Annotated in this window: 195 protein-coding genes, 2 tRNA genes, 2 pseudogenes, 2 riboswitches and 1 other annotated feature; of the genes and pseudogenes, 148 read left to right on the top strand and 51 right to left on the bottom strand. The window is 50.9% G+C overall.

The features are described from left to right. Positions 1-579: 579 nt before the first annotated feature. The 12 genes from rpmH to PSAB_RS24305 all read left to right on the top strand — a co-directional run bounded on the left by rpmH (position 580) and on the right by PSAB_RS24305 (position 12222). The gene (gene rpmH / locus PSAB_RS24365) at positions 580-714 is read left to right on the top strand and encodes a 50S ribosomal protein L34 (RefSeq protein ID WP_025337168.1); all 135 of its coding nucleotides are present in this window, start codon (positions 580-582) and stop codon (positions 712-714) included. 373 nt (positions 715-1087) lie between these two features. Next, a complete protein-coding gene (gene rnpA / locus PSAB_RS24360) occupies positions 1088-1438 on the top strand; it encodes a ribonuclease P protein component (protein WP_025337167.1) in 351 nt (116 codons plus the stop codon). An 86-nt stretch (positions 1439-1524) separates the two neighbouring features. Next, positions 1525-2370, top strand: a complete 846-nt coding sequence (locus tag PSAB_RS24355; RefSeq protein ID WP_025337166.1) for a YidC/Oxa1 family membrane protein insertase — start codon at positions 1525-1527, stop codon at positions 2368-2370. Next, complete coding sequence (jag, locus tag PSAB_RS24350) at positions 2367-3104, top strand: RNA-binding cell elongation regulator Jag/EloR (protein WP_025337165.1); 738 nt, start codon at positions 2367-2369, stop codon at positions 3102-3104. The genes PSAB_RS24355 and jag overlap by 4 nt, the downstream gene beginning before the upstream one ends. Before the next feature lie 97 nt (positions 3105-3201). Continuing rightward, complete coding sequence (mnmE, locus tag PSAB_RS24345; protein ID WP_025337164.1) at positions 3202-4578, top strand: tRNA uridine-5-carboxymethylaminomethyl(34) synthesis GTPase MnmE; 1377 nt, start codon at positions 3202-3204, stop codon at positions 4576-4578. Positions 4579-4625: 47 nt separating this feature from the next. Then, positions 4626-6512, top strand: a complete 1887-nt coding sequence (gene mnmG / locus PSAB_RS24340) for a tRNA uridine-5-carboxymethylaminomethyl(34) synthesis enzyme MnmG (RefSeq protein ID WP_025337163.1) — start codon at positions 4626-4628, stop codon at positions 6510-6512. A 6-nt stretch (positions 6513-6518) separates the two neighbouring features. Continuing rightward, the gene (rsmG, locus tag PSAB_RS24335; RefSeq protein WP_025337162.1) at positions 6519-7238 is read left to right on the top strand and encodes a 16S rRNA (guanine(527)-N(7))-methyltransferase RsmG; all 720 of its coding nucleotides are present in this window, start codon (positions 6519-6521) and stop codon (positions 7236-7238) included. A 635-nt stretch (positions 7239-7873) separates the two neighbouring features. Beyond that, positions 7874-8689 (top strand): nucleoid occlusion protein, encoded by an 816-nt coding sequence (gene noc / locus PSAB_RS24325; protein WP_025337160.1) that lies wholly within the window; start codon positions 7874-7876, stop codon positions 8687-8689. Between the two features lie 149 nt (positions 8690-8838). After that, the gene (locus tag PSAB_RS24320; protein WP_025337159.1) at positions 8839-9600 is read left to right on the top strand and encodes a ParA family protein; all 762 of its coding nucleotides are present in this window, start codon (positions 8839-8841) and stop codon (positions 9598-9600) included. After that, entirely contained in the window at positions 9593-10435 is an 843-nt protein-coding gene (locus PSAB_RS24315) for a ParB/RepB/Spo0J family partition protein (protein WP_025337158.1), read from the top strand. Before PSAB_RS24320 ends, PSAB_RS24315 begins: the two co-directional genes overlap by 8 nt. Positions 10436-10536: 101 nt before the next feature. Then, positions 10537-11691 (top strand): aminotransferase class V-fold PLP-dependent enzyme, encoded by a 1155-nt coding sequence (locus PSAB_RS24310; protein WP_025337157.1) that lies wholly within the window; start codon positions 10537-10539, stop codon positions 11689-11691. Between the two features lie 30 nt (positions 11692-11721). After that, the gene (locus PSAB_RS24305; protein WP_025337156.1) at positions 11722-12222 is read left to right on the top strand and encodes a DUF4446 family protein; all 501 of its coding nucleotides are present in this window, start codon (positions 11722-11724) and stop codon (positions 12220-12222) included. On the opposite strand, the gene yyaC is transcribed toward PSAB_RS24305, so the two are convergent. Beyond that, entirely contained in the window at positions 12197-12802 is a 606-nt protein-coding gene (gene yyaC / locus PSAB_RS24300) for a spore protease YyaC (RefSeq protein WP_025337155.1), read from the bottom strand. The genes PSAB_RS24305 and yyaC overlap by 26 nt on opposite strands. A gap of 115 nt (positions 12803-12917) precedes the next feature. Here yyaC and PSAB_RS24295 point away from each other — a divergent pair, with 115 nt between their 5' ends. The 10 genes from PSAB_RS24295 to PSAB_RS24250 all read left to right on the top strand — a co-directional run bounded on the left by PSAB_RS24295 (position 12918) and on the right by PSAB_RS24250 (position 18400). Further along, complete coding sequence (locus PSAB_RS24295) at positions 12918-13175, top strand: putative Se/S carrier protein (protein ID WP_025337154.1); 258 nt, start codon at positions 12918-12920, stop codon at positions 13173-13175. A 13-nt stretch (positions 13176-13188) separates the two neighbouring features. Next, positions 13189-14295, top strand: coding sequence for a mechanosensitive ion channel family protein (locus PSAB_RS24290; protein WP_025337153.1), 1107 nt, complete (start codon positions 13189-13191; stop codon positions 14293-14295). Beyond that, positions 14285-14497 carry a DUF951 domain-containing protein gene (locus PSAB_RS24280; protein WP_025337152.1) on the top strand — a complete coding sequence of 71 codons (213 nt, stop codon included), beginning with the start codon at positions 14285-14287 and terminating at the stop codon, positions 14495-14497. Before PSAB_RS24290 ends, PSAB_RS24280 begins: the two co-directional genes overlap by 11 nt. A 43-nt stretch (positions 14498-14540) precedes the next feature. Next, positions 14541-14631 (top strand) — tRNA-Ser (locus tag PSAB_RS24275). A gap of 189 nt (positions 14632-14820) precedes the next feature. After that, complete coding sequence (locus tag PSAB_RS24270; RefSeq protein WP_025337151.1) at positions 14821-15540, top strand: response regulator transcription factor; 720 nt, start codon at positions 14821-14823, stop codon at positions 15538-15540. Then, positions 15537-16472, top strand: a complete 936-nt coding sequence (locus PSAB_RS24265; RefSeq protein ID WP_025337150.1) for a sensor histidine kinase — start codon at positions 15537-15539, stop codon at positions 16470-16472. The genes PSAB_RS24270 and PSAB_RS24265 overlap by 4 nt, the downstream gene beginning before the upstream one ends. A 134-nt stretch (positions 16473-16606) precedes the next feature. Next, positions 16607-17527, top strand: a complete 921-nt coding sequence (locus PSAB_RS24260; RefSeq protein WP_025337149.1) for an ABC transporter ATP-binding protein — start codon at positions 16607-16609, stop codon at positions 17525-17527. After that, positions 17520-17999, top strand: a complete 480-nt coding sequence (locus PSAB_RS24255; RefSeq protein ID WP_051529821.1) for an ABC transporter permease — start codon at positions 17520-17522, stop codon at positions 17997-17999. The genes PSAB_RS24260 and PSAB_RS24255 overlap by 8 nt, the downstream gene beginning before the upstream one ends. Further along, positions 17996-18199, top strand: a complete 204-nt coding sequence (locus tag PSAB_RS26310; RefSeq protein WP_051529820.1) for a hypothetical protein — start codon at positions 17996-17998, stop codon at positions 18197-18199. The genes PSAB_RS24255 and PSAB_RS26310 overlap by 4 nt, the downstream gene beginning before the upstream one ends. 110 nt (positions 18200-18309) lie before the next feature. Continuing rightward, a tRNA-Ser gene (locus PSAB_RS24250) sits at positions 18310-18400 on the top strand. 396 nt (positions 18401-18796) lie between these two features. Here the strand turns inward: PSAB_RS24250 and PSAB_RS24245 are convergent. Further along, positions 18797-18994 (bottom strand): YjzC family protein, encoded by a 198-nt coding sequence (locus PSAB_RS24245; RefSeq protein WP_025337148.1) that lies wholly within the window; start codon positions 18992-18994, stop codon positions 18797-18799. 219 nt (positions 18995-19213) lie between these two features. Between PSAB_RS24245 and rpsF the strand changes: the two genes are divergently transcribed. The 23 genes from rpsF to PSAB_RS24130 all read left to right on the top strand — a co-directional run bounded on the left by rpsF (position 19214) and on the right by PSAB_RS24130 (position 44742). Beyond that, positions 19214-19498 (top strand): 30S ribosomal protein S6, encoded by a 285-nt coding sequence (rpsF, locus tag PSAB_RS24240; protein WP_025337147.1) that lies wholly within the window; start codon positions 19214-19216, stop codon positions 19496-19498. Positions 19499-19547: 49 nt separating this feature from the next. Next, on the top strand, positions 19548-20042 hold the full coding sequence (gene ssb / locus PSAB_RS24235; protein WP_025337146.1) for a single-stranded DNA-binding protein: 495 nt from the start codon (positions 19548-19550) through the stop codon (positions 20040-20042). Positions 20043-20063: 21 nt separating this feature from the next. Next, positions 20064-20336 carry a 30S ribosomal protein S18 gene (rpsR, locus tag PSAB_RS24230; protein WP_025337145.1) on the top strand — a complete coding sequence of 91 codons (273 nt, stop codon included), beginning with the start codon at positions 20064-20066 and terminating at the stop codon, positions 20334-20336. 565 nt (positions 20337-20901) lie between these two features. Then, the gene (locus PSAB_RS24225; protein WP_025337144.1) at positions 20902-22848 is read left to right on the top strand and encodes an endonuclease MutS2; all 1947 of its coding nucleotides are present in this window, start codon (positions 20902-20904) and stop codon (positions 22846-22848) included. Positions 22849-23023: 175 nt separating this feature from the next. Continuing rightward, complete coding sequence (gene opp4A / locus PSAB_RS24220) at positions 23024-24760, top strand: oligopeptide ABC transporter substrate-binding protein (protein WP_025337143.1); 1737 nt, start codon at positions 23024-23026, stop codon at positions 24758-24760. 13 nt (positions 24761-24773) lie between these two features. After that, entirely contained in the window at positions 24774-25760 is a 987-nt protein-coding gene (locus PSAB_RS24215; RefSeq protein ID WP_420835618.1) for an ABC transporter permease, read from the top strand. Continuing rightward, positions 25757-26626: an ABC transporter permease gene (locus PSAB_RS24210; protein WP_025337141.1), complete on the top strand. Its 870-nt coding sequence runs from the start codon at positions 25757-25759 to the stop codon at positions 26624-26626. The genes PSAB_RS24215 and PSAB_RS24210 overlap by 4 nt, the downstream gene beginning before the upstream one ends. A 75-nt stretch (positions 26627-26701) precedes the next feature. After that, positions 26702-27643, top strand: coding sequence for a D-alanyl-D-alanine carboxypeptidase family protein (locus PSAB_RS24205; protein WP_025337140.1), 942 nt, complete (start codon positions 26702-26704; stop codon positions 27641-27643). A gap of 265 nt (positions 27644-27908) precedes the next feature. Beyond that, the gene (locus PSAB_RS24200; RefSeq protein ID WP_038597773.1) at positions 27909-28940 is read left to right on the top strand and encodes an LCP family protein; all 1032 of its coding nucleotides are present in this window, start codon (positions 27909-27911) and stop codon (positions 28938-28940) included. Between the two features lie 208 nt (positions 28941-29148). Then, on the top strand, positions 29149-29574 hold the full coding sequence (locus PSAB_RS24195; RefSeq protein WP_025337138.1) for a CBS domain-containing protein: 426 nt from the start codon (positions 29149-29151) through the stop codon (positions 29572-29574). 177 nt (positions 29575-29751) lie between these two features. Further along, positions 29752-30054, top strand: coding sequence for a MazG-like family protein (locus tag PSAB_RS24190; RefSeq protein ID WP_025337137.1), 303 nt, complete (start codon positions 29752-29754; stop codon positions 30052-30054). A gap of 6 nt (positions 30055-30060) precedes the next feature. Further along, complete coding sequence (locus PSAB_RS24185; RefSeq protein WP_025337136.1) at positions 30061-30978, top strand: DUF2232 domain-containing protein; 918 nt, start codon at positions 30061-30063, stop codon at positions 30976-30978. Between the two features lie 11 nt (positions 30979-30989). Then, positions 30990-32996 carry a DHH family phosphoesterase gene (locus PSAB_RS24180; RefSeq protein WP_025337135.1) on the top strand — a complete coding sequence of 669 codons (2007 nt, stop codon included), beginning with the start codon at positions 30990-30992 and terminating at the stop codon, positions 32994-32996. Next, a complete protein-coding gene (gene rplI / locus PSAB_RS24175; protein WP_025337134.1) occupies positions 32993-33439 on the top strand; it encodes a 50S ribosomal protein L9 in 447 nt (148 codons plus the stop codon). The genes PSAB_RS24180 and rplI overlap by 4 nt, the downstream gene beginning before the upstream one ends. Position 33440: 1 nt before the next feature. Continuing rightward, positions 33441-34802 carry a replicative DNA helicase gene (gene dnaB / locus PSAB_RS24170; RefSeq protein WP_025337133.1) on the top strand — a complete coding sequence of 454 codons (1362 nt, stop codon included), beginning with the start codon at positions 33441-33443 and terminating at the stop codon, positions 34800-34802. 214 nt (positions 34803-35016) lie between these two features. Continuing rightward, positions 35017-36303, top strand: coding sequence for an adenylosuccinate synthase (locus PSAB_RS24165; RefSeq protein ID WP_025337132.1), 1287 nt, complete (start codon positions 35017-35019; stop codon positions 36301-36303). Between the two features lie 288 nt (positions 36304-36591). Further along, the gene (locus tag PSAB_RS24160; RefSeq protein WP_025337131.1) at positions 36592-37251 is read left to right on the top strand and encodes a hypothetical protein; all 660 of its coding nucleotides are present in this window, start codon (positions 36592-36594) and stop codon (positions 37249-37251) included. A gap of 332 nt (positions 37252-37583) precedes the next feature. After that, the gene (locus PSAB_RS24155; RefSeq protein ID WP_025337130.1) at positions 37584-39116 is read left to right on the top strand and encodes a peptidoglycan DD-metalloendopeptidase family protein; all 1533 of its coding nucleotides are present in this window, start codon (positions 37584-37586) and stop codon (positions 39114-39116) included. 179 nt (positions 39117-39295) lie between these two features. Beyond that, positions 39296-40027, top strand: a complete 732-nt coding sequence (yycF, locus tag PSAB_RS24150; RefSeq protein WP_025337129.1) for a response regulator YycF — start codon at positions 39296-39298, stop codon at positions 40025-40027. Further along, positions 40027-41856, top strand: coding sequence for a cell wall metabolism sensor histidine kinase WalK (gene walK, locus PSAB_RS24145; RefSeq protein WP_025337128.1), 1830 nt, complete (start codon positions 40027-40029; stop codon positions 41854-41856). Before yycF ends, walK begins: the two co-directional genes overlap by 1 nt. After that, positions 41853-43145: a YycH family regulatory protein gene (locus PSAB_RS24140; RefSeq protein ID WP_025337127.1), complete on the top strand. Its 1293-nt coding sequence runs from the start codon at positions 41853-41855 to the stop codon at positions 43143-43145. Before walK ends, PSAB_RS24140 begins: the two co-directional genes overlap by 4 nt. A 23-nt stretch (positions 43146-43168) precedes the next feature. Next, on the top strand, positions 43169-43903 hold the full coding sequence (yycI, locus tag PSAB_RS24135) for a two-component system regulatory protein YycI (RefSeq protein WP_025337126.1): 735 nt from the start codon (positions 43169-43171) through the stop codon (positions 43901-43903). A 32-nt stretch (positions 43904-43935) separates the two neighbouring features. Beyond that, positions 43936-44742 (top strand): MBL fold metallo-hydrolase, encoded by an 807-nt coding sequence (locus PSAB_RS24130; RefSeq protein WP_025337125.1) that lies wholly within the window; start codon positions 43936-43938, stop codon positions 44740-44742. Here the strand turns inward: PSAB_RS24130 and PSAB_RS24125 are convergent. Continuing rightward, positions 44711-44917: a hypothetical protein gene (locus PSAB_RS24125; RefSeq protein WP_025337124.1), complete on the bottom strand. Its 207-nt coding sequence runs from the start codon at positions 44915-44917 to the stop codon at positions 44711-44713. The two genes, PSAB_RS24130 and PSAB_RS24125, sit on opposite strands and share 32 nt — an antisense overlap. 328 nt (positions 44918-45245) lie before the next feature. Between PSAB_RS24125 and PSAB_RS24120 the strand changes: the two genes are divergently transcribed. The 11 genes from PSAB_RS24120 to PSAB_RS24070 all read left to right on the top strand — a co-directional run bounded on the left by PSAB_RS24120 (position 45246) and on the right by PSAB_RS24070 (position 55248). Next, complete coding sequence (locus tag PSAB_RS24120) at positions 45246-46487, top strand: S1C family serine protease (RefSeq protein ID WP_025337123.1); 1242 nt, start codon at positions 45246-45248, stop codon at positions 46485-46487. 288 nt (positions 46488-46775) lie between these two features. After that, positions 46776-46976 carry a cold-shock protein gene (locus tag PSAB_RS24115; RefSeq protein WP_025337122.1) on the top strand — a complete coding sequence of 67 codons (201 nt, stop codon included), beginning with the start codon at positions 46776-46778 and terminating at the stop codon, positions 46974-46976. Between the two features lie 95 nt (positions 46977-47071). Then, positions 47072-47302: a cold-shock protein gene (locus tag PSAB_RS24110; RefSeq protein ID WP_025337121.1), complete on the top strand. Its 231-nt coding sequence runs from the start codon at positions 47072-47074 to the stop codon at positions 47300-47302. A 213-nt stretch (positions 47303-47515) separates the two neighbouring features. Then, positions 47516-48919 carry a cytochrome ubiquinol oxidase subunit I gene (locus PSAB_RS24105; protein ID WP_025337120.1) on the top strand — a complete coding sequence of 468 codons (1404 nt, stop codon included), beginning with the start codon at positions 47516-47518 and terminating at the stop codon, positions 48917-48919. Then, positions 48906-49925: a cytochrome d ubiquinol oxidase subunit II gene (gene cydB / locus PSAB_RS24100; RefSeq protein ID WP_025337119.1), complete on the top strand. Its 1020-nt coding sequence runs from the start codon at positions 48906-48908 to the stop codon at positions 49923-49925. Before PSAB_RS24105 ends, cydB begins: the two co-directional genes overlap by 14 nt. Further along, positions 49925-51829 carry a thiol reductant ABC exporter subunit CydD gene (gene cydD, locus PSAB_RS24095; RefSeq protein WP_025337118.1) on the top strand — a complete coding sequence of 635 codons (1905 nt, stop codon included), beginning with the start codon at positions 49925-49927 and terminating at the stop codon, positions 51827-51829. Before cydB ends, cydD begins: the two co-directional genes overlap by 1 nt. Next, positions 51826-52866, top strand: coding sequence for an amino acid ABC transporter ATP-binding/permease protein (locus PSAB_RS26630; RefSeq protein WP_084266609.1), 1041 nt, complete (start codon positions 51826-51828; stop codon positions 52864-52866). The genes cydD and PSAB_RS26630 overlap by 4 nt, the downstream gene beginning before the upstream one ends. After that, positions 52785-53627 carry an amino acid ABC transporter ATP-binding/permease protein gene (locus PSAB_RS26625; protein WP_084266608.1) on the top strand — a complete coding sequence of 281 codons (843 nt, stop codon included), beginning with the start codon at positions 52785-52787 and terminating at the stop codon, positions 53625-53627. Before PSAB_RS26630 ends, PSAB_RS26625 begins: the two co-directional genes overlap by 82 nt. A 172-nt stretch (positions 53628-53799) precedes the next feature. Then, positions 53800-53967 (top strand): CxxH/CxxC protein, encoded by a 168-nt coding sequence (locus PSAB_RS25255; protein ID WP_084266607.1) that lies wholly within the window; start codon positions 53800-53802, stop codon positions 53965-53967. A 93-nt stretch (positions 53968-54060) separates the two neighbouring features. Continuing rightward, positions 54061-54429: a VOC family protein gene (locus PSAB_RS24075; protein ID WP_038596285.1), complete on the top strand. Its 369-nt coding sequence runs from the start codon at positions 54061-54063 to the stop codon at positions 54427-54429. 222 nt (positions 54430-54651) lie between these two features. Then, positions 54652-55248, top strand: a complete 597-nt coding sequence (locus tag PSAB_RS24070) for a Crp/Fnr family transcriptional regulator (RefSeq protein WP_025337116.1) — start codon at positions 54652-54654, stop codon at positions 55246-55248. On the opposite strand, the gene PSAB_RS24065 is transcribed toward PSAB_RS24070, so the two are convergent. Continuing rightward, complete coding sequence (locus PSAB_RS24065; protein ID WP_025337115.1) at positions 55205-55912, bottom strand: DUF4386 domain-containing protein; 708 nt, start codon at positions 55910-55912, stop codon at positions 55205-55207. The genes PSAB_RS24070 and PSAB_RS24065 overlap by 44 nt on opposite strands. A gap of 153 nt (positions 55913-56065) precedes the next feature. Here PSAB_RS24065 and rlmH point away from each other — a divergent pair. Both rlmH and PSAB_RS26620 read left to right on the top strand, forming a co-directional pair. Continuing rightward, positions 56066-56546: pseudogene (rlmH, locus tag PSAB_RS24060) on the top strand (23S rRNA (pseudouridine(1915)-N(3))-methyltransferase RlmH). A 367-nt stretch (positions 56547-56913) separates the two neighbouring features. Next, a pseudogene (locus tag PSAB_RS26620) lies at positions 56914-57062 on the top strand (transposase); the annotation flags it as partial. A gap of 280 nt (positions 57063-57342) precedes the next feature. Here PSAB_RS26620 and PSAB_RS24055 read toward each other — a convergent pair. Next, on the bottom strand, positions 57343-58362 hold the full coding sequence (locus PSAB_RS24055; RefSeq protein ID WP_158442617.1) for an alpha/beta fold hydrolase: 1020 nt from the start codon (positions 58360-58362) through the stop codon (positions 57343-57345). A gap of 474 nt (positions 58363-58836) precedes the next feature. Here PSAB_RS24055 and PSAB_RS24050 point away from each other — a divergent pair, with 474 nt between their 5' ends. Continuing rightward, complete coding sequence (locus tag PSAB_RS24050) at positions 58837-59739, top strand: LysR family transcriptional regulator (RefSeq protein ID WP_025337113.1); 903 nt, start codon at positions 58837-58839, stop codon at positions 59737-59739. Positions 59740-60064: 325 nt separating this feature from the next. Here the strand turns inward: PSAB_RS24050 and PSAB_RS24045 are convergent, their stop codons facing one another. From PSAB_RS24045 to PSAB_RS24035, 3 genes are all read right to left on the bottom strand, one after another. Further along, positions 60065-60871, bottom strand: coding sequence for an aldo/keto reductase (locus PSAB_RS24045; RefSeq protein WP_264370886.1), 807 nt, complete (start codon positions 60869-60871; stop codon positions 60065-60067). Between the two features lie 424 nt (positions 60872-61295). Continuing rightward, a complete protein-coding gene (locus PSAB_RS24040) occupies positions 61296-62111 on the bottom strand; it encodes a helix-turn-helix domain-containing protein (protein WP_420835634.1) in 816 nt (271 codons plus the stop codon). 622 nt (positions 62112-62733) lie between these two features. Further along, positions 62734-63147 carry a MerR family transcriptional regulator gene (locus PSAB_RS24035; protein ID WP_025337111.1) on the bottom strand — a complete coding sequence of 138 codons (414 nt, stop codon included), beginning with the start codon at positions 63145-63147 and terminating at the stop codon, positions 62734-62736. A 94-nt stretch (positions 63148-63241) separates the two neighbouring features. Between PSAB_RS24035 and PSAB_RS24030 the strand changes: the two genes are divergently transcribed. Together PSAB_RS24030 and PSAB_RS24025 are read left to right on the top strand one after the other, a co-directional pair. Continuing rightward, positions 63242-64087: an SDR family oxidoreductase gene (locus PSAB_RS24030; RefSeq protein ID WP_025337110.1), complete on the top strand. Its 846-nt coding sequence runs from the start codon at positions 63242-63244 to the stop codon at positions 64085-64087. 121 nt (positions 64088-64208) lie between these two features. Then, entirely contained in the window at positions 64209-64595 is a 387-nt protein-coding gene (locus PSAB_RS24025) for a hypothetical protein (RefSeq protein ID WP_025337109.1), read from the top strand. An 844-nt stretch (positions 64596-65439) separates the two neighbouring features. Here PSAB_RS24025 and PSAB_RS24020 read toward each other — a convergent pair. From PSAB_RS24020 to PSAB_RS26615, 3 genes are all read right to left on the bottom strand, one after another. Next, a complete protein-coding gene (locus tag PSAB_RS24020; RefSeq protein WP_144240579.1) occupies positions 65440-66264 on the bottom strand; it encodes an MAE_28990/MAE_18760 family HEPN-like nuclease in 825 nt (274 codons plus the stop codon). Then, positions 66261-67379: a DUF262 domain-containing protein gene (locus tag PSAB_RS24015; protein ID WP_025337107.1), complete on the bottom strand. Its 1119-nt coding sequence runs from the start codon at positions 67377-67379 to the stop codon at positions 66261-66263. Before PSAB_RS24015 ends, PSAB_RS24020 begins: the two co-directional genes overlap by 4 nt. 323 nt (positions 67380-67702) lie before the next feature. Next, positions 67703-67993 carry a MerR family transcriptional regulator gene (locus PSAB_RS26615; protein ID WP_084266605.1) on the bottom strand — a complete coding sequence of 97 codons (291 nt, stop codon included), beginning with the start codon at positions 67991-67993 and terminating at the stop codon, positions 67703-67705. Positions 67994-68125: 132 nt separating this feature from the next. Here PSAB_RS26615 and PSAB_RS24835 point away from each other — a divergent pair, with 132 nt between their 5' ends. Together PSAB_RS24835 and PSAB_RS24005 are read left to right on the top strand one after the other, a co-directional pair. Then, positions 68126-68362 carry a Rossmann-fold NAD(P)-binding domain-containing protein gene (locus tag PSAB_RS24835; RefSeq protein ID WP_025337106.1) on the top strand — a complete coding sequence of 79 codons (237 nt, stop codon included), beginning with the start codon at positions 68126-68128 and terminating at the stop codon, positions 68360-68362. An 803-nt stretch (positions 68363-69165) separates the two neighbouring features. Further along, positions 69166-69246, top strand: a riboswitch (glycine riboswitch). Positions 69247-69380: 134 nt separating this feature from the next. Then, positions 69381-70754 (top strand): amino acid permease, encoded by a 1374-nt coding sequence (locus PSAB_RS24005; RefSeq protein ID WP_025337105.1) that lies wholly within the window; start codon positions 69381-69383, stop codon positions 70752-70754. A 108-nt stretch (positions 70755-70862) separates the two neighbouring features. Here the strand turns inward: PSAB_RS24005 and PSAB_RS24000 are convergent, their stop codons facing one another. Both PSAB_RS24000 and PSAB_RS23995 read right to left on the bottom strand, forming a co-directional pair. Then, positions 70863-71624, bottom strand: coding sequence for an SDR family oxidoreductase (locus PSAB_RS24000; protein ID WP_025337104.1), 762 nt, complete (start codon positions 71622-71624; stop codon positions 70863-70865). Positions 71625-71650: 26 nt separating this feature from the next. Further along, positions 71651-72025, bottom strand: coding sequence for a MerR family transcriptional regulator (locus PSAB_RS23995; RefSeq protein WP_025337103.1), 375 nt, complete (start codon positions 72023-72025; stop codon positions 71651-71653). A gap of 570 nt (positions 72026-72595) precedes the next feature. Here PSAB_RS23995 and helD point away from each other — a divergent pair. Beyond that, positions 72596-75013, top strand: a complete 2418-nt coding sequence (helD, locus tag PSAB_RS23990; protein WP_038596280.1) for an RNA polymerase recycling motor HelD — start codon at positions 72596-72598, stop codon at positions 75011-75013. A 43-nt stretch (positions 75014-75056) separates the two neighbouring features. On the opposite strand, the gene PSAB_RS23985 is transcribed toward helD, so the two are convergent. The 3 genes from PSAB_RS23985 to PSAB_RS23975 all read right to left on the bottom strand — a co-directional run bounded on the left by PSAB_RS23985 (position 75057) and on the right by PSAB_RS23975 (position 77983). Continuing rightward, positions 75057-75671 carry a TetR/AcrR family transcriptional regulator gene (locus tag PSAB_RS23985; protein ID WP_025337101.1) on the bottom strand — a complete coding sequence of 205 codons (615 nt, stop codon included), beginning with the start codon at positions 75669-75671 and terminating at the stop codon, positions 75057-75059. 116 nt (positions 75672-75787) lie between these two features. After that, a complete protein-coding gene (locus PSAB_RS23980) occupies positions 75788-76612 on the bottom strand; it encodes an SDR family oxidoreductase (RefSeq protein WP_226991745.1) in 825 nt (274 codons plus the stop codon). Between the two features lie 255 nt (positions 76613-76867). Then, positions 76868-77983, bottom strand: a complete 1116-nt coding sequence (locus PSAB_RS23975; RefSeq protein WP_025337099.1) for an ATP-binding protein — start codon at positions 77981-77983, stop codon at positions 76868-76870. 187 nt (positions 77984-78170) lie between these two features. Between PSAB_RS23975 and PSAB_RS24830 the strand changes: the two genes are divergently transcribed. From PSAB_RS24830 to PSAB_RS23960, 3 genes are all read left to right on the top strand, one after another. Beyond that, complete coding sequence (locus tag PSAB_RS24830; RefSeq protein ID WP_025337098.1) at positions 78171-78962, top strand: DUF2785 domain-containing protein; 792 nt, start codon at positions 78171-78173, stop codon at positions 78960-78962. Positions 78963-79141: 179 nt separating this feature from the next. Then, positions 79142-79717: a DUF6609 family protein gene (locus tag PSAB_RS23965; RefSeq protein WP_025337097.1), complete on the top strand. Its 576-nt coding sequence runs from the start codon at positions 79142-79144 to the stop codon at positions 79715-79717. A gap of 316 nt (positions 79718-80033) precedes the next feature. Further along, the gene (locus PSAB_RS23960) at positions 80034-80510 is read left to right on the top strand and encodes a GNAT family N-acetyltransferase (RefSeq protein ID WP_025337096.1); all 477 of its coding nucleotides are present in this window, start codon (positions 80034-80036) and stop codon (positions 80508-80510) included. 237 nt (positions 80511-80747) lie between these two features. Here PSAB_RS23960 and PSAB_RS26300 read toward each other — a convergent pair whose 3' ends face one another. After that, positions 80748-81287, bottom strand: coding sequence for a GyrI-like domain-containing protein (locus PSAB_RS26300; protein ID WP_226991744.1), 540 nt, complete (start codon positions 81285-81287; stop codon positions 80748-80750). Further along, positions 81253-81531 carry a helix-turn-helix domain-containing protein gene (locus PSAB_RS26420; RefSeq protein ID WP_264370913.1) on the bottom strand — a complete coding sequence of 93 codons (279 nt, stop codon included), beginning with the start codon at positions 81529-81531 and terminating at the stop codon, positions 81253-81255. The genes PSAB_RS26300 and PSAB_RS26420 overlap by 35 nt, the downstream gene beginning before the upstream one ends. Positions 81532-81864: 333 nt before the next feature. Here PSAB_RS26420 and PSAB_RS23950 point away from each other — a divergent pair, with 333 nt between their 5' ends. Beyond that, complete coding sequence (locus PSAB_RS23950) at positions 81865-82740, top strand: MerR family transcriptional regulator (RefSeq protein WP_025337095.1); 876 nt, start codon at positions 81865-81867, stop codon at positions 82738-82740. A 149-nt stretch (positions 82741-82889) separates the two neighbouring features. On the opposite strand, the gene PSAB_RS23945 is transcribed toward PSAB_RS23950, so the two are convergent. Genes PSAB_RS23945 through PSAB_RS23935 form a run of 3 tightly spaced genes read right to left on the bottom strand, consistent with a single transcriptional unit; the run spans position 82890 to position 85103 of the window. After that, complete coding sequence (locus tag PSAB_RS23945; protein ID WP_025337094.1) at positions 82890-83714, bottom strand: RnfABCDGE type electron transport complex subunit D; 825 nt, start codon at positions 83712-83714, stop codon at positions 82890-82892. Next, the gene (locus PSAB_RS23940) at positions 83711-84613 is read right to left on the bottom strand and encodes an FAD:protein FMN transferase (protein WP_025337093.1); all 903 of its coding nucleotides are present in this window, start codon (positions 84611-84613) and stop codon (positions 83711-83713) included. Before PSAB_RS23940 ends, PSAB_RS23945 begins: the two co-directional genes overlap by 4 nt. A gap of 1 nt (position 84614) precedes the next feature. After that, positions 84615-85103 (bottom strand): FMN-binding protein, encoded by a 489-nt coding sequence (locus PSAB_RS23935; protein WP_025337092.1) that lies wholly within the window; start codon positions 85101-85103, stop codon positions 84615-84617. Positions 85104-85418: 315 nt separating this feature from the next. Here PSAB_RS23935 and PSAB_RS23930 point away from each other — a divergent pair, with 315 nt between their 5' ends. Continuing rightward, positions 85419-86972, top strand: coding sequence for a malate:quinone oxidoreductase (locus PSAB_RS23930; RefSeq protein ID WP_025337091.1), 1554 nt, complete (start codon positions 85419-85421; stop codon positions 86970-86972). A 67-nt stretch (positions 86973-87039) separates the two neighbouring features. On the opposite strand, the gene PSAB_RS23925 is transcribed toward PSAB_RS23930, so the two are convergent. Both PSAB_RS23925 and PSAB_RS23920 read right to left on the bottom strand, forming a co-directional pair. Further along, positions 87040-87804 (bottom strand): SDR family oxidoreductase, encoded by a 765-nt coding sequence (locus PSAB_RS23925; RefSeq protein ID WP_025337090.1) that lies wholly within the window; start codon positions 87802-87804, stop codon positions 87040-87042. 146 nt (positions 87805-87950) lie between these two features. Further along, positions 87951-88778, bottom strand: coding sequence for a MerR family transcriptional regulator (locus PSAB_RS23920; protein WP_025337089.1), 828 nt, complete (start codon positions 88776-88778; stop codon positions 87951-87953). A gap of 204 nt (positions 88779-88982) precedes the next feature. Next, positions 88983-89237 (top strand) — a binding site (T-box leader). A gap of 73 nt (positions 89238-89310) precedes the next feature. Here PSAB_RS23920 and PSAB_RS23915 point away from each other — a divergent pair. The 3 genes from PSAB_RS23915 to PSAB_RS23905 all read left to right on the top strand — a co-directional run bounded on the left by PSAB_RS23915 (position 89311) and on the right by PSAB_RS23905 (position 93292). After that, complete coding sequence (locus PSAB_RS23915) at positions 89311-90990, top strand: glutamine--tRNA ligase/YqeY domain fusion protein (RefSeq protein WP_025337088.1); 1680 nt, start codon at positions 89311-89313, stop codon at positions 90988-90990. A 161-nt stretch (positions 90991-91151) separates the two neighbouring features. Beyond that, entirely contained in the window at positions 91152-92012 is an 861-nt protein-coding gene (locus PSAB_RS23910) for a hypothetical protein (protein ID WP_025337087.1), read from the top strand. A 506-nt stretch (positions 92013-92518) separates the two neighbouring features. Then, positions 92519-93292, top strand: coding sequence for a sporulation protein (locus tag PSAB_RS23905; protein WP_025337086.1), 774 nt, complete (start codon positions 92519-92521; stop codon positions 93290-93292). A gap of 89 nt (positions 93293-93381) precedes the next feature. On the opposite strand, the gene PSAB_RS23900 is transcribed toward PSAB_RS23905, so the two are convergent. Beyond that, positions 93382-94266, bottom strand: coding sequence for a LysR family transcriptional regulator (locus PSAB_RS23900; RefSeq protein ID WP_025337085.1), 885 nt, complete (start codon positions 94264-94266; stop codon positions 93382-93384). A gap of 149 nt (positions 94267-94415) precedes the next feature. Here PSAB_RS23900 and PSAB_RS23895 point away from each other — a divergent pair, with 149 nt between their 5' ends. Next, positions 94416-95333: an NADP-dependent oxidoreductase gene (locus tag PSAB_RS23895; RefSeq protein ID WP_338045058.1), complete on the top strand. Its 918-nt coding sequence runs from the start codon at positions 94416-94418 to the stop codon at positions 95331-95333. 61 nt (positions 95334-95394) lie between these two features. Here PSAB_RS23895 and PSAB_RS23890 read toward each other — a convergent pair whose 3' ends face one another. Next, positions 95395-98667 carry a DEAD/DEAH box helicase gene (locus PSAB_RS23890; RefSeq protein WP_025337083.1) on the bottom strand — a complete coding sequence of 1091 codons (3273 nt, stop codon included), beginning with the start codon at positions 98665-98667 and terminating at the stop codon, positions 95395-95397. 191 nt (positions 98668-98858) lie between these two features. On the opposite strand from PSAB_RS23890, the gene PSAB_RS23885 reads away from it, so the two are divergent. Continuing rightward, on the top strand, positions 98859-99143 hold the full coding sequence (locus tag PSAB_RS23885) for an alpha/beta-type small acid-soluble spore protein (RefSeq protein ID WP_025337082.1): 285 nt from the start codon (positions 98859-98861) through the stop codon (positions 99141-99143). Between the two features lie 16 nt (positions 99144-99159). On the opposite strand, the gene infC is transcribed toward PSAB_RS23885, so the two are convergent. Further along, entirely contained in the window at positions 99160-99675 is a 516-nt protein-coding gene (gene infC / locus PSAB_RS23880) for a translation initiation factor IF-3 (RefSeq protein WP_025337081.1), read from the bottom strand. 137 nt (positions 99676-99812) lie between these two features. Between infC and PSAB_RS23875 the strand changes: the two genes are divergently transcribed. From PSAB_RS23875 to PSAB_RS23865, 3 genes are all read left to right on the top strand, one after another. Continuing rightward, positions 99813-101051: an ATP-binding protein gene (locus PSAB_RS23875; protein ID WP_025337080.1), complete on the top strand. Its 1239-nt coding sequence runs from the start codon at positions 99813-99815 to the stop codon at positions 101049-101051. Between the two features lie 64 nt (positions 101052-101115). Further along, entirely contained in the window at positions 101116-101457 is a 342-nt protein-coding gene (locus PSAB_RS23870) for a zinc ribbon domain-containing protein YjdM (protein WP_025337079.1), read from the top strand. A 30-nt stretch (positions 101458-101487) separates the two neighbouring features. Beyond that, a complete protein-coding gene (locus PSAB_RS23865) occupies positions 101488-101928 on the top strand; it encodes a DUF6526 family protein (protein WP_025337078.1) in 441 nt (146 codons plus the stop codon). 82 nt (positions 101929-102010) lie between these two features. Here PSAB_RS23865 and PSAB_RS23860 read toward each other — a convergent pair whose 3' ends face one another. Next, on the bottom strand, positions 102011-102742 hold the full coding sequence (locus PSAB_RS23860) for a type 1 glutamine amidotransferase domain-containing protein (protein ID WP_025337077.1): 732 nt from the start codon (positions 102740-102742) through the stop codon (positions 102011-102013). A 113-nt stretch (positions 102743-102855) separates the two neighbouring features. Here PSAB_RS23860 and PSAB_RS23855 point away from each other — a divergent pair, with 113 nt between their 5' ends. The 10 genes from PSAB_RS23855 (at position 102856) to PSAB_RS23810 (ending at position 111662) form a co-directional block, all read left to right on the top strand. After that, complete coding sequence (locus PSAB_RS23855; protein ID WP_025337076.1) at positions 102856-103437, top strand: glycerol-3-phosphate responsive antiterminator; 582 nt, start codon at positions 102856-102858, stop codon at positions 103435-103437. A gap of 146 nt (positions 103438-103583) precedes the next feature. Continuing rightward, positions 103584-104969: an alkaline phosphatase family protein gene (locus PSAB_RS23850; RefSeq protein WP_025337075.1), complete on the top strand. Its 1386-nt coding sequence runs from the start codon at positions 103584-103586 to the stop codon at positions 104967-104969. Beyond that, entirely contained in the window at positions 104926-105732 is an 807-nt protein-coding gene (locus PSAB_RS24825; protein WP_025337074.1) for an HAD-IIA family hydrolase, read from the top strand. The genes PSAB_RS23850 and PSAB_RS24825 overlap by 44 nt, the downstream gene beginning before the upstream one ends. A gap of 14 nt (positions 105733-105746) precedes the next feature. Next, positions 105747-106910: an ABC transporter substrate-binding protein gene (locus PSAB_RS23840; RefSeq protein ID WP_025337073.1), complete on the top strand. Its 1164-nt coding sequence runs from the start codon at positions 105747-105749 to the stop codon at positions 106908-106910. Between the two features lie 21 nt (positions 106911-106931). After that, the gene (locus PSAB_RS23835; RefSeq protein WP_025337072.1) at positions 106932-107807 is read left to right on the top strand and encodes an ABC transporter permease; all 876 of its coding nucleotides are present in this window, start codon (positions 106932-106934) and stop codon (positions 107805-107807) included. Further along, entirely contained in the window at positions 107808-108644 is an 837-nt protein-coding gene (locus PSAB_RS23830; protein WP_025337071.1) for an ABC transporter permease, read from the top strand. It begins immediately after the preceding gene. Beyond that, complete coding sequence (locus PSAB_RS23825) at positions 108641-109738, top strand: ABC transporter ATP-binding protein (RefSeq protein ID WP_038596272.1); 1098 nt, start codon at positions 108641-108643, stop codon at positions 109736-109738. Before PSAB_RS23830 ends, PSAB_RS23825 begins: the two co-directional genes overlap by 4 nt. A gap of 268 nt (positions 109739-110006) precedes the next feature. Further along, positions 110007-110714, top strand: coding sequence for a DUF421 domain-containing protein (locus tag PSAB_RS23820; protein ID WP_025337069.1), 708 nt, complete (start codon positions 110007-110009; stop codon positions 110712-110714). A gap of 89 nt (positions 110715-110803) precedes the next feature. Continuing rightward, complete coding sequence (locus PSAB_RS23815) at positions 110804-111193, top strand: VOC family protein (protein ID WP_025337068.1); 390 nt, start codon at positions 110804-110806, stop codon at positions 111191-111193. A 52-nt stretch (positions 111194-111245) separates the two neighbouring features. Then, complete coding sequence (locus tag PSAB_RS23810; protein WP_025337067.1) at positions 111246-111662, top strand: VOC family protein; 417 nt, start codon at positions 111246-111248, stop codon at positions 111660-111662. Between the two features lie 49 nt (positions 111663-111711). Here PSAB_RS23810 and PSAB_RS23805 read toward each other — a convergent pair whose 3' ends face one another. After that, positions 111712-112614: an AraC family transcriptional regulator gene (locus tag PSAB_RS23805; protein ID WP_025337066.1), complete on the bottom strand. Its 903-nt coding sequence runs from the start codon at positions 112612-112614 to the stop codon at positions 111712-111714. A gap of 219 nt (positions 112615-112833) precedes the next feature. On the opposite strand from PSAB_RS23805, the gene PSAB_RS23800 reads away from it, so the two are divergent. Continuing rightward, positions 112834-113631, top strand: a complete 798-nt coding sequence (locus tag PSAB_RS23800; protein WP_025337065.1) for an SDR family NAD(P)-dependent oxidoreductase — start codon at positions 112834-112836, stop codon at positions 113629-113631. Between the two features lie 139 nt (positions 113632-113770). Here the strand turns inward: PSAB_RS23800 and PSAB_RS23795 are convergent, their stop codons facing one another. Both PSAB_RS23795 and PSAB_RS23790 read right to left on the bottom strand, forming a co-directional pair. Further along, entirely contained in the window at positions 113771-114295 is a 525-nt protein-coding gene (locus tag PSAB_RS23795) for an NAD(P)H-dependent oxidoreductase (RefSeq protein WP_025337064.1), read from the bottom strand. Between the two features lie 56 nt (positions 114296-114351). Then, the gene (locus PSAB_RS23790; protein ID WP_025337063.1) at positions 114352-114786 is read right to left on the bottom strand and encodes a MarR family winged helix-turn-helix transcriptional regulator; all 435 of its coding nucleotides are present in this window, start codon (positions 114784-114786) and stop codon (positions 114352-114354) included. A gap of 156 nt (positions 114787-114942) precedes the next feature. Between PSAB_RS23790 and PSAB_RS23785 the strand changes: the two genes are divergently transcribed. From PSAB_RS23785 to PSAB_RS23770, 4 genes are all read left to right on the top strand, one after another. Further along, positions 114943-115677, top strand: a complete 735-nt coding sequence (locus tag PSAB_RS23785) for an aspartate/glutamate racemase family protein (RefSeq protein WP_025337062.1) — start codon at positions 114943-114945, stop codon at positions 115675-115677. 125 nt (positions 115678-115802) lie between these two features. Next, positions 115803-117017 carry a chromate transporter gene (locus tag PSAB_RS23780; RefSeq protein ID WP_025337061.1) on the top strand — a complete coding sequence of 405 codons (1215 nt, stop codon included), beginning with the start codon at positions 115803-115805 and terminating at the stop codon, positions 117015-117017. 74 nt (positions 117018-117091) lie between these two features. Next, positions 117092-117730 carry a histidine phosphatase family protein gene (locus PSAB_RS23775; RefSeq protein ID WP_038596269.1) on the top strand — a complete coding sequence of 213 codons (639 nt, stop codon included), beginning with the start codon at positions 117092-117094 and terminating at the stop codon, positions 117728-117730. Positions 117731-117840: 110 nt separating this feature from the next. Then, positions 117841-118743, top strand: coding sequence for an aldo/keto reductase (locus tag PSAB_RS23770; protein ID WP_051529818.1), 903 nt, complete (start codon positions 117841-117843; stop codon positions 118741-118743). Positions 118744-119474: 731 nt separating this feature from the next. Here PSAB_RS23770 and PSAB_RS23765 read toward each other — a convergent pair. After that, positions 119475-120569: a GerAB/ArcD/ProY family transporter gene (locus PSAB_RS23765; RefSeq protein ID WP_025337057.1), complete on the bottom strand. Its 1095-nt coding sequence runs from the start codon at positions 120567-120569 to the stop codon at positions 119475-119477. A 136-nt stretch (positions 120570-120705) separates the two neighbouring features. Here PSAB_RS23765 and PSAB_RS23760 point away from each other — a divergent pair, with 136 nt between their 5' ends. Genes PSAB_RS23760 through PSAB_RS23745 form a run of 4 tightly spaced genes read left to right on the top strand, consistent with a single transcriptional unit; the run spans position 120706 to position 124832 of the window. Then, a complete protein-coding gene (locus tag PSAB_RS23760; RefSeq protein ID WP_025337056.1) occupies positions 120706-121827 on the top strand; it encodes a GerAB/ArcD/ProY family transporter in 1122 nt (373 codons plus the stop codon). A gap of 7 nt (positions 121828-121834) precedes the next feature. Beyond that, positions 121835-123370 carry a spore germination protein gene (locus PSAB_RS23755; RefSeq protein ID WP_025337055.1) on the top strand — a complete coding sequence of 512 codons (1536 nt, stop codon included), beginning with the start codon at positions 121835-121837 and terminating at the stop codon, positions 123368-123370. Positions 123371-123396: 26 nt separating this feature from the next. Then, positions 123397-124605 carry a Ger(x)C family spore germination protein gene (locus PSAB_RS23750; RefSeq protein WP_025337054.1) on the top strand — a complete coding sequence of 403 codons (1209 nt, stop codon included), beginning with the start codon at positions 123397-123399 and terminating at the stop codon, positions 124603-124605. A 2-nt stretch (positions 124606-124607) separates the two neighbouring features. Beyond that, positions 124608-124832 (top strand): hypothetical protein, encoded by a 225-nt coding sequence (locus tag PSAB_RS23745; RefSeq protein ID WP_025337053.1) that lies wholly within the window; start codon positions 124608-124610, stop codon positions 124830-124832. Positions 124833-124953: 121 nt separating this feature from the next. Here the strand turns inward: PSAB_RS23745 and PSAB_RS23740 are convergent, their stop codons facing one another. Then, complete coding sequence (locus tag PSAB_RS23740) at positions 124954-126378, bottom strand: amino acid permease (protein ID WP_025337052.1); 1425 nt, start codon at positions 126376-126378, stop codon at positions 124954-124956. A gap of 361 nt (positions 126379-126739) precedes the next feature. On the opposite strand from PSAB_RS23740, the gene PSAB_RS23735 reads away from it, so the two are divergent. The 5 genes from PSAB_RS23735 to PSAB_RS26610 all read left to right on the top strand — a co-directional run bounded on the left by PSAB_RS23735 (position 126740) and on the right by PSAB_RS26610 (position 129841). Further along, positions 126740-127918, top strand: coding sequence for a trans-sulfuration enzyme family protein (locus PSAB_RS23735; RefSeq protein ID WP_025337051.1), 1179 nt, complete (start codon positions 126740-126742; stop codon positions 127916-127918). Between the two features lie 16 nt (positions 127919-127934). Continuing rightward, complete coding sequence (locus PSAB_RS23730; RefSeq protein WP_025337050.1) at positions 127935-128840, top strand: DMT family transporter; 906 nt, start codon at positions 127935-127937, stop codon at positions 128838-128840. A gap of 83 nt (positions 128841-128923) precedes the next feature. Continuing rightward, on the top strand, positions 128924-129565 hold the full coding sequence (locus tag PSAB_RS23725) for a GntR family transcriptional regulator (RefSeq protein ID WP_025337049.1): 642 nt from the start codon (positions 128924-128926) through the stop codon (positions 129563-129565). A gap of 8 nt (positions 129566-129573) precedes the next feature. Further along, on the top strand, positions 129574-129696 hold the full coding sequence (locus tag PSAB_RS26415; RefSeq protein ID WP_264370885.1) for a dihydrofolate reductase family protein: 123 nt from the start codon (positions 129574-129576) through the stop codon (positions 129694-129696). Continuing rightward, on the top strand, positions 129689-129841 hold the full coding sequence (locus PSAB_RS26610) for a dihydrofolate reductase family protein (RefSeq protein ID WP_084266601.1): 153 nt from the start codon (positions 129689-129691) through the stop codon (positions 129839-129841). The genes PSAB_RS26415 and PSAB_RS26610 overlap by 8 nt, the downstream gene beginning before the upstream one ends. Here PSAB_RS26610 and PSAB_RS23720 read toward each other — a convergent pair. Together PSAB_RS23720 and PSAB_RS23715 are read right to left on the bottom strand one after the other, a co-directional pair. Then, positions 129798-130799 (bottom strand): NAD(P)H-quinone oxidoreductase, encoded by a 1002-nt coding sequence (locus PSAB_RS23720; protein WP_025337048.1) that lies wholly within the window; start codon positions 130797-130799, stop codon positions 129798-129800. The genes PSAB_RS26610 and PSAB_RS23720 overlap by 44 nt on opposite strands. Then, on the bottom strand, positions 130753-131967 hold the full coding sequence (locus PSAB_RS23715) for an MFS transporter (protein WP_025337047.1): 1215 nt from the start codon (positions 131965-131967) through the stop codon (positions 130753-130755). The genes PSAB_RS23720 and PSAB_RS23715 overlap by 47 nt, the downstream gene beginning before the upstream one ends. A gap of 119 nt (positions 131968-132086) precedes the next feature. Between PSAB_RS23715 and PSAB_RS23710 the strand changes: the two genes are divergently transcribed. The 8 genes from PSAB_RS23710 to PSAB_RS23675 all read left to right on the top strand — a co-directional run bounded on the left by PSAB_RS23710 (position 132087) and on the right by PSAB_RS23675 (position 140614). Then, on the top strand, positions 132087-132911 hold the full coding sequence (locus PSAB_RS23710; RefSeq protein WP_025337046.1) for a helix-turn-helix domain-containing protein: 825 nt from the start codon (positions 132087-132089) through the stop codon (positions 132909-132911). Positions 132912-133166: 255 nt separating this feature from the next. Continuing rightward, the gene (locus PSAB_RS23705) at positions 133167-134201 is read left to right on the top strand and encodes an ABC transporter substrate-binding protein (protein WP_025337045.1); all 1035 of its coding nucleotides are present in this window, start codon (positions 133167-133169) and stop codon (positions 134199-134201) included. Positions 134202-134223: 22 nt separating this feature from the next. Continuing rightward, on the top strand, positions 134224-135330 hold the full coding sequence (locus PSAB_RS23700) for an ABC transporter ATP-binding protein (RefSeq protein WP_025337044.1): 1107 nt from the start codon (positions 134224-134226) through the stop codon (positions 135328-135330). Beyond that, positions 135327-136982: an ABC transporter permease gene (locus tag PSAB_RS23695; RefSeq protein ID WP_025337043.1), complete on the top strand. Its 1656-nt coding sequence runs from the start codon at positions 135327-135329 to the stop codon at positions 136980-136982. The genes PSAB_RS23700 and PSAB_RS23695 overlap by 4 nt, the downstream gene beginning before the upstream one ends. A gap of 114 nt (positions 136983-137096) precedes the next feature. Beyond that, positions 137097-138791 (top strand): sensor histidine kinase, encoded by a 1695-nt coding sequence (locus tag PSAB_RS23690; protein WP_025337042.1) that lies wholly within the window; start codon positions 137097-137099, stop codon positions 138789-138791. After that, a complete protein-coding gene (locus PSAB_RS23685) occupies positions 138784-139581 on the top strand; it encodes a response regulator transcription factor (protein ID WP_025337041.1) in 798 nt (265 codons plus the stop codon). The genes PSAB_RS23690 and PSAB_RS23685 overlap by 8 nt, the downstream gene beginning before the upstream one ends. A 148-nt stretch (positions 139582-139729) precedes the next feature. After that, a complete protein-coding gene (locus PSAB_RS23680) occupies positions 139730-140086 on the top strand; it encodes an ArsR/SmtB family transcription factor (RefSeq protein ID WP_025337040.1) in 357 nt (118 codons plus the stop codon). A gap of 18 nt (positions 140087-140104) precedes the next feature. Further along, positions 140105-140614, top strand: a complete 510-nt coding sequence (locus tag PSAB_RS23675; RefSeq protein ID WP_025337039.1) for an SRPBCC domain-containing protein — start codon at positions 140105-140107, stop codon at positions 140612-140614. Between the two features lie 93 nt (positions 140615-140707). On the opposite strand, the gene PSAB_RS23670 is transcribed toward PSAB_RS23675, so the two are convergent. Both PSAB_RS23670 and PSAB_RS23665 read right to left on the bottom strand, forming a co-directional pair. Then, positions 140708-141685 (bottom strand): NAD-dependent epimerase/dehydratase family protein, encoded by a 978-nt coding sequence (locus PSAB_RS23670; RefSeq protein WP_025337038.1) that lies wholly within the window; start codon positions 141683-141685, stop codon positions 140708-140710. A gap of 147 nt (positions 141686-141832) precedes the next feature. After that, positions 141833-142354 carry a TetR/AcrR family transcriptional regulator gene (locus tag PSAB_RS23665; protein WP_025337037.1) on the bottom strand — a complete coding sequence of 174 codons (522 nt, stop codon included), beginning with the start codon at positions 142352-142354 and terminating at the stop codon, positions 141833-141835. Between the two features lie 111 nt (positions 142355-142465). Here PSAB_RS23665 and PSAB_RS23660 point away from each other — a divergent pair, with 111 nt between their 5' ends. Continuing rightward, positions 142466-143479 (top strand): DUF1835 domain-containing protein, encoded by a 1014-nt coding sequence (locus tag PSAB_RS23660; RefSeq protein WP_226991742.1) that lies wholly within the window; start codon positions 142466-142468, stop codon positions 143477-143479. 42 nt (positions 143480-143521) lie between these two features. On the opposite strand, the gene nudC is transcribed toward PSAB_RS23660, so the two are convergent. Continuing rightward, positions 143522-144364, bottom strand: coding sequence for an NAD(+) diphosphatase (gene nudC, locus PSAB_RS23655; protein WP_025337035.1), 843 nt, complete (start codon positions 144362-144364; stop codon positions 143522-143524). A gap of 171 nt (positions 144365-144535) precedes the next feature. On the opposite strand from nudC, the gene PSAB_RS24820 reads away from it, so the two are divergent. Then, complete coding sequence (locus tag PSAB_RS24820; RefSeq protein ID WP_025337034.1) at positions 144536-144892, top strand: FadR/GntR family transcriptional regulator; 357 nt, start codon at positions 144536-144538, stop codon at positions 144890-144892. A gap of 20 nt (positions 144893-144912) precedes the next feature. Then, entirely contained in the window at positions 144913-145293 is a 381-nt protein-coding gene (locus PSAB_RS23645; protein ID WP_025337033.1) for a winged helix-turn-helix transcriptional regulator, read from the top strand. Positions 145294-145325: 32 nt separating this feature from the next. Here PSAB_RS23645 and PSAB_RS23640 read toward each other — a convergent pair whose 3' ends face one another. Further along, positions 145326-146396 (bottom strand): SDR family oxidoreductase, encoded by a 1071-nt coding sequence (locus tag PSAB_RS23640; RefSeq protein WP_025337032.1) that lies wholly within the window; start codon positions 146394-146396, stop codon positions 145326-145328. A gap of 285 nt (positions 146397-146681) precedes the next feature. Further along, the gene (locus tag PSAB_RS23630; RefSeq protein ID WP_025337030.1) at positions 146682-147113 is read right to left on the bottom strand and encodes a MarR family winged helix-turn-helix transcriptional regulator; all 432 of its coding nucleotides are present in this window, start codon (positions 147111-147113) and stop codon (positions 146682-146684) included. A gap of 145 nt (positions 147114-147258) precedes the next feature. Here PSAB_RS23630 and PSAB_RS23625 point away from each other — a divergent pair, with 145 nt between their 5' ends. From PSAB_RS23625 to PSAB_RS23595, 7 genes are all read left to right on the top strand, one after another. Next, positions 147259-147843 carry an NAD(P)H-dependent oxidoreductase gene (locus tag PSAB_RS23625; RefSeq protein ID WP_025337029.1) on the top strand — a complete coding sequence of 195 codons (585 nt, stop codon included), beginning with the start codon at positions 147259-147261 and terminating at the stop codon, positions 147841-147843. 116 nt (positions 147844-147959) lie between these two features. Further along, on the top strand, positions 147960-148826 hold the full coding sequence (locus tag PSAB_RS23620; RefSeq protein ID WP_025337028.1) for an SDR family oxidoreductase: 867 nt from the start codon (positions 147960-147962) through the stop codon (positions 148824-148826). A gap of 124 nt (positions 148827-148950) precedes the next feature. Then, positions 148951-149193 carry a hypothetical protein gene (locus PSAB_RS23615; protein ID WP_025337027.1) on the top strand — a complete coding sequence of 81 codons (243 nt, stop codon included), beginning with the start codon at positions 148951-148953 and terminating at the stop codon, positions 149191-149193. 89 nt (positions 149194-149282) lie between these two features. Beyond that, complete coding sequence (locus PSAB_RS23610; protein WP_025337026.1) at positions 149283-149882, top strand: RNA polymerase sigma factor; 600 nt, start codon at positions 149283-149285, stop codon at positions 149880-149882. Continuing rightward, a complete protein-coding gene (locus tag PSAB_RS23605) occupies positions 149818-150603 on the top strand; it encodes a hypothetical protein (RefSeq protein ID WP_025337025.1) in 786 nt (261 codons plus the stop codon). The genes PSAB_RS23610 and PSAB_RS23605 overlap by 65 nt, the downstream gene beginning before the upstream one ends. 52 nt (positions 150604-150655) lie before the next feature. Next, positions 150656-151558: an ABC transporter ATP-binding protein gene (locus tag PSAB_RS23600; RefSeq protein ID WP_025337024.1), complete on the top strand. Its 903-nt coding sequence runs from the start codon at positions 150656-150658 to the stop codon at positions 151556-151558. A 3-nt stretch (positions 151559-151561) separates the two neighbouring features. Next, positions 151562-152800: an ABC transporter permease subunit gene (locus tag PSAB_RS23595; RefSeq protein ID WP_025337023.1), complete on the top strand. Its 1239-nt coding sequence runs from the start codon at positions 151562-151564 to the stop codon at positions 152798-152800. A gap of 169 nt (positions 152801-152969) precedes the next feature. On the opposite strand, the gene PSAB_RS23590 is transcribed toward PSAB_RS23595, so the two are convergent. After that, on the bottom strand, positions 152970-155003 hold the full coding sequence (locus PSAB_RS23590) for a glycoside hydrolase family 97 protein (protein WP_025337022.1): 2034 nt from the start codon (positions 155001-155003) through the stop codon (positions 152970-152972). Between the two features lie 115 nt (positions 155004-155118). Between PSAB_RS23590 and PSAB_RS23585 the strand changes: the two genes are divergently transcribed. The 12 genes from PSAB_RS23585 (at position 155119) to PSAB_RS23530 (ending at position 165904) form a co-directional block, all read left to right on the top strand. Further along, positions 155119-155382: a B-box zinc finger protein gene (locus PSAB_RS23585; RefSeq protein WP_025337021.1), complete on the top strand. Its 264-nt coding sequence runs from the start codon at positions 155119-155121 to the stop codon at positions 155380-155382. 17 nt (positions 155383-155399) lie between these two features. Beyond that, positions 155400-156203: a prolipoprotein diacylglyceryl transferase gene (locus PSAB_RS23580; RefSeq protein ID WP_025337020.1), complete on the top strand. Its 804-nt coding sequence runs from the start codon at positions 155400-155402 to the stop codon at positions 156201-156203. Positions 156204-156283: 80 nt separating this feature from the next. Continuing rightward, on the top strand, positions 156284-157711 hold the full coding sequence (locus PSAB_RS23575) for a radical SAM protein (protein WP_025337019.1): 1428 nt from the start codon (positions 156284-156286) through the stop codon (positions 157709-157711). A 1289-nt stretch (positions 157712-159000) separates the two neighbouring features. Then, a complete protein-coding gene (locus tag PSAB_RS23570) occupies positions 159001-159429 on the top strand; it encodes a winged helix-turn-helix transcriptional regulator (RefSeq protein ID WP_025337018.1) in 429 nt (142 codons plus the stop codon). 143 nt (positions 159430-159572) lie between these two features. Beyond that, positions 159573-160091 (top strand): DJ-1/PfpI family protein, encoded by a 519-nt coding sequence (locus tag PSAB_RS23565; RefSeq protein ID WP_025337017.1) that lies wholly within the window; start codon positions 159573-159575, stop codon positions 160089-160091. A gap of 275 nt (positions 160092-160366) precedes the next feature. Beyond that, a complete protein-coding gene (locus PSAB_RS23560; protein ID WP_025337016.1) occupies positions 160367-160636 on the top strand; it encodes a hypothetical protein in 270 nt (89 codons plus the stop codon). A gap of 249 nt (positions 160637-160885) precedes the next feature. Beyond that, positions 160886-161743, top strand: a complete 858-nt coding sequence (locus PSAB_RS23555) for an EcsC family protein (RefSeq protein WP_025337015.1) — start codon at positions 160886-160888, stop codon at positions 161741-161743. 76 nt (positions 161744-161819) lie between these two features. Continuing rightward, positions 161820-163235 (top strand): hypothetical protein, encoded by a 1416-nt coding sequence (locus PSAB_RS23550; protein ID WP_025337014.1) that lies wholly within the window; start codon positions 161820-161822, stop codon positions 163233-163235. Positions 163236-163612: 377 nt separating this feature from the next. Beyond that, positions 163613-163903 carry a DUF6509 family protein gene (locus tag PSAB_RS23545; protein ID WP_025337013.1) on the top strand — a complete coding sequence of 97 codons (291 nt, stop codon included), beginning with the start codon at positions 163613-163615 and terminating at the stop codon, positions 163901-163903. A gap of 159 nt (positions 163904-164062) precedes the next feature. Next, complete coding sequence (locus PSAB_RS23540) at positions 164063-164989, top strand: AEC family transporter (protein WP_025337012.1); 927 nt, start codon at positions 164063-164065, stop codon at positions 164987-164989. Positions 164990-165147: 158 nt separating this feature from the next. Next, entirely contained in the window at positions 165148-165582 is a 435-nt protein-coding gene (locus PSAB_RS23535; protein WP_025337011.1) for an SRPBCC family protein, read from the top strand. A gap of 1 nt (position 165583) precedes the next feature. After that, the gene (locus PSAB_RS23530) at positions 165584-165904 is read left to right on the top strand and encodes an ArsR/SmtB family transcription factor (protein ID WP_025337010.1); all 321 of its coding nucleotides are present in this window, start codon (positions 165584-165586) and stop codon (positions 165902-165904) included. 73 nt (positions 165905-165977) lie between these two features. On the opposite strand, the gene PSAB_RS23525 is transcribed toward PSAB_RS23530, so the two are convergent. Further along, entirely contained in the window at positions 165978-166943 is a 966-nt protein-coding gene (locus tag PSAB_RS23525) for a Gfo/Idh/MocA family protein (RefSeq protein ID WP_025337009.1), read from the bottom strand. A gap of 286 nt (positions 166944-167229) precedes the next feature. Next, positions 167230-167333, top strand: a riboswitch (purine riboswitch). A gap of 180 nt (positions 167334-167513) precedes the next feature. On the opposite strand from PSAB_RS23525, the gene PSAB_RS23520 reads away from it, so the two are divergent. Next, positions 167514-168173 (top strand): xanthine phosphoribosyltransferase, encoded by a 660-nt coding sequence (locus tag PSAB_RS23520; RefSeq protein WP_025337008.1) that lies wholly within the window; start codon positions 167514-167516, stop codon positions 168171-168173. 242 nt (positions 168174-168415) lie between these two features. Continuing rightward, positions 168416-169552, top strand: a complete 1137-nt coding sequence (locus tag PSAB_RS23515) for a copper amine oxidase N-terminal domain-containing protein (protein ID WP_025337007.1) — start codon at positions 168416-168418, stop codon at positions 169550-169552. Between the two features lie 119 nt (positions 169553-169671). Here PSAB_RS23515 and PSAB_RS23510 read toward each other — a convergent pair whose 3' ends face one another. From PSAB_RS23510 to PSAB_RS23495, 4 genes are all read right to left on the bottom strand, one after another. Then, entirely contained in the window at positions 169672-169863 is a 192-nt protein-coding gene (locus tag PSAB_RS23510; protein ID WP_025337006.1) for a hypothetical protein, read from the bottom strand. A gap of 84 nt (positions 169864-169947) precedes the next feature. Beyond that, the gene (locus tag PSAB_RS23505; RefSeq protein ID WP_025337005.1) at positions 169948-170583 is read right to left on the bottom strand and encodes an NAD(P)-dependent oxidoreductase; all 636 of its coding nucleotides are present in this window, start codon (positions 170581-170583) and stop codon (positions 169948-169950) included. 49 nt (positions 170584-170632) lie between these two features. Then, positions 170633-171031, bottom strand: coding sequence for a DMT family transporter (locus PSAB_RS23500; protein WP_025337004.1), 399 nt, complete (start codon positions 171029-171031; stop codon positions 170633-170635). A 4-nt stretch (positions 171032-171035) separates the two neighbouring features. Beyond that, positions 171036-171590: a TetR/AcrR family transcriptional regulator gene (locus PSAB_RS23495; RefSeq protein ID WP_025337003.1), complete on the bottom strand. Its 555-nt coding sequence runs from the start codon at positions 171588-171590 to the stop codon at positions 171036-171038. A gap of 258 nt (positions 171591-171848) precedes the next feature. Between PSAB_RS23495 and PSAB_RS23490 the strand changes: the two genes are divergently transcribed. The 8 genes from PSAB_RS23490 to PSAB_RS23455 all read left to right on the top strand — a co-directional run bounded on the left by PSAB_RS23490 (position 171849) and on the right by PSAB_RS23455 (position 177496). Further along, positions 171849-172064 (top strand): hypothetical protein, encoded by a 216-nt coding sequence (locus tag PSAB_RS23490; RefSeq protein WP_025337002.1) that lies wholly within the window; start codon positions 171849-171851, stop codon positions 172062-172064. 33 nt (positions 172065-172097) lie between these two features. Next, positions 172098-172808 carry a hypothetical protein gene (locus PSAB_RS23485; RefSeq protein ID WP_025337001.1) on the top strand — a complete coding sequence of 237 codons (711 nt, stop codon included), beginning with the start codon at positions 172098-172100 and terminating at the stop codon, positions 172806-172808. Then, positions 172805-174016, top strand: a complete 1212-nt coding sequence (locus tag PSAB_RS23480; RefSeq protein ID WP_025337000.1) for a glutathionylspermidine synthase family protein — start codon at positions 172805-172807, stop codon at positions 174014-174016. Before PSAB_RS23485 ends, PSAB_RS23480 begins: the two co-directional genes overlap by 4 nt. Continuing rightward, on the top strand, positions 174003-174683 hold the full coding sequence (locus PSAB_RS23475; RefSeq protein WP_025336999.1) for a hypothetical protein: 681 nt from the start codon (positions 174003-174005) through the stop codon (positions 174681-174683). Before PSAB_RS23480 ends, PSAB_RS23475 begins: the two co-directional genes overlap by 14 nt. Then, complete coding sequence (locus PSAB_RS23470; protein ID WP_025336998.1) at positions 174680-175072, top strand: DUF350 domain-containing protein; 393 nt, start codon at positions 174680-174682, stop codon at positions 175070-175072. Before PSAB_RS23475 ends, PSAB_RS23470 begins: the two co-directional genes overlap by 4 nt. Before the next feature lie 82 nt (positions 175073-175154). Further along, positions 175155-176186: a potassium channel family protein gene (locus PSAB_RS23465; protein ID WP_420835617.1), complete on the top strand. Its 1032-nt coding sequence runs from the start codon at positions 175155-175157 to the stop codon at positions 176184-176186. A gap of 43 nt (positions 176187-176229) precedes the next feature. Continuing rightward, entirely contained in the window at positions 176230-177129 is a 900-nt protein-coding gene (locus tag PSAB_RS23460; protein ID WP_025336996.1) for a GNAT family N-acetyltransferase, read from the top strand. A gap of 118 nt (positions 177130-177247) precedes the next feature. Continuing rightward, complete coding sequence (locus PSAB_RS23455) at positions 177248-177496, top strand: type B 50S ribosomal protein L31 (RefSeq protein ID WP_025336995.1); 249 nt, start codon at positions 177248-177250, stop codon at positions 177494-177496. Positions 177497-177584: 88 nt separating this feature from the next. Here the strand turns inward: PSAB_RS23455 and PSAB_RS23450 are convergent, their stop codons facing one another. Both PSAB_RS23450 and PSAB_RS23445 read right to left on the bottom strand, forming a co-directional pair. Then, the gene (locus tag PSAB_RS23450) at positions 177585-178466 is read right to left on the bottom strand and encodes a tetratricopeptide repeat protein (RefSeq protein ID WP_025336994.1); all 882 of its coding nucleotides are present in this window, start codon (positions 178464-178466) and stop codon (positions 177585-177587) included. A 16-nt stretch (positions 178467-178482) separates the two neighbouring features. Next, the gene (locus PSAB_RS23445; RefSeq protein ID WP_025336993.1) at positions 178483-179439 is read right to left on the bottom strand and encodes an ATP-binding protein; all 957 of its coding nucleotides are present in this window, start codon (positions 179437-179439) and stop codon (positions 178483-178485) included. 213 nt (positions 179440-179652) lie between these two features. Here PSAB_RS23445 and PSAB_RS23440 point away from each other — a divergent pair, with 213 nt between their 5' ends. Further along, entirely contained in the window at positions 179653-179931 is a 279-nt protein-coding gene (locus PSAB_RS23440; RefSeq protein WP_025336992.1) for a hypothetical protein, read from the top strand. A gap of 298 nt (positions 179932-180229) precedes the next feature. On the opposite strand, the gene PSAB_RS23435 is transcribed toward PSAB_RS23440, so the two are convergent. Further along, the gene (locus tag PSAB_RS23435) at positions 180230-181642 is read right to left on the bottom strand and encodes an MATE family efflux transporter (protein WP_025336991.1); all 1413 of its coding nucleotides are present in this window, start codon (positions 181640-181642) and stop codon (positions 180230-180232) included. A 258-nt stretch (positions 181643-181900) separates the two neighbouring features. Between PSAB_RS23435 and hxlA the strand changes: the two genes are divergently transcribed. From hxlA to PSAB_RS23420, 3 genes are all read left to right on the top strand, one after another. Further along, positions 181901-182533, top strand: a complete 633-nt coding sequence (gene hxlA / locus PSAB_RS23430) for a 3-hexulose-6-phosphate synthase (protein WP_025336990.1) — start codon at positions 181901-181903, stop codon at positions 182531-182533. Positions 182534-182540: 7 nt separating this feature from the next. Then, positions 182541-183098, top strand: coding sequence for a 6-phospho-3-hexuloisomerase (gene hxlB / locus PSAB_RS23425; RefSeq protein WP_025336989.1), 558 nt, complete (start codon positions 182541-182543; stop codon positions 183096-183098). Positions 183099-183232: 134 nt separating this feature from the next. Then, a complete protein-coding gene (locus PSAB_RS23420; protein ID WP_025336988.1) occupies positions 183233-183634 on the top strand; it encodes a winged helix-turn-helix transcriptional regulator in 402 nt (133 codons plus the stop codon). A 111-nt stretch (positions 183635-183745) separates the two neighbouring features. On the opposite strand, the gene pepT is transcribed toward PSAB_RS23420, so the two are convergent. Together pepT and PSAB_RS23410 are read right to left on the bottom strand one after the other, a co-directional pair. Next, a complete protein-coding gene (pepT, locus tag PSAB_RS23415) occupies positions 183746-184978 on the bottom strand; it encodes a peptidase T (RefSeq protein WP_025336987.1) in 1233 nt (410 codons plus the stop codon). A 91-nt stretch (positions 184979-185069) separates the two neighbouring features. Continuing rightward, entirely contained in the window at positions 185070-186080 is a 1011-nt protein-coding gene (locus PSAB_RS23410; RefSeq protein WP_025336986.1) for an LLM class flavin-dependent oxidoreductase, read from the bottom strand. A 208-nt stretch (positions 186081-186288) separates the two neighbouring features. Between PSAB_RS23410 and PSAB_RS23405 the strand changes: the two genes are divergently transcribed. The 3 genes from PSAB_RS23405 (at position 186289) to PSAB_RS23395 (ending at position 188152) form a co-directional block, all read left to right on the top strand. Continuing rightward, on the top strand, positions 186289-186483 hold the full coding sequence (locus PSAB_RS23405; RefSeq protein ID WP_025336985.1) for a hypothetical protein: 195 nt from the start codon (positions 186289-186291) through the stop codon (positions 186481-186483). Positions 186484-186575: 92 nt separating this feature from the next. Further along, a complete protein-coding gene (tnpA, locus tag PSAB_RS23400; RefSeq protein ID WP_025336984.1) occupies positions 186576-186986 on the top strand; it encodes an IS200/IS605 family transposase in 411 nt (136 codons plus the stop codon). Further along, positions 186983-188152: an RNA-guided endonuclease InsQ/TnpB family protein gene (locus PSAB_RS23395; protein ID WP_025336983.1), complete on the top strand. Its 1170-nt coding sequence runs from the start codon at positions 186983-186985 to the stop codon at positions 188150-188152. Before tnpA ends, PSAB_RS23395 begins: the two co-directional genes overlap by 4 nt. A gap of 331 nt (positions 188153-188483) precedes the next feature. On the opposite strand, the gene PSAB_RS23390 is transcribed toward PSAB_RS23395, so the two are convergent. Further along, the gene (locus PSAB_RS23390) at positions 188484-189461 is read right to left on the bottom strand and encodes a LacI family DNA-binding transcriptional regulator (RefSeq protein WP_025336982.1); all 978 of its coding nucleotides are present in this window, start codon (positions 189459-189461) and stop codon (positions 188484-188486) included. Positions 189462-189542: the final 81 nt, after the last annotated feature.

Below are 189542 nucleotides of genomic sequence, written 5' to 3'. Positions count from 1 at the left end.
CCCAATAAGCAGGAAGAGAAGACAAAAAAAGATGGATAAACTTGAATTGTTCACAACTTTATCCACAACTTGTTGATAATATGTAGGACATTCAAATCTATTCACAATCAAAAGTAATACCATCATAGCAAAACTCCCCTTGATTTTCAATGAACCCGAGGATTTTATCCACAAATTCAACCACTTGTGTATAATTGATAGCCACAATACTACATATTGTTGATAATTTGTTTACCGTTCGACATTTTCCGGCACTTGTTTATTTTTTTATACACAGATTGTCCATCAAGCGCAGAATTTACCGCTGGTCTTTGAGCACAAGTGGATAACTTTGAAGGGCTGTGGATTATTTGTTCGGGCAAGCAAGCTGTGGATAAACTGCCGTTCAGAGAGGGGGAGCAAGGGAGCGGGATTGCAGTTGACTTTTAAAGGAGATTTATGCTTTAATATATAAAGGTGTTTTCTGCGAGGAAATTTCTCAGATAGATGAAAATGATGATCTTGTGGATACTGTTCCAGCAAGAACGGCCAAGCCGTTTTTTGACAGTCATTTAAGTTCCTGCAAGGGAGGTGCAATACATGAGACCGACGTTCAAACCGAATGTAAGCAAGCGCAAGAAGGTGCACGGGTTTCGCGCAAGAATGAGCACGAAAAACGGCCGTAAAGTGCTGGCTGCTCGCCGCCTGAAAGGCAGAAAAGTTCTGAGTGCGTAAGTCAGGCCAATAAGACCACTGCGGTGGTCTTTTTTTTCAAATAAGCCTCCTTTCGCTCTTCTATGATCCTATATTTCGACGAGAAACGGATGCCCTTCTACAATATTTGACGGCGCAGCCGTTTCTTCTTGTATATTGGAAGGAATAAGCACCGCTTATTTCCTGGTCTTCGGTCACGAGAAACGGGTAACGTCCTTTTTTTGAGGATAGATTAGCCGTTTCTTCTTGCATAATAAGGGGATGACCGTATTTTTGGGAGAGATGGCGGCCCTCCTGCTGGTCCGTTCGTTTAGTAACCTCCTCCGGTGACTATAATAATAAGAAGAAAAATTTCGAAGATCCTGATTTTGGACTTTGAGCAAGGAGATTTTTCGTGCATAAAAGCTTGCGTTTACGAAACCGCGCCGACTTCAGCCGCGTATACAGGCATGGGAAGTCGTTTGCGAACCATCAGTTTGTGGTGTACTGGTTCAATAGAAAGCAGGTTGAGCGGTTCCGGGCCGGCGTATCGGTCAGCAAAAAAATCGGAAACGCCGTCGTCCGCAACCGGATGAGAAGACTTGTGAAGGAAATTGTGCGGCATCATGAGGCCGAGATCGCCGGCGGATTGGACATGGTGTTCATCGTCCGAAAAGGGGCACTCGACATGAGTTATGCGGAGCTTGAAAAAAGCGTGCTTCATGTGCTGCGAAAAGCCAAGCTGCTCAAGGCTTCGCGCAAATAAATGGACGGCTCTGGGCTTGTTTATTTGTCTTCATAAATATGGTATGATTTACGGTGCAATGGAATGTTTAAGAGAGGGGTTATGAAGTGTCTCTACTGAAGACGAAACGAGGAAAATGGTTTCTCCTCATCGCAGCTATGGTCATGATGGTGGCCGTTCTGTCGGGCTGCAGTCAATCGACAACGGTTACGCATACGACGGAGGATTTGAAGAATGGGGGCTTCTGGCAGAGCAATGTCGTTTATTACTTTGCCTTGGCGCTTGAGACGTTTGCCGGTTGGTTCCACGGACAATACGCCCTGGCCGTCCTGGTAATGGTTATTATTGTCCGTACGCTTATACTCCCGCTTACAATGAAGCAGGTGAAGAGCTCGCGGGCTATGCAGGCCATCCAGCCTGAGCTTCAAAAAATCCAGAAAAAATATAAAGACAATCCCGAAAAGGTTCAGCAGGAAACGATGCGGCTGTTCCAGGAGAATAAAGTCAATCCGATGGCCGGCTGTCTGCCGCTCGTTGTGCAAATGCCGATCTTTATCGCTCTTTACAATTCGATCTATTACAACCCCCATCTGAGGGAGCATTCCTTCCTTTGGCTGCAGCTCGGAAAGCCTGACCACTTGTTCATCCTGCCGGCTCTCGCCGCGATTACGACATACCTGCAAACAAAGATGATGTCATCGATGAATCCAGTTCAGCAGCAAGGCCCTATGCAGTTCATGCTGATGGTTTATCCGGTTCTGATCTTCATTATGTCTTACAACTTCCCGTCCGCATTGCCGCTGTACTGGGTATTCAGCAACCTGTATACGATCGGTCAGAACTATTTCTTGTACCGGGGAAAGGGTACTCCTCCCCAAACGGCGGTCGCCGGCGCCGATTCCGGCAATAGCGGTAAGGCATCGAAGTTGAAGGAGGCCAAAAAGTCCAAATGAACAAAGTCGTCGCGACAGGGAAAACCATTGAAGAAGCTGTGAAGCGCGGACTTGCCCAGCTGGCAGCCGAAAAGGACAAGGTCACGGTAACCGTGCTTGAGCAGCCATCAAAAGGATTCCTGGGGCTTATCGGTGTGAAGGATGCGAAGGTGGAGCTCACCTTGCTGACTGATCCTGCACCGGTGCCAGCGGCGAGTGCTCCGTCACTGCCTCAGCAGAATGAACCAGAGACGAGACAAGAGGCGACCGGGGGCGCGCCCCGCCAGGATTCCGGAGATCCGATTAAGGAAGCTTATCAAGAGGCCATTCGTTTTATTGTGGATGTGGCCGCGAGCATGGGACTCCATGTGGAAGTGGAAGTCGTTCACGGCAAGGATGCCGCTACGCTGCAAATCTCCGGTCCGGATCTGGGACTGCTGATCGGCAGAAGAGGACAAACTCTCGATGCATTGCAATATTTGGCTAATATCGTTGCCAACCGCTATTCCGACAGCTTTGTCCGCCTCGTGCTGGATGCGGAGAATTTCCGCGAACGGCGCAAGAAGACGCTGGAGGATTTAGCGGATCGGCTGGCGGGCCGAGTCGTTCGTACCCGCAAGGAAGTCGTGCTGGAGCCCATGTCTCCGCAGGAACGAAAGATCATCCATTCGCGGCTCCAGGATCATCGTCAGGTGAACACCTACAGCAAGGGCGAAGAGCCGAACCGCCGTGTTGTTATTACATTGAAGCAGTGAAATATAGCCGCAATGACTCCTTGACCATAGTAAGGGGTCATTGTTTTTTTAACCTGTCTATGCCGGTTATTACATCATTAGAAAGGTGAAGGTAAGCATGATCAGCGATACCATTGCTGCCGTTTCGACGGCGGTAGGCGAGGGAGGAATCGCCATTATCCGGGTAAGCGGGCCGGAAAGCATTTCTGAGGTGGCGCCTTTGTTCCGCAGCCGGATTCCGCTGACGGAAGCGGAGAGTCACACCGTTCATTACGGCCATATCGTACATCCCGAAAACGGCGAAATCATGGAAGAGGTGCTCGTAACGGTCATGAGGGCCCCGCGTTCCTTTACCACCGAGGATGTGGTGGAGATCAGTACCCACGGCGGCGTCATCTCTGTGCGAAGAGTAATGGACATTCTGCTTCAGCAGCAGATCCGGCTTGCAGAACCCGGGGAGTTCACCAAGCGCGCTTTTCTGGGCGGAAGAATCGATTTATCTCAGGCGGAGGCAGTAATCGACCTTATCCGGTCGAAGTCCGACCGTGCTTTTTCCGTTGCGCTGAAGCAGGTTAACGGGTCCCTTTCCCAGCGGATCGGGCAGCTTCGCCAAAGCTTGCTGGAGACACTTGCGCATATTGAGGTCAATATCGACTATCCGGAGCATGATGTGGAGCTGCTGACGGCTGAATATATCAAAGACAAGAGCCGTGATGTGATGGAAGGAATCGAGCGGCTGCTGAAGACGGGAACCCAGGGAAAGATCCTGCGTGAAGGGATTACCACCGCCATTATCGGCCGCCCCAATGTAGGGAAATCATCTCTGCTTAACGCTCTCGCTCGGGAGAACAAAGCGATTGTAACTGATATTCCGGGTACAACCCGGGACGTGATTGAAGAATTCGTTACGATTAACAATATACCACTTAAACTGCTGGATACGGCCGGTATCCGTGAAACGATGGATGTGGTCGAGAAAATTGGGGTGGAACGTTCCAAAGCCGCCGTCAATGAGGCCGACCTCATTTTGTTTGTGCTGAACAACAGTGAACCTCTGCACGAGGATGAATTAACTTTAATGGAACAAATCCACGGTAGACAAGTTTTATGTATCATGAATAAAATGGACTTACCGCCGAAATTGGATAAAGATATTTTGCTGAAATATTTTGACGAGTCGGCTATCGTGCCGATGTCCGTGTTGGAAGAGGAAGGCCTCGACAAGCTGGAGGAAGCCATTTCGGAACTCTTTTTCGGAGGAAAGCTGGAGTCGGGGGATTTAACCTATGTCAGCAACGTTCGCCATATCGCTCTGCTAAAAAAAGCGCACAAGTCGCTTCAGGATGCCCATGAAGCTGCGGAGCAGCTGATTCCGATCGATATGATTCAGATCGACGTTCGGCTTGCCTGGGAGCAGCTGGGCGAAATTGTCGGGGATACGGCAGCCGATTCGCTGCTTGACCAAATCTTCTCGCAATTCTGTTTAGGAAAATAAGTTTGGCGGCCATAGAGCGCCGTTTTCATATAAAAGGAGGAAATGTAATGAGTTATGAAGGAGGAAGCTATGACGTGATCGTCATCGGCGCGGGTCATGCCGGCAGTGAAGCTGCCCTCGCCGCCGCCCGAATGGGCTGCAGCACCTTGATGGTGACGATCAATCTGGATATGATCGCTTTCATGCCCTGCAACCCGTCCATTGGCGGACCTGCCAAGGGGCATGTCGTTCGTGAAATTGATGCTCTGGGCGGTGAAATGGGACGGAATATCGACAAGACGTTCATTCAGCTCCGCATGCTGAACACCGGTAAAGGACCTGCGGTTCATGCGCTGCGCGCCCAGGCCGATAAATTTCTGTACCAGCACACAATGAAAGAAACGATGGAGAAGACGCCGAATCTGACGCTGCGGCAGGGAATGGTTGAGCGGCTCGTCGTTGAGAACGGCGAATGCGCCGGAGTAATCACCAAGACCGGAACAATTTACCGGAGTAAGTCCGTTATTTTGACTACGGGCACATATCTGCGCGGCAAGGTCATTATGGGGGAGACGACTTACGAAAGCGGGCCGAACAATCAGCAGCCGTCGGTTAAACTTTCGGAGAATTTGCGTGAGCTTGGCTTTGAACTGGTCCGCTTTAAGACTGGAACCCCGCCGCGTGTGCACAAAGATACGATTGACTTCTCTAAAACCGAAATTCAACCGGGAGACGAGCATCCGAAATTCTTCTCCTATGAGACCAAATCTTCCGAGAACGAGCAGCTTCCTTGCTGGCTGACGTATACGTCGGAAGAGACCCATTCGATCATTAATAGCAATCTGCACCGGGCGCCGATGTTTACTGGCATTATCGAAGGAACAGGGCCTCGTTATTGCCCGTCCATCGAGGACAAGGTGGTCCGCTTCAGCGACAAGCCGAAGCACCAGATTTTCCTTGAACCGGAAGGGCAAAACACCGCCGAATACTATGTTCAAGGCTTGTCTACCAGCCTACCTGAAGATGTACAGCTCTCGATTCTGCGCTCTATTCCCGGTCTGGAAAAGGTTGAAATGATGCGTAATGGATATGCTATTGAATATGATGCTATGGTGCCTACCCAATTGTGGCCAAGCCTGGAAACGAAGCGTCTGCCTGGACTGTTCACGGCTGGACAGATCAACGGTACTTCCGGTTACGAGGAAGCGGCAGGGCAGGGGGTTATGGCTGGTATTAATGCGGCCCGCAAGGTGCAGGGCAAAGATCCGGTCATTCTGGACCGTTCTCAAGGGTATATCGGCGTACTGATTGACGATCTTGTCACTAAAGGAACGAATGAGCCGTACCGACTGCTTACTTCCCGCGCAGAATATCGTTTGCTGCTTCGCCATGACAATGCCGATCTTCGCTTGACTCCGGTCGGTTATGACATCGGCTTGATCTCTGAAGAACGGTATGCGACTTTTGTAGATAAGAAACAGAAGGTCGAGCAGGAAATTCAAAGACTGCAGGACACCAAGGTTAAACCGTCCGAAGTAAATGCTGCCCTGGAGGAAAAAGGGTCGGCGCCAATTGTAGACGGCAGCAACCTGCTGATCCTGATGCGCCGTCCGGAAGTGGACTATACCTTTGTTGAACAAATCTCCCCGCCACAGGTTTCGCTTGATGAGGAGATGAAGGAGCAGGTCGAGATTCAGATCAAATATGCAGGTTATATTGAAAAGCAGCTTCAGCATGTGGAGCGTCTGCAAAAGATGGAGCAGAAGAAGCTTCCGGACGATATCGATTACAGCGATATTCATGGATTGGCCATCGAAGCCCGGCAGAAGCTGGCGAAGATCCGTCCGATTTCCATTGGCCAGGCATCTCGGATTTCCGGCGTGACCCCGGCCGATATCTCCATCCTTCTGGTGCATTTGGAGCATTATAACCGGGTAACCGCGGCGAAAGGATAAGAATCAATGGACCCGATTCAAGAACAATTTGTCCGGCGGCTGGAAGAGCGGGGGATTGTACTCTCTCAGCAGCTGGACCAGTTTGAAAGCTATTACCGGGAGCTTGTCAGCTGGAATGAAAAAATGAACCTTACCGGTATTACCGAACGTGAGCAGGTATATACGAAGCATTTTTATGATTCCCTGTCTCTTTCTTTTTTTGTGGATATGCAGGCCGTTGAACGGATGGCGGATATTGGCTCCGGTGCCGGATTTCCGGGCATCCCGCTTAAAATTGCCTTTCCTCATTTAAAGCTAACGATCGTCGATTCACTGAGCAAGCGGATCTCGTTTCTTAAGCATGTCTGCGATGAACTGAAGCTGGAAGGGGTCGAGCTGATTCATGGACGGGCTGAGGATATTGCTCGTCAGACATCCCACCGGGACAGCTATGATCTGGTTACAGCGCGGGCGGTTGCAAGAATGGCTTTGCTCAATGAGTTCTGCCTGCCCTTTGTCCGTAAAGACGGCATCTTTGCCGCAATGAAGGGCAGCGACCCGACAGAGGAGTTGAGTGAAGCCAAGTTCAGTCTGAAAGAGCTGAGAGGTCAACTTGAAAAAGTAGAGCCATTCAGCTTGCCGATAGAGGATTCTGCCAGGCACATTATTTTTATCCGCAAAACGGGAGCAACACCCGCTAAGTATCCGCGAAAAGCGGGTATACCTGCCAAAACACCCCTTGTCTGAATGTTTCACGTGAAACATTTGGAAACTACGTTGTCAGCATCGATTCAAGCCGTCTTCCTATGGGAAGGCGGTTTTTTTCAAATATCAGAAAGTATAAGCTTCGCGCTTATCCTTAGCCTGATATTTTTACGAGAGACGGATGCCTTCCTCTTCCAGAGGACGGCGAAGCCGTTTCTTCTTATGGCTCAATAGATTTTAATGTCGATCTGATATAATCAGGTCCATTTATAATTCAACACTGCGGATTTATGGATGGTCAACTCGCTATTGTGCCGACATTGAAAAAGCGCCGTTTTGCATTTTCTCACAGAGAGCTTTCACGATAAAAACGGAAAAATAGGTCTACACGAAGAATAGGATTATGGGCGGAAAAGTGATAGAATAATATAGTAACATTGCGGTGCCCCAAGCGCCGTATAGGCACGTTCAAATGTTTTTTCATTCTTGCAGCATATGACGCAGGACCGACTGGCCTTTTGGGAATCCCACATTAACGGGACCGGCAAGAGGATCGTTTCGCCGACATAGAGCTGGGCTGTGCCTGTACCGCATACATTAGGAATAGCTTGTACGATTGTTTTTCCGGGAATTGGTCTAGGATCGTACTATAACGAAATTAGGTGGTAATGAACGGAATGAAAGAACAATTCACCAGACTGTTTGGATTTACCGAACGAAGCAGCGGAGAAGAGATTAAACAAATCCCGGTCAATGAAGTCATCAGCAGTCCTTATCAGCCACGAACGATTTTTGATGATGAGAAGATCGATGAGCTATGCCAGACGATTAAGACCCACGGAGTTATTCAACCGATTGTCGTCCGCATGAAGGATTCTCAATATGAGATCATAGCGGGGGAACGTCGCTGGCGGGCGGTTAAGAAATTGGGGATGGAGAGCATTCCAGCAATCATCCGGGATTTCAACAACTCGCAGGCAGCCTCGATTGCACTCATCGAAAATTTACAGCGCGAAGGACTCACTTCCATCGAAGAAGCGATCGCATATCAGAAGCTGATCGATTTGCACCAGTTGACCCAGGAGAGTCTCGCGCAGCGTCTCGGTAAAAGCCAATCCACCATTGCCAACAAAATCCGGCTTCTTCAGCTGCCGGAAGAGGTTAAAGCGGCTTTGATGGAACGAAAAATCACGGAAAGGCATGCGCGATCCCTATTGTCGCTCGATAGCGAAGAAATGCAGCTTAAGGTTCTTGGAGAGATTATTTCCAAGGGATTGAACGTCAAGCAGACCGAAGCGCGCATCGCTTTTTATAAGGAAGCATCCAAGATCAAGAAAGCGAAACGCATTTCTTATACGAAGGATGTACGATTGGCCCTGAATACGATTCGCCAATCCATAGAAATGGTCACCGGCTCCGGCATGGAAATTAAGACCTCCGAGAATGACCGCGGCGACCATTATGAGATTTTGATTCAAATTCCAAAAAAATAAAGTGTTGCAAAGCTGAAGGCGGCCCTGAGGTGATTGGCCGCCTTTTCTGCGGCTAATCCCGTGAGTTGTCACAAGCATGAGCAGAGCCGCAACAGCTCCTCATCTTAGAACGACTACAAGATTCTTCCTAACTATTCGAGGTGAATTAAGTGTCCAAAATTATTGCCATAGCAAATCAAAAAGGCGGTGTCGGTAAAACAACGACTTCTGTAAACCTGGGTGCCGGTTTGGCTACTTTGGGCAAAAGGGTACTGCTTGTTGACATTGACCCACAGGGAAACACCACAAGCGGTGTTGGCATAAACAAAGCAGATGTGGAAAACTGCATTTATAACATTTTGATTGATGAAATTGCCCCGCATGAAGCCATCCTGGAGACGAAGATCGACGGTCTGCATATTATCCCGGCAACGATTCAACTGGCAGGTGCGGAAATTGAATTGGTATCCACCATTTCCAGAGAGCTGCGGCTAAAGAAGGCGCTTGGACTGGTGAAACAGCAATATGATTACATTATTATTGATTGCCCGCCATCTTTGGGTATCCTTACCATCAACTCACTGACAGCGGCCGATTCGGTTATCATTCCGATTCAATGCGAGTATTATGCGCTTGAAGGTTTGAGTCAGCTGTTGAATACCGTTAGACTGGTTCAGAAAAACTTGAATCCTCATTTAAGAATTGAAGGCGTCCTTCTGACAATGCTGGATGCGCGGACCAATCTGGGCATTCAGGTCATTGAAGAAGTTAAAAAATATTTTCAGGAAAAAGTGTATCGGACGATTATCCCTCGCAACATCAGATTGAGTGAAGCCCCATCTCATGGACAATCCATCATTACTTACGATCCGCGTTCCAAGGGAGCGGAAGTGTATACCGAGTTGGCAAAGGAAGTGGTATCTTATGAGTAAGCGTTTGGGAAAAGGATTGGATGCCTTAATCCCTTCCTTGTCCATTAACGAAGACGATAAAGTAGTCGAAATCCCTCTTTCTCAGCTGCGTGCCAATCCTTACCAGCCGCGCAAAGATTTTAATGAAGAGAGCATTCAGGAATTGGCCGAATCCATTCGTCAGCATGGCGTGATTCAGCCGATCATTGTACGCAGTGTCGTTAAAGGATATGAAATCATTGCCGGTGAACGCCGATTCCGCGCATCCCAATACTGCGGCAAAGCAACGATTCCGGCGGTGGTTCGCAGCTTTACCGACCAGCAGGTTATGGAAATTGCATTAATTGAAAATCTGCAGCGCGAGAATTTGAATGCCATGGAAGTAGCCGTAGCCTATCAGGGGCTGATGGATCAGTTCTCACTTACACAAGAAGAGCTTTCTTTAAAGGTCGGCAAATCACGCTCTCATATTGCGAATTTTCTGCGGCTGTTGACGCTGCCGGAAGAAGTGAAGGATTTTGTTTCACGTGGAACAATTTCCATGGGGCATGCACGGGCGATTGTTGGATTGAAGGAGCCGGAGCTGATCAAGCAGTTGGCACAGCAATGTGTCGATCAACAGTGGAGTGTACGAGAGCTGGAAGAAGCGGTGAAAAATTTGGATCGCAAACCGGCAGGGGCAGCCAAAGCTAAAACGGTTAAACGCGATCCTTACATTGATAGTGTGGAAGAAACTTTGCGGGAGCGATTCAAAACAACCGTAAAGATTAAACAGGGGAAAGATAAAGGTAAGATTGAGTTGAACTATTACAGTGCTCAGGATTTGGAACGCCTCCTAGAACTGCTCGGAAATTAATCAAGCACATGGAAAACATATCCTGGTCTATCCGAAAAGGATAACAATGGATATGTTTTTTGCACGAAAAAGCGGATGCTATGAGAAAAGGGGGCTTGAAATTGAAGGAGCTTGTCTATTTGGATCATGCGGCGACCTCGTGGCCGAAGCCACCGGAAGTTGTGCAAGCGATGATGGATGCACTGCAGCATGCGGGAGCCAATGCCGGAAGAGGGAATCACTCTATGGCAATCGGTACAGGGAGAATGTTAATCCGTGCTCGGGCGGCGCTTGCTGAACTGTTCGCGGTCGCCAATGCTCAGGATATCGCGTTTACACATAATACAACGATGTCACTTAATATGGCCATTCAAGGGACACTTCGCGAAGGGGATCATGTCATCTCCACCATGACGGAACATAATTCAGTTCGGCGCCCTTTAGAGTATCTGCGGAGAACGAAAGGTATTGAAGTTGATTATTTAAAAGTGGACGCGGAAGGGCAGCTGGATCTGCGGGAATTGGAGCAGACATTCAAGAGCAACACCCGAATGGTCATTTGCAGCCATAGCTCCAATCTGCTCGGAAGCATTCTGCCCATTGGCGAAATCGGGGACATTGCCAAGAGACATAGAGCTGTGTTCTTGGTTGATGCCGCCCAAAGTGCCGGCTCGGTAGATATCGATGTGAAACAGATGAATATCGATCTTCTTGCCTTTCCCGGGCATAAAGGTCTGCTTGGGCCACAGGGAACAGGAGGATTGTATATTTCGCCTGATCTGGACTTGGAGCCGCTAATGCATGGGGGTACGGGCAGCCAGTCGGAGTATAGCGAGCAGCCCAATGTAAGGCCGGACAAATATGAAGCGGGAACGCAAAATACAGTAGGGATCGCGGGGTTGCTTGCCGGCGTTCAAAAAGTAAAGTCGCTGGGTACAGAATATATTTGGTCGCATGAATGGGGCCTAATCCAAACCTTAATGGAGGGGATGGGGAGTATCCCCGGCATAAGATTTTTGGGCCCGTCTATAGGTTCTCCGCGCACAGGACTTCTGTCTTTTGTTATTGAGGGAGAAGAATCGGCGCAAATCGCCCACCGTCTGGATCGGGAATACGGCATTGCCGTAAGAGCCGGGATGCATTGCACGCCGCTGGCGCATAAATCCGCAGGAACGATAGAGAGCGGTGCGGTGCGGGCAAGCGTTGGTGTGGATACGACTGAGCAGGATGTCGGTATGATGCTGCATGCGATGAGGGAACTCTACGGCAAACGGTGAAGCAGATAAAGAAAAAGGACGGTCTTATCGATGTCAGAAATGAATCAATTTATAAGCGATCAGCTGCAGTGGCTGATTCCGGGGTTAGCCATTTTGCTGTTGTTCATACTTATTGTCGTTCTTGTTCAAGGCAGTAAATTACGGTCCATGCGGCGTAAATATGATGCCATGATGTCGGGAACCGGAATCGACGATTTGGAAAGCCTGCTGATTGATTTGAAAAATCAGAACGAAATGCTGGAAGAGAATCAACAGGCGCAAAAGGCCGGACTGGAAGCACTGCAGCTTAAAGTGAAAGGTTTGCAGGGGCGTGTGGCCCTGAAACGGTATAACGCCTTTGGAGAGCGGGGGAATGACCTCAGCTTCTCAATGGCTGCTGTGGATGAACGCGGAAACGGCATAATTATCACCAGCCTGCACAGCCGGGACAACTCTTACATCTATGCCAAGCCATTAAAAGAGGGAGAGTCGCAATACCCGCTGTCCCCCGAAGAGAAGGAAGTTACTACTCAAGCGCTGCAGCGGACCTAGAATGGGTATGCCACTGCTTCAGAGCGGAAAAGAGACTGGAAGCGATAATCTCGGATAACCGCATGACCAGACTGAGCCGTGTGTTCTGCAGAACGAAATATTCCATAAAGCCGCCGACGTTAACGATGCCCGTCAAATGGATATCGCCTACCGGCGGCAATTGTTTGTTTACGCCCGCTCCGGGGCGCAGAGGGCCTTCAACGACCTGGATGGAGCCAACGCTTGTTGAATGCCCGAGACAGGCATCTATGCCGATGACATAGGGCTCCTGATGCTGTTCCCGGATAAGGCCGAGTGTCTCCTCCAGATTGACCGCATGTACCGGGTTGTCGAGTGTCCCGTACAAGGTGAACAGCGGGCTGTGATAGCGCGACAGGGCGGTGCCTACAAGCGGTCCTAGAGCATCGCCGGTCGAACGGTCAGTGCCAATACAGACAACCACAATCTGAGATCCTGGACGAACGCGGGAAAAGTGGAATAAGAGACGATGGATGATCGCAGAATAGATTTCAGGGTCCGCATGTGATATTTTTAAACAAGACATCTCTTGCAAAGGCACTGGTTTAGAGGAATAATACATATAATCTTCCTTTCCCCGACGTTTCTATTTGATATTAATTAGTATATGGATAGAGAGACCGTTTTATACTTCAGGAAGAAGAGATAAGACCTGAAGCCTAAGAGGAGAGTGACCTATGAACGAGGAGCTGCTGATCGCGTTTGACTCGACGCAGCAGGCGCTTCGCGCCGAGATGCTGCTGGAATATGCCGAAATCGAAATTGATATATGCCCAACGCCAAAAGAGATTACAGCAGGCTGCGCCATGTCGATTCAGTTTTTTCGCAGTGCGCTGGAAGAGGTGGACAAGATCATTGATGAGCAAAATATCGAAATTCGCGGCATTTACGGCAAAGATGAACAAACCGGCTCTTATCAATTGATTGCGACATGAGGAGGATGAGACTATGAGTCATCGGGCGGGATGGCTGCTGAATGGCGACACCCCGATAGAGACTATGGATCAAGCGGTAGATCAAGCGGTTCAATTTAAAGATAAAGTATGGAACTGGTTAACGGATGCCGATATGTGGGCCAATGTTTTATTTTCGGGACTGCGCATTATTTTTATATTTATCTTGACGCGCATTATCATACGGGTGGTGTACCGGATCATAGACCGGTCATTGGAACGAAAGACGAGTAGGGGGCTGCTCGCGAACACGCGTCGCCTCTCAACCGTTGGCGAATTGCTAAAGAACACAGTAACTATTGTTTGCAATTTTATTATGATTCTGATTATTTTATCAGAGTTTCATTTTGAACTGGGTCCGCTGCTGGCAAGTGCGAGTGTGCTCGGTCTCGCTATCGGTTTTGGGGCGCAAAGTTTGGTTAAAGATGTAATTACCGGCTTTTTCATTATTCTAGAGGATCAATTTGCGGTAGGCGATGTCATATCGACCGGCGGATTCAAGGGTACTGTGGAAGTCATCGGGCTGCGAACGACCAAGATCCTTGGCAGCAGCGGTGAAATATACATCATTCCAAACGGGACCATAGCAAATGTGACGAATTTCTCGATGGCTAACGCTTTGGCGATAGTCGATGTTCCGGTAAAAATTGAGCGAAGCCTGGAAGAAACGCTGCGCCTTATCCGTCAGGCGCTTCAGGGGATCGAGGAACGCAATCAGAATGTCGTAGCTTTTCCGAATGTGCTGGGGATTCAATCGATGACCACCTCCGAGTATGTCGTCCGGGTAACAGCCCATACGCTGCCTAATAAGAGGGAGGCTGCCCAGCGCCAAATTCAGAGCGACATTAAAAAAGCGCTGGAGCAGCTGGAACTAAGGGAAGCCGAACGGGCTGCAAAAGAAAAAGCTGAGGCTGAAGCCAAAGCACAGGCGAAAGCGGAGGCACAAGCTGAGGCAGAAGCTGAGGCAGAAGCGTTAGCGGACAAGGAAGCGCCTTTGCGAAAGCCGGAACAGCAGGAAGCACGCCGGACGGCGGCAACGGGCATCCGGGAGCAGGCGGCGGGAAAGGTTAAAGAAGAGGGGGAGGAACCAGATGGAACGTAAAAGCTTTCAGCTGGGAGATATCGTGCAGATGAAAAAGCCCCATCCATGCGGAACGAATGAAATGGAAATCATCCGCATGGGGATGGATATTCGAATCAAGTGTACGGGCTGCCAGCATAGTGTACTGATTCCCCGGGCAAAATTCGAGAAAAATTTAAAAAAGGTGATTCGTTCCGCGGACAACACAGTGGAAAATAATTGAACTTGCCATTCTCCTGCTAGCATGATACAATAAATTTTGCTGCGGAGAGGTACCCAAGAGGCCCAAGGGGGCTGACTCGAAATCAGCTAGGCGTGTCAAAGCGTGCGTGGGTTCGAATCCCACCCTCTCCGCCACCAAAGCACATAACAATAACGAATGAAACGAACCTTCTGCCTGAATAGGCAGGAGGTTTTTTTGTCTTGATTATTTGTGAATTTTGGAGTTTCCTTATCTGAGTAATTTTGGTAGCTTGAAAATAGGGAAAGGAACGTGCCTGACACCGGATGAGGGGCCGGGACAATGTATTATGGGAGGGAATGCAGTTGCAGCATCGAGTATTGTTGGTTGAAGACGATGAAGCCATCAGCGAGATGGTTCGCTCGTATTTGGTGAAAGAGGGCTACCAAGTGGAAAGCGCCTTTGATGGGGAGGCGGCGGAACAGGCTTTTCGCCATAAAGGACCATTTGACCTTGTACTGCTTGACCAGATGCTTCCGCAACGCAGCGGCATGGACATTCTTCAGAGCATTCGCAAATCCAGTCTGGTGCCTGTGCTGATTGTGTCCGCGAAGGATACGGATGTCGACAAGGCTCTTGGACTCGGCTTTGGAGCGGATGATTATATTAGCAAGCCGTTCTCCATGATCGAGCTTGCCGCGCGGGTGAAGGCGGCCATCCGCCGGGCCGAGTATGCCACGGGCCGCAGCCCGTCCGGGGAAACTATTGATCAGAAAGCAAGCGTAACTCTGGGCGGGATGACTGTTGATTTAGATAACTTTTCGGTGCTGAAGAATGGGGAAGAGGTGAAGCTGACGGCCAAGGAATTTCATATCCTGAAGCTGTTTATGACCCATCCGGGCCGGGTGTTCACCAAAGCGCAGGTTTACGGAATGGTATGGGAAGAAGAATATTATGGTGATGAAAATGTCATTAACGTACATATGAGAAGACTGCGGGAAAAGATTGAAGACGACCCCTCCCATCCCGAGTTTATCAAAACACTTTGGGGGATCGGGTATAAGCTTGGAGAATCCGTACAATGACCGCCGTGCTGGGAGCTGTGATCGGTCTGCTTCTATTGGGTCTTGCCATGCAGAACCGGAGGTTTCGCCGTGATTCTCGCCAGCTAAAATATATTCATGAGAAGCTAAACGACATCCTTTCACGGAATTCCCGGGAACGGCTTCTGTTATTCAGCAGCTCTCCCGAGTTGAGGATGCTGCTTACCGATATGAACCGGCTGCTGGATACCAACCATGAGGGCATCGCCCGGAGAAATAAGCTGGAGAAATCCATGCGCCAGATGCTGGCGAATGTTTCGCACGATCTAAAGACCCCGCTGACCGTCGTTCTCGGGTACATCGAAACGCTGCTTCAGGACCGCGATATGAATGCGGAAGAACGGGAGCGGCTTTTGAAGACGATATACCGGAAGGCTGAAGAGGTGATCACGCTGATGAACACCTTTTTTGATTTGGCCAAGCTGGAGTCCGGAGACCGGGAGCTTCCGCTGTCACGGGTGGAGGCCGGGGAGGTGTGCCGGAGAAATATTTTGGCCTTCTATGATACGTTGAGCGTCAAGGGAACGGAAGTAGTCATCGAAATCCCCGATGAGCCCTGTTACATAAGGGGAAATGAGGAGGCCCTGGACCGGATTTTGTCCAATCTGCTGTCCAATGCGATCACATACGGGGCTGACGGTGGGGTACTGGGGTTAAAGCTGTATAGCGATAAGAACACCGTGTACATTGAAGTCTGGGACCAGGGGAAGGGAATCTCCGCGGATCATCAGGATAAAGTGTTCGAGCGTCTGTACACGCTTGAGGATTCAAGAAACCGGGTGTACCAGGGAAGCGGCCTTGGGCTGACGATCACGAAACGGTTGACGGAGCAGATGAACGGCAAGATTACGCTGATTAGCCAGCCTTTTGTAAGAACAGCTTTTACGGCGGCTTTTCCCAGATTAAACTTTTGAAACCGGCGGATGGATGTCCGGAAATGTCGCTCGCATGCCTTCGTATTAAGATTTTTGTAAGAATCCGTTAATAAAAAAGAATATTCCCCCCAGTACAATAAATACCAGGAACTGATGATAAGGAGGCAGCGGGAATGTCGACCATTCTGCGGACACGAAACTTAACCAAAGTGTACAAAGGAAACAAGAGCGTAAGCAGCGTAAACATGAACATTAAGCAAGGTGAAATCTACGGTTTTCTGGGACCGAACGGTGCGGGCAAAACTACTGTGATGAAGATGATTACGAATCTGGTGAAGCCGACGGAAGGCGAAATTGAGTTCTACGGTGAAAAAATGACCAGCCACTCTTACGAGATGCTGAAACGAATGGGCAGCATTATTGAATACCCGGTATTCTACGAAAAGCTGACCGCACGGGAAAATCTGCTGCTGCACGGAGAATATATGGGTTTCTACAACAGGCAGGCGATTAACGATGTGATGGATCTGGTGAAGCTCACTGGGGTCGACAAGAAGCCGGTAAAAGAGTTCTCTCTCGGCATGAAGCAGCGTCTGGGAATTGCCAGAGCCGTGATGACCAAACCCGAACTGCTGATTCTGGATGAGCCGATTAACGGATTGGACCCCGTTGGCATTAAGGAACTTCGCGAATTGTTTCAAATGCTCAGCCGCGAGTACGGAATGACACTGCTCATTTCCAGTCATATCCTCGGGGAAATTGAACAGATCGCCGATACGATCGGCGTCATTCGTGAAGGTATCCTGCTGGAAGAGGTCGCAATGGAAACTATCCGCAGACAGAATGCGGAATACATTGAGCTTGTGACAAGCTCAGTCCGCCAGGCGGTTTATGTGCTGGAAGAGAAACTGCGCCTGACCAATTTCAAACTGATGGATTTCTGTACCATCCGGATATATGATGAGGGCGTTTCGCAGCATGAACTGAATAAGGCGCTGATCCTGGAGAACGTAGAGGTAGAGAGTATTAGTAAGAGCAAAACGACGCTGGAAGATCATTTCATGAGCTTGATTGGGGGGAGGGGCATTGCTTAAGCTGATTTCGCTGGAAATGCGCAAGTACAAGCTGACCGGGATGCTGAAAGGCGTGCTCATCACCAACCTGGCCATTTTGGCTTTCATGATTTTGCTTGTGTTCTTTGACCAGACTGAATTTATAACCTATCCCGAAGTGTTTGAGGCGTTAAATCTCTTTGTAAGGTCTTCATTCATCGTCTATGCTTCCGTCCTGCTTGGCCGGTTGGTGATTGACGAATATAAGAATCACACCATTAAGCTGCTGTTTACGTATCCCATTTCGCGAATGAATCTGATGTATGCGAAATTAATGATCGTGTTCCTGTTCACTCTGATTAATATTATTGTATCGGTCGCCGCACTGGGTGCCATCCTGGTCGGTATAAACCGCTTCGTCAACGCAATTCCCGGCGAAATTACCGGAAGCCTGCTGATCTCGATGGTGCTCCATACTGCAACCAGCGCCGTATATGCGGCGGGTATGCCTTGATCCCTTTATTTGTAGGCATGCGCAAAAAATCGGTCCCGGCAACGATCGTGAGCGGAGTACTTGTTTCAGCGATCATCTCTTCCGACTTCGGCGGCTTCCGGCTGGGAAATTATTCGTTCGTATCGGTATCTCTCGGACTGCTGGGAATAGCAATCGCGTACCAATCCATCCGGAGGGTGGAACGGGACGATATAGACTGAAGATAGGAATCATGAAGCCGCCGAAGGCTGGTGGGATGCTTTTTCAACAGCAGGCTTGCCGGAAGGGATTCATTTATGTTATGATAATGGAAGTGTATTTAATGTGCAGTGGAGAGGTACCCAAGAGGCCCAAGGGGGCTGACTCGAAATCAGCTAGGCGTGTCAAAGCGTGCGTGGGTTCGAATCCCACCTTCTCCGCCATTACCTTAATAACAGCTAACGACAATCCTTCGTCCAATGGGCGGAGGATTTTTTGCGCACCATAACAGGCTGTGGTTTTTGCCGGACAGTTGGGGCATAGCTATTACGCCGACGTTCCATAACAAAGAAGGACCCTTTCGGGCCCTTCCAGAGGCAGCACTTGAATGATTTTGGAAATCTTCTGTAAAAAGCTCCTAAAGCGAGTCAGGACTACCAAGGCTGTTGTCTTTTACGACTTGGCTCTCAGCGTGATCCTTTGCCAACAATAGTGGCTGAAACAGAGTTCCTGTGATTGTGTTCGACTACATTGTCCAACGGAACCACACCTCTCTCTTGTGCTGCCTGATTATATTATGGGTCAGGACAACTCGATTTATACATTACCGTTAAAAAAAATTAATGCACGCGCGCTTTCTCGACCTTTTTCCACTTGCGGTTCTTGTTGGTCGTCTCCGGGAAAGTGTCGCCTTTCTTCATTTTAATCGACTTCGGGTTCTGAATCTCCGTATGAAAGCTTCGCGCCTCGCCTACCTCCGTATAAATTCCGGGATTAGGTGCCTTTTGGCCTTCTTCAAATTCGGTCTGCTCACCCATGCTGTTCCCTCCTTTCGGACTTAAAAATGGATTACCGTCCTATTGTGCGCACAGCGCTTCGGCTTCATGTACCCAAGGGAAGTCCATAATCAGACAGAATATAAGGGAAGAAAGGTTGCAACGCGTATTCAAATTTGGTATATTATTATAGTTCGAGTTTGTGCTCGATCCTTGCTCCTGACCTGATCAGGGGCCTTAGACCATAAGGAGGTGAAAGTTATGCGCAAATACGAAGTGATGTACATTATTCGTCCTGACGTTGAACAAGAAGCCGTTCAAGCAGCAGTCGAAAAATTCCAAGGCATCATCTCCAACGGCGGAGAAATTACGAAGCACGATGTGCAGGGTAAGAAACGTCTTGCGTATGAGATCAAGAAATTCCGTGATGGCGTTTATGTCCTGGTTAACTTCACTGCAGAGCCTGCAGTAGTTACCGAGCTGGAACGTATCATGAAGATTTCCGACGAAGTTATTCGTTATCTCATCACGAACGATGTTGCCTAAGAGCACGGCGTTCGCTTGGTAAGGAAATCGCTCCAAGGAGGGGACCCAAATGTTGAACCGTGTCATACTGATCGGCCGATTGACCCGTGATCCTGAGCTGCGCTATACGCCTCAAGGCGTTGCCGTAACCCAGTTTACGCTTGCCGTAGACCGGCCTTTTACAAGCCAGGGCGGCGAACGTGAAGCGGATTTCATTCCGGTCGTTACCTGGAGACAGCTGGCGGAGACCTGTGCTAATTATTTGCGCAAAGGTCGGCTGACGGCGGTAGAGGGACGCATCCAAGTACGGAATTACGAGAATAACGAAGGCAAGCGTGTATACGTCACCGAAGTTATTGCCGATAATGTCCGGTTCCTGGAATCTTCCCAGAGCCGCGAGAGCGGAAACGCATCCGGCGGGGGGGATATGCCCGAGCCACCAGCATACGGCGGCGGCGGACGCGGAAACAGCGGAAATAGCGGTTTCTCGCGCAACAATAATCAGGATCCCTTTTCGGGCGACGGTAAGCCGATTGATATATCGGATGATGATTTGCCATTTTAATAAGGAAGGACTGAAAAGACGATGGCTTTTAAACAAAGAGAAGGCGGAGACAACGACAAGAGACCTCCACGCCGTGGCGGCCGCAACAAACGTCGTAAAGTATGTTTCTTCACTGCGAATAAAATTACTCACATTGACTATAAAGATACCGAACTGCTGAAGAAATTCATCAGTGAGCGCGGTAAAATTTTGCCTCGCCGTGTAACGGGCACGAGCGCAAAATACCAACGCGCTCTGACGATCGCTGTCAAACGCGCGCGTCAAATCGCACTGCTGCCTTACACTACGGAGTAAGACAAGCTTTAAAGACAGCCGGTCATCCGGCTGTCTTTTTAATTGCAATCCCTTTTCTCAGCGGTGAATGAGTTGGTTCTGATTGGAGCCATTCGCGGATTGACGAAGCCGGAAAAATATAGTAAGTTTAAACCATCCTACAACGAAGGGGAAATTTTGATGTCGGTGAGCGTTCTTAACTAAGCAATTTCATATCACCTTTCAGGTCTGGCAGACCGCTGCTCTTTTGCTTGCTTTAAGCGCATGCTTATTTAAGTGTGCCGCGTAAGCGTAAGTTAGCATTGTCTTTTGACAGGGGAAAGCTGTGCCTGGGGTGAATGATTTAGTTAAGAACACGCGACGCGTCAACATCGCCTCTTTACGGCTGTTATCCCGTCAACGCAAACGAACCGTGCTCTTGCAGCGCGGTTTTTTTGTTTATTCCACAAAAGGAGCTGATAAGGCTCCAGAGACAGGGACCAGTGTAAAGATTAGGGCAAGGAATGCGCTGTGGCATTCTTTGCCCTTTTTTGCGTTGTGGGAAAACGATAGGCCGACGGACGACAACCAATGAGGAGGAAAGAACATGCATTTACCAAGCCGGGAAACGCTCGAATACAATCGGATTAAGAAAGAAGTGGAACGTTATGCCGTCTCCTATGCCGGAAGGTTGCTCATTCGGGAGCTTGTCCCGATGACTGAACTAACGGCTGTGCAGAGAGCGGTGCAAGAGACGGCGGAGGCCAAGGAATTATTAATGAAAGGATCGAGTGTGCCGATACCTTCATTAGAAGGGATTGAATGGGTGATGTCGCTGCTCAGGACGGGTTATCTGTTCAATGAGCAGGATTTTACCGCGGTGAGCGTATTCCTGAACAGCTGCTCCCAGCTGCGCAAGTATATGGCTTCCAAAGATGCTTCCCTAAGAATAGGAGCGTATGCCGCCTCGCTGATGGAGCTGAAGACGGTGAAAGAGGAGATCGAGCGCTGCATCCGGTTCGGCGTCATTGACGACGGGGCAAGCAAGGGACTAGAGAAGGTGCGCAAACGTCTGAGAGTAACGAAGGAGCGGCTGCTGAAGAAAATCGAGAGTGTCATGTCGCGGCATCAGTCCATTTTGCAGGAGAGTCTGTACAGCATGCGGGGAGGCCGTTATATAATTCCGGTCAAGCGCGAGTACCATAAACAGGTCAAGGGTTCAGTGCTCGATCAGTCCACCAGCGGGCAGACGGTGTATGTGGAGCCGGAGGAGGTCGCCGCGTTGCAGGGAGAACTGGAGATGCTGACAAGCGAGGAGGCCCGGGAAGAGGGGATCATCTTAAGCATGCTGACCGGACTGATCGAAAGGGAGCAGGAAGCCCTGCGGCTGAATATTGAAATTACGGGCGTGTACGATTTTATTTTTGCCAAGGCCAAATATGCCGCCCAGACAGGAGCGGGGGCGGTAACGTTCAACAACCGGGGATATATGCGGCTTCTCGGAGGCAAGCACCCGCTGCTTGAAGGCATGGTTCCGATTGATGTGGAATTCGGTCTGGACTATAAGTCGCTTGTGATTACCGGTCCGAATACAGGCGGAAAGACGGTTCTGCTGAAGACGGTAGGCCTGCTCACGCTGATGGCCCAATCGGGTCTGCTGATTCCGGCGGATAAAGAGAGTCAGCTTCCGGTATTTTCTGAGGTAATGAGCGTGATCGGGGACGGGCAAAGTCTGACACAGTCGCTCAGCACTTTTTCCGCTCAAATGAAGGGTGTGGATGAAATGCTGCGGGCTGCAGGCCGCAATGTGCTGCTGTTGATCGACGAGCTGGCTGCGGGCACGGACCCGGGCGAAGGAATTGCTCTGTCGATCGCCATTTTGGAGGAGCTCAGCCGCAGAGGAGCAAATGTTATCGTCACGACGCATTTTAATGAAATAAAAGTATTTGCCTCGGCAGCGCCGGATTTTCAAAATGCCCGAATGGAGTTTGATCCGGTGACGCTGCGTCCGCTCTATAAGCTGACAATAGGAGAAGCGGGACACAGCTATGCGCTGCAGATCGCCGAGAAGCTCGGTCTGGATGCAAAGGTCATCGAACGCTCGCGGCAAATTGCCGCCAGCCACCCTCGGAAACCGCTTGCCGAACAAGAGATGCGCCTGTGGTATGATAGGGAAGGAAGAAAGGAAGAGAAGGCTACAGCAGGAAAAGGCAGCAGCGCTGCGAAAAAAGAAGCGAAGGTTCATCCGGAACAGCCGCATGTGTTTGAAGTCGGGGACGCGGTCTATGTCACAGCGCTGGGCAGGACGGGAATCGTCTACGAGAAACGGGATGCCAGAGGCATGGTGGGCGTCATGGTGCAGAAGCATAAAATGCAGTTTAACCATAAACGCCTGAAGCCGTATTTATCCAAAGAGGAGCTGTACCCGGAAGATTATGATCTGGATATTGTGCTTGAAACGAAGGAGAACCGGAAGAAGCGCCACCTGATGGGGCGAAAGCATGTGGAAGGCTTGATGATTATCAAGGAAAAGGATGAGGAGGAAGGGTCGTAATAAAAGCTATTGACGCAAGTAATATTGCATTGTATGATGTTTGAAATTTTGAAGAATCCAATATTTATTGCATTCGATATTCAAAGTTGGCTTGAATTGACCGATGGTTTATTTATTGACCACTGGATGGGAAAGCGTTCACAGCTAATTTTAACCAGGAGAAGGGAAGGGACCAATGAACAACAGAAAGGTAATCCGGGCACTTGCGCCGCTGCTCTTCGTTGCACTGCTGCTGTCGGGCTGCGGCGGAGCGGATGCTCCGGACAATCGCGGCGGGAGAGAGCCTTCCTCTGTGGCAACCAATGCCGGAGGCGACCCCAAAGCGGGCGGGACGGTAACGTACGGCTTTCCTTCTCCGTTCAAGGGATTATTTGAGCCGGCTTTTTACGAAGGTGAAGATGACTTTCATGTTCTGGAATTTATAACCGAACCGTTGTTTACGGTCAAGGACGATTTGACCACTGCCCCCGGGATCGCAACCTGGGAGGAGTCGCCCGACCATAAGACGTTCACTTTTAAAATCAAGCGGGGCATTCACTGGCAGAACGGCACCGAATTGACCGTGGAGGACTGGAAATTTGCGCTTGAGGTCATTGCCAACCCAGACTATACGGGCCCGCGCTATTACAGTGTGGAAATGATTCAGGGGGCCGAAGCTTATCACAACGGGAAAGCGAAGGAGATATCGGGCATCCAGGTTATCGATCCCTATACAATGAAGATTACGGTAACGGCCGCCCGTGTGAACACGATTGATAATCTGTGGGCGTATCCGATGAATAAGCGATATTTTGCTGGAGTTGCGGTAAAGGATATGCCGAGCAGTGACCAGGTGCGTAAAGCCCCCATCGGCATCGGCCCGTTCAAAGTAAAGCATATTCAGCCGGGGGAATTTGTCGAGCTGACGCGGTTCGACGATTATTACAAGGGCAAACCCCTCCTTGACGGCGTGCTGTATAAAGTATTCGACGACAAGCTGATTGCAAGCCTGTTCGAGCAGGGGCGGATCGATGTCGAGCAGGCACCGCGGGATGCATATGAAAGCCTGAAAAAGCTCGATAACATTACGCTGATGCAGACGCCCGATTTGTCTTTTGAGTATATCGGCTTTAAATTCGGGCACTGGGACGGCAAGACCGGGCAGATTGTCATGGATAACCCCAAGTTCTCGGACAAAAGACTGCGGCAGGCCATGTACTATGCCCTTGACCGCCAAGGCATCATTGACGCTTTCTCTTACGGACTCGGCAAGCTGTCGGAAACGCCGATCTCAAGCAAAAGCTGGGCCAAAATTCCGGAGGCGCAAATTAACCGGTACCCGTATGACCCGGAAAAGGCCAAACGGCTGCTGGATGAAGCGGGGTATAAGGACATGGACGGGGACGGCCTGCGCGAAGATCCCAAAGGAGCGAAGTTCGTGATTCATTTTGACGGCATGGTCGGCGGCACCAATGACGAACCGCGAACGGAGGCTATTTTGCAGAATTGGCGGGATGTGGGCCTGGATGTCAAGCTGAACGGCGGAGCGCTCAAGGAGATGAACACCTTCTATACGGCGGTCGAAGAGGATGATCCTTCAGTGGAGCTGTTTAACGGTGTCTGGGGATTATCCAATGATCCCGATCCTACCGGACTGTGGAGAAAGAATGATCTCTGGAACTACCCCCGGTGGTCCTCGGCGGAGAACGAACGACTCATCCGGGAGGGGATAAGTCTGAAAGCGTATGACCGGAAGTACCGCACGCAGGTGTATTATGACTGGCAGAAATTAATCAATGAAGAAGTGCCGATGATATTTGTTGCGGAACGCGAGACCATTACAGCCGTAAACAAACGGCTTCAGGGAGTCAAGGTCAGTACGCTGAGCAACATCATCGAGCCCTACAAGTGGTGGGTAAAAGACGGCAAATAGGGAGGCCAAGGCCATGCTGCTCAAATTCGCGCTTCGCAGGCTGCTTGGCGCCGTGCCGCTGCTGCTCCTGATTTCGGTCGCCGTGTTCGCGCTGGCCAAGCAGATGCCGGGGGACGGTCTGGGCGGAGGGCTGAACCCGGGGAACAAAGATCCCGGTTATGCCGCGGAAATGAGGGAAAGTCTAGGATACGGCGACCCATTGCCAATCCAGTATTGGCGCTGGTTAAAGGCGGCAGCTGCAGGGGACTTCGGGCAATCCTTCCTGTATAAAATGCCTGCAAGTGAGCTCATCGGCCAGCGCCTGCCTGCAACGCTGCTGCTGGCCATGCTGTCGCTTCTCATTACTTATGGAAGCGCTTTGGTGCTCGGCATGATTTCCGGACGCAATCCGGGAGGATGGAGGGACCGGTTAATCCTGACGGCCAGCTATGTTACCTATGCGGTCCCGACCTTCATCGCGGCGATCTTTGCGATTTATCTGTTTGCGGTTGTGCTCGGCTGGGTGCCTCTTGGCGGCTCGGTTACGGCTGCCGATTCTGGGGGAGCATGGTCATCGCTGGGAGACCGGGCGGTTCATGCCCTGCTTCCCGCGGTCGTGCTCGGCCTGTTCAATACCGCGGCGTATACGCAATTTTTGCGGGGAGAAATCATCGAGAACAGCGGCAAAAATTATGTGCGCACGGCCATGGCCAAAGGCATATCCCGATCCACGGTCTATAACCGGCATATTCTGCGCAATTCGCTCCTTCCGCTCGTTACCTTCCTGGGATTGGATATTGGAGGGCTGCTCGGCGGCTCGGTCGTCATCGAGAATTTGTTCTCCTATCCGGGGATCGGATCGCTGTTTGCGGCTGCGGTGGCGGGCCGGGATTATGCGGTGATGATGGCAGTAACGCTGATGACAGCGTTCATGATTGTTGCCGGGAATATCGTGGCGGACGTGCTGTACGGTCTGCTTGACCCCCGCATACGTGCGGGTTACGACGGAGGAAGAAAATGAAGCAAAACCATGCGCCTGCTTCCCGGACCTACGCCGCTGTCCGGCAATTTGCCGCCAGTCGTCCAGCCGTCTTAGCCCTGCTGTTTCTTACAGCGGTAATTACACTTTGTCTCCTTGCTCCCTGGCTTACGGACTCTGACCCGGTGAAGATCAGTCTGCGGAGCCTGAATAAGCCTCCAACAGCCGAGCACTGGCTGGGCACCGACAATGGAGGCAGAGATGTGCTGTCCCGGCTGTTATACGGAGGCCGGACGACGCTATGGATCAGCCTTTGCGTATCCGCTATGACTGCCGGTGCAGGGACTGCGATAGGAGTTCTGGCCGGTTATTTCGGCCGGGCGGCGGATTCGCTGCTGATGCGGGCGGCCGATGTCGTGCTGTCTTTTCCCTTCCTGATCATCGTCATTGTCGTCAAGAGCATCTATCCGGACGGCGGCATCCCCTCGCTGATCTGGACGGCGGGGCTGCTGGGCTGGGGAGGATTTGCACGGATCATCAGGGCCAAGACGCTCGCCGTTAAAGAATATGAATATATACTGGCCGCGCGCTCACTGGGAGCCGGGCCGCTGCGCATATTGACTCGCCATCTGCTGCCGGGTCTGTCGGGACTATTGATCGTGAATCTGATGTGGACGTTCGCGGCCATGATCGGAGTCGAAGCGAGTCTCAGCTTTCTGGGGTTCGGCGTGCCGGCCGGTCAGCCAAGCTGGGGGAATATGATGGCGGATGCGCTCTCTCCGGAGGTCATCAGGGACCGATGGTGGATATGGCTTCCGGCTTCTCTGCTGATTACCGGGGTAATTCTTTCGATTCATTTGATTAGCGAGGGAATCAAGAAGGCATTTCTGGTCCAAGAGAAATATTGATCATTTTAGGAATTTTTTGTGAAAATGAAGTCAAAACGCCGCTTCGTTCGTCATATAGGTATGGAGGATGACGAAATGAAGCGACGGAGCATTTTGGGGGCGGCCGCCACCGTCTTGACGATTATAGTGCTGCTTGCAGCAATCGAGCACGGAACGCTCGTCATGAAGCCGCATATCAGGTCAAAAGCGGCGGTGCTGATGGATCTTGAAACCGGGAAGCTTTGGATGGATGTCAACGGAGGAGCTGCTTTGTGCCCGGCCGGAATGTCGAAGATGATGACGCAGATGATCGTGCTCGACCGCCTGGCTGCGGGGGTGCTTCATTGGAGCGATAAGGTTCCGGTCAGCGCCCGTGCCGGAACGGCGGAAGGGACGACGCTGAATATGCAGGCCGGCGAAGTATATACGGTAAAAGAGCTGTATCAGGGAGTTACCGTCTATTCGGCCAATGATGCGGCGGTGGCGCTTGCTGAGCATATTGCAGGCTCGGAAAGCGCATTTGTCTCTATAATGAACGCAAAGGCCAAGGCGCTCGGACTTTCGGGGGAGACCGTCTTTGCCAATGCGACGGGGGCTTCGCCGCCAAGCGCGGAACGGCAGCAGGGCAAGCTCGTAGAGACAAGGATGACAGCCGTCGATGCCGGGAAGCTGGCGGCCGCGCTGATCACTTCGTATCCGGAGGTGCTGGAGACCTCCAGCCTGACCCAAATGAAGCTGCAGAGCAAGGGGCTGTACGTCAGCAATACGAATCTGATGCTTCCGGGAATGGGCGGTGCTTACGCTTACACGGGAACGGACGGGCTAAAGACAGGATACGATGAACGGACGGGATACAGCTTTGCGGGAACGGCCGAGCGCGGAGGGCATCGTGTCATTGCCGTCATAATGGGCGCGGACTCCCAGGAGGAGCGATTCAAGGAGACGGCCGAGCTGTTCGACTACGCGTTTTATATGGAGCTTCCGCCGGTCCGAAGATTCAAATACTTGCTGGGACGCCTTGGCGGCGCCTTCGGCTAAGAAAGCATTCTGCCGCTTTTGGAGAGCGGTGGAATGCTTTTTTAACCAAATGTGTCGTTTTTTGTTGTTTCTTTTTCCCTTCATAGTGATTACAATAGTGTTATTGTTTATTTAGGTAGAATCTGCGCCGAAAGGAGGAAGACCAGCTAGGGGCGCCGGCATAGAGCTTGTCTCTGCTCTGCAGAACCAATCCATGACCGCTCCGGTCATTCCAAATAAAGCAATCGCGATTATCGTCTACTCTATAATAAAAGAAGGAATCGATATGAAAAAAAAGTGGAAAAAAAGATATATTGCTCTTATCCTGCTTCTGATCATTGCAGCTGGAGGAGTTTTGCTTCGCAAGCCGCTGACGGTTCTGGCTTTTGATCTGTTCCTGTCGGACAAGGTCGAGACTACGCTTCAGCAGAAGTCCTATCAGCCGCTTACAAACGAAGACAACACGGTTAAGCCCGCACCAATCGCCTACAAGAGCGATCCTTTCTCTGTTATGCTGTTAGGAACCGACCAGCGCAAGACGGAAACGGCCCGTTCGGATACGATGATTTATGCGGTGGTCCGTCCCGAGGATTACAAGGTGCTGCTCATCTCCATTCCCCGCGATACGTATACGGAGATTATCGGCCATGACGGTAACAAGAAGGATAAGATTACGCACGCTTACGCTTTCGGCGGCCAGCAAATGGCCAAGGATACGCTGGAGGCGCTGCTGGGGCATGATATTCAATATTATGCGACGATCAACTTCCAGGGGCTGAAGGATACCGTCGATGCTTTGGGCGGCCTGCCGCTGCCGATCAAAAAGACGATCCAGAACAAAGGCAAGGACCATGAGAAATTTACGATTGTGGGCGGAAAGTCTTTGTATAGCGGCGAGGAGTCGCTGAACTATGTGCGCTACCGCGAAGACAGTGATTTTAACCGCACGAAGCGTCAGCAGGTCTTCCTGGATGTGCTCGCGAACAAAATGCTGTCCCTGAACCAAATCGGCAACGTGACGGAGCTGCTTAACATTATGGGCGAAAATTTCAAGACTGATATGCCGCCCGCCATGATTACCGGTTTGGCCAAGAAGTTTCTGGGCGGCAAGGAAGCCGATATTTCCAGCTTCACCGTTATGGGTGAGGGCACACGTATCGGCGGCGTGTATTACGATGAAATAAATGAAGAGGATCTGAATAAAGCGAAATCGATGATCGACAACTGGATGAATGCCGCAACGCCGGTAGACCAACTGATCGAGCCGGGAAAAGCGGGCGACGCGCTGGAAGCGAAGGCGACGTCCGCTGCCCAATAGAGCCTTTCGCGATTCAAACAACTTTCTTAGAAGTCACCCGCAAGCAGCAGCCCTGGTGAAAAGTTACCGGCTGCTGCTTGTTGTTCCTATGGTATACTGTTGTTGGAACTGCGGTTAAGGCTTTTGCGTATCAATTAAAGCGGACCCCATCCGAGAGAGACAAGGGGAAAGCCGTTATTCCTTGGGGACTTTGAGGAGGACCTAGAAGATGAATATTGCGTTTTTCCTGCTTCCGAAGCAGGAGGTTGCTTGCGTTACGCTGGATTCCACCCTGCGTCAGACGCTTGAACGAATGGAATACCACCGGTATACAGCTGTTCCAATCCTGAACAAGAATGGCGAATACGCCGGTACCGTAACGGAAGGAGACCTGCTCTGGTACATGAAAGAATCGGAGGGAAAGGTCACCTTCGAAAATTCGTCGAGATTTCTGCTGAAGGATGTTCCGCTGCGGATGAACAACAAGCCGGTATCCATCGATGCGGACATGGAAGATCTGATTAATCTGGTCAAAGTACAAAATTTTGTGCCGGTTGTGGACGACATGAACAAGTTCATCGGCATTGTCCGGCGGAGCCAAATTATTGAGTATTGTGAAAAGTTCGTATCCCGAAAATCGCTGGAATCCTTGTAAGCGCCGAACAAATTCCAAGCAAGGCTATCGGCAGGGAGGCAGCCTGTATTTCCGACATAGGGGATGCGGGCTTTTTTTGCCCCAGGTCCGGGCCAAGAGGGTGCCGTGATGCGGAAAGTCATTTGTGCTATAATGGAGAATAAAGCTTTTTCCCGGAGGTAGATAGACGTGTCCAACATGCCGAAGGATTTGGATGTAGCCAAGAGGGCCAAGGTCATCGAGTGGCTGAAGACCGAGGTCATCGATCAGGTTTCCCGATTGTTCAAAGCATTATGGGAAGGCAGCACCGGGAGGGTAAGCGACAGTTTGGCCAGCTTGATTATGAGTTCTTATATTCTGGGTCGCAGGCTCGGCATATCGTACCGCGATCTGGATGAGGTGCTTCAGGAGAAGCTGAGAAAGCACCGGCAAGAAGGCCATCAGCTGGAAGATTGGTATCAGGATATATCGGCGTTAGAAGAACATATGCGTAAGAGGTGAACATTGTTGAAATATCGCTGGACATCCGCGGTCTGGAGTGTGGTTTATCTGCTCCTGCTGCTATCCCTGTCAACTCCTTTTCTCATTATCACGACACTGTTTGTAATTATCCCGGCTGTCCTGCTGTTCACCACGCTGAATACAAGGCAGTTTATCCTTTCGATTGTGCCCGTATGGCTGATATTGGGGCTGATTAGCCCGCTGTATATATGGATAGCCGCTTACCTGATTGTTCCCGCGCTCGTTATGGGACGATGGTACAAGAAAAAGTCTCCGGCTTCTACAGTGATTGTTGCCGGCACCATTACGCTCCTTGGGGAATTTCTGCTGCTGCTCCTTTTGGGCAAAACCTTGTTCCAGTTCGATCTCTACAATTACGTATATGACGTGCTGAACGAGATGCGCACGATGGCCCTGTCCCCGATGCAGGAGTTCGGTATGGGCGGCTTCCTTGGGGGAAGCCCTGAGGACATCGGCAATAACAGCCGTGCATTCATTCAGGTCATTCCTATGGCGCTGATTGTATCTTCTTTCCTGATTACAGTGATCACCCACTCTATCGTCCGGCCGATTCTGAACAGTATGGGATACGCCGTACCGAAGCTTAAACCTGCCCGCGATTGGAGAATGCCCAAGTCGTTTATTTGGTACTATTTGATCGCCGCCGTGATTCAGCTGTTCTTTTTAAAGTCGGATAACGGCCTTCTGGTCATGATTACGGCCAACTTAGTGCCGCTGCTGAGGATTTGTTTTATCATCCAGACGATCGGGTTCTTCTTCTTTCTCGCCCATGAGCGGAATTGGAATAGAACCATTCCGGTTATACTTGCGGTATTGGCCATTATGGTGCCGCCGCTGTGGATTATCGGGATTATCGACCTGGTGGCGCCGTTGCGCGAAATGGTCACCAAATCGAAACGATAGGGTGAGAGCTCATGCCAAAATTTTTGCAAAGGCGCTGGCACGGCTATCACACCGTCTGGGCGTTCTTGCTGCTGCTGGTCCTTATTATCATTGTCAGCATATATAACTGGGCGCTTGGTGTTGTCAGCCTGTTTTTGTCCGGGACGCTATGTTTCACCATGCTGAAAGCCGAGCTTTCGTTCCGGCGGAATCTTGTGGAATACATTAACGGTCTTTCTTTCCGCATCAAGCGGGTGGAGGGAGAAGCGCTCGGAACGCTGCCGCTGGGTATTATTCTATACGGCGAGGACCGGTCGGTGGAGTGGAACAACCGCTATGCGGGGGAGATTTTTTCAAGGAAATCGTTGGTGGGCGAACCGCTGACCGAATTGCTGCCGGACCTCTTGCAGACGGCCGCCGGCGGGCCTCCAGTCAAGCGGGAAGCGGGCAAGGAAGGGATTCAGAAGGAAGTTCGCATGGAAATCAGCGTTGACGAACGCTACTATCAGGCGGTTGTTATTCCAAGCGAGCGGCTGCTGTACTTATATGAAATCACCGAGCTGATTGATCTGCGGCAGCGGTATGAGGAAGAGAAGCTCGCGCTTGGCATTCTGCTGATGGATAACCTGGATGAAGCCGCCCAGGGAATGGACGATCAGCAGCGGACATCGCTGATCGCGAAGGTAACGAGCGAAATAACCGAATGGGCGAAGCAGTTCGAGGTATACCTGCGCCGCCTTTCCTCGGAGCGCTATATGATGCTGCTGAATTACCGCAGCCTGCAGGCGCTGGAAGAGAGCCGCTTCGTCATTTTGGACGAAGTGCGGGAAATGACAGCCGATCTCAAGGTTCCGATGACGCTGAGCATCGGTCTGGCCTTTGGGGCGGAGTCGGCGAGCGAGCTCGGGGCCTTGGCCCAGTCGAGTCTTGATATGGCGCTCGGAAGAGGCGGCGATCAGGCGGCAGTCAAGGCGGGCCAGCGGCTCTCCTTCTACGGCGGCAAGAGCAACGCGGCGGAGAAGCGAACCCGCGTGCGCGCGCGCGTCATCGCGCATGCCCTCCGCGATCTGATTCAGGAGAGCGACCGGGTTATTATTATGGGGCACCGCAACCCCGATATCGACGCCGTGGGAGCCTCCATCGGGCTGCTCCGTGCCGCACAGATGTATAACGTGGACGCCGATATCGTGCTCGAAGGGCCGAATCCGTCCATTACGCGCATGCTGGAGCAGCTTCGCAGGGATGAAGAGCTGTACAGCTCGTTCATCAGTACGGAGCAAGCGCTGCAGGTGATGACGGAGCATACACTGCTGATCGTGGTCGACACGCACAAGGCTTCGATGACGATGGAGCCGCGGCTTGTTCAGTACGCCAGCCGGATTGTCGTCGTGGACCATCACCGGCGGGGCGAGGAGTTTATCAATGAGGCGGTGCTCGTCTATCTGGAGCCGTACGCATCTTCCACCTGCGAGCTGGTGACGGAGCTTCTCCAGTACATCCATGAGAAGGTCAAGCTCAGCACGCTGGAAGCGACGATGCTGCTTGCCGGTATAACGGTAGACACGAAGCATTTTGCCCTTCATACGGGATCGCGGACGTTTGAGGCCGCAGGCTTCCTGCGGCGGCTGGGCGCCGATACGATTCTGATTCAGCGGATGCTGAAGGAGGATTTGCAGGAGTACATCTCGAAAGCGGAAATTATCAAGCATGCCCGGATGGTGTATGACCATATTGCGCTGGTGGTAACAGCGCCGGGGATGAAAATTCCGCAGCTGCTGATTGCCCAGACGGCCGATACGCTGCTGGGAATGACGAATGTGCTCGCTTCCTTTGTCATCAGCGAACGCCCTGACGGGCTGATCGGGATCAGCGCCCGCTCCCTTGGAAGAATGAATGTGCAGGTCGTTATGGAGAAGCTGGGCGGCGGCGGACATTTGACCAACGCGGCCGTCCAATTGGAAGGAACAAGCAAGGAAGCAGAGGCCAGACTGCTCGAGGTGCTGGCGGAAATTGAAGCGAAAGAGGGTCTGTTCGAATGAAAGTTATATTCATTAAAGACGTTAAAGGACAGGGCAAGAAGGGGCAGATCAAAGAGGTATCGGAAGGCTACGCGACAAATTTCCTGCTGCCGCGGGGCATGGCCCGTCCGGCTACGGAAGGCAATATGAAGACGCTCGAGAATCAGACGGCTGCAGAAGTGCGCCGCAAGGAGCAGGAGAAAGAGGAAGCGCAGAAGCTTGGAGAGAAGCTGAGTGAGCTGGCGCTTACGCTGAAAGCGAAGGCGGGCGAAGGAGGCCGGTTGTTCGGGGCCATCACAAGCAAGCAGATCGCAGAAGCGCTGACGAAGCAAAATGGCATCACTATCGACAAGCGTAAAATTGAGCTGGACGAACCGATCCGTCACTTGGGAACGACGCAGGTTCAGGTGAAATTGCATACGGAAGTCAAGGCCGTGCTGAAGGTTCAGGTAACGGAGGAGTAGTATGGGCGGAGATCTCTTTTTCGATCGGGTTCCCCCGCAGAATCTGGAGGCAGAGCAGGCGGTCATTGGCGCGATCCTGCTGCAGGATGAAGCGCTGATTTCGGCCATGGAGCGGGTGAACACCGAAGACTTTTACGACAAAGCGCATCAAATGATATTTGAGGCGATGATACAGCTCGGAGAAGAGAGCCAGCCGATTGATTTGGTTACGCTGACGGCCAAGCTTCAGGATAAGGGAGAGCTTGAAGACATCGGCGGCGTCAGCTACTTGGCCAAGCTTGCGCATGCGGTGCCTACGGCGGCCAATGTCGATTACTACGCGCAGATTATCGAAGAGAAGGCCATGCTGCGCAGGCTCATCCGGACCGCGACGCAGATTGTAAGCGAAGGTTACACCGGCGGCGAGGATGTCGCCGATATGCTGAGCGACGCCGAACGCCGCATTCTTGAAATCTCCAACCGGAGAAGCGGCAGCGGGTTCATCGCCATCCGCGATGTGCTGATGGAAGTGTTCGATCGGGTGGAGTTGCTTCACCAGAACAAAGGGGGCACATCCGGCATTCCATCGGGCTTTGTCGATCTTGACCGGATGACGAACGGTTTTCAGCGCAATGACCTGATTATCGTTGCCGCCCGCCCTTCCGTGGGCAAGACGGCCTTTGCGCTGAACATCGCCCAGAACGTGGCGGTGCGCGCGAAGGAGACGGTCGCGATCTTCAGTCTGGAAATGTCGGCCGCCCAGCTGGTACAGCGGATGATCTGCGCCGAAGCGAATCTGGATGCGAACATTATGCGTACCGGCGATTTCAAGAGCGACGATGATTGGTCGAAGCTGACAATGGGCATAGCATCGCTGTCGGAATCGGAGATCTATATCGACGACACGCCTGGCATAACCGTGGCCGATATCCGCGCCAAATGCCGGCGGCTGAAGAAGGAGAAGGGGCTGGGTATGATCGTGATCGACTACCTCCAGCTCATCCAGGGCCGCGGCAAGGGCGGAGAGAACCGCCAGCAGGAGGTATCGGAAATTTCGCGGACACTGAAGCAGATTGCACGGGAGCTGGATGTTCCGGTAATCGCGCTGTCCCAGCTCAGCCGGGGCGTCGAGCAGCGGCAGGACAAGCGGCCGATGATGTCGGACCTCCGGGAATCGGGCTCGATCGAGCAGGACGCCGACATCGTCGCGTTCCTGTACCGGGACGATTACTACAATCAGGAAACCGAGAAGAAGAACATTATCGAGATCATTATCGCCAAACAGCGTAACGGTCCAGTCGGCACGGTGGAGCTTGTCTTTTTGAAAAATTTCAACAAGTTCGTCAACTACGAGCGTGCTCATGCCGAACCGTTCGCGGGCTAAGGATAATCATGACAATTTCCGAACGATTGTACATTTCTTGGTGCAATCGTTCGTTTTTGTTTGACTTTAAAAAAGACCGCTGGTACACTGATAATTGTGCTTTAGCGGATTAAACCGTCTAAAGCGTCCGTCAGGGCTGCGTATATAGCGTATAGTACAGAGCCCTATTAAGAAAAATAATGGTGCTTATGGCAGCACCTACGGAGGAATGAACATGTCAACGGTAGTCGTTGTGGGAACACAATGGGGAGACGAAGGCAAAGGCAAAATCACGGACTTTCTGGCAGAGAGCGCGGATGTGGTCGCCCGCTATCAAGGGGGCAACAATGCCGGCCACACGATTCTGATTGACGGCAAGAAATTCAAGCTCAGCCTGATTCCGTCGGGCGTCTTCTATAAAGAAAAGACCTGTGTCATCGGCAACGGCATGGTGATTAATCCTGCCGCTCTTATTGAAGAAATCAATTATATCCACGAGAACGGATTTGATACGGACAACCTGGTCATCAGCGACCGCGCCCACGTTATCATGCCTTATCACATGGTGCTGGATGCGCTCGAGGAAGACCGCAAGGGCCCGAACAAAATCGGCACGACCCGCAAGGGCATCGGTCCGGCATATATGGACAAAGCGGCTCGCAACGGCATCCGCATCGCCGATTTGATGGATGCCGAAGAATTCGAGCTCAAGCTGCGTCATTTGATGAATGAGAAGAATCAGGTTATCACTCAAGTATATAGCGGAGAGCCGCTTGATGTAGAAGAGACGTTGAAGCAGTATCTGGAGTATGCGGAAGTGCTGCGCCGCTATGTGACGGACACTTCGGTCGTGCTGAACGACGCCATCGATGCTAACACTAAGGTGCTGTTTGAAGGCGCTCAAGGCGTTATGCTCGACATCGACCAAGGAACCTATCCGTTCGTAACGTCTTCCAATCCGTCCGCAGGCGGTGTCTGCATCGGTTCCGGCGTAGGGCCTTCGAAGATCAAGCAGGTCATCGGGGTGGCTAAATCGTATACGACGCGTGTCGGCGATGGTCCGTTCCCGACTGAGCTGAACGATGAAATCGGCGATTTGATCCGTGAGACCGGTCATGAATACGGTACGGTTACCGGACGTCCGCGCCGCGTCGGCTGGTTCGACAGCGTCGTTGTCCGCCATGCCCGCCGTGTCAGCGGTCTGACCGGCTTGTCGCTGAATTCGCTGGATGTGCTGAGCGGTCTGAAGACGGTCAAGATCTGTACCGGCTACAAATACCGCGGAGAGGTAATTACCCATTACCCTGCCAGCCTGAAAATGCTGGCCGAGTGCGAAGCGGTCTATGAAGAGCTGCCGGGCTGGGATGAGGATATCACGTCGGCCAAGACGCTGGACGACCTGCCGGAGAACACACGCAAATATGTTGAGCGCGTGTCCGAGCTGACAGGAATTCCGATTGCGATCTTCTCGGTCGGACGTAACCGCAACCAGACGAACCAAGTCCTGCCGATTTACGAATAATAAGCGGCAAGACCAAGTGAATGATACGCATTTCGAGCCATGCTGTGAAATGTTGAATGTAAGAACCGCAGAGAGCCTGCTATGGCTTTCTGCGGTTTTTTCCCGTGTGCATATTTCGCGCAAGACGACCCATTTGCTCGGGAGCGGCCCCACAACTTCCGCATGAATGAGCCGACGAACGTTTCCCACAGCCCATATTGGTCAATACTGGAAAAATAGTAGACCAAACGTTTGGATAGAGATGCAAGCGGGAAAGTCGGAATGCACTCATGCAAGGGAGAGATGGGTATGAAATGGGTTAAACGCGCGCTCGGCGTATGTCTGATTGTCGTCCTGGCCAGCAGTCTGTCCATACTGACAACGGGCGTGATCGTCAACGCGTATGTTCAGTCGGTCATGTCCGGGCTCGGCCTCAAAGCCGATCTGCCGGCTCCCGGGTTCGGGGGAATGCTGAGCAGCCTTCTGGGGACAAGCGGAAAGCCAGCCTCCAAGGAACCGGCTGCACAGGATAACCGCGCGGCTTCAGTCGACCCTTCGGGTTCGGACAATGCGTCCGAGGCGGAGGACACGAAGGACACGGCTCCGGTGCCGACGGCGGACAGCAGCGGAAACGCCGCAGAAGACAAGGCGCCGGATAACGCGCTGCCCGTCATGGGCGAGGCGGCTTCGGAGGAACAGAGCGGCACGCAGGACCAGCAGTTGGTCATGACCCCAGAGGCGATGAAGGATTTGAAGGATAATCTGCCCTCTGCGGAAAAAGTGAATATTTTTAACATATTAATGAATAAGGTTCCTCAAGAAGAAATGCAGAAGATTTCCGCCGCCATGGAGGGCGGGCTGACAGAACAGGAAGTGACGGAGATCCAGTCGATTATTTCCAAGTACGTAACCCCGGAAGAATATAACAAGCTGATGAAGATCTTGACTCCCGGTACGGGCGGGCAGTAAAGAAATGGACTCCCAATCGCGGAATCCGGGTTAGAATGCTTGCCTTTTTCAGGAAAAGACGCTGTTCCAGAGCGCTTGCGGGCGTAGAGGGGACGGCGTTTTTTGCGTGGATTCGGATCAGGGTGATCCGCTTAGTAAAGTTGAAATGTTTCTGCAGGCTATGGTAAAGTTAACAGGGACCGGAAATGGTTACTTTTTTGTAACTTTTGCCATGTGATCGAAATTGCATTTTTATTCATTCAGGATATATTGTCGGCAAATATAGATGAAGCGGTCATACCATAGATCTGGCTGCTTGGCAGTCCGGGGATCAGGCTGAAAGGGAGAGTTTCATGAAGGGTTTGAAATTAATACGCGGGCTGAAGGAGCTTAAGGGAAAAGCTCCCGCATCCGTAGCCGGAGGGAGAGCCGATGCCGGGGAAGGCATGGTGAACGCTCAGGTAGTGCAAAATTCGCGTCGGCGTCGGCGTCTCACCTGGCTTACGGCAACTGCCGGAGTTGCGCTGCTGACTGTTTCGATCATCGGGGCACACAAGCAATATGTGGAAGCAAATACGGATGTCTATTACCGCGTACTGCTGCACGGCAAGGAAATCGGGACGCTATCGGATAAGAGCCGGCTTAATACGTTGTTTGAGGAGAAGCGGCAAGCGTATCAGGAGAAATACCCAAATGAGGTAATGGTTCTGCAGACGGACGGCATTACTACGGAGGCGGCCCGCAGCTATAAGCCGGTTATCGATAACGAAGGAACGATAGATAAGCTGGACGGCTTGCTCAAGGCCTATGCGGTCGGCGTTCAGCTGGTTGTGGACGGAAAGGCCGTCGGCATCGTGAAAGACCAGGAAACGGCCAGCGCCGTGCTCCAGGGAGTAAAAGCCCACTACATATCGGGGGAGAAGAAAGCCTCCGATGCTCCGCAGCTGAAACAGACGGCCGCGTTATCGGGTTCGGCTTCATCCGGGGATAAGGTAGAGTCGGCGGATATACGCGAGCCGCTGTCGATTTTGCCGGTAAAGGCCGATCCGAACAAGGTCATGGACACAGAGGAAGCAATCAAGGCACTGACCGAGGGAGTGGAGGCGCCGCTGCTGTATACCGTTCAGGAAGGTGACACGATTTCGAGTATTGCCGGCCGTTACGGCATTACGCAGAAGGAGATTTTCCGGAACAACCCGGAAGTGAAGGAGCTGACGCTGCAGATCGGGGATGAGCTTAAGCTGACCGTTCCGCAGCCGCCGATTACCGTTGTAACGATGGAGAAGGCGACGGAGCGGATCGTGACAGAACCCCAGGTGATAGTGCGCACCAGCGAGCTATTGCCCAAGGGCAAGACGAAAGTTGTCCGTCCAGGACAGACAGGGCTCAAGGAAATGCAATACCGGCTGACGAAGGAGAACGGTGAAGTCGTCAAAGAGGAATGGCTGGGGCAGACCGTTCTCAGGGCCTCGCTGCCTGAAGTTGTATACCGCGGAACCAAGATCGCCCACCAAGCTTCCGGCTCGTTCGCCTGGCCGGTAACCGGCGCGGTCATTTCCAGCACCTTCGGCGAACGCTGGGGCCGGATTCATAAAGGGGTGGATCTCGTCTCGGGCAACCGGACGATCAAGGCGGCGGATGCCGGGACGGTAAGCTTTGCCGGAGTTCAGCACGGTTACGGCAATGTCGTCATCGTCAACCATGGCAACGGATATGAGACATATTACGGCCACCTGAGCAAAATTTCCGTATCGGTCGGCCAGAAGGTGGAGCAGGGCTCTCAGCTCGGCATCATGGGCAACACCGGCCGCTCAACGGGCACGCATCTCCATTTTGAAATCCGCAAGAGCGGTACGGCCATGAACCCGATGAAATATCTGCAATAGCTTAAGCCTTGAATACAGCCGCCCGGGAGTTCCCGGACGGCTTCATTATTATGGGGAGCGGACACTGTTTGCGCTCTTGCAAGGCGGGTCTGCATACTTCGTAGGATGTGACGTGCGGACAGGTATGGTAAAATGAATAGGAAACTTACCAGTAAGATAAAAGGGTGAAATGGTGGATTATGGGGATGGGAACGATTTTGGTAGTCGATGACGAACAGCCAATTGCCGATATATTAAAGTTTAATTTGGAGAAAGAAGGGTATGAGGTCATCTGCGCTTTTGATGGCATCAGCGCCGTTGATCTGGCCTTGTCCAAACGGCCTGACCTCATGCTGCTTGACCTCATGCTGCCCGGCAAGGACGGCATGGATGTCTGCCGCGAGGTGCGGTCCGCCCATCTCGATCTGCCAATCATCATGCTGACCGCCAAAGACGGGGAGATCGACAAAGTGCTGGGCCTTGAGCTTGGGGCGGACGATTATGTCACCAAGCCGTTCAGCACGCGCGAGCTGCTTGCCCGGGTCAAGGCGCAAATGCGGCGCCAGCACAAGTCGGCCCCTGCCGAAACGCCGAGCGGCCCGGATGAGGGCAAGCAGGGCATTCACCATTTTGATTTGTTTATAGATACCGATATGTACACTGTCTACAAGGGCGGGGAGCCGCTCGATCTGACGCACCGCGAATACGAACTGCTTTATTACATGGTCCGCAACGCCGGCAAGGTGATGACGAGAGAGCATCTGCTGCAGGCGGTATGGGGATTTGAGTATTTCGGTGACGTACGAACGGTCGATGTGACGATCCGGCGCCTGAGAGAGAAAATCGAGGAGAACCCGAGCAAGCCGGAGTATATCTTTACGCGGCGCGGGCTCGGATATTTGATGCACAGTCCCAAAAACGGAGGATTGTGATGAAGGCCATGTCCTTTTTCCGGACAATTCAAGCGAAGCTGATCATTATTTACGTTCTGCTGATTCTGATTGCGATGCAGCTGATCGGCGTATATTTTGTAAGTTCAATGAAGAATTCGCTGACCGACAACTTCACGAAGGATTTGAAGGCCCGGGCGGAAATGCTGTCGATTCTGACGGCCGACAAATTCAGCAGTGAAGCCGGAGGAGCAAGTGAACAGTCCTCTGTCGACAGCCTGCGCGGGATGGTCAACAATCTCTACATCAGCGGCGCAGAAATTCAGGTGCTTGATGCGAGCGGCAAAATCATTACGACCTCGGTGCCGTCGCAGAGCGACTATGTCGGGCGGCGCAATACGCAGACGGTGGTCAGCCGCGCGCTGCAGGGCATCAGCGACAACGAGGAATACATTATCGGCGACGACAATGTGCGGAAAAAGGTTGTGGCCAAGCCGGTATGGTCGGGAGGCAAGGTGGTAGGGGCCATCTACATCGCCGCCGATATGAAGGATTTGTACGCGACGATGGGCCGGATCAACAGCGTGTTCATCTCCGGCCTTTTGCTGGCGCTCACCCTGACGGCCGTGCTCGGCGTTATCCTCGCCCATACGATCACGCAGCCGATCAAAGAGATGACCCGGCATGCCAAGGAGGTCGCCGAAGGAAGCTTCGACCGGAAAATGCCGATATTCGGCAATGATGAGATCGGGCAGCTCAGCAAGGCGTTCAACTATATGACTGGCAGGCTGAGGGATGCGCTTGCCCAGAACGAGGAAGAGAAGGAGAAGCTGGCCTCCATTCTGACCAATATGAGCGACGGCGTGGTGGCGACGGACGAAACCGGTCGCGTCATTCTGATGAACCGTCGGGCGTCTATCATGCTGGGAGCGGAAGAGCCGCTCCCTCGGGGGCTTGAGCTAATCCGACTGCTCGGTCTCGAAGGCGACCAGACGCTCGCCCTGTCCGGCGGCACCGCGCAGTCGACGATGCTTCGGCTGCAATCTGCCGAAGGGGAGGAACCGAACATCGTGCGGGTGACGTTCACGCCGATCCACCGCCGCGAGGGCGGAATCGCCGGAACGATCGCGGTGCTGCAGGATGTCACCGAGCAGGAGAATCTCGAGGCGTCGCGCCGCGAATTTGTAGCGAATGTGTCGCATGAGCTGCGGACGCCGCTCACGACCATCAAGAGCTATGCGGAAGCGCTGGGGGATGGCGCGCTGGAAGACCCGCAGCTGGCGGGACGCTTTGTCGGCGTAATCCGCAGCGAGACGGAGCGGATGATCCGCCTTGTCACCGATCTGCTGCACCTTTCGCGGCTGGATTCCAGGGAAGCGCAGCTGCGCTATCAGGAGACGGATATTTCCGAGATGCTGGAGGATGTGGCCGACCGCTTCTCTTTCCAAATCCGGCAGAAGCGGATCTCCATCAGCATCGTCATCCGCCGGGGCATCTCAACGGCCTGGCTTGACCGGGATCAGATCGACCAGGTGCTCGGTAACCTGGTATCCAATGCCCTGAAATATACACAAGAGGGCGGAAGCATCGGACTGGAGGCGGGACGCAATCCCGAAGGCATGCTGGAAATATCCGTTCGCGACTCCGGAATCGGCATTCCAAAGAAAGATATTGAACGGATTTTCGAGCGTTTCTACCGGGTGGATAAGGCGCGTTCGCGGAATATGGGTGGAACCGGTCTCGGACTGTCCATTGCCCGGGAAATTGTCAAAGCGCACGGGGGCACCATCTCCTTGCAGTCCGAGCTGAACAAAGGCTCTAAGGTCACCTTTACGCTGCCTCTGGAGAAGCAAAGGAGGGATCAGGCGTGAAGGAAAGAATCAAATCATGGGTTCTGGCGCTGCTCGTCGTGAGCAGCCTGGTGGAGAGTTATTATTTGATCTACCGTCTGCCGGGCAGCGATTCCGCGGTCTTCTCCGAGAATCTCTATGTCAAGACAGACAACATGGGGCCGGAGGAAAAAGTAGAAAATCTGCTGTTCCCCGACAAGATGATTATTCATCTCGGAAACAACAAGCATACGCTGTTCTACCCAAGCTCGACGTTCTATAACCTCATTCTGAACCGGCTGAAGGGGCGCAGCTTCGAAAGCTTTCAGCGCCGCTCCGTCCAGGATTTCGACTGGGCCAAAATCCGCAGCGAGAATCCCGGCATCGAGCTGTCGTTCGGTTCGGGCATTCCCGTAGCGCTGCTGCAGCGGGTGATGCAGCTCTCTCCGGATTCCCTGTTCTCGGGGGAAAGTATCGACCGGATCTGGATTTACAGCGCCAAGAGTGATTCGAAGGCGCATGCTGTTTTCTTCAGCACAAGGGGAGATATCGTGTATGAGGCGGCCAAAGCCGACCTTACCGTGCAGGACGTGCAGCAACATGTCGATTTCGGAAAGTCGTGGACGCCATACACCACGTTAACCGGCGATTATTACATTCCGGAGAACAACCTGTCCCTGGTAGCGTCGGAAATGCCTTCCGGGCTGTATACGGTAGAGCAGATGCAGAGCAGCTTGTTCTTCGATGCGGGCAGCACGCGCTACATCCGGGAAAAAGACGGCTCCGAAATCTATACGGACAGCAAGCGCAGCCTGCAGGTCGATCAGGAGCGGAACTGGATGAGCTACAGCGACCCTACGGCACTTCCGGCGGGCGAGAGCACCGATGCCAAGGATGTGCTGGAGGCCGTTGATTTTGTTAATCAGCACGGAGGTTGGAACGGTACTTACCGGCTGGAGGCGGCCAGGGAGAACGATCAGGACCGGCTCGTTTCGTTCCAGCAGTATTACGGTTCTTACCCCTACGGCTCTTACCCCGTTCTGGATCAGCCGCAGCTGCATTACGGAATCATCCATTTGCAGCTGCAGCAGGGAACGGTTACGGCCTATGAACGGTCCTTAATGTACAGCAAGGAAGATCAGAGTACCAAAAGAATTGTAGACCTCCCCGGCGGGGACGCCCTGCGAAAACGGCTGGCCGAGGTTGGCAAATCTTCGCCGCTCCGTGATTTGTACCCGGTCTATATGCCGGTGGTCAAAGGAGACAAGCTGGAGCTGGTTCCCGTCTGGAAGGTTGTGTACCGGGACGGCAGCACGCTTACGCTGAAATAATCAAGGAGAAGAGGAGGAGAGAGATGGACTGGGGAAGAGCGAAAAATGTGCTGATCTATTCATTTCTGCTGCTGAATTTGCTGCTGTGCTACCAGCTCTGGGTTGACCTGCGGGAGCAGGTCAGCGCCAATCTTGACTTCACCTCTCTCTCCGATTCGACCCAGCAGATCATGGAGCAGAAGGATATTCGCATTCTGTGCCCCATTCCGGCGGCTACGCCTGAGCTCCCCGACTTGACCTACCGTTATTCGGCCGTGGAAGGCGGCGGAGCCGTCAAGCTGGACAGGCCTGTCGACAGCAAGCTGATCTTCTCTTTCACCGAGCTGAGCGGAGAGCTGAAGTCTCAAATTCCGGACATCGGCAGCTACCGGTTCGATCCTTTGGAAAGCGAGGTCGGCAGGTTCGTGCTGCATCCGCTGGTCGACGGCAAATGGCCGCTGTTCAGCGTCAGACTGGAGCTTATCTACGACAATCAGAAAATCGTCGCCTACCGCCGGCCGCAAATCGATCTGGGGGAAGGCGGAAAGGGCGAAGCGCAGAAGGTGCTCCCGGCTTCTAAGGCGCTGGGGAGCCTGATCGAGAAGTTTTTCCCGCAGGGCGCGGCGGTGAAGGAAATTGAACTCGGCTATTACGGGGAATTGTTCAATTCCGAGAGCCAGGTGGCGGCTCCGATGTGGCGGTTCATGCTTGAGGACGGCAAATCGTATTACGTCAACGGCATCAGCGCCGATATTATCAGTCCCAAGACATCAGAGTGAGAAATCGGATTATGACAAAAGGAGCAGGAGCTATGGGGATTTCATTTACGGTGCTGTCCAGCGGTTCGACCGGCAACGCCACCATTGTACGGGGAGGCGGGACGACGCTGATGATCGATGCCGGCCTGAGTGCGCGGCGGGTCGAGGAGCTGCTGACCATGCGCGAGTTAAGAGGAGAGGAGATTGCCGGGATTCTCGTCACGCATGAGCATTCCGATCATATCAAGGGCCTCGGCGCGGTTGCGCGCAAATATGGCCTGCCGATCTACGCCAACAGCGGCACATGGAGCGCAATGGAGAAATCGATCGGGAACATCGAAGAGCATAACCGCATCATTCTGGAGACGGGACAATTCAAGGATTTTGGAGACCTGCGGGTCGAATCATTTGCCATTTCCCACGACGCTGCCGAGCCGGTCGGCTATAACTTCTATGAAGGCAAGGACAAGCTCAGTGTGGCGACGGACCTCGGCTATGTCAGCGATAAGGTCAAGGCAGCGATTTCGGATGCCGATGTACTGGTGCTTGAGGCCAATCATGATATCGAGATGCTGCGGATGGGACGTTATCCGTGGAATACGAAACGGCGGATCCTCGGCGACATGGGCCATTTGTCCAATGATGCGGCGGGCGCGGCTCTGAGCGAGATTCTGACGGGACGCACCAAGCGGACCTACCTGGCCCATTTAAGCCGGGATCATAACATGATCGACCTTGCGCGAATGTCGGTTCGGGGGGCGATGGAAGACAGAGGGTGCTTTTACAAAGACAGCGAGTTCCGGCTCTGCGACACGTATTACGATCAGCCTACGCCATGGGATACGGTGAGCGAATCATAAGATGGTCAAGCTCGGACATTTTGCGCTCCAGCTCCTTGCGTGTAATCAGCCCTTTTTCAATTAAAAGTTCCACGGCCGCGCTGAGAGCAAGCGTCATATGATAGTGTTCGTCTTTTAAATCGCCCAGCTTGCCGATGAACTGCACCAACTCCATATTGGAAGAAAATGAATCCATAGCCATGCCTCCTGCACTGTTTTTTGTTTTTATTTTGGTAAACACGCGCTGCCGCTAGGCGCTGTGCTACAATAGAGGAGTACAGCAGTCCGATTGCGCGCGGCTAACCGTCAGTATTACTAGCATTATAGTCGGACAGGCTGCGAAGTATTCCGCCGTTAGGAGATTTAGTCTGTCTTGAGCGCGGAAAAAGGCCTTTTTTACCGTGAATGAGCGCATAGCCGAAACCTTTCTGGGCATGACGCAGTCTATAACATGAGGAATTGGGCTGCAGGGCAGGGTGCCCCACGCTTTAAGGCGCGAGTTAATGAGGGGAGAGGATGACAAGTTGGGACTGTTTGACGATGATTTCTATTCCACGAAAGTTTCCAGACGGAGAGAACAAAAGGTCTCAAAGCAGCGGTCTGTTCCACGCGGCTGGTCGGCCCGAAGCAGACGGCTGAGACTGTCCACACTGCAAATTTCCGCGCTTTGCTCCTTGTTCAGCGCTGTCGTTGCGGTCCTGCTGTTCAGTCTGGTTACGGGCCAATTATCCCATGAACAAGGAGCCCAGCCCGCCTTCATTCAAAATGTCACGCCTAGCAGCGGAGATCCTTACGACCGGATTATCAAGGCGGCTGCTGCCGTCCGTCCGGCGGTGGTCAGCATCATTAATCATAAAGAAGAGAGTGCGAAGAATACGCTGGACGAATCGGCGCTTGGTTCGGGCGTTATTTATAAGAAAAACGACGATAAGGCGTTTATCATCACCAACAACCATGTCATCTCCGGAGCGGGCAAGCTTGAGATTGTTACCGTAGACGGCGAAACCCGCAAGGCAGAGCTTGTGGGGGCGGACAAGGTCAGCGATCTAGCCGTCCTTTCCATCGATGCGGCGGGGATCAACACCATCGCGAAGCTGGGAGATTCCTCGAAGCTTCAGCTTGGGGAAACGGTGATTGCGATCGGCAACCCGCTCGGTCTTGGCGATACGCTTACCTCGGGCATTGTGAGCTATACCAACCGCACGATTCCGGTATCGCTTAACCAGGACGGCGTCTATGATTGGGAGCAGGAAGTGATCCAGACCGATGCCGCCATCAATGAAGGCAACAGCGGCGGAGCGCTCGTCGACTTGAACGGCCGGGTAATCGGCATCAATACGATGAAGATTTCCGATACCGGCGTAGAAGGCCTCGGTTTCGCCATTCCGGCCAACCATGTCATCAAGATCGCGGAGGAACTGGTCCTGAAAGGGAAAATCGCCCGCTCTTACCTGGGGGTATACTCGATGGATCTGAACAACCCGTACGTTCCGCTTGCCGAAGATCAGCGCAAGGCGCTCAAGCTGCCGAGCAGCGTCAAGGAAGGCGTCGTCGTTCTCGATGTCGTCGGGCCGGCCAAGGAAGCGGGACTCAAGCTGAATGATGTTATTACGAAATTTAACGGCCAGACTATCGATTCCACGTTGAGCCTGCGTAAATATTTGTACAATGAGACCCGGGTGGGCGACCCGCTCGCAATCACCTTCTACCGGGGCGGGGTTGAGAAGGAAGTTACGATTACGCTTGAAGAGAAACCGGGAGAATAATTTCAGAGTTGGCAGGATATAATACTAAAGAACCGAGATAAGGCTGGCTGTGCCGGATTGGGGAGCCAGTCTTTTTCGGAAAAAAATGGGTTTTATACCGGTTGTTAGCTTGCCTTTGATGTCTTGTTGTGGTACTATGATAAAAGTCATAATTTGATTTGAACCCTGGAATTTCCACATTGAAAAGGGTTGTCAGGTTGGAAGAGCAGCCTTTTTCAATGTGTGAATTTTTTCTTTGCTCAAAGATAAAAGGAAACATGTTAATTTCAATTTTTGGAGGCATACAACATGCAAACAGGTACAGTTAAATGGTTCAACGCAGAGAAAGGCTTTGGCTTCATCGAAGTTGAAGGCGGAAACGACGTATTCGTACACTTCAGCGCAATCGTCGGCGAAGGCTTCAAATCGCTGGACGAAGGCCAACGCGTTGAATTCAACGTTGTTCAAGGCAACCGCGGACCGCAAGCTGAGAACGTTGTAAAACTGTAAATCAACCCAAGTACCGTCCCCGCTTGACAATAGTTGGGACGGTCTTTTTTTAAACTATAAACCAACCTTGCACCTAAAGAATGGAGGGAACGGCAATGAACTACCGGAAGAAACCGCTGGAAGAAGTACCGGAAGAGAATACGGCCGTGTGGTCCTGCACGAATGATGACTGCAATGGGTGGATGAGAGATAATTTTACGTTTGAGGATGCGCCTGCCTGCCCGTTGTGCCATGCGCCGATGGAGCAGGGAATGCGAATGCTTCCGCAATTGATTAATTCAAGCAGCGATCCGAAATCGCTGAAAAAGAACATTTCCATTTCTTGATATTGAAAGCAAGAAAGAGATTTTCAAACGATAAGCTTTAAGACGGATAACCGTCTTATTTTTTTGCTTTTGTCGAAAAATTTGTGATCAATGTCACAAATTTATTGATTTTTGTGTAGGAAAAATGGAATTAGATGTGACATAAATCACACTTCACATCTTAAAATTTTGACAAAATAAAAAGCAACCAAACGGGGGGAAGGAAGGGAAAACATGGATACACTTATGCTGTCGCGCATGCAGTTTGCGTCGACAACGATTTTTCACTTTTTCTTTGTGCCGGTGACGATCGGATTGTCGTTCATCATCGCGATTATGGAGACGATGTACGTACGCAGCGGCAACGAAGAGTACAAGCGAATGGCTAAATTTTGGGGCAAGCTCTTCCTGGTTAACTTTGCGATCGGGGTTGTGACCGGAATTTTGCAGGAATTCCAGTTCGGCATGAACTGGTCGGATTACTCGCGCTTTGTCGGGGACGTATTCGGAGCTCCGCTTGCGATTGAAGCCTTACTCGCGTTTTTCCTTGAATCAACGTTTATTGGAATCTGGATTTTCGGCTGGGAGAAGGTTTCGAAGAAGATCCATCTGCTGTCTATCTGGTTTGTTGCGATTGGCACCACGCTGTCGGCTTTCTGGATTCTGGCGGCGAACTCCTTCATGCAGCATCCTGTAGGGTACACCATCAACAACGGCCGCGCGGAGATGAATGATTTTCTGTCGCTGATCACCAACGGTCAAGTGCTGGTTGAATTTCCGCATACCGTACTGGGCGCCTTTGCCACCGGAGCCTTTCTGATTATCGGTGTCAGCGCGATTAAGCTGCTCAGAAAGCAGAACGTTTCGTTCTTTCAAAAATCTTTTAAAATCGCCGCGATCGTCGGCATTATCAGTTCGATTGGCGTTGCCTTTGCCGGCCACTGGCAGGCGCAATATCTAGTCAAAACCCAGCCGATGAAGATGGCCGCTTCGGAAGGCCTGTGGGGCAAGAGCGGTGACCCGGCCCCTTGGACGGTAGTCGCCAATATCGACCCTGAGAAGATGGTAAGCACGCATGAGCTGAAGATTCCGTACGCGCTTAGCTTCCTCTCCTACAGTACATTCTCCGGTGAAGTCAAAGGGATGAAAGAACTGCAGGCTGAGTATGAGCAAAAATACGGTCCGGGCAATTACATACCGCCAGTACGTACGACCTTCTGGAGCTTCCGGATTATGATTGCCGCCGGTATGGCGATGATTTTTATAACACTATGGGCTGTATATCTGATGTGGCGCAAGAAGCTGGATCAGCCTAACACCGGGTTCCTGCGCATCTGCTTATCCGGACTGCTGCTGCCTCCGATCGCCAATACGGCGGGCTGGGTCATGACGGAATTCGGTCGTCAGCCTTGGACCGTTTTCGGACTGATGACCACCGAGCGGAGCGTCTCGCCCAATATTACGGCAGGACAAGTCTTGTTCTCGCTCATTACCTTTAACGCTATCTATGGGGTTCTGTTGATTGTGCTGATCTATCTGTTCGTCAAAGTAATCAAAAAAGGCCCGTACGCCATCGACGAAGATTCGCATTCGACCGACCCTTATAACAAAAAGGAGGGACACCATGCTCTCACTTAATGAACTTTGGTTTGTGCTGATTGCGGTTCTCTTCGTCGGATTCTTCTTTCTGGAAGGCTTCGACTTCGGTGTGGGAATGCAGTCTCAGCTGCTCCCGAAGGACGAACGGCAGCGCCGGGTGATGATTAACTCCATCGGTCCTTTCTGGGACGCGAATGAGGTATGGCTCATTACCGGGGCGGGGGCGATGTTCGCCGCTTTCCCTGAATGGTACGCAACGCTGTTCAGCGGGTTTTATGTGCCGTTTGTCTTCGCTCTGTTCGGTCTGATTCTCCGCGGGGTGGCCTTTGAATACAGAGGCAAAGCGCAATCCGGGGGCTGGCGGACCACCTGGGATCTGTCGATCCTGATCGGCAGCTTCCTGCCGCCTTTCCTGCTGGCCATTGTGTTTGCAAGCTTCATCAAAGGTCTGCCGATTGACGGCGACATGCAGATGCACGCGGCCTTTTTCGGGGACATTGTGAATGTCTATACCGTGCTGGCGGGAGTTGCGGTCGTCCTGTTGTGCAACATCCACGGCCTGCTGTTCACGGCGCTTCGCACCTTCGGCGAGCTTCAGGAACGGGCGCGCAAACGGTCGCGAGCTCTGCTGCTGCCGACGGGTGTAGTGCTGCTGGCTTTTGTCATCATGACTTACTTCCAGACGGATATTTTCAAAGTGCGCGGGGCGCTGCTGTGGGCTATTGCGGTGCTGGGGCTGGTCGCTTTCCTGCTCGCGGGTTATTTCAGCAAGAACAAGCGCGACGGCTGGGCATTCGGCATGACGGGCGCGGTGCTGGGCCTTTCGGTTATCGCCGTATTCGTGGGCCTGTTCCCGCGGGTAATGGTCAGCTCGCTCGGCGAAGCTTACAACCTGACGATTACGAACTCCGCATCCGGTCATTATTCGCTTAAAGTAATGACGATCGTGGCGCTGACCATGCTGCCGTTCGTGCTGGGCTATCAGATCTGGAGCTATTTTATCTTCCATAAACGGCTTAGCGATAAGGAGACTCTCGAATATTAATGGATAGAAATTTGCTCGGGTATAAAGGAGTTAGGCCGGTCTTTCTGGCGGTGGGATTCCTTACCCTGGTGCAAAGCTTGTCCATCTTGTTGATGGCCAAATCGCTGGCCGAAGTCGTCTCCGCGCTGTTCGCGGGGAATCCGCTGAAGGAACAATGGGGCACTGCGCTGTTGTTCCTTCTTGCGTTTCTGGCGAGGCATGCCTGCGGCCTGCTGATGAGCAGCGCCTCGTACCGGTTCGCGGAGAAGACGGGCAGCGCCATGCGGCGCAAGATGATGGACAGGCTGTTTCGGCTGGGGCCGAGAATGGCCGGGGATCAAGGGACAGGAACCCTGGTAACGCTTGTGCTGGAGGGGGTCACCAAGTTCCGCACCTATCTGGAGCTGATTATTCCGCGGATGGTCGGCATGGCGGTAACGCCTGCGCTGCTCCTTGTCTTTGTGTACACGCAGGACCGCATAAGCGGGATTATTCTAACCGTGACGATGCCGATTCTTATCGTGTTCATGATTCTGATCGGCATGACGGCGCGGGGGCAGATGGACCGGCAGCTGGAATCGTACCGGACGCTGTCCAATCATTTTGTCGATTCGCTGCGGGGGCTGGAAACGCTGAAGTTTCTCGGACGTAGCAAGGATCACAGCGAGGCGATTGCCGAGGTTAGCGACCGCTACCGGTCGGCAACGATGCGTACTCTCCGGGTCGCATTCCTGTCCTCGTTTGCGCTCGATTTCTTCACGATGTTGTCCGTCGCTTCCGTGGCCGTCAGTCTCGGTGTGCGACTGGTGAATGGAGAAATGACGCTGGTGACAGGGCTGATGATCCTCATTCTCGCGCCGGAATATTTCCTGCCAGTGCGGCTCGTCGGCGCCGACTTCCATGCTACGCTCGACGGCAAGGAGGCCGGCGAAGCGATGAAGAGCATCATCGACCGGGAGACGGTTAAGGCTGTAGTGCTGGAGCGTGGGGAGTCATCGCGGATGAATGCTCAGGCAGCAGGAGGGGAGGGGCGTTCGGAAGAACGCTCTCAGCAGGAGGGGAAAGTGCGTGCTTTGGCGGCTGAGGTAGGTAAACCGGATATGCATCCACCCGTCGGCGGGGAGACAACTGAAGCCTCCGGCTCGGATGCATCGGCTGTACCGGAGTCCGTATTTGTCTGGACTGCCACCAGCATGCTGTCTCTTGAAGGGATCGGCGTCCGGCACGAAGAGGGAGGTCCTTCCTCGCTGGAGGAAATTACCGTGCAGTTCCCCAGTACCGGCAAAATCGGCATCATCGGCGAGAGCGGCGCCGGCAAGTCGACGCTGATTGATGTGCTTGCCGGGTTTTTGCATCCGAGCCGGGGACATATAAAAATAAACGATTATGACGTAAGCGCGCTGACGGACGACGCCTGGCGGCGCCAGACGTCGTATATTCCGCAGCGGCCGTACATTTTTAGCGGTACATTGGCGGATAATGTCCGGTTCTATCATCCGGAGGCTTCTCCGGAAGCCGTTGCCGGGGCGGTCGCAGCAGCCGGTCTCTCTCCGCTTGCCGCTTCGCTCCCTGACGGACTGGACGAAATGATTGGCGGCGGCGGACGCGCTTTAAGCGGCGGGCAGGAGCAGCGGGTCGCGCTGGCGCGGGCGCTGCTGAGCAGACGTCCGATCATGCTGCTGGACGAACCGACGGCGCATCTGGACATCGAGACGGAGTATGAGCTGAAGGAGACGATGCTGCCGCTATTTGAGGACAAGCTTGTCTTCCTGGCAACGCACCGTCTGCACTGGATGGCGGATATGGACCTTATTCTGGTTATGAAGCAGGGCAGGGTTGCCGAAATGGGCACCCATCAGGAGCTTCTTGAACGCAAAGGCACCTATTACGAGCTTGTAGAAGCGCAACAGGAGGGGATTCTTTGAGACGGGAAGGCTGGTTTGCCCCTTACGTGTCGTCTTATTTCTGGCGTTTCCTGGCGATTGTCCTGCTGGGCGCGCTGACGATATTTTCCGCTTCATCCCTGATGTATACGTCCGGCTTTCTGATTTCCAAAGCGTCCATTCCGCCGGAGAACATCCTCATGATCTATGTTCCGATTGTCGGTGTGCGCGCGTTCGGCACAAGCCGGGCGGTCATTCATTATGTGGAGCGGCTGGTCGGGCATGATACGATTCTGCGGATTTTGTCCCAGATGCGCCAGCGGCTGTACCGCATTCTGGAGCCGCAAGCGTTATTCCTCTCCTCGCGCTTCCGTACGGGCGATATTCTCGGGATGCTGGCTGATGACATTGAATATTTGCAAAATGTATATCTTCGCACCGTATTTCCCGCCGTCATTTCCCTGATCATCTACGCAGCGGCGGTTATTGCCATCGGTATGTTCGATGTGCGCTTCGCGGTGCTGGTCGGCCTGTACATTCTGGTACTGGTCGCTGTGCTGCCGCTCATTTCGCTGCTGCTGACGCAAAAACGTCAGCGCGAAGTCAAGCAGGCCCGCAACCGGCTGTACCAGAAGCTGACCGATGCCGTGCTCGGCATGAGCGACTGGATGATCAGCGGACGGCAGGGCCAGTTCGTCGATACGTATGAGGCGGATGAGCAGGCGGTCGCCCGCACGGACGCGGCGCTGCGGCGCTGGGCGCGTATCCGCATGTTTCTTGGCCAGTCGGTGGTCGGCCTGGGCGTGGTGTCCATGATCTGGTGGGCCGGCGGCGAGTTTGCGCAGGGAGCGATTCCCGGCACATTGATTGCCGCATTCGCGCTGGTGGTCTTTCCGGTTGCGGATGCGTTCCTGCCAGTATCGGAAGCGATTGAAAAAATCCCGCAGTACCGCAACTCTCTGGAACGGCTCGCGGGTGTGGAGGAGAGACCGGGGGGGTGGCGGAGGGTGATGCGCCAGACGGTGGCGATTCAAGGCACGGCGATTGGCATCCATCTGCCGCTGGAGGCACGGACATAAATTCGGCTCATATCTCGATCCGCCAAGCGGATTACCGCTACGAAGAAGCCGGGGAATGGTCGGTTCGCGATTTGACGCTGGACATTCCCCAGGGTAAGAAAATCGCCATCATCGGCCGCAGCGGTGCAGGCAAATCGACCCTGCTGAAGATGATCCAGGGAGCGCTTGCTCCCACCGCAGGAGCTGTGACCATCAACGGCATGGCTGCCGCCTCCTACGGAGAGCAGATTCCATCCATTATCTCCGTCCTGAACCAGCGTCCGCATCTGTTCGACACGACGGTAGCGAACAATATCCGGCTTGGCGACCCGGAGGCTTCCGAGGAGCAAATCGCGCAGGCGGGCGCTTTGGCGAAGCTGGGCGACCTGATCGACTCGCTGCCTGCAGGCTACGACACGCGGGTGCGCGAAGCGGGGCTGCGCTTCTCCGGTGGGGAACGCCAGCGGATCGCGCTGGCGCGCATCCTGCTGCAAAACACGCCGGTCGTTCTGCTCGACGAGCCGACGGTAGGTCTCGATCCGCGCACGGAGCGGGAGCTGCTGTCGACGATTTTTGCCGCAATGGAGGGCAAGACGCTGATCTGGGTGACCCATCATCTCGTCGGTGCGGAGCGGATGGACGAAGTGATTTTTATGGAGAACGGCAGAGTCGAAATGCGCGGCACCCACGCCGAACTGATGGCTTCCGAGCCCCGCTACCGCAGATTGTATGAGCTGGACCGGCCGGGGTATGCGGCGCAGCGCGCCACTTCGGCGAATTAAGACAACCGCAGCATTTTGGCAGAGCAAGGCTAATCATAGACCCGTAAAGGCAAGGCTGCGTCAGGCGGCCGCTTTTGCGGGTTATTTAGATTTCTTTTTTGGCGGAATTGTGGTAGAACAGTAAGAGGAGTATTACGCTTGAAGAGCAAAGGGAAAGGGATGCTTGCATTACATGTATGTTGTCTGTAAAGAACATCTGGAGCTGGCCATTGATATGTTTGTCGACGAATACGAGGACGCGCCCGACGTCGTGGATCTGAAGGATACGGAATTCTCGGACTGGGACCCGCCGGCCAAATGTGCGGAATGCGAGAAGAATGCGGAATATCTGGTCGTGTAAATAGAAATGGGAGAGAAAAAGACGGCTTCCCGCCGTCTTTTTCCATTGATAGCATATTAGCGGGTGGGACAATCAATAGAGGGGGATACACGCATGAATTTGAGCATGAATTGGATTACACTCCGGGTGCGCGATCTCGAGGCGTCCCTGAACTTCTATCACGGGATTCTCAAACTACCGATTCAGCGCAGATTCGAGAGCAGAGGCAGGCAGATCGCCATGCTGGGGACGGAGGGGCAGCCGAAGGTTGAACTGATCCAGGGAAGCGAGCCGGTGTTGAAGGCGGAATGTGGTGTGTCCATTGGTTTTGAGGTGGAGTCCCTGGATGAGGCGATGGCATATTTGAAGAGCTTGGGCATTCCGGTTGCCCGCGGGCCGGTCGCGCCCAATCCACGTCTGCGATTCTTTTATATCCTAGACCCGGACTGCTTTGAGGTGCAGCTGGCGGAGCATAGCGATTAGGGTCAGCCCTTGCCTGAAAAAAAGAGAAATGTACAACCCGCCTGGCCTCCCTTAAAATGGAGGATGGTGCAAGTCATATCCGCTCGGCGTGACCGACCCGGACTGCTGCGTGCTGAAATTTACGGCGGAGAACGGGCGGTACTACAGCCATTTTCACTCGGATCATTTTGAGGTGTCCATGACGCGGTAGCTTTTACATTGAAGGAGGGAGGGCTGGAAAAAATGAAGCATCTTTTACTGAAATATATGGCCCGGCTGACCTCCTTGAGCGAAGCAGAGCAGCACACGATTTTGGATGAAATTCAAGTGGAAGAATACAGGAAGGGAACCGTTCTGCTCAGGCAGGGGGAGATTCCCGGCAAATGTTATTTTGTCCTGAAGGGGTGCGTACGGCAGCATGCGGTGGATGAGACGGGCCGGGACATAACCTCGAATTTCTATACCGAGGAGCAGGCGATCGCCATCTTCAACGTACATAAGCCGGATAAATCGTCGGATTCCACCCTGACCTGTCTGGAGGACTCTGTATTGGTTGTTGGCCAGCTGGACGCCGAGAGGGAGATGTACGCCAAATACACGCAGCTCGAGTCCATGACGCGCCGGATGATCGAGGAGAGCTTCGGTCAGTTTCAGGAGGAGTTCGCCGCTTTTATCGGCTCTTCTCCCGAGGAGCGTTACAAGACCCTGCTTCTTCGAAGACCCGGGCTCATCGACCGTGTTCCTCAGCATCAGCTGGCAAGCTATCTCGGCATGACGCCGGAGTCGCTGAGCCGGATCAAGAAACGGCTTCACCGCGAACGCGCGGAGACGGAGCTCTGAACAGCAGCCAGATCCCAAATCCCAGTTCCCCGGCGGTCATCGGCAGCATAAACACCCACTCCAGCCCCTTCACAAGACCCTCGGCTTCAGGCCAAAGCGTGCGGCACACATGGACGACGATATAACCCGCCCCGGCCAACAGCAGCAGGATGCTGATGATCTTCGGTACATTCCCTGCTCGGAGAGCGAGAACCCCCACAATCAGCAGATGCCCGCCAAAAATGATCAAACCCACCGACCATACCGCTTCAAAAGTCCGCAGAAACAGCATCGTCTCCGTCTCCAACTGATTCGCCGTGAAGCCCGGAAATGCCCCGGTACTGCTGCCTGTTAGCAGTGAAACGACGACAAGACTGGAGACGGCCGCGCCCAAGACCGCCGTATACAACAGGCGCAGCCATGCGCCCAGCAGGGACAGGCCCGGATGCACCGGCTTCAGCACCTTATATAATCCCCATGCAGCCACGATGTCACAGACCATAATCAGGGACCATGCCAAAATCTCAGCCCTGAACAGCAGGGGAGCGGCGTTCAAGCTGCCAAAAGTAGCGGCCGGGTCTCCCTCCGTGACCAGACTTCCATGTACATATCCGTACGAGAATGCGGCGGCAGCCGCCATCAAAATGAGTGAAATCCCGGCCGCCCGGGCCGCTGGATTCGACATTTGATTAACCCTCCTCATAAGATTCTTCATGGTTACATTGTACTAAGGAGGAGACGGGACTTCCTTGACTTAAGTTAAGGGAAGGCTCGCGTTTGTGTATTCATCGATCCTTGTTTATCATTAGAGGACGAAGAAAGGGGAGTTCGGAGTTTTATGTTCATTCAGCTCATTACGGTCGGCAAATTGAAGGAGAAATACCTGGTGCAGGGCATCCAGGAATACGCGAAACGGCTTACGCCTTACCTCAAGTTCCAGATGATCGAGGTGGCGGATGAAAAAGCGCCCGATAACCTAAGCGAAGCCGAGGTATCGGGCGTGAAGGCGCGCGAGGGCGAGCGCATCCTCGCGCATGTGAAAGAGGGCGCGCATCTCATCGCGCTCGCTATTGACGGCAAGCTCTGGAGCTCGGAGGAGCTTGCCGCGGAGCTCGACAGGGCTCGGCACCTACGGGACGAGCCATGTCGTGTTCGTCATCGGAGGCAGCCACGGGCTCTCCGATGCGGTCCTGAGCCGCGCGCAGCAGCGGCTCAGCTTCGGGCGCATGACGCTGCCCCATCAGCTCATGCGCCTGGTGCTGGTGGAGCAGATTTATCGGGCGGTGAAGATCAATCGCGGTGAACCGTATCATAAGTGAGGCGAAATTTTTGGCCTTGTCCCGCTCACGTGGCGCGGAAACGTGCCCATGCTGGAGAGGGGGAAGGTCACTCTGGGGAAGGGACGTCGCGTACGCTGGCTCGTGCAGCGTGATTTGGCAACAGCAAGAAGTTTGGGTCACAGCTTGACCGATTGCTTCCTTTCCCTGAAATTGCGAGGAAGTGTATGGTGCCTTCGTAGTCAAAGTCAAAGGTCTGTTTAAGAATGGACTTTCATCAAACCTCTTTACACGAAGTTGTTGAGTAAGTTGGAAGGAACCAACAGGCACATGCAATTGAATATAGCCAAATTTTTCTCCCTATCTACAGCAATGTTGCTTGAAATTCTAGCATCCAATCAGATTTTTTCTAAATGAGCTGAAGATTCGCGGATTCAAGACATTTTGATTACCTGCGCAGATAATCTCACCTGCTTTTCTCAATCCCTTGCAGCCTGTTATAAAAAAGATTTCCAAAAGTGCATCATTCACCAAATCCGTAACTACACGCGATATATGTAGTACAAGGAATATATTCATGTCATTCTTATAATATTCAGAATAAATCGTCCAACGGATTCTATTACAATTCTAAAGAATTCTGGAATTTAACCTCAACAAACCGTTGTCTATTCAAAATGTTGAAGGGTGTCTAAAAAGACACCCTTCATACTGTCGACAAAGCCCCGGTTTTTTCCGGAGCTTCGGTTTTGAATTAGGGGATTTTCGAATAAATGGGTCATACAAGCTATTTGCTTAAAACTATCGAAGATCGCCGCTCATCCTGCCCGCTTGGCCGTCAAAAGACCCTGTATGCCTCTTCGTTGCGGAGATCAAGATCATTGGCTGATCTCAACTCGCTGTTCACGATGGAAGCTACGACATGGGGCGCATCATTCTGGAGATAATGATTCGCTTGAGGTATCCGCCAGTACGTCGAAACTTGCTTCCTAGATTTCAGGTATGTCGTCCAGACATAATCAGAAACACGAATCGGTGAGATTTGATCCTGTTCCCCCCAAATGATTGTGGTCGGCACATCGCTCTTGTGCAACGTTTCAAGCCAGCCTACTTCGAATTGTTTGCGCTGATTAACATATTGAATGACGTCGTGTTGAACATTGGCTCCGCCTTGATAATCAAAGATGGAGGCGAGTGATGCGATTTCGTCAGAAGACAAGGTTTTCGAATACGCCAACGTTGCAAGGGCTTGCGCAAAGATCGTGCCGTTGAGATTGGAGGACAGGGCCGGGCCGGACACCGGATCGAGTAGCTGATTTTGAAGCTGCGAGAGTTGCGCCAATGGCAGATAGATATTGCCGTTGGTGATGAAATGGTGGGTAATCTGATATGGACATTCACGGTATTTCTGATACAGCTTCAGTAGGGCCATGCCCACGGTGTCTCCTTTATCATGAGTGAACAAAGCAAACTTATTAAGCTTCAACACTTCTCGAACGACGTGATCCACCAAACGTGCGTCATCGTGGATGGAGTATATATATCCGTTTCGAGGCTTCGAAGAAAATCCGTAACCTGGTGTATCAATCGCACAGACGTAATAATCCTGACTCAATTCCTCGAACAACTCCCGAAAATCAAAACTGCTTGTGGGATAACCATGAATGAAGAGAATGACTGGATTGTCTATGTTGCCTGCGCAAATCGTAAACACATCGAGAGGCCCAAAACGAGCATTTTCAGGCACTGTCGAAGTCCAAGTAGTGTATTGCCCTCTATCGGCCCACTCCTTTGCTAAATTCGGTACGGTGGCCATAGAAGTATAGTATTGTGAAGCATGGTTCAAACTGCTCATCATTGTACCTCCATGATAATTTACTGTTTCAATACTGTGTCGTTGAAACTTAAGAGTGGTCATGGCTCTCGTGACTGCCCATTGCTGGATTGAATATGGTCCATTGGTCCTTGAAAGCATCGTAATCTACTTGAACACATCCGTATCTGTCTACAATTTGGTTCACCATCGCCTGCACGACGTCGTCCTTGGAAACATCACAGCGGACCATAAGTGCCTCTCCACCTAGAACAAGAATGTTCTGTACTGTTTTTCAGCGTCATCTGCTGATTTTCATCCACGACAGCACCACGCTTCGCGAGTGCTATACTGGTTGCTCTGTCAATTGCCCATGCCGCATCCTGTAACGAGTGCCGCCTTCCCTCGAATTCATATCTTCCTCCCCTCTCAAAAGATATTGTATACTTCATTAGTGTATCTGTATAATTGAACTTATTGATTATGGAGTTCAACTAAATTGAACGAAGGATGGTGACCATGGACTTAAAATCACTGAAAACATTCCATAGGATTCTAAGCTCAGGGAGTTTTCACCGGGCGGCGGAGGAGATGAACTACGCCCAATCCACTGTCACAATGCAGATACAGAGGCTGGAAGCAGAGATCGGTGCGCAGTTGTTTGACAGGACTCAAAAATCTGTTGGTTTGACTGAGGCTGGCAGAGTGTTTTACGAACAGAGCATTGATATTATGAAACGGATCGACCAACTGAAGTCGACAATGATAGAGGTGGCCCAAGCGGAATCCGGAAGTGTACGCATTGGTGTCACGGAGCCGTCCGCGAGCTTTCGATTTCCAGCAATTCTTGGCAAATTCTTAAACACCCATCCCAAAGTGCATGTAAGCGTACATATCGCCAACACCCCCATACTCAACAACTTGCTACATACAGGGGAGATTGACATTGCGCTTTGTTCCACTCCTGAAATGGGTACCAGTTTATTCTTTGAACCGTTATTCCAAGAAGGGTTTGTGGTATTACTGCCGGAGCATCATCCCCTCAGCGAACAATCCACCATTTCACCTGAGGATTTCGTCGGACAACGACTGCTTATCACAGCCAAGAACTGCCCGTACCGCAAGAAACTTGAAGTGGTTGCCCAAGAGTGGAACATACCATTAAACACGCTAAACACACTCGAAATCACCAGTATGACAGCCCTAACTAGTTACGTTGAGCACGGAATTGGCATAGCGTTAGTTCCTAGGATAATGACTGAGTCACCGGTACCGGGTACAGTGGTACGTGAAATGGGATCGCACTCAATTAATATGACAACCGGCTTTTTATATCAAACTGATAAGCTTCCGATGCTTCCAGCAAGCCGTGCATTGTACCATTTTCTAAAAAACGAATTATTGACATCAATCACTCCGTAACTGAAAGTTTTTTCACACACGGCGATGATAAACTCGCTACATCACTTAACTGCCCCAAAGTGCAATAAGGATGGCTCTCGTAGAAGCAATTATTTAAACGTGTTCGAATCCGTCACAATGAATTCATCACGTACGTGAAAGGATGAATCGCGGATGGAGACGAATCTACAGGCAATCTGGTCAGAACGTATTCATGTGTATTAGACCAGCGGACAAACCATGAAAGCCCGGTGTGCGGAGCAGAACCTGACCGTTCATTAATTAAAAACCGTTTCGCGGTAATTTCCGCGAAACGGTTCCGTAATCCGAAAACGGATTATAGTGATTAATGCATCGGCTTTTCCCAGTCACCTTTGATTACTATTCCTGTCTCTTTCGCCGCTGTTTCAAGATCATGGATTTCCCGTGCTGTCAGCGTGATTTCATCGGCTCTTACAGCATCAGCAATTTGGGAAGTTCTCGTAACGCCGATTATCGGAACGGTTCCTTTCGCAATGGCCCAAGCGATTGCAACTTGTGCAGAATTCGCATTGTGCTTATTGCCGATTTCCTTCATAACATGGATCAGGCCTTCCAGTTTCGCAAGCACGTCTTCATTAAACGCCTCTCCTCTTCTGGTGCCGCTTGGGAGAGGACTTTTCGCATTGTATTTGTCGGTTAATGCGCCTTGTTCCAACACCATATAGGAGAAAAACACAATGTTGTTTTCGTTGCAGTAATCAATAATTCCGGCTTCTTCGGACGAACGGTACAGTAAGCTGTAATGATTTTGTACAGCAGAGATTTTCAGCCCTTCTTCAGCCAGAATACTTTGCGCTAGTTTGATTTCCTCCAGATTGTGGTTGGAGACGCCTGCATATTTTACTTTTCCGCTTTTCATCAACGGAATCAGTCCTGGAGTCCATCTTTTTACATCAAGAGGATTATGGATCCAATATATATCCGTCTGGTCTGCGCTGAGCCGGTTCAGGCTACTGTTCAAGCGGTCTTCAACAGGCCCGCCAAGTTGCGGAGTGAATTTCGTTGAGAGCAGCACATCGTCGCGGCCTTTTGTAAACTCGCCCAGAATGCTTTCGGAGGCTCCCATTCCGTACACAGTCGCAGTGTCCCATAAATTGAGTCCGGCTTTCATCGCCGAATCAAAAACCGGTTTTAAGTCTTCCGGGGTAAGATTATTCCGAAAACAGCATCCCCGCCGCCTTGACCGGTCCCCCATGACCAGGTACCAAGAGCGATCGAAGGAATCGTTTCATTTTGCAATTTTACCTTTTTCATTTGTTTCAACACCTTTCTATATTAGTGAAATTTTAAATACTAGCTATAGTTTGGTTTGTACGTGTTTTCATTCGGAATCTCTCCTTCATTCTTATTTTAATACTGCTGCGTTTACCGTATGAGATAAGAATATCAAGGAGACGAATGAATTTCTTTGCCTACAAGCTCATTCTATTTGTTTATTTAGCTCATTTTGTTTCTGTAAATAACAAGATACCGTTCCGCGGTAAATTCCGCTAAACGGTATCTTCGGTGCCTGTGTAGCAAACTTTTTAGCCCCCTTAGGCCTCCTCCTTCAACCTCAGCTGCCGTCTAAACTCTGACGGCGGGAGTCCGAATCTTTCCTTGAATACTTTGGAAAAGTGAGCGATATTTTCGAATCCGGTCGAAAAACAGATATCCGTAACAGATAACGCTGTTTCCGCTAACAGTTCCTTGGCTTTATCTAGCCTTCGATTGCGAACCCATTTGAGCGGGGGGGTGTTGTATACTGCTTGAAAATCCCTTTTGAACGTCGCCAGGCTTCTGCCGGACAAATAGGCCAGGTCGTTAAGGGAAACGGGATTCGAGAAGTTCTCCTCCATGATCTTTGCGATGCTGCCTCTGTCCTTGCTTATGGGTTGCATCATTTGATGCAACAAACGATCATTCGAATCTGCTATGTGAAACAGCAATTCCATCAGCTTCACACGAACCAGTCCTTCTTTGACTTCGTCAGGGTTCTCGAAATAGGGTTTTAACGACTCGATATAGCTTCCAATGCGGTCATTGATCGGAAAGACTGTTATCGGAACAACATCATTCACGAGATAAATTGGTTTGAAACCGGCGAAAGTGAGGAATTCATCTACTATCTTCTCGTTCAGGAAAAACATCATATAGTCGAGGATGTAATCGGAATCGGGTTCACCCGCTTTCTCGTACTCGACTCCAATTGATTTATGAATAAACATCATTTCGTTGCTCCGCATCGTATATTCTTGATCACCGAAGCGAACGGTATAGACACCCGTCTTGACGATTAGAAGAAGATGATCCTGCAAAAAAAAGGTTCCTTTTCTGCCTTGCGTGTAGAAACAGAATTCGATAACGGACATCTCATCCAGCTTCAAGCTCCCTTTTTTTATCCGGAGACTTTTCCAGTTCATGAGGCACCTTAACCACTTTGCTTGATCTCATAGTCATGGACGTCCCTGCCTTACTTGTTCCTGCGATTGCTATAGTTTCCATTTCATAATCATCCTTTCGGTTATGCAAGTCTGCGCTTACCTGTAGAATAATTAGAAACCGTTTTGACGGTACCTGATAACTATGTGCTTTGCCCGATGTTCAAAGGAACCATCTCCTATGTTCCTTAACAAACTTTTCAACACTTATACTATTAGTATAACTGGAACCCGGCGAGAATACTTTGCTGAAAAGCTCAAATGACTTGTTCATTTAGCTCCAAACGAGCAAGTTTTCCTGGATACTGTTTTCGACTATGAAGATGACCGGGGTTTACTGCGAAAAACTGAATCGTGCCTGTTAAGTGATAATAAAGTAAATTACTACGTTTAGACTAGAAATTGATAAAAAGCCAAGGAGTTGGCCGCGCCAGCTCCTTTCTTAATTTTCGCCGTTATGACCGTTAAGGTAAACCGTACCACAAGAGGGCGAAATTTTGGCTTTTTAGATATCCCCAGGTAAATTTCTAATTAGGTTTAACTTCACACCAGCTCAATCGGATGAGCCGGTATGCCAATTCTTGAGCATCTCCTCGGCTTTTTGCGGGTCGTTCATGAGCAAAGTCCGGTACTCCAGCATCTTATTGAGGGTGTCCAGCATCTGGTCATATTCTTGCTTCTTGCGTTCGATCTCCTCTTTCTTGCCTTGAATCCAATCGATAATCTGCAGGTTGGTTCGCGAATTAGTATCGTGGTCCTGCAGAGCTTCCTTTAGTTCAGCCAGCGAACAGCCGATGGACTGGAACTTCTTGATGAGCTTTAGCCGCTCGATTGCCTCTTCCGAATAGTTGCGGTAATTGTTGCTTTCCCGCCGGACATGACGGTTATCCAGCAAGCCTTCCTTTTCATAAAAGCGGATCGTATGGATCGTTAACCCCATCTTGTCCGCCAGTTCCTGAATTTTCATAATCATTTCTCCTTCAGACTGCTTGCTCTAGAGTTCACTTCATAGTTTATGCTTTAGCTATTCAAGCAGTCAATCATTGAAGGAGGAAATGAGTATGCATGTTTTGGTTACAGGAGCAACAGGGTATGTTGGTTCCGCAGTCGTTCGGGAACTGATCGGAGCGGGCCATACAGTGACGGGCCTTTACCGTTCTGAAGCGAAAGCAGCGGGATTAAAGGCGGCGGGAGCCGAAGCGCTGTACGGCACGCTAGGAGATCTCGATACGCTGCGCAGCGCCGCTGCTGCTGCAGACGGCGTGATTCATCTGGCGTTCACCAACGACTTCTCCGACTTTGAATGTGCGTTGGCTCTGGATTTACAGGCCGTTGAAGTCATGGGTGCGGCGCTGGAAGGCTCCGGGAAGCCGTTCATTACCACGGCTCATGCAAACGGAATCGCCGCGGACCAGGCCGTGCTCGCAATGGCAGAGCGAAGCATCCGGGCATCCATCGTCTCGCTTGCACCGTCCGTGCATGGCGAAGGCGATAAGGGCTTTGTGCCGATGATGATCAACATCGCCCGGGCGAAGGGTTTCGCCGCCTACATCGGCGAAGGAACAAACCGCTGGCCTGCGGTTCATCGCCTGGATGCGGCGGTTCTGTACCGTCTGGCCCTGGAATCTGCACCGGCAGGCTCACGACTGCTTGGCGCCGGCGATGAAGGCATTCCGCTCCGCCAGATCGCCGAAGTCATCGGGCGCCAGCTGAACGTGCCGGCGGTTAGCATAACATCTGAAGAAGCTGCCGCCCATTTTGGCTTTCTTGGCGCCATTGCCGCACTCGACATCACAAGCCTGTACGACACTGCGCAGGCGAGTCTGGCAACAAGGGAGCTTCTGGGTTGGACACCGGTGCAGCCCGGACTGCTCGCCGATCTCGAAGAAGGACATTATTTTGCATAAAAAGAGGGGAGACCGACACCACTGAAATGCTGGATGGATATTTTTAACTGCATCCGCCTAAGCGCCCTTTCCGCGAATGCATATGATGATTATGCCTATTCATTGAAAGGAGCGATCACATATGGGATTTTTTCCAACGCCGGGAACTGGCGGAGGATTTCCGGGATTCCCGGGCGGACCTGGCGGACCTGGCGTGCCGGGAGGTCCAGGCGGATTTCCGGGGACTCCGGGAATCCCGGGGGGTGCACCGGGAGGCGTTCAACCGCCGACGGCTCCTCCACCGCAATTCGTACCGCAAATGCCGGTCACCGCGTATGCTATCGACCCCGGCGCGATCAGACGCTGCCTGTTCCGCGACACATACGTTTGGCTGAACAACGGCGAGCAATTCTGGTTCTTCCCGGTATTCGTCGGGCGTAATTCTATTGCAGGGTTCAGATGGTTCGGTTTCTTCTGGGCGTACTACGGCATTGATTTGAATCGGATTAGCTCGTTCACGTGCTTCTAATGCAGACAGCGCGGTGAGCCATCTTACATGTAAGGCGAGCAGCTAGTGCCTGCAAAATAATTCAAGAGGATATCTCAAAGCCTTAATGGCAGAGAGACATCCTCTTTTTTTCTCCGCGTGCCCCGAGGCACCCATCTTCTAACCGGTGAAAGTCCGGTCACGGGAGGGGCCAAGCCCCCGCGTAGCTAGGATACTTGCGTATGGCGAAATCTGTACGTAAAAGCGTATCGACGAAAGTACCGGTCAGAGGCCGGGCGAGCAACCGGCCAGGCCGTAACATGAAGTGAATCCTGCCGCGTCGTCAAAGAGGCCCCACAAGGGGGACAAGAGGAAGCCGCGTCCCGGGGAAATGGACGAAGGCCACGGAAGCTGCCGGGAACTTGGATCAGCAACGAAGAATCCTCCGGCCGACTCTTCTATTTCATCCTTTCCCATTCGATGTTTGGGGGCAAGCAGTTTTCAAGGGGTCAATCGATCCGGGGTTTTCATTTTGTTCATGGTTATGAGCGATATTGGGAATATCATTCAGCCGGAGTTAGTGTTTGAGATCGCAATACGCTCGGTTCTGCGGAGCAACAAATTGTGGTAATGGGGGGTCTTGGGACCGATAATATTGTCTTTTATACGTGATTCCCCGTGCTTCTTAACTGGCTTCGGTGATGTGACGGGCTATTTGGGCGGATCGGCAGCGTCCCGATGGGGGGAATTACCATTCTGAGATATCGGGGCACCGCTTATTGTGGAACCCCGATTTTTTGCTTTAGAGGTGATACGCTGAACCGTATCATAAGTGACGTAAATTCCCGAAACAAGGCCTACATATCAGTTTGGGTAGGTATTTACATTAAGCCCCTGAAACAGCTGGAACGGGTGCAGGGGAGGTTGCTGATTTGATTTGTTCTATTCGTGCTTCTGCCTTCTCAGCTAATGCCTTGACAAGCATATTTATATCATCCTTAAGCTCAATAAGCTTAACATCGGAGATTTGATATCCTTTATTACCGTGTGCTATGTTATTTCTGCAATCCAAAAGAGTATTTATTTTATTGTAAAAACCTACATTTCTATCTTTCTTTCCAGACGCATTTCTTTTATTTGTAAGAAAATCGTTTATATACTCAACAATGCTTTGAGAGCCGATAACCTTAGTAATTGCTGCCTTTTCATCGTCTGTAATAAACGGTGTTTTAACCTCTACGTTTTGAATTTGCAGCACTTCTTCGTTTAGTTTATCTAGAACATCAACTTCGCCAAGTACTCTAAATAGTTTGTTAATTACATCGGGAGTTGGATTACTGTCGGTCTTACTGAAGTTTTTCTTAATAAGTCTAATTGGAATATTTGAGTTCTCTAAAGTACGTATTTCCTCAATTAGTTTCAATACTGAATCGAAGTTGTTATTCGTTATCTGCCCTTTGGGTAAAGTATTCTGTAAATAAAGTTCAAGTGGTAGTTTTTTGAAGCCAACGGACAACTGATTTATCTCTTCCACGAACTCCTCCATAAGATCTTGTAGAAAACCTTCAAGATGGCTGCATAATAATACAGCAGCAGCTCTACATAATGAATTGATTTTATTTACATTTTCACTAGTGGGTTTAGGAGGAAGTAGTTCAATTAAACAATCGATTTCCGTCATTCTTTCTTCAAATTGTTTAAAACTTGTCAACAAGACCGCTTCACCCCAAACTCAGAAATGCATTCTTCCATTAGACGAATACGTAGCTTTACTTTTTCGGGAGAATTTGTAGAACTAGCAATGGTTCTCACAAATGCGGCATCTGACATTAATTCTTTTATGTTTCTCATTATTCCCTCATTATCAAGTTCCGAGATATTAAAATGAAAGCGAGAGAATGCGACCATTTCAGCATCAAATACCGCTCTGTTAAGGGCGTTATGCCAGGAGTCTCTAGAAGGCAAAAATCTACTAAAACCATTATTACCGAAAATGTGATGTATGACTTCAATTGTAGAATTAAATAATTCTGTGAAAAATAAACTGCGTTCATCGGATATGACTCTATTGTCCTTCATAAAATCATTTAGAAATTCCTTTACAGACCCTTGATATTGATTAAGCGATTCTCTATAACTTAAAAAGCGTAACACGTATTCTACATTTGTCATGTTCTTTTGGTCTTTTTCTGGGAGTTTTAACATCGAATTGAAATTTTGGTTTTCGGATAATTGTTTAAGTAGAGTATTAAAGTTACCTCGATATATACAGTTTCTAATTTCCTGCTCTGTTAAGTGGGTGCTTCCCGAATTAAGTCTTTCAAAGACATCGAACTTAATTTGGGGATCCGAATCGTTCAAGATAACAATACAACGTATATATTGTTTATTAAGCTTTCCTTTATCTTCACGGGATAAATCGGAGTATTTTTTGTCATTTAGATCAGCTCTAATCTGTAATCCTTGAAGGGTCAGTTCATCCTCAGTACCTTCTCCTTCAATAAAATTTCTTATAGTACTTAATCGTTGTTGACCATCAATAACTGTATATGTAATATCCTCTTCTTCAGCTAAAAAAACTGTTGGAATAGGGACATTTAACAAAAGGGATTCAATAAAACGGGATGCTTTTACAGGTGACCATCTATACTTTCTTTGGTACTCTGGATCAAGAATAATATCGTGATTTTTGATTTGAGCTACTACCGTTGCAACACTCATATCGTATGGTTGAGTTACTAGTTTTCTGTCTTTATTCTGATAAGGATTTGTTTCAATCACTTCTTCAGTGGAAAGGTCCTCAATACTTAATTGCAGTTCATCCATTTTATTGCCTCCAGTAGATATCAAATATTGTAATAAATTATAATATCTTTAGGCATTTTTATCCAGTGAACATTGAAATATAGTGGTAGAAAGGGCCTATTTTACGGAGTGAGAATCCAGTTTGTACCCGTTACTGGGCACCTTATCATAAGTGAGGAGAAAATGTTTCCCGGTCTCCTGGTTGAAGGAAAGCTCGATGCCGCCGACGCGTTTCCTTTTGTCCAGCATGATCCTCTTCATGACGCCGAGAGCTTGATTCAGGGTTCCTCGTTTCATTTTACAGAATCTATTCAGATGCTTCGAATTGCTTAAACAATTCGATTTTATAATCGATTTTTTTCAAGTTTTATTATTTGGTTAACTACCTTATGACGGTATCCCTCCATGAATTGCCGCCTTGCCGCTGTTACCGAGACATCTTTCCCCGGCTTGTCATAGAAGTGCTGCATTTCCTGAGGCATGCCGATTTCCCTGTAATACTTGATGATATGAAACCAAGCGATGTCGGATTGCGAATACAGGCGATAGTCTTTCTCGTCCCGTTCAATCCCGTTTATTAATCCAATTTTCTCATAAAAGCGCAGCGTGCCTGTGCAGAGTTCAAGCGAAAATATGACCGTCTAAATGTTCTGGCTAATCTTGGAGGGGCCTTCTATTGGGAAAAACAGATCACCAGCGAGGGAATCGAGCGAATGTTCGCGGTGAACGTCCTCAGCCATTAACTCTTGACACAAGAATTAGCAGACATGTTGAAGGATAGTCGTCCTTCTAGAATCATTACGGTGGCCGGCAATCCACGTTTTCTCAAAAAGCCGAAAATTGATTTCGAAGACATCCAGCTTATGAACCGTTTCAGCGGTATGCGTGCCATGACTCAAACGATGAACGCTCGCATACTGCTTGCCTTTGAATGGGCCAAGCATTTTGAAGAGGCGGGGGTGTCGTCCGTTGCTTTTCATCCCGGATGGGTCAAATCCAGATAAACGCGGCGTTCGCCATGGCATCTTAGTGTCATGGCACCTATCTTGAACGCAAGAGCCAGAGATGATTGTAAGCCTGACGTATATGCGGCTTCTACCTAGGAGATTGAGGAGATGAACGGCGTTTTTATCAACGATAAAAAGAATCGCCTTCCTATTGAGAATAATTATAAATTAGAAGCTGGGTCGGAATTATGGCGTGTTTGCGAGGAGCCCACAAGGGTAAAAGGTTAAAATCACGATGTTGGAACGGAACAGAGATTTACTTAAAAGAGCCCAATTAGCTCATTCAGAACCCATTAAAAAGGGCTATCTGTAAAGGTGGCTCTAAACTATTACTCATAGTAGTGCTTTCCCTCTTGAAATTATGTTTTTTAGAAAGATGAATAAAGAAAAGCAAAAGTTATAGACCAGTAATAACTTTGTCCTCTAGTAAAACAAGGTTTTATTCAGTGAGGAATATTCTAGAACCTTGAAAAGTCACAATACTAGATTATTATTAATAGGTTCCCATGTACATACTGGGCTTTCCTTACTGTAAAAGGCACCTGATCGGAGCCTTTCGATTTCGCCTTCGGCGGGCGAAAATTCGCTTTATGAATGTTAAGATGAACCGTACCATAAATTAACGACATGTTTTTATCAGGACATTAACCTTAAACCCAAGAGGGCTAGGAAAGTCGTTGTGACTTTTATCACTGTTTAAATACTTACATCGGAAGTAATATGTTAAAATATCAGAAGGTATTACCGCTTCACTAACTTAATAGTTAGCAAGCTATGATTGCTATGGGCACACTATAGCAGGAGCAGCTTCTGGAGAGACCGCGGGAATTCCGCGGCGCCGAAGGGTTCACAATCTCAGGCAAAAGGACAGAAGAGTACTGAATGTATTTGTTATGCTGATCGTTGTTAGTAGGACAATTATTATTCGATATTCTTATGTACCGGGAGATTGGAGGACATCCAGTCTCTTTTTTTATTGGCACCAAGGTATTGCATTCATAAGGGGGAACTAGGTATGGCACAACCAGAATTAAAGAGAGAGCTAGCGAATCGGCATGTTCAACTCATCGCAATCGGCGGCACCATTGGTACGGGATTGTTCTTGGGATCGGGCAAAGCGATTCAACAGGCAGGCCCATCCATCATGTTTACGTACATCATCGTGGGGATCGCTGTGTTTTTCGTGATGAGAGCGCTGGGAGAACTCCTGTTGTCTAAAGCAGGTTATCAATCGTTTACGGATATTGCGGAAGACTACCTTGGATCTCGGGCCGCGTTTATAACCGGTTGGACCTATTGGTTTTGCTGGATCATGACGGCTATGGCTGACGTGATTGCAGTTGGCGTATATGTACAATATTGGTTCGATATCCCGCAGTGGGTACCTGCTATCTTCTGCTTAATCATTTTATTAGGACTCAATCTGTTAACGGTCAAAAATTTCGGAGAACTGGAATTTTGGTTTGCTCTAATCAAAGTGATCACGATTCTTGCATTGATTGGCATTGGGGTCATTTTTCTGATCATGGGATTCAAGACGGACGCAGGATCGGTGACGGTAACAAACCTTTGGAAACACGGGGGCGTTTTTCCGAACGGCATATCAGGCTTTTTATTTTCCTTCCAAATGGTGGTATTCGCATACGTCGGTGTGGAATTAGTGGGGGTATCGGCAGCGGAAACCTCTAATCCGGAGAAAAATATTCCATCGGCGATTAATAAAATTCCTCTACGGATTTTATTTTTCTACGTGGGCGCGCTGTTCGTCCTGCTGTGCATTAACCCATGGACGGAGCTCAGTCCGGCAGAGAGCCCTTTCGTTAAAACCTTTACTTTAGTAGGGATTCCGGTGGCCGCAGGGATTATTAATTTCGTCGTATTGACTTCAGCCGCTTCCGCTTGCAACAGCGGGATGTTCTCCACAAGCCGGATTCTCTATAATTTGAGCAAGAACAAGCAGGCGTCCTCTCAATTTGCCAAATTGAATAGAAATCATGTGCCAGGAAATTCGTTATTCATCTCCACGCTTGTCATATCGGTGGGCGCTCTACTCAGCAAACTCATTCCGGAGCAGGCGTTTGGAATCGTGACAACGATAAGTGCTATTTGTTTTATTTGGGTTTGGGGCGTCGTTCTCGTCTGCCATATCCGATATAAGAAGACCCGGCCGGAATTACAGGCAAAATCAAAGTTCAAGGCACCTTTTACGCCATTTATCAACTATGCTGTCTTAGCGTTGTTTGCCGCAATTCTCATCATTATGCTGTTCGCCAAAGAAACACGTCCGGCTTTATTGTTCACCCCACTGTGGTTTGTTCTATTATTTTTGTTGTATCCGAACCGAAGCAAAAGGGAAAAAAGCAGCAGTGTAGCGACGAACATCAAATAGATTGGCTGTTAGGAACGCATTGACTTCTCACTAACTAAAAAAGAACTCGCCAACATGTGGCGGGTTCTTTTGCTATATGCGAATACGAAATCAAAACAACTATCAGTGTTATTCAATTGAGTTTTTCGTTGCCTTATACATATTTTCTGTGTATTGGTCGACTTCATCCCGCGACATCCGTAAGCGATCCACAGAAGTCCCATATCCGATTTCTTTTTTACCTTCTTCCAATCCTTTGAAGATTCCATCGGCGAAGGCGTCTAACGGTTCTCCATGCGTATGCAAACCCGTTCCGCCTAAATCTGTATTTACTGCCGGAGGAGCAACTTCAACGACTTCTACAGACGTATCCGAAAGCTGGTGTCTCAGACTCATTGTAAATGAATGAAGCGCCGCTTTCGTTGCTGAATAAATCGGAGCAATCGCAAACGGTGTAAAAGCTAACCCGGATGTTACGTTTATGATCGTCGCCTCTTCTTTAATTGCAAAAAACGGCGCGAATATCATAGAGAGATGAAAAGGTGCTTCAATGTTCGTTGTGATTTCTTTATTGAAATAACTCCAATCGTCCTTCGCATTTGCTTTTAACACGCTAAAGCGTTGTTGAATCCCTGCATTGTTAACCAACACATTCACTTCTGGATAGTTCGCTGTTACCCAATCAAACAATGCTACACGCTCGGATTCAGTATTCAAATCACTTACGTGTGTAATAAGGCTAGGGAGTTTTTCTTTCGCTTTTTGAAGTACATGTTCACGCCGTCCAGTAACAATGACTGTATTTCCGGCTTTTAAAAAGCGCTCTGCAAAAGCTAGTCCGATTCCGGCGCTTCCGCCTGTTATAAGAATTGTATTTCCTGATAGTTTCATAAGAGTTCATCTCCTCGATTATTTTATTACTCATTTCTTTCCTGAATGCGTTTTGTATAACGCAATATTTTCACGTCAATTCCTTTTAAGGATTCTGTTATCAACGAAATTTCAGCCAGCACAGTTTGCTTGTGATTCTTCATCATTTCAAGTCGGAGTTGAATGGTGCCATCTCCTTCCACTATCCAATCGATATATTGCTTGATATCACTTATTGGCATATGCGTGTGTTTTAAACAAAGGACGGTCTCAAGGAGCGCAAGTTGATCTTCTGAAAACAACCGCCTGCCAGCTTCATCACGCTCGATTAAGGGTAGTAGTCCTTTTTTCTCATAGAAACGTAACGTTGATTCTGGAATATTGAATTTGGCTGAAGTTTCGCTAATGGAACAATATTTCATCTGAAGGCCTCCAACATTTGATCTTCATTTGTCGACAGGAATAGGATACGACTTAAACCGCGGTTTAAGTCAACTGTTAAGTTTCATGCAGGTTACAGGTACAATTAACCAAAAATAATGACTGCTAATAACCTGACGCCACATCCCCAAATAATCGTGGTATTAACTCCGAGGTGTATTCTATATTTACTCAGCCACGGTGCGCCTTCTCAACCCCTATCCCTACTGCAAAGGGTACTCTATCCGGGAGACCTTGATTCGATGATAAGCTTGCGCCATAAGACTTTCGAAATTTCTCGGACTCTGGCATCTGATTTTAAACGTGCTTTTCGACGAGCGGCGCATGAGTTAAATCAAAAAACCCCCGGCAATCCCGCCGGGGGTTCAACTATGCATAAATAAAGTTTGCGCACAAAGAAGCACTATGCTATGATTGAAGAACTGCTGATTATATTTTAAATGATTACACAATTAACCTATCTTATCTACACTTTAATCTTACCACACGACATTACGGTTTGTCAAACTTTCTTTTTCTTCAAATTCGAATGAAGGAGTGCATGCAGGAAGATGATAAGCGCGGAGGATTGGAAGCAAGAGCAGGAGCGGCTGGAGCTAGTTACGGAAAAGCTGCAAGCGAGAATCGCCGAATTGGCGCCGGAAGTGGAGGGGCTGCACAATCAGGCGGTGGATATCCGCAAGCAATTTTGGGAGGAAGTAACGGTCAACACCAGCACGGACGAGGATTTTGAAGAGACCTTCTACAGTATCAGGCAGCAAGAAGCGCTATTGTCCGAACGGGAGCGGAGCCACCGGCAGCGCGTGCAGCAATGGAAGAACATGAAGCGGCTGCTGGCATCTCCCTACTTTGGGCGCATTGATTTCCACGAGGACGGCTTGAGCTCTACCGAGCAGGTCTATATCGGTGTGTCATCCTTTGTCGATTCAGACGGCATGAGTTTCCTGGTCTATGACTGGCGTACTCCGATCGCGAGCATGTACTACGATTATTCTCCGGGAGCGGCCGGATATGACACGCCGGATGGAGCCATCTCGGGGACGATGAAGCTGAAACGGCAGTATCAGATCCGCGATGCGGTGCTGCAGAACGTGTTCGACACGAGCGTAACGATCGGCGATGAATTGCTGCAGCAGGTGCTCGGCAAGGGTGCGGACAATCAGATGAAAAGCATCGTCGCGACGATCCAAAAGGAGCAAAACGCGATTATCCGAGATGACAAAAACCGGATGCTCATCGTGCAGGGGGCGGCCGGCAGCGGAAAGACCTCGGCGGCGCTGCAGCGGGTGGCGTATCTGCTGTATAAGCACCGCGAGCGGCTCAAGGCGGACCAAATCGTTCTTTTTTCGCCGAATCCGATGTTTAACAGCTATGTATCGACCGTACTTCCCGAGCTCGGTGAAGAAAACATGCAGCAGACGACCTTCCAGGAATATCTGGATCACTGGCTTGGCGGGACGTTCCGTGTAGAGGACCCTTTTGACCAGATCGAATATGTGCTGACAGAAGCATCAACGGGAGGGTATGAGGCCCGGATAAAAGGGATGGAGTATAAGGCATCCGCAGACTTTCTGCAAGCTCTCCAGAATTATGCGCAGTGGCTGGAGCAGCAGGGCATGCGCTTCACAAGCATCCGCTTTCGGGACCGCGATTTGATCACGGCCAAGCAAATAGAATCCACATTTTACAGCTATGATCCTTCCATTCGCATGACCAATCGCATTATTATGCTGCAGGAGTGGCTGCTGCGCGAGTTGGCCCTGCTGGAAAGCAAGGAGCGTGAGGCGCTCTGGGTTCAGGAGGAGCTCGATTATCTTGACAAGGATCAGTACGCTGAAGCGTATCATGCTCTGCACAAGGAGAGGGGCGTGTTTGACTTTGCCGAGCAGTATGAAGAGGTCCGCGAAAGGCTGGACGGCAAGGGCAGACCGGACGAGGGCGATTTCGACTATGCCGAGCGGGAGGAAGAGCTGCTGCGCCGGATGATCGTGAAGGAACAGTTTAAGCCGCTGAAGCGAAGCGTGAAGCGGTTGTTGTTCATCGATATGGCCCAGCTGTTCGTCCAGCTGTTTCAAGATGAAGAGGCTTTTAAGAAGATGACCAATGGAGCCGAGATGCCCTCGCTTTGGCCGGAAATCTGTGAGCAGACCAAGGAGAAGCTTGGCCGGCTCGAGCTTTTCTATGAGGATGCGACGCCGTACCTGTATTTAAAAGAGCTCATCGAGGGCGTTCGGACGAACACGGAGATCCGGCATATATTCGTCGATGAGGGTCAGGATTATTCGATGTTTCAATATGAGTTCCTCAAAAAAATGTTCCCCCGTGCCCGCATGACGGTGCTTGGCGATTTCGGTCAGGCCATCTTTGCTCAGGCCACGGAGCTGTACGGTGAAGAATCGCCGCTCATCTGGCTGTACGGCGAATCTGAAACAAGCTTATTCCGCCTCGTTCGCAGTTACCGGTCAACCCGCGAGATTGTGGAATTTACGAGATCTTTGCTGCCGAACGCCAAGGAGATCATACCTTTTGAACGAAGCGGCAGGAAACCGCTCCTCTCTAAGGCGGACGACGGCGAGAAGCGGGCAGCGCGAATAGCGGAGCATCTCGCGGCGCTTCAGGCGGAAGGCTTCGACTCCATCGGCGTCATTACGAAGACAGCGGCCGAAAGCAAAGAGGCTTATAATCTATTGAAGGCTCAGGGATGCCAGGGGCTGAAGCTTGTGACGAAGAGCACGCCCACCTTCGAGAAGGGAACATTGGTGATCCCCGTGTACCTCGCTAAGGGCGTTGAATTCGATGCTGTTCTCATCTATGACGCCTCTTCGCAGACGTATCATCGGGAGAGCGAGCGCAAGCTATTTTATACAGCATGCACGCGTGCCATGCATCGGCTTCTGCTGTACACAGCAGGAGAGTGGACCCCATTCATTCAGGCTTTGGATGAGTCCTTGTATGAAATAGAGCAATAATAAACAACGAAGGAGCTGCCGAGGCACGCTCCTTTCGCATTTTTTAGCCGATAGTTCCGTTAAGCTGAACCTTATCATCCTCGAGCTTCACAGCCTTCCAACAGGAACGGATGACTTCATGCACGCTCTCGCTGGTTAATTCGAAGATCCCTTGCAGATGGGCCTTCAAAATGTAAACTAATGTCCCGTAATGCATCTGTACCATCAGCTTCGGATTCATGGGGATAAACAACTTCTGCTGAATGGCTTCTTCATACAACTTGTTCATAGGCCCGCACCAGCCATCTGTATAGACTGCCTGCTTCACCTCGTCATAAATGTAAGGCGAGAACGAATACTGCTCAATAAATTGAAAGCCCTGTGGATATTTTTCACCCAATTCGACAACCCGATTCCAACCTAATTCGAACTTTTCACGAATCGTACTGCCCTGCAATAAACCTTCGCGCACATACTCTCCGTTGAATGTGACAATTGCTTTGTACAACTCGTTTACAATATCTTCTTTACTTTGAAAGTAATGATAGATGTTCCCGGTCGATACGCCAGATTCCTTGGCTATTAGCGCCATTGAGGTAGCCTGTAATTCCTTCCGAATGATAATGTTAAGAGTCGTTTCGAGGACGGCCCGCTGCACTTTGTTGTATTTTTCAAACATTCAGCTCTTCCTTTCCCAGCATCAAATCGAACGTTCATTCTAAACTAGAATATACTTAATACGTTCTTCAGTCAATACAGCCTCATGGTAGCCAGCGGGAGAAGGTTGTAATATCGTTAGATATAATTATTAGCGATGGTCTCCAAATAATCCTCGATCGGCACAGAGTTTCTAAGAGCCATCAGGTCGTTGCCTGCTGCGCCGATAACGGTACGGAATTTCTTGCTTTCCCCCGTCGCCAGAGCGACAATGGCGTCCACAATGATTTGAGGATCATCCAGTTGGCCGCTGGTATCGGCGGTATTCATAAGATTTTGCACTTTCGTCATCAAATCATCGTAGTCTTTAATGTTCTCATCCCTGTTCCAAGTGATACTTTCCTTAAAATTATTTCCTGTAGACCCGCCCTGCTCAATCAATCTAAGCTCGATATTGAACGGCTTCAGTTCGTAATAGAGACCTTCCGTCAATCCTTCCAAAGCGAACTTGGACATGTTGTACAGCGATCCAAGCGGCACCGCTGTCGTAATCCCCATGAAGGAGCTGATGTTAATAAACATGCCCCCTCCATTAGCTCTGTAATGTGGCAAAAATTTACGAATAACATTGATCGGTCCCCGCGCATTAACGGCGAACTGCCAATCGATCGCGTCCTCTTTGGCTAGCTCCAACGGGCCGTAAGTTCCCATACCGGCATTATTGACAACAACGTCAATTTTCCCGAATGCGGCTATGGCTTGTTCCACGGCCATTTGAACCTGCTCCACTTTGGTGACATCCAGTTTAAAAATTTTAATATTGTCATAAGCCGTAAGTTCGGTTTCCTTCTCAGGTGTACGCATGGCGGCCGCGACGTTCCAGCCCAACTCCGCAAATCGAATCGCTGTTAATTTACCCAATCCTGAACTGGTCCCCGTAATAAAGACTGTTTTGCTCATCATAAACCCTCCGATTTATAAATTGAACATTCATTCTACAGTCGACAATAGATTAGATCGAATGTTCATTCTAATTCTATTATGCAGGAATCCGTTTGTCAAATGATTACGCAAGCTACTTCTGGAAACAACGAATGCCCCGTTCTTTCGATCGACAAAGAATCGTTCTGCACAAACAACGAAGGAGCTGCCGAGGCACGCTCCTTTCGCATTTTTAGCCGATAGATTCCGTTAAGCGGAGCTGTAAACGTTTATTCATTAAAGATGAATGGTCAGGTCGGGATAAATTGCTGAAATTTCTGGGACATGTTTTGCTATAACATTCTTGTCAAAGGTGGATTTAAAAATCTCTGGGTCCGGTAGAAAAGTGACGCTTGTTCCCGTTTCTTTGGTTATACCTACGGTCAACAAACCCGTTTGAGGAATTCCATGTTTATAGTCTTGCCTGAAGACTTTTCCTTCTCGGCGAACTTCGATTGAAAGCTTTTGAGAGAGAGCATTAACGACCGCAATGTTAATCCCTTTTTCTCCCCCCGGGGCAACAAAAGAGTTGCTGGTGCTATAATGGCTCAGTTCAGTGAGAACGGCTTGTACGCGTGACTTTTCTGTGCTTGGAAGGACTTGAACAGGGATTCCTCGCCCGTTGTCGGATACTGTGACGCTACCATCGCCTTGAAGGAAAATGCCTGCTTCGCTGCAGAATCCAGCCCGATGTTCCAAAATGGAATTCTCCAACACTGCCCAGAGGAGATAGTGAGGGTCGTAAGCATCCTGGGTGTTACCCAAATAGGCACTAGCGTTGTTTCTGGTTTCAGCTAGTTCTATATAGTCGCTTGTATCAAGCAAGTCGGAAGTCGCGGCTAGCAACAAAAGGAGTGGAAGTACTCTGTGCGAGGGAAGCGAGTACATTCCACCCCGTTCTTCCTGGACAAGGAGGTCAGCTCCAAGCAACGCCTTAATGTGATGGTAGAGTTGCCCGGTTGTCCCCATATTCAAACGTTCGACAATTTCCGAACCCGAAAGGGGCTCTTTCAATACCGATCTAAGAATGTCCAAGCGCTGCTTGTGACCGAGCGCCGCTAAAATTTTGGCGACTTTCTCGCCGTCCAGGTCCAGCAATTGACTGACAAGTCTTTCTTGGGGTTCCCATCTGTACCGCCATTTCTCCCCGCTGTATTGCCCTGAGTAAAAGACTCCGCCAAGATCCAATTCATCGTTGATCGTTTCGACTGACACGGTATTTTTGTCAAATGTCCGGGTCCGCGAAACTCTGGGAGAGCAATCGTTTGCGATTTGGCTTACAAGCTGTTCAAGATCACCCAATTGCTTCTTTAAAATATCCAATTCTGCACCGAAGTCTCTAGCTACTGTCAAACGGATCACCCTTTCAATTGATTACTTAAATACGTAGTTACGTAATTACATATATATAATAACATGCAATAAACCATTTGTAAATAATACCCAAGTGAAATGAAGGTCCTGAATTCACTGGGACTGAGGCCTATATTTTTTGTATAGTCATTTAATGGTAAAATCATCGAAGGGGGGCAACGACAGAATGGAAGAGGAACAACAGGATGTATGGACGCTCGTTCAGCAGAAGGTGATCTTGCTCGGGTCTCCGGACTCCGAAATTCGGGAAGAAGCGTACTCCGCTCTGTTCAATTGGCTGCTGGAGAAGAACGCAATCGGGAAGTCACAAATGGAAGAACTGCTTCAGCAATCCGTTTCAGATAGCGGATTATTTTACGGGATCGGGGAGAAGGAGACGGACAGCGTCTTTAAGCGCACGTTTACTTCCCTTTTGATCGCCCTGTTAATTACCTGCGATAATCGGGAGCCGTACTTAACTAGAGAAAGTTATGACCTCGCTCTAAATGCACTGGTTCGCTATTGCCATTTGGAAGACGATTTTCGCGGATACGTGGATGTCAAGGGATGGGCGCATGCCGCTGCGCATGTTGCAGATGCGTTGGATGAATGTGCGATGAGCCGCTATGCGGGAGCGAAAGAATGTACCGAAATCTGGACGGGCGTACAGGCCTTGCTCGAAAGACCCGCCGAGGTGTATCAGAGAGAGGAGGACGAACGGCTCGCTACGGCGATCGTCTCTATGATTCAGAGTCAAAAGGTTTCCTTTGCCACGATTTGCGAGTGGTTGGGGCAGATGGAGCCAGCACGAACAAGGAGCGTGGAAAGCTACACTCTCAATACGAACCGTAAGCACTTCCTTCGCTGCCTGTATACAAGGCTCTATGAGCAGAGGGAAAAGTTCGAGGAAACGGGAATGGGACTGAATCGGCTGTTGGAACTGGAGAAGCGCTTCAATCGGTTTCGTTTACAGGCATAGATTTTATGGTTTTTGTGCTTCCTCGCTGTAGTGGATATGTATACTCACCTCCTTCAGGCCGGCCGGAATGCCGCTTGTCTGGCGCTCCGTTTCCGTTGCAGGTTTTTGCGGGCTAATATGCATAGGTTAGGTGTCTATACTGATAAAGATTAACGAACAAATACATAGGAGGAGAAAGCATGGCGGTAAACGGAAGACAAGAACGGGGCAGAGCCTTTCTGAATAAAAGAGTTTGCGGATTATGGCTGATCTGGGTGGCCGCAATCCTGTTTGCGGGACTGCTTGCGGGTGGAACGCAGCTCATTTCCATGCCTGTATTTTCTCTGGGGTATATGGCCGGAATATTTGGGATATTGACCAACAAAGCGGTAAACCGCAGGCTATCTTACGGACCGCAAACCGCCTTTCAAAGCAAGATGACACTCTATTCTATTATTCTCATGTTTATACTAATGGTGTCGATTGGCGGTCCTCACTTTGGGGACGGCAATTACCGGATGGTCTGGCTGGGGGCCTTTTTGGCGATAGGCCTTCATTTTGTTCCGATGGCATGGGTACATGGGCGCTCCATGATCCTGCTGGCCGTCCTACTAAGCGCCAACGCCCTGACCGGCATGCTGTGGCCGGACCTGTCTTTTCACACCCTTGTCTATGTGGATCTTGCCGTCAAATTGATCTGGGGCGCTGCGCTGCTCCTCTCCGGCCGCCCGGTAGCTGCCGAACAATCCGCAAGCCCTTCGGCAACCGCCAAGTAAATAAGGTTCCAGGCTGTCGAGAAAGTCTCAACAGCCTTCTTTATGTCTATTCGAGCTGCCGAAAGACAAAGGCTATATAATCCTAAAGACTATCCATAGTGCCGCAGGTAGTTTTTGTTCAAAACTGGCCCCCTCCGCCGTTTGGCGGAAGGGGCCAGTTAAAAAATTTGTTTTTGGACGGTCGGATCAAACTCAAGCTCGATACCAGCGACTTTGCGAAAAATTGAACATAAGTCTATTACTTTTTTTGAACAGATTGTATTGTATTTATGCGGCCGCGGCGTAATACGATAAGGGATGAAGGGAGAAGACCTACATGATTACACTCAGAAAAATCACACTGGAAAACCGGCGTTCCATGTTTAACTTGGAAGTTTCAGAGGATCAACGGTGCTTTGTTGCGTCTAATCTGTCAAGCGTGGCTTCTTGTTATGTCCTTGTAAGCAATGGGGGACATCCATTCCCGTTTGTCATTTACGCGGATGAGCAGCCCGTCGGGTTTGTTATGCTGGCTTATGGAACCACTGGATACGAAGAACCGTCAATCGCAGAGGACAACTATTGCATCATGCGACTGATGATTGACAAGCGATACCAGAACCGGGGTTATGGTCGGGAAGCCATGAAAAAAATCTTGGAATATATCCGCACCTTTCCTGCAGGGTCAGCACATTACTGCTGGATCCCTTATAAACCCGAAAACATCGCTGCCAAAAAGCTTTATGAAAGCTTCGGCTTCCGTGACAACGGTGAAGTCTTCAATAAGGAGTCAATAACGGTATTGCGACTCTGATTTGCTGTCAAACCGTTAGAATTTATCATGTTCTACGTTCTTAGGAAAGAAATATCGGGAACGAGAGTTGAAGAAGCGAACTTAAAGAAAGGGCCATCCCGCGAAGGATGGCCTTAAGCTTGCTGTTTTCGGCAGCGCGGCGAACCATATCATAAATAACAGCAAGTAAGTGTGACTAGAAACGTACCGAAAAAAGCTTCATGGGAAAACGACCCTTACTCTATTGACTATTCCTGCCTAAATCTTCTTTATAACGGGCACGTAAATATCCATAACTGTATCCGGACGGAAATGGCAACGTTCATCATAGAATTCAAAATCCAATTTGGTCTCATCATACTCATATCCACTATCCTTGAACCATTCCTCAAAGATATACTTCCATGTTTTACTGATCGCGTTGGGAAAGTCCTCCTGATTGGCTTTGCCGTCTTTTCCTCCGATTGTCACATCCACAGGAGGAGTAGTAAATACAGCGTAGGTAGCTTCAGGTAGTTCAAGAGTAATCAGGTCTGGAGTTACTTTTTCAAAATCTTCAACAATAACTCCGAGCAAATAAACTAAGCTTTCGCTTTCTCTAGACTCCGGTACACAGATCCCAACTTCGCCATGTTTCGGAGGATTTAGCTGGTCATACATTTTACATTCCCACCCGTTAATATCGTAATTGTTCCAAAAAGCAGCGATATCTTTAGTAAAACTTCCATCTGCGATATTGGTTTTTATTCCATAACCGGCAACTTTAAATGACGGCTTTGAGATAATTGTAGGAACCATAGAACAGCCTCCTAGTTTTAAAGTATTTTTTTCTCCGGTAAGATAATTTTTGACACCCTGCCATCCTTACTGCATATTGTGTCGGGTTATAGCCATACTCCTTACGAAAAGCTTTAGTGAATCCGCTCTGTGTTTCATAACCGTAATCAAACGCAATATCGATGATTTTTCTACCTTTATAAAGCTCTACTGAGGCTAAGGACAACCGTCTCTTTCGAATATATTCCATGACAGGAACCCCCATACATACTTGAAAAACCCTACAGAAATGATACAAAGAGTATCCGGCGTGTTGAGAAACTAGTTCGGGTGTCAGTTTTTCCTTAATGTTGGCCTCAATATATTCGATGCTGCATTTGATATCAACGTTATAGTTCAAATCATCACCATTCCCTTTCCCCGTACGGTTGATTTCATTATAGCAACAGCCGAAACACCTGACTGTTCCAGCTTTGCTGCTTCTGGAATCTTTCAATGGAACGAGGATTATACTGACGGCGAACAGAAAGATAACTCTTGAAATTGTCGCAGCGTCAACTGCTACTATAATATTGAGAGCTCGGAAAGGAGACTTTGGATGAACAGATCTGTTGCAATAAATCAGTTGTCGGAGCAAATGGGACTGACGAGTCGCACCTTGCGCCACTGGGAGTCAGAAGGATTATTTAAAAGTTCAAGGGATACCTCTGGATGGAGAATTTATGATGAAAATGCACTCTTATGTATCCGAATTACTGCAGTACTTCGAAAAATCGATATTCCGATAAAGGATATTAAATCTGTTATTGAAAGCCAATCGCCTTCACGGCTTATCGCAGTTATTGAAAATAAAATCTCCACGTTAAAGCTGCAGAGAGCGGAAATCCTGCTTTTTGAACGGCAATTAGACCGGGTCTTGAAACTTTTTCATAAGAAAAACTCAGATTGTTTCTTAAGTCTTGATGAAATCCTTACGGAAATGGAGGATTTATTAATGAGCAATCCGGAAGAAAACAACATGATCAAAGTAGTCACCCTGCCTCCTATGAGGGTAGCCTATAATATTGCTATTGGTGTTTCTCCAGAAGATGAGGCAATGGCGCCAGTGCTGGATTGGATTACGTCGTCCAGTTTACTGGGTACGGCACGTTTTTTTGGTGGTAATGTGAAGCCGCTGCCAAGTCATCCCGGTACTCCGTACGGATATGGCATGTGCGCTGCAATTCCGGATGGGGTGGATGTTCCATCACATTTACAAGAAATGGTGTTACCCGGCGGCCTGTACGCGATGCTAGAAAGCAGTGATGACATAGGCGGTTCATGGAAGACGTTAATGCGTCACTTGTCACAGCATAGAAAGTACAAATCTGACCGTTCCAGACTATGCCTGGAAGAACATATTCGTAATGATAATCCTGACGGTTGTGAAAGCAAATATTATCTGAATTTATTCGAACCGGTGGAAGTGAAATAATTTTCAGGGCAGCATAGAAGCAGTCCGTAGGGAAACGTTCGCTTAAAGAAAAAGGTCATCCGCAAAGGATGGCCTTAACGTTTGCCGCTCCATAGAGCCGCCGGATATCGGAGTGTTAGAGAAGGTCGGGAAGACGGCTCACCCTAATGTTAATAGCTCTTTGGGCTTGTAACAGCAGGGCGCTTGGCTTTCGCGTTATCGGCAGAGAACCGGCTGATTAGGAATTTATAAAGGTTGCCGATCAGCAGCCCTATGAAGAGATAGATCAAGCCGCCGAACAAAGCGTACACCACGCTCCCCGCAAGGGCGGAGAGAGCGCCGAAAATGATCTGGTCTTTCACCTTGATCGGCGATGTCGGCGGGTCCGTAAGCATGAAGAAGCCGAAGAATAGGGCGGCATTTATAAAAGGGGGCCGGAGCGCATCCGAAGCGTCACCAGCATGATACAGCCCCATCAGCAGCTGAAGTACAAAATAAAAGGCAAAGAATGAAAACAACTGAGGGTATTTATTAACCCGGTTCGTTACAGCGTATCCGCCAATGAGCAGGAACCCAATCATCCATACCGGCAGATCCCCGAACGCTCCCCACCAGCTTTGCCCCGTTCCGAAGATAATGACGGACATGAGCAGTCCGAAGGCGGCCGGATTAAAAACCGGTTTTTTCTTATACACGAGAAAATGTTTGGACAATATGGCGACAGCCGCAGTCAGCGCTACCTCTGGCCATGAGGTCGTGGTACCCAGAATCAAGGCGATAATGAGACCTGTTACTGCGGCTCCATCCGGCAAAATCCGCTTTCGTTTTTCGATTAAGGAAAAAAGGATATCCAGAACTATAGAAACGCCTACGGAAATAGCGCCATTAATCAGGCCCTTTGGATCTAGAGTTCCAAGGGAAGCGATCAGCAGGTATACCGCCAGGGCGGCTGCCACATAGGCCTTTGGTGATTTTATCCATTGCTTGAATGTCATGCTTCTTCCCTCCCGGCAATATCGATTTGTAAATCGGGTGTAATCCAGATGCCCTGTAGTCCCGCCTGCGTAATAAGCGACCTTCCGCCCTCCGCACCGAGAAGGAATGATGCGGTGGAAAATGCATCTGCCTGCATGGCATATGGAGCGATGACGGTGCAGCTGATCCAGTCATTCGGGGAACTCTCCGTGACCGCATTGATAATGTGATGCATGCCAGCCTCCTTGGCGCTGCGGCGCTCATAGCTTCCGGAGGTGCATACCGCTTGGCCGGATACTTTAATGACTTGTATGCTTTGTTCCTTATGCAGGGGATGCCGGATGCCAATCTTCCACGGCTCACCCTTCTCATCCGTTCCTCCGGCGTACAAGTCGCCCCCCGCGTTGATGATGAATCCAGGGGATGACTTCAGCTCGTTTGCGGCCAGATCGATCGCAAAACCTTTGGCTACTGCGCCCAGATCGATTACGAGCGGTTTGTGCAGCAGCAGGGTGCAATCTCTTTCATCCAGCACGATGTCCCGATAGGTAACGAAATCGGCTGAGCGGCTGTTCACCCGCTCTCCTGTCAAGTAATGGCGGTTGAAGCCATGCTTCTCCATGATTTTCCCTATCGTAGGGTCAAAGACACCCTCTGTCCATTCGGCCAGCTCGATCGCGAATCGGATGGGCTCGAACAGGAACGGGCTAACCTGAACCGGAGCCCCCGTTACCCGGCAGGCTTTCATCAGTTCGCTGTCCGGGCTGAAGCGGCTGCAGGCCTGCTCGATCCTCCGGAAAGCTTCAAAGGCGCGCTTCATGCCTATTTCCGCCTGCTCCATTCCTTCTTCTTCGCGAACGATAACTTGAATATCGACAACGGTATCCATACAGAGCTTGGTTCTTCTCAGCATACCCATATCAAGCATTCCTTGCGATCATCAGGGCATCCTGGACGGCGGATTGGAAGGCCTTGGTACTGTAAGTGGCGCCGGATACGTTCGTCACCTGTGAGTTTTGATTATGCAAGACCTCGGAAGGCAGACCGGCCACATCACTCTCCGAGTAATGCATGCCGAACCGGCTGATTTCTACATCGGTAATTTTGTCGTTCGCAATCGTCAGCGTCACTTGAATGGAGCCGCGGCGGTTGCTTCCCATCCCGGTATACGTGCCGTCCTTATAGATGCTCCTGGCAGGGGTACTGCTTGGGGATGAATCCGCCGTTTGCGGGGCTCCGGAATTGCCTGAGTAGGGGACCGCGGGAACGGCAGATGCCGCCGGCGTTGTTGACACATCCGCATACTGCTGCCTGGAAGCCTGATCTGCTGTCGTTATATAACCAGCGGCATATACGGCTGTGACTGCGGCCGAACAGAGCACGATCCATTTGTTTTTCATTTTGGCCATGTGGATTCCTCCAATACACTTTGAGATTCTGAATGATTTGAGTATAGATTCGAATTATTGAAATTTTCTTAAAAAATAGAGGATGGACCCAAAAAGTATCCTGCTCACAGTACCCACTGGCATAATTTACTCAACACTATTCCAATAAAAAATTAGATAAATATTAAAATCTAATACCAATAGTGATACACTAAGATTAGGGCAACATGAATCCAGAAAAAGTGTGCGGCGAGGTCGCGCGCTGGCTTGCTGTGGCGCCTAAGCAGGAGCGCCTTACATCCTTCCTGCAAATTGTAGGGTAGAAGGACGGTAAAAATGAGCAACGGACAAACGAAAATCGACGTTATTTTAATTGGTGCCGGAATCATGAGCGCGACTTTGGGTTCACTGCTCAAGGAACTAGCGCCGGACTGGAACATCACCGTGTTTGAGCGGCGCGCGGGCGCAGGAGAAGAAAGCTCTAACGAATGGAATAATGCGGGTACGGGGCATTCTTCGCTGTGCGAGCTGAACTACACCGCCGAACAACCGGACGGATCGGTCAATATTAGCAAAGCGATAACTGTAAATGAAGAGTATCAGGTATCCAAGCAGTTTTGGTCTTATCTGGTGGACAGCAGGCGGATACGGAATCCGCGGGACTTTATCGTGCCTGTGCCTCATATGAGCTTTGTCCAAGGGGAACAGGACGCAGTCTTTTTAAGAAAACGATTTGAAGCGCTTTCCAAAAGTCCCCTGTTTCAAGGGATGGAATTTTCCGATGACCCGGCACAACTGATGAAATGGATTCCGCTTATGATGAAAGACCGGACACTCAATCAGCCGATAGCGGCAACGAGAATCGAATCGGGAACGGATGTCAATTTCGGCGCTTTGACGCGCATCTTGTTTGACCATTTAAAGAGCAACAACGTCGATCTGAAGTTCAACCATCAGGTGGATGATATTAAACGTACCGGCGACGGCTCATGGGAATTGAAAGTGCGGAATCTGGATAGCGGCACCTTGGAACGCCATTCGGCAAAATTCGTCTTTATCGGCGGCGGGGGAGGAAGTCTGCATTTGCTGCAGAAATCCGGTATTCCTGAAGGAAAAGGCATTGGCGGATTTCCGGTAAGCGGACTTTTTATGGTGTGCCGAAAACCGGATATTGTCGCGCAGCATCATGCCAAAGTCTACGGCAAAGCCGCGGTTGGCGCTCCGCCCATGTCTGTTCCGCATCTGGACACAAGATTTATCGACAGGGAAGAATCGTTGTTTTTTGGTCCGTTTGCCGGCTTCACGCCCAAGTTCTTGAAATTTGGTTCCATGTTTGATTTGATCACTTCGGTTAAACCGGATAATCTCGTAACGATGATGGCGGCAGGCGTGAAGAACTTTGGACTGACCAAATACTTGGTCGAGCAAGTGATGTTATCGAAAGAACAGCGCATGGAAGCGTTGCGGGAATTTGTTCCGAACGCCAAAAGCGAGGATTGGGAGCTATTAGTAGCGGGTCAGCGCGTACAAATTATTAAAAATACGGCTTCCGGCAAAGGAACGCTTCAATTTGGCACGGAAGTGATTAGTGCCGCCGACGGCTCAATCGCTGCATTGCTCGGCGCTTCTCCGGGAGCTTCTACCGCCGTTTCCGTCATGCTTGAGGTCATCGAAAAATGCTTCCCGCAGCTTATCAAAGCGTGGGAACCGAAACTGAAGGAAATGATTCCTTCTTACGGTGTGCCGCTGCCTGAAAACCCGGAGCTTATAAGCGAAATACACGCTTCAACCGCGCGGTCGCTCGGGCTAACGAATGGGATAGGGAAGCCTGAGAGCAAGACGCTTAATAAGAGTTTGCCAGAAGTAGGGGAAGCGGCATTCCGCCCGTGATAACCCAACCCGAAACCTGTCAAAAATAACAGGAGCAGAACCATGGTTCTGCTCCTTAAGTTTATGCTTACAGATGTGAGCCGCCGGTGGCATCAACCATTTGTCCGGTTACCCAACGGCTGTCTGAAGAAGAGAGGAAAGCGACGACATCCGCAATATCTGAAGGCTGCCCGATCCGGCCGAGGGCCGACATTTCTGATGCATACTTCTGCCCTTCCGGTGTGTGCAGCCAAGAGGCATTGACGTCCGTATCGACGATGCCGGGAAGAACAGCATTAACCGTAATACCGCGCGGTCCCAGCAATTGCGCAAGATGCAGGGTAAAAGTATTGAGTGCCCCTTTGGTTAAGTTGTAGGCCATAATGTGGGGAAATGCGATTCGTGTAACACCGGAAGAAATATTAATGATGCGTCCTCCGCTGCGCAGAAGCGGCAATGCCTGCTGAACAAGGAAAAACGGTGCTTTTACATTTACTGCAAATAATTCGTCGAATGATTCTTCCGTTGTCTCCTCAAATGATTGTGAAGTTCCGATACCGGCGTTGTTCACCAGAATGTCGAACCGGTTATCTCCGGTATGGCGAAGGAGCGCTTCCTCCAAGGATTGAACCAACTGCTTCACCCCAAGGGCGGTCTCGAGTCCTGCACCGATCGCAATGGCCTGCCCTCCCTTTTCTTCAATAAGGTGAACGACATCTTCCGCCGCATCACGGCGATTCCCATAATGAACAGCAACCAGAGCCCCTTCCGCCGCCAAACGCAGGGCAATCCCTTTTCCAATCCCTCTGCTTCCTCCTGTGACCAAAGCTATTTTTCCTTCCAGCCGTTTCATTTGTTCCACTCCTCCTTCTTTATTGTGCAGCACTACTTTACACCCTCCAGTTAAGGGGAGAGTCAAGGAAACACCGGTTTTTTTGCATAAAAAAACCATGTTCCATTATGCAATTTGCAGAATGAACCATGGGATCAAAATGAGTGTTAGCCGGTAGGCTCGATGGGGACAAGCAGCTCAGCCAGTCGTAACGTTCCATACATATCCTTGTCTGAAGTTAAATAGACTTCGCGGACCGGCTCTTTTTCGGAAGGGATTAGGCTTTCGGATCGAATCCATGACAGGAGTTCCGTGACAGCCGGACAATCATTGCGGTAGGGGTTACACTGGTGCACAAGGGAAGCTGCAGCCTTCAATTCAGGGAGGATACCGACCTTGACTCTTCCCCTGCTTGGAATAACCTTGGTTAGAGGCAGGGCGACCTCGATATCGGCCAGATCTGAATTCATGCTGCCGAAATCATGCCATATAATCGTCAGTAAACGCCCTTCATCCTCTCCGCAGGAACGGACGTACTGTACAATTTCGTCGAGCAGCAGACACAACTGAGTTTGCGGGATCGTGTCACGTATGGAAGCGGTAAGTTGGGGTTCTACATATCGAATTACAGCCGGTGTATGTTGATGATGCTCCTCCAATTCTTCAACACGGGTCAGCCGTTTATCGATCTCGTTAAGCTGATTTTGCGCTTCATGGATGGCCTGCTCAAGTTCTTTCTTTTTATCCGCTAATTGGTTCTTTACTGTCTCCGGCAGAACGTGTTCTTCCAGCAGGGGCTTGATTTGCTCTAATGTGAAGCCTTGTTCTTTCAAGGCGGTGATACGCTTAACTGTTAGAAGCTGTTCTTCGGTATAATATCGGTAGCCATTATTTTCATCTACGGTGGCGGGCTTTAACAGCCCCAGGTTATCGTAAAATCGTAAAGTTTTCACGGAGACCCGGGTCAATTTGGAGAAAGCGCTGATTTTTAACATACCGGAACGGACTCCTTTCTTGAAACGGCTGCTCCTTACATGATATTTCCGTGCATGGATGGCTAGGAACCGTGTGTATTTCCTAATTATAATTTAACATGAGGAGAAACGATATGGATTGGCTTGAGCGGAACTACTACCGGGACCGCCCTTATGAATATGGGTTTACACAAATGGGAATAATTGATATCCTATCGATAACATGAAAACGCGATGATGAGAAGAGTAAGGAAGTTCTGTTCTTGCACAGAGAGCTCCGGTAGGTGAAAAGGAGCAAAGGGCAATTTCCCGAACCAAGCCTCTGAGCAGCATGCCGGAACCTTCAAGGGGGATGGCATGACGGGAGCTCCCGTTATAGAGCTAGAGTATAAGCATTGCCTGCAATGCCGTACTTAAAGAGGTTAATATGGCGACATATTAATGAACCTGGGGTGGCACCGCGACAACTTCGTCCCCAAGACATGAAGTCTTGGAGGTGAAGTTTTTTTTGTTTCGGATGATCACTTAACAAGTTCATTAGGAGGAGTCGACATTGAATAGCCTCAAGGAGCATCACACCGAGAATTTTTTGTTTAAGCTGATTAGTGAGGAGCTTGAGAAGAGCAAATTTAGCAGGGAAATGTGCACGCGATTTCCTCCCGAACCCAATGGTTATCTTCATATCGGGAGCGCCTACGCTATAAACACGAATTTTACAGTGACCCAAAGGTTTAACGGAACGTTCAATTTGCGTTTTGACGATACGAATCCTCTTAAGGAGAACGTCAAGTACGTTAATGCGATCATTGAGGATATCAAGTGGCTCGGCTACGATCCGGGGGATCATATCTATTACGGCTCAGACTACTCGGACGAAATATATAATGCCGCAGTCACGTTGATCAAGAAGGGGAAGGCCTACGTCTGTGATTTGACACCGAACGAAGTGACAGAGTATCGAGGGACTTTAACGGAGCCAGGTAAGAACAGCCCTTACCGAAACCGGTCGGTCGATGAAAATCTGAAGCTTTTTGCAAAAATGAAAAATGGCGACTTCCCGGCTTCTTCAAAGGTCGTTCGCGCCAAAATCGATATGAGCTCGCCCAATTTAAATCTGCGTGATCCTGTGATTTACCGAATTATCCATGCTGAGCATTACAGGACTGGAAATGACTGGTGCATCTATCCGATGTATGACTTTGCTCATCCTATCCAAGATGCGATTGAGGGCATCACCTATTCCCTATGCTCCATTGAATTCAAAGACCACCGTCCCTTGTATGAATGGGTTTTAAAGGAGCTTGGTACCCCTGAGCCTCCGCGGCAAAGGGAGTTCGGTCGGCTTAACTTAACGGGTGTAGTAACGAGCAAGCGATTTTTGAGACAGCTGGTTGAAGGGGGCTACGTCGACGGCTGGGATGATCCCCGGCTCCCAACGATTCGAGGTTTAAGAAGAAGAGGCTTCACGCCAGAGAGCATTCGCCATTTTATTGAGGAGATCGGCAGCATCCGAACCCAAAGCACGGTAGATATTTCGCTCTTGGATCATTGCGTCAGGCAGGATTTAAAAGAAAAGACGGTTAGCGTCATGGCTGTTTTGCACCCTCTAAAAGTCGTCATTACCAACTACCCTAAAGATGGCGCGGAACGATTAACGATTGAAAACAACAGCGAAAATGAGGCTCTGGGGAAAAGAGAGATTCCTTTTTCCAAAACGATTTATATCGAGCGGGACGATTTTATGGAGCAGCCCTCCAAGGGCTTTCACCGGCTTAGTCCGAATGGGGAGGTGAGGCTGAAGGGGGCGTATTTTATCAGATGCGAAGAAGTGATCAAAGACAGCGTTACGGGTGAGATTACGGAGCTGCGCTGTACTTACGACCCGCTTACGAAGAGCGGCACGGGGTTTACCGGGCGTAAGGTGAAGGGGACGATTCATTGGGTATCTGCGGACCATGCGGTCAAGGTTGATGTTAATCTTTATGAGAAACTGCTGCTTGATCAGGATATTCCGAAGGAAGACAGCGGAGATTGGACAACGAAGATCAACCCTGACTCGTTAGTTACCATAAAGGATGCTTTAATCGAGCCTTCCATTCAACATGCCAGCCCGGAACAGAAGTTCCAATTCTTCCGTCACGGTTATTTTTGCGTCGATAAGAAATATAGTACCGGTGAGCGGCTTGCGTTTAACCGTATCGTACCGTTAAAGGATACATGGAGTAAAAGATGAGGCTTAGAAAAGACTTATCTGGCGGCACGGCAATGGTACGGTTGAGCTAAAAGCTTAAGAACCGTATCACAAGGTAGGGGCAAGTTGATTGCGTTAAATTGCTCCCTTAAGTGTTTATGAGTTCGTAGCGAATTAACTCCATATGGATTGGTGGGTTAATCATGGCTGAGAATTTGGCAAAAGCACGTACATTCATGCTTACACATGCCCGTTTATTGGAACGCAGACTGTTCGAGGTTCATTATGAAGGCGTATCTCCCCAATCTGTCGGAAATATCGTACGTGCCTATCAAAATACGGATGGTGGACTGGGGCATGCATTAGAACCCGATGTTCGTTGTCCAGAAAGTCAACCCTTGTTTATTTCTTTTGGCCTTGGAGCACTCCAGGAAGCTGGATATCGTGACGTTGAACTTGCAACCTCTGTATGCAGCTTTCTCGAATCCGTTTCAGACAAGAAAGGGCTCGTCCCTTTTTTTCAGGAATCCGCATATCAGTCTCCTATGGCAAGTCATTGGATACAATCAACCCTAGCTCCTGGCCTTAATCCTACAACTGCGATTTGCGGACTTCTTCATTATCAGGGTGTCCAGCACGAATGGCTCTCTCTGGCAACGGAAACTTGCTATCAAATGATTGTCGAAAGCCCTCCCTTTGAAGCCCATGCTCTTTGTTGTGCTGCTGCTTTGGCAGAATATATACCTGACAGGGCCAAGGCAATGAACCTTTTGGATGCAATCGCTGCAGCTCTTCCTCGAGCACGATTTTTCATACCTGATGCTCCGATAGAAAGTTATGGTCTGACACCTCTTCACTTTGCACCGAAGCCAGACGCGATTTGTAGGCCTTTGTTTACTCAAAACCAAATCGATGGTCACTTGGAGGAACTTCTGAAACAACAATTGCCAGACGGGGGATGGCCTATTAGCTGGGAAGCCCCGGGTCCTGCTTCCGAATTGGAATGGCGTGGCCGGGTGACTCTAGAGGCAATATGCAGGTTATCTGAATATGGAGTAATCTAAGTACAAAGAAAAGGCCATCCCCCAAAGGATAGCCTGAAAACTTGCCGAGCCTCATATGCTGCTTCAATATTAATACAGCGTAGGAATCGGAGGACAAGAAACCGCATTTATGAATCTTGGATCAATTCCGTAATAATACCAATAAGTCCCGCTCCAGCGATAGCCTGAAACTTCTCCGTACTCCACCCGAGTGGGGAAATACCAGAAGCTGTCCCCGTTCCATAACCAGACATAAGTATAATTTTGCAGGCAGTCGATGATATAAGATCCATATGCCGGAGGTTTGGGCGGGATGAAGGTAGGGGGAGGAGACAAGGCTTGGGCGGGTGTTCCGGGCGGTGGCATAAACGCCATTTGATTCACTCCTTCAATAAGAACTTCTTTGCATAATATGCGTTTGCCCAGTTTAAAGTTCGTTCTTGGCTGAAACGGATCAGCCGGATGCTGCGTAGTGCATAGCATGAACGTCTTGCAAGGATGAATTATTGCGGAGGGGGAACCGGTACATGTCTATGTTCAAAAAAGTATTGGCAAGCGTCGGCATCGGGTCGGCTAAAGTGGACACTCGGCTGGAGGAGGCGCAGATAGTCGCTGGCGGAACGCTGCGCGGAGTGGTATCCGTTCGCGGGGGCCAGGTGGAACAGCAAATTGACAAGATTTACATCTATGTAAAGACGCAATATGAAAAAGAAGATAATGATCGAAAGGTAACTCATGAAGTAGAAATCGCGCGCATCCTGATTACGGAGGGATTATTGCTGCAGGCCGGGGAGACTCGGGAAATTCCGTTCGAAATGACTGTCCCCGAGCGTGCGCCTGTATCATACCGCAACACACCGGTATGGCTGATGACCGGGCTGGATATCAAGATGGCGCTGGACCCAAGCGACCATGATTATCTTGAGGTACTGCCAAGCGATAACATGCAGGTGGTATTTGGCGCGCTGGACGAGCTGGGCTTCAGGCTGCGCGAAGTGTCCAACGAGTATGCTCCTCGTCTTGGAGCAGGCTTGCCCTTCGTACAGGAATTCGAGTATGTGCCAACCCGCGAGTTTCGCGGCGAGCTGGATGAGCTTGAAGTGATGTTCTTCCCGCGGGGCGACAATTTGGAGCTGTATCTCCAGATTGACCGCAGAGCTCGCGGACTTGGCGGTTTCTTGTCGGAAGCCATGGGTACGGACGAAAGCTTTATCCGCGTGACCTTTACGAGTAATGATCTGCGCCGCGGCGTCCATGCAGTGGCCAGCCAATTGCATCAGCTTATCTCCCGATACAGCTAATACGAATACAGAGCAAAGCCCGACTTCCTTAAGGAATGCGGGCTTTTTACGTGTTACAGAATGAAAAAGACCCTTCGAAAAGAGTCGGATCACCAGGATTTTTGGTAGTAGGCCGCAGCAAAGTCACGGAAGGCAAGAGCGGCCTTGGACAAATAATGCTTCTCATGCCAAACCAGCTGGAACGTGCTTTTGCTGCTGGGGGATTCAATTTGAAGCAACGTCAATGGAGATTTAGGGGCATCGTCGCTTTTGTTGCAGGCACCTACGATTGCAAGGCCCAGACCGGCTCTTACCAAGCTGGATTTTGTAGCCGGTTCATCTACTTCGCATACAAATTTGGGGGTTATGCCGGCCTGCAACAGCAGGTCCTCATCCCGCTTTCGAAAGATATGATTTGTTTTATAGCCGATAAATGATTCGTTCGCCACTTCAGTCAGATCGATACTTCCGCGTTCAGCGAGCCGGTGGCCGGGAGGAACGGCGAGATAAGCTTTTTCGTAGAACACTGGAAGCTCGCGGATACCGGGCTTTCTAACGGGAAACGCCGTAAACCCAAAGTCGACTTTTCCGGATTCTAGCAGTTCCTCCATTTCTTCAGTCGAGGCTTGTGAAAGATGAAACCGGATATCCGGATATTGGTCAAGAAACTCGCCTATTGGAGCAGACAGCCGGTCTATGGTAGGCGAAGCCACGTGAATACTGCCGGTTTCGAGGCCTGCCATGTCCGCAACCATCCGCTTGCCCTCCTCCAATGCGGAGAGCGCGACTTCTATCTTTTGAAGGAAAGCCATTCCGATCGGATTGAGCTTGATTTGCCTTCCCTGCCGATCGAATAACGGGACGCCCAAATCCTTCTCTAGACGCGCAATCGTCTTGCTAAGCGCGGGCTGGGCAATATGAAGTTCCTGTGCAGCTTTTGTCATATGCTCATGCTTGGCAACCGTCCGAAAATAATGCAACTGCAGCAACTCCATCTGTACACCCCCCCATTCATATATTTAAAGGAATGAGTCATATAAAGAAAGATATATTATTTATTATAACAATTTGGTTATAGAATAGAAGTGCGCAGCAGTCCATATGTTCCCGGGAATTATAGCTGCTTTGGAAGGAATGGATAAACATGAAAATGACAACGATGGGGATCGCTTCTTTTGGACCGCCTGAAGTACTTGAGGCGATGATGCTCGATATACCGCAAGCGGGGCAGGGAACGTTAAGGATAAAGGTAAAAGCAGCAGGTGTTCAGCCTGCCGATTGCTTAGTACGCAAAGGTCGTATACCTCCAGGCGTAACGGTACAATTGCCTGCAGTCCTTGGTAACGAGTTCGCGGGAATAATAGATCAACTGGGAGAAGGTGTGACCGGATTTGAGATAGGGGAGGACGTTCTGGGATTTCAATATTTAGGATCTTATGCTGAATATATCGTCGTGCCTATTAGTCAGATCGTATCGAAGCCTACCGACATGCCTTGGGAGGTGGCCGGCGGATTTTCTGGAGCTGCGCAAACGGCACACACCGCCATAGAAGAGCTAAAGGTCGCCAAAGGCGATGTCTTATTCATCAACGGGGCTGCAGGAGCGGTTGGCACCGTAGCCGTACAGCTTGCGAAGGAACGAGGCGCCGTCGTTATCGGAAGTGCAAGCGAAGCGAATCACGAGTATTTGAAATCGCTTGGTGCGGTTCCCGTTCTTTACGGTGAAAACATGACTGAATCATTGCGTCTCCTTGCCCCGCAAGGAATAGACGCTTGTCTTGATGCGGCCGGCGGAGAAGGCTTATTCGCGGCAGTCGATATAGCGAACGATAGAAGCCGCATCGGAACGATCATTGCGTTTGCACAAGCGGAGAAATTAGGGGTAAAAGAAATTCGAAGCAAACGAAATGCGTCCCGGCTGCAAAATCTTGTCGAGCTCTATTCGGAAGGGAAGCTGCATATTCATATTCGAAAGGTTTATTCGCTGGATCGTGCGGCTGACGCGCACCGCGAGGTAGAAACGGGACACGGCCGCGGCAAGGTTGTGCTCAGTGTCGATTAAACCAATGGTCGTTTGATTGTCATAAATGGGACATGCGGCGGATGCATGTCCCATTTTACATTCATATCATCAAAATCTCCCGCAGCTCCTCTTCGGTAAGAGCCGACGCTCCCTCCTCCTGGCCGGGGCCCATGACCTCGTCGATCAGGAGCTTCTTTCTGTGCTGGAGCTCGTACATTTTTTCCTCCATCGTGTCTTGGGTAATCAGGCGAATGACCTGGACGGCGTTCTTCTGCCCTATCCGGTGGGCGCGGTCGGCAGCTTGCTGCTCGACTGCCGGGTTCCACCACAGGTCATAGAGGATAACGGTATCGGCTCCGGTTAAATTTAGTCCGGTTCCTCCCGCCTTCAGGGAAATGAGGAAAATGTCCATTTCGCCATCGTTGAACCGGCCGCACAGCTCGACGCGCTCACGCGCCGGCGTAGACCCGTCCAAATAAAAGAACGGAATCCCCTGACCGCTCAGCGCTCTGCCAATGAGACCGAGCATTTCCGTGAATTGCGAGAAGATCAGCATGCGTTTGCGGTTGGCGAGACCTTCCTCCACGATTTCCATCAGCTGCGTAAGCTTTGCCGAGCCTCCCTTGTAGCCTTCGATGAAAAGGGCGGGATGACAGCAGATTTGCCGAAGCCGGGTGAGGCCGGCCAGGATTTTGATCTTACTCTTGTGATAGCCGTCCACGCTTAAATGCTTCAAGGTGTCCTGCTGCAGCTTGGCTAAATAAGCGGCATACAGCTTCTTCTGTTCGGGCAGCAGCTCGGCCGGCTTGATCGATTCGGTTTTGTCCGGCAGGTCTTCAAGCACGTCGCTCTTCCACCTGCGGAGCATGAACGGCCGAGCCCGTTTGGCCACCTCTTTGCGCGTCAAGTTGCCGAACGTCTTCCGGTCCGGGAACAATGCCGGGAAGACGACGCTAAAGATCGACCACAGCTCTTCGATCCGATTCTCGACAGGGGTTCCGGTCAAGGCGAACCGGTAATCGGCCGGGATCGATTTAACGGCCCGGGCCGTCTGCGTTGCATCATTCTTGAAGGCCTGGGCCTCATCGAGAATGAGCGTGTGGAACGGCTGCCTGGCATAGAGCTTCGCATCCCGCAGCAGGAGCGGGTACGAAGTGAGGACGACGTCGGCGTCCTCCAGCTTTTGCATTTTCTCCGCCCGCTCGGTCTGGGTGCCGTCCGCAATGAGGACGCGGATGCCGGGCGCGAACTTCCGCAGCTCGTTGCGCCAGTTATAGACAAGCGACCCCGGCGAGATCACAAGGGCCGGGATGCGCCGCTGCCGAATCTCCGGGAGAACGGAAGTAATGAAGGCGATGCTCTGCACAGTCTTCCCCAACCCCATGTCATCCGCCAAAATGCCGCCGAACCCGTAATGGGCAAGCGTCTTCAGCCATTGGTAACCTGTTATTTGATAATCCCGGAGCACCTTCGTGAATGAATCGGGAACCGGGAAATCGAGATTGTCCGGATTCCGCAGGTTATAGAGAAGCTGACGCACCGGCTTGTCGAGCTTCAGGCCGCCAAATTCATGATCGATCAGGTGAAGGCTGCGAGTCAGGGGGACCTGGATCTTCGATTCGATGATATCCGTGGAGAGCAGCCCCGTGTCCTTGAGGAACCTCGACATCTCTTGAAGCTCGGCGCTGTCCAGCGGCAGCAAGGAACCGTTCGGCAGGCGGTAATATCTCCGCTTTTCCTCCAGCGATTTCACCAAACCTCGGATTTCGGTTTCCGGAATCCACCCCATATTCAGGCGGAATTCAAGCCAGTTCATTCGCTCGGCTGCGGATACCTGCACACTGACCTTCGGGAGCGTATTTAGTTTGTGCACCCGCAGTTTCACCGCCGTCGTGGCGTACACCTTCATCTGCTTCTCGAGCTGTGGGACAACCGTATAGAGGAAGTCGAACTCGGCTTCTTCATCGTTCATGAAGTATCCAGCCTCTGTCTTCGTGAACGGACATTGCTCGATCATATCAATGATCTGCCGCTCGCCCTCCATGTCGCGGATGAGAATGCGCGGCACCCCCTGCCGCATACGGTCGTCCTCCAGGGGATTGATGACGACCTCGCCGTATTGAAATTCAACGGCAGCGAGAAGACGATCCTTCACCCGGTCCAGGTACAGCTTGGCCTGAAGCGGGGATTGCGTTACCTGCTCCGCAATGGCCGGGGTGATGCGGACGCTGCCCAGCTTCATGAAGCCGGGGACGGCTTTTTCCATAAAAGCCTGCATCTGGCCGCCGGGAATAAGAATGTCGTCCGCCCCTGAATCGCCAAGAATGGCCTTTAGTTCGGCAAGCCGCTTGCCTTGTTTGGCAGGGAGCGCGAGCAGCTTCCCCTGCAGGAAGGCCGCCCCGTATGGCTCCATAACCGTTATTTGCTCAAGGCCGTGAACACAGAGCGAAACGCCCCCTGAACCGGCTTCGCCCAACTCGAAACGAAGGGGCAGGGGCTCATCCGACAGGCTAACGCCGTCATATTTGAGGTCCCCGTCCATAACGGTGACCTTCGGCGCCTGCTTCAGCAGGGGAAGAAGGCCCGCCCATGCCTGCGGCGAAATGAGCAGCATGCGGTCGCCGCTTTTGCCCGAAGCGTAGACGGAGTGCAAGCGGTCCGTCTTGCGGTAGGCAGCGCGGTCCCGAATCATATCCATCAAGGCCCGAAGAACGGCCTCGTCCTCCTTCCCGAAGGTGTGAAGCTCCGGGCTGTAACCGAACCTCGGTGAGAAAGCATAGCTTTCCCCCCGGTCAAGCTGATCCAGGAAGGAAGCGATATTTTGAACGATGTATAGGGCTTTGGGGCCTGCTTTAAGCTCTATGCCGAACAGCGCGGTTTTTTGGTCCAAGTCGAGCAGCTTGAGAATAAACTCCACATTAAGAGGTGTTCTTGTCTCCGCAAGGGTTCTATTGTGAATGGGGCGAATGGGTTTATCGTCGAACAGTTCGAGAATGCGCTCGGTGATGGGAACCGGTTCGGCACGCCCGGGAGTTATCCCGGGGCCACTATCTGCAGGAATCTGCGGAGCGGTAAAGTCGCCGGTTAGCTGGATGTCACAGAGACGGATCAGAACAGCGGCAATATGGTGGCAAAAAGAGTCGTATGAGCCAAGAGCGGGACAGGTGCACACCGCCTCCGGCTTGCCGTTTCTGTCAAATGTAAGCTGAACCTCATGGCGGCTTCCGCCGTTCACTTCGGCTGTATATTCATGCGCTTCGGTGTCGAATCGTCTAAAATGAATTTTATTCGTGCGGCACAACCGGCCGCCTTTTTGATACGCGTAGGGCCCGCACCATTGCTTGATCGATTGTTTGGTTAATGGAATGTTCATGGGCCGGCACCTTTCTAACTGTGTAGAACAAATGTTTGATAGTGACCATTTTAGCATTCCCTATTGTTAATGTATATTGCCCGCGCTATGGTGAAGGGAATCCGTTATAATGTCTATGCCGGACCGAAACGGGATGAAGACGGCCACCTCGGGGCATGTTAGGGGAAAAGACTTCGAGGGAGTGGATCTGAATGGCCAGAAGAAAGAGAAAATATGCGGTGCCGGGGGTAGAGCAGGAAATGCAGACCTTCAAAGCAGAAGTGATGCGGCATGAAGGGTACGCCGTTGATCCGAATCGGCCGGATGACGTGAAGTACGAAGTGGCCAAGGAGCTTGGCGTCTCCCTGCACCCGGGTGAAAATGGCGGTCTGACGACGGAATCGGTGGGCCATGTCGGCGGTAAAATCGGCGGCTCCATGGTCCGCGAAATGATCCGGCTTGCCCAAGAACAATTAGCGAACCGGGAGCAGCGTTAACCTTCTCCCAAAGCATTCAGCGAGGGTCTAATTTCACCTGGGAGCCTTTGCCGCTCGTCTGGATGCCCGTGTCCTTCGCTCCGGCCTCCTTCAGATCGGCCACCAGCCGTTCCAGTACGGCCTTGGCGGCGGCCGCTTCTTTGGCGCCGGATGCTTTCACGACCAGCTGTACCGGCTTGCCTGAGCGCAGATGCTTGTCCGCCTGCCGGAGCTTCGTGTCGTAGTCATGCTCCTCAATATGAGCGGTGAAGCGAAGCTCCTTGACCTTCTCTTTACCGCCTCCTCCGGCTCCCCGTCCGGCGTCCGCCTTGCTTGGCGCAGCGCTCTTCCGGGCAGCCGCCTTTCCTGTCCCCTTCGCAACGAGGCTGCAGGGTGGGGGACTGCTCATAAGCGAAGTGCAGACCAGGTCAGCCCGTTCGGATCTGGCCATGGCCAGCGCTTTTTCTCTGGAGACGATCCCTAAATTCTCTCCATTAAGCCCGGTCAGCACCACCTCGGATGCCTTGATTTGTTCGTTAATGAGTACTGGCACGTACGAAGCCTCCCAAGAATGATGATTAATATTATCATTATACGCCAAATTTCAATCGAATCCGCGTTCATCTTTATTTATAATTAAATTAACCTGTTCATTGGATTAGTTAAGTGAGGCCGAAAGGAAGTCATGCCTTGTTAGAAACTTTACTGCTCAATTTCCTGTTTTTACTCTTACCTGTTCTATTCGTTCTGATTTTTTTCGAAAACCGGACCCATTCCTATAATCGAAAAATGCTCATTTTGCTATCGGCCGTCACAATGATTCTTTGTATTGCCAAACCTATCAAGCTGGAAATGGGCTTTATTTTTGATTTAAGATATATCCCGTTTATTATCGTGGCCCTTTACGGAGGATACAAGAATGTTCTCCCGCTCTATATCGTGTTAAATATTTACCGGTTCTATGTAGGAGGCAGCGGGACGATTCCTTCGTTCCTTTATTCAACGGCCATCTTTGCACTGATACCGTTATTCAATAACAAATTTTTGAAGTTGGATCCGAAAAGCCGAATCGTCAGCGCCACCATAATTTCTGTGCTTACCATGGGATTTTACCTCGCTATTTTAAGCTGGATTGTGGGTACACTCGATTGGCCGTTCTGGACGCTCACCTTCTATGCCGTAACGACTCATGTCGGGGTGATGTGCATCATTGTGCTCCTGATCGAGCAGATCATTGCCAATATTAAGAATCGGGACCGGTTTTTGCAATCGGAGAGACTAAATGTCGTCAGCGAGCTTGCGGCCAGCGTTTCCCATGAAATCCGGAATCCACTTACCGTTACCGGCGGTTTTCTGCAGCTTTTGAATAAATCGAAGACCCTCACACCGGTTGAAAAAGGTTATATCGAATTATCTTTGCAGGAGCTTAATCGGGCGGAGCAAATCGTCAGCGATTATTTATCTTTTGCCAAGCCGCAGTCCGAAAATATGGTCTATTCCAACCTGAGAGCGGAGTCGGAGTATACCAAAAATTTAATCCTGCCATATGCCACGATCCATCAAGTCGAGGTCAAATATAACTTCAATAACTCGTTAAATAAAAGCTACGACCGGAACCAGATCCAGCAATGTTTGATTAACCTGTACAAGAACGCGATCGAAGCGATGAAAGAGAAGGGCGGCGGCACGCTGTCCATCGATATAATAGAGAAGAAGCATAACATCGTGATCAGTATCCAGGACACCGGAATCGGCATGACCAAAGAAGAAATATCGCGTCTCGGCAAACCCTACTATTCCACGAAAGCTGAAGGGACGGGTCTTGGGATGCTCATGGCCTATAGCGCCATCCATAAGGTCAAAGGAAATATTGAAGTCGACAGTGAAAAAGGCAAAGGCACAACATTTGTCATAACCATCCCTACTTAAATGCCGTTTACAGCATAGTGGTAGGTTATGTTAGTATGGATGTAACGAATGGAGGAATGTAGTGTTGTCTAATTTGCCCAATTGTCCAAAATGTAATTCCGAATATACCTACGAAGACAGAGGTCTTTATGTTTGCCCGGAATGTGCTCATGAGTGGTCTTTAGAATCAGAACCTGAGACCGCTCAAGATCAAAGGATTATCAAAGATGCTAACGGCAATATTTTAAACGATGGGGATACAGTGACCATAATCAAAGACCTTAAAGTAAAAGGAAGTTCATCCGTTTTAAAAGTAGGGACAAAAGTGAAAAATATACGTTTAGTTGATGGGGATCATGATATTGATTGCAAAATTGACGGGTTTGGGGCGATGAGTTTGAAATCCGAATTTGTCAAAAAGGTATAACGCAGATAACCATTAAAATGGGGGAGAGAAATGAGTCAGCAATCTCAAAACTATACTAATCATCGCAGGATACATCCTCTTTTTCACGTTTTGCTTACCCTTTTGACCGCAGGTTTGTTCATTTCAGCTGTAGTAGAGCTGGCGAGATCATTGAAAGCGGGGAATCAAGTATTTCCTGCCGTCCTTTTTCTGATTATTTCTATCATGTTCATCGTTATTTTTCTAGTCGTTCGCTCTTATCCTTTAAAAGCACAGGACCGGGCAATACGAGCCGAAGAGAATCTCCGGCACTATGTATTGACTCAAACGCTGCTGGATCCGAGGCTTAGTGTAAAACAAATCGTAGCTTTGCGGTTTGCCACCGATGAGGAATTTCCTGCACTTTGCAAGAAGGCGGCGGCAGATCAGCTGTCACCCGATGCCATTAAAAAATCGATCCAGAAGTGGAGAACCGACAACTATAGAATCTAGGGAGCGGCTCCTTTCCCAGATCGCAGGGCATCCGACAAGGATGCCCTTTAGTTATGCCTGCATAACCTCCCGGTAACCGTTGTTAACTGCTTTTATCCACCTTCCGTATAAAGGTCTCCGCGAACAACTCCGCATCCTTGGGCCATCTCGCGGTCAACAAATGTCCATCTTCGACAACAAACGGGGTGTTGAAAGAAGGTCCCTTTACATAGTTAGCCTTGCTCCGCAAATTTCGCGTGACTTCATCCTGCACATATTCAGGGTAGGTCCGGTAGTAACGGCCGCGCGCCCAAGCGGTTAACCAATACGCGGTGCGTTCTAGCGGCTTGGTCAGGCTTGTCATCCGTTTCTCATATACGATGGATCGTCCGCTCCTCGGGTCCATAGTCCGGGCAAGTACGATGGTTCCATGACAGATCGCACCGACCGGCCGCTCCAGCTGCCAGAAACGCAGAACCTTCTCTTGCAAAACCTTACTCTCCAGATAGGGCACCATCCCCTTGGCATGACCTCCCGGCAGCAGCAGACCGTCGAACTGTTCGGCTTCGATCTGCTCATAATTCAGGGGGTTCAAAAATGCGTCGTCCTGCTCGAGCTCCTGATGATACAATTCCACTACTTCTTTGGCTGCGCCTAGTTGACCGAAGATTACGCCTGTCAGCAAATAAGGGTCGGTGTAGGCGCGTTTTCCATCCGGCGTAGCAAAGACGATTTGCATCCCCGCCTCCCTGCATCGATGCCAAGGCACCACGACTTCAGTGGTATCAAAATCATGTGACGGCAAGGGAATGAGAATTCTCTTCTGCTGACTCATCGCTTTTCCTCCCTTATATTAATTTTTATGTTAATTTTACAAATCATTGATATCATCATAATAGTTATTCATTATTCTATTAACAGAATCAATGAAACAGAAAGGTAGTCATCATGAATCTGCTCCACAAAGTTGGTCAGAAGCCGATTATTGCCGCTTTACGCAATGTGCAAGATGTTGAACAAGCAATCGAAAGTCAAGTGGACAATATCTTTTTCATGGGTGGAACAGTTAAGGAGATTATTAACGCCGTTCAGTTAGTCAAGGCAGCCGGTAAAGGCACTTTTGTCCATGTCGATTTGATTAAGGGCTTATCCAATACCGACAAAGAAACGGTAAGCTTTATATCAGATTACATTGGAGCGGACGGAATTGTCACGCCGAAAAGTCATCTGATCGCTGAAGCGAAAAAGGCCAACTTATTCGGAATACTTCACTTGTTCATAATTGATTCTCTAGCGCTGCAAAATGGACTTAAGGCAGTTGAGAATGTTTGCCCTGATGGAGTGGAACTTATGCCTGGGGTTGTTCGTAAGACGATCGCTGCTTTTACGGACGTTTATGATCATATTCCCATCATCGCGAGCGGGCTCATTCATACGAAAGAAGAGGCAGCCGAATGTCTAGAGGCTGGCGCAACTTCGCTTTCTGTCAGTGAACAAAGCTTGTGGTCATTAACGTTTCAAGATATATAATATCTCAAATTGTTTAGAGTCGTGTCGAGAGAAAGCTCTGAACAATAAACAGAAGCTAGCATGGCTATGTCTGTTTATTGTTGAGCTTTCTCTTTTTCTGTTCACTTTATTTTACTAAAGCACAACTAACTCTAAGGGGGAAGAAAATGAGCGCTGAAGCAGCCAATCCACAGCCTTCTTATATCATATTGCTCAGCATCGACGGTATGGCGAACTTCTATCTTCAGGAACAGCAGGTTAGAATGCCGCATCTAAGATCTTTAATCAAGCAGGGGGTAATGGCGGATGCGATGAAAAGCGTATTTCCAACGGCGACCTGGGCTATTCATTCCAGCATCGTTACCGGCACATATCCCCGCAAGCACGGGATTCTGGGAAACTGGGTGATGAATCGCTCAACCAAAAGCGTCGGCGAATATTTTAGCGACAGTACTTGGGGCAAGGAAGATATTCTTCAAAGAGAGACCATTTATGATACGGCCAAACGACTGGGATGGACAACGGCTTCCGTATGCTGGCCCGTTACCAGAGAAGCCCAATCGATTGATTATAATATTCCTGAATTTTATGACCAGGATTTATTCGAAGCCTATGCTACACCAGGTTTGTGGAAAGAGCTTAAAGAAGCCGGGTTGCCGGTTGAACGATACGGTTCCTGGAGCAAGGATCATGCACGGGGACAGATGCAGGATTGGTTGACGACGGAAGTTGCCAAGCATTTGATACAGAGGCATAAGCCTAATCTCATGCTGCTTCATTATTTGCTCCCGGACAGCTACCAGCATGATTATGGCACCCGGTCGCAAGAAGTGTACTGGTCCTTGGAGTATATTGACGAGCGGATCGGTGAACTCGTTTCGACTCTGAAAGAAGAAGGAATCTGGGAAGACACCGCTCTATGTATCGTATCCGATCATGGATTCGTCGATACGACGAAAACCGTTTTTCCGAATGTATGCTTCAAACAAAAAGGCTGGTTCGATCCGGATCAGCCGGAGCAAAGCAAGGTGGCAGCGGTATCCAATGGCGGTTCCGGATACGTGTATATTTTTGAGGAAGATCCTGCAATGAAAGCTGCACTGATGCGGGAAGTGAAACAAAGCCTGCAGGAAATGAAAGGGGTAGGCAGACTTTTTGAACCGCAGGATTATGAAAGCTTGGGTTTGCCTGTTGAAGGAGAAATGGAGGATCAGCGTCCGGATTTTGTTTTTGAAGCGGAGATGGATTGTTTCATTCATTTTGAACACGAGGGAGATCTTGTGTACATGGAAGGAACGAAGTTTCAAGGCATGCACGGCTATTTGCCTGATCATGAGGAATTGAAATGCATCTTTGTTGCCGCAGGCAAATCGATTCCTTCAGGCATTCAAATACCCGAAATTCACATTGTCGATATTGCTCCGACTCTTTTAAATATGATGGGAGGTGAGATTCCCGGAATAGACGGACAGGCCATTGATTTGAATACTACTCGCAAAGGAGCAAGAAATGGGCAATACAGCAATGAACAGCATGAAAGCATTTCTTTTTGATTTGGACGGATGCATCTATTATGGCGATACGCCGGCTGCCGGGGCAAAAGAACTCTTGGAACTCCTCAAACATGAAGGGAAACGTTGTTTCTTCGTAACCAATAATTCAACTCAGACGGCAAAAGAGATTGCTTCCAAAATGAGCCGTATCGGCATACAAGCCGAGCCTGATGACATTGTTACGGTAACGGACAACGCAGGTCATTACTTGAAGGGGAAATTCGGTGGCTGTGTCAAGGTTAAGGTGGCGGGCAGCGAAGCATTGCAAAGCTCGGTTCTCGGCGCTGGACATGAACTTATTCCAATCGAAGATCCAATGCGGGCCGATGTCATTCTTGTTGGAAGAGATGTGACGTTTGATTATGACAAGCTGCAAATGATCGTCAATGATGTTCATCGCGGAGCGAAAGTCGTCGGGGCGAATTGCGATTCGCATCATGTAGGAACCGGAGGGGTGATTGTGCCGGAAACGGGTTCTTTAACCGCTGCGATTGAAACGGTAGCCGGCCTGAAGATCGAGCACATCGGGAAGCCCTCGCCTTACTTGTTCGAATGTGTGCTTAACCGGTATGGACTGGACCCCGATCATTGCATCATGGTTGGAGATAATTTTATGACGGATATGGCTGGAGGAGTGCAAGCGGGGCTGCGAACGGTCTGGGTTAATGAACATAATCCTTATTTGCGGGACAATATGCTTGGAATTATTCCTGACTATATCGTTAAAAATATGGAACAGCTGTTAAATATATATACAACATAAAGGAGAAGATAACTATGAAATCCATGTTGAAGCTGTGCGCAATTATGACATTAAGTGTATCTTTGATTGCCGGTTGTTCAAGCAGTCCTGCCGAAAGTGCTAAAGACAATGCAAGCAAACCGTCTCCTGAGCCTCAAAATCAATCCATTACTTTTATCGACACCGCAGGCGGCGCAAACACGCAAAAGTTTTTTAGCGAAATCATTCCAAAAGCATCAAGCGAATTGGGCATCAAAATTAACTATGTCACAGGGTCCGGAGCTGAAATCCAGCAAAGATTATCCGCTCAGAAACAAGGTGAAGGCGATATCGACGTGCTGTTGTTAAAGCCGGATGGCATCGGCAATATGATTGAAGCGGGAATCCCGTTTGAAACGCTTGAAAACAACCCGGAAATCCCCAATATTTCGCTGGTTGAGCCTAGCGAATTAAAGGATGCTTTAGGAATTGCAACGAACGGTAAAGCGGTTCCTTTCTGGCACGATCAATTTGGAATCTTGTACAACTCCGACAAAATCAAGAATCCTCCGAAATCTTGGGATGAATTTTATGAAAGACGGGGCGAATGGGCCGGCCACATCGGTATGATCCGTTCGGACGCCAAGTCCGGCGGAGGAAGAATCATGCAGCGCGATATTCTTCTCGGTTACGGAGTAGACTTCTCCAAGCCGTTTGCAACTTTGCAAAATACAGCCGAGTGGAAGAACGGCATCAATAAATTCGGCGAATTCTCGAAAGCATTCTTTAAGCCTTTAGCTTCTGAACCGCCGGTATTGTTCCAACAATTTGCCTCGGAAGATGTTTGGATTACTGAATATGCAATTGACTATACACTCTGGTCCAGAGATCAAGGCTTGCTTCCTAAATCCGTAAAATCCACCTTCTTCCCAAGCGGCCATTATGGCGGTGCAGCTTATCTGGCGATTCCTTCTAACGCGCCTGACAGTCAGAAAGAGCTGGCGGCTAAGTTTGTAAACTGGATGATGTCGGAAGAGACGCAGGTGAAAATGATGGAAACCCTGTGGATCTATATGGGAATCAATAAATACGACAATGTTCCTCAATCGGTATGGAACAACGTACCGTCATGGGACGTGGTTAAGAAATCCAGAATTCCATTGAATAATAATGAAGCTTATACGTTCTTAAAAGAAAAAGGCATGGATTTGGTTAAGTAATCCCATCTGGAGGTGAAAGAAATGAGGAATCCCTCATCAGGATTCCTCATTTCCATATCAATGCAATTTAAAAAAGACAATTTGCTCACCTTATTGCTTTTATTTCCCGGGCTAGTCTTTTTCATCGGCCTCTTTATTTATCCGCTCTGCATAACTTTCATGAACAGCTTAACGATAAGCAATCATACCGGTTATTCCCTTCAGAACTATATCGATTTACTAACTTCGGCAAAATACTGGAACGTTATCGGTATTACCTTTGTTTTAGCTATTTCCACAACGATCCTTTCCGTCCTTATCGCCTTGCCGCTCGCATTAATCTTAAGGAAACGGGTAAAGGGCCATACATTCATCCGTTTATTGATTTTACTGCCGTTAACGGTACTAGCGTTAATCAGTGCCCTCGGCCTGCTGATCGTCTGGGACAAGAACGGTTGGGTCAATTTGTTTCTTATGCAAGTGCTGCCGTTTATCGATGAACCGCTGAAAATCAATTATACGCTTTACGGTTTGATCCTATTTTATGCATGGCTGTATTCCCCTCACACGATCTTGATGACATTATCATCGATAGAAGGAATCGACCGGAACGTAGAGCAAGCGGCTACGATTACCGGGGCTAAACCTTTTGAAGTGTTCAGATATATTACTTTGCCTTTAAGCATGAGCGGTATCCGTTCCGGTTCGGTGATGACCTTTCTGCTTGCTTTCGGTGCCTTTAATGTTCCGCTGATTGCCGGTGGAAATTACAGGCCTCTGACCGTTGCGATTTATACGGAAGCAGGTGTGTTTAATAACTGGCCCAAAGCCAGCGCTTTAGCCATTATTATGGGAATTCTCGAGATTATTTTTATCTTGATTTACTTTAAATTGACGAAGAAAAGGAGCGCGGCATAAATGAATCCGATCATTCATAGCATTCGGGCCGTCCGGACGGGAAAGAAAGTCGTGATGTACGCGTTCCTTTTGGGATTTGCCTTGTTTATTTTATCGCCGTTTGCCGTCATCATCGTGTCCGCTTTCGGAGAAGGCTGGTTCGGCGCCAGATGGCTGCCTGAGTCATGGGGCATACGATGGTTTCAGTGGGCATTTCAGATGACGAATCTGATGCAGGTTACGATGAATAGTTTTATGATTGCCGCATTAACGATAGTCATCAGTTTGCTGATCGGAGTTCCTACTGCATGGGCTATAGGAAAAAGAAAACTGCGGGCCAAGGAGCTGCTGATCGCCCTGATCCTGCTCCCTAGAATGATACCGGAATTAACTTACGCGCTCGGAACGGCCAAAATATTTTATACATTAGATCTGATTAACACTCATTTCGGTGTGGCGCTTGCGCATTCCACCATTACCATTCCTTATGTCGTATTAATTATGTCCGCTACGTTTGAGGCTTTGGAGCAAAGGGTTATCGACGCGGGCGGCGTTTGCGGGGCCAATTGGTTTCAGAGATTTCTATATTTGGTTATCCCTATGTCCATGCCCGGGATCTTGGCGGCGGTAATTTTCGTATTTGTAACTTCCTTTAACGAGTTTACTTTAAGCATGATGACTTACGGCCCGCAGACGGTCACTTTGCCGATACAGACGTATCTATCCATTGGAGACGGCTATAAAGAAGTAGCCAGCGCGATTTCCGTTATTCTGCTTATCCCTTCCATCCTCATCCTTGGTGTAATCGTGAAACAAATCAAGCCGGAAAATTTAAGCGGAGGAGTGAAAGGTTTATGATAGATAAGAAAGTCATGATTTCGCTAAAAAATATTACAAAAAAGTTCGGACATGTTACGGTAGTGAACCAACTGAATTTGGATATTTATGAGGGAGAAATGCTGACGCTTCTTGGGTCGAGCGGCTGCGGGAAATCAACTACGCTGAACATGATTACAGGCAGTCTGACGCCGGAAAGCGGAGAAATCCATATCAGAGGCAAGGATTTGACGCATGTTCCGTCACATAAACGAGAAATCGGTTTGGTTTTTCAAAACTTCGCCCTTTTTCCGCATATGACGGTTTTTGAGATCGTGGAATTTCCGCTGAAAATTCGCAAAGAAAATAAAAAGGAACGCAGAGTCAAAGTGATGGAAATGCTTCGTCTGGTCCAATTGGATCATCTGGCTGAAAGATATCCGCGAGAATTATCCGGGGGACAGCAGCAGAGGGTGGGATTAGCAAGGGCATTGATCTATCAGCCTAAGGTCGTGTTATTTGACGAGCCGCTTTCGAATCTGGACGCCAAGCTGAGAGAAGAATTACGATTTGAAATCATGAATTTAAAAGATAAATTAAAATTCACTTCGATTTATGTCACTCACGATCAGGAAGAGGCGCTTACATTGTCGGATCGGATTGCCGTGATGAAGAATGGAGTCATTCAGCAATTAGGGACGCCTCTTGAAATATATAATGAACCGCAAACACCTTTTGTAGCAGACTTTGTTGGTGTATCTAATAAAATGGTCGGACAATGTGTGGACAAAGATAACGGACACGCGTCCATTCAAATGGATGGTTTTCAATTAAGAGGAGTAGTAAAACAGGATGAAATACAAAAAGGCGATAAAGTAATCATTTTTATTCGGCCTGAGGATATCCAAATCGGCAATGAAGGTTCCGCCGAAGAAAATACCCTTCAAGGGGAAGTACGGAACATTGTATTTTCAGGAGAAAGAAAAGAGTGCATGGTTGGCGCTTCAGAAGGGGAAACCATCCGGTTATATGTGAATAAACAATCCGATATTGCCATTGGACAAAGGCTGTATATACATCTCCCAAGCGACAGCTGTAAAATTTTCAAGCATGAAGAAATGGAAGTTAAACGGTAAATCACCCTAAATGCAGAATGCTCCAGCAGATGACTGCTGGAGCTGAACTAGGTTAACCCTAGCGCATACTCTGTATGAGGACAACAGGTACAAATAGATGATCAAGCTGCCGTGTAAAGGTAAGGACCATGTCATCGCCAACTCGTTCTATCATTACTGGACTGCCATCAGCAAGAAATTGATGTTTCTTCTGTCACAGGGGCATATCTACCAGGTTTTCTTTCCATTCGATATGGGGATAATGGGACTTTAAGGAGGGAGCATACAGATGGAAGCGTATATAGGGATTATTATTCGGACCTTTAGCGCGATTCTGCTGCTATTATTTGTAGCCCAATTGCTCGGGAAACAGACGATTTCGAACATGACGCTGCATGATTTTGTGACCGGTATTACCATTGGGACCATCGCGGCCAACCTGGCGTTCAATGAAACCCAGAAATGGACCCATCTGCTGCTGTCGCTTATTGTCATTACCGTTACATCCATTGTATTATCGATCATCGCCCTGAAGAGCCGCAAAATGAGAAGGTTAATATCGGGTTCACCCTCTATACTGATTGAAGGCGGGAAGATCCTGGAAGATAACATGAGAAAATTAAGATACTCTATGGATTCTTTGGATCAAGCCTTGAGGGGAAAAGGGATTTTTAACGTTGAGGAAGTGGAATATGCGGTTCTCGAAGATAACGGAACAGTGTCGGTATTAAAGAAGGACGAGCATCGATATGTGACCAAGAAGGATATGAAGCTTCGTTCGCACAAGCAGGCTTTTCCGGTGGAATTGATCATGGACGGAATACTTATCGAAGAAAATCTGAAGAATAACGGGCTGACCCGAGAATGGCTGGACTCGGAATTGAAACGCAGGGGAAAGCAGATCTCCGACGTGTTCTATGGGGTTCGGGGAACCCAGCACCAGCTCGTCTTTGATTACTACAAGGATGGCATCACGAAACCGATTGATAAAGAGTGAATATAAGAAGATTCTCAAAATTTTAATTGAAAAGGGAACATTCGTTTGGTATGATGGTGAAAAATACCTTGCGAAATGGTGGTGTATAGATGCTGAACCAGCAAGCCAAAGGGAAAATCGAAAGCAGCCTTACCGTTCTATTGGTGTCTGATCTGGAGCGATCCAAGTCCTATTATCAAAATGCATTAGGCTGTGAAACTACGGAATGGTGGGCCGTTAGAGATGATTTCGGTTTAGGCTTTAAATTGATTCAGGCAGACGACCCTAACGATGTTCGGCCTAATACAGGCACCTGGAATACTTACGCATACACCGAGTCCATTGCTGCTTTAGATGTCTTATATGAGGAATTCAGGGCGAATGGTGCAATGATTGTGGAGGAACCGAAGGTCAGCGAATTTGATTGGGGATTGTGGAAGGAATTCTCGGTTAAAGACCCTGACGGCTATGTGATTGGTTTTGGTTCAGGAGCCAAATAAACTGATTTATGTATTTGAAAGCGTTTCAACAAAAATTAATGGAGGGGAAACAATGAACGAACAACCGCAAGGTCAGGAAGCTTCGAAGCCCAGCAGCCCAATCAAGAGCAAGATCGGAAGTGTGTTTGTGCCGGTTAAGGATATCGAGAGGGCCCGGAGCTGGTACTGCAAGGTACTTGGTCTAAATGAAGCAGACTGTGAAATTCTCTTTGGCCACTTATGCCCGCTGCCGATGGAAGGAACGGGTATCCTGCTGGATATGATGCCAATGTGGGGAGGGGACAAACCGGGCGGACCTCCGTCCATCGAGACCCCTGCCTTTATGCTGATGACGGGCAATCTGCAAGGTTCCTTTGACTATTTAAAAGAGCTTGGCGCGGAGTTTGTGACCGAAATCGAGAACAACCATTGGTTCGTCGTGAAAGACCCGGACGGCAATAAATTGATGATCTGCGGGGAGAGAGAATAGGCGGGGCCCCTTTCGCGCAAGCATTTGAACCTCCGCCCAAACAGGGGATTCATACGTTTATTGTCCTCAGGCGCTTTATATCTTGTATAGGTGAAAAACCAAACATTCGGGAATATTCACGGCTGAATTGCGACGGACTTTCATAGCCTACCCGGAATGCGACATCCGCGGCATCTGTTGACTCGGATAATAACAGACGCCGCGCTTCCTGCAGCCTCAGTTGTTTTTGAAACTGAATTGGACTCATAGCGGTTACCTCTTTAAAATGTCTATGAAGCGAAGAAACACTCATATTCGCTATTTCCGAAAGCTCCTCAATCCGAAAAGACGTATCATAGTTATTCATGATATGTTCGATAACGTCTCTGATTCGTTTGGTACTGCTTCCTTCTATTGCAATTTGTTCCAGCGTGGCCCCATGCTGTTCTTGCAGAACCCTATAGAGAATTTCCTTCGTGATGAGAGGAGCAAGTACCGGGATATCCTTAGGATTGTCTAGCAAACGAGCTAACCTGATGACCGCATCCAACAAAGATAATTCCATCCGGCTGACAAACATACCTCGCTTAGCGTTTTCTTTCGGGTCAATTCGAACTTCAGAATCGCTTAAAATTTCTAAGATTTGACCCGGAGTAAATTCAAGTTTGAGAGACAAATACGGAACTTGGGAAGAGGCTTCCATGACTTGTCCGGTAACTGGCAGATCAACGGATGCAACAAGGTAATCGGTAGGACCGTAAATAAAGCGCTCTTGTCCCAGCAATACCTCCTTCACACCCTGAACGACAATGCAAAAGGAAGGATTGTAAACTGCAAAATTTGATCCAGTAACTTTAGATCGACGAGTGAAAAATAAAGACGGAATAGCAGTCGCGTGAACACCGTCCCGGCCTGAATAACGTTCAATGAGTTTGGCAAGCTCATCCTGCTGTTTATATATTCGTTCAGACATAAGATCCTCCTCGTTCCTCCATCCTTGATAGTTCCATCATAATTCATATTCGTCCGTAACGTAAATGATTGTGAGAGGATTAGGCAATCATTTGAGCAGAATGGGTTAGCGGTCGCCTTTTCATTTGTTACATAATAAGGATACCGAAGCTGATCCATCACTTTATTATGATCAATTTAGGTTAGGGGTCAGTATGCCAAGTGAAAGGGGAAGATTAAGATGGGTACAGAAGGGAAATATACAGTTATTACCGGAGCAAGCGCTGGTATTGGTTACGCGACAGCTAAGGCTTTCGCAAAACGCAAGAAAAATATCATACTTGTTGCTCGCCGTGAACACAATCTGAACGAACTGAAAAGAGAAATTTTGCAGGAAGCTCCTGAGCTGGATATTGTGATAAAAGCAGTGGATGTATCCGTCAGTCAAAACGTCCATCAACTCTATCGAGAGTTAAATTCGTACGAAATCGAAACATGGATTAATAATGCAGGTTTCGGTAACTATGAGAGTGTGTCCGGTCAAGACTTGGACAAGATTGAAACCATGCTGCGGCTAAACGTGGAAGCCCTAACGATCTTTTCGTCCTTGTATGTACGTGATTATAAAGACGTGGAGGGTGCACAATTAATCAATATATCTTCAGCTGGTGGATACACAATCGTGCCAACTGCCGTTACCTACTGTGCTACCAAGTTTTATGTCAGTGCGTTTACCGAGGGATTGGCCCATGAACTGAAAGCCGCCAATGCAAAATTACAAGCTAAAGTATTGGCACCAGCGGCTACCAAAACCGAATTTGGACAAGTGGCCAACAATACGAGCGAGTATGACTATGACAACGTGTTTAGTAAATACCATACAAGCGATGAAATGGCCAATTTTCTCTTGCAGCTTTATGATAGCAACATGACTGTTGGTAGAGTGGACAGAGAAAACTTTGAATTCAAACTTAGCGAACCACTTTTTGATTATGCAGGAAATTCTAAGAATAACCAAAAAGTCCAACTGAAAGATTAACACAGTACACCCGGCCGAGTTGCTTGCTGCGGCCCTATCTGAAGGTAATTTCCGATAATAAAAACCCCTTCATCTACAATTAAGTAGTGAGGGGTCTTTGCATGGAATCCGTTTATAATTTTCAGCTTGGGATACGCCTCTAAAATGATGTTTTTAAATGACGGACCAGAGCCTCTGCGCTTTCCCGAAGCTGTTCATTGTTTAGCACCCGTACGCCTTGGGCAGCAAAGGTGGGCAGGAAGCGCATTCCCGTCAGGTTCGCCATAGCCTGGAACGGTTTGGTCAGCTCGCTCAAGCTGTAATGATTGTACCCTCCCGCTTGATAGGCGGCTTCCGGTCCCCCTGTCGACATCGCCAGACCAAACCCTTTTCCATGCAATTTCGTTCCTTGCGATCCGTAAGCCCAGCCGTAAGTGAGCACCACATCCTGCCATTCCTTCAGCAAGGAAGGACTGCTGTACCAGTAAAGCGGGAATTGAAACACAATCCGTTCATGCTCCAGCAATAATTGCTGCTCGCGTTCCACGTTGATTTGTTTGTCCGGGTATGCCGCATATAGATCATGGACCGTGATGTCCTCTTCCTGATGAAGCCGGTCCACCCACATTTTGTTGACCACAGAATTCGCCATATTCGGATGCGCTACAATCACTAAAGTTTTCATGCCCATTTCTCCTTTGAAGTTTTTATTTGTATATGCAAATGAAAGGGTAAAAAAATTTAAGATTCGTCCTCCAGCTTATTGCTTGCTTCGTGCAGCATTTTACTTAAGTCCAGGCTGAATTCGCGTCCTAGAATTTGAGAGTAGCCTTCAAATAAGTCTTTTAAAGAGCTTCGAAACTTAAGGTACACGTGCTCTCCCTCTTCGGTTAAAGAGATGAAGGTCTGTTTGCCGTCTATTTTTCTGATTACCAGCTTTAAGCCTTCGAGCTTGTCGATAAACCTCGTACTCGTGGAAGGAGCGATCGACAGCTTGTGGCACAGCTCTTTCTGCGTGATTCCCGGATGAAATTTAACGATCATGATCATGTAAAAATAAGAAGGAGCCAGATTGCCGAAATCAAACGTGCGTTCCGCCAATTTAGTGATGTTCCGGGCAAAACGGCTGGCTGTGAAATATAGACAATGCATTAATACTTGTTCTTCTTCATTCACATTCTTCAGTCCCTTTTTTCATTTGCATATACAAATTAACACGGATGAATGCAGCAGTCAACTCTTGGCAGATGGGAAATCATGATCCCCGCCAGCGTGAAATCCATAACTGTTTGTGCGAAGATAGGGTAAAACTAGCAGTTAAGGAGTTTACTTATGAAAACAATAGGTCTTATCGGTGGAATGAGTTGGGAATCATCATTGCTCTATTACCAGATCATCAATCAACGGGTAAAAGAAAAGCTAGGGGGGCATCATTCCGCAAAAAGTCTGATGTATTCGGTAGACTTTCATGAAATCAAGACTCTTCAGCATCATGGGAGATGGAAAGAAGCCACACAAATCATGATTGATTCGGCACGAAAGCTTGAAGCAGGCGGAGCCGATTTCATCGTCATATGCACGAATACGATGCACAAGATGGCGATGGAAGTGGAAGAATCGGTATCCATCCCCTTACTTCATATCGCTGATGCAACCGCAAGTGAAATTGTGAATGATGGAATAAAGAAAGTCGCCTTGCTGGGGACTGCTTTTACCATGGAGCAGGATTTTTACAAGGGAAGACTCATCGAAAGGTTTGGGCTTGAGGTTGTGGTTCCTAATGAAGCGGATCGAAGGATTGTACATGACATCATTTATCAGGAGCTTTGCTTAGGAATCATTGACGCAAGGTCCAGGCAATCTTACTTGAAGATCATTGATAGTCTGATCCAGCAGGGAGCTGAGGCTGTCATTCTTGGATGTACGGAAATAACCCTGCTTATCTCGCAACAGGGCTGCAGCATCCCGATGTATGATACAACAAGACTTCATGCCGAATCTGCCGTTGAATTTGCGATAAGAGAGGACGACAACGAAGGGGCTGCTGTACCAGTAAGGGGAAATTGAGACAGGCGCAGGCTAACCGTTGAAGTGAAAATCGTTTGTAAAATTTCTGTAAATGCTCTGGTTAAGCTATGGCATATCACATAGAATAGAATCGACTTTTGATATGAGAAAGGAGTATTCCGACTATGGAAACAAATCGGCAGGAGGCGCCGAAAGGGGCTGGGCAGGGCAGAGCCTCGGCACTTCTGGAAGTGCTAAAGGTTTCAACCAGGCTTGGATTCACCTCATTCGGGGGCCCGATCGCCCATCTGGGCTACTTTCATCATGAGTACATCCGCCGCCGCAAATGGATGGATGAGCGCAGCTACGCCGATCTTGTCGCGCTGTGCCAGTTCCTCCCCGGTCCCGCCAGCAGCCAGGTCGGAATCGGCATCGGCGTAGTAAGAGCGGGGCTGCTGGGAGGTCTCGTCGCGTGGCTGGGCTTCACTCTGCCGTCAGTCATTGCGTTAGTAGCGTTTGCCTTCTTGCTTCAAGGTTACGATATCGCGGGCGCCGGGTGGATTCACGGGCTGAAGATCGTAGCGGTCGCAATTGTTGCCCAAGCCATTCTCGGGATGGGGCAGAAGCTTACGCCCGACCGGGGGAGAGTGACCATCGCCGCCGCTGCCGCGGCGGTGGCGCTATCCTGGCATACCGCCTACAGCCAAGTGCTGATCATTGCTGCTGCGGGGACTGCCGGCTTGTGGCTGTATCGCAAGAATGCCGCGCCGGGAGGGGCGGACCTTCAGATTGGGATCAGCCGAACCGTTGCCGTCTGCTGTCTGGCTTTATTTTCCTTCCTGCTTGTAGCGCTCCCGCTTCTCAGAACGCCGGGGAGAATGGACTGGCTCGCGATGTTTGACAGCTTTTACCGTTCCGGTTCACTGGTGTTCGGCGGAGGTCATGTTGTGCTCCCGCTGCTGGAACGGGAGGTCGTTCCGGCCGGATGGGTCAGCCCGGAAGATTTCCTGGCAGGTTACGGGGCAGCTCAGGCGGTGCCGGGTCCGCTGTTTACCTTTGCGGCTTATCTTGGGGCTATGGCCGGAGGGATTACTGGTGCGGCGGTCGCCACGCTCGGCATATTCCTGCCCGCCTTTCTTCTCATTATCGGCGCTCTCCCGTTCTGGAACGGGATCCGAAAGAGTCCGAATATCCAGGGAGCATTGACGGGAATCAACGCGGCTGTGGTCGGCATTTTGCTGGCGGCTCTGTACGATCCGCTGTGGACTACCGCTATCCTGGAACCGATGGATTTTGCCCTGGCGGTCATTTTGTTTATTATGCTTGTCTTTTGGAGGCTTCCGCCCTGGACGGTTGTACTGACCGGCGCTGCTGGTGGCCTGCTGCTGGGATTGATGTAACACCCGTTTTTATTTCCTCTCCTTGTGCATACTAGAGGTTGAAATTGGTACCCAGCGAGAGGAGAGTGGAATTTTTGAAAAGGCTCGTATATTTGAGTATTCTTTGTGTTCTCCTGATAATTCCGGCACAAACTGTAGGGGCAACGGAATGTGCTCCCCAAGCCGGGCCAGTGAACCCGTCGCTGCTGGATTCGCTTCGTCAAGGCGGATATATTCTGTATGTCAGGCATGGCGAAGCAACCGCAGGAGAAGACCAGCCCAATCTTGAACTAGGGGATTGTTCCACGCAGAGAAATCTTTCAGGAGAAGGCCGAAGACAAGCTGAAGCTTTTGGAGAGGCGATTCGCAGACTGCACATCCCTGTTCAATCTCCGGTTCTGGCAGGACCGTTATGCCGTACAAGGGAAACGGCGGAACTGGCTTTTGGCGAAGAAAATGTGCAAATCGACCCATTTTGGATCAGAATTTACCGCTTAAGCGGTGACGTCACCCCTTCCGAGCGGGAAGCGGCATTGGCTGCCCTGACTTCGATACTCGAGAAAACGCCGCCCTTAGGCACGAACCAAGTCATCGTTGCTCACAGTTTCCCTAAAGGGGTCGGGCTGGACGAGATCCCCAACCTGGGCACCGTTGTAGTGAAACCGAAAGGGCAGGGCCGCGGCTACGAAGTTGCAGGCCGGATCTCGTTAGCCGAGCTGCTAAGTGCGCGATGAGAAAGTCAAACATACAAACCTGAGAAATCTTAAAGTAATCGCTTTCCTGATAAGGTATAATGAGAGCGGATTTAGCTTGTTATATCTTAGGTACAAGGTGGGTGACTGTGTTGAAAATTCAATTAAACGAGCAGCTTTCCATTTCCAAACTGGTCATTGGATGCATGAGAATGAATGACTGGAATTTAAGTGCCGAGCAGGTAGTCGAGTTTATCGAGTGGTGTATTGAACGGGGAATTACCACGTTTGACCATGCCGATATTTACGGCGGCGATCATCGAAACGAAGGGCTGTTCGGAGAAGCCCTTCAGCTGAAGCCGTCGCTGCGGGAGCAGATTGAAATCGTGACCAAATGCGCAATCAGTGTGCCGAATGCCCGGAACCCGCATATCAAGACTCGTTATTTCAACACGGATAAAGAATATATTCTGACGCAGGTTAACGACTCTCTGGACAAGCTTCAATGCGGTTATATTGACATTCTGCTCATCCACATGTTTGATCTGCTGATCGATCCGCGCGAGCTTAATGAAACGCTGCTTCAGCTTCAGAGCGAGGGGAAGGTCAAGTATTTCGGCTTGTCCAACCACAGTCCGCTTGAATTTGACACATTGCAAAAATATTCGGACGTTCCGTTTGTCACCAATCAGTTTATGCTGCATCCGCTGGGCATCCAGAATTACCAGAACGGGGCCATGACCCATTGCCTGAAAGAAGGAATATCCCCGATGATTTGGTCGCCTCTGGCGGGTGGACGAATCTTTAAACCGACTAATGCGTTTGAGGAGAAGATGCATAACGTTCTCGAAACGATTCGGCAGGAGCTTGGGCTGGAGCATCTCGACGAGGTCGTCTACAAATGGATCTTCAAGCACTCGTCCAATCCGGTCATTGTCCTGGGCACCGGAAACAAGGAGCGGATTGAGCGGGCCATAAGATCGGCAGAAGGCCCTGAGCTGACCAAAGAGCAGTGGTACAAAGTCCTTGTGGAAGCAGGGTATACGCTGTGGTAAATGCCGGGTAATCGTTATAGAAGGGCTGCTCCCGTGGTAGAACACTCTGCCGGGGAGCGGCCCTTTTTTGAAATACAAGAATTTATAGGTTTCACGCTTATAACCAACCTTGAATTTCTACGAGAAACGCACTTGCGTCTTGAAAGACGCCGTCAGGCGTTTCTTCTTGGGTGGGATTCAGGTAGGTGGGATTTACGTAGGTGGATGGGGCCGCCCGAATGGAAGCGGGTGATCCTTCTTTAATTTAGGGGGGGAAGTAAATAATGCAGAAAACCTGAAATTCTGCATCTTTTGATCGCCTGAGAATAGCTATGTATAACATGCCTACGGAAATACAGGTTTTTCTCCGATCCGCCTCAAATTCAGTCAGAACAGTCTCAAATCCCTGTATAATTGCAGGTTATGTTTGAGAAAAAACGATTTTGATCGAAAAAAGCTGCACTTTAGCTGTTTTGCAATAATGCTGAACTAAAATCATAACCAACCAGACCTGTCCCTTGATGTTAGAGCGATTGCCCTAATTCCTAACTTGGTTTGATGGAGGAATTGCCCAATAGAAAAGCAAAAGCCAGCAAGTCTCCAATAACCGGAAGACTTGTTGGCTTCTTAACTTTTTTATAATAGCAGAATTTATAAGTTTCACGCTTATAAAAGACCTTGTATTTTTACGAGAAACGGTTCCGTCCTTAAAAGGACGGCGAAGCCGTTTCTTCTTGCGTTGCACCCTTCATTCAGATGCTCCCTATTTTACGAATAGCGGCAATGATCAACAGCAGAATGGGGATGACCACATACAGCGGGAAAAAGATATAGGGTATGGATATATTCCAGCCGATATAGATATGTTGGGTATACGTTGACGCAATGATAAAGGACAGGGCCAGAATAATCGTGCCCCATGGTACAAGCAGTGTGTGGTAAGATTCCAGTCTGAACAGCTGCGCGGTTCCGAGCACGGTACCGTACATAAAGGCCCCCAGCTTGAAGAATCCGCCCAGAACCATCATCAGGATTGCGAACGCATCCAGATTCATAATAAAATCCCCCAGATCAACCATTCCTATCGCGGTATATAGCGGGAATTCCGTTTCTTTCAGAACGAGCGGTCCGAATACGAAAGTTAATCCCATCATATTTAATGACAAAATAATGCCGGACGCGACAATCCCGGCCATCCCGACTTTTCGGAAACGGTTGCGGGAATTCAGGTTTTTGGCAAACATCATGAACAGCAGCGTTTGGCCGAACGGAAACACAAGAAGAAAGGGAAATACCGCGTTCCAGATCGGCCGCCCATTTTTCTCAAAGACGGGTTCTATATTCTCAAAATGTTGGATTTCAGAAGTGAAGATGAGAATCCACCCGGTCACAAGGGCGATGAAGGCCACCGGAAACAGGATCTCCCCCAAGCGTCCGAGCACTTCAATCCCGCCTCGCAGACAATAGACGACGCCGAGCATGAATCCGGCCATAATGACCAGTATTGGGGTTTCCCTCAAGATCGTCTGCACAATAAGCTCCCCGAAGTCCCGAAGCACCCGTGAAGACTCGTAAGCAAAATTCAAGATATAAATCAGCGACAGCGGATAGCCGATCCATTTTCCGACGACCTCCGGAATGATTTGGACGAGCGTCCGGTTCGGATAATATTCGCAAAGCTTGGCGTATACCCGCATTAATACAAGTCCCCCGAGCATCGCGGCCAGGATAGCCAGCCACTCGTCCTGCTTGGCCCGCATGCCCAGTCCAAACAGTACCGTAGTCCCGATTTCAAACAGAATAATCATGGAGAACAGCTGCCACCCGCTGATTTTTTCCTGTGCCATGTCCTGTCCTTTCCCGTGAAAAATAATAAACCCAGTATTTGCAGTTCAGAGGAAAATAAACCTTGCAAGAAACGGTTATTTTAACGGCAAGTAGGAAAACTATGCAAAGTATGCTTGGAAAATGGAGGGGCAAATCATGCTGGACCGGGGAAAGATCAGTGCCAAGCAGGCCGGTTTTCTGATGTTTACATTTCTGATGGGAAGCTCAGCAGTAATCATTCCGTCCAGTGCGGCTTCCTTTGCCAAACAGGACGGTTGGCTGACCATTGTTATTGCCACCCTGATTGGGATAGCGGTTGTTCTTCTATTTACGAAGCTGGGCCTTCTGTTTCCGGAGCGCAGCATTGTTGAGTACAGCGAAATCATACTGGGAAAATGGATTGGAAAAGCTGTCGGCCTGCTGTATGTGCTGTACCCGTGTTACACGGGGGCGCTCGTCACTGGTGTCTTTCGCGATTATGTCATATCCGTCGCGCTGCCGGAGGCACCCGCCATTATCGTAAGCGGGTCCTTGCTGGCCGTAATCGCCTATGCCGTCCGGGGAGGAATTGAACCGCTTGGCCGGGTCAATGAGCTGATTTTGCCCTTTCGCGAACTGATCGTGATGATTATCGTTCTGATGCTGGTCACGGATTACAAATGGAATTATTTGCTGCCTTTTCTGGGGCAGGGAATACCTCCGGTTATTAAGGGCTCGGCCTCGGTGGCTTCGCTTCCATTTGGCGAGACGATCGTGTTCGCGATGCTGCTGCCCAATATCAGCAATATCCGGAAGGTCAAGAAATCTTATATCCTGGCGGTTATATTCGGCGGGAGCTTGCTTACGATAAGTGTGCTGATCAGTCTTCTGGTGTTCGGTCCATCCATCGTTGCCAGAATGAATTATCCGACTCATGAACTTATCAAGTACATCGAAAAGCTGGGCTTCCTGACGGACATGGATACTCTGGGCATGATGCTCTGGATTTCATCGGGCTTTACGAAGATCGCAATCCTCTATTATTGCGCCGCAGTCGGGCTGGCCCAGTGGTGCAGGCTTTCGGATTACCGCTGCGTTGTTAATCCCCTGGGCGTTTTGATCTTTATTTTCTCTATTGCCGCCTATGGAAATCTTGTTGAGGATGCTGTATTCGTTACCACGATCTGGCCGTTCTTCTCTCTGCCTTTTGTTATTCTGCTTCCGCTGCTCATGTTGATTGTTGCCAAAATCAGGAAACTGGATGGGGGAAAAGAAGAAGTACATCTTAAGAAAGGGTGAACGGGAAATGGGCCAAGTGACGCCGCCAAATCACGAGCCAGTCAGCGGAAATATTGCACATGATATAGCCCGGATAAAGAAGATTTTTGACCGATCCTCCGACATTATCTTCCGGGAGTTTCAAATAGGCGGCTCCCAAGGCGCGGCCATTGTTTTCCTGGATGGCATGGTGGATACCCTCATCGTGGATACGGATATTATGGAGCCTTTGCTGAGATATGGCGAGCAAATGACGCAGAAATCCGGACTTACACTGACCGGACTTGAGAGCCTGCTCCGGAAACAGGTTATTAGTGCATCGCAGATCAGTACCAGCGGGCAGATTCAAGATGTCGTAGATCATATTCTGCGTGGAGATACGGTGCTGCTGATTGACGGCGTGGACAAGGCTCTCTATATCAGCGCGAGGGGCTGGGGAATGCGGGCGGTTGAGGAGCCGGCTACCGAAGCCGTCATCCGCGGGCCAAGGGAAGGATTTACGGAAGATCTGGTCACCAACATCACTCTAATTCGCCGCAGGTTGAGAACGCCGCAGTTGAAGTTTGAAGGTATCCAGCTGGGGCGATTGTCGAAGACCGATGTCGCCATTACCTATCTGGATGGGATCGCGGATGAGGCGCTCATCGAAGAAGTCCGGAAGAGATTGAACCGGATCGACATCGACGCCATTCTGGAGAGCGGCTATGTGGAGGAGCTGATCGAGGACAGCTCGTTCTCTATCTTTCCCCAGATTAACTACACGGAGCGCCCCGACCGGATTGTGGCCAACCTGCTGGAAGGCAAAGTCGCGGTGCTGATTGACACCACTCCCTTTGCCCTGTTTCTTCCCGTTACCTTCTTTGAAATGATGCAGGCCAGCGAGGATTATTACCAAAGATATGTTGTCTCGACGCTCATTCGGCTGCTCCGTTATATGTTTCTGATCATTGCTCTCCTGCTGCCGTCGCTGTACATCGCTCTGCTGACGTTTCATCAGGAGATGCTGCCGACATCTCTGCTGCTCAGCGCCGCCGCTTCCCGTGAATCGGTTCCCTTTCCGGCCATTGTCGAAGCGCTGCTGATGGAGATTTCATTTGAGGCGCTGCGTGAAGCAGGGGTACGCCTGCCCCGCCCAGTTGGACAAGCGGTCAGCATTGTCGGGGCGCTCGTTATTGGCGAAGCTTCCGTAAGCGCAGGGATTGTATCCGCGCCTATGGTCATTATCGTCTCCATCACGGGGATCGCCTCCTTCATTATTCCGAGCTACTCCCAGGCGATTACCATCCGGCTGCTGCGGTTTCCCATGATGATTCTGGCTGGGACACTTGGGCTGTATGGCGTGCTGCTCGGCTTATTGTTTATTCTGATCCATATGGCGCGCCTGCGTTCGTTCGGCGTTCCTTATCTGTCGCCGCTGGCTCCCTTTCATGCCAGTGATATGAAGGATGTTCTCTTACGCGTACCTTGGTGGGGGATGACCAACCGCTCGACCGAGACCGGCAAGAGCAATCCCCGGCGCATGAAAGGATCACTACGGCCGCGTCCCCCAAGACGCGGCGGGTAGCCGTGCTTAGGAAAGGAGGACGCCTTATGAGAAAGCTGGGGATGCTGCTGCTGATCCTTGCCATGCTGCCGATAAGCGGCTGCTGGGGCCGGGTTGAATTGAACGATTTGTCGATTGTGACTGCCTCCGCCATTGACAAGATGGAGGACGGGAAGTACCTGCTCACGCTGCAGATTGCTGTTCCGAACATGCTCGGACCGGCCAGCGGTTCGGGAAGCGGCGGTTCGGGGAGCGGCGATGGAAAAAAAGCAACCGTGGTCGTGTCGGAAAAAGGGGTGACGATGCTGGATGCTTGCCGCAGGCTGCAGAAGAAGCTTCCCCGCCAATTGTTCTTCTCCCATAGCCGAATTATTATCATCGGGGAGGAGCTGGCGCGGGAGGGGGTTGCGCCCGTGCTTGACTTTTTTGTACGGTACCGGGAATCCCGGCTGCGCAGTTACATTCTGTTCAGCGAAGGAAGAGCGGCCGATATTTTGAAGATCAACGCCAAATGGGAGAAGATTTCGGCCGAGGAAATCAGGGAAGAGGAGAAGCGTCATATCGCAATCAGAATCTACTTAAAAGACTTTTTTAATATGCTCCTTACGGACGGCTGCGAGCCGATCGCTGCTCAGGTGGCGCTAAGACAAAGCGAGGTTGAGAACAAAGACGGGTCTTCCGGAGAGGAGATGCACACGGTCATTACCGGTGCAGCCGTATTCCGCAAAGATAAGCTGGTCGGCTGGCTGGATGATGCGGAGACGCGCGGAGCGCTGTGGCTGCGCAATGAGCTGAAGTCCAGTATTGTCACAGTGGAGATTCCAAAGGATAAGGGAGGGGGGAATATCAGCGCCTTGGCGGTCCGGAAAGCGACGAAGATCAAACCAATTCTCCGGGGCGGCAAGCTCCGAATCCAGGCGGACATCTATATGGAAAACACGGTCTATGAAAATAACTCCCCATTGGATATGAGTGACCCTAAGGTCATTCAATATGTCGAACAGGAATTGGAGCTGGAAACGAAGAGAAGAATACAGTCCACAATCGAGAAGGCGCAAACAACGTTTAATTCCGACATCTTCGGGTTCGGCAACACTGTATACCGGGCTTATCCGAAAGCGTGGAATCGGCAGTATAAAGACAAATGGGATGATGTTTTTCCCGAACTGCAAGTGGATGTCAACGCTCATGCGAAGGTGGTCCACACTGGTCTGACCAATAAGTCGATGATTACCGTGGAAGAGGAGAGAGAATAAGCATGAAGATTATGGCGATTATCCTGCTGTTTGTTATGCTGGCCGGCTGGGATATCCCCCAATTGATCAAAAAGAAACAGCACAAGGATCTGATCGTGTACGCCGTGCTTATTCTAACGGGCTTGATTCTAAGTATATTGTCGGCCTTTCACGTCCATTTGCCCAATCCATCCAAAGGGCTGTCAACGGTTCTGGAGCCGCTCGGTTCGTTATTGAAGGCGGATTGAACCAAGGTTGGCAGCCAATGGATTTCGGGGTGATTCGGTCCTAAGCAAGAAGAACCTTAAGGCCTCAGATTAACGGGGCCTCAAGGTTCTTAAATCCATGATATCGGAGTGGCTATCCGTATTACACTCGAACTTCTTTAACCTCTTCCTGGATACCGATTTTCTTTTTCTGAATGCTTTGTTTGACGTAATAGCAAATATAGCATAAAGCAACGAATGGGATGGTATAGAATAATGCCGCTCTTTGCGCCGGGTCGAACACGATCAATACACAAGACAGGAAGCATAGAATGAATGCCGTAATAGGGACGACCGGATATAGCGGCGTCTTGAATTTTAAATCGTTCACATCATTTCCAGCTTTCAGGTAAGCCCGGCGGAACATAAATTGGGAGGCGGCGATGCCCATCCACACAATGACCACGGCCAGACCCGAAATGGAAACCAGGATAATATAAACTTGTTGAGCGGGAATCACACTGGATATCAGAGACAGCACACCGCCCAAGGCGGTAAGAATCAGAGCGGGCATAGGAACGCCCTTCTTATTTACTTTGCCAAAGACGCCCGAAATCATTTTTTCATTGGATAAGGACCAGAGCATACGGGTAGCGGCATATAGACCCGAATTTGCGCAGGAGAGAATAGCTGTTAGAACAACAAAATTCATAATCGTTCCGGCATAAGGAATTCCTATACTGTTGAAGACCAGAACAAAGGGGCTTTGATCAACTCCGGCTTCCTTCCAGGGGATTAAGGCCGAGATCACCGTAATACTGCCCATGAAAAAGATAATAAGCCGTATGAGGGTGGTATGAATGGTTTTGGGGATGACTTTTTCCGGATTTGCCGTTTCGCCGGAAGCGACACCAATCAGTTCTGTGCCTGAAAAGGCGAAGTTAACCGCGAGCATCGTCAAGAATACCGCGCCGAATCCGTTCGGGAAGAGTCCGTCTTTGACTAAATTAGTGAACAAGGGAGCTTCGCTGGTTCCGGACATCGGAATGATCCCGAACATGGCCAATCCCCCGATAAGGATAAACAAGATAATGGCGATGACTTTAATACTGGAGAACCAAAATTCGGTTTCTGCAAAAAATCGGACGGAAAAGGCATTAAGAGCAAAGAGCAGTACCACAAAGAATGCGCTCCACTCCCATACAGAAATGGACGGGAACCAGCCTTCCATTATTAAACCGGCTGCCGTAAATTCGGAGCCGAGCGCCACGGTCCACGTCAGCCAATACAGCCATGCCATTGTGAACCCCGTACCGGGACCAATGAACTTGGTGGCGTACGTATGAAAGGAGCCGGTCACCGGCATCTTGACCGTGAGTTCGCCCAGACAGAGCATGACGAGATAAACGATGACGGAACCGATCAGGTAAGCGAGAAGTGTACCTACGGGTCCTGCTTGATTAATGGTATAGCCTGAGCTAAGAAAGAGCCCCGTTCCAATTACACCGCCAAGCGAAATCATAAACAAATGCCTGCTTTTCATCGTGCGTTTCAATTGGTTTTCCGTTATATTCTTCGTCTCTGACATTCTATTGCCTCCTCTTTTAGCTTGCCACAAAATACAATACATTTAATATTGTATATTGTATTTTTTAAAAAATATAGCACTTCTCTATTGATTGCACAATATGTTTGTCAGAATATCTAACAAAAAAATCTTTATTTCGTGCTGAAAAATCTGTTGGAGCATGATTATTCCGAAGAAAAATGCTGTAAAACCTAATGCTTTATTAGATTTTGATAGTTGTACGTTATCTTTCGTAACACATATATTCATTCTGTACCTTTTTGAAAAGAGGTTTACAAATCGTTTGTCATGGTGGTAGGATTTAAAAAATACAATATACAATATGCAATACTACTTAATAGATGCCTGGAGGCGACTTGTAATGAACCGAAACATGAATACTCTGTTGACCCGATTGGGAAATCACAATCCCAGATCCCTATCCGTTCCTGAGACGATTCCGCTTACTTTAAGTTCGGTATTTGCCTTTGAGGACGTAGATAGTCTGAATCAGGTTTACGAGGGTGAGGCGGAGGGCTTTATTTATTCGAGGATGACCAATCCCGTTCATGAAGCGCTAAAAGAAGTCATGCGCACCATCGACGGCGGAGAAGACGCGCTTGTGTTCTCTTCGGGAATGGCTGCCATTACCTCAACTCTAATTACACATCTTGAAGCAGGAGACCATGTCCTGGCCTCTCATGCTTTATATGGAGAGACCTATGAGTTCCTCAAATATCAATTGAGCAAATTTCATATTGATGTGACCTTTGTCGATTTTGGAGACGAGAATATTGACCGGTATTTTAATCCAAAGACCCGGCTCGTTTACACGGAGACGATCTCCAACCCGTTAATGAACGTGAATGATCTTCGTAAGCTGGCAGAAGCTGCTCATATTCACGGAGCCAAAATGGTGGTGGACAATACGTTCGCCACGCCTGTCGTCTGTCAGCCTCTGGCCCATGGAGCGGACATTGTGATCTATAGCGCAACCAAATATTTGTGCGGTCATGGAGATGTGACAGGGGGCATCGTCGTCTCCGATCAAGAGACCATTCGGGCCATAGACAAGGTGGGTACGCTTTACGGAGGTTGCATGAGTCCGTTCGATGCCTGGATTCTGATTAGGAGCTTAAAAACATTGGAGTTGCGCATGAAAGAGCATTCCCGCAATGCGCTCAAACTGGCCACTTTTTTTAACAACCATCCTAAAATTAACAAGGTTTTCTATCCGGGGCTGAATTCTTCTCCATGCTACGACCGGGCGAGTTCGCTATTTAACAATCAGTTGTTCGGCGGCATGTTAACCATTGATTTAAAGGGAGCAGAGGACAGCTACCGCACCTTTATCGATCATTTGGTCGGAATTAAATTTGTCCCGAGCCTTGCTGGTGTCAAAACCTCTGTCTGCTCACCGGCTATCACCTCCCACCGGAACTTAAATGACCAAGAACTGGAAGAAGCAGGCATTGCCAAAAGCTTCATTCGAATTTCGACAGGACTTGAGCATATTGATGATTTGATCGCTGAGTTTGACAGTGTCTTAAACCTGATTTAAAGAGGGGAGCATTCTCATGAAAAAATATTGGGTAATTTTATTTCTCGTTACGGCAAACTTATTTTGGGGAGGGCACTACATATTTGGCAAGTATGTGGTTGCCGAGATGGACCCGCTGCAAATTACATTTACCCGGTGGATCATCGCCGTCGTTCTGCTGTTCCCGATTGCCCAGCTCATTGAGCGTCCGGATTGGAGGAGGGTGTGGAAGCAGTGGAGGTATCTTTTGCTCATGGCCGTGTTTGGAATTATAGGATATAACTTTTTCTTGTATACGGCTCTGAAGTACACCTCTTCTCTGGAAGCCGCCATGATTAATTCTTTAAACCCGGCATTGATTGTGCTGTTCTCGGTCATTTTTTTGAAGGAGAGGCTGAATCTGGTCAACGTGGCAGGGCTGTTTATCTCGCTGCTTGGCGTGCTGCTCATTTTAACGAAAGGAAACCTGCGGCAAATCTTTAGCATCCACTATAATCAAGGGGACCTGATCATGCTGTTTGTCATCCTGAATTGGACCATTTATTCCATTTTAGGGCGAAAAATGAAAGGGATTCCGCCCATTTCGGCAACGGCGGCGTCGGTATTACTCGGTATCCTCATGTTGATCCCGTTTATGCTGTTCTATGGGATTCACCTTCCTCACGGTAAGCCTGCCATCATCGGAATACTCTACATCGGTATTTTGCCGTCCGTAGGATCATTTGTGTTCTGGAATATAGCGATTAGCAAGATCGGAGCGAGCCGTGCCGGCATCTATCTCAATTTAATTACCGTGTTTACGGCGATCATCAGCGCATTTCTGGGACAATCCATTCCGTCCATTCAGGTGGTTGGAGGGCTGCTCGTATTTCTGGGCGTTTATCTATCTAATAAAAGAAGGGTTAGCAGAGAACTCAAAGTGCAAGCGGAGGCTTTGGGCTGACAGGATGGAACCCGATACAGCCATGGCATCCCATATATTATATATTGTATAATGAATGTATATCCGTATGTAGGGGGCTGGCTATGACCAAGAGATATCAATCCTTGAAAGATCATGTCTATGACCATATTGCAACAGAAATCCAAAACGGGACCCTGCTTCCGAACCATAAAATTAATGAAGTCGCGCTAAGCAAGAAACTGGAAGTCAGCCGCACCCCTGTCAGAGAAGCTTTGATCCAGCTTGCTTCGGATAATCTGCTTGAATATTTGCCTCGCAGGGGATTTATCGTCAAGGATCTGGACACCAAGAAGAAGCTGGATGTATTTCAAATTGTGGGTGTGCTGGATGCCTTGGCGGCTGCGCTCGCTTTGGAGCAAATGACGGAAGAGGATATCGAGCAAATGGAAGACTTCGCGAAGATTATTGACCTGTCCATTGCAGAAAAAAATTATTCCGACTATCAAAAGTACCAAAAGAAGTTCCATAACGTCTACATTAACAAATGCAATAATGCTACATTGATCGACACCTTGGAAATGCTGCAGAACAGCTTCGTGAGACAGGTTTATTCAAGCGATGACACGGACCGTTTGTTCGCCGTATCGGCACAGCTCAATGAAGATCATAAAGAAATCATCAAGTGTTTTAAGAATAAAGATAAGCAGAAGCTGGAGCAGCTCATTAAGAAGCATTGGGAGATTGAACATAAGGACATGATATAGGGGGCGTCATGAGAAAAATTGTTGTGTTCAACAACGTCTCTGTCGATGGTTTTTATGCGGGTCATAGCGGAGAGATCGACTGGTTCATCCACGACCCGGAGGTAAGCCAGGCCGCAAGCAGGATTGATTGATGAGTACCTGCTTGCGCTGACACCCGTTGTTATCGGGAATGGAAGACCTCTATTTAGAGATGCCGGCAAAATGAAGCTGGAGCTGCTCGGAACCAGAAGCTTCAGCTCAGGAATTGTTCTGCTCCATTGTAGACTTCAAGTATAATTTTTCCAATATTCCGGTTTTCCTCCATGTATTCATGAGCCTTTGCTGCCATTTCAATAGGAAACGCAGTGTCCATAATCGGTCGTACTTCTCCGCGTTCGAAATAAGCATCAACGCTTTTGATAAAATCATGGGTTAGTTGCGCTTTGTATTCATCGCTTCGCGGAGTAAGCAGGGTCCCTGTTAACTGGATGCACTTGGACATCAAGGAAAGCAAGTCTACTTGCTTCACTTCACTGCCGCCCAGTATTCCAATAAGGACCCATCGGCCTCCGGTCTTGATGCTCGCAAGATTTTTCTCCCAATAATCCGCGCCTACGAAGTCTAAAATCAAATCCACGCCTGTACCGTTTGTGGCTTTGAGTATTTCTTCATCGAAAGACTGCTCTTTGTAATTAATCAGGACATCGGCCCCAAGTTCTTTGCAAATATCCAGTTTTCTTGTTGAGCCGGCCGTTACGATAACCTTCGCATGGCTAAGCTGTTTGGCCAATTGAATTGCTGCTGTGCCTACCCCGCTTGCACCTGCATGGATTAAGACCGTTTCATGTTCCTGAAGCTTGCCGATCCAGAATAAGGTTTGGTAAGCGGTCAGGAATACTTCGGGAATGGCAGCCGCTTGTTCGAACGAAAGAGAGTCAGGAATTTTCATAGCCCGGTCGGCGGGCATGACTGCATACTCCGCATAACCCCCGCCATTGACAAGTCCCATCACCCTATCCCCTTTGGAAAAAGAGCTTTCACCGTTGACTTCAGCCACTGTACCGGCAATTTCAATACCCAGAACGGGATGGGTCAAATACCCTAATTTCCCTTCGCGCGTTAATAGATCTGTGCGATTGACAGCCGCAGCATGAACACGAATCAGCAGCTCTCCCTCTTTAGGTTCAGGCATCGGCACCTGTGCCCAATCAAGCTGGTTTGGACCACCCGGTTTTTTTACGATTATACCCTTCATTTTTAACCCTCCCAATATATAAAATAGCCAAAGCTAAAACCAAACATCCGCTTATTGCCACACCTGGAACTAGACCAAAGTGAAAAGATAAACTTCCTATACCTGAACCCGCCGAACCTCCAAAATAATACCCAACCATATACAGCGAGTTTAACCGGCTGTGTTTCTCCGGCGCCAGCTGATAAATTCGTCCCTGATTTAAAGTCATATTCATCCGGGAGCCAACATCAAGCAGGAAAGTAACCGCAATCAGCAGAATCAAATGATTCCAGCTTAGACCTACAACGACAAAGGAAAGGATCATCATAAGCAAAGCTACAATATTCCACATTTGAACATGTCTGCTGTCCGATAACCGTCCGGAAAAGCCTGCTGCTATAGCTCCGGCAATCCCGATAATCCCGAACATGCCTATGGCCCCGCTGTCAAAATGATAAGGTGCGCCATTTAACATGAAGGTGAGGGATACCCAAAAAATATTAAAAGCGGCAAACGCGGCTCCTCCCAAAATAATAGTCTCCCTTAACACCGGCTCTTCTCTCAGAAGAGGAATCATTGACCGCAAAATTTGTTTGTACGAGGGCTGTTTCGGTGTCTGATCATCAGGTAATTTTATAAAAAGGTAACCCGCGATGACGAGTAAAATAAAAGCAGCGACCCAGTGAACCGTCTGCCAGTTAAACAACTGGCCAATCCACCCGCCAAAGACCCGGCCCAATAACACTCCCAAAAAGATGCCGGTTAACAGCCGGCTGATAATGGGCCCTTTTTTCCCGGATTGAATATTTGAAGAAACAAACGGGATAATCAGTTGAGCGGAAACGGTGCTAAAACCGAGACAAAGACCAAGGACTAACAACAGCATAAATGAAGAAACAAGCGTCATCATGACCAGCCAAAATGCAGACAGCAGCAAGCTTATAAGGATCAGCTTCCGCCTGTTAAACCGGTCGCCCAGCGGAACGATAAACACTAGTCCCAGGGTATAGCCCGCCTGAATGACGGTTAAGAGGAGGCCTGATTGATTGGGCTCGATGTTGAAGCTTTTGATAATGTCTGAGAGTAGGACCTGGTCGTAGTATAAATTGGCCACGGCTATTGCACAAACGGCTGCCAGAAGCCATTGTAAAGGTAAGGAAAACATCTTTCGATCCGCAGCAAGTTTCATAATGAATCATCCTTTCCGCTTTCTTTCTATGGGGTACAGTGTACAATGAAACCCATGCTGCAAGAAGATACGTGTTATCCTAGGATTGTGAAACCTACGAAAGGGGGCTTGGCGAGGCCGTGGCCGACGAGAAACATGTTGAATTAGGACTATTTTTGAAGAAAAAGCGGGCATCGCTAACACCGGAACAGGCGGGTCTTCCATTAGGGAAAAAACGTAAAGTAACCGGACTACGCAGGGAGGAAGTTGCCGAATTAGCTAATCTAAGCGTAGATTGGTATATTCGTTTGGAGCAGGGGAGAGCGGTACAGCCTTCCGTGGAAGTATTGCTGGCTCTAAGCAATGCCCTGCAATTAAACCGAAAAGAACGGGACTATCTATTTAATTTGGCGGAACAACGGTTGCCGGAGGAGATGCCGGATCCGATTACAGTAAGCCCGGGTTTGCAAAAATTCCTGGATTCCCAGAACCCCTATCCGGCCTATATTACAGATAAAGAGTGGAATATTGTGGGGTGGAACAAAGCTGCGGCTCTCGTATTTGGAGATTACTCCCTAATGACCCCATTACAGCGTAATACCATATGGCGGGCATTCATGGATCCTTCCATGAAGGACTTATTGGATAACTGGGAGGGTCACTCCAAACTGCGTGTCAGTCAATTAAGAATGGCTCACAGCCAATTCCCTGCTAATCCGGAACGGTTGGCATTGATTGATGAACTGTGCGGGCAAAGCAGTATCTTTGATTTATGGTGGAACCAACAATTTATTATCGGTACGCCTGAAGGAAAGAAGCTGCTTCACCATCCTGTCGTTGGCGATATCCGGCTCGACTATCTTTCCTTCCAGACGGAGGAATATCGGGACGCAACGGTTACCGTTCATCTGGCAAGTGATTCGGATTCCAAGAGGAAATTGGACACGCTGTTTGAGGGAAGTTAAATACAAGGCGTGAGATTACGACAAAAGCAGGGCATCCTTAACCTGGATGCCCTGCTTTTGTCTCGTCTGGCTGCATCATGCGTTCAAGGAAAAAAATTGTAATTCATGGATTTCGTGATCGAATTCATGTGAGTTAATACTACATAACGCGACAAGTTAGTTGCGTATTTTGGATGATGTTATCGAATTTTAGGATTTTAAACAAATTTCGGGCTGATAGAATGAACATATATTCCAAATGAGGGGGCAAGAAGAATGTTGAAGTGGTTGAGGTTGTCAGTAATTCTTACGTTATTGGCCGGAGTATTGGCGGCTTGCGGAAATTCCGGCTCGGAAGTAAACGAAGCAAGCGGTTCAAATAAGCTTGTAGTGTATACGCCGAACAGCGAAAGCATGATTAACGCGCTGGTTCCGCTGTTCGAGAAGCAGACGGGCATTACGGTGGAGCTTGTATCCGCGGGTAGCGGCGAGCTGATTAAGCGAATCCAGTCGGAGAAAGACAACCCGTATGCCGATGTCATGTTCGGCGGCGCATTTGATCTGTTCAATGCGAATGCCGAGCTGTTCGAGAAGTACGTGTCACCCAATGACCAGTACTTGCTCGAAGGTCACCGGAACACGACAGGCATCATGACCTCTTATGTCTCCGATGGAAGTGTAATGCTCGTGAATACCAACCTGGCGGGAGATATTCAAATCAACAGCTACGAAGACCTGCTCAACCCGGCATTGAAAGGCAAAATCGCGATGGCGGACGCGGCCAACTCCAGTTCGGCTTTCCACCAGCTGACCAATATGCTGAAAGCAAAAGGCAATGACTACACCTCCGATGCCGGGTGGAATTATGTTGGCGAACTGATCAAGAACCTGGACGGCAAAATCGCCGGCAGCTCCAGCAAAGCGCATAAGAGCGTAGCCGACGGCGAGTATATCGTGGCCCTGACGTATGAAGATCCGGCCGCAAGCTATGTAAGAGACGGGGCTCCGGTTCGCGTCGTGTACCCTTCGGAAGGCACGGTGTTCCTGGACGGGGTGGCCGGAATTGTCAAAGGCGCGAAGCATGAAGAGAACGCCAAGAAATTTATCGACTTCCTGATTTCCAAGGAAGCGCAGGACGCCCTTGGTACGGAGACGACGAATCGGCCGCTCAGAGCGGATGCACAGCTTGGAAGCTATATGACGCCGATGGACCAGATTAAGGTGATCGAAGAAGACATTACTTATGTAAGTGATCATAAGAAAGAAATTATTGAGAAATACACGGAGCTGTTCACCAGCCTGTCCAAGTAATAACAGCAAAGCGGGTGTTTACATGAGCGTTACGATCTCATTTCGTGAAATAGTCAAGAAATACGGCAATACGACGGTGATTCCGGAGCTGTCTCTTGAGATCCAGAAAGGTGAGTTCTTCACCCTTTTGGGCCCTTCGGGGTGCGGGAAGACGACCCTGCTGCGGATGATCGCGGGGTTCAACAGTATTGAAGGGGGCAAGCTTTCATTTAATGACCGGGTAATCAACCAGGTTGCTCCGGGTAAGCGGAACATCGGGATGGTCTTTCAGAATTATGCGATTTTCCCCCACCTTAATGTCGCGCAAAATGTAGAGTTTGGACTAACGAACCGAAAGATCGACAAGGCGGAAAGAATCCGGAGAGTCCAGGAGATGCTGAAGGTTGTGCAAATTGAGCCTTATCAGGACCGGATGCCGAAGAATTTGTCCGGAGGACAGCAGCAGCGTGTCGCGCTGGCCAGAGCGATCGTCATTCGCCCGGATGTTCTGCTGATGGACGAGCCGCTGTCCAATCTGGATGCCCAGCTGCGGGTCGATATGCGGAATGCGATCAAGGAGATTCAGCGGGAGGTCGGCATTACAACCGTATATGTGACGCATGATCAGGAGGAGGCAATGGCGGTCTCCGACCGGATTGCGGTCATGAAATCCGGCGTCATTCAGCATGTGGGAACCCCACGCGAAATCTATCAGCGTCCTGCCAACCTGTTCGTGGCGACCTTTATCGGGCGCACAAATATTATGGACGCGGTGATGTCCGCCGGTGAAGACGGAGAGGCTGTATTGCGTATCGGGGGCAGCTACTCAGAGCGGATACCCGGGCTGAAAGCGGACAAGTCTCTCGGTTCCGCTCAAAATGTTAAGCTGTCCGTGCGGCCGGAAGAGTTCGCTCTGTCTGGTGACGGCTATGGCCTCAGAGGAAAGGTTGTGAGCAGCATTTTTCTCGGTCTGAACACTCACCTGAAGGTGGAGCTGGAGAATGGGCAAGAAGTCGAAATTATTCAGCCGTCCGCCGGAAGCGGCGGGATGAACCCGGGAGAGACTGTATGGCTGAAGGTCGATCCGCAGACAATTAACGTCTATGACGCATCGGGAGAAGTCAACCTGACCAGGGGAATGCGCTTATGAACAATGCAATGAAGCGAAGAGATATATGGTCGTTTATTACCGCCATTATTTTTCTGGGTTATATCGTCTTTCTGGCTTTGCCTTTGTTCATGATTCTGATTAAAAGCTTCTTTGACGGGACCACGGGCGAATTCTCGCTCGCTTATTTCCAGAAATTTTTCGGCAAAGCCTATTATATGAATGCCGTGTGGAACAGCCTCAAGGTGACGATATGCGTAACCGTATTGTCGGTTATCGTTGCCGGTCCGCTCGCGTATATCATGTCCACCATAAAGATTAAAGGTAGCGCTGCAATCCAAATCCTGATCCTGATTTCTTCTATGTCGGCGCCGTTTATCGGAGCATACGCTTGGATTCTGCTGCTGGGCAGAAGCGGGGTCATCACCAAATTCGCCGAGCGGGTTCTTGGGCTGCAGATGCCCGATATTTACGGGTTTACAGGCATTCTGCTCGTCTTGACCCTGCAGCTGTCGCCGCTGATCTTCATGTATGTCTCGGGCGCGCTGAAGAATGTCGATCACTCGCTGATGGAAGCGGCGGAGAGCATGAACTGCAAGGGTCTGCGAAAAATGTGGAAGGTGCTCGTGCCGCTCATCACGCCAACGCTGCTTGCGGGCGGCCTGCTCGTGTTCATGCGGGCCTTTGCCGACTTCGGCACACCGATGCTGATCGGGGAGGGCTTCCGGACGGTCCCTGTCCTGATCTTCAATGAGTTCATCAGCGAAGTTGGCGGAGACGACGGCTTCGCGGCAGCCATCAGTGTGATCGTCGTACTGTTTACAACCGCGGTCTTTCTGCTGCAAAAGTATATCGCGAACCGCAAGTCCTACAGCATGAGCGCGCTGAATCCGATTGAGCCGAAGCCTAAGAAAGGGCTCGCCAATATTGCCGCTCACGCTTACGTCTATCTGTTCACGATTCTGGCCATGATGCCGCAAGTCTATGTGGCGTATACTTCATTTCTTAAGACATCGGGCAAAATCTTCGTGGACGGCTATTCGCTCGACAGCTACCGCGCAGCCTTTACCAAAGTCGGCGATTCGATCTATAATACGTTCTTCCTGGCGATTATTACGATCATAATCATTACGCTTACGGCTGTTCTGATCGCCTATGCCACGGTGAAACGAAAGGGCGCTGTCGCCAATCTGCTGGATACCTTCACGATGATGCCGTACATTGTACCCGGTTCGATCCTCGGCATTGCACTTCTGGTCACCTTCAACAAGCCGCCGATTCTCTTAAGCGGCACGGCTGCCATCCTGATCGCGGCATTCGTCATCCGGCGCCTGCCTTACACGATCCGTTCCAGCGCCGCCGTGCTGCATCAGGTGAACGACAGCATTGAAGAAGCCGCAATTAGTCTTGGCGCTTCTACCATGAAGACCTTCTTCCGGATTACGGTGCCGATGATGATTTCAGGTGTAATCGCCGGCGCGATATTAAGCTGGATCAGCATTATTACGGAGCTGAGCACCTCTATTATTTTGTATACGGGAAAGACCAAGACGATGACCGTAGCCGTATACACGGAGGTTGTCCGCGGCAATTACGGTGTGGCCGCCGCGCTGTCCACACTGCTTACCGTCATCACCGTCCTGTCGCTATTGCTCTTCTTCAAGCTGACAGGCAAGAAAGATGTAACCATGTAAGTCCATCAAGTCCGGTTTCCGCGAGGCGGAGCCGGCTTTTTGCGGCTTGCCCGGAAGGGCCCTATGGGCTACGATAGTGAAAATCAATCGGCTTATGAAAAGGAGAGGAAGGCGATGGCCCAAAAGCGAAACTTCAAAGACTCGATCCGCCGCATGTTTTTGCTGCATGCTTTTGTGCCTATATTTATACTGTTTATCCTTTTCCTGATTTTCACTGTCGTTAACGCCCGCTTTATGCTGATTCATCAGACGAAGGAAGCCGGGAGGACCATCCGTTTATCGCTTGAAGAGGTATACCGGTCTTACCATGAAGAAGTGAACCGGATGGCAGGGCTCCAAGAGGTGATTGAGTATGCCGATACCCGGCGCGGCAGTCCCCGCGTATACGAAGAGTTCTATAATTTCAACAACCGCCAGCAGGTCAAGAGCATCATGCATATTCTGAGCAAGAATGGCGAGATCCTTGCTTCTTCCGCTAATCTCAGTCCCGAGTCCTCTGAAAATGCGCTGAAAGCCATTGTGTTCCGGATGTCCAGAACCGGGCAGCCTCTGTTAGCCGAAAGCAACCATATCCGCTTTTCCCATGACCGTTACACGGTGTACACCTTTGCGAAGGAGATTCGGAAAAACGGCAAGATCATAGGGTATCTGACTTACCAGTTGTATGAAGAGGATTTTCAGAAGCTTATTTTTGTGCAAAATAATGAAATAGCCATCGTGACGGATCAGCACCAGACCATTATTGCCACCACCAACAACATTGTGAGAGGGCTCCTGAATAAGTTAACGCTTGAGAAGAAGAACGGAAATATTGTGATCAACAATGGAAAATATTACGGCAGCGAAACGTCCATTCCGCAGGCACAGTGGCGGATTTACACGCTGAACGCCATCCAGCTCATGAACTATACTTATCTGTCGCTTGTGGTGTTCTTTGCCATTGCCAGCGTGCTGCTGCTGTTTCTGATCCAGGTTCTTGCAAGGACGGTTTCTTCGCGCCATACCCGGGCGGTCGACAAGCTGATCTATGCCGTAAGGCAGCTGCAGGCCGGGAATATGCAATCCTATGTTCATATTGACTCAGGCGATGAATTCGAGACGCTGGCCAATCAGTATAATACGATGCTCTCCCGTCTGAATGAACTGCTTGCCCGAAATGAAGAGCTGTCCGACTTAAGGAGAGTTGCCGAGGTAAAGCATCTTCAGTCGCAGTTTCATCCTCATTTTATTTTTAATGTGCTGGAAACGCTGCGTTATGCGATTGTGGTCGATAATAAGCTTGCTCAGGATATTGTGCTTATTCTTTCGAGGCTGCTGCGCTACAGCATCAGCACGGAGGGAAGCACGGTGATGCTGAAGGATGATTTGAATTATGTCGCGGATTACTTAAAGCTTCAGCAAATGCGGTTCAAGGAAAGGCTGAGCTATACGATGAACGTCAATGAAGAAGCGATAGAGGCGCTCGTTCCGAGGCTGATGCTGCAGGTGGTTATTGAGAATTCGATCAAATACGGCTATCGGCAAAAAGAACGGCTGCAGCTTTCCGTGTGCGGATACGTGGCCGGTCCGGATTTAACCATCGAGGTCAAAGATGACGGCGGAGGGATGAGCGAAGAGAGGCTGCGGGAGGTTCGCAGGATTATCCTGGACCCTGATAACAAGTCGCCGCATATCGGACTTAACAACCTGCATCGCCGCCTCGTTCTGATGTACGGGGAACGCTATGGTATCCGCATCGACAGCGTGCCCGGAGAGGGGACCGCTGTTCTAATCAACATTCCTTTCATGAGGGGGGGCGCCGATGTTTAAAGTGCTGCTGGTGGAAGATGAAGAGATGATTCGTAAAGGCCTGCGCTATACCTTTGACTGGCTGGCGGCCGGGTGCATCGTCATCGGCGAAGCCGAGAACGGCGAGGCCGGGCTGGAGCAAATCCGGGCGCTTAAGCCCGATATCGTCATCGTTGATGTGAACATGCCACTCATGAACGGGATTTCAATGATCGAGCAGAGCGTGCAGGAAGCGGTGTGCAGCTATATTATTTTATCGGGTTACGACGAGTTCGGGCTTGCCAGGCAGGCGATCCGCCTTGGGGTCACGGAATATTTGGTAAAGCCGCTTGAGCAGGAGCAACTGCTCGGCGCACTGGAGCGGGCCAAGCAGCAGGTCGAGCTGAAGAAGAAATACGATGCGCTGATCCAGGCGGCTTCGGAGAGCGAGGAGGAGATTTACGCTTCATTAATGAAGCTTCCGGCCGGGTCCTCCCCTTACGTCTCGAAGATGATCGAATATGTCCAGGAGCACTATGCCGATAAAATCAGCATCAATGATCTCGTGGACCGGCTGGGAATCAGCGCGGCTTACCTGAACCGGAAATTCAAGAGCGAGACCACCTACACGTTCAATGATTTTCTGAACCGGTACCGGATTCAACGGGCGATGGACAAGCTCAAGAGCGGCGAGGGAAAAATCTATACCATCGCCTCAGATGTGGGTTTCCGGGATTATAAATATTTTATTGCCATCTTCAAGAAGTACGCGAACTGTACGCCCGGCCAATACCAGGAGCAGTTCGGGGTTCGTGAGACAGAGCTGGAATAATCGCGAGAAAATTTAAAATTTTATAATATTCCTTTACAGGAATATTCGATATGAGGTATACTATCTACATAAAGCAGCCCATACTTAATTCATGAAATGAGGTGGCCTGACATGACCCGCACAGGAAGCATAGGCCGCGCAGGATCCGATGAATATTACAACCTTCAGCGCATTAGCTGAACCTAACCGGCTCGGCATGGTTGAGCTTTTGCGCGGCGGTCCCCTGACTGTAGGGGAAATTGCCGATCATTTGGGGCTCCGCCAGCCCCAGGCCTCGAAGCATCTGCGGGTTCTGCTGGAGGCCGGATTGGTAGAAGTGGAGGCCGTCGCCAATCGCCGCAATTACAGGCTCCGCGCCGAGCCGTTTCGGGCGCTGGATTCCTGGCTCGATGCGTACCGCAGAATCTGGACTGACCGATTCGACAATCTGGACATGTATCTGCGGAAGTTTCAAGCCGAAGAGAACAAGCCGCAAGCTGGGGAAAGTGAGCCAAAGGAAACCTAATCTTAAGGAGGAGTTTTCATGACGAACAAAATGGTTACCCGGGTAGAAGGTCAGGAACTTGTTCTGGAGCGTGTGTTCGATGCGCCGCGCGAGCTGGTATTCAAGGCGTTCTCGGAAGCTGAGCATTTGAAGCATTGGTGGGGGCCTCGCGGCTGGACACTGCCGGTCTGCAACATCGATTTTCGTCCGGGCGGCGTATGGCATTACTGTATGAAATGCGTCGACGAGAAGCAGGGCGATTTCTACGGCATGGAGTCCTGGGGCAAGGCGGTGTACGAGGAAATCGTAGAGCCGGAGAGCATCGTTTATACCGATTACTTCTCGGATGCGGAAGGCAATGTAACGGATGGGATGCCCTCCTCCCAGATTACGATGATTTTTGTCGAGCAGGAGGGGAAGACGAAGGTGATCAGCCGCGGACGCTTTGAGTCCGCCGAAGCACTCAAGACCGTCATGGAGATGGGAATGGAGCAGGGCATCACCGAAACGTGGGATCGTCTGGAAGAGTACCTGCCGTCAATCAAATAACCGCGATGAGAAAGAGAAGGCCATCCTGTTTAGGGATGGTCTTCTTTGTGAGCTTGATTCAGATTTTTCAGGATTTAGTGAGTGATTAATCAATTACTTCGCTTCGGCAAAAGAATTTTTCCGCTTCTGCAAGGTGCGAATAGTAGAGGAAATCCCTTCTTCGAACGATGTGGCCCGAACCGGTCCGATTAACCGTTCGTATTTCTCCCCGCTTAAGGTGAGCGGTTCGACGGTCAGGTAGAGCATTTCGACAACTTCCTTCATGACCGGAACAGCCAGGCCCAGCAGAGATAACCCCGTTTTTTTAAGCGGAATGACCGGTTTGGCGCTGCCGCTCGCAGCTTGGGCGATTCGTACGATTTCTTTACCGGAAATCACGCCGGAGCCCGGGATATTCCAATTCTGGCCGTAAGCCAAGTCTTTGCCGGCTAACTCCGCAATCATGGCAGCGGCATCGGGCAGGTAGATATATTCACGCGGAACATTCATGTTGCCGATGAAAAAAGCCATTTTACCATCAGCGATCGCCTGAAGGGTTGATCCCAGATACGAGGCTTCGTTGGCTGTAGGGCCGTAATAATCCGGCAAGCGGACAATCATCACCTTGGTACGGCTCCACCGGGGGCTGAACAGCATTTGCTCATAGGCCAGCCTGACCTTGCCCTTTTTCGTATGAGGCTGCTTCGGGTGGTCTTCGGTCACAAGGTCCATCTGCCTTCTTCCATAGGGATAGATCCCGTCTATGGCGACTACATGAATGCCCAGCCGGTTGGCCGCCTCCATAACCGATTCCCCCAGCGGGATCAGCTTATCCGCCATTTCATGGTACGGAACGTTCGCGCAATGGAACAAGACGTCCGCTCCGTCCGCTTGCGATACGATGTCATCCGGCTTGAAGGCATCTCCTGTGGCAAGGGACAAATGGTCCGGGTTGCCGAGACCGGCCGCGAACTGCTCGAGTTTCTGACGCGAGCGCCCGAATGCGATGGTGCGAACTCCCCGTTTGACCAGCTCTTCCGTAATGGCGGCGCCGCTTCCGCCTGTTGCTCCAATGACGATTGCTTTTTGCATAGATCCTTCGCCTCTTTTCGTTAAAATAGTAATTGATCAATCACTAACCTGATCTCATCATAGCACCGTGGTTAGTGATCAGTCAATAACTAAATTTAAAAAATGCACAGAGAGTTCCCGCAAAACAGAGAGAAGGACTCCGCCTTCTCACGTTTCCATTAATTCCGGCATGCCGATGGCTGCGGCAATATTGCACAGCATTCCCCTTGCCAGAAACAGCATCGTCCGTTCTTCGGGATGCGCGATACCCGCCTGACGGAAGGCGTCAAGCACGATTTGGCGGGCTTCCCTGAAGCCGTCCTGCATAGCTTCTCGAATCGAGGGTTCCTGAATCGTCTGGGCCTGCATTTGAAGCAGTACCTCATTGCGGTGTTCTTCCAGAATTTGTACGTATGCGGTGATCAGATCGGTTTCAAGCTGCCGGGGAGAGGCAGATTCTACGACTTGACGGAAGGACTCGATGATTCTCGCCCAGGAAACCTCCAAAGCCGTAAGCAGCAGCACTTCCTTCGTCTGGAAGAAGCGAAAAATGTAAGGCTGTGATATGCTCGCCCGTTCAGCGACCTGAGCCGTAGTTGCCCTGTAGTAGCCGGTTTCCGCAAACACTTCAATAGCAGCCGAGATAATGTCCGATTTGCGGTTAACGGATGCCGATGTGTCTTTAGCCATGAAAATTCCGCCTTTCGAATAGGGTAAGATATTTAGTGATTAATCAATTCCTCAATAGTATAATGGAAAAGAAATGGCAGTGCAATGAGGAATCAGGGAGGAGGCAGTCAGATGCTGCTGCACATAACCAACGGAGATTCGGTCGCGAACAAGCTCAGGCAGGGCGCCGTGCAAGGCGAGGTTATGGCCTGGAGGGAGATCTATTCGGTGGGGCCTGTATTCCGCGATATGGCGGCGAAGGCTCACCGGGAGATAAGGGCGCGGGATCTGGAACGGAGGCTCGGGATTCCGCAGGAGGAGTATTTGAAGATTGAAGAGCAGGAGCAAATCCTGCGTAACCTAGAAAAATATGACGAAGTCGTCCTGTGGTTCGAGTACGATCTGTTCGACCAGACGATGCTGTGTTATTTGCTGCATTCCCTTGCATCGCAGGCGCTTGGAGACACGAAAGTAAGCCTGCTGTGCATCGGGGATTATCCGGGGGTTGAACGGTTTCGCGGGCTGGGCCAGCTGACGATCGAGCAGCTCAAGGCACTATCCGGCTCCTGGCAGCCGGTCGGCGAGCGGGAATTGGTGCTTGGAAGCCGGATGTGGGAGGCCTACACTTCACCTTTGCCTGAAGAGCATGTCCGGTTTTTGCAGGAGGATACCTCGGCGCTGCCTTTTGTGAGACCGGCGTTTGAGGCCCATCTGTCCCGCATTCCTTCCGTTACGAACGGGCTCGGGGTCATTGAGCAGACGACGCTTGCGACCCTTACAGACAAGGAATATGGACCGCACGCTTTATTCGCGGAGGCGGGGGACAAGCTGCATATACTCGGCATGGGCGATCTGGAGTTTTGGCAGCACCTTAAAAAGATGTCGATGGAGCCTTATCCGCTGCTGCATATTCAAGGTCTGGAAGCCTTCCCCGACTTTCGGAATCCCGCCTGGTCATTTGCCGACTGCCGAATTACACTTACTGCGCTGGGCCGGAAGGTTCTGGACGGAGAGGCGGACTATCTTTCATTGAAAGGCATTGACGAGTGGTACGGCGGCCTGCATCTGGAGGGACGGTCCATCCCCTGGCGCTGGGACCCGGGCCGAAACGAATTATCCCGGTCCGGGCCGGACGTAAGCCGCTGACTTCCTTAATGTCTGTCCAGTCATCCAAGCGAAGGGTGAACCTCAGGAATAATTCTCTACGTACCAGTCGATGATTTTGCGGGCGATGCTGACTTTTGGCGGGATATTGGGGAGGTTGTCCGGATCGAACCAGGCGGCATGGGCAATTTCCTCGCCGTCCACGTTGATCTCTCCGCTCTCGTAATCGGCGATGAAACCGACCATCAAGGAGTGGGGAAACGGCCACTGCTGGCTGGAAAAATAACGGATGTTATTAACCTTGATTCCGACCTCTTCCATAATCTCGCGCTTGACGCAGTCCTCCAGCGTCTCGCCGGGCTCGACAAAGCCGGCAATCAGCCCGTACATATTGTTTTGAAAATGCCGGGCATGGGCAAGCAGAATCTGCTTGTCCTTCAGGATGGCCGTAATGACGGCTGGCGCGAGGCGCGGGTAGCTGACCAGGCCGCATTCCGGGCATTCCCGGGAGCGCTCGATTTGCGACAGGACGGTCTGCGTGCCGCACCGGCCGCAGAACTGATGCGTACCGTCCCAGGCGATCATCTGGATCGCCTTGCCCGCCAGATGGAAGAGATCCTCTTCCATGACATCGTACAGAGGACGGAGAGGGCGGAACGCCAGTCCCTCCGGATCGGCCGCATCCGCCGGGGCTTCCGCGGCGAAGCACGGGATTTCCTCGAACGTTCCGAGGTACAAGGTACGCACGGGAGAAACCCCGAGCTGCTTGGCCGATGGCGCGAGCGGAATATCGATTCTGCCGGAAGACTCGTCGACGAGCAGCCGGCCGGAGCTGAATATGAACCAATAGACGGGCCCGCTGAAACCTGGGCTCGCGGCAACTGCCGGAATATACCGTTTATAAATGCTTTCTCTTGGTTTAGACATGGCGCAGGAACCTTTCAGACTTGAATTTTTTTCTATTAAGAATAGCAAAAAAGAGAGAGGGTGACAAACGCAAACAACCGCCGTCTCCGTTACCGGCTCGGCAGTTGTCTGCATTCTTTGTCTCCTGCTGTCCAACGAATTATGTTAGAATGAAGCTGGTATAGACTATTTTTGTCCAAAAGAAAGGCCTGGCCCGATCTGATGATTGTGCAGATGGAAAAGGGAGGATCTTTTCTCGAGACCGATCTGGAGTTTCACCAGACGATCGTTGCCGGTGCTCGGGAACCGGTGCTGTCGCGGATGAGCGAGGCTATTCTCCCGCTTCTTCAGGAGGGGCGGAGACAGACGAATACGCTGCCCAATATGCGAACGAAATCGTCCAATTATCATGTGCTGATTGCCATTGCCATCGAGGAGCGCAACATCGAGCAGGCCCGGCAGCTGATGCAGAGCCATATCGAGCAAATGCTCGAGCCGCTGAAGAAAGCCAAAGAAGCCCAGGGAGAGGCAGACCAGATGAAAGGTTAAGGGCGGAGGTGTTCGAACGTATGCCGGAACCGGTGAAAACATACAATACCGCGGTGGAAGCGACCCTTGAAGTTATCGGAGGGAAGTGGAAGCCGCTAATCTTGTTCCATCTGACGTTTGGCAAGAAACGCAACGGCGAGTTCATGAGCCTGATGCCTGCTGTCACACAGAAAGTGCTGACGCAGCAATTAAGGGAGCTGGAGCGGGATGAAGTCGTCAAGCGGACAACGTACAACACGGTCCCGCCCAAGGTCGAGTATGAGCTGACCGACTACGGCTGGAGTCTCAAGGAAATTCTTCATCTCATGTGCCGATGGGGAGATACCCATGTTGAACGGAAATACGGGGATCAAGCTGTTATCTTGTCTGAAGTCCAAACAGAGAAAGAAACCGGTCTTTGAAATGCGAAAGACCGGTTTCTTGTGTGTAAAGGTTACGGAATAACCTTGCGGCGGCGGAAGTCTTCAAAAATATTCAGGAACATGGACTCCGTATCCACAAACTCATGAAAGCCGGCCCTTCGCGCCTTGGAGCCGTCAGCGAAAAAGTCGTAATCCCAGGAAAACACAAAGTCGCCGAACCGCCATGAGGAAACGCTGCTATAGCTGTTGTTTTCTAAGCCGTATTTCTGTACCATGGCGTCCCACAGCGCTTCTTTGTCCTGCATGACGACATCCAGCGACATCGGCAGCGGAGGTGCGACCTCAAGCTCAAAATACGCGGCGATCTTGGGCCAAAGCTCATTCCACCTAAACAAGTCCCCGTTCGTAATGTTGAAAGCCTGATTGGCGCAGCGCTCGTCGGTAGCGGCCCACACTGTGGCTTTTGCAAGCAGTCCGGCGTCTGTCATCTCCAATAAGCTGTGGTAAGCCCCCGGCTTTCCGGGAAAGCGAAGGGGGATTCCCAGCTCTTTCGAAATGGAGGCATAGACGGCTATGACCATCGCCAGATTCATTGGATTGCCGAGAGCGAAACCGCATACGACGGAAGGGCGGAGCGCGGACCAGGTCCACTCTTTTCCCTGCTGCCGATGCTCCAGAAACTTCTGCTGGTCGATATTGAATTCAGGCGGCATATGATCGGCGTCGCTCTCGCGGGCCGGCGTCTTGAAAGGTCCGAGATGCGCTCCGTATACTTTGTAGCCCTGCATGAGACTGATATGCCTGAGCTTAGCGGCAACCGGCTCGACGGCCTCAACGGTGTTAACGAGCATAGCGAGGTTCGGGGGGACGAGCTCCGCCCATGTCGGGCGGTCCTGGTAGGCAGCATAGAAAATATGGGTCACCTCCGTCAGGCCGCTTAATTTCTCGCGGCTTTCCAGGGGGTCCAGCAAATCCGCGGCGATATAGCGAACGCGGCCGGAGGATTCTCCGCCGCAGCGCGATACGCCGATGATATCCCAATCGGGAAGTGTCGCAAGATAATCCATCAAATTGCGCCCGATCACCCCGTTAGCTCCAACGACTAGCGCCGTTTTACGCGCCTCCGCTGCTATAGTGTCCATCATTTGATCCTCTCCTTCCCTGTAGTGGGGTTACACCCACATTGTGCGGGAGCCGGGCGATGGCTGAAAAGTACGCACCTTGAAGTCATATAGTAACTTGAGAGTTACAAATGGAGGAATCCAATAGAAAAGGCCAGGATTTCCTGAAAGAAATCCCGGCCTTTTTTTGAAATATCAGAAAGGTAAGCTTCGCGCTTATCCTTAACCTGATATTTTTACGAGAGACGGATGCCTTCCTCTTCCAGAGGACGGCGAAGCCGTTTCTTCTTGCGCCATCATAAGTTTTCATTCCCCCAGCAGCTTCTCGGACAAAAGGTCAAGAGCCTGCATCACTTCGGCGGTCTCCTCCGGATTCAAATGGGCAAACTGTTCGGCGATCAGCCTCTCCAGTCTGGCCGAGCATTCGTCCATAAGTTCCGTTCCGGCTGGAGAAAGCTCGACAAAATGAACTCTTTTATCCTTGAGATCGGCCCGTTTGGTCACCAGCTTCTTCTCCATCAGCTTCTTGACTTCACGGCTCGTATTCGGCAGGGACATGCCCACGCAGGCGCCGATCCGCCCAAAAGTCGGGGAGTCCTCGGTGTACAGAAGATACAGGATCTCGAACTGAAGCATAGTAACGTCTTCGGGTTTGATCTCCGTAAGTAGCCGATGGGTTATCTTGGAGAATCCGGTTCCGAATGTCCTTAGTTTGAAGGCGAATTCAGGTAATGGCATGGTGATCACCTCTCTATGTGGGATTATTATGACAAATATTTTTTTGGCGCGCAATCTATTTATCATTTGACAACTAAAATGCGGTGACTTAATATGGTTGTAAAATGAAAATTATCATTTGATAACTAATTAGGAGCGATGCGTGATGAACACCTTGATCGTCTATGCCCACCCGAGCCGTGAAAGTCTGAATGGTGCCTTCCTGAACGCCGTTCAGCAGGGGATCGGGCAAAATGCGGCTTCCGGGGAAATCCAGGTGCTGGATTTGTATGAAGAGCAGTTCAACCCGGCGCTGGTGTACAACAAGGAGCGCAGAAGAAGGGATATGCACAAGGACCCGGAGATGGAAAAATACAGAGCGCAAATCGGCTGGGCCGACCGGATTGTGTTCATTTATCCGATTTTTTGGGGGAGGCCGCCGGCGATGCTGCTGGGCTATTTCGACCGGCTGTTCTCCTCGAACTTTGCTTACAGGGACCGGCCGAACCGGATTTATCCCGAAGGGCTGCTGAAGGGAAAAAGCGTCGTCTGCATCTCCACGATGAAAGGTCCGGCTCATTATCCTCTGCTGACGCTGAACAATGCGCATAAAGTGCTGATGAAGAGGGCGGTGTTCCATTTCGTCGGCATCCGCAAGGTTAAGTTCTTCGAATTCGGGTCTATGGAAAGCCGGAAGGGGAATCATACGAAGAAGCTGAACAAGGTGGAGCGGTATTTTGCGGGAAAATGACCCAAAGGACAGTAAAAAGGATTGACACTTCTCCAACCTGTAACTACAATAGTTACAGGATTGATTGAAAGCCTGTGCCCTCATCGGGCTATACCTTTTAGAGTGGAGGAGTTTAAATGAAGATCGCGTTAACAGGAGCTACGGGACATTTCGGTTCGATTGTGGCGGAGTTTTTACTTGAATCAGTGCCTGCGGGAGACCTCGTCGTCAGCGTAAGGAACCCGGAGAAGGCGGCGAGCCTTAAGGCACGCGGCGCCCAAGTCCGGCACGGGGATTTTGATGCGCCGGAAACGCTGGATGCGGCGTTTGCCGGCGTGGATCGGCTGCTGATCGTATCTGCCGACGGCGACAATGAGACCCGAATCCGCCAGCATACAGCCGCCGTAGACGCGGCGAAGCGGGCCGGTGTTGGCTTCATTGCCTACACCAGCGTCAGCAATGCGGATGAGAGCGGATTGTTTCTGGCGGAAGTGCACCGCATCACGGAGAAGGCTATCCGCGAGTCCGGGATTCCCTACAGCTTCCTTCGGAACAACTGGTATCTGGAGAATGAGACGGGCTCCATTCAAGCGGCATTGGGCGGAGCACCTTGGGTGACTTCGGCCGGTTCCGGCAAGACCGGATGGGCTGTCCGCCGCGACTACGCGCAGGCGGCTGCGGCCGTGTTGACGGGCGAAGGCCATGAGAATACGGTATATGAGCTCGCTGGCAGACCGAAGACGCAAGAGGAGCTGGCTGCAGCCGTAGCCGATGCCCTGGGCAGAGAGGTTCCCGTTCTGCAGGTGGATGATGAGACGTATGCGGGCATTATGTCCGAAGCGGGCGTTCCGGAAGCCGTACTGCCTATCCTTCTCGGCATCCAGCGGGGAATCCGCGAAGGGGCAATCGATATCGAGAGCGGCGATTTGGAGAAGCTGCTGAACCGTCCGGCAACGCCGCTTGCGGAAGGCATTCGCGCTATCATCGGCCAGTTGAAGGCATAAGGCTGAGACAGGAATGAAAAAAGGCTAGTTAAAGCGCTGATCATATAAGCCCCCTCCTGGGTAACAAGGATAAAAGGCCATCCGCCGGATGCGTCCTGCCTTATCTTTGACCCGAGGGGGCTTTGTGCTTATCATCGCCAGCAAGATAGCTTGGCGGGAGCTGCGCAGGGTCCACCCGGCCGGGTCAGGTGGTCACCCGCGTAAGCGACCTGATGTCGTTAATTTTGACCAGATTATTACCGCGGCAAAACGTTCGGGTGAGGATGAATTTATTGTTAGGCTTACGGAGCAATATGATACCAAACTAAAAAAGAAGGGGTTTATGCTCAACTCTATCACAAGCATGCTGGTTCATACGAAAACATAAAGATTAGGGAGTTTCACAAAAAAGTCACAGTTTGAGTTCACTTTTTCTCGAAAAAAAACAGTTATACATAATAGAGAGGAGGGGATGTAGTGGATGAGAGTGAATGGATTCGGCGCATCCAGCGGGGGAAACCTGAGTATCTGACGCCGCTGATTGAGCGATATTACGCCGGTATCCAGAAGTATTGTTATTGGAGGGTCCGGAACGGGGAAGAGTCGAAGGATTTGACTCAGGAAACCTTCTATCGCTTTTGCAGACACATTGAGAATTACAAAAATACCGGAAAATGCCGCAGTTACTTATACATGATCGCCCGTAATCTGTGCAACGATCATCTGCGGAAGCGGCCGCCCCTATCCTGGGAGGAAGCGGGGGAGGCAATAGGCCGGGTAGCTTCACAGCAATACAGTTCCATAGAGGAGCAGGTGGAAAGGGAGCAACTGGTGCATGAATTGCTCCAGTTGCTCCCTGAAGAGCAGCGGGAGATGGTGTTCATGCGGTTTTGCCTGGATTTGGCCTTCCACGACATTGCTCGCATAACGGGAGTGAATATGTGCATGGTGCAATATCGGGTGAAGCGCGGGCTGGGCGTATTAAGACGCTATTTAGAAAGGAGTGAGTCCGGTGAAGAAGGAATCGAAATATGCCCTCGTCACCGCCCTAAAGAACTACCCCTCGCCCCCCGTTGACCAGCAGAAGCTGCAGGAGACGGTCAAAGAGGCGGCGGAGGTGCTGCGTCAAGCACAGGCGAGCCGTAGAACTTCCTTTGGAGAGTTTTATATGACCCAGCTTCGCTTCATCAGCTGGAAGGTGTGGGCTGTTCAATTGCTGATTGTTCTCGGGATGGGGCTATTGCTGCACAACTCCCTTCAAGAACAAGTTAGAAATGTTCAGCTTGTCATGCTGACCTCTATCGCCGCACCGCTCTTAGTGATAGCGGGGATACAGACGCTGACCCGTTCGTTAAGCTGCCATATGCTGGAGATTGAACTTAGTACGCGCCATCTTCTGGAGAAGCTGACGCTAGTTCGCATGAGTCTGCTCGGAATGGCGGATCTGATAGGTCTGGCACTGCTGGCCGTCTTAATGAGTGCTTGGATGCAGATGGAAATCGCGGTCATACTGCTCTATTTGCTGGCGCCATTCAATCTGACTTGTTTTGGCTGCTTGTGGCTGCTGAATCGGGTTCGTACCCCAAACTGTGGATACTACTGCCTGATCTATGGCGCTCTGGTGGCGCTGATGCAGACGGTTTTGGCGTTTAATCCCTCCCACTGGCTGTTTGAATCATCGGCAATCGGGGTGTGGCAGGCCTTGATGATGCTCACAGCCGCAGGAATTGCTTTCGAGGTAAGCGGGGTGCGCAAGACTTGCCGGAGTCTGGAAACCGCATCAAAAATGCTGATGTGACATTCTGGAAAAGCATGCAGGAGAAACGGGGCATACAAGGAGGAGGCATAAGATGCTCGAACTGACCTTGAACGAGGTAAGCAAGCATTTTTCCGCGAAAAAAGCGGTGAACGGCGTTTCGGTCCGGTTGACCAGCGGTGTATACGGTCTGCTTGGAGCCAACGGGGCGGGAAAAACAACGCTGATGCGGATGATCTGCGGTATTCTGAGCCCGACATCGGGAACGATTCAGATGAACGGCCAGGAGATTAGCCGCATGGGGGAGCGTTATCGGGATCTGCTGGGCTACTTGCCCCAGGACTTCGGTTATTACCCCGATTTCAGCGCAGAGGAGTTCCTCTGGTATGTGGGATCACTGAAGGGGTTGACTCTGCCCGCGGCAAAGGGCAAAGCTAGGGAGCTTTTGCGGACGGTGGCCCTGTCGGAGGCAGCACGCAAGAAAATCCGCACGTTCTCAGGGGGGATGAAGCAGCGCCTGGGCATTGCCCAAGCGATGCTGAACGATCCCCGCGTGCTGGTGCTGGACGAGCCGACGGCGGGACTTGATCCCAAGGAACGGGTACGCTTCCGCAACCTCATCGCTGATCTTGCCCGGGACAAGATTGTCATCCTTTCGACGCATATTGTATCGGATGTGGAATACATAGCCGACCAGATTCTAGTGGTGAAGCAAGGCGGACTATTGATGACAGGTACGGTGGAACAACTGACGGCGACGATGGAAGGCTGCGTATGGTCATGCCATGTTCCAGCCCGGGAAGCGGAGGAATGGAACGCCCGCTACTGTGTGAGTAATCTGCGGCATGAAGGGGATCAGGTGGAGCTGCGAATAGTGTCCAAGGTGAAACCTGCGGATCAAGCAGCATCGGTTCAGCCGACGCTGGAGGATTTCTATCTGCATCACTTCCAGGATGAACAGGCCGCAGTGAGTGATGAAGAGAAAGAGGGGGCATAGCCGATGGATACGTTGACTCGGTTCGAGCTGCGCAAGATCATGCGCCGGAAATCATTCTTTGCAGGGATTGCGATTTTGGCAGCAATGGTCATATTGATGACAAGTACTTTGGTTACGGGTGCGTACATAACGGGTAAGGACGGTAAAGAGTTAAAAGGAATAGCAGCTTTCCCGTTGCGAAAGGAGTACAACCGTCAACTTGCCGGTCCTCTAACCGTGGAAAAAGCAGCAGATGCGGTTGATCGGCATTATAAGCTGATGCATGATCCGAACAATCTTAATGAAAAAGGAGAGATTACCAATGAAGCCTATGCTAAATATGAAGTAAAGGATCAACAGATTGACTCCTTGATTCGTTCCGCTTTTTCTCCCATAGGGGAATACAATTACTATATTATCGACAAGTTGAAACCAAGTGACGGAAAAGCTTTTTACGAGAAACGGATGGAGAAGGTTCATGGATATTTGAACATGGATTATACGTTTGGCAATTATTCGGCGGAAGATAAAGCCTTCTTCATCAAGATGAATAAGAACATCCCTGTTCCTTTCCAAATGGACTATGTTACGGGTTGGGAGAATGTGTTCTTGAATCTGCAATATGTCTTTTTTTTCACCGCTTTCGTTATCGCACTCAGTCTCGCTCCTGTGTTTTCAGGTGAATACCAGAGTGGGGCTGACTCCATCATTTTATCCTCTCGCTACGGGCGTAGCAGGGTCATTGCCGCCAAGTTGAAAGCGAGCTTCATCGTGTCACTGGGACTCCTAGTCTTCGCGCTGACAGCCTATACACTCTTGATGCTGGGGATTTGCGGATTTGACGGCGGAAATGCCAGTGTACAAATCATTGATCTGTTGGCGCCAGTCCCCTACACGGTTTTTGAAACGTATTTGTGGGCGGTTTTCATTGGTGGTCTGGCCTGTCTGCTTGTGGGAGCAGTGACGCTGTGGCTGTCCAGCCGTATGAAGAGTCCTTTTCCCGTTATCATTGCAATCGCAATTTTCCTTATCGGTCCGATGTTTCTTCAGGAAAGCAAAAGCAGCCGCTTGTTTAATCACATGATGCATTTGCTGCCGAGTAATATGATGGATAGTATTGTAAGAGTAACCGGCTACGAAGTGTTCCATATTTTTGGTCAGTTGATTCCAGAGTACAAGGTCATGGTAGGCTTTGCAGTAATCGTTATAGCCCTGCTGCTGCCTCTTACTTATCGAACATTTAAAAAGCATCAGGTTGTATGAGGATACGATGGAAACTATATGTAGGATTCATAGTTTTGTTACGATAAATTAAGCATCTTACATTTATTAAGTTCCTACAATTGCTCTTTCAGCAGTTTACGAGCTCGAGAAATTTTTGAACTCTAATTCATGTGGACTTAATCATTTGCTGTCGTAATGTACTTGATCCCTATCTTTTTTGATCATGCTGCGAAGGATGGGACCTGATGTCGTCCGGGGCAGCCGGACGGATGCGAATGGCCTGCCCGCCTCCCGGGGCAAGCTTCAGCGACAGGGTTACGCTGCTATCAACCAATACCCTGGAAATAGTCAGGGGATAGGGATTGATCCTCCAGTCCGCATTGGGGCCGTCGGCATATATTTCGGCCACGTAAGATTTTCCGGGATCAAGAAAAGCAAGCGGTGCTTCAAGCATACGCCCGCACTCATCGGTAATGCTGCCCAGATACCAATCCTCGCTGTTTCTGTCTTTGCGGGCAATCGTTACATAATCTCCGATTTCACCGTTCAGCACCTTGGTATCCTGCCAATCGGTCGGAACATCCAGAATAAATTGAAAGGCTGCCCGCTGCTGTTCGTAATGTTCCGGCAGGTCGGCGGCCATTTGCAGAGGACTGTACAGAATGACATACAGCGCGAGCTGCTTGGCTAACGTCCCCCGCACCCGGTTGCCCGGTCTGAATTCCTTATAGATCAGCCTAACAATCCCCGGCGTATAGTCCATGGGCCCGGCAAGCATCCGGGTGAAAGGCAGGATGGTCGTATGGTCCGGCGGGTTGCCGACATATTCGGCGGAAGCATCGAACTCCTGTCCCCGCGCGCCTTCACGGGTCATCATATTCGGGTAGGTCCGCCGTTCACCCGTATCTTTTACCGGCTCATGGGCGATCAGGCTGATCTGATACCTGGCCGCGGTTTCGATGACTTTTAGATGATGGTCGACCATATATTGACCGCCAAGCCATTCCATACTGATCAGATTCCCTTGATCGTCAAAGCGCTTGAGAGCAGGGTCGGGGGAGACATACCCGGTTTTGACAACGTCTATCCCGAGCTTTTTAAATAAAGTAAAAGCCGCCTCCATTTGTCGCTCCAGATTCTGAATCGCTCCAGCCGTCTCCATGTGACCGATGATTTTCACGCCCTTGCTCGCGGCATACGAAGTGACTTCCACAATGTCATAGTCCGGATAAGGGGTTGTAAAGCTGAATTTCTCACCATGCTTGGTCCAGTCGTTCTCCCACCCGATGTTCCACCCCTCGATTACCACCATCGGTATACCGTTTTCGGCGGCAAAATCAATATACCGCTTGGCATTCTCGGTCGTTGCGCCATGCTTCGGGCCGTAGCTCCAGGTGTAAAGCCCCAGATGCATGCCCCACCAAATGCCGATATACTTGCCCGGCCGCACCCACGAAACCTCTCCCAGCCTGTTCGGTTCATTCAGATTAAGAATCAAATAGGAGGTAATCAAATCGCCCGGCGTTTCCGCAATCTGGATCGTTCGCCAGGGCGTTTTTAGCGGAGTGGAGCCTTTAACTTTAACGCCGTCGGACCAGGGAATGAGGTCGGCTGCAAGCGTATTATTTTCCAGGGGCATCAGGGTCATTGTGGAATAGCGGGAGAGTTCGGCTTCGTGAATGCTGAGGTATAATCCATCCGTCATTTTCATCGTTAAAGGGGTATGGACGGCGCGGTAAGGAATGGAATGAATGGGGGTTACATTGTAAAGACCTTCGGTATACATCTTCGAATAAGCGGGAATCCACCAGGCCTCGTCCACATCGGTAAGGGCAAATTCGGTTTCTTCGCTTCGGATTTCCAAACGGGAGAGGTGCTCCTGCTCGGGCAGCTCGTAGCGGAAGCCCAGACCGTCATTGTATACGCGAAAAATAATCGACATTCGGCGCGCAGACGGGGTTGTCTGTTCAAGCTCCACGCGGAGTTCGTTGTAATGATTGCGTATTTCCTTAACTTCACCCCAGGGCTGTGTCCACGTCTCATCAAAGCTGTCATATCTGGCGGCGGTGACCCTGAAGTTCCGGTTAAGCGGTTCGGCATGTTCCAGGGTGAAGCCCAGCTTCGAAGGCCGGATCAAGGGCCGGTTACAATAGCGCACACAATAATAAGGAATGCCGCTGCTAAGCATAAATTCCGTCTGAATATCCCCATCGGGTGAAAAAACAACCCACCTGCTTGTCATTTTGGGCTCCGCCTCCTCGCGCCAATCTCATTACATCATCTTATGAGGGCGTAAGCTTGGCATATCCCTTGAAAAGCGTTTACAATAGGGGTAAATCTTGAGCCGAGGTGAAGATATGGCAGCCTTTCGTTGCATGAACCACCCCGAACGCGAAGCGGTCCACCAATGCGCCAGATGCGGCAAGCCGCTCTGTGAGGAATGCTATAATCCCGATTTCGGAAGATGCCGGGAGAACTGTGCGGACTCGCTTGTTAAACCGGAGCCGAAAGGGCGAAGCGCGGTCTTCCGGGTCATTGTTGCAATTTTGGCGGTTATTGGAGCGCTTGTCGTGCTGCTGGTGACCATCTGCGGAGCCTATATCTTCACGCTATCCAATTAGGCAAAGGAGCGAAGCCGATGGAATTTCCCGTATATATCGCTCTTGGTCCCTGGCGGATTCATCCGCATGTGCTGTTCGAGTCGCTGTCTTATTTTATCGGCTTTCGGGTGTATCTCTTGACTCGCCGCCCAAGCGAAATGACCCGGCTGATGAGCCTGCAAATTCTCGCGGGTACTATTCTGGGCGCGGCGCTCGGAGCGAAGCTGCTGTTCTGGCTGGAGGACCCGGCCGTGACGTGGGGGCAGCTTTGGCAGCTTCATTTTCTCTGGGGCGGCAAAACCATCGTCGGCGGTCTGCTTGGCGGACTGATCGGCGTGGAGCTGACCAAGAAATGGGTGGGCTGGACAAGGTCCACCGGCGACGATTTTGCCTATCCGCTCATTCTGGGGCTGTGCATCGGGCGGATCGGCTGCTTTCTGACCGGCCTGGACGACCATACGTACGGTACGCCGACGACCTGGTTCACCGGCATCGATTTCGGTGACGGTATCCGGCGGCATCCGACCCAGCTGTATGAGATCGCCTTTTTGCTGGCGCTGGCGGTGCTGCTCATCCCTCTGTACCGGCGAAGCCGCGCGCCTCTAGGCGGATCGGCCGGTTCTTTTTACCTTTCGGGACGAATGTTCCAGTGGTTCATGTTCGGCTATTTGGCATTCCGGTTTGCCGTTGATTTCATTAAGCCGACGCCCCATCCTTACTTCGGACTTAACAATGTTCAGCTTGCCTGCCTGGCCGGCCTTGCCTATTATGCTTGGCTGCTGTGGTTCAGGGGGCGTGTCCGCCGCTCGGCCGCTGCTGCGGAGGCAAGAAGCTATAAATAATAGCGGCAGGCGCCGGCGGTTTTTTGGGCGATCCATGGCCTGCCTAAGCTTTCACCATTCCACCACAAAGGAGTCCTTCCATGCCGAATCGACCGTATCTCTATCATGAACTGACCGCCAGCATCTGCTCCGTGTGCTACCGCAAAGTCGAGGCCAAGATCATCCAGGAAGACGGGCGGATCTATATGGTCAAAAGATGCCTGCTCCACGGCCCGGAAAAGGTGCTCATCTCCACGGACGTTCCGTATTACAAAAAGACGCGGGAGTTTATCAAGCCTTCGGAAATGCCCCTGCAGTGGAATACGCCGATTAAATACGGCTGCCCATATGACTGCGGCCTCTGCCCGGACCATGAGCAGCACAGCTGTCTGACGCTGCTGGAGATTACGGATCACTGCAACCTGAGCTGCCCAATCTGCTTTGCCGAATCGTCGCCCCACCGCACAACCTACCGGTCGCTGGAGCAGATCGAGTTCATGCTGGACCGGATCGTGGAGAATGAGGGCGAGCCGGATATTGTGCAGATCAGCGGTGGCGAGCCGACGACGCACCCGCAGTTCTTCGAGATTCTGGACATGGCCAAGAGCCGTCCGATCAAGCATATCATGGTGAACACGAACGGCGTCCGCATCGCCAAGGACCGGGAGTTCGCGCGGCGGCTCGCTTCGTACATGCCGGGCTTCGAGATTTACCTTCAGTTTGACAGTCTGGAGGCATCCGTGCTGAAGGAGCTGCGGGGCGCGGATTTGCGGCACATCAGGGAGGAGGCGATCCGCCATCTGAACGAATTCAATATTTCGACGACGCTTGTCGTCACGTTGAAGAAGGGTCTGAATGACGGGGAGATCGGCTCGATCATCCAGTACGGGCTGAAGCAAAAGGCCGTGCGCGGCGTGACGATTCAGCCGATCCAGGCGGCGGGAAGGCTGGAGGGCTATGATCCGGCGACGGACCGGCTGACGGTAAGCGAGGTGCGCCGCAGCATTATTGAGCAGTCGGGTGTGTTCGGGGAGGCGGATATTTTGCCGGTGCCCTGCCATCCTGACTCCCTTGCGATGGGCTACGCGCTGAAGCTGGGCGGGGAGGTGCTGCCGCTGACCGGACTGATCGATCCGGATATTCTGCTTGAAGGGGGCAGCAATACGATCGTATTCGAGCAGGACCCCGAGATCCGGGGCAAAATGTTCGAGCTGCTATCCACCGGCCACTCGCCGGTCTCCTCCGCTCTGTCGCTGAAAAGCCTGCTCTGCTGTTTGCCGCTGGCCGCCGTGCCGGAGCAGATCAGTTATGACAATGTGTTCCGGGTCATCGTGATGCAGTTTCTCGATGCGCATAATTTCGACGTGCGGTCGGTGAAGAAGTCATGCGTGCACATCGCCCACCCCGACGGGCGGATCATTCCTTTTGACACCTATAATTTGTTCTACCGGGACGACAAGGAGCAGCTGCTGGAAGGGATACGAGGTGAGATTGCGACCGCTTGGGACGGGGAGGAAACGTTGGGGTAGGCTGCTGCAGAGGGAAGCGCGCTGAAGAGGTGGCTAACTGACTGACTACTGACTGACTACTAACTACTTTCTAACTGCTTCCTGATTACTGCCTACTTTCTGCCTACTTCCTGACTGCTTCGGTTCGGTCTGTGCCCGGTGTATGGCGGCTGGCATTTTCCTGCAAACCTGCAGGTTTGACAGGTGTATTTCGCGTAGGAAGAAGTGATTGATGCGAATGTGCAGGTTTTTGAGCTTATGATATCGCCAATCGGGGTGAGTAACGGACAGCTTCCTGATTACTACTGTTCGGTCTGTGCCCGGTGTATGGCGGTGTCTGGTGGATGGGAAATTCCTGCAAACCTGCAGGTTTGACAGGTGAATTTCGAGTAGGAAAAAGTGATTGATGCGAATGTGCAGGTTTTTGAGCTTATGTATCGCCAATCGGGGTGAGGGGAGGGGAGTGCCTGCACTTTTGCAGGCATTCAGTCTGGGAGGCGGACTTCCGCGGAAAAAAGATGTATGATCGCAGGAATTCCGCCAACCCAGCCACAACCCCATCGACCAACCGGGCCGCCGATCAACTAACCACAGCCCCATCCGACCACCCACCCAACCGATCCCAACCAATCGAACACCCATCCAACCTATCGCCCCCCCCCATTCAACTGATCGAACCCCATCGAACCTATCAAACCTATCAAACCTATCAAACCCCCATCGACCAACCGGGCCCCCGACCAACTAACCAAAGCCCCATCGAACCACCCTTCCAACTGATCGAACCCATCGAACCACCCATCCATCACCCTTCCATCTGATCGAATCTATCGAATCACCCATCCAATCGATCGAACCTATCAAACCCCATCCACCCAACCAACCGATCGAACCTATCGAACCCCAATCAACCTATCTACCGTAGGCAGCCCATGGCCCCACTCCCACGCACCTGCTAACTATTCCGCTGTCGGGACATCTTGCTTGACTTTAAACGTAAACACCCCCTATCCCGTTTGATAGGCATTCCGCCCCAAGCTTCTGCCGCCGTCTCAGTGTCTTAATAGGGGAACCGGCACTTTGAAGCTGCTGCTGAAAAAGGTTATAGACCTCTACATTACATCTTCCGGGGGTCGAATCCCGTTGCAGCAAGGGCATCCCTGGGGTGTCCTTTTTTGAATGGTCCAGGAACATTGCGCCGCCCGCCGAAGCCCGTGGCGATAATGATGTATAATAACGGGAGACGTCCCAGGAGCCTATAGACCGGCGCAAGAGCACGGCGTACCAATGATATAAGGAGGAGCGGCCGAATGTCCGATCCGTTAAGAGAGGAAATCAAACAAAAAATCGTGAACGGCGATTTTCACTGCGAAAAGGAGCTTACCCTGTCTATCATCAGCGGAAAATGGAAGGTCGTCATTTTGTGGCATCTTGGCGTGGAGGGGCCGCACCGGTTCAGTGATTTGCAGAAGCTTTTTCCGAAAATTTCTCATAAAATACTGACCCAGCAGCTGCGCGAATTAATGGAGGACGGCATTGTCCACCGGGAGGTGTACCCCGATATCCCGCCGAAGGTGGAGTACTCGATGACGGAGCTTGGGATGACGCTTCTGCCGATTGTCGAGATGATGTACGAATGGGGAAAAATGCGGATCGAGCGGATCAGACAGGAGCTGAACCCGGATGGCGACCTGGAATTAGCAGCGGACCAGTGCGAGGGAACCTGTAAAAAAGCCTGAACAGCCACGCAGTTATAGAGCGAAAAAGCATGGAGCGGGTTACCATTTGGTAACCTCTGTACAAAAAAGTGCATTCTTCACAAGGAATATCGGCGGCGCTACAATGGTTGTTGCGTGAAGATAACCTTGGGAGGGAAATAACGATGAGCAAAAAAGCACTGCTGATTATTCCGCCGGACCGCTTCAACGAGGACGAACTGTTTCATCCAAAGGCGGAGCTTGAGAACGCGGGCATCGCGGTAACAGTAGCCAGCACGAAGACCGGAGAAATCACCGGCGACAATCAGGGAAAAGTAAACGCCGAAGTCGTGTATTCCGACGTTTCCGCTAATGACTATGATGTGGTGGCCGTCATTGGCGGCTCCGGAACGATCGATTACCTGTGGGGCGACGACAACCTGATCCAATATTTGAAGCAGGCTTATGAGCAAAAGATTCTCGTGGCCGGCATCTGCGCAGGTTCTGTGGCGGTTGCAAAAACGGGTCTGCTGGCTGGACGCCAGGCGACCTGCTATCCGGTGGAAATTATGATTGATGAGCTGAAAGCCAACAGTGCGGACTATGTGGTGCAAAATGTGGTGGCGCATGACGATATCATCACCAGCAACGGACCGGACGGTGCGCGGGACTTCGGCAAGAGCCTCGTAGCGGCGCTGGCCTAATTACAGGCGCGAGCGTGTTTCGAACTCCGTCCGCCGGGTTGAACCAGCGGGCGGGGGGCCTGGCGGTCAGGTTGCCGCCGGGAAGCATAGAAAGCAGCGGATCATAAGAATCCGCTGCTTTTTGCACTGGAGCGGGTGGCCACGAACAACAGTAGCAGCAATCAAATGGGGAACGACCCCCACATTTTCCCTTCATGCCAAGTACATAAACCTTCGCCATCCGGCCATCCTAAACAGGAAAGAATAGTCCGCTTGAGAAGGAGTGGTCCTTATTTATGAGACATTATGAGTCCAGTATGCGTTCGAACAGCACAGTCGATCAGGCGGAGGATGCGGCGGCTAAACTGCATAACGCCGTTTCTCAGGCGATGAGCCATCCCACGGAGCAGGTTATCGAGCAGGCTGAGAACAGCCTGAAGCATGCAGAGCAGGCAGTCCGCCACGCCCCCGAAGGCTCGGTGCAGGGGCATGGCGTCGATCTGGCGGAAGAAATGCTGGCGACGGAGAAGGAACGGTTGGCCTCTTTGTCCAAACAAAACCGCTGATCCGCCTGGCAAATGGCCACGAGCACAGACATGGTTTAATAACAAAGTCAAAGGCTTCCGCCATCGGCGGAGGTCTTTTTAAAATATAAAAAATTATAAGACGGCGCTCAAGCCATTTCTTCTTGTAATGGGCCGATTTTAGGATGCCCAGAAACGTTATTTTCAAGCGGTGCAGGCGGATTTGGGGTATATAGTAGGAAACGGGTGAACGTTTGCCGCGTAAATAACGGTTAAAAAGGAGGCATGGCGATGACCGAATTGACGCTGGGTTCCGGAGGGCTGGAAATGCAGGAAGAGCTGCGCTTGGCACTGGAAGAGGTCAGGAAATGGGAAAAGGAGCAGAGACAGCTGATGATTTGGGAACGGCTGACCCGGCTTCCCTTTAAGCTGCTGGACAAGCTAACCCCTAAGGTTGTTCATGAAAAAATAGGCCAGCTGCTGAATGAGCTGGGCAGCTATATTCAGAATGGCGGCAACTACCTTGTGGCGGGACGCAAGGTGGGCGAGCTTGTGGGCGAGGTGAGCCGCGAGACCGGAGGCAAGGGGGAAGGCCCCTACCCGCTTGCGGTGATGGATGAAGCGGCGCGCCGCCTGTCCAAGAGCCGAAGCAATTTCGCCACGGCTCAAGGGGCAACTACCGGCTTCGGCGGCGTGTTTACGCTCGCGGCGGATATCCCCGCCATCCTCGGCCTGTCACTGAAGGTGATCCAGGAGATCGGCCTTTGCTACGGATTTAACCCATTGGAGAAGGAGGAGCGCATCTTCGCCGTCAAAGTGATGCAGTTAGCCTCCGCCGAGGCGGTCGGCAGACGGGCGATACTGGAGGAGCTGGATCTGGAGCTTGGTAAGGGCGGCCGGATTGGCGGCGGCGAGGGCGCGGCGGTGTCCAAAATTCAGGGCTGGCGGGAAGTGATTGCCGCCTACCGCGATAACTGGAGCTCGAAGAAGCTGCTGCAGACGATTCCTGTCGTGGGGATGTTCTTCGGCGCATACACGAACCGGGAGATGCTGAAGGCGGTGGCGGAAGCGGCCATGATGCTGTACCGCAAGCGGAGAATACTGGCCAGGCTGGACGAAATAGGCGAAATGCAAACCCGCTCTACATAGAGGCGCATGAACCGCCTGCTGGGCTCCCGCATAGCTTATAGTATCAAGGCTATAGGTTAAGGGAGCGATTTCTGCCATGGGAATCCAGTTAACGGCAATCCATTACGTCTATTTGGCGTTTATCGTATTCATCATGGCGCTGCTGATCAGGCGGCGCGACACGACGATGATTTGCGTGGCCGGCATCTTTGTCTTGGGGCTTCTGGCGACGGAGACGCTCGGCGGTTCGGTATCCGGTGTGTTCAACTCCTTTGTCTACGCAACAAAAGAATTGATGGGAACGATTATGATCATTTCCATTATTGTGGCGATGAGCCGGGTGCTGATGATTACCGGCATCAATGAAACGATGGTGTCACCGCTGACCCGGTTTCTGCGCACGCCGGCGATGGCGTATTGGGGAATCGGCATCATAATGCTGGTTACCTCCCTCTTTTTCTGGCCTTCGCCGGCTGTCGCTCTGGTTGGTGCGGTCCTGCTGCCGGTGGCGCTCCGGGTCGGCCTGCCCGCGCTCGGAGCCGCGATGGCCATGAATCTGTTCGGCCACGGCATCGCCCTCTCCGGCGACTACATTATCCAAGGGGCGCCTAAGCTGACGGCGGACGCCGCGGGCCTGCCGGTCGCCGGCGTGATGGAGGCGAGCGTTCCGCTCGTCGCGGTCATGGGAATCGTGACGACCGCCGCCGCCTTCTGGATAATGCGCAGAGATCAGAAGAAGGGGACCTGGAGAGACGGACTCGTCTCGGCGGGGCGGACATCGGGCGTATTCGGGGAGCCATCTTCTCCCCCTCTTCACCCGGCCATACTTCATCCCCGGATGAAAAAATCGCTGGCCATCCTCATTCCGCTTCTGTTTCTCGCCGATGTGGCTGCGATGTTCCTTCTGCATCTTCAAGGCGGCGACGCGACCGCTCTGATCGGCGGCACCGCCGTCCTCATTTTAATCTTCGTTACCTTGCTCGCGCACCGCAATCAGGGGCTCGAGCAGATCACCTCCTACCTCATCGACGGCTTCGTCTTCGGCTTCAAAGTCTTCGGCCCCGTCATTCCGATCGCGGCTTTCTTCTACCTCGGCGACTCGGCTTTCACCGAGCTGTTCGGCACCGTCCTTCCCGAAGCCTCGCACGGCATCGTCAATGACCTGGGCGTGGCGCTGGCGAACTCCGTGCCGCTGAACGGCATCGTCGGCGCAGTCACGCTAACCGTCACCGGCGCCATCACCGGTCTTGACGGCTCCGGCTTCTCCGGCATCTCGCTCGCCGGTTCCGTCGCGCATCTGTTCGCCGCCGCCATCGGCTCCGGTGCCGATACGTTGACGGCGCTTGGCCAGATCGCCGCCATTTGGGTCGGCGGCGGCACGCTCATTCCCTGGGCCCTCATCCCGGCAGCGGCCATCTGCGGCGTCAGTCCGTTCGAACTGGCGCGCCGCAACCTCAAGCCCGTGCTTATCGGCCTTGCCGTCACCACCGTAGTCGCCATGTTTCTCGTCTGACTCCATCATTTTTCGCCTTCAAACGACAGCGGCGTTCTCCTAGAGGCGACGCATGGCGACGCGATTCTACAAATGATAGTTCTATACAGAACTACTAATATGATGGCGCTCCAACAAATGACCGACAGCCATGATCAGCAGCCAATGATCAGCAGCCAATGATCGGCTAAGAGAACAGGTCCCGCGCCATGCCAAGAAGCTTAAGTGTCTTGACATGGCCTTTATTTTTGGCCACCCTGTTGTACAAGCGTCCGCAGACGGAAAGGCTGAAATGAAGAGGGCCAAAGCACCTTGACCGGGAACGCGCGGTCCATCTGGCGGAGCCTGCCGGGCCTGTGCTATGATGATTTCCTGAACGAAGAAAAGGAGCGATATACATGCTTGAAATATCGGGTTACACAGCCGAGCAGGTCCCGGACCCGTTCGGTATTATTGCGGGAAACCGTTATGAGTTCATGATCAACCTGAACGTCCCGGAAGAGGACGAGCTGTACTCGGAGAACGGGGTCACCGTGCGGGTCATTGTCAAAGAGGATGGTGGGCAGGTAAGCGTCGTAACTTACGATCTGATCGAGACGACGACGCAGAAGCTGCTCGACTTCGATTTGGAAGATGACGAAGAGGAAGAGCTGGAAGCCTTTTGCAAGGAACATCTGCCGGAGCGTTAATCTCCTGCTGCGCCGGATACCTTTTCAACCGGATACCCTTTCAATAAGTACTGATTATATAGGCGGTATCTATCGGGAATATTGCTTACAAGTCTTGGACGGCCTGTCAGCACGGGGGTATAGTAGAAGGAAATATTCTACATAACGAGGTGCCCGTTCGTGATCCAAACCGTGCTGTCCACGCTGCTTGAAGTCATCGTCCCTTTGTCGATTCCGGTTATTTCCGGCGCGCTGCTGGAACGCTTTAAGCGTCTGGACACGAAGCCGCTGCTTATTCTGTACCTGTATTTTTTAAGCCCGGCCATTATTCTGGATACGCTGTTACACGCGGAAATTTCATTTGATGATATCTATCTGACGCTGGCGTTCTCCTTATCGAATCTGGTGGTTCTCTGGGGCGCGGCGGCGGCGATGGGCCGGGTGTTGAAGTTCTCCTCACCGGACCGGGCCGGGCTTACGCTGGTTTCCACCTTTACCAACAGCGTGAACTACGGCCTTCCGCTCGTGCTGCTCGCCTTTGGTCAAGCGGGACTCGACAAAGCCTCCGTGTATGTCATTGGCCAGATGATTATCGTCAACACGATCGGGATTTATTTTGCGGCAAGGTCCCATTTTTCCGTGAAAAATGCCGTTAAATCGGTGTTCTCCCTCCCCGCGATCTACGCCGCCATACTGGCGGTGCTGCTCCGGGCCTTTCACCTGCATCTGCCAGTTGAAGTGGAGAAGGGAGTTACGATGGCGGCGGGCGCATACTCTCCGGTAGTGCTGGCCATTCTGGGCGCGCAAATGATGAAGGTCGGCATGATGCCAGGGGTCAAGAGAGAACGCTCGGTGTTCTGGACGGGAATCGCGATGCGGGTACTGGCGGGACCGCTGCTTGCCCTGGTCATATTGGCCTTGCTCGGGATTACGGGAACGCTCCATTCGGTGCTTTTTATCCTTGCTTCCATGCCGGTGGCGGTTAACGGGGTTGTCCTGGCGGAACGTTATGGAGCGTCACCCTCGGTTGTCTCCCGCTGCATTCTTTGGACGACGCTGTCCTCCTTCCTGGTGCTTCCCATGCTTATCGCGGCAATTGCGGGGTAAAGCTCCGGCAGAGAACTTCTGACTCCTGTTTTCCGGTGAAACGGTGCATCCTGAAGAAGGAAGCCCGTTTCTTTTTGACATGCAACCAAAAGGTTTTATATAATGATAAAGTGAAACCAAAAGGTGTTATATTAAAAAGCGAAAGAGGGATAAGCAAAATGGAAGACAACCGGGGGAACAATCTGCCGGACGTGGTGCAGACCGTTGTTATCAATGCGCCGATCGGCAAGGTATGGGAAAAAGTATCGACAGCGGAGGGGATCGCGCAGTGGTTTATGCCAAACGACTTTCAAGCGGAGGTCGGCCATGAATTTCATCTGCAGTCGCCATTCGGCCCGACGCCGTGCAAGGTAACGGAGCTTGATCCGCCGAACAGTCTGGCCTTTACCTGGGATACTGAAGGCTGGACCGTTTCTTTTTACTTGAAAGAGCTGGGCGATCAGACGGAGTTTACGCTGATTCACGGCGGGTGGAAGCAGCCGGACGAGCTCATCGGCAAAGCGAACGAGAAAAGCTCGGTCATTCATGGCCGGATGGCGGGCGGCTGGGCAGCCATTGTGCAGGAGCGGCTGAAAAAGGCGGTCGAGGCTTAATATGGCGGCGGCGGAGAAGCATGATGTGTTTCAGGCGATTGCCGATCCGACCCGCCGGCAGGTGCTGAAGCTGCTTTCCGAGAAGGAGAGGCCGATCTCTGAGATTGCCGCCCATTTTCCGGTAAGCCGTACGGCTATTGCCAAGCATCTGCGTATCCTGTCTGAGGCGGAGCTGGTCAGCGGCCGCAAGGCCGGCAGGGAGAAGCTGTACCGCCTGCACCCGGAACCGCTGCGGGAGCTTCAGGATTGGCTGTCGTATTACGAACGGTTCTGGAGCAACAAGCTGTCCATTCTGAAGCATATCGTCGAAAATGAAGAATAAACGAAACCGGCCATCCGCGAGCATGATCGCGAATGACCGGTTTTTTTGACTGAACAGCTTCTGGTCTGTCCCCTTATTCAAAAGGATAGGTGATGCCCCACTGCCCTCTGACATTGCTCATAATATCCATCACGTCCAGGGACAGCTGAAGCGTAGGGCTGCCGCCCGACTGGATCGCCTGCTCCATATGCTTGATTTCATACTCGAGCGCCGCTTCCGTCTCTCCGGCTTCAACCGTTTCCGTCGTACCGTCCAGATATTGAATGACAGCTTTGGAGGCACGGGGGAAGTTATCGACCGTGATAAAGCCGTTTTCTCCAGCGACGACGCCTCTTTTCGGCATTTTGGCGCGCATCGTCAGTGCGACGACGGCCATTTCGTTGGCCTTGTTCTTCAGAATAATGCCCGACTGCTCATCGACGCCGGTCTCGAACGGCTTGACGGTAGTAAGCACCTCATGCGGCTGCTCGGACAGGAAGTATCGGGCGAATGACAGGGCATAGGTGCCGATATCGAGCAGCGCTCCCCCGGCCAGATCTTTACTGAAGAACCGATTGTTCACGTCGTATTCCTTATGGCTGCCGAAGGAGACCTGGATCATTTTGAGCGGGCCGATTTTGCCGCTGTCCAGAATTTCCCGGAGCTTGGCGTACAAAGGCATGTGGTAGATCGTCATCGCTTCCGCCACGATCAGCCCTTTCTCTTCGGCCAAAGCTGCAATTTCCCGCAGCTGGGTGATATTGACAGTGATCGCCTTCTCCGCAAGCACGTGCTTGCCCTGTTTCAGGCTTTCAATTATATATTCATAGTGATTGCTGTGCGGCGTGGAGACGTAGACGGCGTCGATTTCAGGGTCCTGCAGCATTTCGTGATAATCACAGTAGGCTTTGGAGACTCCGAACTTTTCGGCGAAGCTCTGCGCTTTATCCACACTTCGAGATCCTACAGCATACAGCGTGCCGCCGTATTGCTTCATCGCTTCGGCGAAGTCTTGGGCGATTCCGCCCGGCCCAATAATGCCCCATTTGATTGTACTCAACTCAATCCCTCCGTTTCGCTTGTTTGAACCCGAGTTCGACTACCTCATCTGGTGCACATATGTGCTAAACAAACAAAAAAGGTGCTAAACATTTCCCTAGAGTATATAACCGGGAGGGCCATCTGTCAATTCTGTGGGGAGCTTGCTGTGGGGAGCCTGCCTAGGGGCGGTGCAAGCGCAAGAAATGCCGTCAATCGGACGGTTATTGGTGGGGAAAATGCCCTTGTAACGTTAAAGCATAGCGTGTAATATAAAGGGCGTGCTTTTTTCAAAATGTAAGAAACGATAAGAAAAAAACAATTGGACTCATATAATCGTGGGAATATGGCCCATAAGTTTCTACCGGATGACCACAGCAATTGTCCGACTATGAGTGAACAGCGCGACCCGGGTTTGAGGCGGAGCGGACACGCCTGCCGTGTTACACCATAAGGGACATCACCCGGAGGGGCAGATTCACTTGAGAGAAACGCTCAAGGAATCTGTCCTTTTTTGCTTTATGCAAAGTGTAGGGAGATTTACGGGCTATTTCAGGTTTCCGAAAAGGAAGAAGGAGCGGAAGAAGCAGAGATGAAAGTATTGGAAGAACGCATTAGACAGGAAGGACAGATCTTGTCCGATACGGTGCTGAAGGTGGACTCGTTCCTGAATCATCAGGTCGATACCGGCCTGGCGCTTGAAATCGGGAAGGAATTCGGCCGGATCTTCGGCGGCAGACCGATCACCAAGGTGCTGACGATCGAGGCGAGCGGCATCCAGTTTGCCATGGCGGCGTCAATTGCGCTAAGCGTACCGTTTGTGTATGCCAAGAAGAAGAAAGCTGTGACCCTCTCTGAGCAGGTCTATTCGGCGCCGGTTCACTCGTTCACGCGTCAGGAATCGTATCAGGTCTGCATTTCGCAAAAATATCTCGGCCCCGGCGACAAAGTGCTCATCGTCGACGATTTCCTCGCCACGGGCGCGGCCCTGGTGGGCCTGGTCGATATTGTGCGTGAAGCGGGAGCCGAGCTGCTGGGCGTCGGCTGCGTCATCGAGAAGTGCTTTCAGGAAGGCCGCGGGCTGCTGGAGGAGATGGGCGTGGAGGTTCATTCCCTGGCCCGGATTTCGGCGATGGCGCCGGGAGAAGTGCATTTTATCGAAAATGAGGAAATCACCGGGGGCCTTTCGAAGACGAAGGATGCCCGGGAAATGACGGCTCCGGCCGCCGTGCAGGAAGCGCAGCAGGCCTGATTGCCTTTGAGGCGTAGAAATATAGCATCAGATTGAAAGTAACGGATATCGTTCCCTTAAGGACGGTATCCGTTTTTTCTGCTGAATCACCGGATATGCAATCGGTGAGCTCAGGAATCATGGTGGCACTTGTAACGCGCGGTCTCCTCTAAAGCGCTGCCGGAGAACGAGATCATGAAACTTTTTCCAGGTAATCTCGTCCAACTATTATGAAAGGGACATGAAGAGGAGGTTGGTAAGAAATGAGAACTGGCAGACTGGCGGCCGTTGTTCTGGCTGCGGCGCTCGGTTGGGGTGCGAGTACAGCGTTTGGTGCCGAGGTTTCCCCGATTTTGCTGAATTATAAGAATTTGGATCTTGCAAGCAAGGCAACCGTCTCGGCGGGAACAACATGGGTCCCTCTCAAAACCTTTGCAATGGATATGGGATATTCGGTCGTATGGAACCAGGCATCCAAAACGGCCGTTTTGACGCGTCCAAGGCGGCAGATTACCGTAACGGCTGGCTCCAAAGTCGCCAAAGTGAATGGAACCGCATTTCAGCTTGCGAAGCCGGTACGCATTGTAGCAGGCACCGTCTATATTCCGCTTGTAAGCGGAACAGGCGCGCTGGGAGGAAGAATCGGGCGTGATCCGGATAGAGGCAATGTGAATATCATCGACGAGGCGCGGTTTGTCACGGCCGCCGTCCCTGATATGACGTATTGGGTATCGCAGCATACAGGCGAAGTCTACATCTCCCCTTCCGCCTCGGGACAGCCGGCGCTTCTGGGCAAGCTGCCTCTGATTGAATCATCGTATATGCATAATCTGGAGATAAAGACAGTGGCCCGGGGAACGCATTTGCTTGTGTTAAGCGACAACCACTACGCCATGTTCAATAATTTCAGCAATGTATACCAGGCGTTAATCCGGGACGGCAAAATCGTTAAGCAGATGGACTTTCATCTCATGGCTCCGGCCTATTCGGAAGATCCGAAGGTCTCGTCCACGCAGCTGTATATAAGAGACGACGACAGCGTGCAGTATATTAACGGCGACGGCAGTTTCGGCAGGCTGTATGACATAGAGGCGCTTACCGGACAGGGCGGCAAGTTCACCGTCGAATATGCAGCTCCCGATGCGCTGATCCTCCGCTTCATCGATACGTCGCACTTGTATTTAATTCAAAACCGCACGGATGCCGCCGTCAATCTGAACAAGGAACTGGTTACGCCCGAAGATTGGAAGGACTGGGAGAAGTCCGACGGCCAAGACCCCTACGTGCTAGCAAGAATGCTTATTCTGACCAAGCGCGACGGGAACCGGCTGACACTGACGTACCGTTCGCTTGCGAACGACAAGAGCAGAACGGTGATGTACAGCTTGTCGCCCGGATAAAACGGATGAGGTTATTCCGCTTGGGCATCCCAGTGGCTGGATCATATGGCTCTGTGCCGGGAAGCCAAAACAGCGACAGATATGGACAAACAATACCGAACCTGTCGCTGTTTTTAACTTTAAAATATCCAAAGAATAACAATAACAATTAATGCAATAATAGCCAATCCGATAAGCAAATCCGTTACCTGTCTCCAAAAGCCGCGGACGCCTTCTGTATGAAGTTTTTTCTCATTGATATCATGATTAGCTTTATGACCGCCGGGGTCTGTGGAATTTGCAGGGGGTCCTGGATTAAAGAAGTCACTCATTTGAACATCTCCTTTACCATGATTATATCACCATAATATTCCATTAATAAAACTTATGGGATTTAAGAACAGCGCCCCTTTACTTCAATTTGAAATGCAGGGCGCTTTATTAACGTATTTCGTTTCGTGGATCTGGCCGACGAGAAATTTCGCGATGTCCGAATTGGTAATGCGTCTTCCCGGAATGTCCCTTAGATTTTCCTTGATGCGCCCCGTTTCCAATCCCTCTACCACAAAAGGCAGACGCACCAGAGTCCACTGGATATCGCTTTGCCTAAGCAGCTCCAGTTCCTTTTTGCGGTCCGAGATCATCTTGCCGTACAAAATGGCGAACAGGGCGGAGACGATCCGGCTTGATAACGACTTCCTGTCGCCCTGGACGTCCAGCGAACCGCCTGCAACCCCTATGTACCGGGTAATTCCGTACTCTCGCATGACCGTGAGGACCGTATGGGTGACGCTGCTGTAATGCGGTTCGGCTCTTACAGGCTGCCCAAAGGTGTTAATCACGGCATGGCAGCCCTCCAGCAGTGAACGAATGTCCCGCACGTTTTGGGCGTCTCCGGCAATCACCTGCAGTCGGTCGTCCTTCATGTTCACTTTATCCGGATTCCGGGCAAGCATACGAACGCTGTAGCCGCTCTCCAGCGCTGTTCGCGCGAGATAACGGCCTGCTTTGCCTGTTCCTCCGATGATGGCTATCGCCTTCCGTTGTTCCAACAGTTGATCCTCCTTATTAAAAAGTGTACATCTGGCAGCGCGCCGCCGATCATAGGCCATCTTTTGAAACGCCGGTTTCCTTGGAGAGCTGAGCCTCGAGCTGCGGGCTACCGGAATTCCCGGCTTCGCGTCTTCCTTCCGCCAGGTTCAGCCCCGCTACACCCGCGATGATGAGCAGGATGCAAATGATTTTGATAAGCGACATTCGTTCACCGAACAGTACCCAGCCGATCCCTGCCACCAAAGCGGTTCCCGCGCCGGACCAGATCGCGTAGGCGACACTGACGGAGACACCTTTCAGCGCCAAATTAAGCAGGGTCAGGCTAATCAGATAACAGACCGCGAGCAGAACGGAAGGCACAAGCTTCGTAAAACCCATGGACAGCTTCATGAATGTGGTCCCGGCCACCTCTGAGACTATTGCGGCAAGCAGCAGCAACCAGTGCATAATCTCACCTCTTCCTTATCCCGTCTAACATAATGTCAACCATTTCGTCCAGCGCTTGTCTGAGCGTTATCGTGATCCCGCCCGCGGAGGATTGCTCCATTAACCGGTACAGCCCCCCGATGTACAGCTGAATGAACAGAACTTTATTGAAATCTTCAAGCAGTCCTTCAGCCTGAGCCGCCGCCAGCATTTGGGTCACACCATCCCATTGTTCCGTCAAAAAAGAATCCACAATGCTCCATACATTCGGGTAATAACGCTGCAGCTCGTGCAGACGCTTGATATCGAAGAACTGAAAGTCGCGCGGAAAAAGGACGAGCAAGGCTCTCAGCTTATCCATTGTTCCCAGCTTCGGATCACTCACGATCGACTGCTCAGTCTGCGCGAGCTCATCAATGGCCAGCCGAACCATATCCAGAATCAGCTCTTCTTTGGACGAATACACCTGGTAGATCGTTTTGGTGCTGAGCCCGCAGCGCTTCGCCATATCCGCCATTGTAAAGCGGAAGCCGGACTTGTAAATCTCCTGCCGGGCCTCGGCAAGTATTCTTTGTTTCAAAAGTAGCCCTCCCTTCTCTCAATGGGAAACGCGGAAAATATATCGTTTTAATTATTTTATTTGAGCCAAGACTGTATTGTCAAACGTGACTCCCAGAGATCAACCTGATCTGCCAGTGAAAAAAGATTGCCTACGGTAGGACGAACGCATTATTCTATTATGGGAAGGTTTTACATTCTCCTGGCAGTTTCCATGAAACATTAGGCGGAATTTCCCCGTATTAGAGGATAATCGAATCATGAAGGGAAGGTTGTTCGCTTGGACAATGGAATGAGCGTTATTTTATATGAAAAAATGCCGGACGGCGCACTGAATGCGATCGAAGAACGCGTATGGAACGCCACTATGATCGCCGCGCTGGAGCATGTCAATTATTTAGTGGTCGGCGGCCGCGAATTCGAAACGGTGGAGGGCAGGCTCAATTTGGATGAGGGCAAGCTTGAGCTGCTGCTCGTTCCGATGAGGACCGAATAGGCAGAAGATTAACATTCAAGGGAGGCACCCGCTTTGGGTAAAGACAATGAAAGAGGAAAGGAATCGCTGAAGGAACAGGAGCCGGTTGTGAGCGGCAAGCCGGTTCGCGTGCTGTCTACCTCGCTCGGAATCGCTTTGCTGGCCAATGCGCTGTTCGTTCCGGGCGCTTCGACGGCAAGCTCGTCGGCTGATGAGCCGACTTTGGTGTCCTGGTCTACAGAAGAGGTCAAGGCCTATTTCGACAAAAATGTGGACTGGAACATCCCGTACCCCGATCAGAAGGAGGAGGAAACGGCTCAGCCCACCCAGGCTCCGGGTGTGACCTCGTCGAACGGGACGACGGTCATCAACAACTACGGCGGCTATAACTCCGGCTTCGGCTGGGATGATCTGCTGCTGTATCACATGCTGTTTGGCGGCGGTTCCAGCTATTCGCCGAGCCGATGGTATGAACATCGCAAAACCTATTATGGAGGTACGCATACGGTCTATAAACCGCGTACTTATAACAGCACGACATTTCAGAACAAGCCGGTGGTCGGCTCCGTGGTGAAGCCGAAGACCTCCACCTCCACGACAGGCACCATTACGAGACGGTCGACGTCTTCCAAGGCGGGCGGGATCGGCGGCAAGTCGAGCGGCCTAAGCTCGTCCGGTTCGTCGTCCAGCTCAAGATCGTCGGGCCTTGGGTCCAGCTCCCGGTCCAGCTCGGGCAAGAGCGGCGGGTTCGGGTTCGGCGGATGACGGAGCCTGTATTTCAGTGGCTGGAGCATCCCGGCGAAGACCGGGCCTCCAGAGTGGAGGAGCTGGGGCGTCTGGGCTTTGCCTGGGCAGACCTCGAGGACGAGGAATATTGGCTGGACGGAGTCGCCGTGATGAGAGAGGACACCTACCGGGAGCTTGAGGAAGCATCCTCCCGGCTGTGGGCCATTCTCGACAAGACCGCGCGCTATATTCACCGCAGGCACGACCTGTACGCGCTGCTCGCCATCCCGGAAGTGCTGTGGGAGATGCTGGACAGTGCGCCGCTCGCTCCGCCTGGGCTGATCAGCCGGTATGCGCGGTTTGACTTCGCTATTGATGAGACAGGCAGCATCAAGCTGCTGGAGCTGAACGCCGACACGCCGACCGGTTATGTGGAGGCGTCCATTGCAACACCATGGATATGCGCGCAGGCGGGCATTCCCACCGTGAACGGCAGGATGCCGGAGCTGGTCGCCGCGGCCTGGGGCGAAGAGCGGCCGGACACCGCGGCCTGCGTGAACTACGGAAGCCATCTGGAGGATTCCGGCACGATCGAAGCGCTGGTCCGTCACAGCGGACTCGCGATCCAATGCGTCGACTGCCTGGAGCTTACCATTGAAGATGGAACGGTAAGAGACGGGCAGGGCCGTGTGATTCACCGGATGTTCGCTCTGTACCCGAAAGAGTGGATGGCGGTGGATGAGGGCGGCGACGCCTTGGCGTATGCTGTCGAGACCGGCCAGCTCACGCTGTTTAATCCGCCGCACAGCATTTTGCTTCAGTCCAAAGGGCTGATGGCAGCAGTCTGGGGCATGTATGAGCTGGGCTTTTTGTTCAGCGAAGAAGAGCGGGAGACCATCGCCAAATATATTCTGCCTACGTACAACAAGCCGGTGTTCTCGGGAAACTTCGTGTCCAAATCGATGTTCGGCCGCGAAGGCGGCTCTGTGCGTATGTATGACGAATCCGGCAGCCTGGAGCTTGAGGATGAGGACGGCTTCGACAGCAGCGTGCTGTTCCCTTCCGTCTATCAGAAGAGGGCGGAGCTGGCGAGGATTCATACCTCTGAGGGCGAGCTGCATCTGCTTACGGGCATGTTCATGATCAACGGCCGGCCCTGCGGACTGCTGGGGCGGGGCGGCGGGCTCATTACCGGAAATACAAGCCATTTTATTGCTATGGGAGTGAGAGCAATTGCGCAAGAATAAGGATAAGACGCCGGGCGAGAGCTCAAGAGGGCTTTGGAGAAAGCGGCCGCTCCGCTTGGCCTTTCTGCTGCTGATTATCGCGGCGGTGCTGGCGCTGGCCGGCTGCTCTGATAATCCGGACAGCGTATTTTCTACAGATTCAAGTGCGACGTCGACCAGCGATGTAGCCAGAGTGCCGTGGGATTACCGGGTCGTGGAGGGGACGGTCGGCGATCTGATCGGCAGCGATATGACGATTCTGCCGAACAACGAGATGCTGCCCAACGACGGCAACTACGCAACAGGAGACAAAATCTATACCCTTCAATACATGGACGCCGAAATTACGACGGATGCCGATCAGAAGAACCAGGTCCGCCTGTCTTCATGGTCTACGATCAAATCCTACAAGGATTTGAAATCGGCGACCGATGATCTGAAGAATCTGAAGGTATCGGTAACAACGGACGTCGATCTGATCGGCGTATACAAGACGAAATACAAGGACAAGACAAGAAACTTTGCCGTTGTGGAGCTGCCGTCGGGTAACCGGATCAAGCAGCCGATCGACGATAAGCGCTACACCGCGATGGAGAAGAAGAAGACGGTGCAGGTCGTGCTGGAAGAAGTTCACGATTTTGCCGATTATGATTTGGCTTATGCAAAATTTCGGGGGTGGGCGAATTGACGGTCGTTATCAATATTCTGGTTAGTGTCATTTTCATCATCGCGCTTCAATTGCTGGGGATGCTGATCTTCAGCTGGATGACCCCGTTCAAAGATATGGAGGAGCTGAAGAACGGCAATGTTGCCGTAGGTCTGGCGCTTGGCGGGAAATTTCTGGCGACCGCGATAATTCTCGGTGTGGCGGCCTATACAAACTCCTCAATCTGGTTTATGGTGCTCTGGTTCGCTGTCGGCTATATCTGTCTGGTGGCGGCGTACTGGATTTTCGAGCTGGTCACGATCGGCTTTAAAATCTCCGACCATCTGAAGCAGGGCAATGTCGCGGTGGGAACGCTGCTGTGCTTTGTTTTTATTGGAACCGCGTTTGCGGTCAGCAGTCTGATTATTTAACGATTTGAAGGCCCGCAGGGCTGTCCTTAAAGCCGTCAATCGGCGGGCGGCTTTGCGGGCTTTTGTGGAACGTCCGGGGAGGGTGACTGCCATTCACTTTTTGTTAAAGCTGTCTACTATGATGACCAACGTCAGGAAAAGAACGATCGGTCTGAGCATTCTCTTGTTTGTCGGGATTAGTGCAACGGTTGCCTTCCTGCTGGAACCGGATACGTTCGGCAGCTGGTTCAATTCATTCTATTGGGTGATGACGACTATGGCGACGGTCGGATACGGGGACTTTTTTGCTAAGACCGTCATCGGCAAAATATTTACGATTTTTCTATACATTTTCGGCATCGGGCTGCTTAGTCTCGTGATCGGAAAGGTTATCGACGCAATCGCGGAAATTGGAAGGCAGAGGAGGGCGGGGAGGTTGCCGTTTTTTGGAGAGGATCATGTTATTCTTATCAACTGGAGCAAAAAGGCGCAGGCGGCGGTAGGCGAAATTCTCAGCTATACGCCGGACGGTCACATCGTTGTTATCGACGAATCGGGTCAGCATCCGCTGGAGCAGATGAAGCAGGTTCATTTCATCAGCGGCGACCCTTCCTCCGACGATATCCTGGTGAAGGCGGGACTCGCCAAGGCCAAGGCGGCCATTATTTTCGGCGATATCCGGATCGACGAGCCCGCGCTCGTGGACGGCAAATCGCTGCTGATCGCTTCCAGCATTGAACGCATTGCGCCGGATGTACATACCACTGTGGAAATCATGCAGGAGAAGAACGTGCAGAACTTCCGGCATGTCCGGGTCAACGACTTCGTCCTGTCGCATGACGCCGTCTCCCGGCTGGCGGTAAGAGCGGCGCTGCAGGAGGGGAATCCCGAGGTCATTACACAGCTTATCAGCCGCTCCCATGGCGACGATATTTACGAGGTGCCGGTAGACCGGTCGTGGAAAACCTACGGGGACGCTTTTCAGGACCTGCTGCGCCAAGGGGCCACCCTGATCGCCGACCGCCATGATCTTGGGATCAACCGCAGGCTGGACGATCCGATCCCGGCGGATGCGAGGCTGTATGTCGTCTCCGACGAGGCCACCTACCGGAAAATCGCGGGCAAAACGGGATAACGGCAATGAAAGAAATTCCGCTTGAGAAAGGAACAGGAGCGCTATGGCCAGTATCAGAACACTGAACGAGGTGCCGCTGAGTACGGCGCTGGAAGCTTGGAATACGGGATTTGCGGACTATTATGTTGATTTGTCGATGAAATCGCTGGCTTTTGTCTCCCGGATGAACAATGAGGATCTGCTGCCCGAGCAGTCCATCGTGCTCTTCGATGGTGAGCGGCCGGCGGGCCTAACGCTGAACGGCATCCGCATGGTGAACGGAAGCAAGGTGGCCTGGAACGGGGGGACCGCCGTCGCCCCCTTTTACCGGGGCAAGGGAGGCGGGCGCCAGCTGCTGGAGGAGAGCATCCGGCGCTACCGGGAGGAAGGCGTCGATCTGGCGACACTGGAAGTGTTCGTGCAGAACGCCCCGGCCATTGCGCTGTATGAGCGGTGCGGCTATGTGAACAAGGGCATGACGCGGTTTTACGAGCTGCCCGCCGGAGCCCGGCCGTCAAGGGACTCGTCTCTTGGGGCGGCCGCTCCGATTGAGGTTCGGGAAGCCGACGTGGCCGAGGTGGCATTGCTTCCCTTCTACCGCCACCGCGGGCCGTGGCAGACGCACTGGCTGAGCCTGAAGGGCGATCGCTGCCTGATCGCGGAGCAGGAAGGACAAGCGGCCGGATATCTTCCGTTCCGGCGGATTTATTCTGGGACCGGCGAGTTGTCCGCGCTGCTGATTTATCCGTGCGGCGTGGCAGGCGGCCGCATGGACGCGGAGGCGATCGCGGACACGCTGCTGTCCCGGCTGCTCTCCAGCATCCCGGACGGCACGGGAGCTAGAGCCGTTCATATTCCGGCCGCTGACGCCTTTTTTACAGCTGTACTGGAGCGGGCCGGCTTTGTCCCGGCACATGAGCTGCTGTATATGGAGCTGGCATTGACGGATACCGTGCCATCATAGGTCCGCCCCGGTAATTTCCGAAATTTTTCACGAAAGCGGTCATTTTGTTGAAAGCTTTATCCAAAAGTAGGGTAAGTTAATAAAGATGTCTATTTTATTTAAGAAAGAGGGAGTTACGATGAGAGAAGGCATTCATCCGAAATACCAGCCGGTCATTTTCTATGATGCCAGCGCGGATTTTAAATTTCTGAGCGCTTCCACCAAGTCTTCGAACGAGACGATGGAGTGGGAGGACGGCAATACGTATCCGGTGATCCGGGTCGATTCCAGCTCGGCTTCCCATCCTTTCTATACCGGAAGACAGAAGAATATCGACACCGGCGGCCGCATCGACCGCTTCAATCAGCGGCTGAACTACAAGAAATAACGCCAAGGGTATATATCGGCCAAAAAGGACCAAACGCGTCAGGCTTCGGCCGTCTGCGGTTGGTCCTTTTTTTCGTTCTATCCTCAGGCTATATTTTGCGGAACAACGATCTCCAGCCGAACACCTGCACCCGGACGAGCAGCTTACTCAGCCAGTACGCCAGCACGTACAGAAGAAGAAACACCAGCACCAAGGGGCGGAATACGACCCAAAGCACGATCCAGACGAAAAAAAACTGCCAATTGCGAAGCCGTTTCTTCATGAGTAAAGGCAGGAGCAGCACGCGGTAGAACCAGTATTTCTTCTGCAGGCTGTTCAAATACTCGCGGCGGATTTGCTCGTCTGTAGGATCGATTCGGACCGCGTTCTTCATGAACTCGATCTCTTTGGCGTAATCGCCCCGTCTTTCCGCCGCCCAGGCGAGATAGAGAAAGGTCTGGTCGTCCTCGGGATCGTAGAACAGCGCCATGCGCTCCGACGAGAGCGAGCCTTCGAAATCGTGTGAGTTGGCGCGCAGATAGCTGTCGGCTGCGAGGAACAGGGAGCGGTCCGGAGCAAGCCGGAGGGCAAGGTCCATTTCCTCCCGGGCCGCCTGAAAATTCCCCTTTTTATGGTAAATATTGAATTTGAGAAAAGGATAATAGCTTTCCAGCGGATCAATCCGCTGCCCTTCCGCCGCCGCTTCCAGGAACAGCGCCTCATTGCCCTGCGAATACAGCGATACGGCCCGCACGAACCAGCCGAGCGCGTTCTCCGGATCACAGCGGAGCGCCTCCGCCGCCCAATGCAGCGCATGGTCATAACTGCCGGCCTTCATATGGATTTGCGCCAGCATTCCGTATGCATCGGCGTTCTCCGGATCTTCGCGTATCCACTTTTCCGTCTCCTCAATGGCCTCCGCGAAGCGCCGCCAGTTCATCAGCTGAAAGGCACGCTCACAGTGGAAGCCGTCAGGGCTGTGCAAGCTCACGAGCATCACCGCCTGTTCATTTGATTCGGTGGGTCTTCACGTATTCCAGCACCTGCTCGTAATCTTTGTTGATATCGCTAAAGGTCGCGTAGTTCTTAGCTGTGGAGAACCAGTCCAGTGTCGTCGGTTTGCGTGCCTCGATGCTCGCCTTCATATCTTTGTCCGTAATCGGCTGAATGCTGCCGCTCTCAAGCGAACGCTCGATCGCCCGTTCCACCGCATCTCTGACAATCTGCTCCAGATCGGCGCCCGAGAAATGCGCCGTCATCTCGGCCCAGCGCTTCAGGTTCAGCCCTTCCTGCGGCTTACCCTGAATCTTCAGGCCAAGGATAAGCTCCCGCTCCGCCGGCTCAGGCGGCGGCACGAAGAACAGATGATTGAACCGTCCCGGCCGCCGTAGCGCCGAATCGAGGTACCAGGGGGTATTCGTCGCACCGATGACGAGGACTTCATGGTTGAAGGACTGCAGTCCGTCGAGTTCGATCAGGAGCTGGTTGACCAGCATGCGGTTATGGTGCTGGTGCATCTGATGGCGGCTTCCGCCCAGCGCGTCGAGCTCGTCGATGAATAGGACGCAGGGCTTTTCCTGGCGCGCTTTTTCAAAGAAATCATGCAGATTATGCTCGCTTTCTCCGATGTACATGGAAAGAATGGCCTGCAGCTCGACATGCAGGAAGTTGGCGTTGATCTCCCCGGCGATCGCCCGGGCAAGAAACGTCTTGCCGCAGCCCGGAGGCCCGTACAGCAGGAGACTGCCTCCCGCTGTCTTTCCGAAGGCCTGGAACATTTCCGGCTGCTGAAGCGGCAGAATAAAGTTCAGGCGGATTTTTTTCTTGAGTTGTTCCATTCCGCCGACATCCTGAAAGGTAACCTTAGGCTGCTCGGTTTCGACAAGGCTGCTCTCGTCTCCGTTGAACGAAATCACCTTAAGTTTTGGTCTGATCCGGTTCTTATCCTGCTCGTCATGAGGCACGGCATTCACGCCCTTTCACCCAAAAGCGCCTGCTGCTGCTGAAAAGCGTTCCTAATGAACGTGTCAAGTAGCAGAGGACGCAGCTTATCTAGTATTATAAGCAATCAAAAAAAGGGACGCAATTTGCCCGGTTCCTCCAAGGCTTCGCTGTATGCAGGCGGGGGGCTTGTGCTACAATGGGTTTGCAATTCCAAGCGGGAAGGATGAACACATATGAATCAACCCATAAACGAGCGGGAAATGATCGCCTATATCGCGGGCAAGACGAAAGCCGATCCCCAAGCGATCACGCTTATTTTGAAGCATGAACAGACGTTTATTAACAGCGCCAAGGCGAACGCCAAGGGAGACGTCGACATCGACAGCGACGATCTGGTCGATTATGTGCTCAGCCGCCGCGACGTCAAGCTGGACGAGCTGACGGTCGAGCGGATTCTAGATGCGGAGATGGACTACCTGATGGATAAGGGCTTGGCCGGCTACGTCGATTAACCAAGGCGGCGATGGTCTTTCGGCCTTGTCGCCGGGAGGCCGCCGCTTCCAAGAGCGGTTGACAGGCAATAAAAGAGCAGGGCCGGGAAAGAAGCTGTTTCTTTCCCGGCCCTGCTTATTTGATAATATCAGGAAGTATAAACTTCTAAGACCAGACTCCCTGATATTGCAAGAAAAACAACCACTTAAGAGGGATTCGGCAACATCTTCGAGAGGCTCCGATGGGAGTTTTTCTTATTTTCGGCCGTATCCCGGCTTTAGGAAGGAATGAAGGCTCCGCCGCTTCCATGAAACGCGGTCAGGTCAGCGCGGACTTCGCCCCGCCTTCGGCAGGGCCGCGCTCGACCAGCGCGTATTTCTCCCAGGCGCGGCCGCGCCAGCGGAAATACATAATGACCGCCCGCGTCCATTCGTCGGCGGCATTCGCGATCCAGACCCCGGCAAGCCCCAGATGAAACTGGAAGACGAGCACGTAAGCCAGAGGCAGGCTCATGCATACCATGGAGATCAGCCCCATGTATACCGGAAAGTTGGCGTCTCCCGATGCCCGCAGGGAATTGATGATGATCAGATTGGTGGTCCGCCCCGTCTCCAGCAAGAAGCTGAGCAGCATCACCTGAGCCCCCATTAGAATGATATTCCCATTGTCCGTGAACAGCCCGAAGAGCGGGATGCGGAAGGCGATGACAACCAGGTCAATGAGTACGGTGGCGAGCAGCGCCCATTTGACGCTTTGGAACACCCGCCTGTAGGCCTCCTGCGGCATCTTCGCTCCCACAAGGTGACCGACGATAATGGAGGTGCCCATCGCTACCGCCATGCTGAACAGGTATACATAGCTTGAAATATTAAGCGCATATTGGCGGGTCGCCAAAGCTTCCGCGCCCAAATAAGTGATATACAGCGTGAACACGAGTTGGCATGCCTGGTAAATAATCGACTCGAAAGCGGAAGGGATGCCGATTTTCAGTATTTTCATGACGTAGCTTTTGCTTAGGAAAATATAAGAAGACCACTTGATGCGCACTTCCATGATCCGGTACATCAGCAGGAAGAACAGGAACAGGCAGATCAGGCGGCTGAGCACGGTTGAAATGGCCGCGCCCTGCACGCCGAGCGCCGGGAAGCCGAAGTGGCCGAAGATCAGAATATAGTTGAAGACCACGTGCAGAATGTTCATAAGCAGCGACAGCAGCATCGTCTGTTTGGTGAAGCCGTGGGTGCGAATCGTGGCCGCAAGGGCGTTAATCAGCGCCTGGAAAAAAATAAAACCGCCAACAATAACAATGTACGTCTTCCCGTAGACAAAAATATCGCCCTGTATGTTTAGGACGGACAGCAGGGTTCCCCCGAATACGAGGAAGATCATGCTCAGCAGCGCCCCTAGGCCCAGACTGAGCGTAATGGAGCTTGCGGTAACGTCCGCCGCTTCGAGCAGCTTTCTGGAACCGAGGTACTGGGAGATGACGATGGCTGCGCCGTTTCCGACTACGCTGAGCACGAGGATGGCGATTTGGATGATCTGGTTTGCAGCCCCTACGCCGGATACGGCATCGTCGGAAACGGAGCTGATCATAAACGTATCTACTGTACCCATCAGCATGAACAGAAACAGTTCGAGGAAGATCGGCCAGGTCAGCTTGACGAGACTGATTTTTTCATGGGAGGGGCTTTCATTTTCCGTCTTGTTCACAGCGGTGTCAGCAGCCATGAGGGTCACCTTCTTTTTGTAAAGTCAGGTTCTTTCGATCAATTTCCAAAGGATCATATTAGCACAGCTTTTGGATAAAATCACCCCTTTTTCCCGTGTAACCACAAGATTATGGTGTTCTGAAATTTTCTGCGGATTAGCCAATAGTATCCTCCAGGTGACTACACCACGGCAAAGTGCCTACTTCCTAAATGGAAATGTACTGTCTACTATAGACGTAGCAATAAATTATATATCCACGAAGGAGACATGACACCCATGAAACTGCAATTGGCGCTTGATTTGGTAGACATTCCCGGAGCGAAAGAAGTAGTAGCGGAGGTTGCCGACTATATAGATATTGTTGAAATTGGAACCCCGATCGTGATTAATGAAGGACTGCACGCTGTAAAAGCGATCAAGGATGCTTTTCCGCAGCTTACGGTATTGGCCGACCTGAAGATTATGGACGCGGGCGGTTACGAAGTGATGAAAGCCTCTGAAGCGGGCGCGGATATTATTACCGTACTCGGCGTTTCCGACGACTCCACGATCAAAGGCGCGGTTGAAGAAGCCAAGAAAAGCGGGAAGGAAGTTCTCGTCGACCTGATTAATGTCAATGACATCAAAGGCAGAGCGGCGGAAGTGGACGCTCTTGGCGTCGATTACATCTGCGTTCATTCCGGATACGATCATCAAGCCGAAGGCAAGAACTCCTTTGAGGATCTGCAGGCGATCAAGAGTGTGGTCAAGCAGGCCAAGACGGCCATCGCGGGCGGCATCAAGCTGGACACGCTGCCTGAAGTGATCGAGGCGAAACCGGACCTTGTCATCGTAGGCGGAGGCATTACCGGACAAGACGACAAAAAAGCAGTTGCTGCTGAAATGAAGCGTCTTGTCAGTCAGTCATAAGCGGCCGATGAACACCGTACAATACGCGGAGGAAATTATCAATGAGCTGCAGCGTTCCGTATCCCGGCTTCCCGTGCAGGAAGCGGAGGAACTCGCCGAACGGGTTCTTCGCGCAAAACGGATATTCCTTGCGGGAGCAGGAAGATCCGGTCTAATGGGACGGGCGTTCGCCATGCGGCTGATGCATGCTGGCAAGGAAGCTTATGTGGTCGGAGAAACGGTGACTCCCGGTATATTCGAGGGAGATTTGCTTATCCTCGGCTCCGGCTCGGGAGAGACGCAGAGCTTGATCGCGATGGCGAATAAAGCCAAGGCTTTGGGCGCGGGCGTAGCCGTGGTTACGATCAACCCGGAGTCGACGCTTGGACGTCTGGCCGATGATACGGTGAAGCTCCCCGGAGCGCCGAAAGATCAGGCGGCAGGAAGCGGCTCGACGATTCAGCCGATGGCCTCGCTGTTTGAGCAGACGCTTCTCCTGTTCTATGATGCCGTTATATTGCGGCTAATGGATAAAACGGGGCAAACGACAAACCAAATGTTCGGCAAGCATGCCAATCTGGAGTAGCGGCGCGGACTGCCCTGATTTTCATTGAAAGGAAATGCCTTGCTCTTCCAATTTTATGGGAAACGCATCAGCCCTGTCCGGGGCGGCATGCGTTTCTTTTTTGTAGTATGATATCAACAAAAGGAGGTGCAAGCATGGCAACGGACATCAAGGACCGGATCAATCTTAAGGAAATTAACTGTGAAAAAGAGTTGACTCTGGCTGTCATCGGCGGAAAGTGGAAGCTGATTATTCTATGGCATCTCGGCTTGGACGGTACGAAACGGTTCAGCGAGCTGAAAAAGCTCATTCCCCATATCACGCAAAAAATGCTGACGAACCAGCTCCGGGAGCTGGAAGAGGATCAGCTTGTCCTGCGCAAAGTGTATGCGGAGGTCCCCCCGAGAGTGGAATACTCTTTGACGGAATATGGCCAAAGTCTGATGCCCGTCCTGCGCATGATGTACGACTGGGGCAAAAACTACGGGGAAAATGTCATTTGGAAAGACGGACGACCGGGTGAGGAAGAGGGACCGCTCAGTTCGGCAAGATTATAAATGAAACCGTCTGAGCAACCCTCCATTACGCATAAAGAAGCCTCCGGGCATGGCAGTTGACGCCAGGCTTCGGAGGCTTTTGTATAAAGGAGTGATGAGCTGCCCGGGAGATCAGGCCTGGCGCTCGAACAGCTGCGCAATCTCGATAATCACTTCGGCCGCCTTGACCATCGAATCTGCTGAAATATACTCGAACTTGCCGTGGAAGTTCTCCCCGCCGGCAAAAATATTCGGCGTCGGCAGCCCCATATAGGACAGCTGGGAGCCGTCGGTGCCTCCCCGAATCGGCCGGACAATCGGCGTGATGCCGAGATTGGTCATGGCCGTATGGGCGATATCGACGATGTGGCTTACGGGCTCGATTTTTTCGCGCATGTTGTAATATTGGTCTTTCAGCTCCAGCACGATGCTGTGCTCCCCGTAAGTCTGTCTGAATTCGTCGGCCAGGGCCTGGATGTACGCCTTGCGTTCCTCGAACCGCTCGCGGTCAAAGTCGCGGATAATATAATTCAGCCGGCTGATCTCCACAGTTCCCTGGAACGAATTCAGATGGTAGAAGCCTTCCTTGCCTTCCGTGAATTCCGGCGCTTCCCCGGCTGGCAGCCGCTCGTGGAAAGCCATGGCGATTTTGGCGGAGTTGATCATTTTTCCCTTGGCTGTGCCGGGGTGGACATTGACGCCGTGGAAAATGATCTTCGCCGCGGCCGCGTTGAAGCTTTCGTACTCCAGCTCTCCAAGCGGTCCCCCGTCCATCGTGTACGCGAACTGTGCGCCGAAGGCCGGAACAACAAATTTGTGAGCGCCGCGCCCGATTTCTTCGTCCGGTGTAAAGGCCACCCGGATTTTGCCGTGCTTGATCTCCGGATGCTGCTTCAAGTAATGCATGGCCGTCATAATTTCAGCGATTCCGGCCTTGTCGTCCGCACCGAGCAGGGTCGTGCCGTCGGTCGTAATCAGCGTCTGCCCCGCATATTCGCTCAGCTCCGGAAAGCTTGAAGGCGAGAGAACGACGTTCAGCGCTTTGTTCAGCACGATATCGCCGCCATCATAGGCTTCCACAATCTGCGGCTGAACGCCTGCCCCCGTGATCTCGGTGGCGGTGTCCACATGGGCGAGAAAACCGATGACCGGCACATCTTTGTCACTATTGGACGGAAGCGAGGCGAACACATAGCCGTTCTCATCGATCGTAATTTCCTCCATGCCGATTTCGGCCAGCTCCTCCGTAAGCTTCCGGGCCAGAATCATCTGCCCCGGCGTCGAAGGACAGGTCTGGCTGCCTTCATCCGACTGCGTATCGACACGCGCATATGAAATAAAGCGTTCTATAACCTCTTGCTTCATTTTCTTCATCTCCTCTGGATCTTCAATGCTGCAATTTATTTTATCATGTTCGGAAGGGAAACCCTATTTCCGGCGATTCCCGCCCGGGTCTTCACCTGATAAGGATCTCGGCGAGCATTTCATAGGAGCGAAGGCGTGCGGAATGGTCGTAAATTTGCGAGGTGACGATCCATTCGTCGGCCCCGGTCTCCTCCTGAATCTGCTCCATCCGCTCCCGCACGGCGGCTTGGTCGCCGACAACGGCGTACTGCTGCCTGCCGAGAACAAGGGCCCGTTCCTGCGGACTCCACAGCTCTTCCATGCTGTCCACCGGCGGCTTCAGCTTGCCGGGACGGCCGCGGATCAGGCTCAGCGCCTGCTGCTGCGGGGAGGTTGCGAGCCGCCGAGCTTCCTCCGCCGTGTCGGCAACGGCGGCGCTGAGGCCGACCATGACGTACGGCTTGTCCAGCGCCGCGGAGGGCCGGAAGCTGCTGCGGTACAAATGAAGCGCGGGCAGCAGATAGTCCGGCGCGAAATGGCTGGCGAAGGCGAACGGCAGCCCGAGCTGGCCGGCGAGCCGCGCGCTGAAGCCGCTGGAGCCGAGCAGCCAGATCGGCACGCTCAGGCCCTCGCCGGGGACGGCCCGCACGCCCGAAGGGCGCGAGTCCGCCGCGCCGGGCTCAAAATAGGCGCGCAGCTCGGCCAGCTGCTCCGGAAAGTCGCTGCCGTCGCTGCCGAGCCCGCGCCGGATCGCCCGGGAAGCCGGCTGGTCCGAGCCGGGCGCGCGGCCCAGGCCCAGATCGATGCGGCCCGGGAACAGGGATTCCAGCGTGCCGAACTGCTCGGCGATCATCAGCGGGGCGTGGTTCGGCAGCATAACGCCTCCCGAGCCGACGCGGATGCTCTGGGTTCCGGCCGCCACGTGCCCGATGACGACCGAGGTGGCCGAGCTGGCGATGCCGGGCATGTTATGATGCTCCGCCAGCCAATAGCGGCGGTATCCCCACCGCTCGGCATGCCGGGCCAGATCCAGCGCATTGCGGAGCGCGTCCGCCGCCGTGCCGCCTTCCACAATCGGGGCAAGATCGAGTACCGATACGGGTATATCTTGAAGCTTGTTCATGGCTAAGCCTCCCATATAACACGGTTTATCTATCATTAAAGCAGGATTTACAACTGCCAACCAGCACAGTACAGGCATTATAGCATAACTAAACATCATTTACATACTTTAAGTAAGGGGAGCATATTCCCGGATGGGAACTCTATGGCAAGCATTGACATCGTTTGTTATCATTTGTATATAACGTATATTGATAGGGGGAACGGCGATGAACCGGTACTTAATCATCACGGAGCGAACCGAAAGGTTCAATCCGGACGATATCCAAGGGCATTATGAACATCTCGATCAGTTAAAAAAAGAGAACCGTCTCGAAATGTACGGTCCTTTTAGCGATTCTTCTGGCGGCGCTTATTTAACAGCATTCCGAGAGAAGTCCCATTCCTCTACAGGTAGGGGATGAATATCGGCCAGGCAACAACTCTGGAAAATTATTGATCTATATTAGCCCATTTGATATAATCAGTCTTAGTTAGAGATAAGGCTGGTGTATCAATGAAATTAGACTCGAATAATCACTCGGTATTCTTTCTGAGTTACCATCTCATCCTTTGCATTAAATACCGTAAAAAAGTGCTCAACGACGAGATATCCGAGTATGCGAAGGCCATTTTTGAACGGATTGGAGAGAACTATCGTATTACGCTGAGCGAGTGGAATCATGATAACGATCACATCCATGTTCTGTTCAAGGCGCACCCCAACACCGAACTATCCAAATTTATCAATGCCTACAAGAGTGCCAGCTCTCGCCTCATCAAAAAAGACTTTCCCGAAGTCAAAACGAAGCTATGGAAAGAGTACTTTTGGTCGCAAAGTTTCTGCCTAACTACTGTGGGCGGTGCACCTTTGGACGTACTGAAGGCATACATCGAGAATCAAGGGAAGGAGGCGAGAACCAGATGATCCGATGTGTCAAAACAGCGTTCCACACCTCCAAAACGGATCTGGAACGACTGTTTGCGTGCAACCGCATATCAGCGGAAGTTTGGAACAGGTGTCTAGACATTGCTAAACACTATGCCCTACAGCACGATGGGAAATGGATCGGAAAAACGGAACTTCAAGCGGCGCTGAAAAATCAGTTCCCTCTACATTCCCAGTCGGTACAGGCGGTCTGCCATAAATATCTTTTTGCCAGAGACAGCGCAAAACAAGCTAAAAGCCAAGGTCTTCCTACCAAATATCCTTACAAAAAGAAGAAACGCTTCAACACGAAATGGGTGGATCAAGCATTCAAAATTGAGGGCAACACGATCTACTTAAGTCTGGGTATTCAAAACGGCAAACGGCAGGCCCCCATCAAAATCACTGTCCCGCGTTTACCGGATGCGGACATCAAGGAAATCGAGCTGGTATATGACCTAAGACTGATGATTTCCATGAGCTATGATGATGGACAAGCGGCAGCGGACAATCATGGCAGCCAAATCGCAGGCATTGATCTGGGAGAAATCCACTCCATCACGGCAACAACCACCGAAAACAAGTCGATCATCATCACCGGAAGAAAGGTAAGAAGCATTCACCGGCTAAGAAACAAGAAGCTGGCCGAGATCCAGAAGCTCATGAGCAAATGCCACAAAGGCAGCCGGCAATGGAAAAAATACAACCGGGCTAAAAAATACATACTCAGCAAAAGCGAGCGCCAACTGAATGACGCCATCCACAAAACCACAAGACAATTCGTAGAATGGTGCACGGAAAATGAAGTCAAAGAGGCGGTTGTCGGCCAAGTGGAAGGCGTACAGCGGAACACGAAAAAGAAGAGGAGAAAGATCGTAACCCAAAAGTTGTCCAATTGGAGCTTCGGCAAGATACAGAAGCAGCTCGGATACAAACTGGAAGCCAAGGGAATCACGATAAAAATGATAGATGAGAGCTACACTAGCCAACAATGTCCTTGTTGCGGAAGAAGAAAAAAGACTTCTTCAAGAAACTACAACTGTTCCTGTGGCTATACCGAACACCGGGATATACACGGGAGCAAAGGGATATTATCCAAGTATCTGCATGGAGATATCCGTTATATGGGCGAAACGAAAGAAATCAAGTATCTACGGATCGCGTGAGCGCGAGAAGTAGTAGAAGGTGAGTTCCCACCCACTTGTACAAGTGTTGCTTACTGAACCTTGCCGTTAGATTTCCGCAGTCAGCGAAAGCAGATAGCCAACCTATGTGCTTATCGAAAGTAACGGCAGGGGCTGGTAAGAAACCTCTGCTTCTAAACGAAGTGTAAGCAGGGGAGGTTCATTCACGGCATCGTCGCTTGATGAAGCGGAGAAGATCGGCCAGGCCGACCCGCTGATCCGAAGCGGTTCTTCGGCTGTAACGGTTAAGGAGTGGCATCTGCGTTAGAAAATAACACAAAATCCCCCAATAAACCTGGGGGATTTCTTTTTCCTATGCTGTCTCTCCTTCAATCAGGCGCACCGGCAGTATATTCTCCGCCGGGACCTTGTTGCCCTGCACCTGCTGGGTGATGAGCTCGACCGCCTTTTGGGCCATCCCGGCAATCGGCTGGGCGACCGTTGTCAGAACGGGCGTGAGCAGGCCGCGGAGCGAAATGCCGTCGTAGCCGACGATTTTGATATCCTGGGGCACCCGCCGTTTCCGGGCCAGGCATGCTTTAAGCGCATAAGCGGCAATCACATCGCTGCTGGCAAATATACCGTCCACGTCGGGATGCTCCTCCAGCAGTCGATTGACGAGCCGCTCATATTCCGCGAAGTCAAACCCGTCCCAATCGGTGTGCACCTCGACATGCTGCAGTCCTCGCTGCCTGGCGATCTCCTTGAAGGCGTCAAGCCGCTTCAATGCGAGCAGGTCGGGATGGGGATGCCCGCCGATGTGGGCGATTTTGCGGCAGCCCTTGTCGGCCAGCCGCGCCGTTGCCAGCTCCCCGCCGCGGAAGTTATCGGAACAGACGTAGGGAATGTCGGCGCTGATCCGCCGGTCGAATGTCACCACGGGCAGATGAATCTGGCGGTAGTCCTCGACCTCCAGCGTATGGCTGCCCAGAATAATGCCATCGACGCGGCTGGAGCGCAGCATATCGATGTATTCCGCTTCCTTCTGCCTGTCCAGATGGGAGTTGCAGAGCAGCAGCCTGTACCCGCGCAGATACGCTTGCTCCTCGATGTGGCTGACCAGTTCTCCGAAGAAGGGATGCGCCGCATGCGGAATAATCAGTCCGATGATATTCGACTTGGAGCGGCTCAGCGAACGGGCCAGCTCATTGGGCCGGTAATTCAGCTCCTCCATGGCGCCGTATACTTTTTTCTTCAAATCCTCGCTCAGATATCCCCTGTTATTCAGCACCCGGGATACGGTGGTAACGGAAACCCCGGCCTTTAAAGCCACATCTTTAATGGTGGGCATGCAATCGCTCCTGCCTGCAGGCTCCGTAAGCAAAGGGCGCGTTCACCCTTTTGCAGATGAATCGCGCCTTCGAAAGGAACA

The organism is Paenibacillus sabinae T27, assembly GCF_000612505.1.
Taxonomy (GTDB): domain Bacteria; phylum Bacillota; class Bacilli; order Paenibacillales; family Paenibacillaceae; genus Paenibacillus_AQ; species Paenibacillus_AQ sabinae.
This window is presented reverse-complemented; position numbering and strand designations above follow the sequence as displayed.

Coding starts and splice junctions, on each gene's coding strand:
- PSAB_RS24025 (WP_025337109.1), top strand. CDS start 64,209: ATGGGATTTTTTCCAACGCCGGGAACTGGCGGAGGATTTCCGGGATTC.
- PSAB_RS23810 (WP_025337067.1), top strand. CDS start 111,246: ATGAACGAACAACCGCAAGGTCAGGAAGCTTCGAAGCCCAGCAGCCCA.
- PSAB_RS23515 (WP_025337007.1), top strand. CDS start 168,416: ATGAGAACTGGCAGACTGGCGGCCGTTGTTCTGGCTGCGGCGCTCGGT.
- PSAB_RS23950 (WP_025337095.1), top strand. CDS start 81,865: ATGAACAGATCTGTTGCAATAAATCAGTTGTCGGAGCAAATGGGACTG.
- PSAB_RS24295 (WP_025337154.1), top strand. CDS start 12,918: ATGAACGAGGAGCTGCTGATCGCGTTTGACTCGACGCAGCAGGCGCTT.
- PSAB_RS24125 (WP_025337124.1), bottom strand. CDS start 44,917: ATGGATTCATTTTCTTCCAATATGGAGTTGGTGCAGTTCATCGGCAAG.
- PSAB_RS23760 (WP_025337056.1), top strand. CDS start 120,706: ATGCTGGACCGGGGAAAGATCAGTGCCAAGCAGGCCGGTTTTCTGATG.
- rplI (WP_025337134.1), top strand. CDS start 32,993: ATGAAAGTTATATTCATTAAAGACGTTAAAGGACAGGGCAAGAAGGGG.
- PSAB_RS23825 (WP_038596272.1), top strand. CDS start 108,641: ATGATAGATAAGAAAGTCATGATTTCGCTAAAAAATATTACAAAAAAG.
- ssb (WP_025337146.1), top strand. CDS start 19,548: ATGTTGAACCGTGTCATACTGATCGGCCGATTGACCCGTGATCCTGAG.
- PSAB_RS24035 (WP_025337111.1), bottom strand. CDS start 63,147: ATGAAAATTCAGGAACTGGCGGACAAGATGGGGTTAACGATCCATACG.
- PSAB_RS24835 (WP_025337106.1), top strand. CDS start 68,126: ATGTTGAAGGATAGTCGTCCTTCTAGAATCATTACGGTGGCCGGCAAT.
- PSAB_RS23795 (WP_025337064.1), bottom strand. CDS start 114,295: ATGAAAACTTTAGTGATTGTAGCGCATCCGAATATGGCGAATTCTGTG.
- PSAB_RS24110 (WP_025337121.1), top strand. CDS start 47,072: ATGAACTACCGGAAGAAACCGCTGGAAGAAGTACCGGAAGAGAATACG.
- PSAB_RS23750 (WP_025337054.1), top strand. CDS start 123,397: ATGAGAAAGCTGGGGATGCTGCTGCTGATCCTTGCCATGCTGCCGATA.
- PSAB_RS23940 (WP_025337093.1), bottom strand. CDS start 84,613: ATGGGTATGCTGAGAAGAACCAAGCTCTGTATGGATACCGTTGTCGAT.
- PSAB_RS24075 (WP_038596285.1), top strand. CDS start 54,061: ATGAATTTGAGCATGAATTGGATTACACTCCGGGTGCGCGATCTCGAG.
- PSAB_RS24015 (WP_025337107.1), bottom strand. CDS start 67,379: ATGGATGAACTGCAATTAAGTATTGAGGACCTTTCCACTGAAGAAGTG.
- PSAB_RS23910 (WP_025337087.1), top strand. CDS start 91,152: ATGGCTGAGAATTTGGCAAAAGCACGTACATTCATGCTTACACATGCC.
- PSAB_RS24000 (WP_025337104.1), bottom strand. CDS start 71,624: ATGAAACTATCAGGAAATACAATTCTTATAACAGGCGGAAGCGCCGGA.
- PSAB_RS23600 (WP_025337024.1), top strand. CDS start 150,656: ATGCTCGAACTGACCTTGAACGAGGTAAGCAAGCATTTTTCCGCGAAA.
- PSAB_RS24005 (WP_025337105.1), top strand. CDS start 69,381: ATGGCACAACCAGAATTAAAGAGAGAGCTAGCGAATCGGCATGTTCAA.
- PSAB_RS23625 (WP_025337029.1), top strand. CDS start 147,259: ATGAACACCTTGATCGTCTATGCCCACCCGAGCCGTGAAAGTCTGAAT.
- PSAB_RS23575 (WP_025337019.1), top strand. CDS start 156,284: ATGCCGAATCGACCGTATCTCTATCATGAACTGACCGCCAGCATCTGC.
- PSAB_RS23570 (WP_025337018.1), top strand. CDS start 159,001: ATGTCCGATCCGTTAAGAGAGGAAATCAAACAAAAAATCGTGAACGGC.
- PSAB_RS24065 (WP_025337115.1), bottom strand. CDS start 55,912: ATGTCGAATCCAGCGGCCCGGGCGGCCGGGATTTCACTCATTTTGATG.
- PSAB_RS24190 (WP_025337137.1), top strand. CDS start 29,752: ATGCCGAAGGATTTGGATGTAGCCAAGAGGGCCAAGGTCATCGAGTGG.
- pepT (WP_025336987.1), bottom strand. CDS start 184,978: ATGAAGCAAGAGGTTATAGAACGCTTTATTTCATATGCGCGTGTCGAT.
- PSAB_RS23890 (WP_025337083.1), bottom strand. CDS start 98,667: ATGAACATTCCATTAACCAAACAATCGATCAAGCAATGGTGCGGGCCC.
- PSAB_RS24245 (WP_025337148.1), bottom strand. CDS start 18,994: ATGGGTGAGCAGACCGAATTTGAAGAAGGCCAAAAGGCACCTAATCCC.
- PSAB_RS23855 (WP_025337076.1), top strand. CDS start 102,856: ATGAATCTGCTCCACAAAGTTGGTCAGAAGCCGATTATTGCCGCTTTA.
- PSAB_RS23565 (WP_025337017.1), top strand. CDS start 159,573: ATGAGCAAAAAAGCACTGCTGATTATTCCGCCGGACCGCTTCAACGAG.
- PSAB_RS24200 (WP_038597773.1), top strand. CDS start 27,909: ATGAAAAAAAAGTGGAAAAAAAGATATATTGCTCTTATCCTGCTTCTG.
- PSAB_RS24105 (WP_025337120.1), top strand. CDS start 47,516: ATGGATACACTTATGCTGTCGCGCATGCAGTTTGCGTCGACAACGATT.
- PSAB_RS23535 (WP_025337011.1), top strand. CDS start 165,148: ATGGAAGACAACCGGGGGAACAATCTGCCGGACGTGGTGCAGACCGTT.
- PSAB_RS23815 (WP_025337068.1), top strand. CDS start 110,804: ATGCTGAACCAGCAAGCCAAAGGGAAAATCGAAAGCAGCCTTACCGTT.
- hxlA (WP_025336990.1), top strand. CDS start 181,901: ATGAAACTGCAATTGGCGCTTGATTTGGTAGACATTCCCGGAGCGAAA.
- PSAB_RS23405 (WP_025336985.1), top strand. CDS start 186,289: ATGAACCGGTACTTAATCATCACGGAGCGAACCGAAAGGTTCAATCCG.
- PSAB_RS23965 (WP_025337097.1), top strand. CDS start 79,142: ATGGCGGTAAACGGAAGACAAGAACGGGGCAGAGCCTTTCTGAATAAA.
- PSAB_RS23730 (WP_025337050.1), top strand. CDS start 127,935: ATGAAAAAATATTGGGTAATTTTATTTCTCGTTACGGCAAACTTATTT.
- rpsF (WP_025337147.1), top strand. CDS start 19,214: ATGCGCAAATACGAAGTGATGTACATTATTCGTCCTGACGTTGAACAA.
- PSAB_RS23945 (WP_025337094.1), bottom strand. CDS start 83,714: ATGACATTCAAGCAATGGATAAAATCACCAAAGGCCTATGTGGCAGCC.
- rpsR (WP_025337145.1), top strand. CDS start 20,064: ATGGCTTTTAAACAAAGAGAAGGCGGAGACAACGACAAGAGACCTCCA.
- PSAB_RS23700 (WP_025337044.1), top strand. CDS start 134,224: ATGAGCGTTACGATCTCATTTCGTGAAATAGTCAAGAAATACGGCAAT.
- cydD (WP_025337118.1), top strand. CDS start 49,925: ATGGATAGAAATTTGCTCGGGTATAAAGGAGTTAGGCCGGTCTTTCTG.
- PSAB_RS23440 (WP_025336992.1), top strand. CDS start 179,653: ATGAATCAACCCATAAACGAGCGGGAAATGATCGCCTATATCGCGGGC.
- PSAB_RS23645 (WP_025337033.1), top strand. CDS start 144,913: ATGCCGGAACCGGTGAAAACATACAATACCGCGGTGGAAGCGACCCTT.
- PSAB_RS23865 (WP_025337078.1), top strand. CDS start 101,488: ATGAGTCAGCAATCTCAAAACTATACTAATCATCGCAGGATACATCCT.
- PSAB_RS23830 (WP_025337071.1), top strand. CDS start 107,808: ATGAATCCGATCATTCATAGCATTCGGGCCGTCCGGACGGGAAAGAAA.
- PSAB_RS23690 (WP_025337042.1), top strand. CDS start 137,097: ATGGCCCAAAAGCGAAACTTCAAAGACTCGATCCGCCGCATGTTTTTG.
- walK (WP_025337128.1), top strand. CDS start 40,027: ATGAAGGCCATGTCCTTTTTCCGGACAATTCAAGCGAAGCTGATCATT.
- PSAB_RS24290 (WP_025337153.1), top strand. CDS start 13,189: ATGAGTCATCGGGCGGGATGGCTGCTGAATGGCGACACCCCGATAGAG.
- PSAB_RS23410 (WP_025336986.1), bottom strand. CDS start 186,080: ATGAACAAGCTTCAAGATATACCCGTATCGGTACTCGATCTTGCCCCG.
- jag (WP_025337165.1), top strand. CDS start 2,367: ATGAACAAAGTCGTCGCGACAGGGAAAACCATTGAAGAAGCTGTGAAG.
- PSAB_RS23675 (WP_025337039.1), top strand. CDS start 140,105: ATGACGAACAAAATGGTTACCCGGGTAGAAGGTCAGGAACTTGTTCTG.
- PSAB_RS23395 (WP_025336983.1), top strand. CDS start 186,983: ATGATCCGATGTGTCAAAACAGCGTTCCACACCTCCAAAACGGATCTG.
- PSAB_RS23980 (WP_226991745.1), bottom strand. CDS start 76,612: ATGATGAGCAAAACAGTCTTTATTACGGGGACCAGTTCAGGATTGGGT.
- PSAB_RS23780 (WP_025337061.1), top strand. CDS start 115,803: ATGGAAACAAATCGGCAGGAGGCGCCGAAAGGGGCTGGGCAGGGCAGA.
- PSAB_RS23480 (WP_025337000.1), top strand. CDS start 172,805: ATGACGGAGCCTGTATTTCAGTGGCTGGAGCATCCCGGCGAAGACCGG.
- PSAB_RS23620 (WP_025337028.1), top strand. CDS start 147,960: ATGAAGATCGCGTTAACAGGAGCTACGGGACATTTCGGTTCGATTGTG.
- PSAB_RS23900 (WP_025337085.1), bottom strand. CDS start 94,266: ATGGAGTTGCTGCAGTTGCATTATTTTCGGACGGTTGCCAAGCATGAG.
- PSAB_RS23820 (WP_025337069.1), top strand. CDS start 110,007: ATGGAAGCGTATATAGGGATTATTATTCGGACCTTTAGCGCGATTCTG.
- PSAB_RS23985 (WP_025337101.1), bottom strand. CDS start 75,671: ATGTTTGAAAAATACAACAAAGTGCAGCGGGCCGTCCTCGAAACGACT.
- rsmG (WP_025337162.1), top strand. CDS start 6,519: ATGGACCCGATTCAAGAACAATTTGTCCGGCGGCTGGAAGAGCGGGGG.
- PSAB_RS23660 (WP_226991742.1), top strand. CDS start 142,466: ATGCTGCTGCACATAACCAACGGAGATTCGGTCGCGAACAAGCTCAGG.
- mnmG (WP_025337163.1), top strand. CDS start 4,626: ATGAGTTATGAAGGAGGAAGCTATGACGTGATCGTCATCGGCGCGGGT.
- PSAB_RS23835 (WP_025337072.1), top strand. CDS start 106,932: ATGAGGAATCCCTCATCAGGATTCCTCATTTCCATATCAATGCAATTT.
- PSAB_RS23765 (WP_025337057.1), bottom strand. CDS start 120,569: ATGGCACAGGAAAAAATCAGCGGGTGGCAGCTGTTCTCCATGATTATT.
- PSAB_RS23755 (WP_025337055.1), top strand. CDS start 121,835: ATGGGCCAAGTGACGCCGCCAAATCACGAGCCAGTCAGCGGAAATATT.
- PSAB_RS26300 (WP_226991744.1), bottom strand. CDS start 81,287: ATGGTTCCTACAATTATCTCAAAGCCGTCATTTAAAGTTGCCGGTTAT.
- PSAB_RS23805 (WP_025337066.1), bottom strand. CDS start 112,614: ATGTCTGAACGAATATATAAACAGCAGGATGAGCTTGCCAAACTCATT.
- PSAB_RS24045 (WP_264370886.1), bottom strand. CDS start 60,871: ATGAAAGCCGGACTCAATTTATGGGACACTGCGACTGTGTACGGAATG.
- nudC (WP_025337035.1), bottom strand. CDS start 144,364: ATGTCTAAACCAAGAGAAAGCATTTATAAACGGTATATTCCGGCAGTT.
- PSAB_RS23420 (WP_025336988.1), top strand. CDS start 183,233: ATGGCAACGGACATCAAGGACCGGATCAATCTTAAGGAAATTAACTGT.
- PSAB_RS24825 (WP_025337074.1), top strand. CDS start 104,926: ATGGGCAATACAGCAATGAACAGCATGAAAGCATTTCTTTTTGATTTG.
- PSAB_RS23590 (WP_025337022.1), bottom strand. CDS start 155,003: ATGACAAGCAGGTGGGTTGTTTTTTCACCCGATGGGGATATTCAGACG.
- PSAB_RS24830 (WP_025337098.1), top strand. CDS start 78,171: ATGGAAGAGGAACAACAGGATGTATGGACGCTCGTTCAGCAGAAGGTG.
- PSAB_RS23545 (WP_025337013.1), top strand. CDS start 163,613: ATGCTTGAAATATCGGGTTACACAGCCGAGCAGGTCCCGGACCCGTTC.
- PSAB_RS23800 (WP_025337065.1), top strand. CDS start 112,834: ATGGGTACAGAAGGGAAATATACAGTTATTACCGGAGCAAGCGCTGGT.
- PSAB_RS23740 (WP_025337052.1), bottom strand. CDS start 126,378: ATGTCAGAGACGAAGAATATAACGGAAAACCAATTGAAACGCACGATG.
- PSAB_RS26420 (WP_264370913.1), bottom strand. CDS start 81,531: ATGGGGGTTCCTGTCATGGAATATATTCGAAAGAGACGGTTGTCCTTA.
- PSAB_RS23555 (WP_025337015.1), top strand. CDS start 160,886: ATGACCGAATTGACGCTGGGTTCCGGAGGGCTGGAAATGCAGGAAGAG.
- PSAB_RS23725 (WP_025337049.1), top strand. CDS start 128,924: ATGACCAAGAGATATCAATCCTTGAAAGATCATGTCTATGACCATATT.
- PSAB_RS24165 (WP_025337132.1), top strand. CDS start 35,017: ATGTCAACGGTAGTCGTTGTGGGAACACAATGGGGAGACGAAGGCAAA.
- PSAB_RS23595 (WP_025337023.1), top strand. CDS start 151,562: ATGGATACGTTGACTCGGTTCGAGCTGCGCAAGATCATGCGCCGGAAA.
- PSAB_RS23670 (WP_025337038.1), bottom strand. CDS start 141,685: ATGCAAAAAGCAATCGTCATTGGAGCAACAGGCGGAAGCGGCGCCGCC.
- hxlB (WP_025336989.1), top strand. CDS start 182,541: ATGAACACCGTACAATACGCGGAGGAAATTATCAATGAGCTGCAGCGT.
- PSAB_RS23580 (WP_025337020.1), top strand. CDS start 155,400: ATGGAATTTCCCGTATATATCGCTCTTGGTCCCTGGCGGATTCATCCG.
- PSAB_RS23925 (WP_025337090.1), bottom strand. CDS start 87,804: ATGAAACGGCTGGAAGGAAAAATAGCTTTGGTCACAGGAGGAAGCAGA.
- PSAB_RS23860 (WP_025337077.1), bottom strand. CDS start 102,742: ATGAGTCAGCAGAAGAGAATTCTCATTCCCTTGCCGTCACATGATTTT.
- yycI (WP_025337126.1), top strand. CDS start 43,169: ATGGACTGGGGAAGAGCGAAAAATGTGCTGATCTATTCATTTCTGCTG.
- PSAB_RS23630 (WP_025337030.1), bottom strand. CDS start 147,113: ATGCCATTACCTGAATTCGCCTTCAAACTAAGGACATTCGGAACCGGA.
- PSAB_RS23935 (WP_025337092.1), bottom strand. CDS start 85,103: ATGGCCAAAATGAAAAACAAATGGATCGTGCTCTGTTCGGCCGCAGTC.
- PSAB_RS24315 (WP_025337158.1), top strand. CDS start 9,593: ATGAGTAAGCGTTTGGGAAAAGGATTGGATGCCTTAATCCCTTCCTTG.
- PSAB_RS23685 (WP_025337041.1), top strand. CDS start 138,784: ATGTTTAAAGTGCTGCTGGTGGAAGATGAAGAGATGATTCGTAAAGGC.
- PSAB_RS24260 (WP_025337149.1), top strand. CDS start 16,607: ATGTCGACCATTCTGCGGACACGAAACTTAACCAAAGTGTACAAAGGA.
- PSAB_RS23680 (WP_025337040.1), top strand. CDS start 139,730: ATGAATATTACAACCTTCAGCGCATTAGCTGAACCTAACCGGCTCGGC.
- PSAB_RS24305 (WP_025337156.1), top strand. CDS start 11,722: ATGTCAGAAATGAATCAATTTATAAGCGATCAGCTGCAGTGGCTGATT.
- PSAB_RS23560 (WP_025337016.1), top strand. CDS start 160,367: ATGAGACATTATGAGTCCAGTATGCGTTCGAACAGCACAGTCGATCAG.
- mnmE (WP_025337164.1), top strand. CDS start 3,202: ATGATCAGCGATACCATTGCTGCCGTTTCGACGGCGGTAGGCGAGGGA.
- PSAB_RS26415 (WP_264370885.1), top strand. CDS start 129,574: ATGAGAAAAATTGTTGTGTTCAACAACGTCTCTGTCGATGGTTTTTAT.
- tnpA (WP_025336984.1), top strand. CDS start 186,576: ATGAAATTAGACTCGAATAATCACTCGGTATTCTTTCTGAGTTACCAT.
- PSAB_RS23850 (WP_025337075.1), top strand. CDS start 103,584: ATGAGCGCTGAAGCAGCCAATCCACAGCCTTCTTATATCATATTGCTC.
- PSAB_RS25255 (WP_084266607.1), top strand. CDS start 53,800: ATGTATGTTGTCTGTAAAGAACATCTGGAGCTGGCCATTGATATGTTT.
- PSAB_RS24055 (WP_158442617.1), bottom strand. CDS start 58,362: ATGATGAGCAGTTTGAACCATGCTTCACAATACTATACTTCTATGGCC.
- PSAB_RS23995 (WP_025337103.1), bottom strand. CDS start 72,025: ATGAAATATTGTTCCATTAGCGAAACTTCAGCCAAATTCAATATTCCA.
- PSAB_RS24030 (WP_025337110.1), top strand. CDS start 63,242: ATGCATGTTTTGGTTACAGGAGCAACAGGGTATGTTGGTTCCGCAGTC.
- PSAB_RS23460 (WP_025336996.1), top strand. CDS start 176,230: ATGGCCAGTATCAGAACACTGAACGAGGTGCCGCTGAGTACGGCGCTG.
- PSAB_RS23520 (WP_025337008.1), top strand. CDS start 167,514: ATGAAAGTATTGGAAGAACGCATTAGACAGGAAGGACAGATCTTGTCC.
- PSAB_RS23840 (WP_025337073.1), top strand. CDS start 105,747: ATGAAATCCATGTTGAAGCTGTGCGCAATTATGACATTAAGTGTATCT.
- PSAB_RS23530 (WP_025337010.1), top strand. CDS start 165,584: ATGGCGGCGGCGGAGAAGCATGATGTGTTTCAGGCGATTGCCGATCCG.
- PSAB_RS23960 (WP_025337096.1), top strand. CDS start 80,034: ATGATTACACTCAGAAAAATCACACTGGAAAACCGGCGTTCCATGTTT.
- PSAB_RS23895 (WP_338045058.1), top strand. CDS start 94,416: ATGAAAATGACAACGATGGGGATCGCTTCTTTTGGACCGCCTGAAGTA.
- PSAB_RS24265 (WP_025337150.1), top strand. CDS start 15,537: ATGACCGCCGTGCTGGGAGCTGTGATCGGTCTGCTTCTATTGGGTCTT.
- PSAB_RS23745 (WP_025337053.1), top strand. CDS start 124,608: ATGAAGATTATGGCGATTATCCTGCTGTTTGTTATGCTGGCCGGCTGG.
- PSAB_RS24205 (WP_025337140.1), top strand. CDS start 26,702: ATGAAGCGACGGAGCATTTTGGGGGCGGCCGCCACCGTCTTGACGATT.
- PSAB_RS24050 (WP_025337113.1), top strand. CDS start 58,837: ATGGACTTAAAATCACTGAAAACATTCCATAGGATTCTAAGCTCAGGG.
- PSAB_RS24180 (WP_025337135.1), top strand. CDS start 30,990: ATGCCAAAATTTTTGCAAAGGCGCTGGCACGGCTATCACACCGTCTGG.
- PSAB_RS23785 (WP_025337062.1), top strand. CDS start 114,943: ATGAAAACAATAGGTCTTATCGGTGGAATGAGTTGGGAATCATCATTG.
- PSAB_RS23720 (WP_025337048.1), bottom strand. CDS start 130,799: ATGAAGGGTATAATCGTAAAAAAACCGGGTGGTCCAAACCAGCTTGAT.
- PSAB_RS24195 (WP_025337138.1), top strand. CDS start 29,149: ATGAATATTGCGTTTTTCCTGCTTCCGAAGCAGGAGGTTGCTTGCGTT.
- PSAB_RS24160 (WP_025337131.1), top strand. CDS start 36,592: ATGAAATGGGTTAAACGCGCGCTCGGCGTATGTCTGATTGTCGTCCTG.
- dnaB (WP_025337133.1), top strand. CDS start 33,441: ATGGGCGGAGATCTCTTTTTCGATCGGGTTCCCCCGCAGAATCTGGAG.
- PSAB_RS24115 (WP_025337122.1), top strand. CDS start 46,776: ATGCAAACAGGTACAGTTAAATGGTTCAACGCAGAGAAAGGCTTTGGC.
- PSAB_RS23500 (WP_025337004.1), bottom strand. CDS start 171,031: ATGCACTGGTTGCTGCTGCTTGCCGCAATAGTCTCAGAGGTGGCCGGG.
- PSAB_RS24210 (WP_025337141.1), top strand. CDS start 25,757: ATGAAGCAAAACCATGCGCCTGCTTCCCGGACCTACGCCGCTGTCCGG.
- PSAB_RS24040 (WP_420835634.1), bottom strand. CDS start 62,111: ATGTCCGTTATCGAATTCTGTTTCTACACGCAAGGCAGAAAAGGAACC.
- PSAB_RS23885 (WP_025337082.1), top strand. CDS start 98,859: ATGGCCAGAAGAAAGAGAAAATATGCGGTGCCGGGGGTAGAGCAGGAA.
- PSAB_RS23510 (WP_025337006.1), bottom strand. CDS start 169,863: ATGAGTGACTTCTTTAATCCAGGACCCCCTGCAAATTCCACAGACCCC.
- rpmH (WP_025337168.1), top strand. CDS start 580: ATGAGACCGACGTTCAAACCGAATGTAAGCAAGCGCAAGAAGGTGCAC.
- PSAB_RS24155 (WP_025337130.1), top strand. CDS start 37,584: ATGAAGGGTTTGAAATTAATACGCGGGCTGAAGGAGCTTAAGGGAAAA.
- noc (WP_025337160.1), top strand. CDS start 7,874: ATGAAAGAACAATTCACCAGACTGTTTGGATTTACCGAACGAAGCAGC.
- PSAB_RS23735 (WP_025337051.1), top strand. CDS start 126,740: ATGAACCGAAACATGAATACTCTGTTGACCCGATTGGGAAATCACAAT.
- PSAB_RS23930 (WP_025337091.1), top strand. CDS start 85,419: ATGAGCAACGGACAAACGAAAATCGACGTTATTTTAATTGGTGCCGGA.
- PSAB_RS23435 (WP_025336991.1), bottom strand. CDS start 181,642: ATGGCTGCTGACACCGCTGTGAACAAGACGGAAAATGAAAGCCCCTCC.
- PSAB_RS23640 (WP_025337032.1), bottom strand. CDS start 146,396: ATGGACACTATAGCAGCGGAGGCGCGTAAAACGGCGCTAGTCGTTGGA.
- PSAB_RS23455 (WP_025336995.1), top strand. CDS start 177,248: ATGAGAGAAGGCATTCATCCGAAATACCAGCCGGTCATTTTCTATGAT.
- cydB (WP_025337119.1), top strand. CDS start 48,906: ATGCTCTCACTTAATGAACTTTGGTTTGTGCTGATTGCGGTTCTCTTC.
- PSAB_RS23390 (WP_025336982.1), bottom strand. CDS start 189,461: ATGCCCACCATTAAAGATGTGGCTTTAAAGGCCGGGGTTTCCGTTACC.
- PSAB_RS23705 (WP_025337045.1), top strand. CDS start 133,167: ATGTTGAAGTGGTTGAGGTTGTCAGTAATTCTTACGTTATTGGCCGGA.
- yyaC (WP_025337155.1), bottom strand. CDS start 12,802: ATGTATTATTCCTCTAAACCAGTGCCTTTGCAAGAGATGTCTTGTTTA.
- PSAB_RS24280 (WP_025337152.1), top strand. CDS start 14,285: ATGGAACGTAAAAGCTTTCAGCTGGGAGATATCGTGCAGATGAAAAAG.
- PSAB_RS23550 (WP_025337014.1), top strand. CDS start 161,820: ATGGGAATCCAGTTAACGGCAATCCATTACGTCTATTTGGCGTTTATC.
- PSAB_RS23665 (WP_025337037.1), bottom strand. CDS start 142,354: ATGGCTAAAGACACATCGGCATCCGTTAACCGCAAATCGGACATTATC.
- PSAB_RS24130 (WP_025337125.1), top strand. CDS start 43,936: ATGGGGATTTCATTTACGGTGCTGTCCAGCGGTTCGACCGGCAACGCC.
- PSAB_RS23695 (WP_025337043.1), top strand. CDS start 135,327: ATGAACAATGCAATGAAGCGAAGAGATATATGGTCGTTTATTACCGCC.
- PSAB_RS24225 (WP_025337144.1), top strand. CDS start 20,902: ATGCATTTACCAAGCCGGGAAACGCTCGAATACAATCGGATTAAGAAA.
- opp4A (WP_025337143.1), top strand. CDS start 23,024: ATGAACAACAGAAAGGTAATCCGGGCACTTGCGCCGCTGCTCTTCGTT.
- PSAB_RS23715 (WP_025337047.1), bottom strand. CDS start 131,967: ATGAAACTTGCTGCGGATCGAAAGATGTTTTCCTTACCTTTACAATGG.
- PSAB_RS23585 (WP_025337021.1), top strand. CDS start 155,119: ATGGCAGCCTTTCGTTGCATGAACCACCCCGAACGCGAAGCGGTCCAC.
- PSAB_RS24070 (WP_025337116.1), top strand. CDS start 54,652: ATGAAGCATCTTTTACTGAAATATATGGCCCGGCTGACCTCCTTGAGC.
- helD (WP_038596280.1), top strand. CDS start 72,596: ATGATAAGCGCGGAGGATTGGAAGCAAGAGCAGGAGCGGCTGGAGCTA.
- PSAB_RS23920 (WP_025337089.1), bottom strand. CDS start 88,778: ATGTTAAAAATCAGCGCTTTCTCCAAATTGACCCGGGTCTCCGTGAAA.
- yycF (WP_025337129.1), top strand. CDS start 39,296: ATGGGGATGGGAACGATTTTGGTAGTCGATGACGAACAGCCAATTGCC.
- PSAB_RS23905 (WP_025337086.1), top strand. CDS start 92,519: ATGTCTATGTTCAAAAAAGTATTGGCAAGCGTCGGCATCGGGTCGGCT.
- PSAB_RS24215 (WP_420835618.1), top strand. CDS start 24,774: ATGCTGCTCAAATTCGCGCTTCGCAGGCTGCTTGGCGCCGTGCCGCTG.